Here is a 224,338-nt window from a genome sequence, read left to right as displayed (position 1 = left end):
CCGATGATTAAGAACCCAGCGATCATCGCGATAAATCGGTGGAACCATTCGATGAAGTCAGGGTTGATCGTCAGTGCCGGCACAAGTTGGCCTGAACAGAGCGGCCACTCAGCGTTACAGGCGAGGCCCGATCCGGTTGCGGCAGTGTACACACCCAAGGTAATGAGCGACAGGGTGAGTCCCGTAGTAAACGCCGCAAACCGGCGAAAGGTGAGCCAGTCGGGACGAATAGACATTATCTAAACTCAGGTTTCGGTATACTTAGAGTTGTCTTCTATCGCCAGAAATTGAGAGTCAAATGTACGCGAAAATTCAATACATTCCACCGTTCTTTTGGCCCTCTCGATCCATGCTGTTGCATGGACGTCACGGTATATGGCCCACTTCGATCGGCGATCGGTGGCAAAGAGACAACGCTTCAGTTTTCGGGTGGGACAGTCGACGATGCCATCGACACGCTCGTCAGCGAGTTTCCTCGCGCAGCGCAGTACTTGTACGGGGCAGACAATGACCTTCGGCCAAGCGTTCGCATTAGTGTCAACGGCGATCGCGTCGAAAGCGGGGACCAGTGCCCATCAGATGCATCAATAAAAATCATGCCTGCTGTGCAGGGTGGGTCTCGGTAGTCTTTGTTCAGAGGTCGTACTGTTCACGAACGATATGGGCCATCCCACGTTCTTCGAGTACATCCATTGGGGCGAGCAGTGAGAGCTGTACAACACCCGGGAGTCGGCCAACCTCTACGCCACCGGTGAACGTACACCGTGACCGGACCTCGCCAACGGACATATCCAGTAGCTTTCCTGCCCGGTCGAATGCGTTCTCCGTTGCGTCGTTGATTGTTGCACCCGACCCAACAACCTGAATCGGCCCCATATCGTCGAGCAGATCGGTCTGGTACTGTTCGGCGAGTGCTCGTCCAGCATCTAACTCAGCATCAGTGTACGGTTTTGCAATAAACGGAACATCTTCAAGGTTCGGCAGAAGAACTGGTCCACCGATCTCAAGGCCTTTGATAACCTCCACAGCAAGCTCCGTCGTCCCACTAACATCTGTTGTGTGCAGCGAGAGCTCACCATCTCCTTGATTTGCGTGAAGGTCCCCAACGTAGATTCCACCGCCATCAACTTTGACCGGACAGATCAACACTGCACCGGTTCGAACCTGTGCGATGTCCATGTGGCCGTCTGTTCTAGCTTCGAGCTCCGCTTCGCTTTCGAGCCCCCAGTCGTGTTCTGCCCCGATCAAGAACTGTCCGAAGTCACCGGCATTGTGTGAGTCAGGCAGTTCGATCGGCGGTGTCGTTCCAATGTTCCCGATGAATGGCCGGAGCCGCCCGAGCGTTCCCGGCATCTCATGCGGTTTGTATCGGAGAATAGAGTGCTGCCGTGAGTTGTCCGGCAGTGCAATCGCTTCCTCTGCACGATTTGCGAGATCATCTGCCCCATCTTCGCCAACCGTGATTCCGACTGTCCGATCCTCATCAAACGCAACGGTGTATCCGTACTCAAATCCGAACGAAGACGCATTTGCTCCACACTCAGCACACTTTACCGACTCCTCACCAGTCCCTTCAACAACGCTGTCGGGCCATTCGGTCCCACACTCCGGGCATTTGTGATCCACGAACGGATCATCGCCAAAGGCATCAGCCCGTTCAAGCATGCTTCCTGTGCTTGTTGCGATCGATGTAACGGTCACCTCTTTAATCGTAATTGCGATTGCATCACCAACCTCTGCGCCTTCCACTGCGATCGGTTGTGTGACCTCGTGGCCGCCCTTAAATGATGGCGTAACCATTGGTCCCCAACAGCCCGGTGGGGTGTGTGTTTTGATCGTGCCGCCATCAGCAACGGTTCCTGCCCACTCTTGATCAGGCCCAACGAGTCCGAGCGTATAGCGATCGACCAGCAGCTCTTGTGACACTTCTTGTTGTGACATCTCACACCATACTTCGCAGCGTCACCTGTTAACTATTCTGCCGCCCATTGCAGAGATTAATTTACTATATTTCCACTTTATGTTAACAACGTTATTTTTTTACGGATCTCGGGTGCTCCGATCGAATCCAACCAGTTTCAAGGCTTGACGAGTTAGAGGCTCGTATATGAGTGCAGAGCACGAGTCGATCGAGCTTTCAGATCGGCTTCAAACACGCCGAAAACGGCTTGAAACACTGCTTTCAGAGACAGATCATAACGCGGTGTGGTTTGCACGGCCAAACGGGTTTGCATGGCTCACGGGCGGGAGTAATGTTGTTGACCGCGATAGCGACCTTGGAATTGCTGCTGCAGGGTACACCGTTGATGATGGGTTTGTTGTGTTAACTGATAATATTGAGACACAGCGGCTCCAAGATGAGGAGCTTCCGGCTGCGTTCTCCGTCACATCACGGAAATGGTACAGTCAATCGCTGACTGAGGAACTGATCGATCGATCGCCGACACCTGCGTATGCAGATATTCCACTCGACAACGCCGGGTTCACACAGCTCAATGCAGCAGCACTCCGACAGCCGCTTACAGAGTCGGATCGTGAGGCGTATGAGAAATTAGGTATGGCCGCTGCACGGGCTGTTGAGACGATTACAAAAGAGCTCCGACCGGGAGATACTGAGCACGAAGTCGCCGCTGGACTCCAAATATCGCTGTCTGCACAAGGAATTAACGCACCTGTTGTTTTGGTCGGTGGTGCCGAGCGTGCACAGACGTATCGTCACTACACCCCAACAATGGACACATTGGGTGACTACGCATTGATCTCTGTCACTGCTGAGCGTGGGGGTCTCTATGCGAGCCTTACCCGGACGGTTGCATTTGACGCTCCTGAGTGGTTGTTTGATCGTCATGATGCTGCTACAACCGTTGAGGTTTCTGCGTTGGGTGCGACACAACGGGTTGCTCAAGAAAACGGTACTGCAGCCGAAGTCTTTGGCGTGATCCAAGACGCCTACGATGTTGTGGGCTATCCGGACGAGTGGAAACACCACCACCAAGGCGGTGCAGCAGGATACAGCGGCCGGGAGTGGATCGCAACACCATCGCTTACCGAGCAAGTTTATACACCAATGGCATACGCATGGAACCCAACAGTGCAGGGTGCAAAAAGCGAGGGAACGGTTCTCGTCACCAACGATGAGATTCGTCCGCTCACACAAACCGATGGATGGCCAACGGTTGATGCAGCGTCGATCGACGGTGAGACGATCGTCTCACGTCCTGCAATATACGAGCGAGAGCTGTAATTCGCATACAAACGCACTGGTACACTGGTGACAGAAGTTATTTGTCGTGGTGTTGAGTTCACATCGATATGTCGTGGTATGCAGTCGATAGCGTTGATACCGCCCTCAATGCAACGCGTCGATTTCTATTTCCGTTCAAGATTCTTGCATGGATCAAACTCGCCGTTATTGTCGTTTTTCTTGGCTCGGTTGGTTCGACGGTGAATCCACCGGGAATCTCTGTGAGTTTTAGTGGCCCGATCGAAGCGCTCCCAGAGCTGTTTTCAGAACCGGCCGTACAGCAAGCAGTAGCAGACGGAACTGACCAACTAACTGCCGCAGAGCTAACGACAGTTGTTGCTATTATCGTTGTGGCGCTCCTAGTCTGGTTGCTCTTTCGGACGATCGTCGCGGCATTCTGGTTTGTCTTCTACGATAGTATCCGTGAGAATACGGTCTCTATTATTACACCGTTCATTGATCGATTTGGACAAGCGCTTCGAGTTGTTGGGTTCAAAATCGGTATAACCGCTATACTGGCCGCTCCTGTTGTTGGAGTTGGTATCGTTGGCTACTTTTTCGCGGTGTCGATTCGTGATCCATCAACGGCCGCTGCGATCGGATTGCTCATACTCGGCCTCTATTCGGCGCTTGCTACCCTTCTGTTATGGGGACTGTTTCGATTTACAGACGAATTCGTCGTCCCGATTATGACGCTCACAGATGGTGGCGTTGTTGCTGCGTGGACTGCGTTCACCCCAACACTCAGAACGGAATGGAAACAGTTTATTGGCTACCTTCTCGTCCACTTTTTGCTTGCATTGTTGATCGGTATTGCCCAATCTGTGATTCTATTTGTTGTTATCGGACTTGTGGCAGCAATCGCCCTGCTTGCAGGTATTATTCTTGTATTTGGCATTGCGGGCAGCGTTGCCGTTGCGATGGAGTCGATCGGGATCCTTGTCGCTCTTGCAACCGTTGCTGTATTTGCGATTGTTGCAATCGTACTTATTGCCCTGCCGCTTCGGATCCTTGTCGTGAGCTACCTTACAGTGTATGAACTCTCCGTTCTCCGTCTTGCAGACCGTGATTTTGACCTGTTAGCAGCAGTTCAACCACGAGAGTGACCCCTTGCAGTCCGTCTCCTGGTGCATACATTTCGACGATCGTCGAATGTAAAGCACGACGCATACGGATAGCTTTTTGAGAGTCCCAACGGATTCGAAGGTATGGGGCTGGATGATGACGCACGGGAGTATCACCGAGAAGATCCTCCCGGCAAGATCGAGATTGCAACGACAAAGCCGACGAACACACAGCGCGACCTAAGCCTCGCGTACTCGCCGGGTGTCGCTGCACCATGTCTTGATATCGCAGACGACAAAGAACAGGCGTACAACTACACCGCAAAAGGGAACCTTGTTGGTGTTGTCTCTAACGGCTCTGCTGTGTTGGGTCTTGGCGATATCGGTGCACAAGCATCGAAACCAGTGATGGAAGGAAAGGGCGTCCTTTTCAAACGGTTCGCTGATATTGACGTGTTTGATATTGAGCTTGATCTCGACAACGTCGACGATCTTGTGGCTGCAACACGAGCCATGGAGCCAACCTTTGGTGGGATTAATCTTGAAGATATCAAGGCTCCAGAGTGCTTTGAAATTGAATCACGCCTTCGAGATGAGATGGAGATTCCGGTCTTCCACGATGATCAACACGGGACTGCAATCATTTCAGGTGCGGCGCTGATCAACGCCGTTGATCTGACGAATAAAGACCTCTCGGAGCTACAGATCGTCTTTTCTGGGGCTGGCGCAAGTGCGATTGCAACGGCTCGTTTCTATGTCTCTCTTGGGGCGAACAAAGAGAACATCACGATGTGTGACTCTTCGGGAATTATCACAGAGTCACGGGCTGCTGATGTTAACGAGTTCAAACGTGAGTTTGCACAGGACGTTCCAGAGGGCGACCTTGCAGATGCGATGAATGGTGCAGATGTCTTTGTCGGCCTGTCGATCGGCGGGATCGTCTCTCAAGAGATGGTTCGATCGATGAATGATAACCCGATCATCTTCGCAATGGCAAACCCGGATCCTGAAATCACCTACGAAGACGCAAAATCCGCCCGCGATGATGATGTGATTATGGCAACCGGGCGATCGGACTACCCGAACATGGTCAACAACGTACTTGGGTTCCCATTCATTTTCAGAGGGGCGCTCGATGTTCGCGCACGCGACATTAACGAGGAGATGAAACGTGCCGCCGCAGAGGCGCTTGCAGAGCTTGCACGACAAGATGTGCCTGATGCAGTTGTCAAAGCGTACGGTGACCAACCACTGCAGTACGGCCCGGACTACGTTATTCCAAAGCCGCTCGATCCACGAGTGCTTTTCACTGTTGCACCTGCAGTTGCGAAAGCCGCTGTCGAAAGCGGTGTAGCCCGAAAAGATATTGATACGAACGTCTACGCTGAACAGCTCGAAGCACGCCTTGGCAAATCACGCGAGATGATGCGTGTCGTCCTCAACAAAGCAAAGAGCAACCCAAAACGGATTGCACTTGCGGAAGGGACCGACGAGAAGATGATTCGAGCAGCATACCAGCTCCAAGAACAAGGAATTGCAGAGCCGATTCTGCTTGGAAACTCGACAGCGATTCACCGCACTGCAGAATCGCTTGGACTTGCATTCACTCCGGAGATTGTCGATCCGGATGAGCGATCGCTTGAACCGTATGCTGATCGGCTCTATGAACTCCGCAAACGTAAAGGAATCACCCACAGCGAGGCCGCAGAGCTTGTTCGCAGAGACACAAACTATCTCGGCAGTGTAATGGTTGAAGTCGGTGATGCAGATGCAATGCTCACTGGATTGACCCACCACTACCCGTCCGCACTGCGTCCACCACTACAGGTGATTGGAACTGCAGACGATGCCGACTATGCGGCTGGTGTGTACATGCTTACGATCAACAACCGTGTGATCTTCTGTGCAGATGCGACGGTGAACCAGGATCCAGATGCGGAGATGCTCGCAGAGATCACGAAACATACTGCAGACCTTGCACGTCGATTTAATGTCGAGCCACGTGCGGCAATGCTTTCATACTCCAACTTCGGCAGTGTGCTGAACGAGGGCACCGCAAAGCCACGTGATGCCGTTGCGAAGCTACATGATGATCCAACGGTTGACTTCCCAGTCGATGGTGAGATGCAGGCTGACACTGCTGTCGTTGAAGAGATCCTCACTGGCACCTACGACTTCTCAGCGCTAGATGAACCCGCGAACGTGTTGGTCTTCCCGAACCTCGAAGCTGGTAACATCGGCTACAAACTGCTGCAGCGGCTTGGTGGCGCAGAAGCGATCGGCCCAATGCTTGTTGGGATGGACAAACCAGTCCACGTCCTCCAGCGCGGTGACGAAGTCAAAGACATCGTCAATCTTGCAGGTGTTGCCGTCGTCGACGCACAAGAAAAATAAATACAATACAAATACCACACAGACGTGTCCGATACAACTGGAACAACATCCGGCTGAACAACCCGCCTTCGTAACGTTCTAACCGGTGCCGCTACGACTGTTTGTGTGTCACCCTATCGTAATCTAAGTCTCTTTTTGATTCTTGCTGCAGTGTGGGGTTCGGCGTTTATGGCGATCAATCTCGGGGTTGAATATCTGCCACCCGTGCTGTTTGCAGCACTCCGGTATGAGATCGCAGGCGTGTTGATGTTGGGATACGCTTTTTGGGTTGTTGATGATCCAATTCCACGTGGCCGCGAACAGTGGCTGTTGGTCGCTGTTGCAGCTGTCTTCCTCATCGCAGCGTACCACGCGTTGTTGTTCATTGGACAGACCGATCCGCTTGTTACTAGTGCGATCGCAGCGGTAATCGTAAGTTTAAGCCCACTTTTGACCACCGTCTTCGCTCGACTCCTCTTGCCGAGCGAGCGACTCACTGTCTTGGGTATCATCGGGCTCATGTTAGGGCTTGCAGGGGCGATTGTACTTGCTAACCCGGATCCAAGCAACCTCGCCGCAGACGGTGCGCTCCCAAAGTTGCTTGTCTTTTTCGCAACCGTTGCGTTCGCACTTGGGAGCGTTCTCACTCGACGCATTGACGCACAGATGCGAATTGAGACGATGGAGGGGTGGGCCATGATTTTGGGTGGTATTCTCATGCACATTCTCTCGCTGGGGATGGGCGAATCAATGGCTGATATTCAGTGGACAGTTGAAGCCGTAGCTGCACTCGCATATCTCTCAATCGCAGCCAGTGCGATCGGCTTTCTGATCTATTTTGATCTGCTTGACCGCTTAGGTCCGATCGAAATCAATCTTGTTTCGTATGTTGCACCGATCTTTGCAGCGATCGCTGGTTGGATATTCTTACAAGAAGGGCTCACCGTGACGACCGTTGTTGGTTTTGTTCTCATCTTTACCGGATTCGGCCTGTTGAAGCGTAAGGCAATCCGAAGCGAATTTACCCGACGGTGGAGCGCGCCATCTGCTGATTAGGCGTCTTCAGCTACAGGCTCCGCTGATTCGATCGTGCCAATCATCTCCCACCCATCTGACGCTGATGGCTGTCTTCCGACCATAATCTCGGTATAATCCTCAGTTGAAATGAGTCGGTAGGCTGCATCATCCTCCTTTCGAGTCCCTTCCGCTTGGAACTCCTGTTGGAAAAATTCAGTCCACGAGAACTGAAACGTTCCGACTGTTCCATCAGATAACGTGAGAATAACGGGTTCTGGTGTGATGTTATGAATCCGCTTTGCGATTGGATGAAGGTCTTTCATACCTTCTGTTGATCGATCAGACATAAATTTTGTTTGCTGTCTCTGTTGTTGTTTGTTCGCTGAGAGTAGGTATTTCGTACCGGTTTACAGGACTGTATAACCGTTGTAAACTCACGTGAACGCTCATAGGGATATTTTATACAGAACGGCGAATCGTCTACTGGTGTTCTATGTCTGTTCCATCCGTCCCTGCCCCTGTTCGCCATGTCCTCCACTGGTCAGATATGAAAACGCAGCTCCTCGCACGCATTCGTGGTATCGCATTTTGGACTGCTGTTGCACTCCCGTTCGGCTATCTTCCGCTGCTAGCTATTGAACAGATACGTGTCTCAGCGGTGGTATTCGTCGGTCTGATCGCCATCCATATTCTCGCTCTGATTGCTGGACATGAGTATCGGCGGTAACGCCCACGAACACACCGTCTTATTTTAGACAGTAACGGACCAAAACATCCATATGTCACTTGATACTGTTTCACTGGGTCGAACCGGAACAACGGTCTCAGAGATTGCATTCGGGACCTGGCGGTTCGGGCGGGAGAACGACGAGGGTGAGATAGAAATCACAGAAGCGCAAGCGCATCGACTTCTTGATGCGTATGCGGAGGCGGGCGGCCAGTTCATTGACACTGCCGACATGTACGGGGACGGCCGATCGGAAGAATATATTGGCAACTGGTTAGCCGACCGCGACAGAGAAGACTTCGTTATTGCTTCGAAAATCTATTGGCCAACTCGTGACGATGCAAATGGTCGCGGGCTCAACCGAAAGCATCTGAGACGGAATATTGATCTCATCCTCGATCGGCTTGGGACGGAGTACATTGATCTGCTCTACACACACCGTTGGGATGATGACACCCCTGCAGAGGAGTTCATGCGAACGCTTGACTCGTTTGTCCGTGACGGGAAAGTAAACTATCTTGGTGCATCTACATTTGAGCCGAACGCGTGGAAAGTAACCCTTGCTAATGAGATTGCAGACAAACGCGGATATGAACCGTTCACTGTTTCACAACCACGATACAATGCAGTCAACCGCGAAATTGAAGGAAACTATCTCTCAATGTGTGAGCACTACGACATCGGTGTTGTCCCGTGGTCACCGCTTGCAGGTGGATTCCTCACCGGCAAATATCATCGGGATGAAGCGCCACCTGCTGGCTCTCGTGGAGCGACTGATGAACGCTTTGCAGAATCATATCTTACTGCGGAAAACTTTGATGCGATCGAGACGATCGAAACAGTTGCAGACGAGGTTGATGCGACACCAGGACAGGTCAGTCTCGCATGGTTACTAACGCACCCGCAAGTGACTGCTCCAATCATCGGTGCAAGAACTGTCACACAGATTGAAGAGAACCTCCGCGCGGCCGAGATTGATCTTACTGATGAACAGTTCGATCGGATTGCAGACGCAAAGTAGTCTCCTAACAGTATCACTGGCTCTTTTATGTTCGGTGTCTACTGTCTGTGTATGAGCAATTCATTCGATCAAGCAGCATGGGAGCAAGAGCTCCGTACGAAACGGGCTGAAAAAGACGAGTTTTTTGAAACACATCCCCAGTCACCGATACCACCTGAGAAACGAGATTCATTTGATGGATTATCGTACGCCGATCCGGACCCAACATTCCGTGTGACCGCGACGGTAACTGTTCATGAGCAGCCAGAGCCGATCGAAATGGAGACCAGCGCGGGGCCAAATGTCCGGTATCTCCGGACAGTCACATTCGAATTCACCGTTAATAATGAGACCTATACGCTCTGCGGGTACAAACAAGACCAAGACGAAGCGCAGCCGATTTTTGTACCATTTCGTGACAAAACAACCGGTCAACAAAGCTACGAACAAGGGCGATATATGGAGCTCTCACCGAGTGACTCGCTGGAGACCGGTGACGAAGTGACGATTGATTTCAATCTCGCGTACACGCCGTTTTGTGCATACAACGAGGCATTTTCGTGCCCGCTTGCGCCGAAAGAAAACTGGCTTTCATGTATCATTTTAGCAGGCGAAAACGAACCACCGCTCTGAACCACTCCTGCGTTACATCGAAAGAAAACGCTCATTATTGATGGGTTCTGTGTGTATCGTATGGATACGCTCCCACAACAGACGTTCATCGGTGCAGCACTGATGGTTATTGGTACACTGCTTTTCCTTCCAGCGCTTACGGCCGGCAGTGGTACATTCGAGATTGTCGCCCTTGTCGCAGCAGCAATTATCCTAACCATCGGAACGCTTCTTGTTGGCACGAGTGAAGGCGGCCGCCCTGTCTAACTGAACAGAGAGACTACGCAGTAGACGGTAATCTAAACTCGAACCGAGCGCCGCCTGTTTCGGACTTCGCGAGTGTACTAGTCCACCCATGGGCATCCGCGATTGTGGAGACAATCGAGAGCCCAAATCCAGTCCCATCAGTATTTGTACTGAAACCATGCTCGAACACAGACTCACGATACTCGTTCGGAATCCCTGTCCCCGTGTCCTCAACATAGAACCCCATGGTATCTTCTAGTGGCCCAATAGTCACCACTAATGGGGCCTCTGCTGGCATAGATTTTGCACCGTGTTCGATCGCATTCCGAAACAGATTCTCAAAGAGTTGTTGAATCCGTACTGGATCACCGCGTATCGTTTTAAGACCGCTCTCGAATCGTAGTGTTGCATCGTCACGCTCGATATTTTCCCATGCTGCTTCGGCGACGGTCTTCACCAATACCGTTTCATTGGTATCTATCTCTTCACCAGTCCGCGCGAGCGTGAGTAGATCATCGATCAGCTCATCCATACGGTCTATTGCCGTCTCAATCCGCCCCAGATGCGGTGAGTCCTGCTCTGCGCGAACAAGTTGGAGATAACCACTCGCAACCGACAGCGGGTTTCGGAGGTCATGCGAGACCACGCTTGCAAACTCGCTTAATCGGTCGTTCTGTTGTTTGAGTGTTGCTTCCTTCTCTTTGAGTGCTTCGTCCTGTCTGTGTGTCTCGATCGCGGCAGTAAGATTCGAACAGAATACCTGTACTAACGAAACACGCGTCTCATCGAAGGCATTGACTGTCGTTGAGCCGGCAACAAACACACCATACTCGCCGAGTGGAAACAGTACTTCGCTTCGAATGTTTGTCTCCGGGTTATAACGCGCTGAGACGTCCCGAAGATCCGAGTGTACCTCTGGTTTACCGGTCCTGTATACTCGACCTGCAAGACCTTCTGATACGGGTATCTGTGGATACTCTCCGATAACGTCGGCTGCCCGGTCGGTCGTGATAATCGGTGTCAAAAGCTCCGTTAACGGATCATATCTGAAGACCCCACAGATTTCGAGCCCGAGTATCTGTTCACCTGCCAGTATCCCTTCGGTAACGGCGTCGGTTACGGTCTTTGCCCGGAGCATATTTCGGGTCGACTCATGAAGGTCATTGAGTATGGATGTGTATCGTTTCTCACCCGAGATATCTTCTATTGTGACAACAACCGATGTAACTGAGCCATCATCCGCAAAGAGCGGCGATGCATTAACAGAAATCCATACCGCTGTTCCATCTGATCGAGTAATCTGATGTCGATAATCAAACACTGACGTGCCAGTTTCACGTGCGACATGAAACGGCAGTTCCTCATCAGAGATTGTGTTTCCTTCTTCGTCGACAATTTTCCATACCGAATCATTGTACGCTCGCTCGGCCATTCCTAGCTCAGAGACTCCAAGGATGTCTCCCGCTCGTGAGTTCGATCGGATAATCTGTCCATCACGATCCAGCACGATAATCCCAATCGGGCTTGTCTCGAACAGTTCTTCGAGCAAGTTCCGCTCTTCTCGTAGCCGTTGTTGTTGAGAAACACTTTTACTGACGTCTTGGAAGTAGATCGAAAGCCCACGTTGATCGCTGTAACATCGAACATGATAGTACGAATCAAACGGAGGATAATACGCGTTAAATTCTACATGCTCACCAGAGATCATACAATGTCGGTACTTTGATTCGAACAGTGTGCCGATCGCATCTGGAAACTGCTCCCAAAAATCATGCCCAATAATATCTTTTTCAGGAGTGTTCAGCAACTGAGACCCTTTTGAATTGATTTCCGTTATCTTCCACTGATCGGTGACAAACAAATACCCATCAGCCATCCGTTCGTGTCTTTGCTTTGCATCCGCCTCTGCGGCACGAAGCGCACTGATATCGTCGATTGAGCCAATAAGCCGCTGTGTTTCGCCATCTACTCTGAGATACCCTCGATCGATTACAGTGGCGTACGAACCGTCTGCCCGCTTGAATCGGTACTCACATTCCCATCTCTCGCCGCTGTCGTCCAGTACTTGCTGTAACTGCGTGTCCACGCGATCACGATCTTCGGTGTGAATATTCGAGCGCCACCATGCAGACAATGGCTGCTCTGAGTGTCGCTGTTCAGTATATCCAAAGAGCGAACGAAGCCCACGTTCCCATAGAAGTTCTCCATCTATGTACGATCGCTCCCACACCGCATCGAATGTTGCTTCTGTGAGTGTTTCGAGCCGCGTTTCGAGCGCAGTACGGGTTTGCTCTGCACGATAGGTCTGAACCGCGTTTCGGACCCGATTTGCTAACAGCGTGTATGTCTCTCTGCCATGAGACTTTTGTAAATAATCGGTCACACCCGCAGAGATTGCCTTGCTTGCGATCTCTTCGGATCCTTTGCCAGTGTAAAGAATAAATGGAAACTCGCTATCGACCGATCGAACAATTTTTAATAGGTCTAGTCCGGTTTTGTCACCCATCTCATAATCCGAAATAATACAATCATACCGAGAGAGCTCCGATTCAATTTGTGCGATTGCACGAGCAACATCGGTCTCTACTAGTAGTTCGATATCCGGATCAACACGATCGAGATAATTTGATGCTAACTGCAAAAAAGAGGGATCATCATCAATATGAAGCACAGACAGGGAGGACATCGTCTAATAAAAGAAATATCAGCAAAGGTATAAACATTTAGTACAGCATTTATTTGGTTACCAGAACAATACGGAACTGAGTATACCGGTTCCGAACCAGATGCTTGCACGCTTATTACGTCCTTGACATTCACGTTCTGTTGGTTTTCATGGCCAACTAACTTCTCTAAGAGTCCGAATTCTGCTCTCTCTTGAGGATTAGTGAAGATCGATCGTGAAATCGATGCTCGCACCGACCCGTTACATGGACCAAACGACCGTATTTTGGAGCACAGTATCGCACCATGTCTACCTGTAGACAAGACTGTGGTAGAGTCTGATCAAGTGTCGATTACGGCCACTATTCGATCGTTACATTGGTGAACTCAAATCGAGCGCCACCGCTGTTGCTCTCTTCGATGTCAACATCCCATCCATGAGCGGTTGCGATCCACTTGACAATCGAGAGCCCGAAGCCAGTACTCCCCTCTATGGAGACTCCAGCAAGAAACACGGTCTCTCGGTGTTTCTTAGGAATGCCGCTCCCATTGTCTGCAATATAGAACCCCTCGTCGCTCTGCTGGCCGACTGTAATTGTGGGTGCAGGGCCTGCATGCTCAACGGCATTACGAAATAGGTTCTCAAAAACATGCTTGGTTCGCTCGTAATCGCACACAATCGAGCATTCTGAATCGATATCGACTGTAAGTGTTGCATCTTCTGTCTCAACCATCTTCCACGAGGTACGTGCGATCGAGGAGAGTCCCACAGCATCGACATCGTTTACAGTGTTACCCTGTTTTACGAGCGTGATTGTTTCAGAAATAATCGTGTCGATGCGATCGAGTGCGCCCTGTACCTGTTCGAGATAATCGCTGTCTTGGCCACCGGTACGCGGTTCTTCAAGAAGGTCAGCGTATCCTTGTGCGACATTGAGCGGGCTTCGAAGGTCATGAGCAATGAGGTGAACAAGCTCATCTAATCGTTTTCGTTCACGTTCCAACTCGACCCGCTCTTGTTTCTTTCCGGTGACTTGCCGAGCAACGACAACCAAGTGTGTCACTCGATCGTGTTCAATCACTGGCGACAGTTTGATATTCCATGTTTCGAGCTCACCATCGAGTAGTCGGTCGGCTTCATACTCGATCGGCTCGCGAGCGGCGATACATCGTCTGTAATTCTTGATAACGTCAGAACCGATCTCCTTACCATATAGGGTGGTTGGGCTCTCACCACGGATATCGGTCTCAGTCCACCCAGTGACGGTTTTATGATACTGGTTCGATCGGCAGATCCGGTAACTCTCGGTGGGTGGCGCACCTTCAATTTCGACGAGGACACAGACATCGTGCATATTCTCAACGAGACGCATGTATTCGAGATGGGCACGATCGATTGGGGCTGCAGTCTCTGCAGGCAATTGCTCGTCTGAGCAATCAGTCATACCATTTGTTGACTGAGATCAGGTATATTCTCTTGGAGCCTGAACAAGGGGTCTCCCCGGCTTCCGTCTCCGCAGGCACCTTTTGAATTATATATTTTTTGGTCTCCACAAAAATTTAAACAAAGGAACCGATCAATAATCGCGTCTGTGTAGCTACCAGCTGATTTCAGTTACCTGAACAGACAGCTGAGTCTCATCAATAACTCACGCGCTCAGTTGGTGTAGTTTTAGCAGCCAGACTAACACTACGTCGATCGGCTCGTACAGAACCAGCGTTATTGGTATCTGGTTTCGTCAAAACGATTTGTCGTATGGCCGGGGCGGGCTCCGAACCCGCGATCTCCGCATAGCCCAGGTATGAGGCTCGGCAAGCCTCTTGGGGGCGGATGCTTCCAAGGCAATACCGCACCGAATCTCAATTACCCTATGAGTGCGGCGCTATGTCCAGCTAAGCCACCCGGCCTCACCTCTACGTATTGCGATCATACTCTTTAACCTTCTCATCTCGGTCGCCCTCGGTATACTAACGCACAGTCTCTCTGTAGCCGAATGGAGTGGGTAATAATCACCGCGAGACCCATCGGATTTATGCTGTGCGCGAAAAACTGCACTCACAATGAGTTTACCCGAGCTGCTTACTGGTCGTCTTGAGGGTGAAGAAATTATCGAACAGATCCCACTTGGTGGCGATGACGTACTTGTGGTAACGCCAACACAAACCGTTGTCTACCGGGCAGAAGGTTTGTTATCGGACGAATCAGTCGAAACGTATTCACATCAGGCTGAAAAGATCAGTGTCTCTGTGGGTCGCCGGAAAGCCAAAATCACGCTTAAATATGGCCTTGATGGTGAGGACACGCTTGCACTCCCTGCTAAAAAGGTTGATACTGTTCTCGAACCGCTTGTTGCTGGTGTTCTCAAACACACTGGTGCAATCGAGCCAGATGAGACCGTGTTTCGACTCTTTCGATTCAGTGACCTCTCGCTGGTTATAACAAGTAGCCGGCTCGTGAAACATATCGGCACGGCTGTATGGGATCTTGATGCCGAGCAGTATCATTACGATGATGTAACTGACCTCACGTTCGAGGATGGTAGTGTCGCCACATCGATCGTCCTCACACTTAATGGCCGCCAAGAGCGATTTAAAACGCCGAATGAGGATGCTCGAGCGGTCAGCGAGACGCTCTCGGAAGTAATTTGTGCGCATCACGATGTTGAGAGTCTCGAAGAGTTCCGGCTCACGATCGAAGAACAAGCGGAAGACGAACCTGAAGAGATGCCCGATGACAGCAAAAGTTCACTTGATTTCGGCGATGGTCTCACACCGCTTGGTGCCGATCGGAATGATTCACAAACACAGTCCGAGTCTGAAGGAGCCCGAGAGACAACTGCAAGGGAATCTACTGCAAGCCACTCACAGTCTGCGGAGCTCTCGCTTGAAAACTCGCTCTCAGAAGCGGAGCAGACTGAAGCAGATGCATTTGAAGGGTCGCCGTTTGAATCCGCTGGGCCAGTTGCTGACGATGAACTTACTGCACAGGTCAAACAACTCACAGAGACGATTGAGAAACAGGCCGAGCAGATCGAACGCCAAGGCGATCTACTGCAGACGCTTATCGAAGAGCTCCGGCGCGGCCGATAATTGAACTGAACTAAAATGGTACTACGTCTCTCTGCCAGTTACTTTTCGAATGCATGAGGACCCAAATGGCCCCAGCTCACCGGATTCAAATCTGATGAAATGACCGCTTGAGATTCCTGCACCACAGCGACGACAGCTAAACTCACCCTCTCGGACAACGACCTGGCTTTCAAACCGAACAAAAGTCCCTCCACGCCGTGTCTGTATCCGTGCCCCATCGCGTCCGATAATCCCTCGTTTTTCGGCCGTGTCAAGAATCTCCCGAGTTAGCTGAGGGCTTGTGGTAATTGTTTCAATCCGATCGATTACTGCCGACAGCGCAAGCTCATCCGTCTCGAGATGTGCAAGCAGCTCAAGCGCGAGCTCTTTCTTTCGTGCTCGCTCTGTCTCATCTGTTGACCGATCGGTCACAGTTGTGATTTACGATCAACAATCAAAACGCTTACTCAGAATCCGCGGCGATCGAAGACAGAAAACGTATATCGACTCGTTTCAACGGACACATAGATGGACAGCTGGGCAGTCATCTCTTGGATTCGATCCCATCCTCGAGCGGTTGCTGGGATGACCACACTCTGCCTTGTGCTCGTCCTCTCAGTTCTCACCGATCCTGGCGTCATTCTGCACTGGCTGGATAGCACCGCTGAACAGCCCTTCGTCTTCCTCTTGCTTCTGACTGGATTTGCACTCATCCGACCGGCGCTTGCATGGCCAACAACACTCATCCCGATCGCTGCGGGCTATGCAATCGGTGTGGGTGGGATTATTCCATCTGCAATATTGCTCACACTGACTGGCCTCGCACCGTACCTTGTTGCAAAACAAACGGGCCACAGCGGTCGTATTGGCACTGCTGGTAAAGAGCTTGTCTCAATAACTGGTGGTTTTCGTGGCGTTGCTGCAAGCAGGCTGTTTCCGCTTCCATCCGATGTTGTCTCGATCGGAGCCGGAGTTGCAGGCGTTCGCGTTCGAGCCTACGTCGCAGGAACGTTTGTCGGTGAGTTCCCGTGGGCGGTTCTCGGTGTTATTATCGGCATTTCGATCGACCAGCTTGTTGCTGGCGAGGTAACAAGCGCGTTCGATCCGTGGCTCCTTGCGGGTATGAGTGCCGTTGGTATCATGCTCCTTGCTGGGCCGCTGTATCGGCACATACGTCCACTACCGGTTCGTGGATAACCCCTACTGCTACTTACTCTACTCTAACAGTGATTGTCCAGTCATCACCGGTGGCTGTGAAAGCCCAAGCAACTCAAGCAGCGTGGGTGCGAGATCACAGAGTGCGCCACCGTTTCGAATACGCCGATTGCCGTCCGTTAGTTCAGGAGTCAGATAGATGATCGGAACAGGATTGAATGTGTGGGCCGTGTGTGGCTCTTCAGGAGTCCCCATATCATCCGCATTGCCGTGATCTGCAGTAATTAGGACATGCCCACCAGCAGCAGTGATTGCATTTACGAGCCGTCCAAGCTGTTTGTCAACCGCTTCCACTGCACTGACAGCAGCGCCAAAGTCGCCGGTGTGACCAACCATATCAGGGTTCGCATAGTTGAGCACCAAGACGTTTGGATCGTCCGTCCCGATTACATCGATCGCCGTGTCTGTCACAAGCGGTGCGTTCATTTCCGGCTGGAGATCGTATGTCGGGACCGCAGGGCTCTTGACGATCTCTCGGCGTTCCCCACTGAACGCTACCTCTCTGCCACCATTAAGGAAGTATGTGACATGTGCGTACTTTTCTGACTCTGCAAGCCGAAGCTGTGTCAACCCTGCGTTCGAAATAACCTCACCGAGGGTCTCAGTCGGCTGCTCCGGTGGGAACGCAACCGGTAGATCGAACGTTTCGTCGTACTGCGTCATCGTCACCAGATTCGTCTTCGGTGGTGTTGTCTCAAACAGCCATTCCGGTTCTATATCTGCGAGGAGTCGAACAAGCTGCCTTGCTCGATCCGATCGGAAATTGAAAAAGACGATCGCATCTCCGTCTTCAAGCGCTGCACCTCCGTCGATCGTCGTTGGTGGAATGAACTCATCGGTTTCACTACGCTCGTAGGCTGCTTCGACTGCCGCAACTGCTGACTGTGCGCCGTATTCGGCCTCTCTGGAGACGATCGCATCGTACGCTCGCTTCGTTCGATCCCAGTTTTGATCTCGATCCATCGCGAAGTATCGACCGGACACGGTCGCGACCTCTCCGGTTCCCACGTCAAGGATTGTCCCTTCAAGATCGGCAAGATATGTTGCACCGCCGGTTGGCGAGGTGTCTCGTCCGTCTGTAAACGCGTGCGTCACTGCTGGGACGCCCCGATCGCCTGCCATCTGTATCAGTGATTTGAGGTGCTCAATATCTGAGTGTACCCCCCCATCACTGACGAGCCCCATAAAGTGGACCCGTCCATCATTCTCGATCGCATACGAAAAGGCATCGTTGACGGCTTTATTAGTATTAAATGAGCCATCCGCAATCGAGTCACCAATTCGTGTGTATGACTGCTTGACAACTCGTCCAGCACCGATATTGAGATGTCCAACTTCGCTGTTACCCATCTGCCCATCAGGCAACCCAACAGCCCGTCCATCTGCTTTGAGCGTCCCATATGCGCCCTGCGTGGATAGCCGATCGAAATTCGGCGTTGCTGCGGCTTTGACCGCATCGCGTCGATCGTGATCTCCGAGTCCCCACCCGTCGAGAATAATGAGTGCAGCGTCCATACGGTGATACTGTCCCGCGATCCGTAATTACGCTTCGTTTCCCACAGGAACTGACTGTTCAAATTCAGTGCATACAGCACGCCATGCCGCAATTATGTCATCATCAGATATCGTTGCATCCGCAGTTGTGATCTCGTCATGGTCGTCCAGCCATGCAACGGTTCGTTGTACGCCACTCTCAAATTCGACGGTATATGTAAATCCAAGGTCCGCCTTTGCTGCACTGTTATCGAAGACTGTACTATATTGGAAATGATCGCGTAACATTGTGGTTCGATCGGGTGCAACACGCAGGAGTAACCCAGTTGGAATGTGAACCAACACCGGTTCTGGAGCGTCTAGTGCCGATGCGACACGCTTGTGATACTGATTCCACGTCATTGTCTCCTCGCTTGTGACATTGTACGTATTGCCACCAACCCCATCCGCTTCAACTGCCCCAACAAACGCGCTTGCCACGTCATCTCTGTGGCACGGTCCCCAGAGTCCGGTTCCATCCCCATGGACGACGATCGGCTTGCCCCTCCGGATTCGATCAAGATAGCTTGTTCCCATTCCAAATGTATGGACCAGCGTCCCTGTCTCACCGTACGTGTTCCACGGCCGAACTGTTACAACATCAAACGCACCATCTGCGTCTGCCTCGGTGAACACATTCTCTGCACTGATTTTCCCGGCAGCATACTCGCTCACTGGCGTGCGTGGCGATGCTTCCGTTACTGGGTTCTTCGGTGGTGGCCGTTCATACACATCAACCGTACTACAGAAGACGAGCCGATCGATTCGGTTTTTGAAAGCCGCAACCGTTTGTTTTGCCTGTGCACCAGTAAAACAGATCATATCGATCACGCAGTCTGGAGATTCGGCCCCCATCGTGCGCTGGAAGGCCGCAGTGTCATTCCGATCGCCATGAAGCTGTCTCACCGTCGCCGGAAGTGTGGCTGCTGTTTCGCCTCGTGTGTACGTCGTAACGCGGTGACCATGATCGGTGAGTTGGCGAACAATTGCGGTGCTAATCAATCCGGTCCCACCGAGGACGAGAACATCCATGACCTGATTTTATTTTGAACGGTCATAGCTATCCGGTTGCTCACCGATAGTGAACACTCATATTCGCTGCGCGTCTATACTGCACTATGTCGATACTCAGGCGGCACTCATCTTATTCTTTTGTCACAAAATCAACGGGGTGTTTTTTGAATGGGCAGTTGTGATCTGGGTGAGTATGCAGATCTATCTCCGGACCAAGCTCGAAAAGTTCTCTATGAGGTGATGAAAACGGACGAGTCGTTTGCGTGGAAAGCAGATCATGCACTTGAAATTGGAAAGGCGTATCTGGACGTTGAAAACGGACATCTAACCCGTATTGATCGGGAGGCAGATCACTGGCAAGCGATCGCAAGTACCGATTCACCGGATGGTAAGGTTCCTGTCGGAGTGATTGTCGACCTAGGTACAGCCTACTGTCGACGAACAATCGAGCAAGCGGAGCCGCTCATTCTACACGATGTACGAGAAGCTGGTTGGGAGGACGATATTGCTGTTGAATCATACGGTCGGTACTGCTATCATGGGACTTCGATTATGATTGAAAACGAACTCTACGGGACGCTCTGTTTTGTCTCAGATAACCCGCGTCCAATAGATTTCACAACCGACGAAACCATGTTTGCAGAGCTTATTGGTCGAATGCTTGAACATGAACTCGAACGCCGTCGTATCGAAACCCAACTTGAGAATCTTGATCAGTTTGCAAGCGTTGTCTCTCACGACCTTCGTAACCCATTAAATATCGCACAAGGGCGGATTGAACTTGAGCGCGACCGGAATGACTCAGAACATCTTTCGAAAGCTGCCTCCGCACTTGACCGGATGGAGACGATTATTGCAAACGTGCTCACCCTTGCACGGCAGGGTAGACAGATAGAGATGCTTTCAACGGTCTCGCTCTCACAACTGGCGACTCGCTGTTGGGAGATGGTTGATACGGGGCAGGCGTCGGTGACAATTGAGACAGAACTGGAGTTTCGAGCAGATACCGACCGGATTGAACGACTCTTCGAGAATCTCTTTCGAAACGCGGTTGAGCACAGTACCGACCCTGTTACCGTTCGTGTTGGAGTGACTGCAGACCCAACCGGTTTCTACGTTGAGGACACTGGACCTGGAATCGAAGCAACCGACTACGATCGGATTTTCACATCCGGTTATACAACATCGAAAGATGGTCTCGGATTAGGGCTTGCGATCGTAAAAGGCATTGCAGACGCCCACGAATGGGACATTACAGTCACCGAAAGCAGCGAGGGTGGTGCTCGGTTTGAGTTTACGAATGTCGTTGTGCATCATCCAGAGCGTAGTCGCTAGCGGCTCTTGTTGAGTTCGCCCAAATATATAGGATGATTGACGGTCTTTTCTTTGTATGACTCGTTCTCGTGCTGTTGGCGCGTTCGTCGGTCTTGCGTGTGGTGATGCGCTTGGTCGACCTGTTGAGTTTCTGTCTCCAACTGCGATTCGATCGAAACACGGAGATGTAACTACACTGCTTGGGAATGGAACACACGGACAACCTGCTGGAACCGTGACTGATGACACTGACATGGCCCTCTGTATTGCCGAAAAGTTAGTCACAACCGAAACGTTCGTGCCTGCGTTAGTCGCCGATCGATTTATTCAGTGGTATGAAACGGACCCATTTGATATTGGAATGCTCACGGCTACCGTATTACGTCGGCTCTCTCAAGGCGGCTCATGGGACACTGTCGGTATCGAGGAGTGGGCATTCCTTCCAGAAGGACAGAACGCAGGCAATGGGAGTCTAATGCGTTGTTGCCCATATGCGCTTGCGTTTACTGATCAGCCCGACTCACTGACGACTGTGAGTCGTGTCTCATCCGCAATTACGCACGCAGATCCGCGCTGTCAGTGGGCGTGTGTGTTGTTGAATTTCACACTTGCAGGATTACTCCGCGGTGACGATCGGCCGCTTGAGCGAGCACTCGATCGGACGCCTACTGCGCCAGCCGAACTTCGCGAGGCTGTGCTCGATGTCTGTGCGGTATTGAATGGCGATCGAACCCGATCAGAGCTGTCACTTTCGAACAGCGGTTACGTGGTGACGACACTCCAAGCAGCGCTGTTTCATGGGTTAACTGCGGAAACCGCTGAAAAAGCAATTGTCGATGCGGTCATGATGGGTGGTGACACTGATACGATCGGTGCGGTGACTGGCGCAATTGCTGGTGCTCGATTTGGTCAGCAAGCACTCCCCGATCGATGGGTCAACGGAATCCCCGAATCGAACCGTATACAGACGCTTGCAGAGACACTCTTTGATCAGGAGTTCGGGGTCGATCGATCGGCTCGTGAGTTCGTTGAATCGGGTGCGCTTAGTCTGTGACAGCGGCGACAGCAGGTCGTTGCATGTAATTAGTTCTTGAAATCGATCGTCCCTGGTGATCGATCGGTTTCACGAGCGTATTCGCGAACACCAACGCCGTTCAGCCGAACGGCGACGTACGCTTTCCGCTCAGCTCCAGTAAGAAGTGACAGATCAACAGAACTGTTTCCGCCGAACTCTGAGAGGCGAGATTGACCTCTCATAGCGCAAAACCCCCGAAATTAGGTAGAAAATCGTCGACTAATGCTAATCGAAGTACAGTGTCGGGGTGCGTTATGCGCTGTTCCCGTATTAGATGAGATAGACGTTTCTCGAATTTGCTGAAACGTCGAAATTGGTTGGCTGGGGAGCTGTCCCCACCAATTTCCCAAGGCCAAAAAACGCCTTGGATGGTAGTGGGCCAACGCGGATTTGAACCGCGGACCTCCCGGTTATCAGCCGAGCGCTCAACCTGACTGAGCTATTGGCCCAGGGTGGCGCATTTACTCGTTGCGTGGGATGCTGTTTAAGACTTTCTTTTTGCTATCACCGTCCCGTCATACGGTTTCAGTTACCATAGCCGATCGCTCACACACGTCACTATCGATCGAAATACCACAAAAACATGCCACAACGTATTCACGGAACTACCGACTGCTGTTCGATCCAGACGATCGATCCTCGTCCGTCTCTACGGTATCAAAATCAACATCAACAACATCATTTGCTGCTCGGTCTTGGCGGTTGTTGTCTTCCGTCACATCCCTATTGCTGGCGCCAAATCCAGTATCCGCTTCACTTCCAAATGGTGATCCCTGCGCCTGCCCTTGCCCCTGGTTTGGGAACCCGAACGTGTAGACGTTACCGCTCACAAATCCACCGGAGCGTTTGTCGAGGTACGGTTTCACCACAAGCCGCTTCAACAGTTCACGGATTGGGTACCGCGTGGGGGGCAGTGTCAACAAAAACCCAATTAGGTCTGTCACTAGTCCTGGTGTCAACAGAAACGCTCCAGCGGCGATCAACAGGCCACCATCGAGCAGTTCGTTCGTTGGAATATCTCCTGCGGCAAGTTTTTTTTGTGTTCGACGGATTGTGGCCCGTCCTTCTGCGCGAACCAAGAGCATACCAAGCAATCCTGTAAGTACAACGAGGGCGATCGTCTGCAACCACGTTAGGAGCCCGTAGCCAACGATCGCCACAAGGACAAACGAGTCGACGAGGGGGATGAGAAGTAAAAGCGCGATCAGATAGCGCGTTCGCATACGCGCATCTTCTCGCTCCGGTGTGATAGCCCTTTTGTCACTGGTCGACGTAGGTTATTCTTGTGACGATCGGTATCTCGAAGACCTTACACCCGACCATCACCTGCAACGGTGTATGAGTGACTCGACCCGGGTCGATTGGCGTCAGTGGGGGGTTGACGCATTTGAGGAGGCAGCCGAGACAGACACACCAGTGCTCTTGTTGCTTACTGCAACATGGTCCGAAGAGTGCCATGAGATGGATGCACGGACCTTTGCTGAGCCACGGATTGCTGCACATGTGAACGATCGGTTTATTCCGGTTCGAGCAGACGTCGACAAACATCCACGCGTCCGCGAACGTTACAACATGGGGAGCTTCCCAACCGTAGCGTTTTTGACACCAACTGGAACGCTACTGACTGGAACAAGCTATCTTCCCCCCGATGGGTTCCGACAGGTGATTGAGCGCGTTCGTGACCTGTGGCGACAGAAAGGAGCCGACTCGGGGCGGATTCCGAGAGCACTTGCAGATGAGCCAACGCCACGTGATACACTCTCGCATCGAATTGACGAACATCTTGCCGGTCAACTAACTGAGCAGTTCGATTCCGAATACGGTGGGTGGGGAACGGATGCAAAGTTCCCACTGCCACGGACGATCGAATTCGCACTCAAACGTGAACAACATACCGCAGTCCGTACGCTGGATGCGATCCATCGTCACTTGTTTGACAGCGTTGACGGCGGGTTCTTCCGCGTTGCGGCAAACCGCGATTGGAGTGGTGTTCGCTATGAGAAAACGATCGAAGAGAACGCAGCGCTCCTCCGTGCCTTCGCAAATGGATATCTCTACACTGGTGATGACGCGTACAAACAGACTGCTGCACAGACGATCGAGTTTCTCACTGACGAGCTCTGGACCGGCGTAGGCGTTGGTGGAAGCCTTGGTCCGGGACAAGGCGCAGCTTACTACGGCGCATCCGCATCCGAGCGTGAAGAACTGACCGCCCCTCGTCGAGACCTGACCGTTTTTGCAGGCGGAAATGCACTCGTCGCAGATGCATTATTGACCTACTATAGCTACACCGACGACGATCGTGCGAAAACGTCCGCTGAGCGGATTCTAACTGCAATCGAAACCGAACTGCTCGAAGACAACGAAATTATCCACTACGTCTCTGGTGACGAGCGTGGTGAGTCACTCCTGTTGTCTGACACCGCGCAGGTACTGAGTGCGTGGACAACCGCGGTACAGGTGCTTGGTGATCACACACGTCTTGAGCGTGCAACGGCGATCGCCGACCAGGCAATAGAGAAACTATTTGTTGGCGGGTCCTTCTCCGATGGCCCAAACCGAGATATTGGACTGCTTGATCGACCGCTCCGACCGATCGACAGCAGTGTCGAACTCGCAGATGCGCTGTTCGAACTTGCAATCCTTACAGGCGAAGATCGGTACCAAGAGGTCGCTGTTGAGGCAATGGAAGCGTTTGCTGGTGCATGGGATCGTATGGGCGTCCACATCGCAAGCTATGGCGCAGTTGTCACGCGACTACTGGACGACCCACTTGTAATCGAAATTGGGACCGAACCTGGAACAACCCTTCACCGTGCAGCACTCCGTATCGCTGATCACGAGAAAGTAGTGATTCCAAATGCATCAACACCACCGGATGGGGAAGCGATCGTCCGTGGTTCGGCCCAAGACACACCGATCACGACACCGGATGAACTACTAGCACACATCGAAGATGTTGTCTGAAACTCTTTGAGATACATACGACGACCGGACAGGCCATAGCTGGCCGTTGAGCAGCATATATATTCTTGTGAACGTAGAGTAAATGTGTGGATCTGTTTGAATGTGGTGAAAACAGCAATCTGTAACTGTGAAGTTATTGTAGGAGTTATGGACACAACAGGCTTCACTATTGTAAGAGATAGATTCCGCCCATCGAAAATGACTCACTTCACGTCGAGTATTACCCGATGGGAACTGACGAAGGTGAGATTGCATCAGAAATGGGATATATTTCTGGTGCATATATCGGACTCATTAATCGGGGTCTTGAAACTGAGCAGATGAACGTTACTGCGCTGGACTGGATGGACGACAGCGACCTTGCGTATTGGTACGTCGAAACCGAGTGGGTTGATGAATACCTTGATGGTGATATCGACGAAGATGAACTGTCAATGCGAATCCTGCTAACACTCGAAATGGCTGACGAATCGTAGTTGTCAAGAATTTTGAACGTAAATTCTGGGTCTCCTCCTCGGTAGATTATAAACTGCCGTAGAGTTTTTGTACGTGTAGTGGATGGTACATATATGGCAAGCTTACGTGACCTTGGGCTCTCTGAGTATGAAGCACGATCGTACCGATCGCTGCTTCGGACAGGGCCAACAACCGCAAAAGAGTTGTCTCGGACAAGCGATGTCCCAATGGGCCGAATCTATGATGTACTGAACAGTCTCGAACAGTATAGTCTCGCCCGCAGTCAGGCGGCAAGCCGACCAAAAAAGTACGTTGCAGTAGAGCCAGAAGCTGCGCTCGATCGGCTCCTCGAAAATAAACAGCGCGAACTTGATCAGCAGGCAAAACAGTACCAAGCAGTTGTTGACACATTAGTCGATGAGCTTGACTCTGCTGAGCCGATTAGCGGCCAATTCTGGACCGCTGCGGTCGGTAATGAGGAAACACTTGATCTTCTGATTGAACGAATTTCGGCTGCAGAAGAAGAAATACGGATGATTGCAAGTTCACCTGGCTCAGGGTTTGATCTCGGGAGTGTTGGCGACCAGGTAACAACCCGACTTGAGTCTGCGCTTGATCGCGGTGTTGATATCTCACTACTGATGTCTCGATCGCTTGTCTCTGATCTCCCACCAAGCGTTGGCCGAACGTATGCAAATCGGCTCGCAGACCACCCACGATTTGAAGTCCGGGTTGCGGACACCGTTGACGGAACGTTCAATATCATCGATGGGACGGAGGTTTGTATTGAAGTTCCAAATCCACTTGATCCAGAGCAGCCGTTTGCAATGATTGATCTGAAGGACCCAGACTTCGCGACTGATGTTACAGACGTATTTGCTCCAAAATGGGAGCAAGCTGAACCGCTGAATCTATAAATTCTGTCGCAGCAATCTATACAGAACCGTTGAGCTCTTTTCGAAGCTGTCCAACCGTCACCTCACGCTCTGCATGCGCATTGTGCTGATGAATCGACTCATCGTTTGACTGTTTCATTTTAACAACCGCGGTGTCTGGAAGATGATCGAACTCCTCAACAACACCCTCTGCGATCGCACGAACACAATCCTCAACGAATTTTGCATCCGAGTGTGCGGCAAACGTCATGTGGTCTTCGTCGGGACGCTTTGCCATATTGTAGATTCGTGCACTCATCGAATCGCGAGCAATATCAATAATATCACTAAGATCGACGTCGGGTGACCCGTCGCTCGAAACAGTGAGTGTTGCGTGGCCACGCTGGGAGTGACCCGGTTGTGGGACGCGTTCGAGGAACGTATCGATCGTCTCTCGGTCGACATCAAGCGCAATAAGCTCCTCGCGAGCGCGGGATTCTGACATCCCCTGTGAACATGGACAGACAGTCATACCAGTGACTTCCGCGCCAATTTCTTCGCGAGTTCCCTCATCGGTCGCGATCGAACTTGCAATAATTGTCGCAGTGCTTTGGGTCGGACGATTGCTCGCTGGTGTATTCTCTTTTGTTACCAACTCAGCGGACATTCGGACTTCTGCGGTGGAGGTGTAGTCATGTTTTGCAAGCAGCCGTTCTGCAGCATCGCCACAGACATCTTCGACACGATCGAACTCACCATCGGTTGCGTCTTCGAGAATCTCGTCGATCGTTTCCATGTTCCGGCTCATGTCGATTCCTTTCCGACCACCCGGAAGGTCGACAAATACCTCAAACTCAGCCATAAGAACGATTGGGCGCTTGTCTGCCCGTGCAAGTTTGACTAGCTTCTCGACTCCGGTAACTCCAACCTGACTAAGCCCGACCGCAATATCTGGACGTGTTGCTTGGACGTCGGGCAATTGATGACTCATCATGTGACAAAAAGGACGGCAATTGATTAGGAGTTTCGATCAGTGAAGTTTTCGGTGAATTAGGGCCAATCATCCCGACCGGATGAATCGAAGGGATCCTCTTGTGGTTCAGGGTCCACAACAACCCATCCAGCAGCGTCTGCAGCGTCTGTAACATGCAAAAACTCCCAGCCACATTCTGCCGCCATTGATTCATCCTCTTCGGTACTCCCGACATACACGTGTCGATCAGTATCGAACTGCCGTTTGACGTTCTCAAGGCTCTCTTTAACACCGCGCGGCCCTGAGAAGAAATCTTGCCTGATCCGCTCTTTTCGCGTAAAATTGGTCACCACATACGTTGGCTGTTCGCTGACGACACCAACGTATTTAGTCCACTGTCGAGCATCGTTGAACACATTGTTCGGCTCTTGTAGCTGTTTGAGCGCATCCAACTCGAATGCGAGCGTCATTGTGCCGCTGTTATCGCCTCCGCTATCCATACAGGTGTATTTTCAGCCACAGACAAAAACCGCTTCGTATCTGAGAGTACTCACTCCTCGGCTACCGGAGCTCAAAGTAGTCCGTAAAAACGAGAATATCACCTCGATGCAGCTCTTCGGTCTCCGTCAGTAGCTGTTGGGTTCGCTGAGAGCCACAACAAACCCGAGAGAAGATCGTTTCTTGAGCCTGTTCTGAAAGTTGGTCAATATGTGTGACACGATCGCTTTCGGTTACGGTGTCTGTCGGTACTAATCGAAGATCAACACCAAGTGTGTGGGTGTGTGAATCAGATCGAGACATGTGTTACCAAATAACATGAACTATTATAAAGATTACCCTGACTGTCGGTACTGACAGCCATTACCGTATTAAAATAACAGAATAAGGCAGTGGTTACTGCTCTTTTGACGGTGCAAGATCGTCCACTGAGAATCCTTCCTGCATGAGGATCTCTTTCTGATCGCCGATCGGTACCTCATCGCGCATAAGTTTCTTGTACGCGCTCTGCGGGGAGAGATCACCGATGAGGACACCACCAACGATTTTACCGTCTTTGATCGCAATGCGCCGCCACTCAGTGTCGGAGTGCTTCATTTCCGCAGAGTCATCACCAAGCGTTGGGTGACCGAATGAGAGGAACGGGAAGTCAAAGTGCGTAATCGAGTACGAAGAGACCCAGCGGAACTCTTCAGACTCTGGATCGATCATGTTCTTTGCTGCGATCGTTCCCTGCTCTTTTGCCGATCCCCATGCGCCGTTCTGTGCGTATTCGCCGAGAATCACGTCGTAAAAGCGTGTCAGGTCACCGGCCGCATACACATCCTCGACATTCGTCTGCATGTACTGATCAACGACAACACCGTTGTCCTGTTTGACGTCGGTGTCTTGGAGAATTTCTGTGTTGAAGTTGAGCCCGATCGCAATTCCAACAAAGTCCGCACCGTAACGATCGCCGTTTGGGTCAATAGCCGCGGTTACGTGGCCGTCGTCATCCACTTCGAAGCGATCGACGCCGCTTTCGAACACTGGCTCAACGCCGCGCTCGCGCATTGCTTCATGCATGATCTCTGCACCCTCTTCGCTGAGTGCGTAGCGCCACCAGGCGTTTCCTCGCATGAGATATTTTCCGGAGACATCCTGGGCACCACAGATTGCAGCGAGATCGATGCCGAGCAATCCTGCACCAACAATGACTGCATCATCTGCGGCTTCCATCCCGTCTTTGATCTGACGTGCGTCCTGGAACGTCCAGAAATGGCTAATACCGTCTGCATCGGAGTTCTCAACTGGAAGCTGCGTTGGCGTGCCACCGGTTGCCACAAGCAGCTTGTCGTACTCAAGCGTTTCACCCTCGTGAGTACCGACAGTGTGTGCGTCGGTATCGATGTTGGTTACGAGCGTGTTAAGTTTGAGGTCGATGTTGCGCTCATCATACCACGAGTCATCGTGGATTGAGATCGGCGCTTCAGGAAGTTTGCCTTTCGCGAACTCTTTGATGAGAATACGGTTGTACAATGCCTCGCCTTCGTCGGTGATGACGGTCACGTCGGCATCTGGGTCCTCTTCACGGAGGGTCTCTGCGGCGGAACTCCCCGCGATCCCGTCGCCAATGATCACGTACGACGCTGTCATACCCTCGAATTTGTATTCGGGGTTAATGTGGATTGCTATCTGAATGATCAACCGTGAACAGTTGTCACACCTCACAAATATTACCAGCGTGGCGTTCAAGATGACGCAGCCCCAATGTGTGAGTAGCAATGAAGATACGCCAGAATCCGCGACACTGGGCTGCAAAAAAGGCACTCACAACGCCGGGAATAAGTACGGTCGCAAACTACGGACTGGTCAAACTGCATACGAAAATCTTCCTTGGGAAGGCCGACGAGGATCGACGCGAGGAACGCCGTGCACACCTTGACGACTTCTTTGATGCAACAATGGATACGTATGTTGCTGCGCTCGATGGAGGGTTTTCCGAGGCTGAAGCCCGAGAAATCACGCACATCCAAGCAAACTTCGACTTCTTCAACTATGGCTGGACAGAAATGATGGAGATCCCGGCCGACGAGTTTGAGGAACATTTCGATCGCTACGGAGCGTTTTTCACTACCCACGAGATCACGATCGACGACCCACTTGGAACATTCAGACCCGCTGGCGGTATTGCAACCGCACCGAAAACACTGGAAAAACTGGACGAACCGGAGTATGAGAACGCGATCGACGGCTTTTCAGATAACGTGTATGCTGAAACACCTGATGGCGATGTTGTCGTCGGTGGCACAGCCGAACCGGAGAACATCGACCCGACAAGCGCCCCCGGTGTCTCGACAACTGAAACGAAAGAACACACAGAATGAGATCCTCCTCGCTGTTCACGGCAGGGCTCTCTCCTTGATCCAGGTAGGTATACAGCTAACACCACCACATAAAATGGTTGATGAGGCTGAATCTATCCAGTACTATTTTATACGACTTCATTTGATGTATAACTGATTCGCGCAGATGGCATCGGTGGTGGGAGTGATTCCGGGCTCACAGTTTGATTAAGTAGCAATATCGTATCTCTCTCAACACGATCGCAAAATATGAGGTCACGTCAGTGAAACAGATACGACATGATGGCTCCGGCGCTCTTTTTTCTGCTATCGAGCCTGTCGTTTCTGAACTCAGTTGGCGACCAACTGCAGTTACACAAACACTTGAACAGTGCCGATCGGCGCTAGAGTGCCCCGCTGCGACAATTATTCACCGAAAGCCCTCTGGAATCCGGTTTATTGCTACGTGTGGTGACCGGGCGATCCTTCGTCAGTTTGCCACACAAGCAACCGATCGGACAACAAGTGCTTCCCACGGTACTGATTTCAAATCATGCTGGCAGACCAACATAGCAACGGAACACATAGCGGGCTGGTGTAGTGCTTTATCCGATCCATCGACTGATACGACTGATGTTGAAATTTGGTTATTTGCCGATAGTAGCACGGCGATACCGTTCGATACCGCTGTTACGGGACCGCTTCAACAGTGGGTGAAAAAAGAGATTCTCGAGAATTCGACAGCAGTTGAGACAACCGACAATACCCCCCAGACGCTTCCAACAGCCTCACAAGGTCCTGAAACGATCCTATATGAACAACTATTGGCTGCCACTAATCAGATGGTCTATATTGTTGATGAACAGGGAATCATTCGTGTTGTCAGCTCGTCACTTGCTGAACAGCTTGGATATGACGTAACGGAACTCCGTGGCAAGCCGCTTTCTGCGATTCTGTCACCGTCACAATTTAAGACAGCGGTTCAGATACAAACGCAACTCCGTGAGCATGCACAACACAATCCAGCAGAGCCGAGTCCGATTACAAGCCGAACGTTTGTGTTAAAAACAACTACTGGGGAGGAGCTCCCTGTTGAAGTGGAGGTAACGTTGCTTCCCCTGGATGGCTCTGCGGGCCTTCGAGGAACGGTTGGTGTTGTTCGAGATATTAGTGAGCTGAAAGCAACACGAGAGCAGCTCACCGCCGAGCGAGATCGGTTTCGAGAACTGTATGAAGGTCTCCCGGATCCTATCGTTGAGCTACAGTTTAGAAATGGCCGATCGGTTATTCGGTCGGTAAACAGTGCGTTTGAGGAGGTATTTGGATACACTGAAAAAGAAGTTCAGGGGCAACCCACAAATGAGTTCATTGTTCCCGACACGCAGAAGGCAGAGGCTGAACTGATTGACATCTCTGCAGCACAAGGAGAGGCTGTTAGCCGTGAAGTGATTCGTGAAACAACTGCTGGTGTTCGGACGTTCCTGTTACGGAGCATCTCGTTTGCACATAGCGAAGAGCAGCGCGGATTCGCGGTGTATACAGATATCACCGAACGTCGGAACCGAGAGCGGTATCACGAGGTATTAAATCGAATTCTTCGACACAATTTGCGGAATGATTTAAATGTCGTTTTGGGAATTGCAGACCAACTTGCTCGTCAGGACCCAACTGAGACGGAGACCGTTGACACACTTACAACACAGCTTACCGATCGAATTATGGGCCTTGCGGAGACAAGTCGGGAAGCAAGGCAGCTTGAATCGATCATTAATCGACAAGGACCAACAAACGAACCGATAGACATCGCAGCACTGACCACCAGTATCTGTGAGTCGTTTTCCGAGCGATATCCCGCTGCAGACATCCGCACAGATGCACCCAGTCACTGCATCGTCTCTGCTGGAAACTACCTTGAAACCGCGCTCACACACCTCCTTGAGAACGCAATTGAGCACAACCCATGTTCACAACCGTACGTTGAAGCCAACGTCACAGAACGGGAGAGTGACGTTCTCGTGAATATCAAGGATAACGGCCCTGGCATTCATGAGGATGAACGGCAGGTGCTTGCAGGTGATAAAAAGATAACCCAGCTTAATCACACAAGCGGGTTAGGGCTGTGGATCGTCAAATGGACTGTTGAATCCTATGGCGGTGTGCTTACGTTCGATTGTCACACTGCTGGAACAACCGTCAAAATTACTCTTCCGAAACCAGCGTTGGCGTAACAAACGGATCGGTCCCCGACTGTCCTGGCTCTCGGTTGCGCTCTGCAATCCGATCGGCACATTCGAATCCTGCAACAATTCCACCATTAAGACTTCGCTCTGGGTACTGCGCGTGGCTTGCCATCCCGGCATAGTACACCCCTGGTGCGATGTCCTCACCTAGATCGTATGGAACAATTAGCTCCCGATAGCCACGTTCATACACCGGTGCTGCGCGTGGATTTCGAGCAATCTGTACCGACTGAACGCTCGTTTGATCGAACTGGGGAAATAGCGTTTCGATATGTGAGAGCCACACTGATTCGACCTCGGAATCTGTCATCTGCCAGAGCGGCTCATCATATGATTGAATGTAGCTTGCGATGTAGAGGAGATGGTCACCACCATACCGATCAGGCGAGACAAAATTGGTATGCTCGATCAGCGCCCCAAATGGTGCGTCGTCCGCAATATTGAGCCAGTAGGTGTCTGTGAGCGGCCCATCCATGGTTACAACAGCACAGACCGCTCCTTGGAAATCAATCGCACAGGTATATCCAGTGAGTGATTCAAGCACGTTTGGCATCGCTGCAATGATCGCTGCAGTGGAGTCATGCACTGCCGTTTCAGTCGGTGTCTCAACAGTTACTGACGTCACACCTGTTTCATTGTATGCAAGGTCTGTCACACGCGCGTTCGTTGTAATATTCTGTTCGCCGACCGCATCAATCAGCGCAGCTAGAAGCACTTTGAAGCTCCCATCGAAGTAGCCTAGAATCTCGCCACGAAGGAGATCGCGCTCACCACGGAACTTGATACGGCCCAAAAGCCACGCCGCAGACACGTCGTCTTTCCGATCGCCAAACTTAGCATCCAAAAGCGGCTCAAAGAAGTTCTCGTACACACCGCGTGTCGTGTGTTCGAGCAGGAACTCACCGATCGGAACATCTTCGAAGGCAGCCAAATCGTCGTAGGTGTCAAATCGTGGTCGGCCACCGCGGATGTCGATCTCCTGTGTGAGGAGTGTGAGTCTGAATTTATCGTAGAAACTCATGTGTGGATAGGCGAGTATCTCCCATGGTTTATCAAGTGGATGAACAGTTCCATCGACGTAGTAGGCGTTTTTGCCGATTTTCCACTCGAGATGATCTGCAACGCCAAGCTCATCCGCAAGCTCAACGATCGTTTCTTCCGATTTTGAGAGGTGGTGATAGTACATCTCGATCGGATCGCCGGCTGTTTCATACAGTCCAGCGAGGCCACCGACCTCGTCTGCAACTTCAAAAACGTGCACATCGTGACCGTGCTGTTGGAGGCGATAGGCGGCTGCAAGTCCAGCAATGCCGCCACCGATGACCGAAATCATACTGATGTTCTGTGACGACTCGGTAAGTGGTTTGTGGCTTCTCTATCGGTTACACCAGAACCGATCGAACGCGATATTTAACCGGCTGACCAAACAACGAACACCTATGCCAGAACCACGCGTCCCCGGTGGACGCGGCGACGAGCTTGAACTCCCGTGTGGCCGTACAAAATACGTTCACGACTTTGACCTTGGGATGCGGGAGTTTGACTGTAGCTGTGGCGAAAGCCATGCCGTCGTCATGGATGTTCATCCACCGGACAGATTTCTCCCGGAGTTTCTTGTAGAGGTACTGCAGGAGGCGATCGAAACGACGAGTGCCGAAATGCCAGAGTTTGGAACCCCACATCTCTTGGGAATTGTGCTTGAAGAGTTCCCGAATAAGGTCGTTTCAAACGACGCAAGTAACGATCAAGATGTTGGGTTTTCGATGTTGTGGGTCAGCGATTTTGATTCACAGCGGCTCCACGAAATTATCGTTGAACTCGTCATTGAACTCATGGAACATGCGGTCAGCCACGGAGAGGATGAGAACGCGCTAACACAGTTCGAACAACAGATGTTAGAGTTTGACGTCTCCGAGTTTGTCTCCGAGTACAGAGCACAGCGAGATCTCAGCGAAGATGATGTATTCGTACAGTGAACTGTCATCGTCAGACGACTGTCTTACGTAGGTTGAAGGGGATTCAGGCCCATGTAAGATGTATGCACGCCGCACACGACGACTTTGAGCGTCTCAAAGGTGTGCTCGCCGAGGCTGATGAGCCGTTGACGGCGCGCGAGATTATGTCGATTCTCGAAGAGCACGACACCGATCGATTTAGCAGCGCACACCGTGTTGCCACAGTACTTGGTCGCCACGCACAACGAGGCGATGTAACTGTTATCTCCGATCATCCATATCGGTATTGGCTCCCGTAGTATGGGCATCGAGCCGTGCGCTAACCACGGCCTAACGAAACCGATCGCAGGCCAATATAACATAATGGCACCTGCAATTGTACACTTTGCTGTTGGGTTCGTTATCGGGTTATTCATTCTGTCGATCCTTCCAATCACACGGTACAGGCTTACTGGGGCATTCCTCGCGGGTGTGTGGGGCGTTGTACCGGACGTCCATCATATCATGGACAATGGTGCGCGTGCCAATCGTGTCTACGAAATTCACAACAGCCAGATATCGGACATTTTCTTTTTCCACTATACACTTGACCGACCGTTCTTTCGTGATTTAAGTGTCGAACTAACGTTTCTCTCGTTTGCGGCGCTTGGACTCTCCTTCCTTATCTACGATTGGCGGTTCGGAACACGCATCAGTTCACGTGAAAAATAATGATAATACGAACCGATCGTGCTAACAAGTGACTTACGAATTACTGAATTTTGCTACGAAATTCGTATTCTTTCGCCGGGCTTATTACGATGAACGCACTTCGACTGGGTAATGAGCGACGAGACGACCGCTGAAACAGCGACTGCGGACAACCCATCGTCCGAGGAAGACAGAACAATTCTGCTCATCGGCAGTGGACCGATTCAGATCGGTCAAGCAGCTGAATTCGACTACTCCGGCGCACAAGCATGCCGGGCACTTCGGGAGGAAGGTGCACGAGTCGTCCTCGTCAATTCCAACCCGGCGACGATTATGACTGATTCTGAGATGGCCGATCGGGTCTACATTGAACCGATCACCACCGAAGCAATCTCGGAGATCATCGAAAAAGAGCGACCTGACGGCGTTATTGCAGGCCTTGGCGGACAAACTGGCCTCAATGTCACCGCAGAGCTTGCAGAAGAGGGTGTGCTTGAAGCGTACGATGTAGATATTATGGGAACACCGCTGGATACGATCTACGCCACTGAGGATCGTGATCTGTTCCGTCAGCGCATGGAAAAGATCGGCCAGCCAGTTCCACAGTCAACGACGATTGCCCTCGACGAGGGTGAGTCCGTCGAACAGTTTGACGAAGACGCATTTAGACAGCGTGTTTCGGATGCTGTAGATTCTGTTGGTGGGCTTCCGGTTATTTCACGAACAACCTACACGCTCGGTGGATCCGGGTCCGGCGTTGTTGACGAGATGGAAGAGCTTGTCGAGCGCGTCCGTAAGGGACTTCGACTCTCGCGTAATAGCGAGGTGCTGATCACCGAATCGATCGCTGGCTGGGTTGAACTCGAATATGAGGTGATGCGGGACGCTGCAAACTCCTGTATCATCATCTGTAATATGGAGAACATCGACCCGATGGGGATCCACACCGGAGAGTCAACGGTTGTGACCCCATCGCAAGTAATTCCGGACGATGGCCATCAAGAGATGCGCAACGCCGCACTTGATGTGATCCGCGAACTCGGGATCCAAGGCGGCTGTAACATCCAGTTTGCATGGCGCGACGATGGCACGCCCGGTGGGGAGTACCGTGTAGTTGAAGTGAATCCACGTGTCTCTCGCTCCTCAGCACTTGCATCAAAAGCGACCGGATACCCAATTGCACGCGTTACCGCAAAGGTTGCACTTGGCAAACGGCTACACGAGATCAAAAACGAGATTACCGGTGAGACGACCGCTGCATTCGAGCCTGCGATCGACTACGTTGTGACGAAGGTTCCACGCTGGCCGAAAGATAAGTTCGAAAACGTTGATTTCACGCTTGGAACGGCAATGAAATCAACCGGTGAGGCGATGGCGATCGGCCGAAACTTCGAAGAGAGCCTGCTGAAGGCGCTTCGATCGACGGAATACGATCCAGCAGTTGACTGGGCTGACGTAGACGATGAGACACTGGAAACGGATTACTTGGAGGCACCAACACCGGATCGTCCGTATGCGATCTTCGAGGCCTACGAGCGCGGCTACACCGTCGACGAAGTTGAAGCGCTAACTGGCATTGAGCCATGGTATCTTGAGCGATTTAAACGCGTGACTGACGCCGCTGAAGCGGCACAGAACGGCAACCTCCAACCAGCTGCAACCGCAGGCCAGACAAACGCAGAGATCGCGGCGATCGCCGGTGGTGGCGTTGATGTTGACGCTGTTGAAGCGGACGTTCCCGGAAGAACGTACAAACAGGTCGATACCTGTGCTGGCGAGTTCGCTGCAGAGACACCGTACTACTACTCCGCTCGCCAGTCCGAGTTTGAGCGCGGCCCACTGAAGGGTGACGCAGCAGCAGGCGAGTTAGTCGTAAACAAAGCGATCGACAGCGTGGTCGTCGTCGGTGGAGGCCCGATCAGAATTGGACAAGGTGTTGAGTTCGACTACTGTGCAGTGCACGCCATTCAGGCACTTCGCGACCTTGGAATCGAGGCACACGTTGTTAATAACAATCCAGAGACCGTCTCAACCGACTACGATACCTCCGATGGCCTGTTCTTTGATCCAATTACTGCCGAAGAGGTTGCTGACGTTGTCGAAGCAACTGGCGCAAACGGTGTGATGGTTCAGTTCGGTGGGCAGACCTCTGTCAACATCGGCGAACCACTCCAAGACGAGATCGATCGTCGTGGACTGGACTGTGAGATTATGGGTACAAGCGTTGAGGCAATGGACCTCGCAGAGGACCGCGATCGGTTCAACGCGCTCATGGATGAGATGGGCATTGCACAGCCACAAGGTGGGACTGCAACATCGAAAACGGAGGCGCTTGAACTCGCACACGACCTTGGCTATCCGGTGTTAGTCCGTCCAAGCTACGTGCTTGGTGGCCGTGCAATGCGCGTTGTTCACGATGATGCAGAGCTGGAAACGTACATTGAAGAGGCAGTTCGTGTCAGCCCAGACAAGCCAATTCTTGTTGATCAGTTCCTTGCTGGCGCGATCGAACTGGATGTTGATGCCGTCTCCGATGGTGAGGATATCCTCATCGGTGGTGTGATGGAACATGTCGAAAGCGCCGGTGTTCACTCCGGTGACTCTGCGTGTATGATCCCACCACAGTCGCTTGATGAAGATGTGTACGCCCGTGTTCGCGAAGTGACGGAGGGAATCGCAAAAGCGCTTGAGACTGTTGGATTGCTCAACGTCCAACTTGCAGTGAAAGATGGTGAAGTGTACGTGCTTGAGGCAAACCCTCGATCCTCCCGTACCGTTCCATTCGTCTCAAAAGCAACTGGCGTTCCGATCGCCAAACTCGCAGCAAAAGTCATGGCTGGCGAATCGCTCGCTGAATTGGATGTCGAAGAACAAACACCAGACCAGATCAGTGTCAAAGAGGTTGTACTGCCGTTCGACAGGCTTCCAAACAGCGACCCACGTCTTGGCCCGGAGATGAAATCGACCGGCGAAGTAATGGGAACCGCAGACACATTCGGCAAAGCATATGACAAAGCCCAGGATTCGACTGGCAAGCCAATCCCGCGCGACGGTGTGATTGCGCTTGATCTCTCGGCTGACGAGTTCCCAGAGCCGGATACACCGGAAGCCGACGCGTTAGTTGACGGATTTGGCGAATTCTATGACTTCTGTGAAGATGTCGATCTTGTTGAGGCCGTTAAGAAAGGAAAGATTGACCTGATTGTCTCACGCGATCGCAATCTGCTGTCAACCGCTGTCGAGGAGGATATCACCTACTTCTCAACACCAGCAAGCGCTCGCGCTGCACTTGAGGCACGCCGTGCAAAAGATGAGCCGATCGATGTAATGGCCGTCTCGGATCGCCCACGGCACGTTGCACGCTGGGGAATCGAAGAGTAACTGAACTGAATCTGCGCTGTTAGCGCGCTGTTTCGTTTTGTTCGTCAACGAACGCTGATCGAAATACCTCAGAAAGATGTGTCTGCTCCCATCGGTTCATATCCTCATCGGTGAGCACATAGCTTGACCAAAGCAGCAGTATCACTCCAAACGCTGAGATGCCCGCAATGAGTGTCCCGAAGACGTAGATTCCCATTTCAAGGAGTACCGACAGCGGAGGAAGCAACAGGCGCCTCCGGAGCTCATCAACCGCAGGTCCAAATAGCAGCCAACGCACTACGGTTGGAACGATCGCAGCAATACCGATCGGGTATATCACTGGATTCAGTACAGGGCCACCATAGCCGCGGATGAATGCAAGCGCAAAAAACGAAAAACAAGAGACTGTTGCGACAGTCCCTGCAGTAAGCCGTGGCAGAAACGCATCAGGACCTGCTTGGAGCGTACCGATCGACCCAAACCCCGCGATTGTGGTTACAAGATACGCCACCGCAAATACGAGTACACCAAGCACCACCGTTGCTATATGTTCCGCTCGTGATTGCTTCGCAAAGGGGGATAATCCCGCTGGAACCTCCATTACTGGGTGGTGTCTCTCTTTTCGTTTGAAGATTCCGAGAGCTACGCGAGTTTCCCCAGTGCTTCAAAAAAGTCACCGGTTGGGCCTGCAATTCGGAGCGGCGGTTCGGATCGGGTAATCTGTACATCCACTGGTGGTTCAATCTCTCGTGGATCGCGCCCATCACTTACGATAAGTGCAGACTCAACGCCAGAAACGGTCACAGTCACGGTTGACGCTTGATCGACAAGCAGCGATGGCATGCCGTCAGTCACACACATCTCTGTGAGGATCACACTATCAACGCCGGGATGAACGAGTGGGCCCCCTTCGCTAAGATTGTACGCTGTACTGCCAGTCGGTGTTGCAACCAAAATACCATCCGCATGGCCGCTTGAGTATAATGAGCCATCAATACGTGTTTCAAAATCAATCCCCGCCCCCGGCCCTCGTCGCGAACCTTGAACGACGATTTCGTTTGTTGCAGGGTTGCTTTGCCAGTCATCAACTGTTGCGGCGAGTCGGGGGGCCTCTCGAATTACGATCGATCCATCAGCTACTGCTTGTACTTCAGTAGCAACGGCTTCAACCGCATCGTCTGGTGCAACAGCGTTCAAAAAGCCTACCTCTCCAAGGTTAACGCCAAGAATTGGCGTAGCACCAGCGCCTCGAGCAGCAAAGAGGAATGTGCCATCCCCACCAATACTCACGACGAGATCGGTCTCATCGAATGTTGAAATCGACATCCCCTTTTGTTCAAGTGTGTTCGCCGTCGCAGTATCGAGTCGAACATCCACCGCTTCGCGTCGTAGTCGGGACGCGATCGCCCCCGCAATCTCGGCCGCTCGCATATTGCCCCGTTGTGCGATAATCCCGACGTCCATACCCGCCGTTTTAGCGTCTGGTGAGAAAAGCACTGCGTGTCACGATTTCGATGACCCGCTACTATTGTCGGACTAGCGGGTAACATTGATACCAGTCGCTATCCATGTTGTGATATGAGTTGTCTCTCGCGTTCTATCACCGCTAGCATCTTTTTTATGGGTTCTGTTGATCGTTCGGTGGAGGCGAGTCTGACATGAGCGATGATGACTGGTACGAACGCGCGCTTCACGAGTTAGATGAAGAAGATGAGACGGCATCTGATGACACCGATACGGACGCAGACACAGACACAGACACAGCGTCTACATCCAAGGCTGGATCCGAATCCGAACCGATTGAAATCGACCATGATACTGATACTGCGGCCGTTGAAAACAGTCAACCCACCGACGGACCAGATGCCACTCACTCAGAGACGGACTCCGCGAGGGTGAACACCGATCGTGGAGCGGCCGTCGATGCAAACGCGGACCCGATCCCGTTTGACGAACTCAGCGAGTCAGAACCTTCGGATCCATTTGGTGGTATCCAGGACAACAGCACGACAGAAACCGAACCCGAAACCGAAACCGAAACGACCGATCCATTTGGTGGCTCACAACGTCCGTCCTCACAGTCGCCTGCAGACGACTCCGATGGGTTCGGATTTGACTCGTTTGACTCGGACCAACCAGGATCTGGTGGAGACGCGTTTGGGTTTGGTGATTTTGGAGCGCAGCAGGATACCCAAACATCTGCCGCTGGCGACACCGATACGTTCGATGATTCGGAGTTCGAATCTGACATCGATCGAATTACTATTGGCATCAAAGGCCTCGATGAGATGATTCTCGGTGGGGTTCCACAACGATCGCTGATGGTTGTTATTGGGAGTGCAGGAACCGGGAAAACAACGTTTGGGCTCCAATTTCTTCATCATGGGCTCAAACAGGGTGAAAAAGCGGTCTTCATTACGTTGGAACAGACGAGGGAGGCGATTCTTGCAACCGCTGAAGAGCGGGGCTGGCCATTTCGAGAGTACGAATCCGAAGGATATCTTGCAGTTGTCGCACTTGACCCCGTCGAGATGGCAAATAGTCTCTCAAGCCTTAGGGGCGACATCTCACGGTTGATCACCGAGTTTGAGGCCGATCGACTCGTGTTAGATTCGGTCTCATTGCTCGAGATGATGTACGATCATCCAGCAAAGCGACGGAGCGAGGTGTTTGATTTCACACGATCGCTGAAAGAAGCGGGCGTCACAACAATGTTAACCTCCGAAGCAAGCGAAGATAATCCGTACGCCTCTCGGCACGGGATTGTCGAGTATCTCACTGATGCGGTGTTTGTGTTACAGTATGTCCGACCATCGAACTTCCGGGAGACGCGACTCGCCGTTGAGATACAGAAAATCCGTGATGCGAACCACTCACGTGAAACAAAACCGTACGAAATCACTGCAGACGGAATCAGCGTTTATCGGCAAGCAAATATTTTTTAGTACGATACGGTTCAGTCGTCCGTGGCCGCGGTATCCACGATATCTGCGTCTGTTACCGGATCAAACGTCTCATAATGGACAAACTCCGACACCGGACGTCTGAATTTCCGCTGGCCGGACAAGTCATCAGCATCCGCTCTTGGATAGCCGAGTGTTACCAACATGAGCGGTTCGTAGCCGTCCGGAATAGCAAACTGTTCGGTCACTGCATCGGGATCAAAGCCACCCATCGGGCAGGAAGCGATACCTCGAGCCCACGCGGCATGCATCAGTGTCATTGTTGCAAGCGAGACGTTTTGTGTTGTCCACAGCTGGCGATCCGTTTTTGGATCCTCAGATTTGTTTCTGAGACGATCAAGCTTTTTGTCACGTGCATTGCGGTCGAGATCACCGCGCTGAAGCTGGTCATCAACAACACGAATTGCGTGTGCTGCCGGATCTAAGTTCCCAAGGACAACAACGACCGCTGGTGCATCTGCGACATGTGCTTGCCCATATGCATTCTCTTTGAGCAGTTCACGAGAGGCTGTATCTTGGACAACAAGGAACTCCCACGGCTGTAAATTGTAGCTTGATGGTGAATTTCGAACGTCTGCGAATATTTCCTCAAGCGTCTCTTTTGATAGTTCCTTTTCAGCGTACTGATGGACCGATCGGCGTGTTCCAGCGACCGTTTCAAACTCCATATTTCCTGTTTGTGTTCAAAACGTATGAGTTGTCAGTAACCCACGACTGAAGTCGTGGGCTTGTCAGTGGACTCCCCTTCTACCGTCGATCCGACGGAGGCGGTATAATCGCCGTTTAGGTTCAACGTTCCCGACTTCAGCGCACACTGACAGAGTGCGCCTCCACTCGAAGACTTCTGCCCCGAGTGGAGTCTTTTCAAGAGTTTGCGAGCGATGTTCTTGCTCGCATTGTAATCCGCGTTCAACTCGTACTCGCACTTCTGGCACACGAGCTCGTGTTTCGACCGTCGATTGTTCTCGTGGGTAAACCCACACTTGGAACACCGCTGACTTGTGTACGCCGGACCCACTTGTTCGACCTCGATACCGTACGTCTCGGATTTGTATTCGACGTACTAGTATAAGCGTCGGAACGCCCATGCATGGAACCGCTTTGCACCAATCATTCGGTCGCGAATCCCGGTCAGATTCTCGAACGCGATATGCGTACAGCCATGCTCACGGGCTTCGTCGAGAATCTCGTTCGAAGCACGGTGGAGTTCGTCCTGCATCCAGCGGTGTTCGCGGTCGTTCATCGGCTGAATCAACAGGTGGGCTGACCGCGTACCCGTTTGTTGCATCGACCCGCGAGTCTTCTCGAACTCTCGGCGGTGATGATTCATCTCGTCAGCGTTCCCGATGAACGCCCCCGTGAAAGTCACGGCAAGCGAGTCATCCACGTTCAGGTCAACGCCAAGGACTGTTCTGTGCTTGGTGTCCTCAGAACGCAGAGCGTTCTGATGGGCTGCATCAGGCTGCGTCTGATGAACGTTGGAAGAATCAGCTGTGGGTTGCTCGTCGGTTTCAACTCGGTGCATCCGGGCGTGGAGATGGAACGACTCTGAGAAACGGTCGTACTGCAACGTGGACATTCGGAACTCGTAATTCTCGTTCAGCAGGTACTCCCCAATCGATGTTCCCTCTGGGGTATCGGGAAGAACGTAGTCGCACTCGACACGACCGTTCACTGTTGAAAGAGATATGTGGTCGCGGTGGAACGTCGCGCTTCGTTTGTCGTAAACAACGCTCCACGCGTGGAAGTGCGGTTGGCTCGTCTTGTCGCCTTTCTTGAGGCGAGCGACCCCGCTTTTGGTGGCCTCGATCGCCAGTCGAATCCCTTTTTGGACAAGGTTCGCGGTTAATTCCGTCTCAGCAGACCGTCACTATCTACCGTGTCGTGTGAGGCAGGTCGAGAGCCCAATTAATTCAACAGGCTCGGAATTATCAGGCGAATAGATCACCATCTGTCCTTTCTCCATATATGGTACTTTTTGTTGGAGCGTCGTCGGGATGTTGACGCTTTTTATTGCATCCTCGTCACCGAGATTTAATACCAGCTTTGTATTGATCTGTTTAAATACTGGCTCAGCAATATCCTGCGGATCCTGTGTTATCAAAAATAGCCCAAGCCGCTCTTTTCGGCCTTGTTTTGCGGCCTCTGTAAACTTTGTAATTACTTTCTGTGCTTGAACAGTGTCTGCGTCTGCAAGGAAATTATGTGCCTCATCCATCCCGAGAACGACCGGTGTCTGTTTAATACGATCGCTCTCCGGTGCATTTGAGAGCTTGTCGTCGATCAGGTATGAAGAGACCGCAAGGACGAACAGCTCTTTTGCACGACTTGTACTCAGGTGGTAGGTGGGAATGACTGTCAACCCACCTGGCCGGACTAATTTTTGATCAAGATCTGTGATTGGGGTTGCTGCTTGATCAAATATCCCGGTCGGAATCCCACGTACCCGACGCTTTACTGCATCGAATGTTGCCTCATGAACCCGTCCAGACTCATCCAGTTCCGCTTTCAGTGCCGGATCGTCGAGAAACGCAAGGAACTGTTTGTATGTTCCACTCTCGCCATAGTTGCGGAAGAATCGACTAAGCAGCGTCAAAAGCGCAGGATATTGGTTCTCGTTGAGACTACTTCCGGCAACAAGCCACGGCTGATCACGTACCATTGAAAACGGGATGGTGAACGCCTTTTGGTCGGCATTATGACCGCCTCCGCCGTACGTGACCCCGTCTTCTTTTGGAACAAGTGCGATCGTATCGGAGTGGCCTCCGTATGCAATGTTCTCGCGATCGAGTTTCCGGGCAAATGACGGTGTCATCTCGGGGTTATCATCGTGCATCTGTGCGTACTCATCCTGTGGGTCAAACAGAACAACTGCTGGTGAGACAGTCCGTCCGTCTGCCATCGGATACTGGCAGTCTTCGGAGAGATACTGTCTAAGTACATTTTTTGATGCATGTGTTTTTCCTGACCCTGTTCCCCCTGCAATGAGGCTATGGCGGAACACAAGCGGATCACCGGATCCGTAGTCGTCTTTAATTCGGTAGTCGATCGTCGGCGGCGAGGCTGCGGTGCGTACCTTTTCACCACCGACTGAGAGATGTCCGAGAAAGATTCCTTCCGCTGGAATTTTCAAACCCGTTTTGATCTCTGTGCTGTCGCGCGCCTGTTTTGCGGTTGCACCTGGTTTTGGGACTCGGTCAGTCATGCGTCGTTTAAGTGTTCCATTATCCGTGTAGAGCACTGCAATTGGCTCCAACGAAGCCATAAATTTGTAATCGCGCTCATGGAACTCGTTTTGTCGCATCGATCGCCGCGCGTGAATCTCGGTCGCATCGTCGGAGTGATACTCTTGGGCATATTCAAGCGAGGTAATTCGACAAAACAGCGACTCCGCATCCGGATATGGAATAATGATATACTTTCCAATTCGGACTGATTCACGGTTCTCTGCTGTAATGAAGGCTCGGAGTTCGGTTTCTTGGGTATCCGTTGCAACTCGTAACCCGTCTCTGACCGACAGCGTGCCGAGTCCGTTGTCTGTCCCGGTCGGTGACACTGAGACGGACTCAAATCGATCCGCCTCCTGCTCACCCGATGCCCGCTCTGTATTGGATGTAGACTCCGTCCCAGCTGCCCCTCCATCATCTGAGTCGCCGTTTGATTCGGCACTAAACTCGGTGAAATCCTCAAGTGTCATGCATGAGTGTCTGTAGCGAAAGATAAACGCCTTTTCCCTCACGATCTCTGTTGTGGTCGACTAGCTATTCGATCTTAATTTGTAAAATATCACGCATCTTTGGCGATCTCATTGAACATTTTAACATATCACTCAATGGTGGACACGGTATTTACGTTTAGAGGGCATAGTGGTGGTCATGTTGTTAGTAAGTGGTCATGGCGGCGGGACCAATCTCACCGGGACAATATTTGAGCGTGGCGAAGAGCCGCCAGCATACAAAGGTGCACCCGACGAGGATGCACCATATGTGTGGGTCTGTGATTCGTTCTATCAGGTCGAAAGCGGTGGCTCTCCAATCAAGATTGACGGCGAGAAGATTAGAGTTGCATTCGAGACACCAATGCCACGCGGGTTTGAAACACGATCGCAAGCAATTGAAGCGGCCGAAGACCATCTTAAAACACAGTTTGCCCGAATCGGTGTCAACTCCGAATCAGTCACCGTTGAGATTGCAAACCCCGGGCCTGCCTAAGCCTCCGTTAGTGTTCCATGTCATCCCATCGTTCGGCATCATATGATGATCGTACTGCAGTTTTCAGTTCGCTCTCAAACCGTCGTTTAAGCGACTGCTTCTCGCCTGCACGGATTCGTGCAAGCTCATCCGCCTTCGAAACCGGTGTTGGTGGACCCTTTTGTGCTGCAACTTCACTCAAGACCTGTCTGGTTAACGCCTCTCGTCTGTCTTCATCTTTCGTAACTGCATACGGAGCCTCAATTTTATACAGCAGATCCGATCGTGGATCATATATTACAAAGAACGTCACCGTATACGCGTCTAATGGATATTTTCGCTCTACTCCGAGTGCATCTCCATACGCAGAGACAGTTCGGTCAGGACCGCCACGTGACAGTAGCCACGTCGTGAATGTGAGCGAGTCTTTCCGACGATCGTGGATGTGTGCCTGTTTCTTCGGTGATTGCTCAAGCAGCCGGGTAAAAAATGCCGTGTCATCGCCCCATGGGACCGTGGTCTCGTTCTTTGATAGGCCTTGAACGATCGTCCGAGCGCTTGGATTTTTAACGAAGCCTGCGATTGTCCGGTCGCTCTCAATGAATCGCTCTGTTAGTCGTATATAGTTCGAGAGCACAGATTTCGGCTTTGTCTCCCGTGCAAGGGTTGCAAGCTCTGCATCTCGGTCGTTCCATGACAACAGCTCTTTTGGATACAGTGGGCCATCAAGAAATAGCAACTCCGATACTTCCTCTTCATGTGACAGTGCATGCTCGCTCTCTGCAAGATATAACGAGAGCGCGTGGACGATTCCTTCTTGGAACCGGCGAATCTTCGGTGCACGCCACACCTTCCGACGGCTATGTCCGTCATCATATATCGACCATTCCTCGTCGTAGTTGCTTGTGGTGTTGTTTGTGTGGACTGTTGCGATGACGGTCCGTTTTCGATGCAGTGTAAGTGTCGATGGATGTGATGCCATTGCTGCATGTGCAACATCCAGTACAAGTCCGTTTTTGAACGTTGTTGGGTTGAGGGTACCAGAGTCCAGCCCGTGCGTGACCCTATAAGGCCGCTCACACAGCGCAATATCGTCAATTGAGACCCGGTGTAGCTCTTGTGGCTCAAGTGGCTCGATAACTCGTTTTCCACCAACAACAAGCGGATCTAGCCACTCATCCCACACTGTCTGTGCAAGCTCAGTCTGTTCGCTATCATCGGTTTCCTCCGCAATTTGGCTTGCCAATTTAGCGATTGTTTCGACGTGAATGGGATCGAGTGTCACATCAACAGAGGTAGTGTGAACGAGCAAAAAAGCGATCGATATCCTGAAAATGAGCCGGCATCCTCATGATGGTTGGCGTCCTACCGGCACATAATGGCAATTAGAGGGGTCGCGTTTGATCTCGACGAGACACTTGCGGTGCCGAAACGTGACAGAGAAACGCTGTTGAAAGAGGCTGTATCGGCAACCAATGCACCTCCAATCACACGGCAGGAGTACCTAACGGCCCATCGGAACAACCTCACCGAAGAGACCCGTGAGCCGATTTTTAAAGATGTACTCGCACAATACGATGAGACAGAGACCAACCCAGCAACGCTCACTGCAGCGTATCGACAAGCAGTGACAGAAGCGCTCAATCCGATACCAGGCGCAGAGAAACTTATTGAGGAACTCAAAGAGACATATCAGGTTGGACTGCTTACGAACGGGCCAATCAAGGCACAACGTGAGAAAATCGATCGTTTACAGTGGAACACACTCTTTCCAGTTGCACTCGTCACTGGCGAACTACCAGCTGGAAAACCACACCCGGATGCCTTCTCTGCGCTGCTTTCGGAACTAGGGACAACCCCGGAAGAAACCGTCTATATTGGAGATACGCCACGCGACGATATTGGGGGAGCAACAAATGCTGGGATGATCGCTGTACAAGTTCTTTTTTCAGGTGGACCTGAGCCGGATCCACGGGCAGATGCACACATCGATCGAAACAAACTGGTGCTCGAACTTCCAGCACTGCTCGAATCGTTGGTATAGCTACTCGACATCTTCTGCTGATACTGCGTCAACCACTGCCTCAAATACTGGCATACACCATTTAACCTGTGCACCATCTTCAACAAACACGATCGTCCGTGGTGGTGACACAGCCTTTGGACGAACACGAAGATTTGCGCGCGCGCCTGCTGCTGCAGCAACGTCTGGTACAACGCGAAACTCGACACGAACGCGATCGGCCTGGACAAAGACATCTGCAACGTGTATGGCTGTGTCCGTTGTGTCCGCATCGAGTGTTGCACGGTAGGCAAGCGCACCGTCTGCTGTTGGTTCAATATCCGGGTTAGCATCAGCTACAGAGAGCGTTTGGAGCGCTTTTTTATCGCCGGTAATCTCCGAAGAAAGTATCTGTGCGATCCGTTTACCGTCGGTGAGTCGATCAATGACCATGCGTTAGTTTTTGTGTCGGATGGTTAGGCTTCTTCGAGTTCGTGTACGACCGTTGTTGCAAGCTCGTCCACATTAACTCCGCGGCGTCGGGCAACAATCACCGCTGCAGTTTCGATCGTTACGCCAAGCTCCTGTTGAACTGTGTTTGCCTTCGCAACAGCATCCTGTTTTTGAATCCCATCTGCAACAAGCGAATCGAGTGCCTTCTCAAATGTCGATTGCTCTCGAAGAATTGACTCATCTGGACTGAAGTCTTCTGGGATAACTACATCGTCGGGATCAAATGTCGGTCGTAGCTCCCCGTCAACTGACTCAAGCAAACCGCGGCCAAGCGCCACATCTACAAGTCGTTTCGCCTGATCAGGCGAAAACCAATCGCGATCGAGCGACAGCGCTACGACAATCTCGCCCTCACCAAGTGCTCGCTTGCCTTTTTGCCGAAACGGTACGGCAACGGCAACATCCAGGCTCATGGTATGGGTGAATGGGTGAGCGGACGGAAAAGGTTGCGACTCATACATCAACTGGTTGATCGAGCGCCACTGACTAACATACACAGCGACGCGTTCCGAGCGATTCAAGTATCTCCTGGCTGTTTTCTCCGGTATGAAAGATCAGGGACGCTCTACCCGAAAGCGAACTGGCGGTCGACTCAAGCCATTCCGAAAAAAGAAACGCTACCAACTCGGTCGCGAACCATCCGAGACGACCGTTGGCGAACCACGCCTGCAGGTTATTGATTCGCGCGGAAGCGAGAAGAAGTTCCGTGCGCTCTCGACAAACGTTGCAAACGTTTCAGACGGCGAAAGCACTGTTTCAGCAGAGATTGAAGGCGTCAAAGAGAACCCATCGAACGTTAACTACGTGCGACGGAACATCATCACGAAGGGAGCTGTTATCAGCACCTCTGAGGGTGAAGCGCGCGTCACCTCCCGACCAGGACAGACTGGACAGGTTAGCGCTGTCAAACTCGAATAAGTAACGCACATTTTCAATCGATCGCAAACCCAAACCACGTGTTTGCGCATTTCTCTGCTGAGCAGCCGCACTATTTAACGCACAATTCGCTTCTCGGCACATACAAACGGCTCGCCGTTGTGCTATCGTGTATGCAGCTTGTTGACTTTGTTGATCGGTTGGACTCAACGCTCCGTACAGATGCATACGCTGACATTGATGCCAGTGCAAATGGCCTGCAAGTTGGACCACCGGATCGGTCGATCGAAACAGTCGCGTTTGCGGTTGATGCTGCAACCGCGACAATCGAGGCTGCAATCGAAGTAGACGCAGATGTCCTTGTGACACACCATGGAATCTCGTGGGGTGGTATCGAACGAGTAACTGGCCGAGAGTACAACCTGGTCGAGCAGCTTATTCGTAATGATATTGCACTATATGTCTCTCACCTACCGCTGGATGGACACCAAGAAATTGGTAACGCCGCTGGAATCGCAGATGCGCTCTCGCTTGTTGACCGGGAGCCATTCGGCGCGCTTGGCCCCGAACATATCGGACAGAAAGGTGTGTTTGGAACGCCACAGTCACCAGATGCAATCGCTACAACACTTGATGCGTTTGAACGATCGAAACCGACACACGTGCTTGCTTTTGGCCCAGATGAACTAACCGATGTGGCGATTGTCACCGGAAGCGGCACTGACTGGTTTGCAGAAGCAAGCAACACTGGCGTTGATGCGTTGATCACCGGTGAGGGAAAACAAAAAGTCTACCACGAAGCGCGCGAGGCTGGAGTCTCTGTCTTTTTGGCTGGTCACTATGCAACAGAGACGTTTGGCGTTCGATCGGTACAAGCGCTTGCCTCCCAATGGGGGCTAACAACAGAATATATTTCACACCCAACTGGATTGTAAATGGACACCACGCTCTCAAAATAGATAATTTGAGTTGCAGTTTTATCAGGAGGAATTGAGAATTTACCTACAGACACATATGTCTGATACAGGGTGGAAGTCCACAATACGTGGAAGCTATGCGATTAAGCTTTCATTGTCGCTTATTGGGATTCTTTTATTGATTGTTGGGTCCGGTGCATTGGTTTACATACAAGTAATCACTGAGATTGGAGAAACGGATGCAGGTATCGCCTCAAGCATTCTGGGACTAATTCTTGTTGCAGTAATTAGTTTAGCGCTGTTGGGCGTCACTGTGGGGAGCAATACGATTATTTCGCTTCGACAGCTTTCGAATACGGCCGATCAGATGGCCGCAGGTGATCTTTCGGTAACTGTTGACTCCGATCGAACTGATGAAGTCGGACAGTTGGTTGCATCACTTGATACGATGCGGACATCCCTTCGAGAACAGATCGAAGAGTCCGAGTCAGCACGACGTGATGCACAACAGGTACAAACACAAATTGAGCAACGCGCACAGCAACTCGAACAAACAGCAGAACAGTATGAATCCGTTATGCAAGCCGTCTCTGCCGGGGATCTCACACAACGGGCGTCCGTTGATGATGCGAATGAAGCTATGGCCAATGTCGGCCACTCATTCAACGAAATGCTGGATGAGCTTGAACAAACTGTCGGTGATGTCAAGCAGTTTGCTGGGAACGTGAGTGAAGCTTCAGATGGCGTCGATGAACGTGCAGAGGAGCTTCAAACAGCAAGTAATGGGGTTACAGATTCGGTTTCTGAAATCTCGGAGGGGGCACACAAACAGAGCAAGAACCTTCGTGATGTCTCAAATGAGATGAGTACCCTTTCTGCTGGTGCCGAAGAGGTGGCAGCAACGGTTGAAACGGTTGCAGACACAACCAAACGAGCAACAGAAGCCGGTACTGACGGACAACAAGCCGCAGAGGAAGCCATCTCACAGATGGATGCGATCGAGTCACAAACGGCAACCACCATGGATGATATTGAGTCATTGGATGATGAGATGGCCGAAATTGGTGAGATTGTCGATGTCATTGGAGAGATTGCAGAGCAGACGAACTTGCTTGCGCTCAATGCCTCGATCGAAGCCGCACGTGCTGGTGCGGAAGGTGCGGGGTTCGCAGTCGTTGCGGAGGAAGTCAAATCCCTTGCCGAGGAGACGAAAGATGCAGCCGGGGAGATCGAAGGCCGAATTGAACGCGTCCAGAGCCGAACCGAAACGGCAGTTGATGGTATGGATGACACCTCAGAGCGGATCTCAGCAGGAGTTAATACTGTCGAAGGGGCGATCGCAGAGCTAAATAACGTCATCGAGTATGTTGACGAAATCGATAGTAGTGTCCAAGAGATTAATCATACAACCGAAGATCAAGCCCGATCGGCAACAACCGTTGTTGAAATGATTGATGAGGTTGCATCAATCTCCGAGCAGACAACAACTGCAGCAGATGGTGTTACCAAGGTTGCAGACCAACAACAGAACACGCTTGCTGCTGTTGAGGCTGCCGCAACAGAGCTTTCCTCACAAGCAGAGAGTCTCCGAACGGTCCTTGATCAGTTCGATGTTGATCATGGTGGAATGGTCGAATCCACACAAATGAACGACGCGATGGAGGCAGTCACTGCAAGCCAGTTTACAGCCACACAAACTGATGGTGGGACCACGAAGGAGCGGCAAAGTGGCTTCACGTTCGGAGGTGCACAATGATTGCAATCAGTACATGGGCATGGATTGGAACGGTGGGATTAGCGATCGCAACCATACCACCACTCTGGTTCGCGGTTAAGAACCCACGCAACCGAACGTATTACGCAATTCTTGCGGCGATTACTGGCATTGCAGCTGCTTCGTATGCTGCGATGGCACTCAATATTGGGACGTTCGATGCCCCCGGTGATGCCATCTTCTATGCACCACGGTATATTGATTGGCTGCTGACAACGCCGCTGCTTGTGCTCTATCTTGCGATGTTGTGTAAAGCAGGCGTTCGAATGTATGCGACACTGATTACGCTTGACATCATACTGATCGCCTCTGGCGCTGCTGCGGTGTTGACAACTGGCACTCTATCGTGGGCACTCTTCGGTGTTGGAAGCCTTGCATATCTTGGACTTGCGTACCTGCTCGTGAAAACCGTTCCACAGCAGACGTCGTTCCGCTCTGATCGTATCTCGATGCAGTTTTTCAAACTACGAAACATCACCGTTGTTTTATGGACTCTGTATCCCGTTGTTTGGGTTTTCTCCCCGGCTGGATTTGGTTGGTTGACACTCAACACTGAGATGATGGTTGTCGTCTATCTTGACTTCATTACAAAAGTCGCGTTTGTCGCAATTGCCGTCAACGGGCGCGCTGCGCTCGATGACCTCAACGAAATCGAGCTTACAATGAACAGTGATGGTGTTGAGTCAGCATTGGGTGCTGACTAATTAGCTGCGATATCTCTTTTTAATACGGAAGCTCGTCGAACGATCGGACTCGATAATCACCAAGCACACACCGGCCACGATGGTCAGGACCATGTCGCTCAACGTGAATTCCATCTAAGCCAGCATTCCATGCCGCACCAATATCGCTTTCCCCGTCACCAGCGAGAACGCCAACGCTGTCACGTCCGATGTTGAGCTGTTTCATCGCTGACTGGACTGGTTTTGGATCCGGTTTCCAACCAGTCTCATCCGTACAACAGAGCACGGTCTCTACCCGCTCGTCAAGCGCTAGCTGTTCAAGAACTGGTTGAGTGAGGAATGATTGACAGTGCGTGACAATCCCGATCGGTACATCAATTACCGAAAGCAATGCGTCTGCGTCGCCGTGAAGATACGTAGCTTCCGCCCGTTGTTGCGGATTCTCTTCCGCATGAAATGCTGGCCAAAATGCAGCAGGATCAATGTCCCATGCTCGCAAGATCGGGTTTCGTGCTCCGCCGAGTCCATGCCAGATAATCTCTGCTTCGCGATCGCTGAACGGGCGATCAATTCGCTCGCCTACGCGATCGAATACCGATCGAGTGTAGGACCACTCCGCATCGACAAGCGTTCCATCGAGATCGAACAGCCAGAAATCGTATGCATCGACGACCATTTCAGGCCAATAGTTAGGTCATAGAACGGTATGTGTGTTACGTTGTTACGCCTTGTCGACCACCCGGATTGAGCTTCCAAGATGTGCATGCCGAACCGCTGTCGATGTATCGGGGCCAAACTTGTTCAGATTGTTCTCAATTGCGACATCAAGACACTCGAGTTCCGGCTGGCTGATAACAACCTCACTGAATTGCACGTTTGTTACGGTGACACCGAGTGCATCAGAAACGATCGGTCGAAACTGTGCGCGATCTGTGAGCTCACCATGCCAAAGCCAGTCTCGAAAAAAGAGCCATCCGTCTTTAGGCGGCGCAACCAACGGGTGTCGATACACTGTTTTGAAACGATGTGGCTCAACCGAGCCGATCGCTGGTGAGAGTCTAAATTCAACGCGAAAGATGTATCCGGAGTCCATCTTCGATCACGGAATCAGTGCCGGTTGTGTTTAGTACTCGTCATCGAACAGTGCTGCAAGTCGAAGGTCATCTTTTGTAATCCCCCCCGCCTCGTGGCTCGTCAGACGAACCTCGACAGACTTGTATCCGATGATGATCTCAGGGTGGTGAAACTCTTCTTCTGCAACCTCTCCAATATCACCCGCAAATTCGACACCATCAAGATATGAGTCAAATGTGTACTCACGAACAATCTCATCATCATCACGTGTCCACTTAGCTGGTAGTCCATCTGCAATCTCTGTATCGGATAGAAGTGACATACCACGTCATACGCCTGCAGTCGTGAAAAATGTGCGTAGTATAACAAGATAGACGGAGACTTATACATCACCACACAGAGTATACGCTAATGGGCACTTCTCGGGTACTTGTAGTGGATGACGATGAGGCATTCGCAACACTCACACGGACGTTTCTAACTCGAATCGATGATTCGCTGCTCATTGATATTCAGACAGATCCAACAGCAGTTGTTGAGCAACTACAGACAAGTTCGTACGACTGTGTTGTCTCTGACTACGACATGCCCACACAAAACGGGTTACAGCTGTTATCTTCGATTCGATCTATCGATGATCATCTGCCATTTATTCTGTTTACTGGCAAAGGCTCCGAAGAAATTGCAAGCAAGGCTGTTTCGAAAGGTGTCACAGACTATTTGCAAAAAAAGGGAAGCACAGATCAGTACACTGTCCTTGCGAATCGGATCCAGAATGTGATTGAGCAACGGCGATCGACAGAAGCGCTCGAAGCATCCGAGCGACGGTACCGAACGCTTGTCGAGACGTCTCCGGTTGGCATTCATATTTTTGATCGTAATGGCGTCTTATTGTATGCAAATGAAGCCTCAGCCGCGCTCTTTGGAGCCGACTCTCCAGAGGATGTTGTTGGCGATTGTGTGCTGGAGTACATCCATCCAGCCGATCGTGCTGAAGCCGAGACGCGTTTAGCTAATATTTTTCAAAACAACTCATCTGCTCCGGAAATTACACAACAGGTTGTCTCAAAAAATGGAGAGACAAAATACACGCTTACCGCGACCTCACCGATCACATATAAAGGCAAGCCCGCCGGCCAAGCAGTCTCGCACAACATCACTGCTCAGGTTGCAACGGAAAAGCAGCTTGCTGAACAGACAGAGACTATCGAGATACTCCATGCGGCTGCGGGTGCACTCATGGAAGCAGACTCCGAGCAAGCGGTCTACGAGAACATGGTTCAGTTTGCAGAGGGTGTGCTTGCGTTCGATGTCTGTGCAGTGAACACATACGACGACGGAAAGCTGGTTGCTGCAGCAGTCTCTGAAACTGCAGCATCGAGCGGATACTACACTGAGCTTTCAGTCGAGGAGACGATTGCAGGCCAGACATACAATTCGGGTGAGTCTGCGATCATCTATGATCTCTCCACCAACGAAACGCATAACACCGCAGGAGCGTACCGATCGCTTATTAGCGTGCCAATTGGAGACCTTGGCGTGTTTCAAGCAGGGTCCCATGAGTCACATGCATTCAGTGCGAGTGACAAACGTCACGCAGAACTGTTAGTATTTAACGCCGCAAACAGAATTCGGTGTCTCAAAGAGAGCAAAAACGTTTGAACTCCTCGTTGCGGATGTCAATGTTCAAATAAAACAGCTCGCTAGTCAGTCGTCAGATAGCTGATCAAGAACGTGTTGTGGGATTTCGCCATCAACATGTGGCCCGTGGTTTGGCGTCGTTGTCCCTTGTGGTGGCTCGTCGAATCCAGGATCGAATAGTCGCATTGCAGTTTGAATTGTCGTCCAATCATCATTGGCCGCTGCGTCCCTCAGGCTCTTTGTTGGTGCAGCAAGCAATTGGCCGATGATCGAATCTGCAAGCGACTCAACGACCGCTTTCTGCTCCTCAGTTAGCTCTCCGTGTGCCTCCAGTTTTGTGAGTGCAGTTGCAATTTCCCTTGATTTGACATACTCTGCGCTCTCATACATCGCTCTGATTGCATCGTCTGCTTGTTTTCGTTTAAATGCCGTTAGCAGTCGATCGAGTTCGATATCGATCATCTCTTCAACTGCGCTTGCAGCAGCATCTCGCTTTTCACGGGTTTCCTCAGTTACACTTTCGAGGGCATCAATGTCATATACCGAGACGCCAGCTATCTGCGCTGCAGACGGATCGATATCTCGTGGCTGTGCGATATCAATACACACTGTGTTCCCTGCATCGGAAAGCCGACGTTCATCAAGCACGTACGTTGGGCTCCCCGTTGCTGAGATTATCACATCCGCGGTCGCAGCGGCAGCAGGTGCTGCATCGATCGCAACTGCTTGCGCATCAACGTCTACTTCGGCTGCGACATGTTCCGCGTGTGGAACGGTCCGGTTTGCGATGATGATACGATCAACACCTGCAGACGCAAGCGCTTTTGCAGAGAGCGTCCCCATCTCGCCAGCACCAACAACGAGTCCAGTCGCACCCGAAAGTTCGACTTCTCTACTTGCAAGCCGAACTGCAGCGCTCCCAAGCGAGAGTGCACCTTCGTTGATTTTCGTCTCAGTTCGAGCACGCTCGCCAACGTGGATCGCTTTTGTGAGTGCCTGATCGAAAATTGGGCCAACTCCACCAGCGCCACGTGCATCTTCCGCTGCTGTTTTCAGTTGCCCCAGAATCTGGTCTTCACCGATAACTAGCGATTCGAGACCGGATGCAACACGCATGAGATGACGAAGACTCTCTTCGTGGTCCATAAAAACGACTGCACCCTCTCGAACCCCGCCAACATATGGTGTTAATATCTCTTGTCCCGCTGCATCGCTCTCAGTAACAACATACATTTCTGCACGGTTACAGGTCTGGATTGCAAACGCCTCGGTTACCCGCGAATCAACCTGCAGCGACGTAACTACATCAGAAACACTCTCACCGCTTGCAGCATCGATTTCGTCAACGCTTGCATGTGCATGTGAAATACTCACCCCTGAAATGACACCTGTTTGGAACATCAGACCCAATCACCAACCGTTTCTGTAATCACGCGCGTTGCCTCTTTTTTTGCTTTCGTATCTCCGCTATGTAAAGCCTTCCAAACCGCTTCGGATCGCACGACTGCTCGGATTGCATCTCGGCGTTGTTGTGGTGATAGCTCGCTTTTTTTTAATTCTTCTCGGAGTTCACTTGTTAGCGCTGCGAGCTCTCCTGCACCGTCAATTTTGCCCTCCAGTTGCTGTCGAAGGTACTTTGCGAGTGCCGGACTGTTCGCGCCCGTAGAGATTGAAACCGTCACCGGACCATCAGAGACTGTTGCGGGGACAACTACGCTTCGTGCCGATCGCTCACCTGACATAGCAGCATTGTTCCGAAGTACTCCGCGTTCGGAGGCTGCTGTATCGATTGCATCGTTTATTTCAGTGTTATTGGTGGCAATCACGACGAGTGCTGGTTCACATCGATCGATCCACGACCCAACTGCCGCTGCCGCTGGAGCGGCGCGGATGAGTTCGATCGACTCCGAATCGAGGTCAGCGAACCGCGGATCAAACTTAGGGCTAACCACAATAACACGTGCCTCTGTGGCGAAGCGTTGTGCCTTTCGATAGCCAACGCTACCACCACCAAAGATAACAACTGTCTCACCCCGAAAGTCGTGATATAGCGGGATCATTGCTGTTGTCTCACGTTTCGTCTGTTGTATTTGCTGCTGCTCGCTCCTGCAATCGGATGCCCGTCTTTTTGAGTATTTGGGTTGAAAACAACGAGTCCCAATCGTCATCGGAGACGTCCCAGTACTCCTGCATGACATCGCGAACCTGTTCAATCCGCTGTTGGCTTTCTTCCTCGCTTCGACCATGCGTCATCGCAAAGAAATTGTACGGCCACACACCGTCGTGACGCGGACGCTGATAACAGTGTGTCACGAAATTAAGGCCCGCAACCTCCGGTCCAACCGTGTCAACGACGTCGTCAGGAACGTTCCAAACGGTCATCCCGTTCTCTGTATATCCAAGCGCATAATGATTCGGAATAACGCCAACTCGGCGGATCTTCCCTTCGATATTGAACCGTTTAATTGTCTCTCGAACCCATGCTGGCTCTGCATCAAGCGCCGACGCGATCGCTTCGTATGGCGATTCAGTTAGTGGGAACCCACCCTGAATCTCCAAAATTAGATCCCGCTCTTGTGGTGTCAGTGTGGTCCGATCACGTGGCGTTACATCCGGTCCTAGGTCCGATAGATCGATAACCCCACCCTCGATCGGTCCATCGAGATAGAACTTGGCTTCAACGCGGAACTCCTGTTGTTTTGGAAGGTTGTACGTCTTCTGTCCCGTTTCGTCTTCAATCTCTGAAAGGACACCCGCGATCCGACTCTCCTCGGCAACTGACACAACGAACCACATGTTAAGATATGGATGTGCTCGCTCGTAGTTGTGCGCAACTTCCCGGTAGCTGTTGACCTGTGCTGCGATCTCGTCAAATCGGTCTGCAGGCGCATGCATCGCAACGAGCGATGCATTGCCACCAATTTCTTGTGCGTTTACCAGCGCACCAAATCGAGAGAGGACGCCGTTTTCATCAAGTGTCTGAATACGCTCACAGAGCTCAGTCGCTGTCAACTCCACGCCATGGTCGGCCAGCGCGGCAGCAGCCGCCTCAAACGGCCGCTCAACAACTGGAAATCCACCTTGGAACGCATTTAAAATAGCCCGATCGGTCGGTGATAGCTCCGCATCGACCTGTTGCATGTCTGTACTTGGGTCTCCCAATGAATAAGCATCTCGAAATACCCGTTACGATTCGTATACGACGGAAGATTCTTAGAGTCACTCCTTGTGGTCTCAGTATATGGATGTGCCCTCACGACGTCAACTGCTCCATACAATTGGTGGCATTGCCGCCATCTCGACGGCAGGCTGTAATTCGTTGCGTGAACAACCAACAATACCACCGACGGATCCGGACCAAACGGAGACTGAAACACCAACTGAAACTCCAACGCCAACTGAGAGGGCAACGCCGACACCACGTCCGACAGAGTGTGAAATCAGCCCGATCGAATCCGAGGGTATCGACGTAGATGAGGGATTCCCGTTCGCACGGGTCGAGACAACTGAGGTTGACACTGAGCTATTCACACTTCAAGCACGTATAACACGCCAGTTCACTGAGGACCGCCCTGCACTGTTAACGATCCGATATACAAACAAACGATCCGAGCCATACGATTTTATTGGTGGTCCGACGCCACCGTATAGCGTTTATGAAGGGATACACACCGAACTCTCTGACGTTGGGATCCTCGCGATTCCCGACACTGAACGTGATGTAACTGTTCAACTCCCACGACGACCGGAAGACGGCTGCTGGCAAGCAGAATCCGAGCTTGAGACTGAGGAAACACGAACACAAACCACTGTTGACCCATGCGGAACGATTACTCGAACCTACCGGCTGTATGCCACAGAGTATTCCGAACGCTGCTTAGCAATTGGGCCGTATCAGTTTGAGACACAGCAGCTCGAACCGGACGAAGCGTTCGCGCTCACTATTGAGCTGCTCCCAAGCGAAGCATAACCCACCACTACTGGTCTTAGCAACTATTAACACAGTCGCGTCACAGCATTCAGATAGATTGGGCGATGGGGCTCGCCTTTCTCAACCGCCGATTCCGGCTGATGGCTCCTATTTGAGAGACCGTTATGAGACGGAGACAGCTACTTGGAAACATTGAACCGATTTTACTGATTGCGATCGGCGGGTTTGCAGGCGCAAATGCCCGATACGCAGTTGATGTACTGATTCCTGGATCGCTGACATCGACGTTTGCTGTCAACGTGGTCGGTAGCTTCGCACTTGGTGTGCTCGTGTACGATTCACTTCGAGACGACGTTATCCATGATAATTCAAGACTTGTTTTCGGGACTGGATTTCTTTCTTCGTTTACGACATATAGCATGTTTGTCTTGGATGCGGTTACCGATCCAGAGATTGCACTGTTGTATATCAGTGGGAGTTACGTGTGTGGGTTTGGGGCGGTTTTTCTCGCCCGTGGGACCGTTCAGTGGCTCGAACCGACCGATGAGACAGAGGCGGATATGGAGGCCTCATAATGGAGCCTGCATTTCTCGTCGGAACCGGTGGCGCGATCGGTGCACTGCTCCGATATGCCGTTGGTGAGTACGTTCCCGCAACCGAGTTTCCGTATGCGACGCTTATTGTCAACGTAATCGGGAGCTTTGTGCTGGGCGTGCTCGTGTTTGGTGGTGCATCATCTGACACGATGCTTTTGATCGGAATTGGGGCTTGTGGTGCATTCACAACCTACTCTTCATTCAGCGTCCAGACGATCCTGCTTTTTGAAGATGGAAAACGCACTGCAGCAGCCGCGAATGCGATTGGAAATCTTGTGCTGAGCCTGGGGGCGATCGGGCTTGCGTGGCTGCTCGTTGGACTCTAAGGAACGGCCGTTACGTCGTAGCCGAGAGACTCAATTGCACTGACGATCGCCTCCTGATCTGCGGTTGCTTCATAATAGAACACTAGTTTAAATGTCCCATCACGGAGCAGCTGCTGGCACTCCCACACAAACTCCTCATCCTCAAGTGTTAGCCCTTGGAACTGGTTTGATGCAAAGTCGGTGCTATCATTTCCTGCATAGATATATGTCTCACCTTTTCCAGCGTGTTCACTGATAATCTCGTTGAGGTCAACGGTTAGTTCGTGCATCTCGAGATCCTCTTGGCTTGTCAGCCCACTGTGGACGATTGCTCCGACAAGTTCAATCTCACCAGGTTCGAGCAATGCTTTCGTTCGCTTGTACAGATCATCATCGAGTGTCTTGCTCATTGTATAGTTCTCTGTAGGCGTCTGATAAACGACTGGCGATCCATCGACCGCGACGGATGAGCGTAATTATCACGGCCCAAAATTGGAGCCATAGATTTATTCAATACGGCTGAAAATCAATTGGCATGGCGCAGTCTGTGGTTCGGTTCCTTATTGGCCGTAACCTTCGACTTGCAGGTCAGATCCTGGCCATTTCCGGGCTGCTAACGCTCACCGCGTTCGGGACCTTAGCCCTTCCAGCACTGTGGGAACGACTCGGTGATCCTGTTGGAACGACAACGATGCAGTACGCTGCTGCAGGGGCGTTTATCCTTTCAGTTGTCGCGGCAATCTACATTCTCTCTGACGCGGGTGATGTGAATCCGTGGCTCCCAACTGGTGCGGTTCTTTTGGTTCTTACAGGGTATGGCGTAACAGGCGTCGTTGATGGGCCTGAGTTGCTATTTTTGATTGGGCCGTCGCTTCTTTTAGGCGTTCTTGCTGCGCTCGCTGGCTACGCAAATGATGGTGCATTTGTTGCGTTCTCACTTGTGCTGTTTCCTGTGTTTGGCTACATGGTGAACGCACCGTACGGCCCGATCGCGCAGGGAGATATTGTTGTGAGACTTCAGCTTTCGCTGTTGTTTTCACTTCTGTTTACGTTTGCAATTGGGACTGTTGGGTTTCTGTTGGGCGTTTTGATCAATCGCGTTCAGACCTACTCTGGAGACAAATTGGTCTCAGAACTACAGCATCCAGATGAGATTTCACCCAAACATGGCAATGAAAATACAGACGAAGCATAAGACACTCATAGGATCACTGAAATAGTAGTACTGAATGCGCTCGTATCTTCGGCGGCAACTATATCGCGTGTATGAGCGGCTTCTCGATAGAGAAATCGGGACCGCTCCGTCACACGTTGCGATTATTCAGGATGGGAACCGCCGATACGCACGGTCAAGCGGGAAAGACCCACACAAAGGCCATCATGCTGGTGCGGACACAACAGAAGATGTGTTGGACTGGTGTGCGGAGCTTGGCGTCGAGGAGCTTACCTTATATGCATTCTCGACAGAAAATTTCAACCGGCCACCAGAAGAGCTTGAGCCGCTGTTCGATCTTATCGAATCAAAACTCTATGATTTTGCTGATGCCGGTCGGGTCCACGATGATAACGTCTGCATCCGTGCGATCGGCGATATCGAACAGCTCCCAACACGCGTGCAGAACGCAATCCAGTACGCTGAACGTCGAACTGCGAGCTATTCTGGATTCACACTTAATATCGCACTTGCCTATGGCGGCCGAAACGAGCTCTTACGAGCGGCAAGAGATGTTGCAACGGATGTTGCGACCGGAACACTCCGCGCAGAGAATGTCGACGTTTCTGAAATCGAATCACGACTCTACCGGCAACCAGTCAGAGATGTCGATCTGATCATTCGTACCGGTGGCGATGAACGCACCTCGAATTTTCTACCATGGCATGCAAACGGTAACGAGGCTGCAGTCTACTTTTGTGCTCCGTACTGGCCTGAGTTTTCAAAAATTGACTTTCTTCGCGGAATCCGAACCTACGAATCACGAGAACACTCATGGCAGCGTACGCGATCGAAGCGGGCAATTGCACTTGTTCGAGCGGTCGCAGAAGTGGAGATTGACGAGGCCCGATCGGTCGCCAGACGGCTCAAGGAACATCTTCCAAACGCAGATCGAGATGTCCTTGCTGAAGAGCTTAACAACGAAGTCCACCAGTCAGAGCCTGCAGATTAATCCGTTGTTATCGGCCGAACCGCCGTTGTCTGTCTTTATAATCCAAGACTGCACGAAGGTAGTCTCGTTTTCGAAAATCTCGCCAATTAATATCCGTAAAATAGAGTTCCGAATAGACCGACTGCCAGATCATAAAGTCAGACAGCCGCTCTTCGCCGGTTTTAATCAGCAGATCGGGTTCATCGGGAAACACTAGTCGATCGGCGATCGAATCCGCGTCAATTTCATCTGGTGAGAGTTCTCCTGCTTCAACCGCAGTTGCAAGTTGAGCGACCGCTGCAGCAAACTCGTGTTTGCCCCCGAGTCCAATGTTGATCTGTATTGGGGTTCCAACCGGCTCGGTATCCTTCGGCCCGCGAACAGCGATCATCTCAGGTGCAGAGATTGTTTCCAACTCACGCTGGAGTGTGGGGACAACCGCTTTATCGAGCACACTGATAGAAACCGTAACTCGATCGGTACCATACTCAAATGCCCACGTGAAAAATGAGCTTAGCGTCTCATACGCCCCGCTTTCAAGCAGGTCTCGTTCTGTGAGGATCACTGCAACATGAGTCGGCGCTGCAGTAGCATGTCGGCGTATTCGAGATGCTAGATAGGCATTGTATAAACGCACACGCTATCTAACGATATCCGATCGAATAATGGCTTCGCCGCAGTGCCATCATGGGTGACAAACACATCCATTATTTTGGATGATGCGAACTCGGATGTCGGGAAGGTTAAGTGTCAGTCCACGATATCCGCAGATGTGACTGGACGGCCTCGACGAGCAGCAGCGTTTGCAGCAGTCGCGAGCATTGCCGTGGTTTCGCCAACACTGGGCCTCGTAACTGCCGTACCATTTGCGCTCATTGCAGTTGCGGCCGCGTTTCTCATCTCTAGCGGGCCCGTGTTCGAACTGTTTGCACGACCGGGAGATCGACAAGACCAACGTCTCAACGGGCTTGCTGGCTTCGCACTCGCCGCAGCAGGGCTTGCCCTACTTTCGACCGCTCCACAGCTTTCGATGCCGGAAACAGTGTTTACAGCCACAATATTTGGTGTTGCATTTGGAAACCTTGGTAAGCAACTCCTTGATATCGCTGATGTAACTGAACTACGAGCAGTCGTTGGATTTCTCATTGTCGGTGCAGCAGCTGCAGTCGCTGGGCAGGCTGCCGTCACTGTTCAACTCCGCGGCGAGATTGATGTGGCGCTTATTTCATTTCTTGCGATCGCCGCGGTGTTGCTTGCAGCGATCCTTCGTGAGCTACTGTATGAGCGTGATGACCCGGTTGTGCTATTCACTGTTGGAATTGCACTTTGGGGGCTCGAATCGCTCGCCGGCTCACTTGACCCAACCTACCTGCTCATTGCTGTAGTTCTCACTGGCCTCCTTGGCTACGTCTCCTACGCTCTCGGCACTGCCTCGATCGCAGGTGCGCTTACCGGCGTCTTGCTTGGACTTATTACGATCGTCTATGGTGGTTTTGGCTGGTTCGCCGTTCTCATTGCATTCTATGGCACTGGAGCACTTGCTTCAAAGTTTAAATATGATGATAAATCTGCTCGCGGCGTGGCTGAAGAGAACGATGGTGCGCGTGGAACTGGAAACGTTCTCGGAAACTCTGCCGTTGCACTCGTTGCAGTGCTCGGGTTTGCTGCGGCAGATCAGCTTTCCGCCCCCGAGGTTCTTTTTGTAGTTGCGTTCTCCGGTTCGCTTGCAACAGCACTTGGTGACACGCTCTCCAGTGAGATCGGCGGGCTGTTTGACACACCTCGACTCATTACGACGCTTGAACCTGTTGAGCCAGGAACTGATGGTGCGGTTACATGGCAGGGTGAACTCGCTGGCCTTGTTGGTGCTGCAGTTATCGGTATTCTTTCTGCGACCGTGCTTCCCGGTGCTGAGACACTGGTGTTAGCAGGTGTAATCACGGCGGGTGGGATTGTTGGAATCACAGTTGACAGCGTCTTAGGAGCCACAGTTGAAGGCGATCGGCTCGGCAATCAGTCTGTGAATTTCCTTGCGACTCTCGGTGGGGCAGGTGGTGCCGTTCTGATTGCAGTCGCTGTTGGATTATTCTAATCATCACTTACGGCACACAATGAGGTGACAACAGCTACTAGTTAGTGTGTAACGGTGTCAAGGAGCTGTGAGCCGGTTAACGTTCGCGTCCCAACTGGTTTTTTGACGAACTCCCCATGGGCTGTTGCAACAATCTGTTCAACCCCACGATCGGTTGCAAGATCGAGGAGCCGTTGATCGAGCGTTCCATCGAGAACGATCGTTTCCGGTACTGTTTCTGTCGACTCAAGAGTTGCGAACACCTTTCCAGTATCACAGGTATCGAGCTGTTGGCATGATTCGTCAAGAAACACTGCAGTATCTGTTGCACCTGCAATTACTTCTGTAACGTATTCTCGGATCGATTGTGGCGGTTTCGGGACCCCTATTGTTTCTGTGTCTCGCGCATCCGTATCTCCGATCGAGCTCTCTGAGGCGGTCTCTGTGTCTTTACCTCCAGAGTTATCTGTCAGTTCGGATCTAGCTGCCTCCGTTCCGGTACTCGGTACGACATTCACTGCAACTTCGGTATCGGAAGCCTGTGTTTGCGTGTTTGTCTCTGATGCGGTTTTTGTGCTGGTGACTGAACTCATTGCTGAACGTTGTGTCTCTGCGTCGGTTGCACCCGTCTGACTTGTCACCGTTTCTCGGATGTTTGGCTCATCAACGAGCAGTTCGAACGGCATTTTCTCTCGCAGTGCCGAAAGCACAGCCGCCCGATCGAGGTCTTCAACGGAACTTCCGGATGGTGCAAACGCCACGTAATCGACGTCGCCAACCTGCGCTAATTCCTTGAGGATGAGCTCACCTCCTCGATCGCCATCCAAGAATGTTGTCACCGTTCGTTCATTTGTGAGCGCTGCGATCGATTCTGGGATGTTTGTCCCCTCAACAGCAACTGCATTTTTGATTCCGTATTTCAGCAATTGAAGGACATCTGCTCGACCTTCGACGACGATGATTGCATCAGAATCTACGACGCGCGGACCTGCAGGCATGCCGCCGTACTCTGCTATATCTGCAACCCGTGCAGACTCTCTGACCTCCGCGAGCAGCTCTTCGCTGGACATGACGCTCTCGTCAAACCCTTCGGCGAGCAGCTCTTTTGCCCGGCCAACAACTTCTCTACGTTTTGCGGCTCTGACATCCTCGATGTCAGTCACTTCGACCTGTGCCCGGCAGGGGCCAACACGAGTAATGGTCTCTAATGCAGCACCGAGAATCGCGGTTTCGACCTTGTCGAGACTGGTCGCGATCGTTAGCTCTCCGAATGACTGTCCATTTTCCGAGTCGATCTGTACGTCTATTCGCCCGACTTTTGATGATTGTTGTAAATCTCGGAGGTCGAGCTCATCCCCGAGAAGGCCTTCGGTTTGGCCGAAGACTGCGCCCACAACGTCGCTGCGCTCTACGACGCCGCTTGCAACGATGCGTGCATGTATAAGATATTTTGATGTATCGTCCATATGAAATTCCTAATGGTAATGTGATGGTAGTGAGGTGTATCCAAAATCGAACTATCTGAGTAGCACGATTCGTTGGAACAATTTATATACTCGTCCTGATGGCAAATAGCTGTCGCACTTGTAGTTTGTGATTTTGGACATTACATGGGCCGGAACCAGTCACCTGCATCTACTAGTGCTTCAGCTGGGTCTTTCGGATCATCATGCTCGAATATCACCTGCTCAACAGGGACCGCTTGAAGAATATCCGTAAGTGCCACATCACCCTCACCTAATCCTACCGGAGTGCCCCCACGTGGTGCGGTCTCATCGAGACGGACATCTTTGAGGTGGATCGATGTGAGCCGATTTCGATACTGATTGCAGAGTTCGATCGGGTCACATCCTGCAGCAGTTGCCCAGCCAACGTCTAGTTGGAGTGAGAGCGCGGTCTCGGACAGAAGCCTCTCAAGGATTGTGTATGTACCGATCGTTTCAAGTTCATGTTCATGATTGTGGTAGCTAAGCGTTCCACCAGCATCCTCGATCTGTTGATTGGCAGCCGCTAGCCGATCCATTGTTACCGTGAACGTGTCTGGGTCGAACGCTTTCGGCTCAAGATATGGGATCACAAACTCCGTTACTCCAAGCTGTTGATACTCTTGAATCACCGTGGGCTCACATTCGATCGTAGAGAGCGGCACGTGTGCACTCACAGCTGCCACCTCGTTTTTTGAACATATGTTTTCCACTTGTTCGGGCGGTTCATCGGGCAGACCTGCAAATTCGACTCCCGAAAACCCGGCCGCGGATACCCGCTCAATCGTCTCAGAGAAAGACCAACCAGCGTTTCGAAGCGAGTAAAGCTGAACGGCGATCTGCATACCAAGCCGAACCAATACTGTATACAAAACTATTCTGAATTCAAACATGAGATATGAAGAAAATTATTCTTCAAAACTACCCTCTGTTGGCCAATCACAACGTTTAGGTACCACTGTATAGTATTCATTAGTAATATGGCCGATCGAATTGTCGACGTCCTGTGGGTCGTGGCGTTTGCACTGCTCACAGTGTTTTCAGTACCGTGGTTCCTCTGGGGTGATGGAACGGTTGTTGCTGGGCTCCCAGCATGGTTGTGGTGGCACATCGGTTGGATGGTTGTTGCAACAGCGCTTTTTTGGCAGTTCACGAAACGCGCGTGGGACCGCGGAATGGGTGTAACCAATGGCTGAGTTAGCGATTCAACTTGGCGTTGTACTCGCGTACCTTCTGGTTGCACTCATAATCGGTGTCATTGCATACCGAGTGACAACAAATGCAGCCGAAGATTACTACCTTGCAGATCGATCAATCGGGACGATCGTCCTTTTATTCACAACGTTTGCGACCCTTCTTTCGGCGTTCACGTTCTTTGGGGGTCCGAATATTGCGTATGCGCAGGGTCCTGAGTGGATTCTCGTTATGGGTGTGATGGACGGTGTTCTGTTTGCGATCCTGTGGTATCTGATTGGCTACAAACAGTGGTTGATCGGACAGAAACACGGCTATGTAACGCTTGGTGAGATGCTTGGCGATCGCTTCGGCTCGCAGACGCTCCGTGGTCTTGTTGCGCTTATCAGCCTCTTTTGGCTGTTTCCGTACGTCATGTTACAACAGATGGGTGCTGGTGAGGCGCTTACCGGGCTCTCAAACGGGGTCATTCCATACTGGGCCGGTGCTGCACTCATTACACTCTTCATGATCCTGTATGTCGTCATCGCAGGAATGCGTGGTGTTGCATGGACTGATACCATTCAGGGTCTATTTATGTTATCCGTCACATGGATCGCTGTTGTCTGGGTACTGGTTGCCGTCGGTGGTATCGGCGTTATAAATAGTGGACTGAGTAGCTCAAACCCTGAGTTCCTGGCACTCGGTAGCGACTTTTATACACCAGCGTATATCATTTCGACTGCCGTTGTGATCGCATTTGGTGTGACGATGTTTCCACAGATTAACCAGCGGTTCTTTGTCGCGAAATCCGATCGGGTGTTGAAGCGGTCGTTCACACTCTGGCCAGTGCTTGTGCTGTTGCTGTTTGTCCCAACATTCTTACTCGGAACATGGGCCGCAGGGCTTGACATCACAGTCCCTGAGGGCGCAAATGTCTTGCCAGTGTTGTTAAACGAGTACACGCCAGTCTGGTTTGCAGCGCTTGTAATTGCGGGTGCAATGGCGGCGATGATGTCTTCATCGGACTCGATGCTTCTGTCAGGATCATCATACTTCATGCGCGATCTGTACAAACCATTTGTTACGCCTGATGTGTCTGAGAGTCGAGAGGCAACGCTTGCCCGGATTGGCGTTGCAGTGTTTGCGACGCTTGCCTTCTTTGCAAGCCTAACTCGGCCAGGAACGCTCATTGAGGTTGGCAACACGGCGTTTGGTGGCTTCGCCCAACTCACGCTTCCTGTAATGATTGCGCTCTATTGGGGTGGTGTGACTCGTGATGGGATGTTCGCTGGTCTTGTTGGGGGCCAATTATTGTATCTCTCACATGTTTTCGTTCCGACGGTAACGGTTGACGTTGCAGGGATGACGCTCCCGTTGTTTGCTCGAGCCTACGCTGGGTGGGATGTAGCCCTCCCGGCAATGGTTGTTGGTGCCGTGCTGGTTGTTACAGTCTCGTATGCAACTGCTCCCGCACCCACTGAGGAGCACGATCGGTTTGTTGTGAGTGCCGATTAAGCGCTCACTGTCTTTCATCCGGTGAGAATAGCCCGAAGGGTACAATAGCGTCCACTCCCTAATCGGAATATGAACGAATCGGGCGTTCAGGTCCTAATGGATCAGGAAACGATCGAATCGCGTGTTGCGAACGGATCGGCTCCTGACTGGGTTGAGACGCATTTTGAAACATTCCGAGATTCGATGCTCGGCCGGCGAAACGACACGCCGTTCCCATGCTATTTCGGCATCGAGGTGATGCAAAAGAAGGATCTTCTCTACACCGCTGTTGGCTCGATGACGGAGAAGGATGCACTGCTCACATTCCGTGATACACTGCTTGAGTATCTGGAAGTGTATCCGGACCACGCCGATCGGGCCCCCCTTGTGACATTTTTCAAACCACCTGCACAGGAACTTGCTGAAAAAGACTATCACGAACGGTTATGGAACGTGCTGCAGTTCCTCCACGTCCATGACCCGGAACCATGGCCCGAAGAGATTCCAACGGAGCCTGACGACCCGTATTGGGAATTCTGTTTCGGCGGTGAACCGCTGTTTCCAACTTCACGAGCGCCATTTTATGAACAGCGAATGAGTCGGTACTGTCCGATCGGTCTTGAGATCACGTTCCAGCCGCGATCGGTCTTTGACGGCATTACTGCAGACACCGAGGCGGGCCAACAGGCACGAGAGCGGATTCAAAATCGGCTTGAATCGTATGATGGCGTCTGCCCACACGCAAAGATCGGTGATTGGGGTGTCGACGGGGACAGAGAGTGGCCCCAATACCTGCTTTCGGCTGATGAGGAACAAGCACCGGATACCTGCCCGATGCAACCAACCCGGACACATCCAAAAGTGCCAACAGAGCTACTCACGCCTGAGCCACGGACGCGACTCACCGGTGCAGAGGCGGATTGAATAATGGTAGGTTCACTCCCAGACGATGCGGTGTTAGTGCTCATTGATATGCAGGTCGGATTCGAGGATCCTAGCTGGGGCGATCGGAATAACCCAGACGCCGAAGCTGTCGCTGAATCAGTGCTCGCTACATGGCGAACACAGAGCCGCCCAATAGCACACATTCGACACAACTCAACAGAGCCGGGGTCACCACTCCGTGGAGATGCACCTGGGTTCGCATTCAAGCCGGAAACAGCCCCGACCGACGGTGAGCCAACGTTCGAAAAGCGTGTCAACAGCGGATTCATCGGGACGGAGTTCGAGTCATGGCTCACCGAGCAGGGATATGATACACTTGTTATCTGTGGGTTAACAACTGATCACTGTATTTCAACGACAACTCGGATGGCAGAGAATCTTGGCTACGCTGTGTATCTGCTTTCGGATGCAACTGCAACCTTCGATCGTGAAGGGCCTGACGGCACATACTATGATGCGGAGACGATGCATCGGACCGCGCTTGCGCATCTCAACGGTGAATTTGCAACGGTCGTCACCGCAGCCGAGCTCAAAGCCGCGATCGAACCGTAGCTACTCCGATAAGAGAGGCTCTTCACGCGATTTGAGATGTGTGAGTGCTGTTGTTGCGTGTGCGCCAAGCAGCTGAAATAGGTAGGTTTGCTCTTTATTAACTGTCGTTTCAAGTGAGTCTGTGGGTTGTGGGGTTGTTTGAAGCACGATCGTCCCCAGCCGTTCCTGCGTCTGTAGTGGAACAATATATAAGGACAGATCTGTAGGAACGCCCTCTATGTTTGAGAGCAGCTGTACGTCTGCGGTGGCTGTTTCGGTAGCCACAATTTTCGGAAGCCGGTCAGTCATCTCTGCGGAGAATGTTGTGTCAACGACCGCCTCTCCAGCGGATGTGCTGACGAGAAATGCGGTGCTCTCCGCATCAAGGAGGATGTCGCCCACTTCGATCGAGAGCGCGCTAATCTCGTCAACAGTTGTTGACTCATTGAGCGTTCTGCCGTACTGATTTAGCCCCTCAAGCCTCTGTGCAAATGATTCGATATTGGAGCGCGTCCGTTTATGAGCCGCATCATACTGTCCAATCAATAACCCAGCGAGGATGCCCGATGAAAGCGCATCAGCGAGCGCATACAGAAGTGCGGACTGTTCGATCGGCGTACCCACATATAATAATGAAACAACGGCAACGAATCCAATACCACTTCCGACAGCCCACCCAGCGATTCTGAGCATATAGTCGTCGTACACAGGTGTGGTACGCAGCCAATAGCCGGCGTAGCTAATGGCGATCGCACACCACAAAAATGGCAGTGTTCGAAACGCAAGTACAAGCGGATCACCGCTCCACCCAACCGCCTGTCTCAGCTGTACCACCGCTAATCCTGCTCCAAAAACAAGCAGAAATGCGGTAACAAATTGCCGATGGTTCATTTAGCTATGTATCGGATTTGTATGTGGCTACATAATGGCTCTCATATGATGTCAAATTAGCTATGAATCATCCCGTTTCGACGGTGGACCAGAATCGAATTTAGCCCGGAGACAAAGTATACGTATGAACCAGTACACAAGCCGTCGGCATATGATGATGGCTGTCGGTGCTGGAGTGCTTGGATCGGTTGCTGGCTGTCTTGGATCTGATGATACAGAGGACTCAGGGCAAACAGCAACTGCGTCACAAGGTGATGACGACCAATCTGGGGCACAAACTGAGTCACCGGAGGCGATTGGGAGTGAGGGGCTTGTGTATGCATTTGCATCGAACCGCATTGCGATGATCGATCCCGAAACTGGAGAAGTAGTTGACGATATAACGGATTCTATCGATGAGAATGAGTGGAGTGCTGTTGTCATCACTCACGATCACAGTCAGGTTTTTGCGATCGAGCAGTCGCTTTCACAAGCCGTTGTAATTAACACCGAAACGCGAGTGATTGACGCGACGATCGACATTGGGCCAAGCCCCGTCCATATGTATCACCCCAAACCGAACGAAGTGTGGGCACACAGCGACGCCGAAGGCGCATTTTATGTAATCGATCGAGACACGCTTGCAGTCGAGACGATCGTCGAGGCTGGTCTTGATGGGGAAGGCCATGGAAAACTGCTGCATCATGAGGACTTTGGTGAGAAAGCGTATGCTGGGAATGTCAACGATCCGGCTGCACACATCATCGACCTCGAAGCATACGAGCGGACAGATTCAATTTCATTTGGTAAAGATGGCGGCACACATTACAAAGCGTACACACCGGAATCGGGCCATGCTTACTTCGAGCGATCCGGAGACATACAGACGACTGCGGTTATTGACACGGAGACCGATGAGTTCGTTGACGAACTCCCATACGCTGGTGCGATGTCTCTCTCACCGGATGAGTCAGTACTTGGGCTCCTTGACGAAGGAACGCTCAGAATCTTGGATGCAACGAGCGAAGAAAGCACAGAGCTTGATTCGGTATCGATCGACGGAATCCCTGCAGTGGCTCGGTTCTTCACATTGGATGAGGGACTCTATGCTGCTGTCGCAACGACCGACAGTGCAGCGATTGTCGTTATTTCGGTCGCTGACGGAGAGATCGTTGATCAGATCCCTGCCGGTGAGGTTAGCGGCCAACGGCGAGCAGGTGTGAGTGGAGACTCATACTTTATCACACCGGCAGATGCGGATGGAACAGTGGCAATCGTCTATATGGCCGATCGTGACCATGTTGAAACGGTAGCCGTTGGTGACGGTGTCGATACGGTACTGTATATCGGAGACTCAGGCACTGGATATCTGGGTCGATAGCCACAAGCCGATGAGCGACCAATCACTATCTATGCGCCGGTCCCCGGATGGAACAGATGATGAGCGATCGATGTTGGGGCGAGCAACACTCGTCGGGATCGCATTGCTCGTTGTTGTTTCGCTCTTTACGATGCCCGCTGCCGGACACGCATATCTGAGCGAAAGTAATCCACAGAACGGTGCCGCACTCGATACCGCACCGGAGACAGTCGAACTCTCATATGCTGGTGACGGTATCGAACTCGCAGACGTCACTGTTCATGGTCCCGATGGGTCTGAAATAAGCGGTGACACAACGATCGATTCGGATGACCGACAGCTCGTCAGTGTACCGATCGAAGACGTTGGTGATGGGATGTACACTGTCCAGTGGGAAGTGCTGGCAGATGATGGGCACACAACGAGCGGGACATTCTTTTTTACGGTTGGTGAGGAGCAGCTCGACCGTGACGCAGTCCGTGATACTTACAGCGAGGATGACGATGATGATGGGACGTTGTTTGAATCAGGAGCCAAAGGGATACTGCTGCTTGCACTGATCGGTCTTGTCGGCATCCCGATCACGGCATGGGTTGCGGTGTATCCGGTTTCGGGACGAATTACGAGTACAACCATTGAACAGATAGATTTGCGAATCATCCAACTTGTTGCTGGCTCTGCTGTATTGTTGGCTCTCGGTGTGGTTGGCCTTGGACTTACACGGAGTACCGCACTCGGTGCGACAGGTGGCCCCGCAGTTCAACAGTTCATTGGGACAACACTTGGAACGATTTGGCTTGGCCAGTTGGCACTCACTGGCGCTATCGTTGGCATTCTCATTGCGGCGTACCGAAATATAATCGAACGCCGTGCATGGCTTGCAGCCGTATTTTTCGGTGGTATTGCCATGCAGTTGACAGTGAGCTGGAGCAGCCACTCTGCAACTGCAGTCGATCGGCTCCAAGGAACCGTAATCGATTTCGTCCACATTTTTGGTGCCGGTCTGTGGGTGGGTGGATTAGTTGTGCTTGCAGTCGTCGTCCAACCGCTCGTTCGTGGTCGCGAACCGATCGCCGCACGTGAGAGTGTAGCTGCGATAATCAGACGCTACTCGATCGTCGCACTTACCGGTGTCACGCTTGCAGGCATAACTGGGCTCTTTTTAGCAGCGTGGCATGCGCCAACGGCTGAGGCCCTTCTTGGAACGCTCTACGGCACAGTCCTCACGACAAAAACAGGGCTCGTACTGTTTGCACTTGGAATTGGCGGCGTTGTTCGGTTCGTGCTGCTTCGATCGCTCGACCCAACTGCCCAAGGTGTGTTTGGCCGAACACAACCAACTCCAACAGTGCCCGTCCGGGAAGATGGGGGTGAATCAACAACTCTCCGACGTGTTATTTGGGGTGTGCGGATCGAACTGGTCGTGCTTATTGGAGTAATTTTGCTTTCGGGAATGCTCACATCGATTCCAACCGCGGCCGTTGCAGCGGGTGATGAAGGCATCCCCCAGGCATCGATCGAAACCGAACATGATGGCGGTGTTGTCGAACTATCTGCACTCCCAGCCGATGACGCGAACGATCGGCTGTTTGTCCACGAATACGAGCCAGTCATCTACGAAGCCACGTTCAGAGACCAGAGCGGGGAGCAGATCTCATCCGATCGGACCGTTCGGCTGCTCGCAACCCATGAGGAGTCGGATACCGCAATAGAGATCGATCTTGAGGAGACACAGGATGGAACGTACGCAACAGTCCAGGCGCTTCCTGCGCATGGTGATTGGGATCTTCGAGTCTCTGGACAGCCTGAAGACACGTTCGTTGCGGAGTGGTTTGAGCTCTATGTGATTATCGATCACCCTGAACATACCCACGATCACTCACATGGGGATCTAACCGGTGAGCAGACGCCGTTTGCAGGGTGGCTTGGACTGCTCGGACTTGTTGTCGGTGTCATTGGGATGGTTGCTGTGAGCATCGAAACGATTCGGTTTGGCCGACGCCAACATTGACATCATCCTCAATTCTACGTCACACGGAACCGCGTCAATTTATTCCGCTGCCGGGTTGAGTTCACTACATGCAGACACACATCGTTCCGGTTGGGTTTGATTACGATCGACTCATTGCGCCACTGATTCGTGACCAGTTCGATGTGGATTTTGTCATTTTGCTTGAAGGTGCAGTCGGAAGCGAGGCAAATGTTGAGTACTCACGGAACATCGCCAGAAAGCTCGAAAAAGACTTTCAGAACCTCTTAGGCGCAAAAACTGATCGGATCCGTCTCACGGATGTGTACGATTATGATGCGGCATTTGAGTGGGCATTTGATCTCATCAATGAACAGTTAGACGATGGCGCAGAGGTATGGGTGAACGTCTGTTCAATGCCTCGTCCGGTCTCATTTGCGTTTGCCACGGCTGCTCATTCGGTGATGGTTGAACGACAAGCCGATCGAGATCGGATTCACACCTACTACACTGCCCCGGAAAAATATCTAGAAACGGAGCTTGCAGAGGAGCTTCGAGCCTGCCGAGACCTCTTGGACTCGATCGAGACTGATGGGTCAGATGCACACACGCAACCGATCGAAACACATCTTGAAAGCGCAACTGATCTCCTCAACGAGTTTGATGAGCGGGGGACGACGATCGGGGCCAAAAAGATTGGTGAAGGTCATATTATTGAACTCCCTGTTGCGTCGTTTTCAAACGTCAAACCGTTCGAAGAGTTGATTTTATTTACGCTCGGTGAACACGGAACGTTTGAGTCGGTGAGTGATCTCGCATCTGCGCTTGCCCGTGATCTCAACGAAGAGTATACGGATAGCTTCCGATCGAAAGTTATCTACAATGTCGATCGGCTTGGCCCAGGTGGGAAAGGATACATCGAACAGGAAGAACACGGCAAATCGTATCGAACAAAACTCTCACGAATTGGCGAGCTGTGGGTGCGGGCCCACGGTGACAGAAACGAGCTGTAGTCGTGCTATCTCACGTTGACGATCGTTCCAACGCCTTTGCTGGAGCCCTCTCGGAACACAAACCGTTGTCCTTCCTCAACAAGATATGGACGGAATTTGAACCGAACATGGGTTGTTCCGGTATCCCCGGGAAGGAGCTTTCCACCCGCAGGTGAGAACACTGCGGCCTCGCTAACGGTTTCTAAATGGACAACTGGCTCATACCCATCTTGGATCCGAGTTGGGTGATTAAGCACCATCACTTCCGCATCGAACTCTCGGACCGGCTCTGGGTTGCTTTCGCGTGGGATGAGCACCATTCCACGCTCAACTTCTGGCTCTTTAACACCTTTCAGCGCAATGCCAACAATACGGCCGGCTTTTGCGGTATCGACGCGGTGATAGTGCATTTCGATCGATCGCACCTCCACCTCACGGAATGAGCCATCCGGCATCGGACCCAATAACAACTCATCACCTGCATCGACGCTCCCTGAATTGACCGTTCCAGATGCGACGGCACCAACACCAGTGACGCTGTAGCTGCGATCGATATACATCCGGAAGGTGCTTCGAGATTCGGTCGATCGTTTTGGAAGCAGCTCAAAGAACGTATCAAGCTTGCTCAATCCAGTGCCATCAACCGCACTTGTTTTCAGAATTGGGACGACTGTCTCCGAAATTTCTTCGGTTGCTTGTGCGACGCTGTAGCGCTCAACTCGAAGCGGCGTCCGCCTCACGTCCCGCAAGAGCCGCTCGACCTCACGCTCGACCTCCGAAACCCGCTCCTCGGAGACAACATCTGTCTTTGTGATTGCAACGATCGTGGGGAGTTCCGTTGCAAGCAAGATACCAAGGTGTTCACGGGTTGTTTTTGTTGGCCCATCATCGGCTGCGACAACGAGCAGCCCATAGTCGAGTTTCTGTCCAACAAGGCCCCGAATTGTGGTTCGAAGCCATGGCTCGTGTCCAACAGTATCGACAAAGGAGACCAGCCGATCGGCGTCACGAACGACTGCTGCTCGATCGCTTTTTCGATCCGGATTCTCCGTCCGAATTGGTGCTCCTTCGTCATCGAATCCGTACACAGCATATGAAAGGTCTGCAGAGAGACCACGTTCAACTTCGTGCGGTTGCACATCGAGGAAGCTCCGAGTAAACCCATTACCATTGTCTGCCTGTCCGGTTACAAGCGACCCGACAAGCGTACTCTTGCCGTGATCGACATGCCCTGCAGTGCCAACAACGATATGACCGTTGTCGGATTCAATCATTGAACCCTCCTGAATCGTCGCCATCCCAACCAAGCCACCGTTATCACCGGCACTCCAGGTTTGAACATCCGAAATGTGTGCATCGGCTTCCTCAGCAAGCAACGAAAGGACATCCATTGTTTCAGAGAAGCGATCGGCGCTGATCCCCGCAATGCCGCCGTTATCCGTTACACCAACGACGTAGGTTGCAGTTCCATCGCCCGATAACACCCGGTGTCTGAGTTGCGCAGCCAAGCTTTCCATGCGACCATCAGCCAAATGAACGTCTCGGGTGAGCCGCTCTTTGAACTCAATATGGCCACCATCTTCTTCACCGCGCTCAAGAGCAGCGTCAAGCGCTGCTCGATCGGCGCTCATGAACGGCAGTTAGCGATCAGGTAGTAAAACCCTTTTCGTGCTGTGTGTTCTCATGTCATTGTCGTAGATTGCCTCTCTATAGAGAATTATGTACTTTTGGGAGCGTTCTCATTTTGACTACGGCAACAATCTTAACACACCAGACTGAGTTGTCTGTAATATCATAGATGGCTACCCCACCGGGCGACCAGTCCAAGACTAGTGACCGTTTGCCGGCAGTTGACCGTTCGACACAGCGGCCGTCACCGTCCGATCGGACGAGTGGATCAGTTCGCTCCGGTATGAACTCATTTTCGAGCACGAATGAGACCGGTGTCCGTGTCGAAGGGAAAACCGTCCTCGCCACGCTTGCTGGGGTTCCCCGTGTTTCGATCGCTGATGTTGTCTATCCACATCAGCTCGATACAGCACATCCCCCAAAGGAGACGCGGGTCATCGCCCTATTTGATCTCAAAAACGTCAGCAATCGCCCGATTCGGTGGAGCGCATCACAGACGTCATTTATTGGAAGCGATGCGTACACCTACAGCTCCTCTACGCTCTCATTAGATCCTGGGAAGCTTGGGCCAGGCTGTCACACGCGATCGGTATCGATCGAACCCGGCCGAAAAGCACGAATCGCCACACTTGTCGAAAAGCTCCCGCCCGATGTCGAGATTGTTGAGGCAGTTCACACAGTTGGTGCTCGAAGAAATGGGACGCTCGATCGACTGCACTTCCGTCTATAGTTGCGCTACTTTTTCAACACATCATACGCTTGGCTGACACGTTTGAACTGCTCTTCGTCGCCTGTATCTGTATCAGGATGTACCTCTTTAACTTTCTCTCTGTATGCTTGTTTGATCTCTTGTCCTGTTGCCGTTGGTGACAGATCAAGAGTCCTGTAGGCTTCTTTTTGTGAGGGTTGTTTTGTCGTCCGCGGTGCTTCTCGGCCTCGTGCGCGCTGTCGGTTCTGTCGGACCTGTTCGCGTGTGAATCGCCGATCGCCTGTGAACGGCCCTGCACCCGCTCGCGAACCTGTGTTGGTCCGATCGTACACGCGATAGGTATCTGCGTTCTCTCTTGCGTGCTGCATAAGTCGGCCACTTGCTTGATACCAAAAGAGGTAGGCTGTTCCTGCAAATGGAATTGCTACCAAAAGAAGCAATGGGCTCACAACAAATCCAAGGATCAATGTCAAGACAGCAAGGCCACTCAGAACCGCAGAGAGTCCCATGAGGAGCTGATTTTGATCCACTATCTTACTGTATGAACGCGATGATTGTAAGACTCTCGGCAGTGCCTGCTACTCGATCGGAATGCCATCATCTTTAACATTTGGTGCACCAACGACCAGCAAACGACTGTCTTCGATCGCGGTCAACTGCCGTGCTGCAGTCGGTGGGAGAACAAGTACATCGTCTGGCTCAAGTTCGAGGACCTCGCCATCAACAGTGCACTCAAACCGCCCTGAAAGAACCAGATACAGCTCCTCTTGTTCCCTTTGCGTGTGTTTCCGGTTTGTCTCCCCAGCGGTGTATTCCCAGACATTCGGCCGCATTTTCTCTGGACGAAGTTCATAGCCGATCGCTCGAAGCGCAGGCGATCCTGCATCAAGCTCACGACGCTCAACAGCATCAATATTGACTGGTGTAACCATATTCCACCCTCTCGGTGGATGTGAAAGAAACTACTGCTTGGTTGTGTTACTTTGGCACGAGACGAACAAGTGGGACATCGCTATCATCGATAAGGACATATAGATGTCCTGTATCCGGGGCTTCTGCCACGTCTCTGATTCGCCACTCTGCCCCATCCAACAGTGGGTTGGTCTCCGCAACCGAATCTTCATCAACAACAAACCGCCCGAGGTACTGCCCTGCAAGATTTCCAACAAATAGATCACCGTTCCATGCAGGGAACGCATCACCCGTGTAGAACGTCATTCCAGCAGGTGGGAAGCCACCGCTGTTGCACTCCCAATAGTAGCGCGGATCGACCACATCATCTCGCTCATGTGGTTCGTCCCCAACCGGATCTCCGCCGCCATACGTACAGCCATAGTGTGCGATCGGCCAGCCGTGGTTCTCGCCCGCATCAACAACACGGATCGAGTCTCCATCTTGCTCTCCGTGTTCGCTCTGCCAAATCTCGTCTGTCTCTGGATGGATTGTCATTCCCTGTGCATTTCGGTGTCCATAGCTGAAGATCGAATCAACGACCTCCGAATCGTCAACGAATGGATTATCGGACGGGACCTCACCACTTGGGGTGAGACGAAGCGTTGTTCCAAGCTCGTTTGTGGTGTCCTGTGAGACGTGATCGGGACCAAAGTCTTTGAAACCCCGATCGCCAACAGTCACATACAGCATTTCATCCGGTCCAAACATGACACGGGAGCCGTAGTGCTGTCCTGAATCAACGAACGGCTCTGCAGCGCGTAGCTGTTCAAATTCGGCAAACGCAGGCTCCGTGTCCGAAAGTAGCCCTCGACCCACATGTGTTGTTGTCTCACCGTTGCCGTTTGCAGCTGCATAGGTCAGATACACCCATGGCTCATCCGAAAACGCTGGATGGAGTGCAATATCAAGTAGTCCACCCTGTCCGCGAGTGCTCACATCGGGAAGCCCTTCGATGAATTCAGTTGTCCCTTCTTCACACTCAATCCGAAGCAGTTGGCCGTCGACCTCAGTCACGAACAGCTCGGAACTATCGGGAACAAACGCCAGCCCCCATGGGCTGTCGAGCCCGTCAACAACCTCTTCAATCTCATACTCATCGGAGTCAACGCCATCAGCACCCGCACTACTGAACGGGTTCGGTAGACTGCTTGTACAGCCAGCAAGCGATACTGTCCCGATCGCTCCACTCGCACTGAGCAGTTGTCGCCGAGTAATCCGGCGGGGTTGTCTATTGGAGGTCATGTGAAACCAATACCTGTTTGGTTACTAATACGTGCGTCTGCTGTATCAGCATTCCGCCGATACAGTATGCCACAGTCACATACTTTGACAAAGCGCTCATCACTCCGCCGAGCAAACCTCAATATACAATGAGTACAGCAGGTCTCTGTCAACTCTGTGATAATTCGCCAGGCACCGTTGCGTGTGAACTCTGTGGTGCATACGTTTGCGACGATCACTACGATCGCCAAGCCAACGTCTGCAATCGCTGTTTAGAAGATCCTCCTTAGCGGAACTGGTTGAGCCGGTCACGGAGCCGCCTTGCCGATCGGCCTGCAGCGCGATCGAACCCTTTGCCCTCACCAGCAAAAATAATGCCCCGCGAGGAGTTGACGAGTCCAACACCGTCCGCACGGAGGCCATGGGCAACTGCGGCCTCTGCGTCACCCCCCTGCGCACCAACGCCAGGGACCAAGAATGGGAGGTCAGGGACCTCCGCTCGAAGCTCCTCTAACTCCTCAGGCGCGGTTGCTCCGACAACCAACCCGACATTTTTGTGTGTGTTCCACAGATCTGCGAGAGCAGCAACACGTTTGTAAACTGGCTCACCGCTTTCGAGCGTCAGGTCTTGAAGATCGCTTCCACCGGGGTTTGAGGTCCGACACAGAATGAAGACACCCTTTGCATCGCGGTCGAGAAACGGCTGCAGTGAGTCACGACCCATGTATGGGTTGACCGTGATTGCATCAACCTCAGCAAGCGCCTTCGCATACTGTCTCGTTGTGTTACCAATGTCTGCCCGTTTTGCATCAAGCAGTACTGGCACGTCTTTTCCGTGTGCATACGCGATCGTCTCCCGAAGCGATCGCCAGCCGTCAGCGGACTCATAAAACGCAGCATTTGGTTTGTAACAGGCCGCATACTCGTGTGTGGCGTCAATAATTCGGCGGTTAAACGCCCACTGTGGGAGGTCCTTCTCCTGTAAGTGCGCTGGAATCCGTCGTGTATCCGTATCTAAGCCCACTGAGACCACACTGTCAATTTCAGCAATCCGATCCGCAAGCCGATCGAAGAACGCAATAGCCATTATATGTTGATTCTACGGGTGCGATAAGTTACTTCCGTGTCTGTGGCGTTCGTCGCTGCTTGAACAATCTCCCGTTTATATTCGGCTACCGATCGTCGTAGACGAACTCGCCATCCACGATCGTCGCTGTAACCGAAATCTCGTCAATTCGATCGGCTGCGTCCCATGGTGACTCCTCGAGAATCGTGAGATCAGCGAGCTTTCCTTGTTCGATCGTCCCCATTCGATCCTCGTCAAACCCAGCGTAGGCTGCACCGCTCGTGTATGCTCGAAGCGCAGTTGTCACATCAAGCGACTCCATTCCTGCTGGCGCATTCACGACCCAGTGAATGCCAAGCAGTGGGTCAAGTGGCATACAGTCGGAGCCAAACGCAAGTGGGGCCCCAGCATCGAGCAGTGACTGAAACCGGTTTGTTTCCGTTCGCCGCTCGGCCAACCGATCGGTGTACAATCCGTCTTCACCGGTCCATTTGAGGAAGTTCGGCTGCACTGATGCGACAATCCCTCCGTCACCGAATCGATCGATCGCCGCATCACTTGCGAGTTCCACGTGTTCAATCCGGTGTCTCGACGCCGCAGGATCGGCACAATTATCGTACGCGTCAAGAACTGCGTCGATCGCTTCATCACCGATCGCATGCGCAGTCATCTGGAAGCCCGCGTCGTCTGCTCGATCGACATACTCTTGCAGTTCATCAGGGTTGACAACCCACTGACCCACTCCATCACCGTCTGCATACGGCTCAGAGAGCTTTGCGGTTCGGCCGCCAAAGCTCCCATCAGTGTAGGACTTGACTGCGCCAACCTGCACCATCTCGCTGCCGTGGTTCGTTCTGAGTCCAGCATCGATGAGCGAATCAAGATGATCGGTCCAGTAGTTTATCCGAACCCGGATTGAGAGTTCGGTTGCCATATCCAACTCCCGGTAGACATGTGGCGCATACGAGTTGCGAACCATATCGTGAATCATCGTTACGCCGCGTTCATTGGCTGCGGTTTGGGCGGCTTTGACGAGTTCACGGGTTTCTTCGACATCAGGTTCGATCGTCTCATAAATCGGATCGATCGCCTCCTCAACAATCACACCGGTTGGTGTTCCGTTCTCGGTCTGAATGTCCGCCTTTGGCATCGCATCTTCGAACGCCGAAAGCACACGGGAGTTCACCGATGCGACGTGCATATCCTCACGGAACGCGGCGATTAGGCGATCTTCGCCGATCGAATCCAGGTCCTCTTTGGTTGGATAGCGTTTTTCGGGCCATGTACTTTCATCGTAGCCGTACCCAAGCACCCATCCATCAGGGTCATCAACTGCGTCCGCGCGTTCGGAAAGCAGTTCGATCGCCTCATCTAACGAGTCGGCTGCGGAGAGATCAGCATGCACAAGATACCGACCCATGGTTGTTAGGTGAGTGTGTGCGTCGATGAACCCCGGAATGACGACACGACCATCCAGATCAACAACAGCCGTCTCCGTGCCTTCGAGAAACGACACATCGTAGCTGCTTGCAAGACGAACAATACGTCCATCACGGATTGCGATCGCGTCGTACGTCTCGTCCTGCTCGGTAAGTGTATGGACCTCAGCATTCGTGAGGATGAGGTCAGCAGCGGCAGTCATGCATAGATGGCCGATTGGAGCCCGCATAATCGTTCGGAAATCGGCTGTCCATGTGTCCATTCTGTACCCAAAACAAACATACCACCGGCCAACATTTCGCAAGTATGAGTGTTACGCGAACCGTTGAACTCGAAGGCCATATTATCGATTCTGGGATGATGCAGCAGGCCTTCGGGATTGTGATGGACCTTGATGGTGATTTTGAAGTTGAGCAGTTCGATGTTGGAAAAGACAAGGAGAGTACAAGCTACTGTCGGCTCCAAGTAATGGCGGCTGATCAGTCGACGTTGCAATCCATTCTTCATGAACTCCACCAGATCGGTGCCACACTCATGGACCCAGTGGATGTTACAGTAGCGCCTGCCCCCGCCGATCAGGTTGTTCCAAACCGTTTTTATTCGACAACGAACCACCCGACAAAAATTCGATACGATGGTCAGTGGATCGACGTCGAAAACATTGAGATGGATTGTGCGATCGTCATCGAGCCGGCGGGCAGTGTCGATGGCGGTCCACGTGCATACACCAAAGTTCTCAACGCAATCAAGGAAGGTGATCTTGTTGCGACTGATGAGACCGGAATTCGTGTTCAGCCGCCTGAGCGTCCACGGGATGCTGGTGGGCCATTTGGGTTCATGCAAGGGGGGATCTCTTCGGAACGCCCATCCGAGTCGTTGATCCGACAGGTTGCAAACGCGATCGAGGAGACAAAAGCACAAGACGGGAACGTCCTTGTGGTTGCTGGCCCAGCAGTTATTCACTCCGGTGCTGGCGACGCGCTGGCAGATCTGGTTCGAGAGGGCTATGTCGATTCGATCTCCGCTGGGAACGGCTTTGCAACCCACGACATCGAGCGGAATCTCTACGGAACATCGCTTGGGATGGATGTTGAAACGCTCGAACATCCTCGAAAAGGACATAAACACCATATCTACACGATTAGTGAGATTATCCGTGCCGGTGGCATACAGCCCGCTGTTGAAGATGGGTTGATCTCAGGCGGCGTGATGTACGAATGTGTCACACACGATCGTGATTACGTGATTGCGGGCTCAATTCGAGACGATGGGCCGCTTCCGGATACGATCACAGACGCTGTCGAAGCACAGAATGCGATCAGAGAACAGGCGCACGAGGCGGATATGGTGCTGATGCTTGCGACGCTTTTGCACTCGGTTGCTGTCGGGAACTGCCTCCCGTCAACAACAAAAGTTGTCTGTGTTGATATCAACCCTGCAACCGTGACACAGCTTATCGATCGTGGCTCTGCACAGGCGATTGGGATGGTCACAGATATTGGGACATTTGTCCCGACACTTGCTGACTTTGTCTTGGACGACGAATAGCCACACTACGATTCCCGTGGAATCACAGCTATTGGCCGATCGGCAGTGAGCAGAATCCGCTGTGCAACGCTCCCAAATAGCAGTTTTCCGGTTGGTCTTCGTTTTCGGACGCCGATCACAATCTCATCGACATCGTGCTCTGTAGCAAACGCAAGGATGTCTTTTGGGGGCTCGTTCCCTCGGACAAACTGGTGGGTCTCAACTGTTGTGCGTCCACCAAGCCGTGACCAGACTGTATTAAGTGCATCCTCTCCATCACGAATCATCTCCGCAGTTGTCTCGTCCCCACCGACTTGCGAATTAAGCGCATGAACCGTATCATCGGCTCTCATTCGATCAGCAAGATAGTCACAGAGCGTCGCGCTCGTATGTACGGAGTTGGTCGCAACAAGAAATGTAGTCATACCTAACACTCACTCAGCGCAAAATTAAATCTGGCCACTGGTCCCATACCGCAAGCACGGTACCATTGTCTGTTTACAAATTAATATATGCGTGACGTCGACGTACGAGGTGCTCTTTTATACCAATTGCATAGCAGTCGAGTAGCGTAGCTATTTACGTCCTGCTGGAAACAGACTGCGTACGACATGACACAATTCCTCTTTCTTTCTCTCGATGCAGCATTGATCGGTGATGTTGCAAAACAGGTTACAGATGAAGGGCACGCGGTGAAACAGTATATCGAAGCGGAGACCGATCGCGAGATCGGTGATGGATTCGTTGAGAAAACGGATGACTGGGAGGCCGATATTGAATGGGCCGATGTAATAGTCTTTGACGATATCTGGGTTGGAAGCAACGTTGGAACTGGCGCACTTGCACAGGAGCTTCGAGCAGACGGCCACGCCGTTGTTGGCGGGACACCGAACACTGACCGGCTTGAAGAAGACCGTGGCTACGCGATGGATATTCTCGAATCAAATGGCGTTTCGGTGCTTGAACACCAGGTATTCACCGACTTTGACGATGCGATCGAGTACGTCCAGGCAAACCCTGCGCCGTATGTGATCAAACCGCTTGGTGAGGTTCAAAACGTCAAACGGCTCGTCTATGTTGGCCGTGAGAACGACGGCGGCGACGTAGTGGATGTCCTTCGTGCATACAAGAAGGCATGGGGACACCGAATGAAAGGCTTCCAACTCCAGCGGCGGGCAACTGGCGTCGAGATTGCAGTGTGTGGCTTTTTTAACGGGACGACGTTCGTTGAGCCGATCAACTTCAATTTTGAGCACAAGAAACTCTTCCCCGGAAACATCGGCCCATCAACCGGTGAGATGGGAACTGCAATGTTGTGGGGTGGTCGCAACCGACTCTTTCAGGAAACACTCGGAAAATTGGAAGCATGGCTCGCTGCGGAAGGCTATGTTGGGAGTATTGATCTCAACTGTATCGTTAACAAAGATGGTATCTATCCGCTTGAGTTCACGCCACGATTTGGCTATCCGACGATCGTTCTGCAAACCGCAGCCATGAATACGCCGACCGGGGAGTTCTTTGATCGCCTCGCACACGGTGAGGAGTTTACCATAGACGTGCACACCGGCTACCAGATCGCGGTTCGCATCTGTCTTCCACCGTTCCCATTCAATGACGATGCAACGTTTGCGGAGAACTCACAAAATGCAGCGATCGTCTTCGAAAACGGCTCACCACCAGCGGGCATCCATATCGAAGATACAAAACGCGTTGATGGACAGTGGCGCGTTGCTGGTGAGTCAGGGATTGCACTCATTGCGACAGGCATGGGCGAAACAATGCAGGCTGCACAAGCCGAGGTGTACGATCGGATCGATGAAATTCTCATTCCAAATCTGTACTATCGGGACGACATCGGCGAACGATGGGTTACCGGTGAGGGTGACAAACTGCAAGCATGGGGCTACTTTGGTGCCTGATTAGTCATCCACAGCAGGCCGATACGATCGGCTCACTTCCTTCCACCGATCGCTGTTGAACCGCCAGAGGTTAATTACCATTGGAACCGCTGTTTCTGCGAGGAATGCAATATAGAGCGCGGCAACTCCCAATTGGGTAACCGTTCCTGTTGCGGCGATCGGGAGCGCAATAAGATAGAGTCCAACAAGCGTTGCAACAAACGGAACTGTTGTATCACCTGCACCTCTGAGCGCACCGGTTGCCGAGCCATCAACACCGAGCGCGATGACGCTCACGGCTGCGATCTGAACGAAAATCGTCGTCTGTGTAACGTGGGCAGGGTCATCGACAAAGATTCGAGAAATTGGCTCTGCAAGCAGGAACACAACTGCTGCAACGACCAGATACACCACAAACGAGAGTTGGATAATCTCTCTGCCGTATGCCGCTGCGTCAACTTCATCACCGGCACCGAGCTGTTGCCCGACGAGTGTCGATGATGCGATCGAAAACCCCCAACTGAAACTGTTGACAAGGTCTCTTACCCGCCGTCCAACTTCGACTGCAGCGACAACGACTGGCCCAAAGACGGCGGCGATCGCAAGGAGTGGAAACAGGACAACGCCCTCCGCGGCACGGCGAGCCATAAGTGGTGTCGAAATCTTCAGCAGCTGTGCAGTGAGCTGTCGATCAAACTGTGGTCCCGACAGCGTTACCGGAACTGGGCTTGCACCGCGGCCAAAGTACGATCGGCCGGTCATCCCCCAAAAGAGAACCATAAAAATAGCTGCGATTGACACCGTGGTCCCGATTGCGGCTCCTGCAACACCCATCCCGTAGCCGAAAATCAACACTGCACTAAGAACAATATTGAGCACTGCACCCCCAGCACGGATCACCATCGGCGTAAACGTATCCCCAACACCAGCATACGTTCGACTGGCAATCATATTTAAAAACTCAAAAAACAGTGCTGGAGCAACTAACGCCAGATAGAGTGCCCCAAACGCGATCGCATCGCTATCACCACCAATGAGCCCAATCAGCTGTGTCGGAAAGAACCAAAATGCAAGTACAAGCGGGACGGCTAACATGACGGCAACCCACAAACTCTGCTTGACGACAACCGAGGCTCGCTCGGATTCGCCACCGCCGTAGTTCTGTGAGACAAGCGCAACCGTACCGCCAGCGAGACCAATCGAAATAAACTTCCCAACCATCCAGTAGGCGTTTGCGAATGCCAACCCCGCAACTGCAGTTGGCCCTAACACCCAGCCAACCATGGCGATATCTGCGGTCTGTTTTGACATGATCGCAAAGCCAGTGATAACTCGCGGCCATGCAAGCTCAACAGTCGACGTAAGCCGATCGCGGCTAATCACACCGAGACGATCAAGGACGGTTGCAAGCGACGCATAGAACCCAGCAAGCAACGAAATCAGTGCGCTGGGTACCCACATCATACACTATTTTCGACCGCGATCGGTATCTGTCTGTTGCTCTACGGGAGGAACCCAAACGCCCTTCAGTTACCACCACAAAATACCACTAATGAATCTCAATGGATGGCAAACGTACTTGGTGACACAAGAGTCGATTTCGGCCGGTCGATCAACGCAAGCGATCGTCGAAGCCGCGATCGCTGGCGGTATCGACGTTGTCCAACTCCGTGAGAAGGACACAAGCGCGCAGCAGCGATACGAACTCGGTCGCGAGCTCCGATCGATCACTGCGGCACATGATATCCCACTCATTGTCAACGATCGTGTCGATATTGCACTCGCAATTGATGCAGATGGTGTCCATGTTGGACAGTCCGATCTTCCAGTTTCCGTTGTGCGCGAACAACTTGGGACAGATGCACTTATCGGCTGTTCCGCTGCAACTGTTGATGAAGCAACAGCCGCAGTTGACGCTGGCGCGGACTATCTTGGCGTTGGTGCGGTGTACGGAACGACCTCAAAGAAGGTAGCAGGTACTAAAAATGGAATTGGAACCGATCGGGTTGCCAAGATTGTTGACGCGGTTGACGTTCCCGTAATCGGCATTGGAGGGATCACGGCGGACAATGCTGCAGCAGTCATCGAAGCGGGGGCAACTGGTGTTGCGGTCATCAGTGAGATTACTGCCGCAGATGATCCAACAACCGCGACACAAACGCTTGCAGCGTCGATTACGGAGGTGGATCACCATGTCTAAGGTACCGATCGGTCGCAGTGAGGCGGTCTCAGAGTCCCTCACAACCACACTTTCGGATGTCTCCGAGTCACAGCCACTTGTGCAGTCGCTGGTAAACCGTGTCACGACAAACGATGTTGCAAATCTCATTCTTCATTGGGGTGCGCTCCCAGTGATGGCGGATGCACCGGGTGAGGCAGGCGAGATGACACACGGTGCTGGTGCGCTGTTGTTCCACACAAGCCCAATGGAGGATAGTCGTATTGAGGCAATGTACGAAACCGCTGCCGTAGCGGAGGAAATCGGTGTGCCGATTGTTCTGGATCCGATCGGTGCAGGTGCCACACCAACCCGTGAGAACGTCCTCTCTGAACTCCTTTCGGAAATCAGCTTTACCGCAATCAAGGGAAACTACGGTGAGATCACTGCGCTTGCTGGTGAAGCTGCAGAGGTCAAAGGCGTTGAGTCGATCGGTGAATACGAACGAATCGCTGACACCGCGCAATCGCTTGCTGCAGAAACTGGTGCGGTAGTCGTTGCCTCTGGAGTCGATGATATTGTCGCAGACGCTGCCTCGGCGTACCAGATCTCTGCAGGCCATGAAATGCTTGGCGAGGTTGTTGGCACCGGTTGTATGCTTGGCGCATCCGTTGCGTCATTCTGCGGTGGGGTCTCGGATCCGCTTGAGGCTAGTGTGTACGCCGCACTCGCATTTGGCCTTGCTGGCGAGGATGCTGCGGCACTGCCGTACAATGGCCCCGCAAGTTACAAACAGAATCTCTTGGATTCTGCATGGCAGATTGCCGAACAGCATGACACTGATCGATCGATCGACGATCGAATCTCACGGATAGCGTAACAGAACGCGCACGTCTTTCTCAACGTCCCGACCGGAATTGATACCTATCTCGGCTGTTGGATATGTAGTATGATACGTCAATTTCGTGTGTTGCATATCGAATATCCGCTGGATGTTGTACGCATCGAGTGCATCCACACCAACAGTAACTGAGGTGTAGCGCATGCGACTCATCCAGACACTGGTTCCAGATGGTAAACACGAACTTGTTGTCGCCGCATTAGAGGACGAGCAGGTCGATTTTGCGATGGCTGATGAGACCTCTCGATCGAGCTACAGCGACATCATTTATATCCCTGCAGATGCTGACGAAGTCGAACAGATTGTTGATCTGCTTCGGGATGTCGGCATTGAGCGAGAGGGGTACATGGTTGTTAGCGATGTTGAGACAATCGTTTCGGACCGATTTGCGGGGCAAATCGCAAGCGACAATAAAGAGGGTGATGGTGAACGAATCTCCAGAGACGAACTTCGGACAAAAGCTCGAAATCTCTCTCGGAGTACGCGAAACTACATTGCCCTGACTGTTATCAGTGCAATCGTCGCAACAGCTGGACTGCTCCAAGATAGTGCAGCGGTAGTTGTTGGATCGATGGTGATTGCACCGCTGATCGGCCCTGCAATGGCATCCTGTGTTGGAACAGTTATTAATGACGATGACCTCTTTTGGGAAGGAATCCGATCGCAGGCGATCGGTCTTGGGGTTGCCGTTTTGAGTGCAACCATTTTTGCGATCGCCTATCGGTTTATGCTTGCTCCAGACTTGGAACTGCTTCTTATTCAACAGATCGCGGAACGCGCCCATCCTGGACTGCTTGCACTCGCAGTTGCGCTTGGTGCCGGTGCTGCAGGATCGCTTTCGCTCACCTCCGGCGCTGATGAGGCGCTTGTTGGTGTGATGATTGCTGTTGCCCTCATGCCACCAGCAGCATCCGTGGGGTTAGGGCTCGCGTACGTTGAGCCTGCACTTGCATTTGGTGCCGGTGTGTTGGTGCTTGTGAATCTGTTATCAATTAACGCAGCAGGAATCTTGACGATCTGGGCGAAAGAGTACAAGCCGAATCACTGGTATGACGCCAAACGAGCGCGCCGTATAACAATCGAGCGGCTTGTGACGTTTACGATCGCGATTCTGCTTCTCACCTCATTTTTAGCGGTAAGTTCACTTGATGCGCGCGATAGTATGGCGCTTGAATCACAGGTTGAGTCGATCGTTGACGAACAGGTTGACGGAGATGTATTAGCCGTCTCATTCACGTATGAAGCTGATCTCATCTCACAGACGCCACGTGGTGTCACAATTCACGTGCGAAGCGATAGTGAAACTACTGCACTTGCAGAGACGATCACTGCAGCAATTGAATCCGAAACCGGACGGTCGTTAGACGTAACCGTGGTTAATGAGGATGCTGCAATTACCACGGCAAATCGGTAGGCTAGCCAAAGAGCCGCTCTCGAAGCGATCGCTGATATTTTTGTTCTGCAATCACAACCGAGCAGTCGACATCCTCGACGACGTCAAAGATGAGCGATCGGCGAACTAATCGTGAGAGCAGTCCACGCTCTGTTGCACCGATCAGCAACATCGTATGCTCGGCGGCTGCATCTGCGATCGCCGCCTCGACATCACCGCTTGTATCGACCTTCAGTGTTGCATCTTCAAGTTCGTGTTCTGCTGCCCAGTCAGATAAAAACCGTTCGCCGCCATTGCGTTGTCCTTCTCCCTCAACAACGTGCAACAGTGTGACACCACTGCCGAACGTGTGTGCAAATCCGTTGGCGAGCTCAGCACAGAGTGCGGAGTTCCGATCGTCAGTTGTCGGGACAACAATGTCGCTTGGATCAAAGCCTTGGCTTTTGAGGACAAGCAGGTCACATGGGAGTTCCTGACTTAGTTCGTCGAAGACATTCTCCGATCGACCAGCGGAGATTGACGATGATGGATGCCACCCCATAATGAGGAAATCAACATCAAACACCTGTGCAGCATCAAATACCTCCTCCACTGTCCGGTGTGAGTAAATCAAGTGTGTTTCAACAGGAACAGCAAACTCGTTTGCATCCGCTTCTGCGGCCTCCAACAGCTCTTCGGACTGTCTTCCAAACCGTTCGAGGTGTTTTGGCCCCTGATCAAGCGGTACCTGATCCGGGACATTGACAACATGAACTGCGTGGACGACACCATCCCTGGCAGCAGCGACGTTGCAGGCAAGCGAGATCAGATCTTTCTCAGTCCGTGGATTTGACAGCGAGACAAGGACGCTAAATTTGGCTCGGTTTGGACGTGCCGCCTCTGTGGCTGCAACTGCGGACTCGGGCATACTCTTCGACTGCCGAAGAATATGCTGACTCAGTGCGCCTTCATCATCGGTTCGCTCCTGCCCATACACAATATACCACCCAACCGAACCAACGACCATTGCACCGGTTACAATCAATACCGGTGTTGGCATGAACGCAAGCAGCCCAAACGACCCGATCGCTGCAAGCACTGGCGTCACCGGATACAGTGGCACAGTGAACGATGGGGTATACGATTCATCAGTAACTCGGAGCACAAGCAGCCCGATATTCAACATCCCATACACGACGAGATGAAATGCGCTTGCGGTGAGTGCAAGCAACACAAGATCATCGAGCAGGATGAGTGCGATAATCAGAAACCCAGTTACCTGCAGCGATCGGTACGGCGTTGCAAACCGGGGGTGAAGTTTGTTCAACCAATCACCAACCAGTCGCTGACGGCCCATTGCAAACGTAATCCGGGCCGCTGCAAGCACCGAGAAGTTTGCACTCGATGCCGTCGCCAACAACCCAGCGGTCGCCATCACTGCAACACCGATCGGCCCGAACGCAAGATCTGCAATCTCCAATACTGCAGGGACATCTCCCGAGAGGGCAGTGAAATCCAAAAGCGTTGCCGCAACTGCAGTGAGCAACACGTAAATAACGGTCACAACGGCAACGCTTCCAAGTACTGCGATTGGGATCGATTTTTCGGGCGTCTGTAGCTCTTCGCCCATTGTCGCAATCTTCCCATACCCAAGATACGAAACAAAAACAAGTGCGGTTGCAGAGAGCAGTGACGAGAGCTGTTCAACCTCCGCGAAGGCAAAGTCGATTCGGCCAGCGCGAACCACGCCGTCAAGAATGAAGAAAATCAAGATTCCAACAAGCGTTGCAACGACTGCAGCCTGAATTCGACCGGTTCCTTTCACTCCCAAGTAATTTAACCCAACAAACAATCCCCCTGCGAGTATTGCTCCCACTTGCGTTGGTGAGAGTGTAAGAACAAATAGATCAATCGCTGGTACTGGTAAAAACACGCCAAGATACTGACCGAAGCCAAGCGTATAGAATGCGGATGCGATCGCAAGCCCGATCCAATCACCAAAGCCTGCGATCGAGCCAAACAGTGGGCCTAGCGAACGATTTGTCCAGTGGTAGCTACCGCCTGCTTTCGGCATTGCAGTTCCTAACTCGCTCACAGTCAAGGCATTTGTAAATGCGAGAATACCCGCGAGTAAGAACGCAAACGGAACAAGTGGGCCGATCGTCCCTGCAACGATTGCAGGAAGGACAAAAATCCCTGCACCGATCATTGTTCCAACACCAACCGTCAACGCAGCAACCGTACCAAGGTCGGTTGCAAGTTCATTTTTAGGCATGAATCTTCGCTCCCACTGTGGGATTACCTACTGATTATCTGCGGACCATTATCGTTGTTCGGATTCCATCTGTGTGCATTTGGTAGGCACATGATAACAAACCTGATACAGTCTCACATTTTTTGATATGTCACAACAGACAGTAGGTGTCGACCACGATCACGAGCACGATTCTGCGCAGTACTGTCAGTGGTGTGGACAGCCATTTATACCGGGCGAAACTGCCGTTCAGATAGAGCATCCCGAAGCATCAGGTGAGCGTATGGAGTGGACGCTCCATGATGAATGTACAACCCTGTGGACAGACGTAGTGAATTCGCTTCTGAATGTCTCTGACACGGACACACGAGTTACGGTTGCTGAACAGTCCGTCACAACACAAATACTGCCTAGTGATACAAAGATGTATTAATCGGTCTCAATATCGTTTGGCATGGACCTTTCGGACACACGAGTGCTTCTCACTGGTGGTGCTGGGTTGGTTGGTTCTACCCTCGCTGACTCACTCCTCGATACCGCATCTTTTGTTCGCATCGCTGATGACCTCTCGAAAGGCAACCGAGAGCGGCTGCCAGCGGATGTCGAGTTCGTTCACGCAGACATGCGGGACCCAACTGATGTTGCGAGTGCGATCACACCAGACATTGATCTGGTGTTCCACCTTGCAGCATACACAGATACAAACTACGAAGACGATCGCACGCTCTTCGAAGAAAACACGGAAATGACGTACAATATTCTCGAACGGATGGATGCTGTCGATGTGTCTGCCCTTGCATTTACATCCTCTTCTGCGGTCTACGGGGAGGCCCCGCGGCCAACACCGGAGCACTTTGGCCCGCTTGAGCCGATCAGCGCCTACGGTGCCGCAAAACTTGCAGATGAAGCGCTGATCTCGACATACGCACATACGTATGGTGTCCAATCATGGGTCTTCAGATTTGCAAATATTGTGGGGCCGTACCAGCGGGGGAACGTTATTCCGGACTTCATTCAAAAACTTGTTGCCAATCCCGACACGCTCGAAATTCTGGGCGATGGCCGCCAAGAGAAATCCTATATGTATGTTGAAGACTGTGTCGACGCGATCGAACATGTAATCGCATCAACCGATGAGCAGTACAATCTATTCAACCTCGGCACACATACGACGACATCGGTGACATCGATCGCAGATATTGTTGCAGACGTGCTGGATGTCGATCCAACATATGCGTACACAGGCGGCGATCGCGGCTGGGCTGGCGACGTCCCACGGATGAGACTTGGCATTGAAAAGCTCTCGGGGCTTGGGTGGGAGCCAACATATGAGAGTGACGCTGCAGTTCGGCAGGCTGCGATCGATCTGGCGGCAGAGCTAACAGCATAGTCTACGCAGGAGGTGTATGCATCGATCGAATTCATTGCGGACCGTTGGAATCCTTGGTGGGATGAGCAGTCAGTCGACGATCGAATACTACAGAGCCATAGATGCAGGGATTAACGAGGAGTATGGCGGACATGCTGCGGCTGAAATTCTCATCCGAAGTGTGGACTTTGGTACGGTTGAGGAATGCATCCGGACTGATGAGTGGGACCGTGCTGCTCGGTACCTCGCTGGCGCGGCACACGAACTTGAACGTGGTGGGGCAGATTTCGTGTTGATGGCAACAAATACCATGCATCGCGTTGCTCCGCAGATAACCGACGCGCTCACGATTCCGTTCGTTCATATCGTGGACCCAACCGCAGAAGCGATCGCTGACGCGGATATTTCGCGCGTTGGTGTGCTGGGAACACAAGCAACGATGGAGTCACAGTTCTATCCCGATCGGTTCGCAGAACACGGGATAGAGACGGTATTTCCAGATCGCAGCGACCGTGAGCGGCTTGACAGGATCATTTTTGATGAACTCACAAAAGGAGTTCTCACTGACGAATCCAAGAACGACTGTATTGCCGTTATTGATCGCCTCAAATCGGCTGGTGCAGCGGGAATCGTACTCGGCTGCACTGAGTTTGAACTGCTCCTATCACCGGACGATATCGATATCCCACTCTTTGACACAACGGCACTGCACGTCGATCGAGCAGTCTCTCTGGCGCTCGATGCTGGTGATCCGGAGCCTGCGGGCGTCTCAATGGATGGTCGGGTACTGCAATCGATCGAAACCGTGGGCGATGGTAACGTGGATGCAGAGACCACGTTTTATTTTTCTCAGTCCGGCACCCAAATCTCGGCTCACTACAGCGGTGGGTCGGTTCAACAAGGGTTCCTCGTGGGGACGTCCACTGGGAATGAGCTTTCATTCCGGTATACACAGCTGTTGACCGATGGATCAACGGCAACCGGTGCGTCGACTGATCGGATTGAACTGCTCTCGGATGGCCGTGTTAGACTTCACGAGACGTGGAGTTGGGACGCAAAAGACGGGAGTGGGACAAGTATTCTCGAAGAGAAACCGCTCTGAGTCTGTCGTAAATCGATGTATTGTATGTAAAAGAAGTGGGTTTGGGCAGATTTGAACTGCCGGCCTCCTCCATGTCAAGGAGGTGTCATAACCAGACTAGACCACAAACCCGATCTGGCGCGTCGTTCCAACGCATTTTCTCGTACCCCCGGCAGGTAATTGAAGCTTTCGAATCGCGGCCCCGTATGTGGGTTTCTATCAACACACCTACTACTGTGTCTCTTCCGTGAACGTCGCTTCGATCGATCGACACCAATGCAAGAGCCATTCGTCATCGCCAAAACGTGCGGTACACTGTATCCCGATCGGCAACCCATCAGCGGTCTTCTCGATCGGGAGTGTCACTGCTGGCACCCCCGCGTGTGTCCACGGGAGGTTCATGATCGGGTCACCGGTTGTCTCGATTCCGCGTGGCGCGGGTCCGGGTGCAGGTGGGGATACCAACACATCAACGCCTGTGTCATCCATTCGCGAGTGAATCTGTTCTCGAACGTCGCTTCGGCTTGCCCGATCGATAGCTAGCGCATCAGTACCAACCGATCGGCCCTCTTCAATCAGCTCCGCGGTTTCAGGTGCATACCGATCGCCATACTCCCGATACCATGGTTCATGAACGAGTGCCATCTCCGCGGCAACCAGCTCTTTGTGTCGGTTGTTGATCGTTTCGATTTCTTCGAACATCGGAACCTCTCGGATTGTATATCCGTCAGCCTTCAGTCGGTCAATTTGGCGATCGAATGCGGCAATGGCAATATCGTCTGCCTGTTCAACGTACGGGCCGGTCGGAACTCCAACCTTCGGCTGGATCTCTGAAGGAGTGTTTTCAGGTCGCCAGTCAGTACAGAGCACACTTCCTGCGATCTGTGCTCCTACCACATCTTGTGTAAAGTACCCAACGTGATCTACAGATGGTGCTGCAGGAATGACGCCAGCTGTCGAAATCCGATCGAAACTCGGCTTGACACCAACGACCCCACAGAATGCAGCAGGCCGATTGACCGAGCCGATCGTCTGTGTTCCAAGCGCCAGTGGAACCATCCCCGCAGCAACTGCAGCCGCAGAACCACTGCTTGAGCCACCTGGTGTGTGTTCGAGCTGATGGGGATTCCGTGTTGGTCCAGGCTCGAAGTATGCAAACTCCGCAGTCACCGTCTTTCCGAGCACATACGCACCTGCATTTTCTGCCGCCGTAACCGATGCCGCCTGTGGTCCCGCAAGCACGGCAGGTGGTACATCTGAGCCCGCTCGTGTCTCCATGCCGTTTACATGAAAGATGTCTTTGACACCGACCGGAATGCCGAACAACGATGGTCGATCGGCTCTGGTTGTATATGTCTCCGTGAGTTGTGTACACGAGCGACTCGTCCGTTTCTCACGATCATCCGCTGGCACAAACGCGGCAATCTCCCCATCTTGGGCATCGATCCGATCCAACAACTTGGTCCGATACGCCTCCGCACTCATCGCTCCCGATCGCAACCGTTGTGCGGCTGTCGAAAGGGCTGCATCCTGAATCATACGCGGTACTCGTTCCGGGGGTGATTTGATCGTTTGCCCTGTGACAATCGCTAGTGTCCCCCCCGACATGCTTTTATTGATGAACAAACTTGTACATCATAAGACTAACTCATACATTGGTGTTCTACAATGCAGGATTATATTCAACAGGTAACAGACGGCAATGATCTCACCGTTGATGAAGCACGGGATGCAGCACGCCTCATCTTCGAGGAGGCAACGGAATCACAGATCGGTGCACTGCTTGCGGCCCTCCGGGCGAAAGGCGAGACCGAAGAGGAGATCGCAGGTTTTGCACAAGGGATGCGAAATGCTGCGCGAACAATCAGCCCCGACCGAGAGCCGCTCGTCGATACGTGTGGTACAGGAGGAGATGACTACGATACAATCAACGTCTCAACAACGAGCGCGATCGTCGCCGCCGGTGCAGGAGTTGCGGTCGCAAAACACGGGAACTACTCCGTTTCGTCATCCTCGGGGAGCGCGGATGTCCTCAAAACCGCAGGCGTCACTGTTGATGCAGAGCCGCCCGCGGTTGAAGACGCGATCGAGAGAGATGGAATTGGATTCATGCTCGCACCCGTTTTTCACCCTGCAATGAAAGCGGTCATTGGCCCGCGAAAAGAGCTCGGTATGCGGACGATCTTTAATATTCTTGGTCCGCTCACGAACCCTGCTGGTGCCGATGCACAAGTACTCGGCGTCTACGATGCAGACCTTGTTCCAGTGATTGCGAACGCACTTGTTCATATGCCGGTTGAGCACGCACTGGTTGTCCACGGCGACGGCATGGACGAGATTGCAATTCACGGCGAAACAACCGTGGCAGAGGTAACGGGAACAACCGTAGAAACCTACACCGTGGACCCTGAGTCGATCGGACTTGAAACAGCGCCCGTCTCTGCCGTCGCCGGTGGCTCACCCGAAGCGAATGCCGCAGACCTTACTGGAATTTTAACCGGTGATGTAACAGGCCCAAAACGACATATTATTCTCGCAAATGCGGGCGCAGCGATCTATGTTGCAGGACTTGCAGATTCGATCGAAGACGGTGTTGATCAGGCCGCAGCCGCGATCGATAGCGGTGCTGCAGCGGCAAAGCTTGATGCGCTCTGTGGTGCGACAACAACGGAGGCATAGATGGCTCGCGTCAAAATCTGTGGCCTAACGGACAGTGCCGATCTCAGAGCTGCTGTTGAAGCTGGGACGGATGCGGTTGGATTCATTAGCGAAGTGCCCGTTGACACGCCACGAGAAGTCGATCGGAGTCAAGCAGCCGCGCTCATTGCAGAAACGCCGCCGTTTGTGACTGCGACGCTTGTGACCATGGCTGAGACACCTGAAGAGGCGGTGTCAATTGTCCGGACAACCCGTCCAGACGCACTGCAGCTCCACGGATCGTTTGACTCCGAAGAGCTTGGGTTCATCCGCGCTGAAACCGGAATCAAACTGATACAAACAATTGATCATACAGAGACCGATCGTGCCGCTGAGTTGGATCAGGTTGTCGATGCACTTCTGATTGATTCAACAGACGAGTCGGGCGCGGGCGGAACTGGTGAAACGCATGATTGGGCAGCAACCGGCGAACTGGTTGAGTCGCTCACCTCACCAGTTATTCTTGCTGGTGGGCTCACACCGGATAATGTTGCGGAAGCAGTCTCTATCGCCGCGCCATTTGGTGTTGATGTTGCCTCCGGTGTTGAAGCCGAAGGTGGTATCAAAGACCACACCGCGGTTGCGACGTTCATCCAGAATGCCGGTCGTGAACTGGAGGTGAGACAGCTATGAGTGAGCCCAAAACACACGCTCGAGACCGCCTCGATCGTTCACAAGCCGAATTTGTCGACCTGATTGGAGATCGGTCCGAACCGGTTGTTGCTCGGGTGAGTGCAACCCTCGATATCGACATCTCTCCGCTTGCTACCTATACTGCACTCTCGGAGAAGAGCCCGTACAGCTTCCTGTTAGAGAGTGCTGAAAAAGTTGCCTCCAGCAATCCAGACGGCGCATTTGGGAGTTCACAATCCGCGGACAAACATGCTCGATACTCGTTTGTTGGCTATGACCCCGAAGCCGTTGTCTCGGTTGAGCCGGGTAACACAACAATCGAACCACTCGGTCCTGCTGGTGCGTATCTCTCCGAACAGGTACCGTCTGATTCGGATGGAGATATCCTCGATCGACTTCGACAGGCACTTCCAGCAATTGATCGACGTGGCTTTCCAGAGACGGACCGCCAACAGCTCTCCGGCGGTCTTGTTGGATTTCTCACCCACGAAGCAGTGTACGACTTGTTCTTAGAAGAAGTTGGATGTGAACGACCTGACGTGGCGCTCCCGGATGCTCAGTTTGTTCTTACAACAAAGACACTCGTATTTGACGATGCAAAGGGAACGGTTGAGCTTGTCTTTACGCCGATTGTTACTCCTGATACTGATCCTGCTGCGCTGTACAACGATATCCAATCGGAGGTACAGACGCTCTGTGTGGAACTTGGCGCTGCAGTAGACCCCACGCCTGGAGGGTTTATTCGAACTGGCGAAATAGCAGGGAGCCAAACTGCCTACGAGAATGCGGTTCGAGAGGCGAAACAACACGTCCTCGATGGCGACATCTACCAAGGTGTGATCTCCCGGACACGTGAACTGACCGGAGATATCGATGCGATCGGGTTGTACGAGTCGCTCCGGTCGATTAACCCGTCTCCGTACATGTACCTCCTCTCGCACAATGACCTCTCAATCGTGGGTGCAAGCCCGGAGACGCTTGTCTCAGTACAGGGCGATCGGATTGTGTCAAATCCAATTGCAGGGACGTGCCCACGTGGGAGTAATCCGGTCGAGGATCGGCGGCTTGCTGGTGAGATGCTCGCTGACGGCAAAGAGCGTGCAGAGCATACCATGTTGGTCGACCTGGCGCGTAACGATGTTCGACGCGTCTCTGTCGCTGGGTCGATCGAAGTTGAGGAGTTCATGAACGTCCTCAAATACAGCCACGTCCAACATATCGAATCAACCGTCACCGGAACACTCGCGCCGGAGTATGATGCGTTTGACGCAACACGGGTTACGTTCCCTGCCGGAACGCTTACTGGCGCACCGAAAGTGCGAGCAATGGAAATCATCGACAAACTGGAGTCAACACCACGCGGCGTCTACGGCGGTGGCGTTGGCTACTTCTCTTGGAGCGGTGATGCTGACTTTGCGATCGTTATACGAACCGCCACGATCGAACACGGAGCCGATGGTGCGGACGATCGGATAACCATCCAAGCGGGTGCTGGCTTAGTTGCAGACAGTGACCCAACGAGCGAATATGAGGAGACTGAGCAGAAAATGGGTGGTGTCCTCGCCGCAATTGAGGCGATCGAACAGACGGAGGTCGAACAATGAACGTCCTCTTCATCGACAACTACGACTCATTCACGTACAACCTTGTCGAGTACGTCTCAGAACAAACGCTCCCAGATGGTGAAGAAATTGAGATCAAGGTCATCAAAAACACGGCTGCTATTTCGGAGGTGGATGCCTTCGATCCCGATGCAATCATTATCAGTCCCGGTCCGGGACATCCAAAGAATGCTCGTGATGTTGGCGTTACGATGGATGTGCTTACCAATCACAGCAAAACGGTTCCAACGCTTGGTGTTTGCCTCGGGCTTGAAGCCGCAGTGTATGCCTATGGGGGGTCGATCGGGCATGCACCGGAGCCGATTCACGGGAAAGCGTTCCCGATGGACCACGATGGCCGTAGCGTGTTCTCCGGTCTTGCTGATGGGTTCCAAGCAGGACGCTATCATTCATTGATTGCGACCACAGTACCGGATTGTTTTGAGATTTCAGCAACGACGGATCATAACGGCGAAGCTCTGGTGATGGGTGTCCGGCATCGAGAGTATCCGATCGAATGTGTGCAGTTTCATCCTGAAAGCGTTCTCACCGGACCGGGACATGAGCTGATTTATAATTTCCTGTCGACTGCACAGAAACACCGACTCCCTGTGTAATTCTGTTCTATATTAGTCCGAACACCATTGCAATTACTGCAGCACTAACGACTACGACGCCAATGGTTACAACTCGCCATGCAATGTGGAGGACAATTCGACTAACATACAGTGCAACTAAGAGAAGACACAACGCAAGAAGCAGTTGCCCTAATTCTGTCCCCAAAACTCCACCTTGCGCAACGGTTACTGCCCGTAGCATACCGAAACGAAACTGTTGAGCCAGCATAAACTTGTGGTCATCCAACGTGAACAACTAGTAAGTATCACTCACAAAAGTAGCAACATATTGGCCAAAATCACCACCCGTCTATTCAATCGATTGGCATGGGGCCGAGAATCACTTTCACTCCGCTCTGAACAGTATTATACTTACGCAACACGAGTACTCTACTACGCTGTAATCGGCACCAATCGGTGTCGATTGCACCTGCCCGCATAGTAACCAAATAGATGTATCTATGTCAACTCAGATTTCAGTAATACAAGCAAAGCTGAACACTTATGAGGCTGGCATTGAAACGAAACTCTCGTTCAAAATGAGTACACCACTGATCACCGATTTCGGCATTTTCGCCGCACAAACCACCCAACTCGGCGAGGAGGTGGACGCGTGAGCAACGCGGACCTTTCCGCCGATGAACTGACGCTTCCGATCAAACGCACCACTGGAGATACGCTTAAATCGCGTCTCACTGGCAATGCGTACAACAACATTCTCCCAGCCCGATACCTCCGGAAAAACGCTGACGGAGAACTTGTCGAGACACAGGAAGCACTCTTCGAGCGCGTTGCAAAGAACGTTGCTCTCGCAGAAGCGGTCTTCGAAGCAGAAAAACAAGGCGTTGAAATCACTGTCACCCCTGACCAGCTAAAACCAGGACATCCGCGACGTGACGAACTTGCCGAAGACGTATTCGGGAAGGGCGTCAGTGCTGGTGACGATGTCGAGACAGCACTCTCGGTCTACAACGTTAACAAGTTCGCCTACGAGACAATCGTTCCAGCGCTTCCAGACGAAATTGCAACACATGTCGAATCTGTTGCTGAAGAGTTCGAAGAGCAGATGACGAGGCTCTCGTTCATGCCGAACTCACCAACACTCATGAATGCTGGTGATGAACTCCAGCAGCTTTCGGCATGTTTCGTTGACTCCCCAGCGGACGATATCGAAGACATTCACCAGACGATGAAAGAAGCTGCAGAGGTCTTCCAAAGCGGTGGCGGAATGGGGTACGCATTCTGGAAACTCCGCCCATATGGTGATGCAGTCGGCTCAACCGGTGGAATCGCTTCCGGTCCGATCACATTCATGCGGACGTATGACCAGATGTGTGAGACGATCGCACAAGGAGGTGCACGACGTGGCGCACAAATGGGCGTCATGCGCGTGTCACACCCAGATGTGATTCAGTTCCTTCATGCGAAAAATAAAGATGTTTCACTGGCTCACAGCCTCCGACTGAACGATCCTGACGACTATACACACACCTCATTTGCGGATGCACTTGAGGAGGCACGAGAGCTCATCGACGAGGATGGACGAGTTCCGAAACACCTCCGGAACGCAGTTGAGGGCCACCTTTCAAACTTCAATATCTCCGTTGGTGTCACTGATGACTTCATGGAGGCGCTCTACAACGACGAAGAGTTCGTCTTCACAAATCCACGAACCGAAGAGCAACACATCTCGACACCAGAGACAAAAGAGATCTACGATATGTTCGACCTTGGCGAGTACGTCGAGGTTGGCGAAGTGCTTTCGATCCCAGCAAACGAGCTTTGGGACCATATCATTCAAGGCGCACACGAGAACGGTGAGCCTGGCGTAATCTACCTCGAAAGAGTCAACAAACAGCATTCGTTCGATGTTCAAAAATACCCCGAGCACGAAATATTAGCGACAAACCCGTGCGGTGAACAGCCGTTAGAAGAGTATGAGGCTTGTAACCTCGGTCACATCAACCTCTCAACAATCGCCGACTTTGATGCACCGGACTGGCGTGTCTGGTACAACGAACATCGTGACGAATACGACTCCTTCGAAGATGCAGTTGACGCATTCCTAGCTGATGCGATCGACTTCGAGGAGTTTGACCACCGAATCGCATACGGAACGCGGTTCCTCGAAAACGTTGTCACGATGAGTGATTTCCCGGTCTCTGAGATCGAACAGAAGGTCCGAGATATGCGAAAGATCGGACTTGGTATTATGGGACTCGCACAGCTGTATCTCCAACTCGGTATCCGCTACGGCTCCGATGAGGGGAACGAAGTTGCCCGTCAGCTCATGACCCACATCAATCACGAGTCAAAATGGACCTCCCACGAACTGGCCGCCGATCGTGGTACGTTCAACGACTGGGATGAGTCAAAGTACGCAAGCCCAACCGAATACGCCGAGTGGTTTGAACACCACACCGGACTCAACGCAGACGAGTGGGAAGATGGCTTCCCGATCCGAAACCACAACACAACGACGATCGCCCCAACTGGCACGACCTCGATGATCGGAAACACCACCGGTGGGTGTGAGCCGATCTTTAACGTCGCATACTACAAGAACGTCTCCGACGATGTGCAGGGAGACGAGATGCTTGTTGAGTTCGATGACTACTTCCTCCGTGTTCTGGAGGCAAACGACATCGATGTTGATGAGGTCAAACGTGAAGCCCAAGAACAGATGGCTACAAACGAGTTTGATGGCGTTGAAGGACTTGAGACCGTCCCTGACGCGATCGGAGAGCTCTTTGTAGTCACAAGCGACCTGAGCGGAATTGACCACGCAAGCGTGCAGTGTGCATGTCAGGCTGGCGTTGATTCGGCAATTTCGAAAACCTGTAACTTCCCGAACTCCGCAACGATGGAAGATATGGACGAAGTGTACCGATACATCTACGACCACGGTGGCAAAGGTGTCACGGTCTACAGAGACGGAACTCGATCGAAACAGGTGCTTACGACGCGTGCAAAGAACACCGAGTTCGCCGACGATGCTGAAGCGGCCGAACAGATTGTCACCCAGATTGAGGAGGTCTTTGGTGGTCTCAAAGACTTCCTTGACAACGAAGAGGTTCAGGCTGAACTCTCAGTTGAGTTTGACGAACTCTTCGGGAGCACCGAAAGCGGTCTTGGGAAGAAGCAGCCGCGGCCAGACGTGCTGTATGGCGTTACCCAGCGAATCGACACTGGCTACGGGAAACTCTACGTGAACATCAACGAGGATGCCAACGGACAGCCGTTTGAGCTATTTGCAAACATCGGTAACTCAGGTGGATTCACTGCGTCTTTCACTGAAGCACTTGCAAAAACGATTTCAACAGCGCTTCGATCTGGCGTTGATCCAGCGGAGATTGCAAGCGAACTTAAAGGCATTCGCAGTCCAAAAGTTGCGTGGGATAAAGGCGAACAGGTCAACTCTATCCCGGATGCGATCGGCACCGCAATGCAGCGCTATCTCAACGGCGATATTGAAAAACCGTACCCAAAACAGCAGAATCTCACAGAGCTTGAGAAAGAGACAGCAGACGTAGATGCTGAACCACCGGAAACAGACGGTGGCGCATCTGTGTCTGCGCCACAAACGGACGCAACTGATGACTTGCTCGCAGCAGGTGAGAGTCCAGAGTGTCCATCTTGTGGTAGCATGACGCTGTATTTCTCTGAAGGCTGTAAGACGTGTGAGTCCTGCGGCTGGTCAGAGTGCTAATACAGCATGAATAGTATTTAGATTATTTTTATTTTCACGATCGACACCGCCCCTGGACTGTTATAAAAATCAGTACCGTTATCTGGTTGGGATCTTCTCAACCGGCTCTGCACCACGATGCTGTCGATCAGCGCTTCCGATCCCGCTCACTTCACGGAACACGGCTTCTGGGTCTTTGTTCCACGTCCATCGCCAGCGAGTTTTTGCAAGCAGATACAGCTTTCGTGTTGTACTCAATTCAGGCGTCTCCGAGAGCACATCATACTCCAACTCCCGAATGAGTCGGTGATGATCTGCATACAGCACTGCGGCCAAAAGCACCGCAAGCTGGCAATCCTCCGGTAAGTATTTGATCCCGGCAACACCGTCCTCATAGAGCCGCTCGGCTCTGCGCAGTTCCGCTTGCATTGCTGCAGCAAACTCCGGTGTCATCTCAAAATTAAGGAGTTGTTCTTCGGTGACGCCGTGCTCTTCGAGTGTGGTTTGTGGGAGGTAGATTCGATCGCGATCGACAATATCCTCTCGTACATCACGAAGGAAGTTTGAAAGTTGGAATGCTTCACCAAGTGCGGTTGCATGGGCTAGTGCAGTATCTGGGTCGTCTGGATCCATCACTGCAGTCATCATTCGACCAACAGCCGCTGCAGAGCCGTCCATGTATGTTTCTAGCTCCTCGTAGGTCTCGTATCGGGACGTCGTAGTGTCCGAAAGCATTGCATCGATGAAGGTTTCAACGTCCGAATCTGCGATGTCGTAGCGCTCTCGCATCTCTGAGAACGCAGTCAGAATGGGGTCATCAGTCTCTGCTTTGCCAAGTGCGGCAGCCTGCAATTTAAGCAGCTCTTCTCGTTGCTGTTCAGGGGTTGCATCACCTGCATCGTCGACTACTTCATCAGCAACGCGGAAAAACGCATACAGGACGTATGTGGCTTCTCTAACGCGCTCTGGAAGGAGCCGTGTTGCTACGTGGAAAGTCTTTCCTGTCTGCTGTTGTATCGCCTTGCTTTGGGCGACTTGATCGTCGTCTACCATATGTTGGAAAGTAGGGAGGTCCTTTGCGGTTGCGAGAGACGGTTCCGGCGGCAGGACATATACCATTTAATACGTACGCAACCAACATAACAGTTCGTACCGATATACTGACAACGACGAATCGCTACACTGCGACCCATTTTCAATAGAATGTATCTGAACAGTCGTAGACGACACCGTGCTCCGGACAAATATATTTGCAGTGTCTATGCATCATTGACGCTCCACACAGGGGGCACGGCCTGCCTGCCACGGTTTCGCTTTCCGTAGTTATATTACATGATCGCTTTGCCATTCGATACTACATAGTTCAGATACAACGTACATATAGTATGCCCTGTCTACTCATCTGTGACCCCCCGCGCAGCGGCAACCTTTGTTGCATCTGGAATGTATAACCCAGTGCTTGGTTCCAACAGTCCTGCGTCGAACCGCTTTGCGCGAATCAGTCCGAGCCCAAACACAATCGCGACGACAAGCGGGATCCAGTTTCCGAACCAGATGTTGATGAATCCCCACAGAATGACAAAGCTCACCATATCATCCAACATGAACTCACAGCTTCGGAGCCGAGATTCGAGCTCGTCACGATCGAACGCCCAATCCATTACGGCCACCGCAACAGTCGCACTTACCACCCACCCAGCGTAGTTCGAAAGTGGGACATTATAAAATGCCCCTCCATCTGCAAACGCCCAAAACCCGAGCGAGACTGCCGCAGGATCGAGCACAACGTCCATTGCGACCACTGCTGGTATGACAACCGCTAGCCGAACCACCCACCGGTCAGCAAGGTCTCCGAGCAGTAGGACACAGAGAAGATATGAGTTCATCACAATCGGCAGGAAAAACAGCGGTAGCGCTGCTGGAATCCCTTCAATCATTGGCCCAAGTGTGACACCGTAGCTAAAACCGCCGTACGGCCATCCAGTTGTCACACCAATGTACTCGATCGCATACGTGTAGCTCATAAGCAGTACAATCCCAGCAACTGCTTTCCGATCGATCGTTGGAAGCACACCAACAATAAGTGGAGCAGCCATCACAGCAGTGCCGAACAGTATAAATGGCGGATTAAATTGGAGCGGTTCTGGAACCCAGCCGTTGGCCGACCCAAGGAGCATAAACGCCCCAACAAGCGGGAAGAAGACAGAGATAGTAAACCGATTTCCATCCACAAAGGCATCTAACCATGGCTCTGCTTCGCTTCTACTCCGTGGTGCCCATGAGAAGAGCCCATCCCGTGTTGAAGACTCCGCACTCATCCGATCACCTCCCACACAGGGACAATCTGCCATAGCGCACCCATTGTAATGAGTGCGCCAACAACGGTGTTCAACGCAGGGAACCACCAGTATGCACGTGTTACATCAATATCGCTCAGTGCAACACCAGCCACAAATAGCGGATACACAATCATCAACGCACCCAGAAGCGGCGTTACCATTGCAAAGAGTGCTGCAGTTAGCAGCCAACAGCCACCAACATATGTATATGTTCGCGTCTCTCCAAGCCACGTTGCGGTCGTCTCAATGCCTGCCCGTCGATCGGGGCCAATGTCCGGAATCGCAGAAAACGTATGCATTCCCATTGTCCAGAGCCATGCTGCAGCGATCGCAACCAACGGTGGGTTTGATCCAGCAACGACGGCATACGCAGCGACACCAGGCAAGATGTATAAGCCGTTTGAAATCGAATCTGCAAACGGCGTTGTTTTGAACCGAAGCGGTGGTGCACTGTAGCCGACTGCGAGCATAAAAAAACCAATGAGCCATGGCCATGCAACTGGCGGGGTGATGAAAAATAGCCCAACGCCAAGTACACCGCTCACAATAACGGCTGTGAGAACGCTCCAATCGCCTTGCCACCGCGCTTCTTTGTCGCCTTTTTTTGGGTTCTCAGCATCGATCTCCGCGTCGTATAGATCATTGACGCCATACAACAATATGTTCGCAGGGAACAAAAAATACGCAAATAAAAGCAGACTCACAGGAAGAAATAGCTCATTTGTCGTAGACGCAGCTGCGGCAACAGCGACCACAATTGGCCCTGCAAGATAGAGCCAAAATCGTGGTCGAGAGAGGGTAATGAGGTACCAGAGCCGATCGCTCACGGAGTCGTCTGTGTTGTTTTCAGGTCCTGCAGTTCGCGTCATACCCATGATCACTTTACAATCTCTTCAGCCGTGATTTGCCCACTGATCAGACACATCGGGACACCGATTCCGGGCGTTGTGTATGACCCTGTAAAGTAGAGGCCATCAACCTTCTTCGATCGGTGCGGTGGCCGAAAGAGCGCGGTCTGGCGAAGCGTGTGCGCCATCCCGAGCGCAGTCCCTTGCATACTGTTGTATCGGTCAGTGAAGTCATCAACAGAGAATACTTTTTCAAACACAATTCGATCATGAAGCGACACACCGGTATTCTCTGCAATATCGTCAAGTACGAGCTCTCTATACTGTTCTCTAATTTCCGGCGTGTCCTCGAGATCCGGTGCGATCGGAACTAATGCAAACAGGTTGCTGTGTCCTTCTGGTGCGACTGTGTCATCCGTTTTCGATGGGACACAGAGGTAGTATGCAGGGTCATCTGGCCATGCTGGATTCTCGAAGATTTCTTCGAAGTGTGGCTCCCAATTTGTTGGGATCACAAGCGTGTGATGTGCAAGCGGCTCAACGTCGCCCTCGACGCCTAAATAGATCAAGAATGCAGACGGTGCATAGGTTCGAGAATCCCAGTACTCTTGGCTGTACTGACGCTTCTCCGGTGGAAGCATCTCTTGTTCTGTGTGTGCGTAGTCCGCATCAGAGACAACAAGATCACAGAGATACTCCTCACCATGTTCAGTTCGAACGGCAAATCCACCACGTTTGCCTGCGATTTCGGTTACTGGCTGATCCGTAACATACTCAACACCGAGTTCGGAGCCCAACTCCACAATTCCATCAACAACAGCGCCAATGCCACCATCTGGGTAGTAGACGCCCATATTGAAATCAACGTGACTCATCAGGTTGTACAGCGCAGGCGTATTTGTGGGCGAGCCACCGAGGAAGACAAGCGTGTACTGCATAATCTGCTGGAGTTTTGGGTGCTCAAAATAATCCTCAACATGCCCCTGCATCGAGCCAATGAGTGAGAGCCCCCATGAATACCGAAGCACGTCAAGATCCATGTAGTCTCGGAGGCGTGGTCGATCGGTATAGACAAAATGTTCCATCCCGATCTCGTAGTTCCGTTGTGATTTTTCCAGATAGCGCTCCAGCTCTTCAGCAGCGCCTGATTCATAGGATTCAAACAGCTGTTTGTTCTGTTCGAGATCCGGAACCAGATCGACCTGATCACCATCTTTGAAAAAGATTCGATAGTGGGGATCAAGCCGCGAGAGCGTGTAATAGTCCGACACATCCCGATCGAAGTGCCCAAAGAATCGCTCAAAGACATCGGGCATCAGATACCAGGAGGGGCCCATATCGAAGCGGAATCCATCAGATACAAGTCTGCTTGCACGCCCACCGAGCTGTTCGTTCTTTTCAACAACGGTGACGTTCGCTCCTGCATCCGCAAGGTAACACGCAGTTGAGAGTCCACCGAACCCTCCACCAATAACAACAACATCCTCACCGGCAACTGCTGACAGATCAACCTGATCGACATCAATCTGCGCTCGTGAAGCAGCGAAATCCATGTCAGTACATACGAATGGATACCGTATAAAACGACCCACTGCGCAGTCAACACATCACATAGTAAACCAGATAAGTTGCGTCACGCGGGCAGGTTTAGGTTGCTGTGTCTCGTATGTTATTTATGGACGATCGGACGGTTGTTGTTACAGGTGGTACACGAGGTATTGGACGCGCAGTAGTCACCGCATTTGCGGATGCAGGTGCGACTGTCGTATTCTGTGGACGCGATCGCGCTGCAGTCGAAGATATTGCTGAAATTACCGGCGCGATCGGTGTTAGAGCGGACGTTCGTGATGAGTTTGATGTTGAACGCTTGATGGAGACTGCCGCACGAGAAGGTGATGGTGAAATTGAGCTTGTCGTCGCAAATGCAGCAGTCAACCACGGTACTCCCGGAAAGATGCCGATCGCTGAGGAGCCCTACAGCCGATTTGACGATACCATGCGAACCAACGTCCGCGGCATCTTTACAACAATTGTAGAGGCGCTTCCACACCTCGCTTCGGATGGTCGAGTGCTTGTCCCGTCTGGCTCGATCGCACGCGAAGCAAAGCCAAATATGGGAACGTACGCGATCTCAAAAGCAGGCTCAGAGGCAGTGGTTCGTGCCTTTGCGACGGATATTGAGCAACCGGTCTGTATCGTTGATCCTGGGTTGGTTGCGACTGAGCTCACTGGTGTGGACACAGCACGCGACCCTGAAGACGTTGCCCCCATGTTTGTGTGGGCTGCCACTGAGGCGACCGAAGATGAGATCAATGGAGAAATTGTTGATCTCCGAACGTGGAAAAAAGCAACCAGATAACTCCGACGCAACACCGAGGCTTTCACCACTGTTGAGCACGTACGTACTATATGGTCGATGTAAGTCTTCGTGATTTTCTCACCTCTGATCGCCTGCTACTTGCGCTCGTACTGTTTGCCGGTATTGCTGGGTCCGGTGTTGCGCGGCGATTGTTTGGTGAAGCAGGATTCGACACGGTGGGACAGGTTGTGTTTATTATGGGCTATGGTGGAATGGTCGTTGTTCTCTGGTACGGATGGCTTCGCCATATCGACATTCGCGGCCCTGAGGACCGCGATTCGCCTGACACTGTTGAAAATTCCAAACTGTACGAGCGGGAGTCTGAACAAGCTGAGCAGTCACGGTAATATATAGTTTACTCACTCTCAAACCGCCAACGGAGAACGGAACTTTAATGCGCGTTTCACCGTCATCTACTCACAAGAATGCTGCCCCTACAGTTCATCGACGGGATCCTACTTGAGTTCACCTTGGGTGAAGTGTTGTTGATTACGTTTGTACTCAGCGTCCTTGCGACACTACCGTTAAAATCACAGAAAATTGTCGGGCTTGTTGTGACGACATTTGGTGCAATCTTTTTGTTGTCCCCTGAGATGTCTGCTACAATGCTTCTTCTTGGCGTTGCGTTGGCAATTGCCGGCCCGATCGTTTTCGCAACTGCCCGGAGCTAACTCCACAGCTACATAACTGAGACCACGTTTCACAGCTGCCGATTCGATAGGTGTGGTTCGGTTTTCGGATCGGCTTCGCTACCTTTTTGCGTTATCTACCGTTACCGCTCTGCATGGTTACCGTTCGAGCGCCGGCGACAAGCGCCAACCTTGGGAGTGGATTCGATGTGTTTGGTGTGGCGCTCGATCGCCCCGCAGACATCGTGCGTGTCTCAAAGGCCGAACAAACAACGATTACGGTTACGGGTGTCGGTAGTCAGTTTATTCCTGAAGACCCTGCACGGAATACCGTTGGTGCAGTCGCAGAAGAGCTTGATGCGCCCGCACATATTGAAATAAATAAAGGGGTTCGGCCTGCGTCTGGGCTTGGCTCCTCGGCCGCAAGTGCCGCTGGTGCTGCAGTTGCGCTCAATGAACTGTACGATCGAGGACTGAGCCGCAGCGAGCTTGTGCCGATCGCTGCAGAAGGAGAAGCGGTTGTCTCCGGCGCACCACATGCAGATAACGTTGCCCCATCAATTCTTGGTGGGTTTACCATCGCAACTGCTGATGGCGTGCGATCGATCGAGACTGACATCCCACTTGTTGCGTGTCTTCCAGAGATTGCAGTGTCGACCCGTGATGCTCGGCGGGTTGTCCCTGATACGGCATCAATTCCTGACCTTGTTACCACTGTTGGCAACGCGGCAACGTTGACGACCGGCATGTGCCGTTCTGATCCGGTCCTTGTTGGAAAAGGGATGGATGACCCGCTTATCACTCCTGCCCGTGCAGAACTCATTACTGGCTACGACACGGTACGCTCATACGCACTCGAAACTGGTGCAACTGGCGTCACTGTGAGCGGTGCTGGTCCATCGGTTATTGCAGCGTGTCATGGTGGCGATCGAAGAGCGATCGGCTCAGCAATGCTTGATGGATTCAGCGAAAATGGTGTGGACGCGAGAGTGTATCAGGTTAGCGTTGGAAACGGGGCAACGATACTATAGCTAACACAAACGGATGGATTTTTAAACGCCGCGTCCTTGGAGTCGCTCTTCTTCTGGAATTGAGTCGTTAGACTGGCCTTTCATTCCTTTGCCAACGCCTGTTGCGATCTCCGCGAGTGCATCTGGGTCATCCCAGTTATTAACTGCCTCAACGATCGCCGATCCCATCTTCTCTGGATCTTCTGCGCCGAAGATTCCGGACCCAACGAAGATACCATCACAGCCGTGATGCATCATTAATGCAGCGTCTGCCGGTGTTGCGATCCCGCCCGCTGCGAAGTTGACAACCGGGAGTCGGCCCATTTCTGCAGCTTCGTGAACCAGGTCACGCGGTGCACCGTGTTCTCGTGCCCACTTTTCTCGTTCTTGATAGTTCAGCCCCTCAATCGTTCTGATCTGGTTCATCATCGTCCGTTGATGATAGACTGCCTGGTTTACATCACCCGTCCCAGCTTCTCCTTTTGTTCGGATCATTGCTGCACCTTCGTTGATCCGCCGAAGCGCTTCTGGAAGGTTCCGTGCACCACAGACGAACGGCGATGTGAACGATGTCTTCTCGATATGGTACTCGTCGTCTGCTGGCGTGAGGACTTCAGATTCATCGATCATATCGACGCCAAGCGACTCCAAAATCTGTGCTTCTGTGTGGTGACCAATTCGAGCCTTCCCCATCACTGGAATCGAAACTTCGTCAATAATTTCGACGACGTTGGTTGGGTCTGGCATCCGAGCAACACCACCACGTTTTCGAATATCTGCCGGCACTGCCTCAAGTGCCATCACCGCAACTGCACCTGTATCCTCTGCAACACGTGCTTGCTCTTTGGTGACTACATCCATAATAACACCACCTTTCTGCATTTTTGCAAAGCCGCGTTTAATCAGTTCTGTGCCCCGTTTTAGCTCCGAAAGATCGGTCTCCGTGGCCATACTTACAGTACGGTCTGTGAGCACTTAACGGGCCGTATTGTGTACGTTTCGGTAACGTTATTATCGCCTCTGAGTCGGTACTCAAGCGGCGAAATATACATAAAAATAAGGGGTACTTGTTACTCTCTGCCGAACATCTGACGCATCATCGGATGCATCTCCATGAGTTGCTCTTCTGCAATCTCCTCATACAGTTTGTACGTAATCGAGACTGTCAGTAGAAGCCCCTCTCCGGTGACGTTTCCGATCGTCCCCAGCATGTTCGCCAGGACTGCAAGCAGTCCAACAAGTGCACCGCCAATAACGGTAACCTGTGGAATGTAGCGTTCCATAACTTTCTCAACAACTTGTGGGTTGCGTCGGAAGCCAGGAATCTGCATCCCCGAGTTTTGGATCTGTCGGGCGGTTGCCTCTGGGCCCATTCCTGTGGTTTCGACCCAGAAGATCGCGAAGATTGCACCACCAACGACCATGAACGTTAGGTCAATCGCGACACGAGTGAAGATCATCCACGGTTCTGCATTGGTGAACCCAAGGAACCACATCCAATCCTGTCTGCTTTGGATCGGTGCGAAGTAGTAGAAGAACCCAGATACTGGCTGACCATCAGCGTAGACTCCGAGCCATGTTGGCATTGTTGTCTGGCTGTTGATGATCTGCCCGAAGAACTGGATGTTCGCCTGCAGCGCACGAACCAAGATCATTGGCAGGACGGATGCGTAGATGAGCTTCACCGGGAAGCGGCCACGGGCACCTTTCACACGTGCGTGGCTCAGTGGGATCTCAACCCGGACAGACTCTGCGTACACAACAACCGCGAAAATTAACGCCGTTGTAACCAACGCAAGGAGTTCACCAGGTGAGAACAAGAGTGATTGGAACCACTCTGATGTGAATGTTGGGCCAAGTTCAACACTGCCGGTGATGATCCCAAACCAGCTAGCGAAGAACCCGGGTGTTCCGAGTCCAGACCAACTGAAGAATCCACCGACAAGTTGCTGGCTCACTGCAGCGATAATGAACAGCCCCACACCGGAGCCGACTCCCCACTTGCTCACGATTTCGTCCATGAACAGGATGAGGACACCGCCAATGAATACCTGCGCGAAAATGACCATCTGAATACCGAACAGGCCAATTCCAAGCGCATTACCGATGGCTGGATTTGCTGGGAGGAAGCCACCTGCAAACACCATCGGTGCAGCAGTCATCGCTGTAACAACAATGACAAGCAGCTTCTGTAGTCCCTGATACAGCACTTGGTCACGCGGGTCGCTTGTATCCAACCCAAGGAGGTTCGCTCCACCTAACAGCTGCAGGACAATACTCGCGGTGACGATCGGTCCAATACCGACCTGCAGGATCGATCCCTGTTCACCAGCGAGAATCGAACGGAACTGTCCGAATATATCGCTGCCTGTGCTTTCAAGCCCGAACAGCGTGATGTTCGTGAGGAAAAAGTACACAAACAGAACGCCCGCGGTCCACGCAAGCTTACGCTTGAACGGAATGTGACCCGTTGGACGGGTCACTACGGGCATCCGTGTGAGTACTGGTTCAGCGGCCTCCTTCCAACTCATATTACGCCTCGTCCGAACTCTCTTCGGATAGGTCTTCTGATTCAGCTTCTTCCGCGCGGGCTGATAACACAGCGTCGCCGCCTGCTTCTTCAAGCAGTCCAACAGCGCCAGCTGTGAAGGCATCAGCAGTGACGATCAGTTCATTTCGAACCTGACCGCCACCGAGGACTTTCACGACATCCACGTCGTGTCCATCGTCAACAACATCGCGGGCGTCGATGACGTATGCATCGCCATCTTCCTCAGCAAGCCCATCTGCAGCATAGAGTGCTGCATCTTCGTCGAGTTTCTGCACACGAACTTCAAGGACCGTATCCTGGACGGACTGTGGCCGTTTGAATCCGTGCTTACCGAGCGGCTCATAGTTGTGGAACTCATGTTTCGAACGGCCTGCACGTCCACGTCCGCCGCGGTGTCCGGCACCACGCCGATTTTTGTGTGTTCCGCCACCATGTGTCCGAGATCCACGCTGTCGTCGTTTCTTCGACATTATCGCATCGCCTCCAAGAGTTCGTCAATTCCGTCGGTCGAATGGCGTCCAAGTTGGCCGCCTTCTTTGACCGGATGTTTGATTCCGTCGTGGCCACCACGTGGTGGGTGTAGACGAAGCACTGGCGCAAGGTTCTGCTCTCGAAGCGTCGTCTCTTCTGCGACGAGTGCGGCTGCAAGCGAACTAATATCGCTGTACTCTGTGTTTTCTGCGACCCACTCATCGTCGATGCTACCTTCACCTTCAAACGGCGAACCACGGCGCTCAAGAATGAGCGCAACGACCTCTTCGGACGGCTCACCAAACGCAACATAGTCGTTCACTTTTGTGACCATCCCGTTGTAGGTCTCAGTGTCCGGAACAAGTGTCGCGTGGTTGACGTGGTGTAGGTTGAGCATCGAAAGCGTATCGCGAACGCCTTGGCTCATGTTCACTCGTCCGCGGAGCTGAACAACTGCTTTCATTCACGTGCCTCCTGTTGAATCTCTTGTACACGCTGTGGTGTTCGAGACTGTGCTGCGTTCTCAAGCGCATTGAACGTCGCCTTTGCAAGGTTAACCGTCGTACGGGTATTGCCGTCCGACTTTGTCCATGCGTCTTCAATTCCAGCAAGCTCAAGGATTGCTCGAACGGTCTCTGCTGCTGCGAGTCCAAGTCCCTGCGGTGCAGGCATGATCTCGACAGTGACAGATCCAGCTTTTCCTTCTGCTTTCCGAGTCAGGGAGTTGACTCCACCAGCCTGGTCCTCCCAGGACCCTGATCCTCGATCGACCTTGATAATGTTCAGTTTGGCAACGTCGATCGCTTTCTGGATCGCACCGCCAACCTGATCATCACGGGCCTGTGCGTAGCCGAGGTAGCCGTCGCGGTTTCCGACTGCGACAACACAGCGGAATTTCACACGTCGGCCCGAGTCGGTCATACGCTGGACCATGTTAATATCAAGCACTTCATCTTCCAGTCCTGGAAGGAGCTGGTCGACGATCTGTGGCTCCTTAAGTGGGAGGCCGGACGCAAGTGCTTGCTCCATCGAGCTGATGTCGCCGTTCTGCACTTTTCGGCCTAGCCGCGTCCGCGGCTCCCAGCCGTTGTTATTACGTTGGCTCATTCGTCCTCCTGCAGTGTAGCGAGCACTTCATCGAAGTGCTCAGGTAGTTCAGTTGCATCGAAATCGCCGCTGTACAGTGGCTCATCGAGTTGCTCGGCATACTCGGCGATATGCTCGCCGCGTGTGCGCGACCAGTCTGCAAGCACACTGTCGCTATGTGGGATTTCGAGACCCGCATCGATCGCACCTTCCTGCACTGCAAACACCTTGTTACCAGGTGTTGCTGTGTTCAGGCCGATGTCGAGAACAGCCTCTTCGTGGCCAGCCTCGATCGCTTGCAGACCGAGCAAGTATCCAGTCAGATATGCGCTCGGAAGATTCCCTGTTGGGGCTTCCCAGCCGTAGTCTGCAAGGTCCTCACTCGATGCAGCGACGTGCGTTACATCTCCGTTGGGTCCGGGGGTAACCAGCTGCGCCCTGACATGAGCATTGCTCACCCGGGCGACCAGGCGAGGTTTGCCGGATTTCAGCAGGCGCAACCTCTGATGGTAATCAGTCCGGACCTCTCGGCGCCGTCGCATCGGCACCTTGTATCGTGGTCCTGTTGCCATTAGTTAGACACCTCAATTCCGTAGTTGTTCCTCGCGTACGCCTCAAGCCGATCGACGCTGTCAAACTGACCACCGCTGGCTTTGTTGTACAGCTCTCGGTATTGGGTACGATCGAGTGCGCCCTCATCACGGAGTTCCTTCAAACGGGCACGCTGTGCGCGGATCCGGGTGATCCACGCGTCTTTCTTGTTTCGTCGAGCACCGGACCGACCTTTGCGTGATCCTGGACCTTTCTGGTGGCCGTATGAACGCTTTGCAGCGCGTTCTCGTGCACGACCACGGGAGTTAGTCTTTGCATCCTTTGCTTGGATCGTTCCCTGCTCGATGAGATCGCGGATATCCTCTCGGGTAATCGCTTCAACGATCTCTGCCTGTGCTTCTGGATCGAACCAGACACGGCTCTTACCGACATCAAGGATGTCGGCTGCGAGTCGTTTCTGTGCTTTCAGATCACTCATCTGCGTCCACCTCTACTTCAATGTAGGTTGGGTTGAGCACGCGAATCTCCTCGTCCTCACAGACCTCTTCGATCCGCTCGCGTTTCCGTGCACCAACTGATGATGCAATACGAACAGCTTGTGAGTCACCATCAACATCTTCGAGATCATCTGCGTTGTGAACGCGGACTTCCTCGAATCCGCTTGGGTGGAGTCCTCGTGCTGCCTTTGGCGTGCGGTATCCGGCTTGGACTTTCGCTCCTTTGCCTTTGTATCCGCGACGCTGTTTTGAGAGACCACCACGTGGGCGACGCCATGATTCTGGCGTTCGCTTTTTCATGTGGTAGTCCTGTCGTCGGAAGGCTGGTTTCCCTTCACGACGTTTCTGTTTCAGTGCAGCTTCAGCCTCGTCGTCAAGCTCTGGGGTCTTGTCAACGTGGCCTCGTGGTTGAAGCTCCGTTTCAACGTCTTCGTCGACGTCTTCGGTCTCTTCTTCTGGCTCGTCGTCTTCGATCTCTGCCTCTGCCTCTTCAGAGACTTCGAGACCACCGACGTCGGCTTTGATACGCGCTGCGAGCGCGTTACCGACACCGTCAACCTCGGAGAGTTCCGACTGACTTGCGGCCTGTACGTCTTCGATCGTCTCGTAGCCGGCCTCACGAAGCGCCTCTGCTTTGGACGGACCGACACCGCTGATGTCTTCGAGTTCTTGCGGTTCGTCTGCCATTTAGGCACCTCCTGCCTGTGGCTTCTCAGTGATGTAGACACCGTCTTGGAACACACGGGTGTCTTTACCTTTCACTTTGGTTAGTTGTTCAATATCGGCGGCAGTTTGTCCAACAGCCTCTTTATCAGGGCCGCTCAAGACAACTACTTCGCCGTCAACCTGTACTTGTGTGTCGCCGTGAATCGTTGTTCGGCGTGGGGCACGCTCACCGAGGAAGTTCTCGATGACGACGTCGCCTCCTTGAACGTTCACTTGCATCGGGAAGTGAGCGTAGAAGACTTCCATCTTGTACTCCCAGCCGTTTGCAACACCGTGGATCATGTTTCGAACATGGCTCTCGAAGGTTCCGACGGTCGCGTTCGTTTTTGCGTCCGTGTTCTCCGTCTCGATAACCACGTTACCATCCTCAACAGATACTGACACGTCAGGGTACCAGAGGCGTCGCGTGACGCTTCCGTTATCTCCCTCGACGGTCAGTTCGAGGTGATCAACGTTGGCAGACACATCGTCCGGAATTTCGATTTCTACTCGATTCATGATTTTAGTAGACGTATGCGATGATCTGGCCACCGATTCCCTCTTCTCGGGCTTCGTAGTGGCTCATGACGCCGTGGCTTGTTGTGACGATGAGTGCACCGTAATCACGGGCAGGGAGATATCGTTTCTCCCATTTCTCGAACTCATCTGCACCGGCTGAGTAGCGCGGCTTCACCAGACCACATTCGTTGATAGCGCCTTTCAGTTCAACCTCGAACTCACCGGACTTGCCGTCGTCGACGAACTCGAAGCCGTCGATATACCCGCGGTCGTAAAAGACCTCGAGGACCGATCCGATGATATTTGAGGCGGGCTGTACCGTGTAACTGAGATGGCCGACACTCTCTGCGTTGTCGATTCCGCTGAGTGCGTCGGACAGTGGGTCGTTACCTGCCATAATTAGCTGTACTTCTTGAATCCCATGTCTCGAGCAACTTCGCGGAAGCATTGGCGGCACAGGTTGATGTCGTACTTGCCGACAAGCCCCTGTTTTCGGCCGCACCGACGGCAGGCGTTTTCTTGGCCTGTCCGTCCGCTGTCGCCCGTGTTTTCTGTTTCACTTTCGCTCATTCTGTGACCTCCACATCGAATGTCTCTTCGAGGAATACTGCTGCATCCTCTGGTGTCATTCGGTGGCGTTCTGGAACCTCACCAGTGGCTTTACTACGTTTTGCAACGCGGTAGCCTGGCCGGACAAGGTTGACTGTAACGTCAAGCCCGTAGATTCCGATCTGTGGATCGTACTCTTGGCTTGGGAACTCGGTGTGCTCTGCAACTCCAAAGCTGAAGTTTCCGTTATCGTCAAACTGTGACTCGGAAATCTCCGTCAGTGAGAGCGCCGTTTCGAGGAACTCGTGTGCGGCCTCATCTCGGAGCGTTACTTTTGCGCCGATCGGATCTCCTTGGCGGATATTGAACTCTTGGACCGTTCGTTTTGCGAGCGTTCGGACACTCTGTTGACCGGCGATCTCTTCGAGGATCTCTTCAGCGTTTGCGAGTGTTCGACCACCTTCTCCAACGGCCATATGGACGACGACCTTCTCGATCTGTGGTGCTCGCATTTCGTTCACAGATTCGCTCATTCGTCGTCACCTCCGGTGAAGTTCTCGTCAATTACAACAACGTATGGCTCGATCGTTTCAAAGCCACCATCATCTTGACTAACTGAAACGGTGTTGTTACCGCTGCCGAGCGTGACCTGGATCTCATCGATCGTGCCAATCTCACCAGCGTGTTGTCCGTCAACAGCTGTAACGAGTGCGCCCTCTTCATAAACGAAGTGGGCAACAATCTCTTTTGATTCGTTGTCAATGACGAGCGAGTCTTTTGTGGAGTACTCGCTTCCATCTTCGACACGAACGTTCGTGCCATCATGAAGGGTTAGCTGGAAGTCGCCACCGTCAACTTGTGTTTTGTTGACGACTTTTCCGAGGCGGCTATCTGCTGCGTCTGCAGAGATTGCTTCCAGTGCAAGGCGTCCTCCCTCATCTGGGAAGACACGGTAGTACTCTTCACGTTCGGTGAATGCAAGAATGTCGAACATACCGATCGGTCGGCGTTCGTCAGTGACTGCATCTCCGTTGACGAGTATTGTTCCTTGGTTGAGCGCGTAGCGCCCTTCCTTTTTCGTGTCGACGTAGCCAAGGACGTCCCGCAGAATAATGATCAGCGGAACGCCTGCTTCACCATGCGGGCCTGCGCCAGCTTTGACGGTGAAAGTGTTGGTCTTTCGTTCGACCGGCCAAGACTTTGGTACTGAGAGTCGTTTCTGGTGGTTGGTCATTCGTCACCCTCCGTGTCATCTCCGGCGAGACGTGCCGCTCGAACCTCATCATCAAGGTCGAGTTCGGTCACGCGTACGTTGCTTGCATCGAGCGGACGAGGAACCTCCTCACCGTCAGCGCGCTCAACTGTCACGCCGTCGACGTGGATGACTTCCTTTTTTAGATCGACGAGAAGGACCTCACCTTCTTCGCCGGCGTGGTCGCCACGCAGGACCTCGACAGTGTCGCCCGCATTCACACGGACGTTTCGCTGATTGTACTCCTCACGGAGGTCATCAGCGAGTGTCGCACGGACCTGCTTTTGTCGCTCGTGTAGCGACGCGTTCGCCGCAGACTTTCGTTGTTTGCGTGGTTGTCGCGTCATACTATACGATCATTGTAGCCGTACTTGCAATACTCCCGAAGCGCTCTGCGACTTCACGTGCGATTGGACCTTTAATCTCGGTCCCTCGAGGCTCGCCGTTTTCATCAATGATGACCGCGGCGTTGTCCTCGAATTTCACACGCGTTCCGTCTGGACGACGGATCGACTTGCGCTGGCGGACAATAACTGCCTCCAGCACCTGTCGGCGCATTTCCGGCGTACCTTTGGTGACCGAAACGGTCACTTTGTCGGCGATGCCTGCTTTGGGGTGTCGATTCTTCGTTCCGGAGTACCCTGCAACGCTGATCACGCGAAGTTCGCGTGCACCAGTGTTGTCAGTACATTTGATGAGTGACCCTTTCTCGAGTCCCTGTGTGACATCAGCTTTTAATGCTTCCATCACTCGTCACCTCCGACTTGGACGACGACGTGGGATTTCGTCTTCGAGAGCGGGCGGGTCTCCGCAATTGTTACTTCGTCACCGACTTCGAGCGGTTCGAGTACGCCTGGGACGTGCGCTGGAATACGGGACCGGCGTTTCATATACCGGTCGTATTTAGGCACGAACACGTCGTACTCACGCTCGACGATGACGGTCTTTTCCATTGCCGTCGAGACAACAGTCCCTTCGAGGGTCTGTCCCCTGACGGGAAGTTGTCCATAGAACGGACACTTCTCATAATCGTACTCCTCCGGATTCTCTGGTTCCGGAGGCGTTGGTACGTCTAATCCTATCGCCATTTTGAATCACCTATAAATTCGGTGCGTTCGGCGGGTCGTGAGAGTAGGGTTGTTGCATCCACCGTAACGTAGACTCCGCCCTCGCACTCGTCTCGCCCAACGAGACTCGCCGCAGAGGCGTTTTGTGATGCATCTGCGGACGGAGCAGACTGACGGGGGTGTTTCTGTTCTGCTTCCCCCGCAGTTTCCGATCCGAGTTTGGACGAAGACCCCGGGACCTTACGGTCACCGGCGGCTTCATCTGTGTTTGTGTGTCTGTATTGACCGCCGCTTGACTCGACTGGAAGACAAAACTCAAAGGTTGAGTCCTGTTTTTGGACCTGTTTGGTCTCACCCTGTGTCTCAACAACGACTGTCTGCATTGTCTCGGAGACAATGCGGCCGGAAATCCCAACGAGGTCAGGATTCGGCGCATCGGCTACACACATGTGCAAGCCGATGAGTTCGTGTCGTGTGAGCGTTTCAGGGGTGAGTGCCATAGGTCGTTATTCCTCGTCGAAGTCGCCTTCTTCTGTCTGAATCGTTTTGATTCGTGCGATCGTCCGTTTGAGCTCGGCCATGCGGCCTGGGCTTTCAGGCATACCACCGGCAGCCTGTACGGACTTCATGTTGAGCAGTTCGGTCTCAAGCTCTTCGAGCTCGACTTCCCGCTCTGCTGCAGTCATGTCGCGAAGTTCGTCTGGATGAAGAATTGCCATAAATTATTCCTCCGTTTCTTCGTCTTCTGCATCTGCATCTTCCATCTCCGAAACAAGGTCTGCTGCTTCGTCTGCAACATCTTCGTCGAGTTCATCGAGTTCTGCCTCGATTTCATCGTCTTCCGGGATGACTTCTTCTTCGTCAAGCTCGTCGCCAACTGGTGCTGCTTCTGTTGTCTCTTCGACAACCTCTTCGACGATTTCCTCATCGATGATATCTGCTGGATCATCATCCGGAATCTCGACGTCGTCCTCTTCGGAGACATCTGGAATTTCCGCATCGTCGTCGATAAGGTCGTCAACATCATCCGACCCAAGGTCCTGCTCAACTGCCTCAACTTCGACATCCTCGTTGATGCGGAAGTCATCCGGTAGCTGTGCTCCTGGTGGAATGATCTTGACTGTTACACCGATCGTACCGAGCTTCATAACGGCAACGCCCTGCCCTTCGTCAACAACTTCCTGTGCTGGCTCACCGTTGTGTTTGATGTATCCTCGATTGAATTTCTCAACGCGTGATCGTGCGCCAGTGACTTTCCCGGAGAGCACAATCTCCGCACCGAGTGCGCCCGAATCCATGATTCGGTCGATTGTTGTGTGTCCGGCTTTTCGGAAGTACCATCCGCGCTCGAGTGCATTTGCGAGTCGATCTGCAACAATCCGTGCGTTGAGATCCGGCTCGTCGACTTCCTGAACATCGATCTGTGGATCATCCATGCCGAATCGATCAGTCAGCTCGCGAGTGATCTTTCGGATGTTCTTCCCACCCTTTCCGATAACCATTCCTGGCTTCTCGGCCTTGAGGACGATCTGGGTCCCCATTGGGGTTTTTGCGATATCCATGCCGCCGTAGCCCGCTCGACCAAGTTCTTTTGCAAAGAACTCGTCGATCTGTGCGCGCTGTAGGCCGTTTTCAATGAACTGGTGTTCGTCAGCCATTAGTTATCGTCCTCCTCGGTTGCATCTGGTTCCTCGATGATTATTTCAACATCACAAACCGTTGTGTTCCACGGCGATGCGCGACCGAATGCACGTGGCTTTCGGCCAGGTCGCTCGCCAACTTTGTGCGCTGCGATGTGTGTAATGACCATCGACGGGCCGTCAAACCCTTGCTCAGTTGCGTTGTTACGCACGTTGGTGAGTAGTTTGAGGAAGTCTTTCGACGCTTTGTTTGGGTATCGACCGGCATCCCAGCCATCGATATCCGATCGGTGACCGACACCGGAGTTGTGCTGTTTGAACGGAACCGATCGCTCGCCTGCGATCACCGCTTCCAAGTACTCCTCCGCGTCGGTAACCGTCATTCCCTTGATGGTTCGGGAGATGGCCTTGCTGTGCTTCAGGCTGATGGGCCGGTCCCGAAGCATCGCTTTCGCGGTGGTGTCGGGGTCGGCCTCGACGCTGTAGTTGATTCCCATGGTTTATTTGAGTGGCACGAACTTCGAGGACCGGGTCGCGCCGATACCGGCCTGTCCGTGCTCGACCGAGTTCCGGGTAAGCTGGAACTCGCCAAGGTAGTGGCCGATCATCTCAGGCTGCACCTTGACGCGCTCGAAGCTCTGTCCGGTGTACACCGCAAACGTGAGTCCGACAAACGCTGGAAGGACTGGCATGTCCCGCAGGTGTGTCCGGACCGGGTTGTTTGCGGTCTCTTCGTCGGTCTTGCCTTCGACCTTGTTGAGAAGCTTTTCGTGCTCCTCTGAAAGGCCGCGGACAATGGTTCGCCGCTGTCGTGCGGGCAACAGTTCTGCGACATCGTCAAGCTCCATCTCCTGCAGCTCGTCAAGCGTGTGACCGCGGTAGGTGAACTCACCTTCACGGCCAGTACGGTAGTCAGTACTCATGATTACTTTCTGCCTCCTTTTCCGCCTCGTCCCGTTCGTTTCGAGGCGATGTCACCGACCTTCCGTCCTGGTGGTGCATCACGTGAGACGGATTTCGGCTTTCCTGGGTGCTGGCGACCACCGCCACCGAATGGGTGGTCGACGGCGTTCATTGCAACACCACGGACACGTGGATACTTCGTCCCTCGTGCCTTCATTTTGTGGTATTTCTTTCCAGCTTTGACGAACGGCTTTTCGGTTCGGCCACCACCAGCAACCACACCGATCGTAGCGCGGCACTGTGGGTTGAGCCGTTTGACCTCTCCGCTTGGGAGTTTCACAACAGCGACTGTTTTGTCGTGTGTGAGAAGCTGTGCTGAGACTCCGGATGCACGAGCGAACTTTCCGCCGTCACCCGGCTGGCTCTCAACGTTACACACTGGAACTCCCTCTGGGATTTCTCCGAGCGGGAGGGTGTTTCCTGGCTTGATCTCTGCGGAGACACCGACTTGAATCTCTTCGCCGACCGTGACGCCCTCTGGAGCGAGGACAAGGCGGCGATCGCCATCTTCAAACTCGATGTCTGCAAGCGGCGCTGCTCGAGCCGGGTCGTGTTCAATATCGACAACCGTTCCCGAGATCGTGTCTCTATTTTCGGCACGTTTGTGTGACAGTTCAGCCTTGTATCGGTGCGACGGGGCACGGAAGGTTGAGCCACCGCGTCCACGTCGTTGGCCTTGAATTCGTCGTCCCATTTAGAACACCCCAATTCGCGAGGCGATCTCTGTCGCATCGTCATCCTCGCTGAGTGTGACGGTTGCTTTCTTTTTGCCTTTCGGCGTCACCTGTGTGTTGACTTTGACGATCGAAACATCGTATCGATCCTCAACTTCTTCGGTGATGTCGCCTTTCGAGGCGTCAATATGAACGAGGAACTGGAGTTTGTTGTCAAAGTCCATCTCGTTCATCGCCTTCTCGGTAACGATCGGATGTTGAATAATGGAACTCATCGGTCAGCCACCTCCGCAAGTGCAGACTCCGTAAAGAGCGTCAGTCGACCGGCGTGGGTACCCGGTGCCAGATCCTCGACATTGACGTTTGCTGCAGTTGCAACATCGACGCCTGCGAGGTTCCGTGCGGCACGGGATGGCTCTTCGCTTGTGACAAAGAGGATCGATTTCGCTCGTTTGTACTTCCGACCACGTGTCTTTCCACGTCCAGCTCGGACTTTCTTGTTGTCTGCGCGCTCGATGTCTGCAGAGACACCGAGTGCGTCGAGAAGTTCAGCAACCTCTTTCGTTTTGACGAGGTCTTCAAACTCATCGGAGACAACAAGTGGCAGTTCAACATCGTCGTCGAACTGATGTCCACGTTCTGCGACAAGCTCTGGATCAGCGGTTGCTGCGAGTGCCGATCGCGTTGCGAACTTGCGCTCTTTTTTATTGATCGATTTGCCCTGGTCTTTCTCAGCCTTCGGTGGGTGTGCTCGGCGTCCGCCAACCGCTTGCGGAACACGTCGAGCTTGACCGTTCTCACGCGGAACGTGAGCAAGACCACGCCCGCTACCGAGCGATTCGGCAGGGGTTCGCATTCCTGCGAGTGGGTCTGATCCGTAGGCCTGCTTCTTGTTTGCCTGTGCGGCAACGACGGCCTTCTGGATGAGGTCCGGTCGGTATGGTGTATCAAACACTGCCGGAAGCTCAATCGTACCGGCGTCGTCACCGTTCAGGTCATGTACTGTCGCGTCCATGTTTTATCCCTGATTAGATGCGGTGGAGACGTAGCGCACCTCTGGATCGAGGCGCGGTTGGTCGTTCGGCCGGATGGCCGGGCGGAACCGCAGAAGCCGCTTGTTCGGGCCAGGCAGCGAACCTTTGACGAGCGCGTAATGACCGTTGACTTCACCGTAGTTGACGAATCCGCCATCGACGGATGCGTCGTTACCTTCGTCGAAGTCAATGAGTCGCTTGTTGAGCTCTGTTCGCTGGTGGTAGCCGGTCTGTCCTTGCTGTGGAACGGTTGAACGCACACGCGATGGGTTCCACGGGCCGAGGTTTCCGATCCGTCGACGCCATCCTTGACGTGCGTGTTTTCCTTTCCGTTTCTGAACGCCCCATCGTTTGACGGGACCTTGCGTTCCTTTTCCTTTGGTAATACCGGACGCATCAATGTACTCTCCGGCACGGAATACGTCACCAAACGCATGTTCGCCGCCCTCTTCGAGCAGCGAAAGCGCAAAGTCAGCTCGCTCCTGGATGGAGCCGCCACCGACGCGCGTTTCCATAACGTCTGGCTTCTTTTTTGGAACGTTTTTGAGTTCGCCTGGGACAGTGTGTGTGATAACGCGGATGTCATCAACTGCGCCGTCTTCGACGAGACTCAAAAGGGCCTCCGAGTCCTCCTCGAAGGTGTTTTCTGCCGGTAGGTCGAGGACGCGATCGAGGTCCTCGTGGAATTCCGAGGCCCAAACCTCGGTAACCGGCTGCGATCCATACGGCGTGTCTTCGTAGGCTCGGACGGCAACTGCACGCATTGGCGGTGTCTCGACAACGGTGACTGGAATAGACTCTTCCATTCCTTCCCGTGGAGAGTTCGCCTCGTCGTTAACCATGACAACGTGAGTCATGCCCGCTTTATAGCCGGCAAAGCCCTGCAGTGCAGGGGACCCATCGTCATCTGGCCACGAACGAACGCGAGGCACTTCGCTAGTGCTACGCGTCCGCGGGCCGAAGCCCATCGAGCCTTTTCGTGGTCTGCTTGGTTGTGGCATATGTTCACTCCGTGAGCGTTAGGCAACTGAGGGATGCGAACATCGCTTCTTCAGTTCGCACCACATCGCTTGCCTGTCGCGGGATCGTATTGAGCCAGAGGTCGAACCCCGGATCGGGTTCGACTGGACCGCCTTCGGCGGCCGTAATGGCCTCGGGGGTAACCCCAAGGATTTCTGGAAGCCCTCGACCGGGTGATCCAAAGACAACGGTAAGTCCTGCCCGCGTCTGCGGGGCGAGTTCTCCAAGCCGCGAAATGGAGAGTGGTTCTCCATATCGAGACGTGGCAATCCGTAATCCGGATTCGGTGGTGAGTGCTTCCGCCAGGTCCATGGCCTTCACATCGAAGCCCGGGGGGGCCTCGTTGACAAGGCGAGCACGGACCGGTTCTCGCGAAGAGATCCTGACGGTGACGCGTTCTCCCTTACTTGGATCCTCCATCGTTGGTGGTACAAGCAGGGAGATCGGGTGTTGCAGTCCGCAATTGACCCGGACGCGGCCTTCAGGTCCGACCTCGGTCACGATTCCCGTTTGTTCGACCGGCCCGTCTGGGTCGGTCGATGTCCGTGATGATGCGCGGAGCGGTGGGATGATCCCAGCGTATTGGAGTTCGCTTCGTTGCTCCCACAACTCCTGTCGGAGGTATGGGGGTGTTGCCGCGTACGACAACACCGTGATAACGAACTCCTTGCCCCATCGGGTTTCGCCATCCCGGTCAGGGAAGACGCAAAGCCGATTGGCACCGAATACCGCCGCCGCACGGGCGACGTATCCGAGCTTGCGAGTTGCCTCGCGTTTATCTTCGGCTTCCCGGATGATCGACGACGGAACCAGTAGTGTCAGTTCCATTGTCGATTTCGCCTCATCACTAGACTGTGACTTTGCTACCGTATCAGGCCCTAAAAGGGTAGCGGAATAAATCAGGCGTGTGGAGCTTTGACACCCTTGAAAACAGCCGATTAGCTGTGTTTACCTGTCACATGGTCGCCGAGGTTTCGCCCGCGGTCATCCGTCAGTAGACATTTGTAGCTCTCGAAATAGTACCGTGTATGGGCGAACAGCAGGCAACGGCTGCAGAGCTAGCGGCTTTGCACCATGCAACACAGAAACTGATGGCTGCACAAACGCAGCAGGAAATCTGTGAGATCGCAGTTACTGCTGCTGAAAACATCCTCGAACTTCCGCTCTGTGGTGTTTGGATCGCTAGTCCGGATCAGGAGGCGCTCCAACTCATTGCACACAGCGACCAGGCAGCGACTATTTTTAATACGACGATTACAGCAACTGCCGGGAACGCGCGTGCATGGTCAGCATTTGAATCGCAGTCGATCAAAAAGTACCGTCTTGAACCTTGTTCACATGCAGACAGTTCACGTTATAATCCACAGTCCGGGACTATCTTCCCACTTGGAGGGTACGGCATCTTACATCTCGCAACTACTGATGAGTCATTTAATGCGCAAGCCGTCGTGCAGATTGGACAACTGCTCTCATCTAATACGACCGCGGCACTGGAACGGGCAACCCGTGAGCACACACTTCGGCTCCAGCACGACCAGCTAGAGGAATTTATCGGGTTTGTGTCGCATGATTTACGGAATCCACTCAATGTTGCAAGCGGCCATGTAGATCTCGCAAAACAAGCCTGTACTGACGCAGAAGAGACGTTTGACACGATCGAATCAGCACTTGATCGGATGAACACACTCATCGAGGACTTGTTAGCACTAGCAACACACGGGAATGTGATTCATGATCGGACCGCTGTCGATCTCGAAACGCTTGCGCTGACTGCGTGGGAGAATGTTCACACAGGAGAGGCAACGCTTACCATTGAAGGATCGACGACACTCTCTGCGGATCGAAATCGACTCCAGCAAGTGTTTGAGAATCTGTTTCGGAATGCGATCGAAAACAGCCAGCAAGCCGTCTCGATTCGTGTTGGACCAATTGAACCAATCACAACCACAACACGGTCAACGGTAGCTGGTGGACCAACTGGATTCTATATTGCAGATGATGGACCTGGAATTCAACCAGAGACCCGAGATGCAATTCTTGCATCGGGATACTCAACCAATGAGAGCACTGGAATCGGGCTCACGATCGTCCAACGGATCATCGATGCGCATGGATGGGAATTTGATGTCAGTACCAGCGCTGAGGGTGGAGCACAGTTCGATATAACGGATGGGACACGGCTCGTGACAACTGCCATTGTCGAGTGAACATACCTCTACGCTTGGTGTGTGTTTTCACGTCAATCAGCGATTGATTCGCAACTCTTATACGTAAACCGCCAGTTAGATAGAAATGCGAGAACGCGTAACTGCGCTGGTAGTGTAGTGGTATCACGTGACCTTGCCATGGTCACAACCTGGGTTCAAATCCCAGCCAGCGCATTTTTGTCTCAACCAATATTGTGAGCGGCTGTACTCGATGGATTTGAATCAGAGATATCTCACGCAGCGACACGATACGTCCGATCGAGGGTCACACTCCAGCCAGCGCGGTTTTCGATATGCAGCGTCGTGAGCACTCGCTCGCCCTTATTTTATTCTGGCGGAGGCGTGATTCCGATCGTATCTGCGGTTTCAATGCGGACCACGCCGTCTACCTCACAGAAGGTATCGACCTGCAATTCTGGGAGTGTCACAAGATGTGCGTCAAACCCAAGCTCACGCTCAACCGTCCCATCACAGTCATCAGCGTGCGACTCGAGCGACGCTGGTGAAAGCGAGTCCAGTTCAACAACGAGCGAAACGGAATCGTCCGGCGTCGGGTCAGTTCGCAATCGTCGAACTGGATGTGAAAGATATGGCTCGGCCATACCTCCGCTACAGTCTGCGAGTCGAAAAAGTTGCTGTCAGTGCTGCATCGACCATTGTAGTTACAATGTGTGCGATCGAACACCAGTGTATGACCGTTATTGCACTGTTGAGTGTTGCACCCGTCACCGAAGGCAGTATGTCAGGCGAAGTCGCAAAGGCAGTTGCCGCGCTCGAAGCGTACGATGTATCGTACGAAACAAACCCGATGGGAACCGTCATTGAAGCGGACACCATTGAGGAGCTTCTCGCCGCGGTTGCTGGTGCTCACAACGCAGTTGAGGGCGATCGCGTCAGCACGTTTCTTAAAATAGACGACAAACGAACGGTGCAACAGCACGCACAAGCGAAGGTGGATGCTGTTGAGAAACATCTTGGTCGCTCCGCAAAACGCGATCGATAACGAGTACCACCACCTATTACTACTCGATAGTAGTGCGTATAGTATGGCAGTTATCGTAACCGGTGGGAGTAGAGGAATCGGACGTGCAATTAGCGAAGAGGTGGGCGAGACGACGCCCGTTGTTGTAAACTACCGATCGGATGCGTCGGCTGCAGCCGAAACCGTTGCTGCGATCGAAGCTGACGGCGGAGACGCTGTTTCGGTGCAAGCAGATGTATCGAATCCAGATGACGCAACAAAACTGATCTCAATTGCACGTGAGGAGTATGGCGAGATTACAGCAGTGGTCAACAACGCAGGGATAACCCGACCCGCACAGGTCGAAGAAATCGAGCCAGCACAGTGGCAGTCAGTGATTGGAACCAACCTTTCGGGAGCGTTCTATGTAACACAGGCTGCAGCATCTGCGCTACGGGAGACAAGCGGTGATGTGGTGATGATCTCTAGTATCGGGGGTACTGGTGGAACCGTTGATGCGTCGTATGCTGCAAGCAAGGCTGGACTCCACGGGTTGACACGCGCGCTTGCGAGAGAGTTTGGAGACGATGGCGTTCAAGTCAATGCGATCGCACCCGGCCCAGTAGAGACGGACATGAATGATGTGATTGTGAAGTATCTAGAATCTGTGAATTTCAAAGGGCATGAGGGAATTGGTACACACCTCCCCGAGTACGCATGTAACCCGGATGCAATCGCACACTCTGTGCGATACCTGCTCGAGAACCCATACGTACAAGGGGAAATCCTGTGTGTAAATGGTGGGATGCAGTTCCGATAGTCCCCGCCATCCGCTGGACAACAATCCCTTTAGCAGATGCCGCGCAAGGTGGCCATATGGAAAGCATCAATCGATCGGCGATCGAGCTACTTGATGAGGCGTTGGAGTTTGCTGGGGAGCTAAACATCGATGCCTACGAATTGGATTCAGGGGCTACGGTTGTCGATTTTGGCGTTGAAGAGGATGGTGGATTTGAGGCCGGACTCTTTCTTACTGAGATCCAGACTGCAGGCTTAGCATCTGTGCATACAAGTATGGGCTCAATAAACGGCACACCACGTCCGTATGTCGAACTGTCTACTGACAACCCCGGAATTGCACTCTTATGTTCACAAAAAGCCGGCTGGGAGCTTGATTTCGATGTATACAATGGTCTTGGATCCGGTCCTGCGCGTGCGCTCGCCCGAATGGAATCGGACTTTGACAAAATGAACTACTATGATCAGTTTGATCTCACTGTGCTTTCGATCGAATCTGCAGAACTCCCAGACGATCGGATCGCAAAGCATGTCGCAGAACTAGCTGAGATCGAACCAAGCGGTGTCTTCTTGCCTACTTACGCAACTGGATCAATGGTTGGAAGCATCACAATGGCTGCCCGTGCTGCGGAGCTCGCGGTTATGAGGCTCTCTGATCTTGACTACTCTCCACAAAATATCCGCTCCGCATCGTGTCGTGCACCGATCGCACCGGTCAGCTACGATGAATCCATTGCGATGGGCCGAACAAATGATGCGCTGGCGTATGGTGGTGAAGTATATTTGCAAGTGACCGAGGATGACTCGGTGTTTAATTCGGTATCCTCAACCGCAACAGCGGAGTATGGAACACCGTTTGTCGAGATCTTTGCAGATGCAGACTGGGACTTCTATGAGATTCCACCGTCTGTTTTTGCCCCTGCGACAGTGACGATCGACGTGGTTAACGGTCCAACCCATGTCGTTGGAGAGACAAATGAGGAACTGCTTGCAGCGTCTTTCGATCTCCAGTAATGCGAATTAAACTCACTCGGCTCCCTCCTGCTCCGGAAACGGTTGATACAGTATGGGACGTTCATCGTGCAGTTCCGCTTGTTCCTGCGACCGAAGTCGAGTGCAAACGACGGATCCAACGGCGCTGTACCATCACAGACCCACAGACAGCACATGATTGGATTACACTGCTTCGAGCCTTGTCCCTTGTAACCAACACTACACAGGGATACGTTCGCATCGCCGATCGCCCTCCACTCGACGAAATCAGAATACGATTCGTTTCGGCTGTGCTTGGCGCGCAGGAAGTGCTTGCTCTCGCTTTTGATGATGAGAAAGCCCAAACGGGGGAGTCACTGTTGGAAGTCACAAAATCGCTTGCACCACCATGGGAACAGCTACGAGATCCACAATGGGAATCTGCGTGGGAGCAGGGCCATGCTCGACTAGTAGAGTGGCTTGCTCTGCTTGGTCTGTTGAAACAAACCACCACTGGATACCAACAGCAGAACCCGCTCAGCCGATATCAGAGATAGAGACTGTATCTTCAACCACAACAACCCCTAAGTGGCAATCGACCATCACCAATCGATGAGTCACTGTTGATGGTCAATTCCACAGCGCAGTACATCTCTCAGATTTCGATCGAAACGCAACAGTTGTACGATCTCATCATTGTATTAATCCCGACTGTGTTAGCGATTAGCTTGGGTGTCGGATGGCTTTCGCAGCTCTCACTCCTGTTGGCGGTTGCTGTAGGAAGTCTCTGCTCACTTGGGATTATTTGTGGTGCAATCGGAGTCGCTGCCATCAATCAGCGTCGACAATCACGCTAATAAATAGACACTTGCGGCCGTTATCGACCTGTTGGTGTTACACTGTCGCCAACAGCACTCATGACTTGCATTGCAGCACTTGCTGCAAGGCCTTGTGCAACCTCTGCAGTGTCGCTCTCGTTGAGTCCCGACTTGAGGTCCTCTACTTCCGGCGTGAACCCTGCACTTACTGGGTGCCCAGCTGGTGGATCGACTGCAACTGTCGCCAGTGGCGTCGTCCCATCAAATGAGAGCTCTGACCCAACGTGGTAGCCTTCCGGAAGATACGATTGTGTCTGTGAGACAATCGCGGCAACCTCACGGCGAAGTATCTCTTTTTCTTCACCTGAAAGCTCTACACCATGTGTTGGCTGGCCTGCCTGGACCGTGCCCGGGGCCCCTGCATAGGGGTTGTTTCCATTCATGTACGTTGTCATTTGTGTAGGGTGTACAGTTGTATAAAAGCGTCGGGAAATGTGTGACTATGTGTCACTATTTGAACATCGGCTCGCTGTCACCATAGGCAGCAAGACAAACGACAACAGTGTACTCGTCTGTCTCAGGTTCTACTAACCGAATCTCAAACGACTGGTCGGTAAATGTCCATTCTCGAAGCTCTCCGCCCGCCTGTAAACCGTCTTCGAGCAACTGCTGTACAACTGTTTCGTCATGCCCATTTGCTTCGTAGAACAAGCCTGGGCCATCACCTGTTACCCAGCCAAGCCCCGCAACGATCGGTTCGTCAGTGCCTGGTCGTGATGCCATCTCCGACTGCACCACAAACAATCGGTTTCCTGCTGCCCCGAGATCCGGTGCTCGATCGGCCTGAACAACGGTTGCTGTTTTGGGAATAACAGAAGAGACCGCTACCAGATTGTAATTATGGAGATTAATATCCGCTAACGCAGCATCATACGCTGCCAGTTCTGTTGGCCCGGTTCCCACGCCGCTTGCGACATGGATTGTTGTATTCATTAGCTGACTCACGTGGTCACGCGCGTAATGCGTTACGAAAACAAAAGCAAGTAGTCGCTAGTACTGATAGTTGATGACGCCATCTGGGTCATCATCCGAACGTTCAATCTTTTCTTTTGCACTCTCGAAGTCTTGAAGATTTACTTCTGTTCTGTCGTCACGAATCGCAAACATTCCTGCTTCTGTTGTGAGGCTCTCGATATCTGCACCGCTGTACTCACCAAGTCCGTCGGCGATCGAATCAAGATCAACATCGGCCGCAATGTTCATTCCTTGTGTGTGTATTTCAAGAATACGACGTCGCCCCTCAGCGCCAGGCTTCGGTACTTCAATGAGTCGATCAAATCGACCTGGTCGCAAAATCGCTTCATCAAGCATGTCAAACCGATTTGTCGCGGCAATGATTCGAATATCACCTCGATCGTCGAAGCCATCCATCTCCGAAAGCAACTGCATCATCGTCCGTTGGACTTCTGCATCACCGGACGTTTTCGAGTCAGTCCGTCGTGAAGCAACCGCATCAATCTCGTCAATAAAGACGACTGCAGGCTCACGTTCGGACGCCAGTTTGAACAGGTCACGAACCAGTCGAGCACCTTCACCGATGAACTTCTGGACAAGCTCGGATCCGGCCATTTTAATAAATGTTGCATCCGTCTCGTTTGCAACTGCTTTTGCAAGCATTGTTTTCCCGGTCCCTGGTGGACCATACAAAAGCACACCTGACGGTGGCTCAACACCGACGGCATCGAAGATTTCTGGATTCGTTAACGGATCTTCAACGGCTTCTTTGACCTCTTGGATCTGTTGATCAATCCCACCAATGTCCTCATATCGTACATCTGGTGATTCGGAAATCTCCATCGCTTGTGCTCTGGAGTCTGTCTCATCATCGAGAATAAGCTGTATCGCAAATGACTCATTGATTGCGACCCGATCGCCTGCTTCAAGCTGCTCAGCAGCCTGTGGAGAAACTGTTGTCAGGACCTCTTGGTTGTTGCCGTGTTGTTTGATAACGACCCCGTCGTCAGACACCTCCTCAACGGAGGCGATGTAGAGAGCGGAGGTTTTGAGTGCATCGTTTCGACGTTTTAACTGTCGAACTTCTTCACGGAGGTCTTGACGGCGTTCTGTTGCATCCGAAAGCCGGTGCTGGAGCTCTTCGTTGACTGAAACGATACGTTTGAAGTGTTTTTGTATCGCATCAAGTCGCTCGGTATCGGACATATCGGGATCCAAATCAAGCCGTGGTTGGTCCGGCAGCGATGGGCTACGTGACATTCGCTACCTGCTCTTTGGGTTGCGTGTAAATGTGCTTTTGGGTCGATGAACGTCACGCGTTTCATTTGTGTTTACTGAGTTACTGGAGCTCAGCCATGCGATCGAGGTACTCCCCATACACTGCAAGTGCTGATTCGATCGGTTCCGGTGATGTCATATCAATGCCTGCAATTTCGAGTGCTTCGATCGGATAGACGCTCCCACCAGCTGCGAGCATTGCTCGGTAATCTGCGGCTGCATCGTCGCCTTCTTCGCGGATCTTCTCAACGATTGCCACTGCAGCAGAGATGCCAGTTGCGTACTGGTACACATAGAAATTGTAGTAGAAGTGTGGGATGCGTTCCCACTCACGAGCAATCCGATCGTCTACTGCTGCTGGTTCGTAGAACTCCGCTTTGAGATCGCCATATACTTGATCAAACACGTCTGGCGTGAGTGGTTTGTCATCCTCCGCAAGTGCGTGAATTTGGTGTTCAAAGTCTGCAAACATTGTTTGGCGGAACAGCGTCGATCGGAACCGCTCAAGGTACTCATCGAGGACGTGCATGCGGAGCTCGTCATCGTCGAGATTTTCAAGCAGATAGTGTGTCAAAAGCGTCTCATTGACTGTCGATGCAACTTCTGCAACAAAGATCTCATACCCTGCATCGTGCCACGCCTGTTTCTCTTGCGCTAATTCGGAGTGCATTGAATGTCCAAGCTCGTGTGCAAGTGTGAACATTGAGGCAATGTCATCCTGATAGTTCATCATGATGAACGGCTGTGTGTCGTAGGTTCCTGAGGAGAATGCGCCGGCACGTTTGCCACGGTTCTCGTACACATCGACCCACCGATCTTCTAAACCTTCTGCCATTCGTTCTTGGTACTCCTCACCAAGCGGCGCAACTGCCTCAATAACCCACTCTTTCGCCTGTTCGTAGCTCACTTCTGGACCTTCCTCCCCAGTTATCGACATATACAGATCCCACATTTGAAGCGTCTCAACACCGAGCGCGTCCTGTTTGAGCGCTGCGTGTCGATGGAGATACGAGAGGTTCTCTCGAACGGTATCCACAAGCGTATCATACACTTCAACAGGGACGTTCGGTCCATCAAGTGCGGCTTCTCGGGCACTGTCGTAGTTTCGTGCCCGCGCCATCTTCACATCTTTTCGGACTTGGTTTTTTAGTGATGTGCCAACCGTATTCCGTACCGCTTCCCATTCATCATAGAACTCTTCGTGGACACGTTTCCGGAACGATCGATCCTCGTGCTTCTGTAGCTTCGTAAAGTTCCCTTGACTGATTTCGACTGCATCTCCATCAGGGTCTTCGACGGTTGGGAACTCCATATCTGCGTTTGCAAGCATCGAGTAGATCTCACTTGGTGCGCTTGTGACCTCGCCGAGCTCAGCAAGGAGCTCTTCAACTTCCGCTGATCGGGTGTGTTCTTTCCCACGGAGGACGTCATCGAAGTACTGCCGATAGGTTTCCAATGCAGGCTCTGCGTCGATGAAGTGGTCAATCTCTTCGGCAGAGAGCGTTTGTAGCTCCGGTTCTAGGTATGAGATCGCACTTGATGCCTGCGAAGAGAGCGATTGTGCTTTCGCGGAGAGTGCTTGATACTCCTGGTTACGTGTATCTTCACTGCTGCGAAGGCTTGCATAGACACTGACTTGTGCAACATCACGCATGATCTCTTCTCGGAGGTCGAGTAGCTCAAGCAGAGTCTCTGGATCTGTTGTCGCTTGTCCTTCGTAGGCTCGAAGCTCGGAAATCCGCTCAGATACCGCTTCAAAAGCGTGCTCCCAATCCTCATCAGATGCATAGATGCTCCCAAGAGCCCATTTATATTCCTCTTCAATATCGCTCCGTTCAGGAACCGAACTCATATCGATTCGAAGGTCATCTCCAGTGGTAAGTCTTGCCAATCTCAACATGATGCGTGGCGTGTATTCTGCTCATCCCGCCGCGAGCCATACTGTTTTGTGGTCGGTCTGTTATGTGCCAACTATGTCTTTTACTGGGACTGACCGATCGGATGCGCTCAGTGCCGCGATCGGTCGAACGTGGACGGACGATGTTCCGTGGGAATTTATTACTGATTTAACGGCGATCGGCAATCGAATGGGCGGGAGCCCGGGAGAACATGAAGCCGCAGCCGTCATCGCGGACGCATTCACGACCGCAGGGCTACACAATGTGACTCAAAATCCGTTCCAGATGCACGAATGGCGGCGTGGCTCAAGCACACTTCAACTTGCAGGGCCAACCGATCGAACGTTTGACACGATCGCACTTCCGTACTCTCCAGCAGACACTGTCACCGCTGAATTCGTTGATGCAGGCTATGGAACGCCAGCAGAGATCGACGACCTCGATGTGACGGACAAGATTGTTGTCGCAAGCACAACAACGCCCGAAGGTGGTCGGTTCATTCACCGGATGGAGAAGTTTAGCTACGCGATCGAATCTGGTGCTGTTGGGTTTGTTTTTGTTAACCATATCCCCGGGCAACTGCCACCAACGGGATCGCTTACATTTGGACATGAAGCTGATGCAGTCGCAGTCGGCGTGAGTCTCGAAACAGGTGACTGGCTTTCGGAATATGCGGTCAATACACCGGGAGAACACGCAGAAATGGGCCTTACTGTGCAAGCGGAAACGACAGCTGGTGAGAGCCGAAATGTTGTTGGTACAGTCGGGGCTGACACCGATGAGGAGCTCTTACTCCTTGCACACTACGACGGGCATGATATTGCCGAAGGCGCATTAGACAATGGCTGTGGGATTGCAACCGTCCTCACTGCGGCACGAATTCTTGCTGCGATCGAAGATGAGCTAACGAAACGAGTTCGAGTCGTCGCAGTTGGGTGTGAAGAGATCGGACTACTTGGCTCCGAACAGCTTGCAGAACACGTTTCACACGACTCCATTCATGGTGTCTTGAATGTGGATGGCGCTGGCCGGTTCCGCGATTTGGTGGCAATGACACACACCTCCACCGAAACAGAAGAGGTTGCACAGGCTGTTTCCACGCAAACGAGACATCCAATTACGATTGTTAGTGAACCACATCCGTTCAGTGACCAGTGGCCATTCGTCCGTGATGGAATTCCAGCACTGCAGCTTCACAGCGAAAGCAACGACCGAGGCCGCGGGTGGGGCCACACAACCGCAGACACCCGAGACAAGGTAGACGATCGAGATATTCGAGAACACGGCATTCTGACTGCACTACTGGCGATCGAACTCACCGATACGGAACTTCCCCGGCTCGACAGAGATGTAGTCGCAGACGCCTTCCGTGAGGCGGAGTTTGAGACTGGAATGAAAGCAGCTAATCTGTGGCCCGATGCGTGGGAGTAGTTCTAGCTACACTGCGATCGAGGCAAGCTCCTCAAGTGAATTAATTTCATACGTCGGCTCGGCGACCAACTCATACGCTGTTCTGTGTGGTCGTCGAATGAACGCAACATCCATCCCGGCACGATTGGCTGCGAGAATATCAACATTGCTGTCGCCGACATAGAGTCCCGAGGAGACGCCGATCGAGTCGAGCGCATCTGTTAGGTAATCGGGGTTTGGTTTTCGTCGCTGAAATCCATCGAGTGTTGGCTCGCGTCCGGTTGCATACGGAAACAGCTCCCGTAGTTCGAAGAGCTCAACAATCGATAGTACCGTCTCATGCTGATTGTTGCTGACAATCCCCATCGGTGCGTGGAGCGATTCAAGCGTTGAAACATCTTCATATAGCGTCTTCGTTCCATCTTCGAGCGCTCGCCGTTGGGCGGCTGCAACTGATTTTTCACGCTGCTCCCAGAGTACACTGGGAGCAATGTTGTATCGTCGTGCTACCTGCTGAATCTGTGTGACATCCGCGTCAACCATTTTTGTAACAAGATCATCATCCGGCGTGATATCAAACCTCGAAAAGGCACCCTTGACACCTTGCTGTAGCACGGCTTGTGGTGTTGGATAGGTTAGTACACCATCATTGTCAAAGACGATCGAATCATAACACATACAACAGTGTACTGGATGAAACAATCAAAACATTACTATGAGTGCGATACAGCACTCCGTGGCTATACTGTGACTAGTATTCACATCCGTGTTCAATCTGTGTTGCGATCGTTTCTGCGGTCCGATGTCGTATCTGTGCGTCGGTCGACGCCTCGCTAAATGCGCGAACACTGCTCGTGCACGCATCCGGATCCGACGCAAACCTGATCTGTGGATATGTCACATCGGTAAGGATAAGCGGCTCCGGTGGTGCTGGGGCGACGCCATATCTCCCATCGACTGACTCCTCACTCAGGAGCCGATCAACCCGATCGATCGGCATCGAACCATCTGCTACCGAATGCACGACTGTGACGAGTCTGCGAACCAGTTCACGGGGGAATCCACCTGCTGCAAACCAGAGCTGTAAAAATGATCCCTCACGTTGCATTCGCCCTGAAAGGCCGCGCCACGTTCCGGTTGCATCCGGTGTCAGGTTATGGAAATCGTGACTTCCACAGAGTCGTTCGAGGGCGTTCTTTGCACGTTCGTCAACAACTGCGTCGTGACCGGTTCGTCGATCGCCTTCATGTGGGGCATACAGCGAATACTGATATGTCCGCCGTACTGCATGATGTGTTGCATGGAAGTCGTTTGGGGCTTCAGCGCTTGCCCATGCACGGATCGTTTTCGGGAGTTCGCTGTTGAGTGCCCGTGGTGTGAGCCACGTCGGCGCGTCAAACGCAACCGTCTGTGACAGCGCAGAGACGCCGCGATCAGTTCGCCCGGCCGCCGCATATCCCGCTGGCTTGTCATCGACGGCTTCCATAACACCCAGCGATCGGAGCGCATCAAACAGCGTCTCCTCAATAGTTGGAACATCTGGTTGCCGCTGGTAGCCATAGAACGGCCGCCCATCGTATGCAAGGCGAAATGCACGCATACAAGAATGAACGGCTGCGACCAGCAAAGTGTGTACCGCTGTCAGCTTTTCAGGCGAAATCGGTGTAGGTCGGCCGATCGAAGCTTCCGGGGAACGCATCCAGTGCAACTGCGGTTTGGTCGCCTGAACCCATATCTTTCACAGTCACGTTTCCATCTTCAAGATCACGCTCGCCGACAATCACGACCGTTTCCGCACCGATCGAATCCGCGTATCCCATCTGTGCACCAAAACTCCGGTCCGAGAGATCAGTTTCAACGATGTTTCCACGGGCACGTAGAGTCTGTGCAATCTCTGCAGCAACCGATTGGGTATCACCAACAGTTAGCACATAGTAGTCTGTTGTATCCACATCCTCTGGCCATACACCTGCGCGCTGCAAAAGGAGCGAAAGCGGTGCGTGCCCCGGTGCGACACCAACCGCCGGGGTTGGTTGTCCACCGAACGATTCAATGAGGTCATCATACCGCCCTCCACCGAACACCGATCGACCGATTTCGCCAGTTGAATCGAAACACTCGAACACAACCCCTGTGTAGTAGTCAAGACCACGTGCGGTTTCCAGCGAGATTGTGCAATACTCTCTTGCGCCAAAGTCCTCGGCGGTATCAAGGACAGCCTGGAGATTTGTCACCGCTGCGTCGACTCGATCGGTTCCCGCAAATGCCGTGAGGTCCGATAGTTCATCAGTCTCTAACAGCTCGTCAAACTCGGCCGCTTGCGCACCGCTTAGACCGGCCTCCACAAGCAAATCATGGTACTCTTCGGTTTCGATCTTTGCGCTTTTATCAACAGCACGGATTGCGGCTTTTGTGTCCACATCGGCGTCAAACGCTTCAAGCAATCCACCGAGAATATCTCGGTGTGAGATACGGAACGTGAAGTCCTCTGCAGTCAGTCCAAGCCCAGTGAGTGCATCCGCAGCAAATGCGAGAATTTCTGCATCTGCGGTCGGTTCGCTGGAGCCAAAAATATCAACATTTGTCTGGTAGAATTCGCGGAACCGGCCCTGTTGGACCTGTTCGTAGCGCCAAAACGGGCGTGTGGAGTACCATTTTATCGGCTTTGAGAGTGCCTGCTGCTTTGCGACAACCATCCGTGCAACCGTCGGTGTGAGTTCCGGTGTGAGCGCAACGTCTCTTCCGCCTTTATCAGTGAAGGCGTACAGCTCATCGACAATCCCTTCACCGGATTTATCCACATACATCTGGGTCCGCTCAAGTGCAGGGGTGCCGACTTCACGGAAGCCATAACGGGCTGCAGCATCCTCAACGGTATCAATAACCTCCCGTCGAGGTATCATCTCAGTAGGATAGAAATCTCGGAATCCTTTGAGTCGATCGTACATAGTTCACGTTGAGAGACGGAGGCCTTGAAAGCTATCGGTTGCCGATGCGGACGCCGCTACCGATGATACTCCAAATAATCCACCGGGAACTGCCCGACAATGCGTGCATCGGAGACCTGCTCTCGAAGCAATCGCCTGTTTTCTTCCCGAAGTGCGGTTGGTTCTGCATCCGCCTCAAGAAGTCGAGAGATGGTTTCTCCAAACTGCTCGCTGGCAAGGAAATCAGGAACAGTAACATATGCTGCTCCTTGATTATGCAGTTCGATCGCCTCCGGGATCCGATCGGCACGAAGAATCAGGTCTGCATCTGTCTCTTTTGAGAGCAGATACGAGGAGAGCCCACGCTGAGATGAGGTTGAAATAATTGCTTTTGCAGCCGAAGGATTCAGTCGTTCCCAGGTCTGCTCGCTCATCGCATCTCCAAACACACACGTGTCATGGAAGTCACGAGCAAGTTCATATCGGTCCGGATCGCTCTCGACGATCACAACTGTTGTCTCGTTATCACGACAGACTGCGGTAACACCGCTGCCGAGTTTTCCATACCCAATGACAATCACGTGATCCTCAAGCGGCTTTGCTGTCTCTATCCCATGTTCGATGTTCGGTGTGTTCACACGGTCGAACACGCCGGTTCGAGCGAATGCCCGATAGATACGATCATCGTACTGGTACGTAATTGTCGAGGTAATCATCGTTACTGCTGATGCGAGAATGATCACTTCAAATAGCTGCTGTGTGATCTGTCCCGCAAGCAGTCCACTAATTGCTAAAATCAGTGAGAACTCACTCACCTGATCCAAACTGAAACTTGTTAAACAAGCGGTCCGAGCATCGTATCCTTCTCGAATCAGTACCACAATTGTTACTACCGGTTTGAGAATAACGATCGACACGCCAAGGGCTATCGCAAGCGCAACTACATCCACGTTTGGTATCGCAACAAGACTTCCAAGCGTCACAAAGAAAATTGCCGTAAAGAACGTCTCAATTGATTCAAGTGCCGACTGGAGAGACAGGTTCGCATCGAAATCACGAGTGATTGCCAGCCCGGCCGCGAATGCACCGACTGCAATTGAGACTCCCACAAATTCCGAGAGCGCAAGGAACGAGATCAACAGCGCGATCGACGTGAGCATGATCAGCTCATCTGAGTCTCCAGAGAGGGAAACGAGGAAATCAAACAGGTACACGCGAATTGCGAGCGCTACTCCCAGAATCATCACACCATAGCCAAGCGGGAGTGCAACGCCGTCAAGCACAGTTCCCGTTGTCGCAGCCTCTGGGATGAAGACTGCTGAACTCAACACGAGGATGATCCCAATCGCAAACAGGTCCTGAACGAAATGAATCGACTCAGTGAGTCTGCCATGAATCAGATTCTCTCTGATATCGGTTTTCGCAAGTTTACGTCCGACAAGCGAAGAGCTTAGTGAGGCGGCTGTCGCAAAAAACGCGGCAGAAACAGGCTCTAAGCCTAATAAGAACCCGACTGCAAAGGTTGCGCCACCAACAATGAACAGCTGTGCCGCAGCAACGTACTCGCTATCGCGGGCGACTGAAAAGAACCGCTCTGGCTCAACATTTACACCAAAGACGAATACCAAAAACGCAATCCCAAGCTGTGCAAGCTCGAGCGTCAGCCCAGGTGGAATGAACTCTCCAATTGCTAGCCCGACGACAATATACAATGGTACTGCAGGGAGTCCAATGCGGCTTACTAGAAGCAGCAGTATCGCAGAACCAATAAAGACGAATGCAAGTGGGGCAATGAGTTCACTCATCTGTGTTCACCTCCTCAGTTGCTTTGCCACCATCTGTAAGATAGCTACCTGATTCATTCGCAGCTTGGAGCCGTTTTACATCTTCGCGCACGGTCTCAAAGAATCCCTCTCGATCGGTGAAGTACTCTTCAAGATATGCTCTAATCTTTAGCCCGGTCAGTACAGTTGGGATCGTAACGTAGTGGGCTCCTTCTTCATACCGATCGAGCGCCTGATCAACAGTGCCCGCTTCAACAATGACGATTGCATCATCATTCGCTTCTCGAATTGCAATCTGGTTGATCTCCGATTGAACAGATGACGACAGCACCACTGCTGCACGCTTCAACCCTGCCTCTTTTCGAAGTTCGCTGTGTTTGAAATCACCGTAGATAACGTCATACTCGCTATCTGCAAACTCGTCTGCAGTCTGTGGGTTTCGATCGACAATCACGACATCGCCAACCCGGTCTTTGAGCGCTGGCAATACTGGCTTTGTCACTTCATCTAAGCCGATGACCACTGCGTGATTGTCGTACATCTTAAGCTCAACATCTTTTTTATCTGGACTGTCAAACCGATCCCAGATTGGCTTCGTTCGATCGTAGATCTGGTGGTTATACTTGATCAAGTACGTCGAGAGACTCATTGTAAGGATTGCCATGAGGCTAAGATAGCCGAGAATTGGTTCGCCAACAAAGCCTTGGCTGACTGCAAGCGCACCAACAACAAGTGAGAACTCGCTCACCTGAACCATGTTGATGCTGCCAAGGAACGACGTCTCCGGAGTGAAGTCCTCATAGTTGATGAGGAAGAACATGATTGCGAAGTTCCCAATCATAAGCACTGCTGATGCGATCACTGCTTCCTGCCAGTACAACAGGAGCTCATCTGCAGCGATCCGGAGCCCAATACTGGAAAAGAACACCATCATAAAGAGGTCCGTAATCGGGCGAACGCGCTCTGTGAGTTCGCTTGTGTACTGTACCTGTGCGAGACTTAACCCCGCAAGAAACGCACCAACCTCGATTGAGAGGTTTAGCTCCTCGGAGGCGAAAATAAAGAGGAATGCCCACGCAATTCCGAGAATAAAGAACGTCTCTCGATCACCAGCTGCCTGTCGGAACAGCCATGGCAGCAGATAGCGAGCCGCAATATATGAAAAGACCCCGATCGCACCCATCAGTGCAAAAATGGTCCCAATTTCAACGACGATTGCACTAGGATCACCGAACTACTCTGCCCCAAGAACGGCAAGCAGCACAACCAGATAGATATCTTGGAGAATAAGCACACCGACGTCTATCTTCCCTGGCAACGATGTCAGTTCGTCTTTATCACCAAGCAACTTGACAATGATCGGGGTTGCACCAAAGACCGTTGCAAGTGCAATTATCGTTGTTTGGACCAGTGTAAACCCAAGCACATATGCAATCGCAAACGCCAATGCGGTCTGTAGAATTGTCTGCCAGATCGCGATATTTATAATCGGCCGCAAGATTTCACGGATATCGTCGATCCGCATTTTCAACCCTAATAAAAAGAGCAGGAACCCAAGGCCAAGCTCGGCCATAAGCTCAATAAGTCCTTCTTCTGTAACGACATCAAGAAAGACTGGGCCAAGGACTAAGCCCGTGAAAATATATGCGACGATCGCCGGTTGGCCGGTCAGCCGTGCAATGTAGCTCAGCGTTACCGCGGTCACAATAATCAGCGCAAAATCAGCAGCAATTGTGACGGCATCAACCATTTATTGTGTTTGTCGTATGCCCATCTGGTTATTTAGGGTACCGGTATCGGTATTGACGTTTCAAATCGCAATCAGGGTTACTCCAACGACTGCGAGTACTGCTGCAACCAATCGAAGTCTGAAGTACCGTTCGCCAAGCAAAACACCACCAAGGACAACAGCAACGATCGCCTGTGTATTGATTACGGGTGATGCAATACTCGCAGGCAGCAGTGCAAATGCGAGTGTTGTCACATGTTCTCCAAGCGCGACGAGCGCCCCTGCACCGGCCAATTTTGGTAGATCACCACGCAGATCTGCTGGCGGATTACGAATCGCGCTTGGCAGTAGCACAAGTGCTGCAGTGAATAACAACAGCGGAACCCAAAGCGAACCCTGAATCGCAAGCTCTTGGAGGCCAACTCGCTTTCCAAGGTCGGAGACCGCATAACACATTGCACTCAACAGCGCCAACTGTGCGGGCCGTGACTTAGCAGCCTTAATAAACGGTTGAAAAAAGCCGCCCGGTTCATAGTTTGCGACATACACTGCAAGCGTTGCGACCACAACACCAGTGACCTGCAGCGGGGTGAGAAACTGCCCAAGAATGACGACCTCAAGCGGGAGGACAAACACTGGCACAATCTTGTTAATCGGCGTGACATAGGATACATCGCCATCGGCGATCGCTCGCAAAAAGAGCACAAACGCTGCCGCAGTCATCACGCCCGTGAGCAGGATAATACCAACCTGCTCAGTACCAAACCCAGCAAAGACACCATCCGAAAAATCAGTCCGAGTCGCAGTAATCGGCAGATACCATAAAATGGCAAACGTGTTGACCAAGACAGTCAGTGCCGCGGCAGGGTACCCCTCAAACGATCGCTTGAGGATGAAAATATAGACGCCCCATACAACAGCGGCAGTAAGAGCAAACCCAAGCCCGGAATCCATTACCTACACCGATGACGAGCGGGTTCAAGAGGGGTTCGATCCGAACGTATCTGTGTATGTCAATAGTACTCAGTCGAGACGACCATGGACGTATGTTTGTTCATGTGCTGGGAACACATCCACAACCGCGGGTGGACCATACTCTTCACGCAGTAGCGCCCTAATTTCACCTTCATAATCGGCTTTGTTGATCTCTTCGCTCGGCCCCGCTTCGACATCAAATGTTGCAGCGACTAACCGATCGACTGCATGCCGACCAAATCCTGACAGGGGTGCAATGTAGTCTACACCGTGTCTATCTTCAAGACTCTGCGCTTGTGCTCGAGAAACTGTTGGAACCCGATCGTCTCTTCGTGTCCCATCTGCGATTGCAGAAACCTCAAGCCCTGCAACAGTCTCTAACGCATGATTATGGATCTGTTGGATTCCATTCCGTGGGAATCCATCGTTATGCATCTGGGCCGCCGCTGCGTCTGCAACGGTTTGATCAAGCTGGACCGTTTCGAAGGGAAATCCAAGCGCAGTTGCGGCTGATTCGGCATGTTTCCAATCCGCAGTAATCTCAAATGTTGCAGTCACAAGCGTCACATCATAGAACTGGTCCAAAAGCAACGCAGCAAGGGACGAATCTTTCCCGCCGCTGTACAGCAGTGCAAGCTCCATCTATGTTATATTTATGTTATGTTATCGTCGGCGAATGTTGAATTTCTTGGACTCTGGCTGTAGCTCTTTGAGCAACGATCGCATCTTGTCTTCATCGATACGATCTTGCAGTCGGCCGCTTTGCGCTAGGGCAACAATTTGTTGCTCGACCTGCTGGGCAAACTGTGGTTTCGACATCTGCACCGCATTGAGCCGCTGGCGTGCACCATCGGTCAGATACTGCCTGAGCATTGCCTCTTTTTGTGCGTCTGCACGTTGCTGGGCCGCCTCTTGGGCTTCGTCAGCACCTTCGCTTTGTGCACGATCCTGTAGCTCTTGCATCTTTTTTTCTCGAAGCTCTTCGAGTCGTTCGTCGTCAGGGCTGCCGCTCATACAATTGTATTTTCGTGCTGGCAGGAAAACGATTTCGGACCGTTACAAATTACGCGTAGCGTTCGAGCTCTGGGCGATCGAGTGATTCGAAGACATCTGCTGCGACTTCATCAAGGAATGCACGACCCTCGTCGGTGATTCGTCGGCCTTCCCCTTGTGCGGTTTCAACGTAGCCAGCCTCTTCAAGCTGTGCAAGCGCAGTGCGAATAATCTTTTTTGAGCCACCTTTGTGACTGGATGGTGAGACGCGGTATCGGGTTGAACCTTTTTGTGGGCCACCGTATTCTGTGGCAAGACGCTCAATACCGATCGGACCATTTAGTGCGACTTTTCGAAGGAGAGACGCTGCACGAACCTCCCAGAAATCATCCTGCTGTGGTGGCAGTTCGCGGTCAGATCCGGATTTTGTGAATTCTGTCCACTCAGGTGTTTCGAGCTGATCTGCGAGTCGGCTTGCAAGCTCAGTGATGAGCTCGTCGGCCGGGACGTCGTAGAGAGTTACCATAAAGACTGCTTCAGTCTTCGGTCGTTTAAACCCATCGTAATCCACCAACGGGGCGTGTGCGTGCCGTTCACGTAGGGATCGCTATTTCTGATCGGACTGCTTTTGAACTACGTATACAAACAGTTCGATGGATACTGTATGGATGAACGAACTGCACTCTCACTGCTTACCGATGAGCTTTCTCACGCAGGCGATGATGCAGCTGTTGTAGGCTCAACAGTGATCACAACAGATATGCTTCACCAGTCGACGGATTTTCCATCCGGAACCACACGCTATACTGCTGGATGGCGTGCCGTTGGCGCATCGCTCTCTGATGTGGCTGCAATGGGTGCAGATGCAACTGCAGCAGTCGCCGTTTATGCGGATACCGAATTTAAAAACGAGGAACTCCTTTCATTTGTTCGCGGTGCGTCGGATGTGTGTGAGTCCGTTGGTGGCTCGTACGTTGGTGGAGACCTTGACCAACATTCGGAGTTCACTGTCGCAACAACGGCGATCGGCGAGCTAACCGAGCACGGGGCCGTGTTGCGTTCAGGGGCGACTGTTGGTGATCGCGTCTGCGTAACTGGAACGCTTGGTCGGACCGCCGCAGCGCTTCAGTATTTCGAAGACGGAGAGAGTGAACTAGCGAATGATCTCTTTCAATTTCCCCCTCGGGTCGCCGCCGGAACTGCACTCGCCTGCCATGCAACTGCAATGATGGACTCAAGTGATGGGCTTGCCCGATCGCTCCACCAACTGAGCGAAGCAAGCAACTGCGGCTTCCGGATTGATCGAGATGCGGTGCCGATCGATGCGCATGTGTATGAGACCACAACAGATGCAGAGATCGCTTGGGAAGCCGCAACCACCGTGGGCGAAGATTTTGAACTTGTTTGTACCGTTCCTGAATCGTCGATTGGACAGATAAAAGAGAAAACTGATGCCCCATTCACAGCCATCGGAACCGTTACTGAGCAAACGGAGGGTCTCACTGTCAATGGTGAACCACTGGCTGACGAAGGGTATACCCACAGCTAGCTGCTAGTTACGTTACCTGAATGGGGACGAGCATGAAACAGAGCAGCCCCATTGCGAACGTGAGGAGCCCAACAATAATTCGCGGCCAGCCGATTGCGGACTCATCGAGCGGGTTTGCGGGGCCATTGAATGCAATAAACAGCGCGAACACACCCCAAAATGCCCACAGGCCAACCGATTCGTTAAGGCCGAGATTACGAATATAGTACAGGTACGCTGCAATTCCGAACAACGCTCCAGGCACAAACGCGGCAACGGTTTCCTGTCGTTCTCCGATCATCGCACGAACCATGTGACCACCATCGAGCTGCCCGACTGGAAGCAGATTAAGGAGCGTAAAGAACATCCCAACCCAGCCACCAATAATCACTGGATGCGGGTTTAGTGTTGGATCTGCATATGTTGCTTGTGCACCGATCGCCCATGCGATGAGATCCAATAACGGTGGATTGTTGAAGGTAATTGCCTGCCCGGACTCTGCTTGCTCAACAACGTGTGCAGGTATCTCAACTGGACCGAGTGAGAGACCGATCGCCGTCACGACAATTGTCGCGACAAGCCCTGCAATGGGTCCAGCAACACCGATATCAAACAGTGCTTTTCTGCTTGGCATCTGCCCGCGCATTTTAATAATCGCTCCGAGCGTCCCAAATGGGAAAATAAACGGAATCACATACGGTAAGGAGACATTGACACCGTGATACCGTCCCATGACATAATGGCCAAGCTCATGGACCATCAGCACACCAAGTACGGCGGCCGTAAACGGCCATGCTTGCAGTACTGATAGCGGATTTGACGCGATTTCACTTGCCGGGACGTAGTACCAGCCGTACGCGCCGACGAGAAGCGTGGATATAATGGTTGTAATAAAGAGCAAGACGTTGGTCCACGGGAATCCATTTTGTGTAGGCCCCGTCTCAATCGGCTCTGCAACGAGCACGGGTCCGCTGTCAGTTCGTGCAAGACTAATTTCATAGCCTGCCTCTTGGAACGGCTCCCAAAGCTCTGCAAACAGTCGTTTGTGTGGCACAAGCGACTCACCGTAGTAGATAATCCGATCGCCGTCGACACGAACTCCAGTCAAGTGGTACCACGACTCAAGCTCTGGTGGTCGTGGAACAGACTGACGAGCGGTTGTCGGTTCGGTGTCGTCGGCTGCCATCACCGCGGCTACGGGATGGGGGAGTATAAACTGTGGTGAGTTATCCGCCATACACGGTTGCACCACGAGCGGGGAAAAGCAGTGAAATTACGCAGTTTCGATACGCCAGGTTGTCGCACCTGTATAGGACCATTTCTCGACGGTAAGCTCCGTTGCAGAGTCTCGAAGCTTGACCATCAGCGCACCAATCTCTTTTGGTGAGAGGTCAACGTCGTCGGCGATAAATTTACCCTTAAAATACATTTCGCCATCTTGTGCTTTTTCAAGCAGGTATGCTTTCAGGCGTTCTTCTTTCGGGTTCGAGCTCGCGTTCGTGGAGGGGTTTGCTGTTGCGCTCATTGTGATACCTCAATCACGCCTTACCGTGAGAGGGTAATATAAAGGACAGACTGTTGAACAGAGTTCGATCGGATTTACTTCGATAAGTAAATAAAACCGATTGAAAAGCACCGCTGAAGACGTTTTATTAGCCAATTTCAAATTTTATAATGATCTCTCAGACTTTGTTTCGAGATATAATAATTAATATATAATGGCAATTTATATATCAACAATACGAATTGTGTCTGACAAAACAAGCAAATATTGCCTTATTCGTCTGGGGTGAGTGGTGGTGCGCGTGTATTTGGGGAGACTAGCTTGATCGATCGTGAACCCAAAACTCCTCGTCAGTCGTCACTTCTTTTTTAAATATTGGCACTTCATCCTTCAGCCGGTTGATGCCATCCTCAACAGTTCGGAAGGCTTCCGTCCGGTGACCGGCAAGGACAACAACAAATACGATATCTTCCCCGTCCTCAATCCGCCCAACACGGTGGTGCATTGTAACCGAAAAGACACCTTCTCGTGCTGCAAGTTCGGATTCGATCTTCTCCATCCGGGCTTCCGCAACGCCATCGTATTTTTCGAATGTCAATGACTCGGTTGGGCTGTCATCGTCGCTGTCCTTGGCTCGAACACGCCCAGTGAAGGTTGCAATTGCACCCGATCGCTCAGCACCGGGTGTTGCTTTGACCTGTTCGATGAGTGTTGCGAGTGTAATATACGGTTCATACTCTTTGATCGACTCTGCTACTGCGGAGCTATCAACCGAATCGGCATCAGGAACAGTCTCAATAACGGTTCCACTTTCTATAGCGGTCTTATCTCCGATTACAATCGTCGGCACGCGTGCACGTGTGGTACCCGATAATAATGCATACTCATGTGTTGTCGAGAGCTGATCGAGTAGACGGTCAAGCGTTGTTTTCTCTCCCTGTCCACTCCATGTCCCATCTGCGTGAACCAGATACCGTGTATCTTCGACGGCTGTGTTTTCACTGTCAGAGCTCCACTCGATCACGGCAACACGTCCATCAAGTCGGTCCGCAACTGCATCGATAACGTCGATCGATCCGGGACCAATAACACTCAGTGTGTGCATATCACACATCCCGAGACGAAACGGCTTGAGCGTGTCGACGTTCACCACGGCATGGAGGGACGCGAAACCAGCAGTTGGCAACTCTTAAGGCCAAATCAAAGCTACGATGCTGCAATGAGAGTCGTGATTTCGCTGGGCGGAAGTGTGCTTGCGCCCGAACTCGATCCCGATCGGGTTGATGCACATGCTGCCGTCATCGAATCGTTAGCCAACGAGGGCTGTGAACTTGGAATCGTCGTCGGTGGCGGTGGTGTTGCCCGTGACTATATTGGTGCTGCTCGCGAGCTGGGTGCAAATGAAGTACAGCTCGATCAGATCGGTATCGATGTGACCCGAATTAATGCACGGCTGTTGATCTCTGCGCTTGGCTCCGGTGTGCGGCCAACACCTGCACTGGACTATGATCAAGCTGGAGAGTCGCTTCGGCGCGGCGATGTCACCGTTATGGGGGGCGTCATGCCCGGACAAACAACCGACGCTGTTGCTGCAGCTTTTGCAGAGTATATTGATGCAGATCTCCTTGTGTACGCAACGGGTGCCAATGGCGTCTACGATAGCGATCCAGCAACGAATCCTGATGCAGAACAGTTTGAGACGATGTCGCCGGAGGATCTCGTTAATGTCATTGTCCCAATGAGCCGTGGTGCTGGTGCATCTGCGCCGGTTGACCTCCTTGCTGCGAAACTCATTGAACGATCTGGTATGCGTTCGATCGTTCTTGATGGAAATGATCCAGACCGTGTGAAATCTGCGGTGCTTAACGGTGAGCACACTGGGACAGACATCGTACCTGCGGGAAGCGATGAGCCAACCTACTGGGCACAGAGCGAATAATGAGTGACACAAACACATCCCCGCACACGTTGTCCGCGCCTGAAGAAGATGAAGATAATCAGGAAATCGTCCATCATGCCTTCTGGGCCGATGAGGTTGCAGATGCGATCGAAGCCCGCAATCCGGATGAGCCGATCGTGATCAAAGGCGGTGTTTCACCGTCAGGAGTAGCTCATTTGGGTAATTTCAATGAGATCATGCGTGGGTACTTTGTTGCAGAAGTGCTCAGAGAACGCGGGCACGAGGTACGCCAAGTGTTTACATCGGATGATAAAGACCCGCTCCGAAAGCTTCCACGCAAACTTGCAAACAGCGAGGGTGAAATTGTTGGCCTTGGTGAGGTTGATGCTGGTGCACTTGGCCGAAACCTTGGAAAGCCATACACGGCGATCCCAGATCCATTTGGGGAGAGCGACTCATACGCAGCACACTTTGCAAGCCTGCTGAAAGCAGATGCAGATCGACTTGGCGTCCCAGTTGAGATGCTTTCGAACACTGAACTGTACGCAGATGGCGTGTTCGATCCGGTTACACACACGGTGCTCTCCGATATCGAGAACGCCCGTAACGTGCTGTCACAGTATCAGTCAAAGGTTGATGAGGAGTATATTCCGTTCAATCCGGTCTGTGAATCCTGTGGGAAGATCACCGAAACGATCACCGAGATTGATCTTGATGCAGAGACGGTTTCGTACGTCTGTACAGATATGACCGTTGGCGACAATACGATCGATGGCTGTGGATATGAAGGGACCGCGACGTTCCGTGAAGGAAAACTCCCATGGCGATTCGAATGGCCGGGGCAGTGGCAGGTTCTCGGTGTTGATTTCGAGCCGTTTGGAAAGGACCACGCGGAAGGGTCATGGCCGTCCGGTGCGGATATCGCTCGCAACGTGCTTGGTATCGAACCACCAGTGCCAATGGTGTATGAGTGGTTCACACTCAATGGTGAGGCGCTCTCCTCGTCCGCTGGAAACATCGTCACTGTTCCAGAGATTCTCGAACTGCTTGAGCCCGAAGTGCTCCGATACTTCTTTGCATTAAATCCAAAGAAAGCACGCGATCTTGACCTCTCACGGCTTGATCAGCTTGTTGATAACTTCGACCGCTTCGAGCAAGCATACTTTGGTGAGGTCGATGACGACGATCTTACCCGGTTTGCAGAACGAGCCTACCCGTTTGTTGTTGCGTCGATCGACCCCGATCGAATCCGGCTTCCATACACGTTCGCTGCAGTGCTTGGAATGGTTGATGATCCGACATTCCGCGAACAGCTTGCTCGTGATGAAGGACATATCCCTGCGGATGCAAGTGACGAAGCGATCGACCGTGCACTGGCTCGCGTTGAAAAGGCACGACAATGGGCCGAGCGAATGGATAACGCCTACAACTACCGGCTTCAGACGGAGCTTCCGGACGTCTCCTTTGAGTCAGATGTTACTGCAGCACTAGACGATCTTGCAGCCTTCGTTTCTGAGGGCCATACAGGTGAGGAGATTCAAGGCGCGATCTACGACACCGCACGAGCAAACGATATCGAAGTGAGCGCACTGTTCGAAGCAGGCTATCGTCTCTTTTTCGATGAGACACAGGGTCCACGGCTTGGCGAGTTCCTCGGAGAACTCGAACAAGCCTTCGTCGTTGACCGGCTCCGTCGAGTAGCATAACCAAACCGAAACCATGTCACCAGAAAAGAACCGATCGCTCGATGAGTTTGCTGCTCCAGAAGAATCTCCTGTGAATGCAACCTCAAATACAGATGCTGTTGACAACTCTCCATCGGCTACGACTGATATGGACACCGAACAGAACGTGAACACATCGCCTACGGAAACGACGGCTGCGATTGCAACCTACAGATGGTCTCCAGATGGTGTTGCCTGCGATCAGTGTGGTGCCGTTGTACAACGACAGTGGCGCGATGATGGCTCCTTTGTCTGCGCCAGCTGTAAGGACTGGTAGCTATCGACCGACTGTGGTATTCTGAAACAGTGCTGTTGGAAATGAGAGCTGAACTTCCGCAGTAGCGGTCGAGTGTTGCACAACGTCAATATCGCCACCCAACTCAATAAGCGCCCATTTGAGAAACCACAGTTGTATTCCATCACTATGGATCAGTGGTGCTTCTTCACCCTGTTGAATCACTGCTAACTCGTGCTCTGGAAGCTGTACCTGCTCCATTGTCACAACAATATCGATCGTGCTTGATTCTTCAATGTGTATCGATATCGTTGGCTTTGCGATTCTGTGAGCAATTGCAAGCTGGATAAGAAGCTGGCAAACCTGCTGTAGCAGCTCTTTATCTGTTTGAATCGACAGCGTTTCTTCGATACATATTGTGTGCGATACATCTCGCTCTGACCCGGAGAAAACGGATTGTAACACTGAGTGGAGCACGACCGTATCGATATTACGGTCTTGTTGCAGGAGTTTTTCAAATAGACGAGCGCTCTCTGCGAGTTCGAGGAGTTCTGTGGACCCTTCGTGAGCTGTTTGAATTGCATCCACCGATCGGTCCGCTTCGGTATTTTCTTCTGCAATCTCTAGGTGACCACGAATAATGCCGATTTTATTCCGAATGTTGTGTCGAAGGATTCGATCAAATACCGCGAGTCGTTGCTCTCGCTGGCGCTGGGCTGTTATTTCACGGAGCACAATAACAGCGTCACCAGGTGAATCACGCGCGCTGAGTGGAGCAAACGTTAGCTCACACAACGCATGAAGCTTTGTTCTCGTTTCAAAAACCGCTTCTATTTTTGTTGTTCCTGCTGAGCTCGTAATATATAACTCATCTTTTTGTGGGGATTCAATATACTGCGATAGGTCCGAGCCAATGATTTCTGATTTTGTGCGGTCAAGAAAGGCCTCGAACTGCTCATTACATGCACAGACGGTAAGACGATCGTCGATAACAATGATCGGATCTCCTGCAGCTTGGACTGTCTGTTCGTACTGCCCTAACTGTTCGCGCCTGGCGACTTCCTCCGTAATGTCTTGTTGAAGCCCGAAAAAATGGGTCACCGATCCATCCGGTCCGAAAATAGGGTCAATTTGAATCCGATTCCAAAATGGTGTCCCATCAGCACGATAATTATATATTTCGGTGACAATCGGCTCACCAGCAGCCACCGCATCCCGAATTGATGCAACGCTTTTTTGATCCGTTTTTTCACCTTGGAGGAATCGGCAGTTTCTCCCAATTACATTTTCGGTGTCGTATCCCGTCATTCGGGAAAACCCCGTATTCGCGTAGCAATCGGGTTGTCGGGCTGTTTTGGATCTGTGAGAACCATCCCGACGTTCGCTTCATTCATCGCTTTGTCTTTGACCTGCAACTCTGTCTGCTGTTGAACGGGGTTGGACATATCCCGCGATATGAAAACGTATCCACCATCGTCCAAGTTGGTGATTGAGAGCGCTTCTGGGAACGTTTTCCCACCATCACGCAGTGCGGTTACCGTTCCGTTCCACGATCCTGTTTCATCAACGGCGCTTAAAATATTCGTATGAAACCGCTGAATCTCATCCGTTGGATATCGTGATTGCCAATGCGTACCGATTACTGTCCCTTGTGTTTGATCGTACGACGATGCATATGCCTGATTAACATACGTGTATATTCCTTCGCCGTCCAGAATGGCAATCCCCTCATCGGCAGCACCAATTGCTGCCATTGCGTCTTGACTCTGCAGCTTCTGAGAAACGGTTGTAACTTCATCAACCAATGAATCAATGTTGTGTTCACCGCTCTGCAACAGCTGTTTTGTTGTGTAATAACACTGCGGGTGCTGGCTTGCCCACCCTGCAAGCTGATCATCCCCGTTGTATGAAACAATGATCGATGGAATCTCTGCATCCGCTGTGATTCGCTCAAGCTGCGTTATCAGTGCCGTTCGATCGAGCGTATCATCGACAATGACACAAGACACGTCTGCGTCACGCTCTATGGTCGAGAGGTCATCAACACGGATAAGCTCACACTGCGCGTCCAGATCTGTATAAATGCAGTCTACTAATTTTTCATCCTCAATACAAAACAATACTACCATTGAATTCGCCTACCAGTCGTCATATTACGTATCCGAACGCGTTTCATCTTATTCGAGGAGGACCTAAGATGTACACGTTCTTGCTTAATTCTATTATTTACGCTAGTAGTATAAAATTATCTCAATCGGTGAAACACGCAGACGCTACCTGAACCGAGATACATTTCTGCCGAGTTGTTGTGCAATTGACCGTTCCGAGAGCGTTGTCATCACCGGGCGGCCATGTGGACATCGATATGGTGACTCACACTCTGCAAGCCGATCGAGGAGCAGTTGTGCATCATCCACTGAGAGTGAGTCGCCTGCTTTGAGCGATGGATGACAGGCAAGCGAAGCGAGGAACTGCTCTCTGGGCGGTCGTTCTATACCCTGTTGAAGCGCGGTCAGTACATCTTGTAGTGAGCCTGGATTCGCTGGCCGTCCGAACGGAGCCGGTACTGCTGTCACACGAACTACTGTGCCGCCGAACAACTCGTACTCATACCCACATGCGGTGAGTTCATCCGCAAACTCCTCCATTGCTGCTTGTGCTGTCGCTGACAGCGATACCGTTTGTGGCGGATCGATCGGCTCCGATCTGATCGGTTCCGTGGCAAACGCTGCTTGTAGGCGTTCGTAGTTCACCCGCTCGTGTGCTGCGTGCTGGTCGATAACGAGTAACTCATCAGCCGCTTCACAGAGAATATACAGCTCACGAAACGTGCCGATTACAGTGAGCCGATCGAAGCGCGAATCAGGTGTTGTGTCGGCTAGCTCTGTCGTGAGGTCGGTTGGTGTTTGCGCTGCGATTCGTTCATCACCTGACGTGAGTGCAGTTTCGATCGCTTTTGACACTGCGGCCGCAATCTCATCCTCACCAACCAACCCCACTCGCTGTTTGGCTGGATGGATATTCGGATCGACAAGGGAGTGTGGAACGGTTACTGAGATCGCTGCGATCGGATACTCTTTGGACCCTAGCCGCGATCCATACCCCGAGACGACTGCATCCCTAATGGCACTCTGTCTGACTGGGCGGCCGTTGATTGCAACTGTCGTGTGGGTGTTCGATCGGCGGACAATCGTTGGGGCGAGCAAAAACCCGCTGATGCGGACTGTCTGCGTTTCAGTTGTGCGTGGGGCATGAGTCCCTCCGTGGTCAATAGAGACTGCTTGCCGATGGTCGATCGATCGTGTATGCTGTGCCGCTTTTCGGCCGTAGACACCTAGTACAGATGCGGTTATTCCGGTTCCGGTTGTTGAAAGAGTCTCAGTACCATTATGACGCAACACAAACCGAATCTGCGGATACAGCAGCGCATACGCGCTCACAACCTCCGTAATCCGTCGAAACTCGGTTTCCGGTTTTGCGAGCGATGCGTTTCGTGCGGGTCGGTTCGCAAATAGATTTGAGGCTGTGACCGTGGTCCCTTGTGCATGGCCCACATCGTGTCGAACCGGCTCATCATCCGGACCCGTTGTTATTTTTGTCCCTCGGGGTTCCCCAGTATTTGTTTCCACCGTCACTGTCGCACAGTCAGCAATTGCTGCCAACGCTTCACCCCGAAATCCTAACGTTTGGACGGATTCAATGAGCGTGGTACTCTCTGGTTGAATCTTACTTGTTGTATGCCGCTCAAGAGCGCGTACAACGTCTTTGCGAGCAATTCCGTGTCCTGTATCACTGACTGTAATTCGATCGGTTCCGTCGCCTTCGACCTCGATCGTAATCCGGCTTGCAGCTGCATCGATCGCATTGTCAAGGAGTTCTTCAACAACTCGCGATGGGCGCGTAATCACCTCCCCTGCAGCAATCTGATTGACAGTCGCATCTGAGAGCCGACGGATCGATCGGTCGGACATCGTTCATTGGTGTGGAACCACTGAGCTAATTTATACCTTCCTCCGAGAGGCATCCCCCTCCTCAATCATACTTCGCCGGAGGCCACGGACTTTTCATCAGTGATTGCATTTTACTCGATACTGAATGCCACTCTCGATCGTTGAACTCTCTACTCTCGTGGTGTTTATTGGTGCGTCAACCGCGCTTATTGTCTCTCCAGGCCCTGACACAGTGTACGTCCTCACACAAGGAATTGGAAGCGGCCGAGACACTGGTATTGCGGCCGCCTGTGGAACAACCACTGGAATCCTCGTTCACACTGCTGCGGCAGTTGTTGGGCTCTCCGTCCTGCTTCGAACCTCTGCGGTTGCATTCTCACTTGTTAAATACGCAGGTGCGTTCTATCTGTGCTATCTCGGTATCAAAACGATCCGCAATCGTGCAGCGTTCGCAATCTCCGACGGGGATGCTGGCCAGCATCCAATGATGGCCTATCGAGATGGTGCAACGATAAACATTCTCAATCCGCAGGTTGCGTTGTTTTTTCTTGCATTTTTGCCGCAGTTCGTTGATGGTGGCGGGCAGACAAGCGTCCAGCTGTTTGTGTTGGGTGGAATCTATGCGGTGATTACGCTGCTGTATTTAACCGGGGTGGCAATTGCTGCAAATGGTGCTCGCCAAATACTGTCGGAATCACCTCGCCTTACCGCAGGAATTAGATGGCTCACGGGATCCGTTCTGGTCGGCTTTGGACTTCAGCTGCTGATTGGCGAGCAACTGACTGGATAGCTTACTCACTCGAGCTTCGATCGGAACTCGTTCAGCAGTGTCAACGCCTCAAGTGGGGTCGTGCTGGCAATGTCGATCGATCGAAGCGCGATCGCCACATCAACCATCGCCGCCTCATCGATCGGCGCATCAACAGCAGGGTCTGCAATCCCATCAAAGAACTCCTCCTCCGGATATGATGAGCGAGAATCAACCGAATCTTCAGACTGCTCGCTCTGTTCGCTCTGTGTATGCTGTTGTGACGATGACTCCGTCTGTTGAGCAGTGTGACTTTCTGCCCGATCATCAGTTACCAGCTCATATGCGTGTTCAACAACCGCTTCAGGGACGCCTGCCATCCGGGCAACTTCGATGCCGTACGATGCAGACGACCCTCCACGGGCAACGCGGTGGAGGAACGTGACAGCATCACCCTCTCGTGTAGCTGCAAAGTGGAGATTGTACACACGTTCATACTGCTCTGCAAGCGTGGTTAGCTCATGATAGTGTGTGGCAAACAGGGTCATTGCCTCTAACTCATCGTGTATGTACGCTGTCGTGGCTTCTGCGATCGCTCTACCATCCGCTGTACTTGTCCCACGACCAACCTCATCCAACAGGACAAGCGAGTTTGTGGTTGCATCATGGAGAATTTCGGTAAGCTCGCTCATCTCCCGCATAAATGTTGATTGCCCAGCGGTGATATCGTCGCTTGCCCCAACGCGTGTGAATATCCGATCGACGATCGGCAAACGTGCAGCCTCTGCGGGCACAAAGCTTCCGATTTGGGCACAGAGAACGGTGAGTGCAACTTGGCGCATGTAGGTTGACTTACCACTCATATTCGGCCCAGTAATGATTGCGACGTGCCCTGCCTTGAGGTCCGTGTCGTTCGGAACAAATGACGATTCAGTCGTCTCGACAACTGGATGTCTGCCGCCTTCTATCTCGATTCCCTTCTTGTCATCAGCAGTCTGGAACGTTGGACGCACGTACTCGTGTTCGACCGCAACCGTTGCGAGCGAACAGAGTGCATCTAACTCCGCAATTGCTTCCGCAAGGGCTTGAATACGGTCCGTCTCTGCAGCAAGGTCTGCTCTGACCGATCGGAACAGCGTATATTCGAGGCTGTCTGCTCGTTCTTTTGCGCCCAGAATCTCATCTTCTCGTTCTTTGAGCTCCGGTGTATAGAATCGCTCTGAATTTTTAAGTGTCTGTCGTCGCGTGTAGTTCTCTGGGACCCGATCGAGATTCGGATTTGTGACCTCAATATAGTACCCGTGAACTTGGTTATGCCCAACCGACAACGAACCGATCCCCGTTCGTTCACGCTCTGTCTCTTCTAGCTCTGCAACCCATTTACGGCCCGCGGTCTCAGTCTCACGAAGTGAATCAAGCTCTTCGTTAAATTCGGTCTGGATCACCCCACCCTCTGTAATCTCCATGGGCGGATCCGGTTGGATTGCATCAGCAATTAACGACCGAATGTCTGTGAGTGGGTCCAGACGCGCTTCCAGCGAGTCGATCGCAGCACAGTCTGCTGGTAATTCAGATATTGCTGATTGCAGCTCGGGAACGATCGCAATTGTCGTATGTAGCGACCGGAGATCACGAGCGTTTGCCCGTTGTCTCGAAATTCGGCCGGCAAGCCGTTCGAGATCGTATGCGGTTGCAAGCCCTTCGCGGAGCTGTTCTCGAATAAGCGGTGCAGCTGTCAGTGCGTCAACTGCATCCAGCCGGTCGGTAATTGGCGCTTTATCAACGAGTGGACGTCTGAGCCAGCGGTTGAGACATCTGCGGCCAAGCGCACACGTCGTCTGATCAAGCGTCTCAAACAGCGTTCGACCTGATCCATCACCATACGTGTCAAATAGCTCTAAACTCCGAAGGGCAGCAGCGTCTAACTGCAGCCGATCGTGGTGTTCATATCGACGAATCCGTGATACATATGAGAGCGCCCCGGTATCTCCCTGTGTGTATTCTGCGTAAATCAACACTGCCGCACATGCACGCTGTTCAAGTGGATCTGGGAGTCGGCGATCGGGTGCCGAGAGATACGGCTGCAGCCGTTCGGTTGCAGCGGCTTCGTCAATCCCTGCGGACTCTGCATGATCAATCTCCCACGACGCCTCTGTAAAGATGGGTAGATCGGTTGGAATTGCAGGGTCAACAAGCACTTCTACAGGCGCAATTCGGTCAAGTTCCGTCTCCAACATTGAAAGGGAAGAGACAGGTGTGACAAAACACTCACCCGTCGACACATCAAGTGCAGAGACTGCATATCGCTGCACTGAGGAGTCTTCATCGCTCGCCGTTACTGCAACAAGGTAGTTTGTCGAGCCTGCATCAAGGAGTTCGTCATCAACGATTGTTCCAGGTGTTAATACCTGTGTGACTGCTCGATCGACAAGGCCGCTCGCCTCTGCGGCATCTTCAACTTGGTCTGCCAGTGCAACGCAGTATCCCGCATCAAGCAGCCGTTCTAAATATGATGTTGCGTTATCAATTGGGATGCCTGCCATCGGATACGTCCCGGTTGAATCCTCGCGCTTCGTCAATGTAACTTCACAAACGCGCGCGACAGCTTCCGCCGCCTCGCAGAATGCCTCATAAAAATCTCCAACCTGAAACAGCACTACAGCGTCTGTGTGTGCCTCACAAAGCTGCAGATACTGTCGTAGCATTGGCGTGAGTTCTGCCCGTTTTTCCAGCATTGTTGTTGGGGGTCCCGTCGGTGCCGCCATGCACAATAGGGTGAAAGCAAGCACAATAAGCAATACGACTGCGCTCATTCATCTCACGATTATTGAGAGGTCAAAAATGACGATTATCGGTTGAAACGGGCATTTTTGTCCATAATCCCCGGCACAGTTACTATCACCGAGACCATATGACAATGTGTGAATCGTTCACAGCAAACACGATCGGGCGTTGAGCATTGGTTGGCACAAAAACACTGTTTGTGGAGTGCAGGATACGAATGACAAATCCACAGCCGAATACCGCTGTCGATCATAGTGAGACACCCTCTATTGCAGAGGCTGCAGCCACCACTGAAGCCGTAATTGACAACGTTGAAACGGTCATTATCGGCAACCGAGCCGAGATTGAGCATATCGTTGTTGCACTGTTTGCTGATGGACACATTCTGTTAGAAGACGTCCCTGGCGTTGGGAAAACGATGCTCGCACGTGCACTTGCGGCGTCGATCGACTGCTCATTCAAACGTGTGCAGTTTACCCCTGACCTACTTCCCTCCGATATCACTGGTGTGAACGTATTCAACCAGAAAACACGGGAGTTCGACTTTCAGCGAGGGCCGATATTCGCAAACGTTGTGCTTGGCGATGAGATCAACCGAGCGCCACCAAAAACGCAGTCAGCACTGCTTGAAGCAATGGAAGAGCGACAAGTTACAACTGACGGCACAACACGACCGCTCCCTGAGCCATTTACCGTGATCGCAACGCAGAACGACGTTGAGCTGGGCCGAACATACGAGCTTCCGCTGGCTGAGATCGACCGTTTTATGAAAAAGCTCAGGCTTGGGTATCCAACGCCAAAAGAAGAAACACAATTGCTTGAGCGTGTTTCTGGTGCACATCCAATCGAAACTGTCCAATCTGTGGCCTCCGCTGAAGAGCTATTGCGAGCACGAGAGACTGTTAAAACGATTCGTGTCTCCGAGCCGATTCGAGTGTATATTTCAAACCTTGTCGAATACACGCGACAGAATGCAACGCTTGGAGTCAGCCCACGTGGAAGTATCTCGCTCATGCGTGGGGCACAGGCCCGTGCAATGCTTGATGAGCGATCGTATGTCATTCCTGATGATATCCAAACTGAAGCTCCTGCTGTGCTTTCGCATCGGATCCGAACCGAGAGCGGAACAGAGACAAACACATCACTAATCCGGCGTGCCTTGGAGGCGGTACCCGTCGAATGAGACTCACACGGCGCGGCCAAGTTGTTGCTGCACTCTGTGTTGGATCCGTTTTTTTTGGGGCGCTATTCGGTGCTCGAACATTGAATGCAATTGTAGTCTCTGGTGCTATTGTATTACTCGCGGGCTATCTACAGCTCAGGTCGGCCCCAACGCCACAGCTGACACGATCGCTTCCACCTGATGGACACGTTGGCGAGAGCCATTCTGTAACGGTGACGTTTCAGGACTCACAGACTGGCGACGATCTGTCCAGACCGCTCATTGGTACGCTCGAAGATCGTGTCAGTGACGGGCTTGCAACCGTTTCAAGTCCAAATGTGACCTCAATTGGTACGCAACCATACACATATACTGTTGAGTATCAGTCCCGAGGTGAGCAGTCATTTGGACCGCTGACGCTCAATATTCAGGATGTATTCGGTGTGGTCCACACACAACGAGTCTGTCGTGAGTTGGACTCCTGCTTGGTATATCCGAAACAGTATCCGATCGATTCGTGGTTCACCAAACAGCTCTCTGGAGAGGGTGCCGCCGCAGTGAGCCAACAGCGAGATGAGTTCGATCGCCTCCGACAGTACGATCGAGGTGATAGTCTTCGAGACATTCATTGGGCAACCACTGCTAAACGCGATACGCTCGTTGTCAAAGCGTTTGCATCAGATACCCAACAGCACGAGTTATCACTGAGTGCCGGTGCGGTTGCTGGCACTTCGGATGCACTTGCAGAGGCAGTTGCCTCGATCAGCCCTCACCTCGTACAGTTCGGTGTACCAGTGGTTGTTTCACTCCCGGACACAACAGTGACCATAACAGCAGAGCGCCAGTCACTACGGCCACTCCTTGCTGCACTTGCAACGGTTGGTCCCGGGTCGGTGCCACACCCAGATGCAGATATCGTTATTGACGCTACCGCTGATCGCACACAGATCCGGGTTGGTGATCAATCAACCACGTTTACAGCTCTTCGCCAGCCAAGCGATTCAACAGATGCAACCACACACGCCGATGCTAACCCCGCGGTAGGGCAACAAACGAGCCGGAGAAGGAGGCCTGTTGGCCACACTGGAATTGGTGATCATGCATGAGTTTATCCACGGGCTCTCGAACTGATAGACACCACCAGACAACTCAAAAAGCAACTGGAGTTCGGCGGCTCCCAGTGGTTGCGATTCTCGTCGTCATGAGTACCTTCTTGTACATATTCTACACCGTGACGACAGTAGTTGGTGGCACACAGCAGCTTGTGTTTGTTGTCGGGGGTGCGTTCATTGCTGCAACGATACTCGGTCGGTACGTCCCACTCCGTGTCGGCATTGCGCTTTCGATCGGACTGCTCATTGCTGGTCTCTCTGTGTATCTCCTTGCAATCCCAGAGTCACAGCGAGCCCTATTTAGTCTGGAACAGGGTGCACAAGATATTCTCACACTCGTTACTGGATATTCGATTCTTCGACTAACAGAAGCCCAAATATGGGTGCTCTCAATCGCCCCAGTTCCGACGTTTTTGACATGGTATCTTGTTATTCGAGGCCATGATGTGCTTGCAGTGGCTGCTGGCGGCGGGACACTGCTCTTTTTTATTTTGACGGGTGATGCAAGTATCCTTGTCACAACCATCGGCGTCGTGGCAGCAGTTACTGCCGTTGCATTAGACACCGTCTCTGTCCCCGGTGGACTCCGATCGCATTGGGACACAATTGCAATTGTTGTTATCGCGGCACTCATTCTCTCCTCGACGATTAGTGTCGTCCCCGGCGGTGCGACACAGCCACTGTTCAGTGGTGGCACTGCTGTTGATTCGGAATCAAATCTCGTTACAGAACGGGATGATCTCTCAATCGAAGGAAGCATTGAACTCTCACCAGAAGTCCGTTTTGTCGTCGAAAGCCCAGAGCAAGCATACTGGCGAACAGCAAGCTATGATCGGTACACGGGTGAGGGTTGGGTCCGAACTGCGGATTCAAGGTCGTTTGATGGCCCTGAGTCGATCGAACAACAGCCAGGTGAGACACGCGAAATCACTCAGACCGTTACAGCAGAGGGTGATCTCCGTGTCCTACCTGCAGCATGGCAGCCAACCGCAGTTCAAGACCAGGATCTATCCGCAGTGCAGGTAACGAATGATGGCGACCTCGCAACGACTGAGCCGCTCACAGAGGGTGACTCCTACACAGTGGTGAGCCAGCATCCCGATGCTGATTCGGATGTGCTACGATCGGCTGGTGTTGGCTACCCTGATGATATTCAACAGACATACCTACAGCTCCCTGAATCAACGCCTGATCGGGTTGGTGCGTTTACTGCCGAGCTAACGGGCGAGGACGAGACACCATATGACGTCGCTCGAACCATTGAAACGTATCTGCGGACGGAACGGGAGTACTCGTTGTCCGTGACCCGACCGGATGGCGATATTGCTGATGCATTTTTATTCGAGATGGAAGCAGGCTACTGTACATACTATGCGACCACAATGGTGACGATGTTACGGACGCAGGGTATCCCCGCCCGGTTTGTCACTGGCTACACACCAGGACAGCAGGTCGATGATGACCAGTGGGTCGTTCGCGGACAGAACGCCCATGCATGGGTTGAGGTTTACTTCCCTGAACAGGGATGGGTCGCATTTGAGCCAACTCCTCGATCGGCATATGATGATGCTCGGGAAAGCCAACTTGATACCGCGCGTGCAGCCGGTGAGGAGAACGTTGACACCGCTGGTAGCGACACAAGCGAGTTCGAAACAACGCCAAGCCCTGACTTTGACGATCGAGACGAGCCGGAACTCCCTGATACGGGCTCAGAAAACGACACCGATACTGAGAACGATACGGACGACTCGGATGCAAACGCTACGGGCGATCGCTCCGAAAATGAGACCAGAGACTCGCTTGGTGGTGATATCGACCAAACAAGCTTAGAACAGCTTGGAGGAACAACGGACGATTTCGAGAGCGAAGCCACAGCCGAATCAGAAGCGGATCCAACAGTTCCGACTGAGACGTATGGGTTGGCTGTGATCGGACTGCTCGGCGCAGCGATTGGCGTCCACCGATTTGGGTACACAACACGGAGCTATCGTGCCCTGTGGGTGCGGTTCCAGTGGCGGAGTCGTGACCCCCACACCGATATTGAACGAGCATACGATCGGGTTGAAACAGCGCTTGCTTCTCGGTACCGGCCGCGTCGTCGAGGGGAGACGCCGAGAGCATATCTTCAGATTGTCGGCCGTGGCGACGATCGGATCCAACAGGTTCGAAGTCTCTACGAGAAATCCCGATACGGTGAGCAAGTCACCCGTGACGATGCGATCACTGCAGTCTCACTTGCCAATGATGTAATCACAGAGACAGTTTCGATTCGAACACTCCTTAGAAACTGAACGAAATGGCCTCTTTTGTTGGATACAGCGGGTCGCCGCATGGTACTTCCCGACACTGTTTAATATGATCGTACTGTAGTTCGAACTGTAATGTCGGAAGTATGCTCGACGTGTGGGCTGCCTCAGGAACTCTGCGTCTGCGAAGACGTCGCAAAAGAGTCCCAACAGATCAGCATCCGCATCGACGAGCGTAGATATGGAAAAGAGGTAACGGTCATTGAAGGATTTGATCCGCGAGACGTAGATATGGACTCGCTGTCATCGGATCTGAAATCAAAATTTGCCTGTGGTGGCACGATTGAGGACGATTCGATCGAGCTCCAAGGGAATCATCGCGGCCGCGTGGAGGACTTCCTCCGCGACAAAGGCTTTAATGTCGCATGATCGTCACCTGACCGTCGCCCGCGTTGTGACATCTGTTGTATCGATAACGAAGTAAGTGCTCAAATTTTCTGAGTGTCACATCACCGAGTAGTTTTATCTCTTGCTACTGTGGTTGATGTATGCGCCGGGTACATGGGGCCAGTATCATTGTATTTGTCTGTCTTACTCTAGCTCTTGCTTTGGCTGTGGGTGTGGCTGGAGGAATCTCTCCAACCGAGAATACAGCATCTCCAGAGCAGCATGCGTCGATCGCTGGCGGAGCTGTAGATAGCGATAGTGAAACACAGACTGAATCGGAACTCTCCGAACAGCAACCACACGTTGCTGCTGTCGGGGGTGCGAACAATATCCAGCAGACACTTCAGATCGATCGAACCTCTGACCGGGTTGGTGAAATAACAATCACGCTTGAGTACACAATCCCAGACCAAGTCACACGGCTTTCTGTTCGGCTTCCAACACAAGCAACGGATGTTGAAACGTCTGGATTCTCGGATGCGGGTGACAGACGGTTTGCGTGGGATGGGAACCGCAACACCCCAACAATCACCTATCGGGTTCCATCCGATCGGACAACAGAATCACGAGGGCCGATCGGAGATGACGGTCGCTTCCTCTTTACGGAGACTGACGAATGGGCACTCATTGGCGTGAATCAACCCGGTCTCGAGTGGGGCTGGAGAGGCCCTGCTCGTGTCTCTGTTGACAGGGAACGGACGATTGCCGGAGAGGGTGCCACTGGTGGTGTAATTGCATTCCTCGGACCGCACACCGAATATCAACGAACAGCACACGGACAGACGTTCAGGCTTATTGTCCCAGATGCGGCGACACTCGAAGAAACACCAGAAGATATTCTTGATGCATTGGAGTTTGCGTCCGACGCATTACGCGTGGGCGATCGGGATTCGGAGGTGTTTGTCGTTGCAGCTCCGGAAGATGGCACTCCATGGGGTGTTCGTGGATTACAAACTGGTGCCGCGGATATGTGGGTAAACGCTGAAGAACCACTTTCGGACCCAAGTAACGTGTGGCTTCACGAGTATGTTCACACCCGGCAGGGATTCGCCGTTACCGATGAGACCGAATGGTTCCTTGAGGGTGGAGCAACATACTACGCTGCACGGCTTACACTTGAACGCGAAGATACTGATTTCCGATCGTTCCAACGTGAACTTGCACGCGGGGAGCGATCACCCCAAGCAGATTCGACCCTCTCTGATCCGACAACATGGTCCGGTGCCGCAGAGTACCGAAAAGGTGCCCTTGTTGCTGGTGAACTCGATCGACAGATTCGAGTCGAAAGCGATGGACAAACCGCGCTCGATACGGTGTTTGCAGCACTCAACGCACAGGACGGCCCAGTAACAAACGATGCGTTCCGCGCAGCGATTGAACGCGAGGGTGGCTCCAGTGCAGTCGATGCGTACGACCGATACGTCTTCACCAGTGCGGTACCGACTATGTGGAATCGGGATGCCCACGAGGCTGCTTTCGGGACCGCCCCTGCACAGATTGAGTCAAGCGTTTCGGATACTGTCGATATTTCGGGACCATACCGACAGGTGACGCTCGATCGCAGAGGGACTGACCCAATTTCGGTGACAACGGGTGAAACGATCAACATCAGTGTTGGAATTGAAAACTACGGTGGCACTGCTGGATCATACGAAATCCCAGTCTATGTTGATGGGACCGCCGAATCAACACTCAATGGGACTATTGAACCCGATGAGCGGGTCTCTGAAATAGTGACTCGAGCATTTGACGATCCGGGCCGGTATGATATCCGCATTGATGATACGCAAGTGACGGTCGTCGTTCAGGAGCCTGCACAACTTTCGGTCTCGGACATCTCGGCAGATTCACAGACAATAGAAACCGGTGAGAGCGTAACAATTACTGCGACCATTCAAAATACCGAAGCGGTTCCTGGTCGGGGTGAGTTCCCAATTAGAATCAATGGCGAGGCGCGCGACACTAAAATAGTTCATCTCGATGCTGGTGCGGAGACAACGGTCGAACTGACAGAAACCTTCACAGAATCAGGGACGTACACCGTCCAGATAGGCTCGGGTGAACTCACACTTACCGTTTTAGATCCGGAGACTGAGACAGAGAGCCTCATACCTGGGTTTGGGTTTACTCCCGTTGTGGTTGCGCTTGCGGTTCTGTTTACGATGATTTTGTTCCGATCGCGATCGATGCGGTACTAAAACGGTGACTCTGGTCCATCTTCAACCGCCTGCTCAACTGTGGGCTCAAGCTCTCCCGGCCACGCTGATAATCCACCACGCATACTTTCAACGCGGGCATTTGTGGTCCCTTCATATGATTTGATCAACCGCGCTGCTTGTATGCTCGCTTTCCCGTGTGGGCACACGGTTACGATTCGATCGGCATCGCGCAGCTGTTCGATCTGTTGTGGAAGGGTGGCGAAGGGGATGTTATCGCTTCCCGGAATATGTTCACGGGTAAATGCGGCCTTCGATCGGATGTCAACAATCCGCGGCGGCTGTGGCGTCTCAAGAAGCGCTTGCACATCTTCGGGGTCAATTTCGCCGTCCATACCATCCCATATCACCCCGTAGTAAAAAGCCCGCTGCCGCGGCCTTACAGAAGGCCATCTGCATCTGCGAGCAATAGCCCTTCGATGGTTGCATCGTTTGTTGGCTGTTCCCGTGCGACCTCAATTGCGTCCGTAACGTCTACCGTTTTCGGTGTGAGAAATTCGTTTGTATCAAGAGCACGATCACCTGGCGTGAGACCCTCCGCAAATACGTAGCCACGTTTGTGTCTGAGAACCCCGGTAGAACACCAACATGTTTGCAGGAGCGAGACGCTCTCTGGTCTGAACCCGGTCTCCTCTTCAAGTTCGCGTGCGCCTGCAGTAGTGAACGATTCTCCGGGTTCGACAATCCCTGCAGGGAGCTCATACTGTGTTTCACGGATTGTTGGTCGATACTGCTCAACAAAGAGCAGTTGTCCATCAGTCACAGCAACAATAACGACTGCAGGAGCGAGTGCTGCCCAGTAGTACCGCTTCTCTGTCCCATCCGGCTGTTCAACAAGATCGTAGCCACCAGTGAACCACCCGGTTTCATACTCTGTAACCGATTCGAGAACGGTCCATTCAGGCTCTCCGATCGTCTGCAGTGGGTGTCTCTCTGACTCTTCTGTCATGTTATTGCTCCTGTGTTTGCTCGACACTGTATCGTTGACCATTGTACTCAACTATCACGCGATCGCCGCCATCCCGTGCTGCCTCGCTATTCTGCTGGGTCAAAGAGCTATACTCATCGAATGGCGTGTGTGTGAACCAGTCTTTGAAATCACCGAAGGCTTTCTGATAGCCATCTGATTGGCCATCGTCCGACTCAAGCGCACTGACAAGGTATGGATAGCGGCGGTCAGTGATCTCTGAGGCATCAACCGCCGGTCCGTCATCGTCGGTCTCAGCTACTTCAAGATAGTAGCTTGGGCCGGAGCCAAGATATCCTGGAAGCGACCCCAGCGCAAGCAAGCCGACAATAACAATGCCAATGACAACCAGTGCATTGCGGGTGACCCGACGCATATCGTATATATGGGATATCATCGGATACCGGTTTCGGAAGGATGCGGTTGGGAAGACCTTTGAGCGGGGCACACAGAAGATGTAGTATGACTGGGGGTAGATACGATGTGGTCATCGTTGGCGCTGGGACTGCTGGCTGTTATGCGGCCGCGACCATCGCTAACAAAGGCTATGACGTCGTCGTGCTTGAGCGAAAACCCGAATCGGAAGCCGGACATATTGCCTGTGGGGATGCGCTGAAAGGTGCAAACACGTTCCCTGAAGCGATCCCGAAAAAAGAGATTGAATCCTCGTTTACCAATACGGACGTTGACCGTGGATTGTTTATCATTCCTGACACGGATATTGAAGTCAATATTCCTGTTCCCGGTGAGCTTGCGGTGATCGATCGGCTTGAATATGGGAGACTGCTGTTGGGTGCCGCTGCGGACGCCGGTACGACGTTCCATTATGATACGGTCGTCCAAGACGTGAGCCAAACTACAGACGGTACCGTTTGTGGTGTCTCTGCAACTCACGATGGCGAACGGTACGAGTACGAAAGCGATCTTGTCCTTGACGGGGCTGGTGCGCTCTCGTTACTGCAGGACAAAACTGACTTTTCAGGATCGAGGTTTGATACAAACGTCCGCTACTCACAGTTCTCGTCGGCTTACCGAGAGGTGCTTACGGTCGAAGAACCCGTCGAGTGGGACGATGCACTGGTTTTGAAGCCAACCAAACGATCGGCCGGATATCTGTGGTATTTCCCACGCACGAGCACTGAAATCAATGTTGGGCTTGGCTTCCAGATGGATGAAGAGCCAATGCAGCTCGTTGAAGCACTTCGTGAGGATATCAGCCAACAGCCGGAGTTTGAGAACGCAGTTGTCAAAGATAAACTGGGCGCTGCGCTCCCCACCCGGCGACCATACGACTCTGCGGTCGCAGATGGCTACATGGCGATCGGCGATGCGGCTGCATATGTCAACCCAATCAGTGGTGGCGGCATTGCGGGCGCAGCCTACAGTGGACAGTACGCAGGCGAACAGGCGATTCGAGCGATCGAGGCAGCGGACTACTCCGAGGAGTTCCTCTGGAACTACAACGTCCGCGTGATGGATCATTTCGGCGGTCGGTTTGCTGCGCTTGACGTCTACAATATTTTTGCCACTGCACACGATCTCAATGCACTACTTGAATTGCTCTCTGTCGTTCCCCCGGAGGCGCTTTCGGAATCGCTCTACTCCGGCTCAACAAACCTGAGCCTCAAACTGAAGCTCTCGATCTTATACGAAAGCCGGGACCACTTTGGACTATTAAAGAAACTGTATGAGACAAAACAGGTTGCAGATGAGCTGCTCGCACACTACGATCGTTACCCAACTGATCCCGACGGATTCCGAACGTGGCAACGAGAACGCGATCGGATTATGGATCGCGTATATGATACGACCGGCGCTGAAAAGAAGTACTAGCCAACTCGCTATTCGACGGCTCGTATAAGCTCGAATAGATCGTCTTCATACTGTGTCGGATCTAATCCGAGATCGATCTCGACAGTTACGGAGATCGCGGACGAAAGCTCTTCGTCGATCGTCTCCTCGAAGTTTTCACTTGGATATGCGCCGCCAGCGATGAGCACTGAGTCATCATGATGCCACACGGCAAGATGCCCCGAAACAGAGAGCGAATCGCTCTCAATAGTAACCTCGTTATCCTCGCGGATAGCAAAGCTAAACGAGTCAAACGGAAACAAACCATGATAATGCTGAAGCGAAGCCTCTTCACCGGTATCAACCGTGACTGTCTCTTCACCGGCTTCCTCGATATCTACAATTCCTGCTGACTCGAGTTCTGACTCAAACTGCTGTTTCGCATTTGTCTCCACTTCATCAAGAATACGATCCCGGCCAACACCCGCTGGAAGATTTGTCAGATCTGGCTCAATTGTTACTCTGCTCGCAAAAAAGATGGCAATCTGTCCATCGATCTGCGCAAGCGTCTTTTCACGAAGTGCGGCTGCAAGCTCAGCTTCGTGATACACCTCAGTCGTCGCGGTTGCGACGATTTCCTGTCCCGCAACTGAGTGGTTGACCACCTCGTCTTGTTCCTGTTCGATGAGCTCCCACCCTCCCTCGAGCAGTTCATCCAAAATCTGTGGTGGTCGTGGTGTTGCACTCGCGATACACCCCGACGTACTAAGAAGCCCTAATCCCCCTGCAGCCGAAACAAACGTCCGTCTGTCCATGATCGTTGTCTGAAGCTGAGTGGTAAGTATTTGTTGGCATCTGTTTACTAAGTAGCACGTTTGTGATACCAACTGCTTGTCGATCGGTTTATGAAAATTGCGCCCTGGGTTAGGGTATGGAGTTTGGCTTTGAGGTTTCGCTCTGTTCGTACCTTGAAGCGACAACGGATTGGATTCTTGCACGACAACTTGGAGCTGCTGTCGCTGAGCCAGGAAACCGAATTATCGACATCTGCTGTGTAATTCCGAACCAATCAATAGATACCCGTACACAAATCACCGCTCGTTCAATTCCTACTGCTGCGATCGACAGCGCAGTTGGTCCCGGTGATGCGGTCTACTGGCGAGACGCGTTTGATTGTCACCCAGAGCGTGCTCGTTCTGTGACTGATCACGCGATCGAGATCGGGTTTTTTGAAGTTGAACGAAACGGAGGCCGCCGATATATCCGGCAAGTAGCACGATACCCACAATGGTATGATCGACTAATCGGGATTGAGAATAAACCCGATCTTAGCCGCCCCGGAAATCTTGAACAGCAACTCCGGCTTGACGTGTCACTGGGCATTTTTGACGAGGTTGTTCTTGCAACGGAGAGCTATGTCACACGTGCACATCTCAATCGGATTCCTGATGAGGTTGGTGTCTGGCGGTTTGATCCGCAGAATGGCGATCGGACCGTTATCCGAGAACCACAGCAGCTTCCAACCACAGAGACGGGTGTTGAACTCCTTGAAAATCACTCACTTAAAACGGATATTGCACTCATTACTGCAGAACAAAAACAGCGCAAGCGAACCCAGCTTGCAGAGCGATCATATGGAAAGGGCTGGCGGACGTACGACTTTCCGGCGTGTGTGCACGGAGCGGCAGAGGATGGTGCCCTTCCGTATTGTACACACTACGGCTGTCTCGTGGATGCATCTACTGACTGCGGCGTTGGCTGTCCCGAATTCGCTAGTGCAGATCCACCCGCCGTTGACACTGCAGCGATCCGAGATGATCGAAGTCCGTGGGTTCACCAGCCTGACGGTATTGTACGAACCCAAAGTGGGCTCGATCGGTTTTTTTAATAGACTACTGGAGGCGCTCGATGCCTGTGCCGTCGAGACGATACTGCTCGCCATCAATCGCAAGCGGCTCTTGGAAGGCTTCTTCGACTGGATAGAAATGGGCGGTGTGAACAAGTCGAGTCTTGGACGCAGTAAGCTCTTCGGCGAGCGAGAGCGCCCCTTCTCGAGTCATATGTTTTGTGCCAAATGTCCGGGGTATCCCATTATTGTCAGGGTCTTTCCCGCCGATCGGATGATACTCACAGAGCGATGCTGGAACGATTGCATCGACAAGAAATAGGTCTGGATCTCGGAGTACATCTCGAGATGCTTTCGGAATGTCGTAGCTCGAATCACCGGATAATGACAGTTTCGCTCCCGTCTGTGGGTCCTCAACGGTGAGTCCAAAACAGATCAGCGGTGGGTGATCAACCGGGACCAGCGTAATCTTGAGGCCACAGGCTTCGAACGGCTCAAACGGTGTTTGTGCACTGACGCTGACGCGATCGAGATAGTCATATTTGCGGCGGATTGTCTCTGCAACGGACTCCTCTGTTATCGGATCCGTTGTATCTGCTGCATGGACCGGAAGCTCATCGAACACACGGTATGCGTTTCCCAACCCATCAAGATGGTCAAAATGAATATGCGTAATAACTGCCTCGTCGGGAAGTGGAACATCTGTCGTGAGAAACTGCTGTCGAAAGTCGGGACTGAGATCAATCAGTAGTGATTTATCTGTCCGTGGATTTCGGACATGAACCGAAAATCGGCTTCGCTGAATTCCACGATCACGCGCCTGTTCGCACGTCTCACAATCACACCCTACAGTGGGTGTTCCCGTCGTATCACCGGTTCCAAGCAGTGTAACATCCATTGCGATCAGTGTGCGTGATCGTGTGGCGTATCTTCGGCTGCGTCACCCTCGTGGCTACTATCGTGGTCATGGTCATGGTCATGATCGTGGCTATGACCGTTCCCCGTTGTTCCTGTTGCGGTTGCACCATCGCCGTCAATCATATCCATATTCTTCAGATTATCCCGCTCTTCGAAGTCAGAGACCGCCGCCAGTAGATCGGCTTGGGTAAGTTCCATCCGTTCTTCTGTGAGTGCTTCAAGCACTGCCTCTCTGAGGACGAGACGAAGATCGCTGCCAGTGAGTCCACTGGTTAGCTCTGCAATCTCCATGGGATCGAACTCGTCGATCCGCATCTGTTTGGTGATTACCTGGAGAATATCTGCTCGCATTCCCTGATCCGGTTTCGGGAAGTTAACGATCTCATCGAACCGCCGCCACGCTGCAGCATCCAACTGATCAGGATGGTTTGTCGCCGCAATCAACAGTACGTCATCTCGGATCAACGAAATATCGTCGATCGATTTCAACAGCGTATTGACTGCACGCTTCAGTGCTGCGTGCTCGTCACTCCGTCGCGTCTTTGCAACCGAGTCAAATTCGTCAATAAAGAGAATACATGGAGAGAGTCGCTTTGCCACCTCGAAGGACTTCTCGACATTCTTTGCAGTCTCTCCAAGATACTGGCTCGTAATCATCGAGAGCTTCACCTCAACGAACGGCAGTCCCAAGTCATGTGCAATTGCGCGTGAGATCGTTGTCTTTCCTGTTCCGGGTGGGCCAACAAAGAGCAGTTTTCCGATCTCTCGAAGGCCGATCGCCGCGAGATAATCGCGATGTTCGATTGCTTTGACGATCTTCCGGATTTCGTCTTCTTGATCCTGTGTGAGCACAAGATCCTTGAGCGTCATCTCGATCTCCTCTGGCGCACGAACGTTCACAAGGTCGAGCATCTCTGCATCCTCTTCCTCGTCAAAGTACTCTTCGAGAAGCGCATCAATCCAGACGCGATCGGCATGAATCGGGCGCGTATTCTCCAAGGCATCTTCGTAACTCACGTCGGAGTCGTACTCCTCGTGATCTTCAACATAGGCCGCAATCGTTGGATTGCTTCGGAGCCGTTCGTCTTCTGCATGGTTGAGATACCACTCGAGAGCCATCTCCGGCTGTGTAAGCGAGATCTCACCGGTAAAATCAGTCTGCTGTGTAAAAAGCAGCTCAGAGACTGCTTTCCATGGCTGTTCAACCCCTGTTGCGGTTCGGGCGATCGTGTCAGTAACTTTGAGTGGTCGTTGAACGCCACCTGGGTCACCTTCTTCATCACTCTCTGTCCAGAACACTTGTCGGAAACGTGGGGGCAGATCATTCTCATCGAGCGATCGCTGCTCGGTATACAAATGTGCGGTAAGCACGAATTCGACCACGTCCAAGGCCGGGTCACTCATCCTACAACGGTTCTCGTCGGATCTGCTTAAGAGCGTCGAAGGCGTAGCGGTGTCGCTGTGTATAAACAATAAACTGTTGAGAGATTTACTTTTGTTCCACCCCGATTTATAATCATGAAGAACAACCGCTCGGTATGAGCGACGACACAACTCCAGTAATTGCTGCAGCATACCGAACACCCCAAGGGAAAGGTGGTGGTGCATTCGCAGACGTCCGCAGCGAAGATCTCTCAATTACACTCATTGATCATATTCTTGCAGAAACTGGGCTAACTGGTGAGCACGTTGATGACCTTATGTGGGGTAACGCCCAGCAACGAACTGAGCAAGATAACAACATGGCACGTGTGATTGCGCTGCTTTCAGACCTTGGTGAAAGCGTCCCTGCAACAACGATCAATCGCTGGTGTGCCTCTTCGATGCAATCAATTATTTCTGCAAGCGATTCGATCGCAGCAGGTAATCGCGAGGTAATTATTGCTGGCGGTGTAGAAAATATGTCTCGCGTGCCGATGGATGGAGACTCTTATCAACATCTCCATCCTGAACTTTCAAATCAGTATAACATCTTCCAACTGCAGATGGGCATGACCGCAGAGAAGGTTGCCTCAGAGTACGAGGTTTCTCGGGAGAAACAGGACCAGTATGCCTATGAGAGCCAAATGCAAGCCGCAGAAGCAACCGAGTCAGGCCGGTTTGACGATGAGATCGTACCTGTTGAGACAGATGACGGCGTCGTCGATCGCGACGAAGGGATCCGCCCGGATACTACACTTGAGGTGCTCTCTGGACTTTCACCCGCATTCACCGGCGATGGAACCGTTACCGCTGGTAACTCCTCGCAGATATCTGACGGCGCGGCTGCAACGCTCGTCACAAGTAAAACATTTGCCGAAGACCACGGCCTCGACATCCTTGCAGAGGTTGGAACCAACGCTGTTGCAGGCGTCGACCCGACCGTGATGGGCATTGGTCCGGTTCCAGCAACACGATCGCTGCTTGAACGCGCTGGTCGATCGATCGAGGACTACGACCTCGTTGAACTCAATGAGGCGTTCGCAAGCCAGTGTGTCTACGCTCGTGATGAGCTTGGAATTGGCCCAGAACAGTACAATGTCAACGGTGGTGCAATCGCGATCGGCCACCCACTCGGCGCATCAGGTGCACGGCTTCCAGTGACGCTTATTCACGAAATGCAAAAACAAAATGCAACCCGTGGATTAGCAACGCTCTGTGTTGGATTTGGACAAGGCGCTGCAATCGAGTTTAGTCGGTAAGGGTCGATTATCATCAGCAGCCAATATTGAACTGATAGAAAGCTATTTTACATATAATTCACCAGATCAGTATGTAGTTATGAATACCTGGTCAATACTGTATATTTATATTCATTTGACCAGGTTATTGTCTAATATATCACCGGATATCAATAGTAACTCTCCCCGGAGACAGTCATGAAGCAGCGGTCCACAACCAAGTCATCTGAGCCAATGCAGTGGAATCGTTTTGAGCAGTTGATGACGCATCTACAGGATGCGGTTGTGGAGTTTGAAATCGTTTCGCAGGTCCCAATTATTCGATCGGTAAACCCTGCATTCGAAGAGACGTTCGCCTGTGATGCAGACGCGGTCATTGGGACTCCACTTAATGACCATATCGTTCCAGATGATTTGAGCCATGAAGCAACTGCATTTGATACTCGAACTGCGGATGGAAAGGCCAACTATGCGATTGTGTACCGTCGGGCCAAACACGAAGTTCGGCGCTTTTTGTATCGGAGCGTTCCGTATGCTAATGGCAATCGTGGTATTGCGATCTATTCGGATATTACCGATGAGATCCGACGCGATCGGCAGTTAGCGGTGCTGCACCGAATTATCAGACACAATCTTCGGAATGATCTCAACGTGATCTTAGGCTATGCGGAAACGATCGCCCGTCGCACTGACGACCGGGAGATTCTCAACCAAGCGCAAACGATCACTGAGACTGCAAGAGACCTCACAGAACTGAGCGACAAAGCACGTGATTTCGAGCGGGTTCTGGACACCGATCATCACCCGAGCGTTGTCGAAATACAGCCGATCGTCACCGATGTTGCAGAGATGTGTCTCGATCGATTCCCCGATGCAACACTGGATATTGATGTCCCAGCAGATGTCACAGTCCGCGGAGGAAGTAATCTTGAGGTAGCGTTGGATGCGTTAGTTGATAATGCGCTCAGATACAGTCCAGCTGGTGACCAATGGGCTGGCATTGTTCTTTCCGAACAACAAGAAATGGTTGAAATTAGTGTGTTAGACAACGGCCCTGGAATTCCTGCACATGAACAGTCTGTTATCACCGGATCACAACCAATTACTCCACTTACGCACGGGAGTGGGCTTGGTCTGTGGCTTGTTGCCGCAACAATTGATGTGTACGGTGGTGAGATCGAGTTTGATGAACTCTCTGACGGCGGCAGCTGCGTAACGATCGTTCTCTCGAAAGCCTAACGATTTACACGTATGGTCTGTGTTCGTGCGGATGTGAGCGATCGAAACACAGACTCGCTGAATAAAAAAGAGTGTGATGGTCGGTTTGCAGTTCCACTCCGCGGAGTCGGTGTCGACACCGAAACCCGGTGTCACCATTATCAGACAGCCAAAGACGTTATTGCGATTAAATTTGCGTGTTGTGAGACCTACTATCCGTGTTTTCAGTGTCATGAAGCGATTGCAGATCACGAACCCACACAATGGCCGCGCGATCGATGTGCCGAGCCAGCGGTCCTGTGTGGCTCCTGTCGGACGGAACTTACCGTGACCGAGTACTTCGACGCAGCGCATCAGTGTCCACACTGTGATTCGGCGTTCAATCCGGGCTGTTACTCGCATCGCTCACGATACTTTGAGCGTCATGAGTAATCCAACCATACGTGTTTTTTAGCTTGGTTGTGACTGTACTCTCATGACAAACCGTTCTGCCGAGCAGGCATGGGAAACAACAGCAAGTGCGATCGACTATCAATGTCCCGGATTTGACGTGCGTGCAGACGATGTCGCCCTCCCAGATGGGACTGAGACTGACTATCATTATGTCGATGAGTCACCTGCGGTGGTTATTCTACCGTTCATTTCTGATACAGAGATTGTTACAATCCGTGAGTGGCGACAAGCCGTTGGGCGAACAAATAGAGGACTCCCCGCTGGATCTATCGAAGCGGATGAAGATATCTTTGCGGCGGCCAGACGGGAACTTCGCGAAGAGACTGGGTATGAAGCCGGCTCATTGGAACATCTCTTGACTGTTGAGCCAACGAATGGGATTGCAAATTCGGTTCATCACCACTTTGTTGCTTACGGTTGTACACCGGCAAGCGATCAATCACTGGATTTCAATGAAACGATCGACGTTGAAGTCGAGTCATACATTGATTTCCTTTCGGACGTTGTCGATGGTCAGATTCGAGATGGGCGGGCAGCAACGGCGGTTATGCATTATGAACTCACTAAAAAATAACATCACATCGTGCCCTGTGAGCTGATTGCCTGCTGTTTTTATTTATTGCATCCATAGGTGTGGTATGGCTGCCTCCCTCGAACAATCGAATAGTCCCTCTTCCAAATATAAACCTGCAAGCGTTCTTGAGGCGACGGTAATCGGTATCTTTGGATTTGTCTTTGGTACTGTCCTCTCAATCGCCGTTCTCTTGCTGCTCGGAGTTGCTGGGGTTGGGTTAACAATCACGAGCGTCATTATTGTCTCTCTGGTGTTTACGCAGGGTATCGGTTTTGGTGCCGTTGCACTCCTGTACGTTCAATACCGTGACGCCGTGGTTACGTCTCTCCAGTCGAAGGTTGGCCACCGGTGGTGGCTGGCTCAGTCTTCATTATCGATTCCGGTTTCCGTTCCATCTGTCCGTGATCTATTGCTCATCGGCGGTGGCTATATTGGCACATTTATTGCGTTGATTGTTGCGTCACTTGCGCTTGCTGCAACGGGTGTCGAACGTGGTCAACAACAAATAACTGAAATTGGCATTGCAAACCCTGAACTTATTTTGCTTCTTATTCCGCTCTCTATTCTGCTCGTTGGCCCTGGAGAAGAGCTTCTGTATCGAGGGGTTGTTCAAGGACGAATGCGAGAATCGTTCGGTGCAGTTGGTGCGATTCTCCTTGCCAGCGCGATATTCGCGGGTATTCACTACTTTGGCGTTGACGGTGATGCAGTTGCTCGGTTGGCAACCGTTGCGGTCCTGTTTGTTCCGAGCATTGTATTTGGTGTTCTGTATGAACTTTCGGAGAACATTGTGGTCCCATCTTTGGTCCACGGTCTATTTAATGCAACACAGTTTGCAGGGCTATACGCAATAACACAACTTGACGAGATCCCTGATGCTGCGATGTTGCTCTTTTATTTTGCCTGACGAACGCAACGCTTACCGACCCCCTCGGACTACGTGGGGTATGCGCGACCATTTTGAGATTCGGGATGCTGATGCAGCCGGGCGTATTGGCTCGCTCTCTGTCCCCAGAGCAGGCGTCACCGTTGAAACACCTGCACTGCTTCCGGTGATTAATCCGAACGTCATTACGATCGAACCACGCCGGCTTGAATCGGAGTTCGGCGCTGAAATCCTTATCACAAACTCCTACATCATCCGAAATACCGAGGATGTCAAAGAGCAAGCGCTTGATGTAGGGCTTCATGAACTGCTGGGATTCAACGGTGCGATTATGACCGATTCAGGGTCGTTCCAGCTTGCAGAGTACGGTGATATTAACGTTACAACCGAGGAGATTATTGAGTTCCAGCGATCGATCGGCTCCGATATCGGAACCCCAGTCGACATCCCAACACCACCGGATGTTGCTCGCGGACAGGCAGAAGATGAGCTTGCAGTGACGAAACAGGCACTCAGGGATGCTGAGGCGATGGATGTTGGTGAGATGCTTATTAACGCCCCCGTGCAGGGATCAACATATCCGGATCTTCGAGAAGAGGCAGGTGGGTTCGCTGCAGCGACCGATCTTGATGTGTTCCCCGTCGGTGCTGTCGTCCCACTAATGAACAGCTACCGATACGCAGAGATGGTAGATGCTGTTGCAGCTGCAAAGCGAGGGCTTGCTGTTGACTGTCCAGTTCACTTATTCGGTGCAGGACATCCGATGATGCTTGCACTTGCGGTCGCACTTGGCTGTGATCTGTTTGATTCCGCTGCATACGCCCTCTACGCCCGTGATGGCCGCTACCTTACTGTTGATGGAACCGAGCACATTGATACGTTGGAGTATCTTCCGTGTTCCTGCCCGATCTGTTCCGAACACAGTGTCTCTGAGCTACAATCAGTGGGTGACACGAAGCAAGAACAGCTGCTTGCGGAACACAACCTCCACGTCACATTTGAGGAAATCGATCGCATCAAATCCGCAATCAGACAGGGGAATCTGCTTGAGTTGGTCGAACGGCGCGCTCGATCGCACCCTGCAATGTGGGATGGATACAAAGCGTTACTTGACCATACAGAACAGCTTGAACGTGAAGATCCGGTTTCAAAAGGGACGTTCTTCTATACATCATCGGACGCTGCACGTCGGCCGGAGGTTACCCGACATCATGAACGACTCGATCGACTCTCAGTTCCTGCCCGTGTGTTGCTCACAGAGGGCGGAACACCTTCGGAAACCGAGTATGATGCTGTGTGGGCAGTCAAACCACCGTTTGGCCCGTACCCAAAGGAGCTATCCGATTCGTATCCACTGACGGCGGAAGTACCGGAACGACCGGACCGATCGGCGCAGGTTGCAGCAGCAGCGGGTATCAAACGGCTCGTAGAACTGAATCCAGAAACGGCGTTCACGCTTGCACACAACGGATGGACACCCGACGCACTCGATGCCGTTCCGGAGACAGTCACGCGTGAGTCGCTACAGGCTGTCCAAGCCGATCGGTAATAACCCGTTACCGTTGTTGTGCAGCCACATCTGCCATCCGATCGCTGAAATCCCACGTATAGAGCCGATGTGGCGTGATGGTAATCGCAACCTCCTCACGCTCTGGGTTAAGTAGCCGATCTGCAAGTGCGGAGTCGGTGTCCCCAAGATAGCGTTCAATCAACGATCTGAGCTGTGTTTTATTCTCATCCGGTTCGATCGTTGCCCGGCCGTTTCCACGAACACCCATGTACGGTGGCTCATTCGTTGAAATCTCGAACGCAACTCGGTTGTCCGCTTGGAGATATCGTACAACATCTGCGTGTTTGCTTGTTGCACAGTGAAGCGTTCCATTGCGGAGCGCATACCATAATGAGAGCATCCAGAGCTGTCCATCTGGTGTGTGACATGAGAGTCGGATCGGGACGGTTGTCTCTGTCAAAAATGTCTTCGTTTCGACTTCGTCCCACGCACCAGATGGTGACTCCATGGTTAGCATAGGAGCGGCAGTGTAAAAACTACAAGGGACGTGCATCCGATAAACGCAAGAGACTACACGCTCGACCGCAGAGTGTGGGTTATGACGCAGTATTTCGAAGTGCTCGACCGTGACGGCCCTGCCCGTCTCGGCGAGTTTCGACTCACAACGCCGCAGATAACGCCGGCGCTTGTTGATGATATTCTTGTCGATGCCGGGAGTTTATGGGCCCAGGAACGATCGATGCCCGATGGAAGCGACGATCACATAACCGTTCTCCCGCACCGATCGCTTCCGGCAGGCACACGTGATGAGATCAAGGACGCATTTGCAGTCGAAACGCCGTCTGTTGATTTCCCGAGTGCAGCAGTCGTCACCGCTGATACCGCCGCCGATCGTGATGCTGATGCGTACATCCTCTCGGATGTTCGATCGTTTGACGGACACGCAGCTGCCCTCCGTGAGGCCATACTTACGACAAAATCCGCGGTCCCTGCGGACACGGCACTTATTGTCTCCGGAATCGCAACACCGGGGAACGTTGCAACGCTTGCATACGCTGGTGTCGATGGCTTTGATACCACCCGAGCAAAAACAAAGGGCGCACAGGGAAAGTATCTGACAACGGATGGTGAAGTATTTTTGGAGGATCTACGGGAACTTCCATGTGCCTGTCACGCGTGTCAGAAACCACGATCGGAGTTCACCCGAACGGACTGTATCGAACACAACGTCTCTGCACTCCAAGCTGAGTTGACTCGCGTTCGAGAGCGAATCCGTGCTGGGCGGCTTCGTGATTATATCGAAGCCCAATCACGGCATGAACAGTGGCTCACTGCAGCGTTCAGAGAGTTTGACCAAGAGTACAGCTATCTCGAAGAGCGGACCCCAGTGCTTCGAAATACCGAACTAACCGCAACCACAGAAGATACCATTCGCCGTGTTGAGATCCAACGCTTTGCCGATCGGGTCACGAGCCGCTACCGGAACCGATTTGAGAACCCGCTTGTGCTTGTTCCGTGCTCAGCAAAGAAGCCATACAGCGAATCACAGAGTCACAAGCAGTTCTTGCGTGCAATCAACTTCCGCGGGCATGTTGCCTCAATGACATCGCCGATCGGTGTGGTCCCGACGGAGCTTGAACTCACGTATCCAGCACAACATTACGATACTGCGGTCACTGGGCGCTGGTCTGAGGATGAAAAACAGTTCGTTGCAGCAGTTCTTGAACGATATCTTGAGCGCAACGAGTACCCAAAAATCATTGCTCACGTTCCAGAGCACGGCTACCGTGATATCTGTCAGCGTGTAGAGGAGGCACTTGATCTTACGTTCACATACACAGTGGCCGACCACCCAACCACTGATGAATCGCTTGCGAACCTCTCTGATGCGCTTCACGGCTTTGGAAAGTTCTCCAAACGAGAGCGTGAGCATAATACTGTAAAAGCGATCGCGGACTACCAGCTCGGAGACGGCGCAGGTGATGACCTGTTTGCTGCGGCCAATATCCGGACAACCGGGCGACACCCAAAGCTCCAGGTGAGGAACGCGGAAAATACCCAACTTGCAACGATGGTGCCCCAGTATGGACTCCTTGCATTCACGCTTGCAGGCGCAAAACGATGGGACGAAAGCGATGTTGAGACAAAACGGGTAGAGATTGATGGCTTCGTTCCACACGGTTCGGTACTTGCTCCTGGTATCGTTAGTGCGGATGAGACGATCCGTCCCGGTGATGAAGTGATTATCGACGGTCCGAAGGCATTCGGTATTGGCCGTGCGGAGATGTTTGGCAGCGAAATGGAGCGCTCAACCCGTGGCATTGGCGTTGAAGTCCGTCACGTTGAAGAACGGTAGACAATATTTAGTGAGTCACTGACGAAATGGGTGGTATGGACGCTGCCCTCCAACGGCGACTTGATGGCATCATTGCACTCACAACGCTTATTGTTGCGATCGCAGTCACGCTGACACTCATTACATTTGGGACGGGTGTATTCCTGCTCATTGCGGTCGCGTGGCTTGTGATCGGCAGTGTTGTTTCGTTCTTGATCCAGCCGAACAGTTGGTACAGCCTCGGTCAAAAAACGAAACGACTCGGAGAGTAGCCCACAGCGTGTAGCCGTGTACACTTTTGACACTCGCCTGCGTCTGTTGAGTATGCATAGACTGGAAATGGGAGGCGTAGACAATCTCTGATGACGCTCCAACAATCGCACGACTGTGTTCGGTGTGGAGAGACGATCGATCCCGGAGATGTCTTTTCTGCTGTTGATGTGCTTGATGGAGATGGGGATCTCAATATCCTGTTATGTGAGGTGTGTGGTCCTGGCCTCCGATCGTACATCGATGGTGCAATTTCAATCCCAATGCCAACAGAGAGACACCCGCTCGTTACTGCACTTGGAGCTGATCGTGGCGTCACCTGTGTGGTCGGTGCTGGTGGAAAAAAGACAACGATCTACACGCTCGCAAACGCGCTCGACACCGCAATCATCACCGCAACGGTCCGCATCCCACTCTTTGATACGCATGTGAATAACGTATATGTAAATGATGAGGCACTCGATGCGTTTCCACTCACAGAGACCGCGTTCCCTATCGGAATCGTTGCGGAGAAAGAAGCAGACCGCTATCGGGGATTCCATCCGGACGTCATTAATTCGATCGCAGCGCTTCATCATGGACCAGTACTGGTAAAAGCCGATGGTGCTCGAACACGTGAGTTCAAAGCCCCAGACGATAGTGAGCCCCAGATACCATCCAGTACACGGACCGTCGTCCCGATCGCAAGCGTTCACGCAGTTGGTGAACCGCTCACGGAAGCGGTTGTGCACCGACCTGATCGGGTGGCTGAGCTCACCTCACTTAGGATCGGTGATGAGATCAGACCACAGGATATTGCGACAGTCATTTCACATCCTGATGGTGGACTCAAAAATGTGCCACACGACGCGCATGTGATACCGCTTCTCAACAAGGTCGATACCCCCGATGACGAAGCGATCGCAAACGAAATTGCCGACAAGATTTTCACACAGGTTGCAGACAATCCGTTCGGGCCGGATATTCGGCGTGTTGTACTCAGTCAGCTTTCGAAAGAGCGTGTTGTGGCTGTTCGGCTCGCTTAGCTGTCGAGAAACTGTCTTTCTGCGTCACGGAACTCCTCGATCGTGTTGCAGTTCCTGAAGCTTTCTGTGGTTCCATGTGTACGAATCGCTGCATCTGAAACAACCTGATATGACAGCTCAAACAGCGCTGGGAGAATCTTTCGGTCGCCCTCCGAGAGTGCGCGTTCACATGCCCTCTCCATCCGATCAATCTGATACACTGCGTGCGTTGTCTGAAACCACTCATCCGCAAGCTTTGGCACCACTGCCTCCGTGTCTTCTGTTTCTGCAATCGAAAAGAGATATGATACTAATCCTGGATCAACGAACGGCATATCGCAGGCCACAACGAACGCATACGTCGCATCCGAATGCGTTGTCAGTTGATCCAATCCAGCGTATATTCCAGCCATCGGGCCGGCATCCGGGTTGGTGTCCTCTGCAATCGAAACGGTGAGTGGATACTCGCTCATGGCGGCTTCGATCGCATCACGTTGATCGGCACGACAATTGACAACAATCTCGTCGACTACGGTTAGGAGCCGATCGGCAACGCGGCGAATCATCGGTGTACCAGCAAGGTCCGCAACTGCTTTGTCAGCCTCGCCAAACCGTGTCGATCGGCCACCAGCAAGGATCACGCCAGCGCGCATACCAACAGACTCGCGCTGGTTGGTTTTCAGTGTTGCGCGCCAACATACATCGCCGAATGGTACGGTTTCTTTTTATCCGCTCGTCAATGATTATGTAGTTATGGAAACCACACCGATCTCGCTTGGTGTTCCGCGACAGATTCTCGAATCACTGCCGGACGATGAGGGTGCTGCAGCGCTCGATATGCAGCGTGCGGTTGAAGGAATGGAGAGCCGACTCAACCGGGCGATCGAAAACGCAAACGATGATGCCGAAGCCGTACGCATTGCAGTTGATGCGATCGAGTACATGGAGAATCAGATTGAGACGTATGATGAGTTTGTGCCGGAGCTTCGTGCATGGGGTCAGTCACCAATCTATGCAATCGCATGGCGCAACCTGCATGCAGACCTTGTGATGCAACTTCATGAAATCGAGTGGCTGAGCGAGTCGATTGATACGGAGCGAAACTACCGCCTTGTCGAAGACGGCATTCGGTTTGGGAAACGAGACTAGTTATTGTTCGCTCGCCGCGGTACGCAGCTTTTTACTGATTGACATACTCTCTTAGGTATGGATCTGACGCTTCGTTTTTTTGCTACCTTTCGAGAGATTGCTGGGCAGAAAGTTGTTGAAAAAACGTACGATGACGATTTGACGATCGGTGGCCTTCTTACCGCATTAGAAGCGGAGTATCCGGAGATGCAAGAGGAACTCTTGATTGACGGTGATATCAAGCCACAAATTAATGTCCTCAAAAACGGCAGAGAGGTGTTGCATATGCAAGGAATTGACACACAACTCGAAGATGGTGACACAATTTCGCTCTTTCCCCCAGTGGCAGGTGGATAATGGTTGGAGACACAACCAGTGGCGATCGGATCGAAAAATCGTTCCGTGGCATCTCGCAGCGCCTTGCAGTGCACTACCTTCGCAACCTTGGCGGGCATCCAGTTGTGGATGGGGAGCCACAGGATCCGGATTCAGACGTTGAGAGCGAAGGTGTAGATACGGTCGTCGGTGAGGGGTGGACAGCCGAACTCTCAAATCGGAAAGTAAACCCTGCAGGCTCAATCATGCTCACTGAGGTCTCCGTTATTTTCACTGGTGAGCCACAGATACTCTCAGAGCTTGTGGAAAAGTTCTCTCGAAAGGCGATGCGCGCAGGTGGATAATAGTGTCACGGGACGTCGGGCCGTTCCCGATCGACGGACAGCCACTCATGTTGGCAGGCGCAAAAGCTAGTCTCTCACTCAGTATGCTACCGGAGCTCCTTGCAGATGCACAGCAGTATCTCAGCACACAACGAGACACATACCGCCGGCAGTATGAGTGCATTCACGCCGATGACGAGCGCGAAATATTCGTGGTCCCATCTGATCACTGGGAAGCCATCGGGGATAAACTCAATGTTAACAGACGAGCGAGCGATGCAATGCGACGAGCGCATGTTGAGCAGTTCAAACGATCTGGAACTGCAACCGATCGCCGCGATGAGTTCGAGACAACACTTGAAATACGAACGGTCGTTGTCATTGGAATCGCAACGACTGATGAAGATGAATAACGCGGCGATCGATGCAGCGACCGGTACGGTTTCATAGCCGCGAAAAAGATGGTGGATAATGTCGATTCGTGAGCGACTGCATCCGGATCTACTTGCAGGCATCAAAGCAGCAGGGCCGCTCGTTCTTGGTATTCTTCCTTTTGCGCTTGTTGCTGGAATTACGGCTGTCGGTGCTGGGATGACGATCGGTGAGGCAGTTGGGATGTCAATTATTGTCTTTGCAGGTGCCTCACAGCTCGCAGCGATTGATCTCATCGGTTCGAACGCCCCACTCGCAGTTGTTGTTGGAACTGCAGTTGTGATCAACGTTCGAATGCTGATGTACTCGGCTTCGATCGCCCCGTATTTTCAGGCATTTTCGGTTCGTGTTCGCTCCGTGCTTGCGTATGTCCTTACCGACCAAGCGTATGCGATGTCGATCGCAGAATATACACAAAACGAGTCACGAAGCCGGCTGTGGTACTACTTCGGCATTGGATTCACGCTGTGGGTAGTCTGGCAACTGGGAACGATCGCTGGTGCAGTCGCTGGCGCAGGTGTTCCTGATTCGCTGGCGTTGGATTTCGCCCTCCCGCTCGTGTTTCTTGCACTGTTGGTCCCGGCCATGAAAGATCGTGGAACGACAACCGCAGGCGTTGTCGGTGGTGCGGTTGCGCTCATTGTTGTTGCTGTTGGTGTTCCGCTGAACCTTGACCTGCCGATCGCTGCCGTCACCGGAATCCTTGCAGGTGTTGTGGTTGATGCAACCGCAGGAGGGGTCCGATGACCGCGTGGTCGAGCACCCAGATTTGGCTTGCAATTATCCTCATTGGTGTTGCAACCTATTCGATTCGACTTTCGTTCATCTACTTTTTTGGTCGGATCGATGAGGTCCCAGAACGTGTTCAACACGTCCTTCGATACGTTCCCGCAGCAGTGCTGGCTGCGCTCGTCGTTCCTGCAGTTGTGACGATCGAACCAACGGTTTCGGAAACCGTTCTCGACGACCGCGTCATTGCGGCGACCATTGCGGCGATCGTTGCGTGGAAAACCGAGGATGTGTTCTGGACGATTGGAATCGGAATGGGTGCCTTGTGGGCAATTCGATTTGGCCCCGGGCTTGTTGGAATCTGAGCTACGGACGGCCGAACCCAACCGACAGACTGACACTAAGCAACTCCACAATGGCCTCTCGTTTTAGTAAAGCGAATCCGATCGCAACGAGGCCAAAGCCGACAAAGGTGAGCCAACTAATTGACTCATTGAGTACGAATACACCGACAATCGTCGCAACAACGGGGACCAAATAGCCAACAAGGGCTGCCTCAAACGCGCCTTGCTCCTCTAAGATTGTAAAGTAGATCAAGAACGCGACTGCGGTTGAAAAGACGCCAAGATAGACAATCATCGACAGTGGCACGGTACCGAGTGCGGCTGTTGTTGGGTACTCTCCAGCAACACCGCTCATCACGTGCAACGTAAGCGCACCAACAAGCATCGACCAGCCTGTCAGTGGCACGCGATCGATTGTTGGCCCAGCACGCTGGACGAGGACACCACCAAGTGAGACGCTAAGCACCTGCCCAACAATCAGCAGTCGGCCGAACGTACCACCACCAAGAAGATTTGATGGGTCGGGCTGAATCACGAGCCCTAACCCAACAAAGCCAACTGCAACACCAACTGCACCGATCGCAGACACTCGTTCACCAAGGAGCAAAAACGCCCACAGTGCGGTAATAATCGGAACCAATGCCGTCATGATTGAGGCCACTCCACTTGGGACCGTCTGTTGCCCGATAAATAACAGTCCGTTACCCGCAACAAGAAAGAGCCCCCCACCGACGATGGCTTGGATGTTGTGTCGGCCATGTGGAATCCACCCGTCAGTTCGGGCCACAGCATACACCAGCAATAACACGGCTGCAACGTCATACCGAAACGCTGCAAACAACAACGGTGGCAGGTACTCAAGTCCAACGGCGATCGCTGGAAACGAGAGCCCCCAAAGCACCGCTAAGGAGAGAAACATTGAGACGTTCCGAGTTACAGACACGGTTGTTCGTTTTGTGGGTGCTCACAAATCCTTGCCGATCAGCCGCTCGGCTTGCCGCATAGTCGCGCAAAAAATAGCGTTGGTGTGCGAGCACGATCAGTCGTCTGCTGGAGCAGCGGAATCTCCCGCGGAGACACCGGTACCAGGCCCAATATCGATGCCAAGTTCGTCGAGTTTCTCGTCCGGTACCACGCCGTCAACCCAGCCACGGTGCGCGTAGTACTCTTCTTTCATTTCATCGAGTTCACAGAACTCGCCTTCGGATGCGCCTTGGCCTGCAATACCGTTTTCACCCTCAAGGAATCGCTCTGGCAGCGAGTCATCGGAGCCATCAAAGCCTGCAAGGTTGTTGTAGTAGCGCTCAAGATTGTAGATCCGCTCACCAGTAGTCCACAGCTCTTCTTCGGTGACCTCGAGACCCGTCATCCCGTTGTACTGCAGGACGTACTCTTCGACACCCTCTGCGAATGCGTTGAATTTGCAGATATCGAAGGAGTCACTGATCGAGTGCATATCTTGGAACACAGCGGTAAGTTCGCCTTTTCCTTCCCATGCATATGGATCAACTTTCTCTGGGATACCGAGAATCTCTGCCGCAGGTGTGTAGCCACGAAGGTGACATGCACCACGGTTCGAGGTTGCATACGCGATACCCATCCCTTTCATACAGCGTGGATCATATGCTGGGATCGTCTGACCTTTGACCGCAAGCGAATTACCATGTGCATCTCGCTTTTCAGCCACACGCCGTGGACCTTCTGCAAGGAGGTCTGCAAGGTCACCTTCACGTTTGGAGACCATCTCGATCATATCGACCATCGTCTCTGAGTCTCCCCAGTCGAGACCGCCAACATCATCGAGTTTGCCTTCTTCGGTCATCTCCATCGCCATCGCCATCATGTTTCCGACCTCGATCGTGTCGATACCCATGTCGTTACAGCGATCGATCATGAGTGCAATGTCGTCACGCTCGGTGTGCCCGGAGTTCGGTCCAAGTGCGAATGCTGACTCATACTCGTAGGACTCCATCCGAACGTTCATCTCCTCACCCTTGTGCATCGTCGTTACTTCAACTTCCTTTTTGCACGCAACCGGACAGGAGTGACAGGTCGGTTCGTCAACAAGGATATTTTCACGAACGTTCTCTCCGGAGACGCGCTCTGCATCGATGTCGATGCCTTCTGTCTCGTTATAAGATTTTGTCGAGGTGTACTTCCCGTTCTTGGTTGGAAGCCCATCCATCTCTTCGGTCACGTTCATGAGCACGTTTGTCCCGTACATCGAGAGTCCACCCTCGTTTGGTGCAGTGACATCGGACTCACGAATAACCGTCATCGCTTGCTGATAGCCCTTTTTAAACGTCTCTGGGTCAGCTGGCTTCGGCATCTTTGTACCGGATTTAATGACGATCGCTTTGAGATTCTTCGATCCCATCACACAGCCGGTTCCGCCACGGCCTGAAGCACGATCGTCTTCGTTAACGATACAGGCGTATTTGACGCCGTTTTCGCCGCCAGGGCCGATCGCCATGAGGCTGAGGTTTTTTCCGTAGGAACCATCAACCTCCTCTTCGAGCGTATCACGTGTTTCGTGGACACCTTTGCCCCACAGATGGGACGCATCTCGAAGCTCAACATCGCCATCTTCGACGACCGCATACACTGGCTTGTCTGCTTTGCCGTCGAAAATGAGACCATCAAATCCGGACCATTTCAATCGTGCACCGGACCAGCCACCGTGGTGTGAGTCAGTTACAGTCCCCGTGAGTGGGGATTTTGTCACAACTGCGATTCGGCCACTCATGGTAACTTGTGTTCCGGTGAGCGGGCCGTTCATGAAGCACAGCCGATTCTCATCGCTCATCGGATCGATGTCCGGATCGCGCTCGAACATGTATTTCACGCCAAGCCCACGACCGCCGATGTATTTTTTCGCGTCTTCGTCATCAATACCGCGATAGTTCACTGCTCCCGAGGAGAGGTCCACTTCTCCGATTCTGTCTTGAAATCCACCTAGTTCAGTCATTGTAATTTACAATAGTTATGTTCGTCCCGTATCCTGTTAGGTGTTCTCATCGTGCGGTAATTACATCTGGTTACGTCGGTTGTAACACTACCTACGTAGCCATGCACGGCGTTTTGCCCAGAAAACCAATCGATTACACTCAGCAAAAGTCGGCCGTGTTGTGACCATACAACGTTACGTATCGTGTTGTCAATAAAGCGTGAATATTAGGTCAATTTGGTGCTTTTGATTGAACAATGACATCCGAACGGGCGATCGTATCTGGGTTTATGTTCTTGCTCTTTATCGCCTCTGTAATTCCACTCCCATCAGTATCTAGCAATGCTGGAACGACCGGCATGTTCGGACCTACTGCGGTGTTCCATCTCTTTGGATATGCAATACTGGCCGGATTGCTCGTGTGGTCTGGATTTTCATGGCCGATCGCGATCGGCGGCCCTATTCTTGTTGCAACTGGTTATGGTGCGTTCATTGAGGTCGTCCAAGCACCGATTCCGTGGCGATCGTTCTCAGTGTTTGATATCGTTTTGAATGCGATTGGGGCAACGATTGGTGCTGTGGTCGCGTCGAGACGGACGTAGCTGCCAGTCGTGTCGGTGAGGTTTTACGCCTCGGTTGGATACCACAGGTAATGAGTAAACCGAGCCCTGAAGTGTACGAAACCGGGCGCGGCATGGACGCACACAATTCGGTGATGCGCGACATCCGTTCGGAGAAACAGAAACACTACGATCCACACCAACCCACCCGTGTCTGGATTGACGAGGATAACACCCCAAACGGCGTCTACCAAAGCCTGACGATTATTCTCAATACTGGTGGCTGCCGATGGGCCCGTGCCGGCGGCTGCACAATGTGTGGGTATGTTGCAGAATCAGTCGAAGGCGGTACTGTCGCACATGACGCGCTTATGGACCAGATTGACGTCTGTCTCGAGCACGAAGCCGAAAACACCGATGAAGAGTGTGGACTCATCAAGATCTACACCTCCGGCTCATTCCTTGATGAGCGTGAGGTCCCCGCAGAAACCCGCGCTGCGATCGCAGAGACGTTCTCAGATAGGGAGCGAATGGTTGTTGAATCACTCCCTGATTTCGTCTCCGAAGCGAAACTGGCGGATTTCACCCAGCATGATATCGACACTGATGTTGCAGTTGGATTAGAAACCGCGACCGATCGTGTCAGACACGACTGTGTCAACAAGTATTTTGACTTCTCCGATTTCGAGGCCGCTTGTGCTGAAGCGGATGCTGCGGGGGCTGGTGTCAAAGCGTATCTGCTCATGAAGCCACCGTTCCTGTCGGAGCCGGAAGCACTCGAAGATATGATCTCCTCGATTAAACGCTGTGCTGACGTCTCAGGTTGCCATACCGTGTCGATGAACCCGTGTAATGTGCAGCGCTACACGATGGTTGATGAGCTGTTCTTCCGTGGCGGCTACCGACCACCGTGGCTCTGGTCAGTTGCACACGCCCTCAAAGAAACTGCTGATTCGGATGCGATCGTCGTCTCCGACCCGGTCGGACATGGCAGCGATCGCGGCGCGCATAACTGTGGGGAGTGTGACGATTTGGTACAAAAAGCGATCAAGGATTTCAACCTCCGCCAAGACGAGACGGTGTTCGAGCAAGTCTCCTGTGAGTGTGAAACAACGTGGGAGCTCGTGATCGAAGCGGAGACGAGCTACAATATGCCGCTCGTCCGATAGCCACAAAGCCTGTCAATTCACCGTCGCTGGGGTTTATACTGCTTGCCTTCCCAGTACCTACAACGTCACAATGGCTGATGTATACGGTGAGACTGAATACGAACTTACACAAGTGCCGTCAGGCGACGCTGGGCTTGATCGCCTGCTTGATGGTGGGTTCCCCGCGAACCGGGCGATCCTCCTTTCGGGGGGACCGGGTACCGGAAAGAGTACCTTCGCCATGCAGTTCCTCCAAGCAGGACTCGATGATGGCGATCGGGCACTCTATGTAACAACTGAACAGACACGCGAAGAGTTGTGCGACTCGTTTGCCCCATTTTCGTTTGAGTTAGACGATCCAAACCTTTCGATCGCATCGGTTCATGCACGACCTGGGCAACGAATTGATGGTGTAGATGGGCTTATGTTGAGCGAACTCCAGCGAGATGAGGACCGACCACATGATTTCTACGCCCCGTTTACGACGGAATATTTAGAAGAGCATCTAACAGAGTATCTGCCGGTCGATCGAATTGTCGTTGACAGCCTTTCAGGCATTGCCCCGATGGCTGACAATCCCGATCTTCTCCGGCGGGATATTTTGGAGCTGATCCGACTCTTTGCCGATCGGTTTGATGCAACAACGCTTCTCATCGCAGAAGAGCCGGATAGTGGAGCTGTAACCGGCTCTGCTGCACCTGAACTGCTCCGATTTGCGGCACACGGTGTTATTAGTCTCTCTCATGAACCAATCCGTGGTGATTACCACCGATATCTCCGTGTTGAGAAGCTTCGCGGTGTCGATCACGATACCCGGATGCATGAGTTTGAAATCACGCGAAATGGACCAACCGTCGTCTCGCGGTGGTCCCCAACACAGCCGGTTGGCCGCGTCTGGAAAACCGGCGTTCCTGGATTAGATGAACTGGGTGGCGGTGGGCTCTCAAAGGGGCAATCCGTTGTGCTGTCACACGATGGCCGTGCACGAGTCAGTGATATCGTCGCAGAGGTTGCTGTCGAGTCGTTGCTTGCTGGCGCTGCAGTGCCAATCTTTGTTCCGGGAACCCTTGGTCGTGAGTGGGTTGAGACAAAAATTGCAAGTCGGATCTCGTCACTCGGACAGCTTCTTGATGAAAACCGGCTGTTCATTATCGACTGGTATGCGGACTGGGATTACGATCATCCAAACATCTACCGTGTTCACAAGCGTGGGCTCACCGGTATGTTGACCCACAACCGATTCTACGTCATGCAACGTATCTTCCGTATCTATCGATCGATCGACGAGCGACGCGGATCACGCGACGCGGTTCCGATCGTCTACTCTGAAACTGCACTGCAAGAGCTCTCTGCGAAAGACCTTCGCTTTCAGCATGGGTGGATCCAAGCGAATCTGCTTACCGATGACGATACAATCATTTTCGTGCAGAATCCACGAACGATGGATGAACGACTTGCAGAGTTCTACGTGTTCGATGCCCAGCAGGTATTTGAGACATGGGTAGAGGACCAAAGCGATCTCCAATACATCCGATTAGACAAGGGTGCGCACGGAAAAACAGGGGTGACCCGACTCGTAAAACGGGATGATGGCGAACCAGGCATTCAGGTTCAATCAACCGTCTCACAAGCCGAGTAGCGAGGATTATTCGGCGAATCCGTGAAGAATACCTTCGCCATCTGTGCCACCAATGTCAGGCAGTGTTGCGCGTTCTGGATGCGGCATCAACACAGCAACCGTCTCTGATGTTCCAAGAATTCCCGCGACGTTTCCGGTTGAACCATTGGGGTTTGCGTCATCGGTACTATTTCCGTCTTTGTCACAGTAGCGAAATAGCACTTGATTGTTCGCTTCGAGCTGATCGTACCGCTTTTCGGTAATCTCAAACCTGCCTTCTCCGTGTGCGATCGGGATCTCGATAACATCGCCAACATCGTAGGCGTTGGTCCACGGTGTATCTGCGCGTTCAACGCGAAGATAGACGTGTTCACACTGGAATCGAGCACTCTTGTTTGTCGTAAACGCACCGTCGGTGAGTTTTGACTCACAGCCAATCTGAGCACCGTTACAAACACCGAGCACGGGCGTCCCATTCTCTGCCTTCGATCGGACTTCATCCATAATCGGAGACTGCGCAGCCATTGCACCCGCTCGAAGGTAGTCCCCGTAAGAGAACCCACCCGGAAGCATGATACCCGTCGTCTCTTCAGGAAGTCCATCCTCGTGCCAGACTCGCTCGGCATCAACTCCGAGATAGGTGAGTGCACGTACTGCGTCTCGATCGCAGTTTGAGCCACCAAACTGGACGACAGCAACCGTCATGGTTAGGCCTCTGTTTCCGCGACCGAAATCTCGTAGTCGTGGATGGTTGGGTTTGCTAACAAACGCTCCGTCATCTCTGTTGCCTCTGCTTCGGCAGCCGACGCATCGTCCGCATCGAGATCGATTTCGAATTTGTCTGCAGAGCGCAGTGCGGAGAGTTCGAATCCAAGCCGTTCAAGCGATCGCTTCGTTGTTTCCGCTTCCGGATCAAGAACACCATGTTTCAATCGAACAGTCACCGTTGCGGTGTAGGCGGTCATCGAAAGATACTGCGCGACCATGGTCAAAAGCTCTTTTGGAACGCTTCGTTCATGCACTAACGTGTATAGAGTAAGCGTACGTTAGCTAGTGACACGATACCGCTACTCGATGGGCGTTCCGGACAGACACCCTTTTTGCGATCGATTCCTTTCGGTATCTCGATGACAGCAACCGAACAGCACACCGTGGAGGGCTCCCGATGACGACCGAACTAACTGAGATTACGGTCATTGGGGGGGACAAAACAGGGCTCATCGCCCGTGTCACGACACTGCTGTTCGAGCGTGGAATTAATATCGAAGACCTCGACCAGGCAGTTCGTGATGGTATTTTCCGGATGACCATGCGTGTTGACACTGCCGAGATGCGCTGTGAGCGATCGGAGCTTCGATCTGCACTCTCATCGCTTGGCCGAGAACTCGATGTTGATATTCAGGTCCGCTTCCCCAGCGATCGAGAGACCCAACGCATCGCCGTCTTCGTCACCAAAGAGACTCACTGTCTTGAATCGCTGATCGAAGCACGGCTTGATGGCGATGTCGACGCTGAAATTTCAGTCGTCATCGGGAACCGTGGCGACCTCCGAGACATAGCGGACAATCACGGGATCCCGTTCTATGATGTCGGTGACGGAAGCGGCTCACCTGATGAGGATCGGATCTTGGACATCCTTGCAGAGCACGAGGTCGACCTGATCGTCTTAGCACGATACATGCGCATTCTCGGTCCAAAAATCGTCTTCCGATACGAAGATCGAATTATCAACATCCACCCAAGCCTGCTTCCTGCGTTCCCAGGTGCGGCAGCATACAGACAGGCGAAAGAAGAGGGTGTTCGAATCGCCGGTGTCACAGCACACTACGTAACTACTGATCTCGATCAGGGTCCGATCATCACCCAACGGGCGTTTGATGTGCCTGACGACGCAACGATCGACGAAATCAAGGCGCGTGGACAGCCGCTTGAGGCCGAAGCACTCCTTGAGGCGGTTTCACTGCATCTTGACGATGCGATCGCACCACACCGTGGCCGAACCAGCCTCAGAGACAATGCAGATCCTGCGGCGTACCAGCTTGGACTCTCTGCTGCCGCAGATGCGGCAAATCCAATCGCGCCGACAGACGACCCAGTTGAACCGATCGAAAGGCCACCAACACCAGCAGACGACTAATTTCGTATCTACGATATTTAATAGTTACAGGCTCTCAACCGCGGCAACTGCATCCCCGATCGACGGTGCATCAAACCACGCTTTTCCAGTGTATGCATTCGCTCCCGACGAATACATATCAGAGGCTGCAGTGAGAATTTCATCCGGGAGAGACATCGGTGAAATATCACACAGCGGCCGCCAATCAGCCGTATCAGCAAGTGCAACCTCTTTTTTAGCGGTTGCAACCGCACTTACCCAGTCAGGCTGTTCGCGCTTGTAGAACTGCCGGATCACTTCTTTTGAGACCTGTTGGCCGTCGTAAGAGAATCGATTTTCGTCAAACGTCCCGACCACATCTGCAACTTTGATCGTTCCATCATAGTAGAGACATTCTATTTTCCCATCCTCATGTGTGAATCCTGCCCGTACAGCCTGTTCGGTAATGATATGATTTACCGCACGCGCCAACTCCTCAAGCCGATCGAGTTCAGCCACACCTGCGATCTGTTCTGCCTCCGTTCGGTCGAGATACCGATCCTGCTCTTCGTACTTGGTCGAGAACTCGACAACCGGCTCTGGAAGGTCAACCGGCTCAGCAGGCCAACTCCCCATCTCTAGTCCATACGCGGCCGGCGAGCCCCGTTTTCGGAGACTTGACCCCACAGGGACGGTGTTACGGAAGACGATCTCAAGCGGAATCAGGTAGTTCTCACCCGCAGCCTCGTGATAGGCGTCGTAGTCGTATGCTGTCTCACCCTCGCTGCCGGTGTATGGAAGTGTTGGAACCTGTGTCAGTTCGATCACCATCTCGTTCGGCGCAGCCGTACACTCCGCAAGATCGACCGGCTCAGTTCCGTCCGTCGTAGGGTCAACGACACCGAGATAGTGCGTTGGGATATGGTTTGCTTCAAGAACTTCAAAGTTGTACGCACCCATCGTACAGAGACTCTCGCCCTTGCGTTCGATCGGATCCGGCATCTGTCCCCAATCGAAGACCGAGTACGCATCTGTAAACACAAAACTCCCCCGTCCCAGTTCGGTCGGTGTGGCATTCCGATCGACTCGGAACTCCTTGACGCTCGTCATACATCACATCGCGTCGGCGTCCCCTAAGTAACTTTCACTTTTGTGTGTATCAGTGGTAATTTTCCGAATTATATATGCACATGTGTGAGTATATTGTCCCGAATGAGTAGGTTTCCTACCCGACCGGCTGCCAGGAATCGGTGGAGCCGCTAACTAGTCGTTGACGGGTGGCAGGACTTTCCCCGGATTCAAAATCCCATTCGGATCGAAGGCGTCTTTGATCGATCGCATGACGTCAATACTCACGGATCCGTGCTCTTGTTCCATGAACTTCTGTTTTCCAATTCCGATCCCATGTTCGCCGGTTGCAGTGCCATCCAACTTGATTGCGGCCTCGACAATCTCTTCATACGCCGCATCGGATCGGGCGACCATCTCCGGATCATCCGGGTTTAACAGCGCAAAGTAGTGGAGATTACCGTCGCCTGCATGTCCGAAACACGGAATCAGAAGGTCGTGTTCCTGTGCAATCTCTTTGACCCGATCGACAAGCGGTCCGTACGCACTAATCGGAACCGTCACATCTCCCGGTTCGCTCTCTCTAAGATGTGGTTTCCACTCCGCTGCTGCGTAGGTGATATTCTCTCTTGCCTCCCAGATCGCATCCATCTCCCGTTCGCTCTCCGGAAGGTCGAACTCACGGAGATTGTGCGAGGCAAAAATAGACTGACAGAACTCAATCTCCTCCTCAATATGATGGTTTGCATGAAACTCAACAAACACCATCGGTACCTCCGGGAGGTCAGTTTCGCTATGTGCGTTCACAAGCATGGTTGCATCCGAATCCATCAGTTCGATCGTCGCAACATCGACACCAGAAGTGATTGCATCTGCGATCGCAGCGGTCGCGTCTGAAAGCGTCTCAAAGACGGCACGGCCGCGGCGGATCTGAGCCGGGCGCCCTGCGAGACGGAACGTCGCTGCGGTGATAACACACAGTGTCCCTTCGCTTCCAACAACCAGCTCTTTAAGATTGTATCCGCTCGACGTTTTTCTCGCTTTTGAGCCGAATGTTGTGACCCGCCCATCTGCGAGAACGACCTCTACATCAAGCAGCCAGTCTGCAACCTCTCCATATTTGACTGTCTGCATCCCGCTTGCATCCGTTGCAATCATCCCACCGACCGTCGAAATCGACCCTGAGGCAGGTAGCGGTGGAAGATAGAGGCCGTGCTTTGCAACGGCGTCATTGAGGTCGCTTCCGATCACACCTGCGCCAACAGTAATCTGTTGATCGGCTGGGCGAATCGATCGAATCTCGTTCAATCCTGTGAGATCAAGACTGATTCCCTTCTGCAGCGGGAGCGCTCCGCCTTCCAATCCAGTGCCTGCCGCATACGGTGTCACCGGAATGCTGCGATCGTTTGCCGCTGCAAGCACACGCGAGACATCCTCCGTCGAATGCGCGAACACAACAACGTCCGGCTCAATCCCAACGTCACGGGTCTGCCAATCGCTTGCATGTTCGGTTCGATCGGAACTCCCACGTGATATGCGGCCGTCGAGTGAGAGCGAATCAAGAAACGAGAGATCCGTTGACATACGATGACAGTGGCCCCTGAGGGCATAAAGGTAGGTTCCGGTACCACCTATTTTTTACCTGTTCGCTGGAGAGAGTAGAATGATGAGTCGCCGGTCTGCCGCTGAGCTTGATCCTGATGCGTTCGACTTCGAGTGTGTCCCAACAACCGATCAGTCATTTGAGAATGCGTTAGCAAACGCACGGAATGGCGATCGACTCACCATCGATGACGGGATTGAGCTCATGGCAACCGGTACTGAAACAGATGGAATCGATCACCATCGGAAAGAGTTAGTGCTTGAAGCAGCCGATCAGCGCCGGGCAGAAGTGGTCGGTGATGATGTCACGTTCGTTGTCAATCTAAACAACAATGTGACCACTGCGTGTAATGTTGGCTGTCTATTCTGCAATTTCAAAAACACGGCCCACCAGTTCGAGGCAAGCTACGAGGGTGAGCACGGCGGGTTCACAAAAACACCCGAAGAGTCACGTGCGATTGTCACTGACGCACTTGATCTTGGTATCTCAGAGGTCTGCTCTGTCTCCGGATTGCATCCTGCGTTCGCCCTCAATCAAGAACATCACGAGATTCTCTCCGGGTACGAGAATCCTGCAAGCGAAGTAAACTACAAACCACCGGAGACGTACACGACGGATCCGGGGACCTACATCGAGCAGATCGAAGCGATGTCGGTTGAAGACATTCACGTCCACTCGATGACGCCTGAGGAGGCGTATCACGCAATTCGAGGCACAGAGTGGACCTACAAAGAGGCGTACGAACAGTTGCGTGCGGCTGGGCTTGATTCCGCACCTGGAACTGCCGCAGAGATTCTTGTCGATGAGGTACGGGATGTCATCTGCCCCGGGAAAATTACCAGTCAGGATTGGGTGGACGCAATTGAGGGTGCGATCGCCGCGGGACTTGATGTTACCTCTACAATCATGTACGGTCACGTTGAGAACGTCGCACATCGAGTCACCCATCTCAACGTTATTCGAGATCTTCAAGACCGTACTGGTGGCATCACGGAGTTTGTTCCGCTTTCGTTTATCCATGAGAACACGCCACTGTACAAACATGGAGTTGTTGATGGCGGCGCATCTGATGCAGAGGATGAGCTGATGATTGCTGTTTCGCGGCTCTTTTTGGATAACATCGAGAACATTCAGTCTTCGTGGGTCAAATACGGGAATGCAAAAGGGCTGAAACTGCTCAACTGTGGTGCAAACGACTTTATGGGAACGATCCTCTCCGAAGAGATCACAAAACGAGCGGGTGGAAAATACGGTGAGTATCGAACCGTCAATGAGTATGGGGAGATGATTTCGGCGATCGGTCGACCCGCTGTCGAACGATCAACTGATTACCGTCGAACACGGAGGGTTGACCCAGACGCAGACAAGATCGGACCACAACTTGGTCCGCGTGCTGATGGAACGCCAATGTTCTCATCGGGACACAGAGAGCACTCGCACCCCGCCGTTGCTGACGATTAGGGCTTCTGGGTCTCCAGTTGCACGTTGAGATCATCCCGATCGACGCTCGTCAATATATATCAGCTATGATGAGCCCCACCCACATCGGTGTCGGTATTACCCTCGCGACAATAATGTTTCCGATCGCACCCGAGTTTGCAGTCATCGCCGCGATCGGAGGGATTGCTGGTGGTATTTTCCCCGACCTTGACCTGTTTGTTGGTGTTCATCGTAAAACGCTCCACTTTCCGGTCTACTACTGGATTCCAACTGTTCTGTCGATCGGCGCAGCAGTCTACAGCCTTTCGTCGCTTACGGTGTTTTTGAGCTTCTTTTTTGTATCAGCTGCGATCCATTCCGGTATGGATTGGTTTGGTGCTGGTCCTGAACCTCGGCCGTGGAACAAAGAGTCACAAGAAGCCGTGTATGCGCATACACATCGACGATGGCTTGCCCCAAAATACTGGATCCGGTACGATGGCGCTCCCGAAGACCTCTTTCTCTCGATCGTACTTATCGTGCCAGGAATTATTCTCTTTACTGAGCCGATCCCGGTATTAGCGACGGTTGCACTTGTTGTTGGGATTCTCTACGTTGCGATCAGAAAAGAGATTCCAGATCGGTTCGGCGATCGGATATAGCGGCCTGTCTCTGCCTGTGCGGTTCACTCACTGCCGATTCAAGTAGCTGACGCGTCCACTGAAGATCTGTTCGATCGCTATGGAAAGCGGATGAACCGCATAATTCGACGTCTCGACCCCCGATACGGTATTCGGCGACACATTATTTCTCAAAACTTCATCTACTCTATACAGTGGGATATGCTAAGTCTTGAGAACCGGCCCCTCAGAGCAGGGAAACGAAAACGGAAACGAAGCAGTCGATTTATCAAATATATTTTGTTTTTATTCTTGACATGGTCATATATGTATATATAATGGACACAACTCCGTTACGTACTCTATACACATAAGATATACAACATGAATCCAATTCTCGCTATTTATGTAAGGTGTACAACTGCCAGCACTAAAAAAATAGCAAATCTGTGCCATTAGTGGGTTAGATTCGGTGTAAGTGGTATTTCGGCGTTTATATTAATTTGATATATAGAGTGGAATAAGTTGTATACAAATGAAAACTTATGAATTTATTCAAATTTTAGGAGGCTTTTCTGTCTAACTCATGAGTAAATAACATAATCACAAGTAAGTTAGAATACTTGTCAAATAATAGTGGATTTGAGGCTATCCTTACCGAGGGACGTGTCCTGTTCCTCCGGTACTGTGCAACATATACGTTACCATACCATACTGTTTCCCGTTTCAGCTTACTCCTTATTGTAATCACGGATGAAAGCGGTGTAGTGGCATAACAAAGCGTATACACGTATGATTACCATTTGTAATGTTACCAGACGATAACGATCCTGACCGATCGACGCAACCGTTGTACAACACCCGAAGGCAGGTTCTGGCCGGATCTGCAGGGGCACTCGGCGTACTTGCTCTCGGTGGGGCATTCGCAGCACCAGCTGCTGCAGACGACGATGAGTATGACGAGGCACCGGAGATGATCGAAAACGAGTTTGAGGACGATATCGAGATTCTCAATTTTGCTCGGACGTTGGAGGCACTCGAATTCCGATTCTACGAACAGGGATTGGACAACATCAGCGAAGATGAACTAACGGACTCCGACGTACTCAGTGACTTTGGCGATCCGATCACGGACAACGTGTACGACTACCTGGGGACGATTCGGGATCACGAAGAGATCCACTTCGAGGTGCTTGGCGCAGTAGTCGAGGAACTCGACGGCGATCCCGTTGACGAACCCGAGTTCGACTTTGGAAGTACCGTTGAGGAGCCTGACGAGTTCATTGCCACCGCAATCGCGCTCGAAGACACCGGTGTCTCTGCGTACGCTGGCGCGGCACCCTTCATCGAGAACGAGGATCTCGTCCCACCAGCGCTCAGCATTCACAGTGTCGAAGCACGACACGCCTCATTCCTTCGGGTGCTTGATCAAGAGGCCCCATTCCCAGCGGCATTTGATCCGGCACTATCAAAATCGGATGTCTTAGACATCGCCTCGCAGTTCATCGTCGACGAGGATTAACTAAGCGCGAGAAATGGGTGCCGAACCGTGCTGTGTGCTCTGTGGGATTCTATAGCCTACTCACGAATGCAGACTCCAACACAGCTGTTGCCGTATAAAATGAGTTATTTTCCGATCGTAACGGTTCGATTTCGATCGATCGTGCGCTTACGCTTCTTGTGCGATCGACTCGATTACTTCGACTTCGCCAGTAAGCGTCCGGTGGACGTACGGGATGTCGATGCCTTCCTCGTCGAAGCGCTCTTTAACTGCCTGAATGTACTCAGAGCGAACTCGCACGAAGTCACCACGGTCTGGGTCTTCGATCCAGAAACGTGACTGAAGCCCAACATCGGAGTCACCAAGTTCAACCAATCGAACGGATGGTGCAGGATCCTCCAGAATGTCCGGGTGGTTCTCTGCTTCTTCGGTGATGTATTCTGTTGCTGCGTTGATATCGTCGTCGTACCCAATTCCGAAGACGAACTTCTGTCGGAGCGTATTGTACGCAACTGGGTTTTTAACAGCATTGTTTGCGAGGTCACCATTCGGAACCGTGATCTGTTCATTGTCGAACGTTCTGACACGTGAGACACGTAGATCAATGTCTTCGACACGGCCGCTCTGGCCGTCCCACTCGATCCAGTCGCCGACCTCGAACGGTTTGTCTTTCAGAATAAAGACACCAGCAACGAAATTCCCAATTAGGTCCTGTGCAGCGAATCCAATCGCCAGTGCAAGCGCACCACCAAGCGTCGCAAATGCACCTAAGAAGGCACCGAACCCACCCAGTGTAAATGCGACTGCAATTGCCGCGAACCACACAATCCCCCCTGTGACACTTTCGCCGAGACTTTGTACTGCTTTGTCAAAATCTCTGTTCTCTAACCCTTTGAGGACAAGCGGGACGAACAACAGCCGCCCAACAAGTAAGACTGCAAAGAGCCCAACAAAGAATGCAACTGTCCGTTGCAGAATGTCTCCGACATTTATCGACTCGACACCGAGTTGAAGTACGACTGGATCCATAGTACTGTCCATTTTATATGACTATACTGGCAAAAAGGTGCCGACGGCTACTGATTTTGCGGCTATTTAATAGGTTGGTACAGGCCCATCACGCTGGGCAACCTTTCGAAAACGCTCCCCATGGACTGTTGAAGCGGATATTGCACGCCTAATCGTTGCGGAAAGCCACGCTTCGGCTCCGCCCGCAGGTGCAGATACAGTCGAGAACTCGTCACGACGGAACTGTGCCGGGAGAAACCGGTTGTAGACCGGCAGCCGCTCGTGTAGAGGGACGCCTGCGGTATCTGCAAGTGAGGTTAGTTCCGTTAATGCGGGCCATTTGTACTCCGGATTAATGTAGTCATCTGTAATTGGTGAGACTCCACCAAGATCATCAACCCCACAGTCAAGCAACGATGCTGTTGGCGAGAGATTTGGCGGCACTTGCACCGACACATCCGCAGGAAGTGCTGCACGGGCCATTGCAACCACTCGCCGCATGGTCTCAACTGATGGCTGTTCAAAACTCGATCGATCGTTCGGGACCACGTTCTGGATGATTACCTCCTGAATGTGACCATAGGCCTCATGTAACGCTGCAATCGCTGCAAGGCTCAGTGCCCGATCGCGCCATGTCTCGCCAATTCCAACTAGTATCCCGGTTGTAAACGGAACGGCCTGTCTCCCTGCTGCCTGAATCGTATGAAGGCGCTGTTGTGGTGTTTTGCGTCTATTGCCGGCATGTGCATCAACATCCGCAGTTGTTTCCAACATCACGCCCATGGATGCGTTTACCTCTTTGAGCTGTGTGAACTCCGCCTCTGTGAGGTCACCGGGGTTCGAATGCGGGAGTAACCCTTCATCAAGCGCAATCAAACACGCGTCATATAGATAGTCGATGATCGAATCGTACCCCCAGTCAGTAAGTTGGTCGTGAATCTCTGTGTATCGCTCGTCCGGCTTGTCACCAAACGTAAACAGCGCCTCGGTGCAGCCTGCATCCGCACCAACTCGGACCGTTTCACGTATCTCTTCGGGAGTCATCAGTGACGCTTGTCCGGGGACATCATAGAACGTACAGTAGGTACAGGTGTACTTACAGGCCGTTGTGAGCGGTAAAAATACGTTCCGAGCAAATGTGAGCGAGGATGCGGCTGCAACATCACGAGGGCGAACTGCAAGGAGGCGATCGAGTTCACGGTCTGGAATAGACAATCCAAGCTGTGATTCGATCTCCGATCGGTCCATATCACGGTCTCTCCGCCGAACAGCCAAAAACCTATCACTCTCTGTTGTTGTTTTCGTCTCTTTTGACACTGACTCTCCCACTTTTCTGTTCGATATTCAGCGAGAAACCGTTCGTACGAAGCCACGTTGCCGCTGCACCATCGCTGTGCAATACCACTTCTCTGAGGTCAGTTGGCTCATCCACATCTGTTGCTAACCGTCGTGAATCACACTCAGAGACCGCGAGCGAGTTCGACGCAGCATGCTGGCAGTGGTCTCTGTACGAGTAGCCGTGGTAATCAACCGAAAACGATCTATCTCGGATCACCAACGCATTGGTCCCTCCACCAAGCCCCGGCGCAATCGTGATCGGCGTCTCATACGAAAAGAGTCGTTCAATTACGGCTGGCGTACATAGTGGCAGATCGCTCATCAAAATCGCAACCGGCAGTTTCGTAGTCGAGAGAAACTTGTTGACCGCAGCTGTTAGTGATCGATCGTCGACAGTTACCTTCTCACTCCGGTCGGTTGGTGTTGTCACAAGCAGGTGTGGTGTATGATTGGTTTCCTTGATCGCAGATAGGACATCAGAGAGCATCGCATCCGCGAACTGTTGTCTCTCATCTCGATTGAGTACCGGAGAGAGCCGTGTCTTCGGCTCTCTGTTATCAAACGGGATGAGTATCTCCATCGATACGTTGTCCGTGGCTAACGCTATTGAGACCTCCGATTTCTCACAAAAATGATCCCCGATATTGTTTCGAATCGGAGCTAGAATAGCGATTCCAGCTCGTCTTCGTCGTCGTTAACAAGTTCGTGTAGATTCGTCTCGCTTTGCGATCGGATATCTTCGAGGTTATCTTGTGCCTCGATTGCAACCTGTTGTAGCTCTTTGATTCGCGGAACGTTCGTCACTCCGGAAAGCAAGATTACACTTGCAACGATCCCACGACCTTTGAGCGGGTAATCCCCACCCCGAACCTCCATACTACCTGTCTGTTCTTCGAGCCATTTGCGGCCGCGCTCTATCCCTTTTCGGTTCAGGTATTGTGATGGACCTGCCATTACGAGCAGGGCACGTTCAGCGCCTTCAATCTCACATGGAAGTGTTAGCCGCCCAAGTGCTGCCTTGCGAACCAAACTTGTAATCCGGTTTGTTGTATGTGCTGTGTCGAGGTCATCTTCTTCGCCCCCGCCACGGAGCCGTGAAAGAAGGCCACCAGAGGACTGCTCTTCAACCTCTTCTTCGGCATACCCGACCGTCGACACGCCGCCGCCGGCGAGTGTGTTGATGATCTCAGAAGAGTCAACGACACTTTCTGCGATCTCTTGGCCGGCTTGAACCTCACCAGCACCGAAGAGGATACCGAAGCGCTTGACAATCTCTTCGTTGATTTCGTCATAGCCACCCTGTACCGATTCGCCCGTTTTGCGCCACGAGTCGTTATCGAACACAAGGAGGTTGTCTACCTCCCGAACGAACGTCTGGAACGATCGTGCCGCATTCAGTGTGTAGATCCCACCTTCGTCGCTGCCCGGAAGGACACCAAGCCCGTAGACTGGTTCTGTGTAGATTCGTTTGAGATGCTTTGCAAGCACTGGTGCGCCACCGGATCCGGTTCCGCCACCGAGTCCAGCACACACAAGGAAGGCATCGACTTCGTGTACAGGAATTCCATCGATCGCGCCTTGAACTTCGTCAATGTCCTCTTCAGCGATCTCAGCACCGAGTTCGTTGTCGGCACCAACACCGTGTCCTTTCACGCGCGACTGCCCGATGAGCACGCGCTGATCTTTTGGGATGTTTGTGAGTCCCATCAGGTCGGCTTTTGCAGAATTAACTGCAACCGCCGCACGGACGATCTGTGACCCTGTTTGGGCATCGTACTCGACGAATTTGTCAACGATCTTCCCCCCTGCTTGACCGAAGCCGATCATTGCAAGCTTCATTTTTCGTGTCCCCTCGTCATTGAAGAGAAAACAGTAGCAAAACGGATATAAACCTTGTGATGAGGCGGGTTTCGCCGGTGTCAGCAGTAATCACCGCTTACGCAAGCCATGAGTACAGTATTAATGACTGCTTAAACACGATCTGAGCCGTATTAACCGGCAATCACGCCCGCTAAATTTAGTATATAAACTCCGGTGTTGTGTAAAATAGTTGTCTTCTATTCGAGGCCGAGATATGACGCAAATGAAGTCAGTGCTGACGCTGACATGTCGAATGACGAAACTTCATTTGTCGTTGTTGTATTATCGAACTGTAACGATCGGTACTGATCTTTCCCCATTGGGAACCCTGGAACGGCTCCTAAGACGGTGAGACCAATTCCGGCCATGGCCATCGGCAGCGGGACAATTGAAACGCTCTTGCCTTCGGACTCATACACCATATCCGTAATCTGTCGAAGGGTGAGTACTTCCGGCCCTCCAACCTCGTATGTTTGTCCTACGTGCTCATTTTCATCGACTGCGTCTGCAAGCATTGGGACGAGGTCACCAACCCAGATCGGCTGGAAGCGTGTTTTGCCACCCCCCGGGAGCGGGTAGAGTGGCACCCCTGGTGCAAACATTCCTTTGAGTTTCTTTGTAAAGTAGACAAACTCGCCGCCTTCGCCAAAGACGACCGACGGACGGAAAATAACCCAGTCAAGCGAAGAGTTAGTTACGTGCTCTTCTGCCTGTCCTTTTGCGCGAATATATGCGGTCTCTCCGTTTGGATCAGCACCCAACGCGCTCATCTGGACAAATTTTGATACACCGCCCTCCTCGGCGGCCTTGACAAGGTTTTCGGTGCCATGTCTGTGCACCTCATCGTGCATCTTGTTGCCATCTTTGGGCTCGAACAACGGCGAGAGTGCAACGAGATTTACGACAACATCGTGCCCCGCAACAGCCTCGACGATCGAGTCGTAGGCCGATACATCACCAACTGCAGTGTTGACACCAGACGGAAGTTCTGTCTCATCCGGCGATCGAGCCAACACAGTTACATCATGATCCCGATCGAGCAGTTCACGTGACAGATGCGTCCCAATAAACCCGCTCCCACCGGCTACCAGTACCTTCATACCCGTATTGTCGGACGGAATAGACCTAAAAGTACCGTCTAACTGACCAACACCGGCGCAAAAATGATCGGAGGGTTCATTGATTCCCGTCGGGTCTACCTGTATATGCTCATCACGCTCGAAGGTCTCGATGGGAGCGGAAAAACAACTGTTTGGGAGGCATTACAGGATACGTACCCGGATGCAGTGTTTACTCGCGAACCGACTGATTCGTGGTACGGTGATGCGGTCTACCGCTCGATCAACAATGATGACGCGGATTCGCTTGCGGAACTATTCCTCTATACCGCAGATCACGCAGACCATCTCTCTCGTGTCGTTCGGCCTGCCTTGGCGGACGATCGAATGGTTATCTCCGATCGGTTCTCCGACTCCCGATTTGCATATCAAGCAGCGACACTCGAAGACAGCGAACTCGTGAGGCCGCTTGAGTATATCCAGGGTATTCATAGAGCATTTTCCCGCGAGCCTGATCTGACGCTCTATCTTGATGTTGATCCAGAGCTTGCCGCCGCACGGAGTGGCTCGACAAATAAGTTCGAACAGGTTGCATATCTCTCGAAGGTCCAAGAAAACTATGAACGGCTACTCAAAGCAAACCCTGATCGATTCGTTCGTGTCGACACGACAGAACCTCCAGAGGTCGTTCTCGATCGTGTCGAAGCAACGATTGCACGGTTTGTAAACGCATAATCGTTCCAGCGACATTCAGGCCTTTTCTGGAAGTTCAATTTCATCCGGTGGAGGGATGTAGAGCACATCGATGGTAAATCCAACTGCAAGTGGGAGGCCAATGAGGACACCAGCAGCGACTGACGGAGCCCCAAGATCGACCCCAATTTGGAAGACACCAGTAAATAACAGTGTAGAAATAAGCAGTACAACCGGAATAAAGAACACCGTAAAAAAGATCCATCCCCACGTCGTCTCTAACCGGATTCGGAAAAATCGGGTCATAACCGCGGCAATGACTGTATGGAGTGCGAGCACACCAATGAACAGGATCGCACTAATCACAGAGAGCATACACTATCTACGTGCTGTAGGGTTTTCTTGGTATCGACTGATGTGTGTCACAGGATGTGGAATATTTTATCACGGTTCCTTTCGATGACGTGGCATGCACAGTGTGATTCGTGACGGTAATCGCGATGACCTCCCCTACAGCGAGGAGGAGGCAATTGCGCTCTACCGGGACATGGTTCGAACGCGGCGGTTTGATGAACGGGCACTTGCACTCCAGCGACGCGGCTGGATGAGCGGGTATCCACCGTACCGTGGACAAGAAGCATCACAAGTTGGTGCCGCACATGCGCTCTCTGATGATGACTGGCTCTTTCCAACGTATCGATCGAACGCGCTGCAGATCGCCCGTGGCGTCCCAATGAGCGATATTTTCGCATTTAGACGTGGCCACCCGGAGTACTATTCCGATCACGATATCCCGGTTTTCCCACAAGCGGTGCCAATCGCAACGCAGATTCCACACGCAGCAGGTGCAGGGATGGCACGGAACTATGCGGGGAGTGATGAAGCCATGCTCGTCTGCTTTGGAGATGGGGCAACGAGCGAGGGTGATTTCCACGAGGGACTCAATTTTGCTGGTGTCTTTGACGCACCAGTTGTGTTCTTTTGTGAGAACAACGGGTGGGCAATCTCACTCCCGCGATCGGAGCAGACTGCAAGCAAATCGATCGCAGCAAAAGCCGATGCGTATGGTATCACTGGCGTCCAGGTTGATGGTAATGACCCGCTTGCGGTCAAACAGACCGTCGAAGATTCACTTGCAGCGGCAAAAGATGGGTCACCGGTGCTCGTCGAGAGTCTCACGTACCGGCAGGGAGCACACACAACCGCAGACGACCCGAGTCGATATCGTGATGACGAGCCGGACCTTCCGCAGTGGCGACTGCAAGACCCACTCGATCGATATGAATCATTCTTGGTAGATGAAACTATTCTCACAGAGAAACTCATCGAAGAGATCCGAGCCGAGACAGATCAGGAACTCTCGGAAGAAATTGAGATTGTAGAAGCAATTGAACGGCCATCACCTGACGAGCTGTTTGAGCATCTATACGCCACCCCAACAAGTGAACTTGAACAGAGCCGCCGTGAGCTCAAGAAACATCTTGGGCGGCACGATCCGTATGACCTCGATTTGGCGTAATCAGTCTTCGAGTGAGATGTACGTTTTTGTGTCCGCAACCCCGTCAAAAGATTGAATCTCGCTTGCAGCCGTTTGTAGCACCTCGTAGACGCCTTCAGACTCGACTTCGACGATGATGTCGTAGGCACCCGCGACGATATGCGCTTCCGTCACCGGTGAGAGCTCACGCACGAGCCCAAGAAGGTCGGCAGACGATGCCGCATGTGTCTTGACCATAATGAATGCGTGTACCATGACTTTGATTACCACACCAGCTGGCAAAAGCGTTTGTCTCAGAATCCGAAATGGGTATTGGGGATACAGTTATTCCCTTGTGTGTGTATAGCATAGCACATGAAGTTCATAGTCATCGGTGCCGGCCGTGTCGGCCAGCGGACCGCTCGTGTACTCCGGGAAGAAGGCCATGAGGTGACAATTATTGAGCGAGATAGCAGCAAATCAGATGCTGCTCGATCGGATGGATTCACGGTTGTCGAAGGTGATGGCTCTCGAGAGGCTGTACTTGAGGTTGCAGGCGTCGAAGATGCAGATGCAGTCGGTGCGCTTACTGGTGATCTGAACGCAAACTTTGCAGCCTGTCTCATCGCAAAGCATCACGGCTGTCGCACTGTGATGCGTATTGATGAGGACTATCGAGAAGAGATCTACCAGCAGTATGCCGATGAAGTTGATGAGGTAATCTATCCTGAGCGCTTGGGTGCGATCGGTGCAAAAAATGCACTCTTAGGAGGCAGTGTTCGTGCAATCGCAGATATTGCACAGAATATTCAGGTCCTTTTGATCACGATCACAGACGAGTCACCCATGCGTGGCTACACGCTGAGTGAGGTTGCACTACCTGCTGCCTCTCGTATCATCGCCTTCGGTAAATCGGATGGGCCGCTTGGCATCCCGCTTCAGGATGATTCGTTAGAAGCTGGCGATCGAGTTGCAGTGCTTGCGACCTTCTCCGTGTTGGAAGATGTACGACAGCTCCTTGTTGGGGAAGACTCTGCGGCGCCACTGGTTGGAGGGAAGTAACATGACGGTGACTGCCTACATTCTCGTTAAAGCAAATACAGGTGACGCCGATCGGGTCAAAGCAGAGATTCAGACGATCGATGGCGTTGTTGATGCACATATTGTTGCTGGTGATGTTGATTTTATTGTGAAAGTGACTGTCGACTCTCCGGCACGTGTAAAAGATATTGCTGCGGCGGGTATCCAAGGAATTAGCGGAATTGAAGACACCCAGACATATATTGCGATGGGCTAGCAACTGTTAGTCACTCTGCACCGGCAGCATTTCTGGCACGTGAGATGAGCTGTGTTACTGGATCTGTGTACTCATATCCTGGGATGATCCCTTGGACATATGTTCCTTCCACATAATCAATAACCGCCCCCGCGTCGTCTACGCCTCTTCGCTCGTTTATATCTGTAAAGCTTGCAGAAACGGTTGCGTCGACCCCGTCCTCTTCGACGATCGGCTCTAGGTTATGCTCTTTCTTTGTCACGCCATAGATATCCACTACCCGTAGCTCAAATGTTTCATACCATCCCTCTTCGACGATCGGTGCAACCTCATCTTCGGTGACTTGGTTAAGCATCGGAACAGAGACGGTGATCTCAAACTGGATCCGTCCGTTCTCTGCTGGGATCGGTGTCACGACACCGTCGAACGGCGTTGTTACCGACTCATATGCGCCGTCTGGGCGTTTTTCAAACGAGGAATGATCTCTGAACGCGCTGTGAACTCGATCTGGAAGCTCAGTCATTATTCCTCAAAAGGTGTTCGATCGGCAAAAGGCCATTGTCAAGCAACCGGTGTCGTGTATCCCGGCGGCCTCAACCGCTTTTGATGCATTTTTGCTGGTGGAGTCATGAGGTAATCTATGGCAGATTCATTTCTCTCTACGGATGCGTTGATCGACACGCTCTCTGCGCACTCATTTGATCGACCACCGGCGCTTGTGTCAAACGCACACATTACAGGTGTAAGTGTTGCGCGAGCACTGAGTGCCCATGATATTCCGGTCATTGCGCTCGATCGAAACGGCGACGGTGTTGCACCACCATCCAACGCGATTGATTTTGCTGGTGAAGTGACATTCCCACTGACCGACCTCGACGGGTTTCGTACTGATGTCGAAGCGATCGTTGACGCAGCAGGCGGCGAAGCGGTTGCATTTGGCTGTATGGACGAGTGGGTTCACGCCTATGCTGAATCCGAGCCCGAGGGTGTTCACCTCCCATTTGCAGCGTATGAGATCGTCGATCGCGTACTGGATAAATCGTCGCTGTATCGAATTGCTGATGAGTTGGGTGTCCCATACCCGGAAACGTACTGGTTGGATGAAACGGATGTTGATGAGGCTGTTGATGCGTTATCCTTCCCGCTTGTTGTAAAGCCGGCACTCAAGCGCGAATTTGAGGAAGCATTCGGGACAAACGTTGTCGAAGTTACCGATCGCAAAGAGCTGGACTCACTGCTCGCAGAAGCTTCGGGCGCAGATATTGAGGTCCTGCTCCAAGAACGCGTTCCAATTGTACAAGGAAAGGATCGATCGCTCGCATCATACGTTCCACCAGCGACCGAGAATCCAGCAGTTGGGGATGTTGCTGACGCACTTGCGGTTGTTGGAAATGCACGAGTTCGGTATCCACAAGCGTTCGGGACGTCCTGCGTTGTCGATCGGGTCTCGCATCCGGAGATCGAAGCGCGTGCACTTGCGGTCTTAGCGGAAACAGGGTACTACGGCATTAGCGAAGCGGAGTTTGTCTACGATGGTGAGAGAGAAGAGTACGTACTGCTTGATATCAACACCCGACCGTGGAAGTGGATTTCAATGCCGGTTGCAGCTGGTGCAAACCTCCCGCTTGCGGCGTATGCTGATGCGGTTAGTGACGACTCGCTCGCGCCGAGTGAGACACCAATCGAAGAGACACGCTGGGTATACCTCCGGGATTACCTCTCGTTGCTTGCCACAAATGACGCATTCTGGGATGTACTCTCGGATGCACAGTGGCAATCGCTCGTTTCGGGCTCGTTTGAGGATACGGCCGGAGTGACAACCGGCGTGTACAGACCGTCTGACCCTGCACCTGCAGTGAAACTGATCAACACGGAGTTCACCGATCGGGAGTACTACTGCTCCTGTTAGTGATGTCCGCTGAGCAGCCATCGCCCGCGCCAACGGCCCCATCCGATCGGATTATGAGCCTTGATGTTCTTCGTGGGGTTGCACTGCTTGGTATTTTGCTTGTTAATATCTGGGTATTTGCAATGCCCGAAGCCGTCCTGTTGAACCCAACCGTGTACGGCGATTTTACCGGGTGGGACTATTTCTCGTGGCTGGTTACACACATCTTTGTCGAACAGAAAATGATCTCGCTGTTTACGATGCTGTTTGGGGCAGGTGTGTTATTATTTACCACTGGAAAGGAACGTGCTGTTCGGCTGTTCCAGCGAAGAAATGTGTGGCTGCTCATCATTGGGCTTGCACATGCGTACCTGCTGTGGTACGGTGACATTCTGGTTGCATATGCGCTCTGTGGGCTGTTGGTCGTCTATCTTCGACACTGGCCACCGCTGCGGCTGTTCCTCCTTGGAATTGGATTCATCGGGATCATCTCCGTTTCGGAGGTGCTTGTTGCGCTCACTGCTGGTGCAGATATTATCCGTGAGCAATGGGAGCCGGCCACCGCTGTACTTCAATCTGAGGTGCAGACGTATCGATCGGGATGGGTCGAACAGACGGAACACCGTGTACCAACAGCGTTCACCCGACAAACAAGCGGCTTTATCAACTACTCTGCATGGCGCGTTGGTGGGTTGATGTGTATTGGGATGGCGCTGTATAAGAGCGGATTTCTCACAAACGACCGATCGACAAAGACCTACCTTGCGCTTGCAATCGGTGGAAGTGCGATTGGGATCCTCACAACGTCGATCGGCGTCTGGTACATCGCTGCGATGCAGTGGCAAGCTGAATATGCACTGCTGTGGCGACAGTTCAACTACTGGGGGAGCCTTGCGCTCGCAGGAGGCTATATTGGAATCGTGATGCTCTGGTGTCGGCTGTGGGCAACAGGTGTTGTATCCCAATCGTTGGCTGCGGTTGGACGGCTTGCGTTGACAAACTATCTACTGCAAAGTGTGCTTGCAACGTTCGTCTTCTACGGACACGGACTTGGTCTATTTGGGCAGCTGTCGCGGATTGAGATGGTTGGGGTTGTTCTCGCTATCTGGGCGATACAGATCCCGGTTTCCGTTCTTTGGCTGCGATACTTCCGGTACGGACCGGTTGAGTGGATTTGGCGATCGCTGACGTATGGGCAGCGGCCCTAAACCTGGACGGAGATTTCGGCCAATATGGAGTAGATGCCAACACTGTTAGGTAGCTCATACATATGATCATCAATGAGTGACTATCTACATCTCAACCTGTTCACGATGAACTCGGTTGAACACGTCTCGATCGGCTCGTGGCGCTACCCAGGCGATCAATCACATCGCTATCGCGATCGATCGTACTGGACGGAAGTCGCACGAACCGCAGAACGCGGCGGGTTTGATGCCGTCTTTTTTGCTGATGTCCGTGGGATATATGACGTGTATGGTGGAGACCATTCGACAGCGATCGAAAAAGCGATCCAGACACCGTCCAACGATCCTGCATACCTCGTTCCTGCAATGGCTGAGGTAACCGACAATCTTGGATTCGCAATCACCAAATCAACTACGTACACACACCCATACCAGCTTGCCAGAGAGCTATCTACGCTTGACCATCTCACCGATGGCCGGATTGCGTTCAATATTGTCACCTCGTATCTCGAATCCGCAGCCGCAAATCTCGGCCTGGACGGCCGCATGGATAAACAAACCCGGTATGATCGAGCAGACGAGTTCATGGACGTTTGTTACGCGCTCTGGGAGCACTCATGGGATGATGATGCGGTCCGTCGGGATCCAGACGCAGGCATTTACACGGATCCAAGCAAAGTACAATCGATCGACTTTGCGGGTGAGTTCTTTTCAGTACCTGGGCCACATGGATGTGAGCCATCACCGCAACGAACGCCTGTTTTGTATCAGGCTGGCTCCTCCGACCGCGGCCGTGACTTTGCCGCCAAGAATGCAGAGGCGGTCTTCGTAAGCCAACCAACGGAGCGCGGTGTTCGTGACTACATGGACGATATGCGTGACCGGGTGGCAAAATTCGGTCGCGACCCGGGTTCGATTGCGTTCTTCCCTGGAATTGTTCCGATCGTCGGTGAGACCGAAGAAATCGCACAGGCGAAGTATGAATCATACAAAGCCCAAATTGATGTTGACGGCACGCTCGCGCTACTTTCGGGATTTATTGACATGGATCTGTCTGCGCTAGACCCTGACCAGAAGATCGAACACATCGAAACGGATGCAATCCAAGGCACGATGAACGCATTCACGAAATCCGATCCGGACAAAGAGTGGACCGTTCGTGAGGTTGCACAGTTCTCTGGACTTGGCTCAACTTCTCCGATCATTGTTGGCACGCCAGACACGATTGCGGATGAATTCGAACACTGGTTCACAGAAGTCGGAATTGACGGATTCAATATTAAGGAGGTTGTTCGGCCGGACAGTCTGACTGATTTCGTTGATCTGGTTGTCCCTGAACTTCGATCGCGGGGACTTGTTCGAGAGGCCTACAAAGGGTCTACGCTTCGAGAATCCATATTTGGTGCTGGAAACGCTCGATTGCGGTCTGATCACCCTGCTAACCAACCCCTCTAACCCATTTATTTATTATTATTGTCATAATCTACCCGGCATATTTAAGTTACTACACTCGGTTGTATCATATGACGCTTCGCTTGGAGGGCCGAAGCGTCAGCGGGGACCAATGGGCTGTTTGCCTACGCGACCCACCATTTCTCTCGCGTGGGCAAACGGCCTTTTTTCCTACACAACGATCTGCTTAGTTTGAGTGATACTCCTGAGCGTGTAAAAATAATTATCATTTTATTGTCTATTGTTTATTTTTACTACCGGACCGAACCTCGTATTGGCTAGCCAACATATTTACGCTGTATTCATGACTGGACTGCAAATACTACTTCTTGACACACCAATCGACTACACTGTCCGCGAGAGCGCCCGTGCCAAACACGCCCAGATTCGTGTTGATCTTCGCGGAGTTGTGGTTATACTTCCGCTGGACAGCACAAGAGATCCAGAGGCAGTTCTGCGGGCAAACGCAGCATGGGTGCTGGAAAAAGACGCTCATTTCAGTCAACTTTCCACACGCCTTCCCGATCGAATATTCAAGTGTGGTGCAACGTTACCGTATCGGGGAATACCACATACGATTATCATCGAGACACGATCGTACTCGGTCGTTGATCCCGCAAGACGTGAACTCAGGCTTGCAGCCCACCATGTCAACCACACAAGCGTCAAGCGAGCAGTTGAGACGCTGTACCGACGAACTGCTCGAAATACGTTTGAAACCCATGCAACTGAGATTGCTGCGGAGATGGGTGTTCAATATCGTCGACTCGAAGTTCGGAATCAACGTACAAAGTGGGGTAGCTGCTCATCGACCGGGACGATCTCACTTAATTGGCGACTGATCATGGCACCACCAGCGGTGCTTCGCTACGTGGTCGTCCACGAACTATCACACCGTCTAGAAGCAAATCACAGCGATCGGTTCTGGTTTATTGTTGAACGGCATGACACTGACTATGTTGAGCATAACCAATGGCTCAGCGAAAACAGCCACAAACTCATCTTCACTCGTGAGGATTGCTGAGAAACGAGCCGTCGAATAAGCCTCAACGTGTTTGTCCGTCTGTATGCGAGGGATGGGATTCGAACCCATGGACCCCTACGGGAGCGGGTCTTAAGCCCGCCGCTTTTGACCTAGCTCAGCCACCCTCGCTCAAATTATATAAATCAAGCACCCTTCAAACCAATTTCGTTTTCGAGGGAGGTTTTCTCCCGAAATAAAACAGTTTATAAATGTTCTGTAAATGGGTGTTTTTGTAAGTATAAGTTTCATAAGTTATCTCATAAACGCACATATATTTTGTATTTGGCTTAACATCTGGTCAGGTTATCTGGGTATGTATGCGTATAGATAATATTTCACATGACAAATAAAACCGTGCTATCGGAAAGCATAAATACCCCAAACTTTGTCCTGTTTATATGGCGTTTCGTAAAAAAAATAGACGTGAATTTATTCGGGCAGCAGGGGCAACCGGGCTTGCGATCGGTGTTGCAGGTTGTTCGAGCAATGGTGACGGAAACGGAAACGGTGTTTCTGGTGCAGAAGAACTCGGTGAACAGATTAGAGAACTCAACTTTGTGGTTCCGACCTCCGGTGTGAATCAGTTCCGTAACGAACTGGCTAACATGGTCGCCGCCAACTGGCGGGAGATCGGTATCGACGTTGATTTTGAAGAACTTGATTTCAGCGCACACGTCGATAAGGCAGTTGTTCAGCAGGATTTCGATGCATCGCTGCTTGGATGGGGTGGCACACCAGAACGGATTGATCCACACACATTCATTTATGATATGCACCACTCGGACAATATGGGCGAGGGTGGACGAAATACACCGGGCTATTCAAACCCGGAGTATGATGAACTTGCAGAATTGCAAGTAACGCAGCCAGATGAAGAAGAGCGCCAGCAGACAGTCTACGAGGCACAAGAAATCATCGCACGCGACCAGCCACGTGCATACATCGCAAATGAGGGTGGTATTCATCCATATGCAAGTGGGCGTATTACTGGTATTGAGCCAACGCTCGGCGAGGGTCTCAACTCCTTTTGGAACATGATCTCCGTTGAGCCACTTGAGGGTGATACTGTCACTATGGGATACCCATCGGAGATTATTTCGCTGAACCCGATGCAGGACTTGGCAACACCTGACCGCCAATTTGTTCGCCTTATCTACGACCAGCTCTTCCGTATTGGGACAGATGGTCTTCCGACGCCATGGGCTGCAGCAGATGAGCCAGAAATCGAAGACGGCGGCCGAACCTACACCGTCGAAATCCGTGACGGTATGACGTTCCACGATGGCGAAGACCTCACGATTGACGATGTTGAGTTCACATACAACCTCTACGCGGACTCACCAACCTACGGCTCGCTTGTCGATGTTATCGGCGAGATCGAAACCTCCGGCAACGAGATCACGTTCCATCTCGAGGAAGAGTACGCGCCGTTCGTTGCAAATGTCCTCGGACAGGTCTACCTCTTCCCAGAGCACATCTGGGGCGACGTTGAGCCTGAAGAGCTTTCGGACTTTGAAGATGAAAACTGGGTTGGCAGCGGTCCATTCATGTTCGAAGACTGGGAACGACAGTCAGAACTGCAACTCCGCGCGTTCGATGACCACTTCAACCCACCAAATACGGAGCGATTTATCCGTATTCCGGGTTCGGATGTCGCTCAACAGTTTGGTGCACTTGAATCCGGCAGTATTGATTTCATTGGTGCAATTCCACAGCCAACCGCACTCGCACGCATTGACGAAGACGATGACCTCGATGGTGCAGACTTCGAAGATATTGGCTACGTGAAGATTGCATACAACATGCGCCGTGAACCGTTTGATAACGTCAACTTCCGTCGTGCACTCTCCTACTGTGTTCCAAAAACAGAGTACGTTGATTTCGTCCGCGATGGGATGGGAACTGTAACCCACTCGACAATCTCGGAACACAACGAGTTCTGGCATAACCCAGACGTCGAAGAGTTCGATGAGGATCTGGATGCAGCACGTGCGGAGCTCGAAGAAGGTGGCTTTGGCTGGGACGACGACGGTGCGCTTCATTTCGGCGCTGATCAGTAAGCATAGCGAACCAACTTTCATGCATTTATTACAAGGAAACAACATGAACGAGACAGTGGCTGCTCAAGGAGGTGACCAATGGGATTAAGAGAGTATGTTATCCGGCGCCTTCTCCAACTTGTGGTCACGTTTTGGGCGTTCTTTACGCTGCTTTTTGTCCTGTTCCGACTGGTCCCTGGTGACCCAACAAGTATGTTCATTCTTGATGGGATGACGCCAGAGCAGCGCGAACAGCGAATTGCAGAGCTTGGATTGGATCAACCACTTCACGTACAGTATGTTGAGTATATTTCACAACTCCTTACGGGCGACTTCGGACAGTCATTTATCTACCGTGAGCCAGTGATCGACATCATCATCGTTCGGTTTATGAACACGATCGTACTGATGGGTACTGCGCTGTTCTTTGCGTACCTTATTGGTCTCACCTTTGGTGCCCTCATGGGCTGGTGGCGTGGCTCGAAGTTCGAACGTGGTGGCATTGTTGTCACACTCGCCGCACGATCGTCCCCAGAGTTTTGGGTCGGGATTGTACTGCTTTCGGTGTTTGTGTTCTGGCTTGGGTGGTTCCCATCCGGCGGAATGCGAACAACTGGCGGCGAACTTGGCGGTGGCTTCCTTGCTAGATATGGCTCAACAGATTTCCTCCGACATCTGTTCTTACCGGCACTGACTGGTGCGATCGTCTTTATGGCGACCCCAACACTGCTGATGCGGAATACGATGTTGGATGTCCTTAATGCAGACTTCATTGAAATCAAAAAAGCAGAGGGACTTCCAGAACGGACGGTGCTGTACCGACACGCCGCGCGTAACTCTGTCCTGCCGATCGTTACGGTCATGGCAATCGCAACTGGCGCTGCAATGGGTGGCTCTGTTGTGATTGAAACCGTGTTCAATTGGCCAGGAATGGGCAGAGAGATGGTTAGAGCAGTAAACAGCAATGACTACCCAGTCGCGATGGCGGCGTTCTTCCTCATGGGATCTGTTGTGATCATCATGAACTTCCTTGCAGACTTGGCGTATGTCTATCTTGACCCACGGGTGGAATACGAATGAGCACTGAAACAAACTCTCCAGTAACCCGTCTCTTTGATGGCGTCGCAAACAGCGCCCGCTTTATCCGAGACAAATTTGAAGCATTTGAGGGTGATCGACTTGGACAGATCGGACTCGTAATCCTTGCAACGTTCATCTTCATTGGAATCTTTGCACGGCCAATCACGATCGACTTCCTTAATATCACTATTCCAGGGCTTGCACCGCATGACCCAACCGCCACGCGAGTTGGTGGGCGGCTTGAACCGCCATCATTGGAGCACCCGCTCGGAACGACTGTACTTGGACGTGATGTGTTCTCACAGCTCATTGCTGGAACGCGTGTCACACTTCTCGTTGGGAGTCTGGCTGCGTTCATGGCAGTATTCATTGGGACGAATATCGGCCTTGTGAGTGCGTACTTCGGCGGCTGGGTGGACGATGTACTCATGCGAATTACAGACATTGTCTACGCAGTTCCGTTCCTTCCGTTTGCGATCGTGTTGGTCGCAATTCTCGGCAGCAGTATTGTTAATATCATTGTTGCGATCGTCCTCGTCTTGTGGCGATCGACCGCACGTGTGATCCGGTCACAAGTACTGAGTCACAAACAACGCCCGTACGTTGAAAGTGCTGAGGCGATCGGTGCAAGCCACGTTCGGATCATGTACCTTCACATCTTGCCGAACGTGCTCCCGCTTGCATTCTTGTACGCTGCGTTCGCGGTTGGATGGGCAGTGATTGCAGAAGCAAGCCTCTCGTTCCTTGGCTTCGGTGACCCGACAATGCTCTCGTGGGGAGAGATGATTTTCAACGTCTACACTGCAGACGCAATCCGCGTTGCATGGTGGTGGGTATTCCCACCTGGCATCGCAATTATGCTATTTGTGATGTCGGTGTTCTTCATCGGCCGGACGCTCGAAAAAGTGGTTAACCCAGAACTGAGGCATCAAGAATGAGTTTGCTCGAAATTACAGATTTGAAAACGTACTACCGCGCCAGTGATGGGTGGGTACGTGCAACTGATGGCGTATCGCTCTCCGTTGACCGAGGCGAGACCGTCGGCTTGGTTGGAGAGAGTGGGAGTGGTAAAACGACGCTCGCAAAATCGATTATCCGACTCTTCCCAAAAAATGCGGAGATTGTTGATGGTTCGATCAACTATGATGGAACTGAAATCACCGAACTAACTGACAGACAACTGCGAAAGCAGATCCGCTGGTCCGAGATCTCGATGATCCCACAGAACGCAATGAATGGATTTGACCCAGTGTACACCGTTGGGAGTCAAATCGTTGAAGTAATCCGGTACCACGAGGACGACACCTCGAAAAAAGAGGCACGAAAGCGGGCAAGAGAGCTCTTTAATGAGCTTGGTATTGACCCCGATCGGATCGACGACTACCCACACCAGTTCTCCGGCGGGATGGCTCAACGTGCAATGATTGCACTCGCACTCTGTTTGAGTCCGAATATCATTCTTGCTGATGAGCCGACAACAGCACTTGATGTTGTGATCCAAGATCGGATTCTGGAGACGATCAAAGAGAAGCAGCGTGAGATCGACAGCGCGATGATCATGATCACGCACGATATGTCGGTTGTTTCAGAAACCTGTGATCGAATCGCCGTTGTCTACGGTGGGCGTGTGGTTGAAATTGCAGATGCAGAGACGATTATGATGAGCCCACGACATCCGTACACGCTTGGACTCCGAAATGCGTTCCCAGACATCAGCGATGAAGACAAAGACCTCATTTCGATTCCAGGAACGCCACCTGACTTAGTTGATCCAGACGAAGGCTGCCGATTTGCCCCTCGATGTCCATTTGCAACAGAGGAGTGCTGGGAAGTTACTCCAGAGGCAGAGGACTACGGTGATGGCCATATGGTCGAATGCCATAGGGCAGATGAGATTGAGTATCTGCAAGAAGAGGCAGCAAAGAAGGAGACATGGATGGAACAAGAGATTGGCCGGCCAGATGAGACGCCTCCGGAGGTGACAAGCGATGACTAGTGCAGACGCAACACAATCACAGCGAGAGCTTGATGATGCGTACAACTACAAATTAGAAGTCAAGGGGCTTGAGAAACACTTCCCAATCAACACTGGTCTCGTCTCTCGTATCATCCGTGGAGAAAGTGACAAGGCAGTCCATGCTGTTGACGGTGTTTCGCTCGGAATTCGAAAGGGTGAAGCGTTTGGACTAGCCGGTGAATCTGGGTGTGGAAAAACCACGCTTGGAAAGACTGCGATCCGACTACACGATCCAACTGGTGGAAACATTTACTTTGACGGGAAAGATATCACGGATGTTACTGGTGAGGAGCTAAACGCCTTCCGTCGTGAGGCCCAGATCATCCACCAAGACCCGTATCAATCAATTAACCCACGGTTTACTGTATATAAATGGGTCCGTGAGCCGCTAGATGTTCACGGTATCGGAACGGAAGAAGAGCGGGATGCCCGTGTGTATGAGACGATCGAACAGGCTGGACTCCGTCCAGCAGAAGCATACGCACACGAATACCCCGGCGAACTCTCAGGTGGTGAGCGCCAGCGTGTCGGTATTGCCCGTGCACTCGCGCTCAAACCATCCTTCCTGCTTGCAGACGAACCGGCAAGTATGCTCGATGTGTCGATCCGTGCAAGCATTCTTGATCTCTTCAAGCGGTTGCAGTCCGAGCTTGGACTGACCGCAGTGTACATCAGTCACGACCTCTCGTTGCTGAAGCATATGTGTGATCGAATCGGAATTATGTACCTTGGTGAGATGGTCGAGGTCGGACCTGCGGATGAGATTATCAATAATCCGCAACATCCGTACACACAGGCACTTGTTTCGTCGGTCCCACGGATTAATCCGACAGAGACACGTGAGCGAATCGAACTTGTTGGGGAAGTGCCGGATCCGATCGATGTTCCGAGTGGCTGTCGGTTCCACCCTCGCTGTCCAAAGCTTGTCCAACCCGAGGGCTTCTCGTTTAATCAGAACACATGGCGATCGATCTCGAATTTCAGACGTGATCTGTTAGAAGATGATATCTCGCTTGTTTCCGAGACTGATGAGACGCCGGCGACGATCAGAGATACGTACAATATCCCTGCGGAGCTCTCCGATCGAGATGCGGAGAAACTCCTCTCAGATGCGCTTATTGCGGTGCTTGACGGCGACACCGACGAGGCAAAATCGAATCTTGAAACCGCATTTGCGTCCCCATGTGAGCGTCCACCGATCGAGATGCACCAAGTGACTGAGACACAAGAAGCAAAATGTGTGCTGTATAACGAGGCCAAAGCAGGCCAACCATAGTACATCGCCGCTGCTGAATAGACATTTTTTATTTGAAGTTCTGTTAAATCCCTCAACTCTGACAAGCGCTGTGCGCTGAATAGCGCGCGCGAATATACAAGTAGAGCTAAGTTCCAAATGTAGTATTATAAAAAAACTATTTACTAATAACGAACCAACAACATTTTCAATTCATTGATGAAATTCTAAATCATGGTTCCCCTTGGATTTGGAACTCCTCTCGGTTTTGAACTGTTGATTTTAATCAGCTTGATCGTGCTGATCGTACCTTTTGTACTTGCCTATTGGGTGTATAATGACGCTCAGACGCGTGGTAACGACAACGCTGCCCTGTGGGCTCTTGTCGTTGGCGCGCTTACTTTTCTAACGTTTTTTGGCGGGATACTCGCACTCGTCGTCTACATCTGGGATCGTGACTAGATACTATTTTGCCCATATCTCAGCTCCCCCCACCAACCAGTCGCAGCGAGTGTAGAACTCAATCTGAAGGTGTCACAGTGCAGCTTTTGTGCTATATTTAGACTCTTTTTACTGCTACCAATCGACACTGAGCGTCCCGTCTCCATGTGGATCGGGTGCGATCTCCTTGTCAGTTCGTCGATCGACGATGTGGATGATTCCGTCACCCTTCTTTGCGGGACATAGCTCTGCGGCCCTCACGTTTTCCTCAAGCTCTGATTCGCTAATAAAGTACGATCGTGGCTTTGCCAGCCCCGTTTCGATATCTAGCTCCCAGTTTTTTGTTGCCTCTGCGCATCGACCTGCGCCGAAACATTTGTTTGCTTCAAAAATAATCTTATATGGTTTTTCGTCGATCGGTGGGGCGTCCGCCGAACCAATCTCGCTTGGCTTTGTTGGACGATCGTCGCTCATTGTTTCCTATAGGTAACGCCGGCTTTTTCATGTATCGGTCTTGGTCTCATGACGACAGTTATGTCTCAGCCTCGATCGGCTTTTGCATTTTTATATGGTCAATTCCATCTTCCACAAAGACGTCGCTCACGGTTTCATATCCAAGCCGTTCATAGAACGCCGCCGCATGTGTCTGTCCATGCAGTACGATCTGGCTGTGTCCTGCATCGATTGCCACTGCTTCGGCTGCCTTCATAAGCTCTGTTCCCCATCCATCACTGCGAGCAGTTTTGAGCACTGCAACACGTTCCACTTTTCCAGCCGGTGAGCCCTCGTGTTCGATCGGCCGAAGCCGTGCAGTACCAACTGCAGTGCCATCTGCATACGCAATAAAGTGTGTTACGGATGGATCGTTGTCGTGCGCATCATACTCATCCTCCCGTGGGACTCCCTGTTCGTCAATAAATACCGCCTCCCGGATCGAAAATGCTGCCCCGCGCTCACGGTTTGTACCAACGACAAAGACGCCATGAACAGGACCCTGCTCCATGTGTTCGTCCATACCGGTTACTGGTGGGTTGTTTGTGAACTCTGAGCAACAAGCGAGTCGTACTGTGCGCCAGTTTGTTTTAGCGTTTCCGTTGAGTAGAGCCGCTCATGCTCGAACGGAAGATACTCCGACGCTAACTCGTCAATCTTTGCATCAACTGCTTCTGCCTCTCGGCCGTGGATCATGGTGAACATATTGTATTCCCACCCCAGCGCTGGCCGTCGCGGGCGGTGATAACAGAGCGTCACATATGGAAGGCTTCCAACGATTTCCCCACACTCGTCGAGCTTTTCGTCAGGAACGTTCCAGACAACCATACAGTTGTTGTGAAAGCCAGTCACAACGTGGTTAACAACACAGCCAATTCGCTTGATACAGCCATCTTCCAGGAGCCGTTCGATCGCCGTAATCACAGCAGAGACGTCCGCTCCGATCGAATCTGCGACATCCTGATATGGTGTTTTAGAAAGCGGGAATCCATCTTGAATTTCTATGAGTAGGTCCGCTTCCAACGCAGTGAGATCTCCCGTTGCCTCCTCTGAAATTCGTGTCGCATCTACGGTTGTCGATTCAACACTCTCTCTGGCAAACCGGTCGTCATTGACAACCGGAAACTCCAGATCAATATAGTAGTCGGTCAGCATTGGGAGGTTCAATACTGTACAGCCGGTTTCTGTTTCAATCTCAGAGAGGATCTCATCTCGTCGATCTCGTGAGCCTGCGGTCACCACAAACCACATATTCCACTCGTGTTCGCGTCGATAGTTGTGGTTTATCTGCCGATAGTTGTTTATAAACTCCGCAATCTCATCAAACCGGTCTTCAGGTGCCTTGACCGCAGCAAGCGTTGAACTTCCAATAACGGGTGGATTCAACACTGCACCGAACCGTCGGAAGACACCCATCTCACGAAGAACGGTCACTCGGTTCAACGCCTCATCTTCAGAGATTCCGAGCTCTTTGCCGAGGCGTCGAAATGGATGTGGTTCGATTGGAAACCCGCTTTGATACTCATCAATCAGCTTTGCATCGATGTCATCGATCGACTCGCGCC

The 224,338-nt window shown here is 52.3% G+C and carries 236 protein-coding genes, 5 tRNA genes, 5 pseudogenes and 1 riboswitch (2 of these 247 only partly in view); of the genes and pseudogenes, 120 read left to right on the top strand and 126 right to left on the bottom strand.

What is annotated here, in order from left to right; all coding sequences use genetic code 11:
* Positions 1–236, bottom strand: the start of a protein-coding gene (locus AArcSt2_RS07000; RefSeq protein ID WP_250583538.1) for a COX15/CtaA family protein. 640 nt of this gene lie to the left of the window's left edge; 236 of the gene's 876 nt are visible here — the first part of the coding sequence; its start codon is at positions 234–236; its stop codon lies beyond the left edge, outside the window.
* Positions 237–359: 123 nt separating this feature from the next.
* Between AArcSt2_RS07000 and AArcSt2_RS06995 the strand changes: the two genes are divergently transcribed.
* A complete protein-coding gene (locus AArcSt2_RS06995; protein ID WP_174652156.1) occupies positions 360–626 on the top strand; it encodes a MoaD/ThiS family protein in 267 nt (88 codons plus the stop codon).
* 7 nt (positions 627–633) lie between these two features.
* On the opposite strand, the gene AArcSt2_RS06990 is transcribed toward AArcSt2_RS06995, so the two are convergent.
* The gene (locus AArcSt2_RS06990; RefSeq protein WP_250583537.1) at positions 634–1,941 is read right to left on the bottom strand and encodes an acetamidase/formamidase family protein; all 1,308 of its coding nucleotides are present in this window, start codon (positions 1,939–1,941) and stop codon (positions 634–636) included.
* A 166-nt stretch (positions 1,942–2,107) separates the two neighbouring features.
* Between AArcSt2_RS06990 and AArcSt2_RS06985 the strand changes: the two genes are divergently transcribed.
* The 4 genes from AArcSt2_RS06985 to AArcSt2_RS06970 all read left to right on the top strand — a co-directional run bounded on the left by AArcSt2_RS06985 (position 2,108) and on the right by AArcSt2_RS06970 (position 7,737).
* Positions 2,108–3,244: a M24 family metallopeptidase gene (locus AArcSt2_RS06985; protein ID WP_250583536.1), complete on the top strand. Its 1,137-nt coding sequence runs from the start codon at positions 2,108–2,110 to the stop codon at positions 3,242–3,244.
* A 68-nt stretch (positions 3,245–3,312) separates the two neighbouring features.
* Entirely contained in the window at positions 3,313–4,350 is a 1,038-nt protein-coding gene (locus tag AArcSt2_RS06980) for a DUF7544 domain-containing protein (protein WP_174652153.1), read from the top strand.
* Between the two features lie 102 nt (positions 4,351–4,452).
* A complete protein-coding gene (locus AArcSt2_RS06975; RefSeq protein WP_250583535.1) occupies positions 4,453–6,702 on the top strand; it encodes an NADP-dependent malic enzyme in 2,250 nt (749 codons plus the stop codon).
* Positions 6,703–6,807: 105 nt separating this feature from the next.
* Positions 6,808–7,737: a DMT family transporter gene (locus AArcSt2_RS06970; RefSeq protein WP_250583534.1), complete on the top strand. Its 930-nt coding sequence runs from the start codon at positions 6,808–6,810 to the stop codon at positions 7,735–7,737.
* Here AArcSt2_RS06970 and AArcSt2_RS06965 read toward each other — a convergent pair.
* Entirely contained in the window at positions 7,734–8,021 is a 288-nt protein-coding gene (locus AArcSt2_RS06965) for a DUF8072 family protein (RefSeq protein ID WP_174654476.1), read from the bottom strand. The two genes, AArcSt2_RS06970 and AArcSt2_RS06965, sit on opposite strands and share 4 nt — an antisense overlap.
* A 170-nt stretch (positions 8,022–8,191) precedes the next feature.
* Between AArcSt2_RS06965 and AArcSt2_RS06960 the strand changes: the two genes are divergently transcribed.
* The 4 genes from AArcSt2_RS06960 to AArcSt2_RS06945 are packed head-to-tail and all read left to right on the top strand — an operon-like array spanning position 8,192 to position 10,304.
* Positions 8,192–8,425: a DUF8028 family protein gene (locus AArcSt2_RS06960; RefSeq protein WP_174652150.1), complete on the top strand. Its 234-nt coding sequence runs from the start codon at positions 8,192–8,194 to the stop codon at positions 8,423–8,425.
* Between the two features lie 52 nt (positions 8,426–8,477).
* Positions 8,478–9,446: an aldo/keto reductase gene (locus AArcSt2_RS06955; RefSeq protein WP_174652149.1), complete on the top strand. Its 969-nt coding sequence runs from the start codon at positions 8,478–8,480 to the stop codon at positions 9,444–9,446.
* A gap of 51 nt (positions 9,447–9,497) precedes the next feature.
* Positions 9,498–10,058 carry a DUF1684 domain-containing protein gene (locus AArcSt2_RS06950; RefSeq protein WP_250583533.1) on the top strand — a complete coding sequence of 187 codons (561 nt, stop codon included), beginning with the start codon at positions 9,498–9,500 and terminating at the stop codon, positions 10,056–10,058.
* Between the two features lie 60 nt (positions 10,059–10,118).
* Positions 10,119–10,304 (top strand): DUF8178 family membrane protein, encoded by a 186-nt coding sequence (locus tag AArcSt2_RS06945; RefSeq protein ID WP_174652147.1) that lies wholly within the window; start codon positions 10,119–10,121, stop codon positions 10,302–10,304.
* A 13-nt stretch (positions 10,305–10,317) separates the two neighbouring features.
* Here AArcSt2_RS06945 and AArcSt2_RS06940 read toward each other — a convergent pair whose 3' ends face one another.
* The 3 genes from AArcSt2_RS06940 to AArcSt2_RS06930 all read right to left on the bottom strand — a co-directional run bounded on the left by AArcSt2_RS06940 (position 10,318) and on the right by AArcSt2_RS06930 (position 14,855).
* Complete coding sequence (locus AArcSt2_RS06940) at positions 10,318–12,969, bottom strand: hybrid sensor histidine kinase/response regulator (protein ID WP_250583532.1); 2,652 nt, start codon at positions 12,967–12,969, stop codon at positions 10,318–10,320.
* 340 nt (positions 12,970–13,309) lie between these two features.
* Positions 13,310–14,392, bottom strand: a complete 1,083-nt coding sequence (locus AArcSt2_RS06935) for a PAS domain-containing sensor histidine kinase (RefSeq protein ID WP_174652145.1) — start codon at positions 14,390–14,392, stop codon at positions 13,310–13,312.
* 312 nt (positions 14,393–14,704) lie between these two features.
* Positions 14,705–14,855: transfer RNA gene (locus tag AArcSt2_RS06930), tRNA-Met, on the bottom strand.
* Between the two features lie 153 nt (positions 14,856–15,008).
* On the opposite strand from AArcSt2_RS06930, the gene AArcSt2_RS06925 reads away from it, so the two are divergent.
* A complete protein-coding gene (locus AArcSt2_RS06925) occupies positions 15,009–16,037 on the top strand; it encodes a DUF7115 domain-containing protein (RefSeq protein ID WP_250583531.1) in 1,029 nt (342 codons plus the stop codon).
* A gap of 21 nt (positions 16,038–16,058) precedes the next feature.
* On the opposite strand, the gene AArcSt2_RS06920 is transcribed toward AArcSt2_RS06925, so the two are convergent.
* Positions 16,059–16,448 carry a DUF5830 family protein gene (locus AArcSt2_RS06920; RefSeq protein WP_174652143.1) on the bottom strand — a complete coding sequence of 130 codons (390 nt, stop codon included), beginning with the start codon at positions 16,446–16,448 and terminating at the stop codon, positions 16,059–16,061.
* A 96-nt stretch (positions 16,449–16,544) separates the two neighbouring features.
* On the opposite strand from AArcSt2_RS06920, the gene AArcSt2_RS06915 reads away from it, so the two are divergent.
* Positions 16,545–17,213 carry a TVP38/TMEM64 family protein gene (locus AArcSt2_RS06915; protein WP_174652142.1) on the top strand — a complete coding sequence of 223 codons (669 nt, stop codon included), beginning with the start codon at positions 16,545–16,547 and terminating at the stop codon, positions 17,211–17,213.
* A gap of 18 nt (positions 17,214–17,231) precedes the next feature.
* On the opposite strand, the gene gpmI is transcribed toward AArcSt2_RS06915, so the two are convergent.
* Together gpmI and AArcSt2_RS06905 are read right to left on the bottom strand one after the other, a co-directional pair.
* The gene (gene gpmI, locus AArcSt2_RS06910) at positions 17,232–18,746 is read right to left on the bottom strand and encodes a 2,3-bisphosphoglycerate-independent phosphoglycerate mutase (RefSeq protein ID WP_250583530.1); all 1,515 of its coding nucleotides are present in this window, start codon (positions 18,744–18,746) and stop codon (positions 17,232–17,234) included.
* Positions 18,747–18,773: 27 nt separating this feature from the next.
* Positions 18,774–19,796 (bottom strand): NAD-dependent epimerase/dehydratase family protein, encoded by a 1,023-nt coding sequence (locus tag AArcSt2_RS06905; RefSeq protein WP_250583529.1) that lies wholly within the window; start codon positions 19,794–19,796, stop codon positions 18,774–18,776.
* A 150-nt stretch (positions 19,797–19,946) separates the two neighbouring features.
* On the opposite strand from AArcSt2_RS06905, the gene AArcSt2_RS06900 reads away from it, so the two are divergent.
* Together AArcSt2_RS06900 and AArcSt2_RS06895 are read left to right on the top strand one after the other, a co-directional pair.
* Complete coding sequence (locus AArcSt2_RS06900) at positions 19,947–21,113, top strand: sensor histidine kinase (RefSeq protein ID WP_174652139.1); 1,167 nt, start codon at positions 19,947–19,949, stop codon at positions 21,111–21,113.
* Between the two features lie 55 nt (positions 21,114–21,168).
* Positions 21,169–22,146 carry an ADP-ribosylglycohydrolase family protein gene (locus tag AArcSt2_RS06895; RefSeq protein WP_250583528.1) on the top strand — a complete coding sequence of 326 codons (978 nt, stop codon included), beginning with the start codon at positions 21,169–21,171 and terminating at the stop codon, positions 22,144–22,146.
* A 29-nt stretch (positions 22,147–22,175) separates the two neighbouring features.
* Here AArcSt2_RS06895 and AArcSt2_RS06890 read toward each other — a convergent pair whose 3' ends face one another.
* The 3 genes from AArcSt2_RS06890 to AArcSt2_RS06880 form a co-directional block, all read right to left on the bottom strand.
* Positions 22,176–22,349 carry a hypothetical protein gene (locus AArcSt2_RS06890; RefSeq protein WP_250583527.1) on the bottom strand — a complete coding sequence of 58 codons (174 nt, stop codon included), beginning with the start codon at positions 22,347–22,349 and terminating at the stop codon, positions 22,176–22,178.
* 193 nt (positions 22,350–22,542) lie between these two features.
* A tRNA-Ile gene (locus tag AArcSt2_RS06885) sits at positions 22,543–22,616 on the bottom strand.
* 156 nt (positions 22,617–22,772) lie between these two features.
* The gene (locus AArcSt2_RS06880; protein WP_250583526.1) at positions 22,773–23,390 is read right to left on the bottom strand and encodes an FxsA family protein; all 618 of its coding nucleotides are present in this window, start codon (positions 23,388–23,390) and stop codon (positions 22,773–22,775) included.
* 115 nt (positions 23,391–23,505) lie between these two features.
* On the opposite strand from AArcSt2_RS06880, the gene AArcSt2_RS06875 reads away from it, so the two are divergent.
* The 3 genes from AArcSt2_RS06875 (at position 23,506) to AArcSt2_RS06865 (ending at position 26,507) form a co-directional block, all read left to right on the top strand.
* Positions 23,506–25,134, top strand: coding sequence for a DUF255 domain-containing protein (locus AArcSt2_RS06875; protein ID WP_250583525.1), 1,629 nt, complete (start codon positions 23,506–23,508; stop codon positions 25,132–25,134).
* Positions 25,135–25,316: 182 nt separating this feature from the next.
* Positions 25,317–25,610: a DUF8159 domain-containing protein gene (locus AArcSt2_RS06870; RefSeq protein WP_484549543.1), complete on the top strand. Its 294-nt coding sequence runs from the start codon at positions 25,317–25,319 to the stop codon at positions 25,608–25,610.
* A gap of 93 nt (positions 25,611–25,703) precedes the next feature.
* Positions 25,704–26,507, top strand: coding sequence for a TrmB family transcriptional regulator (locus AArcSt2_RS06865; protein WP_174652134.1), 804 nt, complete (start codon positions 25,704–25,706; stop codon positions 26,505–26,507).
* A gap of 16 nt (positions 26,508–26,523) precedes the next feature.
* Here the strand turns inward: AArcSt2_RS06865 and mptA are convergent, their stop codons facing one another.
* From mptA to AArcSt2_RS06845, 4 genes are all read right to left on the bottom strand, one after another.
* Complete coding sequence (gene mptA, locus AArcSt2_RS06860; RefSeq protein WP_174652133.1) at positions 26,524–27,456, bottom strand: GTP cyclohydrolase MptA; 933 nt, start codon at positions 27,454–27,456, stop codon at positions 26,524–26,526.
* 59 nt (positions 27,457–27,515) lie between these two features.
* Positions 27,516–27,908: a DUF7124 domain-containing protein gene (locus AArcSt2_RS06855; protein WP_425493652.1), complete on the bottom strand. Its 393-nt coding sequence runs from the start codon at positions 27,906–27,908 to the stop codon at positions 27,516–27,518.
* A gap of 91 nt (positions 27,909–27,999) precedes the next feature.
* Complete coding sequence (locus tag AArcSt2_RS06850) at positions 28,000–28,239, bottom strand: hypothetical protein (protein WP_174652132.1); 240 nt, start codon at positions 28,237–28,239, stop codon at positions 28,000–28,002.
* 93 nt (positions 28,240–28,332) lie between these two features.
* Positions 28,333–29,571: an NAD(P)/FAD-dependent oxidoreductase gene (locus AArcSt2_RS06845; RefSeq protein ID WP_174652131.1), complete on the bottom strand. Its 1,239-nt coding sequence runs from the start codon at positions 29,569–29,571 to the stop codon at positions 28,333–28,335.
* Between the two features lie 128 nt (positions 29,572–29,699).
* Between AArcSt2_RS06845 and AArcSt2_RS06840 the strand changes: the two genes are divergently transcribed.
* Complete coding sequence (locus tag AArcSt2_RS06840) at positions 29,700–30,302, top strand: DUF6149 family protein (RefSeq protein WP_174652130.1); 603 nt, start codon at positions 29,700–29,702, stop codon at positions 30,300–30,302.
* Between the two features lie 242 nt (positions 30,303–30,544).
* On the top strand, positions 30,545–32,488 hold the full coding sequence (locus AArcSt2_RS06835; RefSeq protein WP_250583522.1) for a sensor histidine kinase: 1,944 nt from the start codon (positions 30,545–30,547) through the stop codon (positions 32,486–32,488).
* Here AArcSt2_RS06835 and AArcSt2_RS06830 read toward each other — a convergent pair.
* Positions 32,460–33,833, bottom strand: a complete 1,374-nt coding sequence (locus AArcSt2_RS06830) for an NAD(P)/FAD-dependent oxidoreductase (protein ID WP_250583521.1) — start codon at positions 33,831–33,833, stop codon at positions 32,460–32,462. The genes AArcSt2_RS06835 and AArcSt2_RS06830 overlap by 29 nt on opposite strands.
* Before the next feature lie 106 nt (positions 33,834–33,939).
* On the opposite strand from AArcSt2_RS06830, the gene AArcSt2_RS06825 reads away from it, so the two are divergent.
* The 4 genes from AArcSt2_RS06825 (at position 33,940) to carB (ending at position 38,526) form a co-directional block, all read left to right on the top strand.
* A complete protein-coding gene (locus AArcSt2_RS06825) occupies positions 33,940–34,476 on the top strand; it encodes a DUF5815 family protein (RefSeq protein WP_174652127.1) in 537 nt (178 codons plus the stop codon).
* Positions 34,477–34,538: 62 nt separating this feature from the next.
* Positions 34,539–34,754 (top strand): hypothetical protein, encoded by a 216-nt coding sequence (locus tag AArcSt2_RS06820; RefSeq protein ID WP_174652126.1) that lies wholly within the window; start codon positions 34,539–34,541, stop codon positions 34,752–34,754.
* A 64-nt stretch (positions 34,755–34,818) separates the two neighbouring features.
* Positions 34,819–35,166 carry a hypothetical protein gene (locus tag AArcSt2_RS06815; protein ID WP_174652125.1) on the top strand — a complete coding sequence of 116 codons (348 nt, stop codon included), beginning with the start codon at positions 34,819–34,821 and terminating at the stop codon, positions 35,164–35,166.
* Positions 35,167–35,277: 111 nt separating this feature from the next.
* Complete coding sequence (carB, locus tag AArcSt2_RS06810) at positions 35,278–38,526, top strand: carbamoyl-phosphate synthase large subunit (RefSeq protein ID WP_174652124.1); 3,249 nt, start codon at positions 35,278–35,280, stop codon at positions 38,524–38,526.
* Between the two features lie 19 nt (positions 38,527–38,545).
* On the opposite strand, the gene AArcSt2_RS06805 is transcribed toward carB, so the two are convergent.
* Together AArcSt2_RS06805 and AArcSt2_RS06800 are read right to left on the bottom strand one after the other, a co-directional pair.
* Positions 38,546–39,106 carry a hypothetical protein gene (locus AArcSt2_RS06805; protein ID WP_250583520.1) on the bottom strand — a complete coding sequence of 187 codons (561 nt, stop codon included), beginning with the start codon at positions 39,104–39,106 and terminating at the stop codon, positions 38,546–38,548.
* Between the two features lie 41 nt (positions 39,107–39,147).
* Positions 39,148–39,969 carry an NAD(+)/NADH kinase gene (locus AArcSt2_RS06800; RefSeq protein ID WP_250583519.1) on the bottom strand — a complete coding sequence of 274 codons (822 nt, stop codon included), beginning with the start codon at positions 39,967–39,969 and terminating at the stop codon, positions 39,148–39,150.
* Between the two features lie 194 nt (positions 39,970–40,163).
* Here AArcSt2_RS06800 and AArcSt2_RS06795 point away from each other — a divergent pair, with 194 nt between their 5' ends.
* Positions 40,164–41,450: a KaiC domain-containing protein gene (locus AArcSt2_RS06795; RefSeq protein ID WP_250583518.1), complete on the top strand. Its 1,287-nt coding sequence runs from the start codon at positions 40,164–40,166 to the stop codon at positions 41,448–41,450.
* Positions 41,451–41,461: 11 nt separating this feature from the next.
* Here AArcSt2_RS06795 and AArcSt2_RS06790 read toward each other — a convergent pair whose 3' ends face one another.
* From AArcSt2_RS06790 to AArcSt2_RS06780, 3 genes and pseudogenes are all read right to left on the bottom strand, one after another.
* Positions 41,462–42,136 (bottom strand): nitroreductase family protein, encoded by a 675-nt coding sequence (locus AArcSt2_RS06790; protein ID WP_174652120.1) that lies wholly within the window; start codon positions 42,134–42,136, stop codon positions 41,462–41,464.
* 32 nt (positions 42,137–42,168) lie between these two features.
* Positions 42,169–43,326: pseudogene (locus AArcSt2_RS06785) on the bottom strand (RNA-guided endonuclease InsQ/TnpB family protein); the annotation flags it as partial.
* A 12-nt stretch (positions 43,327–43,338) separates the two neighbouring features.
* A complete protein-coding gene (locus tag AArcSt2_RS06780) occupies positions 43,339–45,165 on the bottom strand; it encodes an ATP-binding protein (protein ID WP_250583517.1) in 1,827 nt (608 codons plus the stop codon).
* Positions 45,166–45,343: 178 nt separating this feature from the next.
* Between AArcSt2_RS06780 and AArcSt2_RS06775 the strand changes: the two genes are divergently transcribed.
* Positions 45,344–45,679: a flagellar hook-length control protein FliK gene (locus AArcSt2_RS06775; protein ID WP_250583516.1), complete on the top strand. Its 336-nt coding sequence runs from the start codon at positions 45,344–45,346 to the stop codon at positions 45,677–45,679.
* Positions 45,680–45,686: 7 nt separating this feature from the next.
* On the opposite strand, the gene AArcSt2_RS06770 is transcribed toward AArcSt2_RS06775, so the two are convergent.
* Entirely contained in the window at positions 45,687–46,943 is a 1,257-nt protein-coding gene (locus AArcSt2_RS06770; protein WP_250583515.1) for a DNA double-strand break repair nuclease NurA, read from the bottom strand.
* Positions 46,944–47,036: 93 nt separating this feature from the next.
* Here AArcSt2_RS06770 and AArcSt2_RS06765 point away from each other — a divergent pair, with 93 nt between their 5' ends.
* Positions 47,037–47,702: an HAD family hydrolase gene (locus AArcSt2_RS06765; RefSeq protein ID WP_174652116.1), complete on the top strand. Its 666-nt coding sequence runs from the start codon at positions 47,037–47,039 to the stop codon at positions 47,700–47,702.
* Here AArcSt2_RS06765 and AArcSt2_RS06760 read toward each other — a convergent pair whose 3' ends face one another.
* Both AArcSt2_RS06760 and AArcSt2_RS06755 read right to left on the bottom strand, forming a co-directional pair.
* The gene (locus tag AArcSt2_RS06760; RefSeq protein ID WP_250583514.1) at positions 47,703–48,113 is read right to left on the bottom strand and encodes a DUF7993 family protein; all 411 of its coding nucleotides are present in this window, start codon (positions 48,111–48,113) and stop codon (positions 47,703–47,705) included. It abuts the gene before it with no gap.
* Positions 48,114–48,136: 23 nt separating this feature from the next.
* Positions 48,137–48,586 carry a DUF2240 family protein gene (locus AArcSt2_RS06755; RefSeq protein ID WP_174652114.1) on the bottom strand — a complete coding sequence of 150 codons (450 nt, stop codon included), beginning with the start codon at positions 48,584–48,586 and terminating at the stop codon, positions 48,137–48,139.
* A gap of 133 nt (positions 48,587–48,719) precedes the next feature.
* Between AArcSt2_RS06755 and AArcSt2_RS06750 the strand changes: the two genes are divergently transcribed.
* The 4 genes from AArcSt2_RS06750 to AArcSt2_RS06735 all read left to right on the top strand — a co-directional run bounded on the left by AArcSt2_RS06750 (position 48,720) and on the right by AArcSt2_RS06735 (position 52,444).
* Positions 48,720–49,091 carry a 30S ribosomal protein S8e gene (locus tag AArcSt2_RS06750; protein ID WP_174652113.1) on the top strand — a complete coding sequence of 124 codons (372 nt, stop codon included), beginning with the start codon at positions 48,720–48,722 and terminating at the stop codon, positions 49,089–49,091.
* 131 nt (positions 49,092–49,222) lie between these two features.
* On the top strand, positions 49,223–49,984 hold the full coding sequence (locus AArcSt2_RS06745) for a Nif3-like dinuclear metal center hexameric protein (RefSeq protein WP_250583513.1): 762 nt from the start codon (positions 49,223–49,225) through the stop codon (positions 49,982–49,984).
* 79 nt (positions 49,985–50,063) lie between these two features.
* Positions 50,064–51,722 carry a methyl-accepting chemotaxis protein gene (locus AArcSt2_RS06740; RefSeq protein ID WP_250583512.1) on the top strand — a complete coding sequence of 553 codons (1,659 nt, stop codon included), beginning with the start codon at positions 50,064–50,066 and terminating at the stop codon, positions 51,720–51,722.
* A complete protein-coding gene (locus tag AArcSt2_RS06735) occupies positions 51,719–52,444 on the top strand; it encodes a bacteriorhodopsin (RefSeq protein ID WP_250583511.1) in 726 nt (241 codons plus the stop codon). The genes AArcSt2_RS06740 and AArcSt2_RS06735 overlap by 4 nt, the downstream gene beginning before the upstream one ends.
* 19 nt (positions 52,445–52,463) lie before the next feature.
* Here the strand turns inward: AArcSt2_RS06735 and AArcSt2_RS06730 are convergent, their stop codons facing one another.
* Genes AArcSt2_RS06730 through AArcSt2_RS06720 form a run of 3 tightly spaced genes read right to left on the bottom strand, consistent with a single transcriptional unit; the run spans position 52,464 to position 53,819 of the window.
* Complete coding sequence (locus AArcSt2_RS06730; protein ID WP_250583510.1) at positions 52,464–53,099, bottom strand: HAD family hydrolase; 636 nt, start codon at positions 53,097–53,099, stop codon at positions 52,464–52,466.
* Between the two features lie 45 nt (positions 53,100–53,144).
* Positions 53,145–53,516, bottom strand: coding sequence for an LWR-salt protein (lwrS, locus tag AArcSt2_RS06725; protein WP_250583509.1), 372 nt, complete (start codon positions 53,514–53,516; stop codon positions 53,145–53,147).
* 30 nt (positions 53,517–53,546) lie between these two features.
* Positions 53,547–53,819 (bottom strand): 4a-hydroxytetrahydrobiopterin dehydratase, encoded by a 273-nt coding sequence (locus tag AArcSt2_RS06720; RefSeq protein ID WP_174652107.1) that lies wholly within the window; start codon positions 53,817–53,819, stop codon positions 53,547–53,549.
* 89 nt (positions 53,820–53,908) lie between these two features.
* Between AArcSt2_RS06720 and AArcSt2_RS06715 the strand changes: the two genes are divergently transcribed.
* Positions 53,909–55,159, top strand: a complete 1,251-nt coding sequence (locus AArcSt2_RS06715; RefSeq protein WP_250583508.1) for a response regulator — start codon at positions 53,909–53,911, stop codon at positions 55,157–55,159.
* A 45-nt stretch (positions 55,160–55,204) separates the two neighbouring features.
* On the opposite strand, the gene hemA is transcribed toward AArcSt2_RS06715, so the two are convergent.
* From hemA to ahbB (AArcSt2_RS06700), 3 genes are read right to left on the bottom strand one after another with little or no spacing between them, the layout of a single operon-like run.
* Positions 55,205–56,539 (bottom strand): glutamyl-tRNA reductase, encoded by a 1,335-nt coding sequence (gene hemA / locus AArcSt2_RS06710; RefSeq protein WP_174652105.1) that lies wholly within the window; start codon positions 56,537–56,539, stop codon positions 55,205–55,207.
* Positions 56,539–57,198 (bottom strand): precorrin-2 dehydrogenase/sirohydrochlorin ferrochelatase family protein, encoded by a 660-nt coding sequence (locus AArcSt2_RS06705; RefSeq protein ID WP_174652104.1) that lies wholly within the window; start codon positions 57,196–57,198, stop codon positions 56,539–56,541. Before AArcSt2_RS06705 ends, hemA begins: the two co-directional genes overlap by 1 nt.
* A 10-nt stretch (positions 57,199–57,208) precedes the next feature.
* Positions 57,209–58,279 carry a siroheme decarboxylase subunit beta gene (gene ahbB / locus AArcSt2_RS06700; protein WP_174652103.1) on the bottom strand — a complete coding sequence of 357 codons (1,071 nt, stop codon included), beginning with the start codon at positions 58,277–58,279 and terminating at the stop codon, positions 57,209–57,211.
* Between the two features lie 100 nt (positions 58,280–58,379).
* Between ahbB (AArcSt2_RS06700) and AArcSt2_RS06695 the strand changes: the two genes are divergently transcribed.
* The 3 genes from AArcSt2_RS06695 to crcB all read left to right on the top strand — a co-directional run bounded on the left by AArcSt2_RS06695 (position 58,380) and on the right by crcB (position 59,991).
* A complete protein-coding gene (locus AArcSt2_RS06695; protein WP_250583507.1) occupies positions 58,380–59,108 on the top strand; it encodes a hypothetical protein in 729 nt (242 codons plus the stop codon).
* 52 nt (positions 59,109–59,160) lie between these two features.
* Positions 59,161–59,226: riboswitch (Fluoride riboswitch) on the top strand.
* Positions 59,227–59,233: 7 nt separating this feature from the next.
* Entirely contained in the window at positions 59,234–59,644 is a 411-nt protein-coding gene (locus AArcSt2_RS06690; RefSeq protein WP_250583506.1) for a fluoride efflux transporter FluC, read from the top strand.
* Positions 59,644–59,991, top strand: a complete 348-nt coding sequence (gene crcB, locus AArcSt2_RS06685) for a fluoride efflux transporter CrcB (protein WP_174652100.1) — start codon at positions 59,644–59,646, stop codon at positions 59,989–59,991. The genes AArcSt2_RS06690 and crcB overlap by 1 nt, the downstream gene beginning before the upstream one ends.
* On the opposite strand, the gene AArcSt2_RS06680 is transcribed toward crcB, so the two are convergent.
* Complete coding sequence (locus AArcSt2_RS06680) at positions 59,988–60,380, bottom strand: DUF5778 family protein (protein ID WP_250583505.1); 393 nt, start codon at positions 60,378–60,380, stop codon at positions 59,988–59,990. The genes crcB and AArcSt2_RS06680 overlap by 4 nt on opposite strands.
* A gap of 125 nt (positions 60,381–60,505) precedes the next feature.
* On the opposite strand from AArcSt2_RS06680, the gene AArcSt2_RS06675 reads away from it, so the two are divergent.
* Together AArcSt2_RS06675 and uppS are read left to right on the top strand one after the other, a co-directional pair.
* Complete coding sequence (locus tag AArcSt2_RS06675) at positions 60,506–61,165, top strand: hypothetical protein (RefSeq protein ID WP_250583504.1); 660 nt, start codon at positions 60,506–60,508, stop codon at positions 61,163–61,165.
* Between the two features lie 34 nt (positions 61,166–61,199).
* Positions 61,200–62,135 (top strand): polyprenyl diphosphate synthase, encoded by a 936-nt coding sequence (uppS, locus tag AArcSt2_RS06670; protein ID WP_250583503.1) that lies wholly within the window; start codon positions 61,200–61,202, stop codon positions 62,133–62,135.
* 7 nt (positions 62,136–62,142) lie between these two features.
* Here the strand turns inward: uppS and AArcSt2_RS06665 are convergent, their stop codons facing one another.
* Positions 62,143–62,751 carry an undecaprenyl diphosphate synthase family protein gene (locus AArcSt2_RS06665; protein ID WP_174652096.1) on the bottom strand — a complete coding sequence of 203 codons (609 nt, stop codon included), beginning with the start codon at positions 62,749–62,751 and terminating at the stop codon, positions 62,143–62,145.
* A 135-nt stretch (positions 62,752–62,886) separates the two neighbouring features.
* On the opposite strand from AArcSt2_RS06665, the gene AArcSt2_RS06660 reads away from it, so the two are divergent.
* Positions 62,887–64,206, top strand: coding sequence for a DUF92 domain-containing protein (locus tag AArcSt2_RS06660; RefSeq protein ID WP_174652095.1), 1,320 nt, complete (start codon positions 62,887–62,889; stop codon positions 64,204–64,206).
* A 41-nt stretch (positions 64,207–64,247) separates the two neighbouring features.
* Here the strand turns inward: AArcSt2_RS06660 and dnaG are convergent, their stop codons facing one another.
* Together dnaG and AArcSt2_RS06650 are read right to left on the bottom strand one after the other, a co-directional pair.
* Positions 64,248–65,651 carry a DNA primase DnaG gene (gene dnaG / locus AArcSt2_RS06655; RefSeq protein WP_174652094.1) on the bottom strand — a complete coding sequence of 468 codons (1,404 nt, stop codon included), beginning with the start codon at positions 65,649–65,651 and terminating at the stop codon, positions 64,248–64,250.
* Between the two features lie 140 nt (positions 65,652–65,791).
* Positions 65,792–66,514 carry a sugar phosphate isomerase/epimerase family protein gene (locus tag AArcSt2_RS06650; protein WP_250583502.1) on the bottom strand — a complete coding sequence of 241 codons (723 nt, stop codon included), beginning with the start codon at positions 66,512–66,514 and terminating at the stop codon, positions 65,792–65,794.
* Between the two features lie 135 nt (positions 66,515–66,649).
* Here AArcSt2_RS06650 and AArcSt2_RS06645 point away from each other — a divergent pair, with 135 nt between their 5' ends.
* The 4 genes from AArcSt2_RS06645 (at position 66,650) to AArcSt2_RS06630 (ending at position 69,836) form a co-directional block, all read left to right on the top strand.
* Entirely contained in the window at positions 66,650–66,865 is a 216-nt protein-coding gene (locus AArcSt2_RS06645; RefSeq protein WP_174652092.1) for a DUF3311 domain-containing protein, read from the top strand.
* Positions 66,858–68,360, top strand: a complete 1,503-nt coding sequence (locus AArcSt2_RS06640; RefSeq protein WP_250583501.1) for a sodium:solute symporter family protein — start codon at positions 66,858–66,860, stop codon at positions 68,358–68,360. Before AArcSt2_RS06645 ends, AArcSt2_RS06640 begins: the two co-directional genes overlap by 8 nt.
* A gap of 69 nt (positions 68,361–68,429) precedes the next feature.
* Positions 68,430–69,263: a YqcI/YcgG family protein gene (locus AArcSt2_RS06635; protein ID WP_174652090.1), complete on the top strand. Its 834-nt coding sequence runs from the start codon at positions 68,430–68,432 to the stop codon at positions 69,261–69,263.
* A 3-nt stretch (positions 69,264–69,266) separates the two neighbouring features.
* Entirely contained in the window at positions 69,267–69,836 is a 570-nt protein-coding gene (locus tag AArcSt2_RS06630) for a cysteine hydrolase family protein (RefSeq protein ID WP_250583500.1), read from the top strand.
* On the opposite strand, the gene AArcSt2_RS06625 is transcribed toward AArcSt2_RS06630, so the two are convergent.
* Complete coding sequence (locus AArcSt2_RS06625; RefSeq protein WP_250583499.1) at positions 69,837–70,706, bottom strand: hypothetical protein; 870 nt, start codon at positions 70,704–70,706, stop codon at positions 69,837–69,839. It lies immediately after the preceding gene.
* Positions 70,707–70,830: 124 nt separating this feature from the next.
* Here AArcSt2_RS06625 and AArcSt2_RS06620 point away from each other — a divergent pair, with 124 nt between their 5' ends.
* From AArcSt2_RS06620 to AArcSt2_RS06610, 3 genes are all read left to right on the top strand, one after another.
* Positions 70,831–72,066 (top strand): YncE family protein, encoded by a 1,236-nt coding sequence (locus AArcSt2_RS06620; protein ID WP_250583498.1) that lies wholly within the window; start codon positions 70,831–70,833, stop codon positions 72,064–72,066.
* A gap of 31 nt (positions 72,067–72,097) precedes the next feature.
* On the top strand, positions 72,098–74,056 hold the full coding sequence (locus tag AArcSt2_RS06615) for a copper resistance CopC/CopD family protein (RefSeq protein WP_250583497.1): 1,959 nt from the start codon (positions 72,098–72,100) through the stop codon (positions 74,054–74,056).
* A gap of 68 nt (positions 74,057–74,124) precedes the next feature.
* A complete protein-coding gene (locus AArcSt2_RS06610) occupies positions 74,125–75,027 on the top strand; it encodes an HFX_2341 family transcriptional regulator (RefSeq protein ID WP_174652086.1) in 903 nt (300 codons plus the stop codon).
* Positions 75,028–75,032: 5 nt separating this feature from the next.
* Here the strand turns inward: AArcSt2_RS06610 and AArcSt2_RS06605 are convergent, their stop codons facing one another.
* Positions 75,033–76,637: a GTPBP1 family GTP-binding protein gene (locus AArcSt2_RS06605; RefSeq protein WP_250583496.1), complete on the bottom strand. Its 1,605-nt coding sequence runs from the start codon at positions 76,635–76,637 to the stop codon at positions 75,033–75,035.
* 281 nt (positions 76,638–76,918) lie between these two features.
* Between AArcSt2_RS06605 and AArcSt2_RS06600 the strand changes: the two genes are divergently transcribed.
* Positions 76,919–77,365, top strand: a complete 447-nt coding sequence (locus AArcSt2_RS06600; RefSeq protein WP_250583495.1) for a hypothetical protein — start codon at positions 76,919–76,921, stop codon at positions 77,363–77,365.
* Positions 77,366–77,370: 5 nt separating this feature from the next.
* Here AArcSt2_RS06600 and AArcSt2_RS06595 read toward each other — a convergent pair whose 3' ends face one another.
* From AArcSt2_RS06595 to AArcSt2_RS06585, 3 genes are read right to left on the bottom strand one after another with little or no spacing between them, the layout of a single operon-like run.
* Positions 77,371–77,874 (bottom strand): J domain-containing protein, encoded by a 504-nt coding sequence (locus AArcSt2_RS06595; RefSeq protein WP_250583494.1) that lies wholly within the window; start codon positions 77,872–77,874, stop codon positions 77,371–77,373.
* A gap of 48 nt (positions 77,875–77,922) precedes the next feature.
* Positions 77,923–78,276 carry a cupin domain-containing protein gene (locus AArcSt2_RS06590; protein ID WP_250583493.1) on the bottom strand — a complete coding sequence of 118 codons (354 nt, stop codon included), beginning with the start codon at positions 78,274–78,276 and terminating at the stop codon, positions 77,923–77,925.
* A gap of 46 nt (positions 78,277–78,322) precedes the next feature.
* Entirely contained in the window at positions 78,323–79,540 is a 1,218-nt protein-coding gene (locus AArcSt2_RS06585) for a PQQ-dependent sugar dehydrogenase (protein WP_250583492.1), read from the bottom strand.
* 128 nt (positions 79,541–79,668) lie between these two features.
* Here AArcSt2_RS06585 and AArcSt2_RS06580 point away from each other — a divergent pair, with 128 nt between their 5' ends.
* Positions 79,669–79,809, top strand: a complete 141-nt coding sequence (locus AArcSt2_RS06580; protein ID WP_174652081.1) for a hypothetical protein — start codon at positions 79,669–79,671, stop codon at positions 79,807–79,809.
* Here AArcSt2_RS06580 and pyrF read toward each other — a convergent pair.
* The gene (gene pyrF, locus AArcSt2_RS06575) at positions 79,806–80,600 is read right to left on the bottom strand and encodes an orotidine-5'-phosphate decarboxylase (protein ID WP_174654472.1); all 795 of its coding nucleotides are present in this window, start codon (positions 80,598–80,600) and stop codon (positions 79,806–79,808) included. The genes AArcSt2_RS06580 and pyrF overlap by 4 nt on opposite strands.
* Before the next feature lie 91 nt (positions 80,601–80,691).
* The gene (locus AArcSt2_RS06570; RefSeq protein WP_174652080.1) at positions 80,692–82,227 is read right to left on the bottom strand and encodes an amidohydrolase; all 1,536 of its coding nucleotides are present in this window, start codon (positions 82,225–82,227) and stop codon (positions 80,692–80,694) included.
* 104 nt (positions 82,228–82,331) lie between these two features.
* On the opposite strand from AArcSt2_RS06570, the gene AArcSt2_RS06565 reads away from it, so the two are divergent.
* Positions 82,332–83,573: an ornithine cyclodeaminase, nickel-pincer nucleotide-dependent gene (locus tag AArcSt2_RS06565; RefSeq protein ID WP_174652079.1), complete on the top strand. Its 1,242-nt coding sequence runs from the start codon at positions 82,332–82,334 to the stop codon at positions 83,571–83,573.
* Between the two features lie 5 nt (positions 83,574–83,578).
* Here the strand turns inward: AArcSt2_RS06565 and AArcSt2_RS06560 are convergent, their stop codons facing one another.
* The gene (locus AArcSt2_RS06560; protein WP_250583491.1) at positions 83,579–83,977 is read right to left on the bottom strand and encodes a universal stress protein; all 399 of its coding nucleotides are present in this window, start codon (positions 83,975–83,977) and stop codon (positions 83,579–83,581) included.
* A gap of 186 nt (positions 83,978–84,163) precedes the next feature.
* Here AArcSt2_RS06560 and AArcSt2_RS06555 point away from each other — a divergent pair, with 186 nt between their 5' ends.
* On the top strand, positions 84,164–85,471 hold the full coding sequence (locus AArcSt2_RS06555; protein WP_174652077.1) for a phosphoribosylamine--glycine ligase: 1,308 nt from the start codon (positions 84,164–84,166) through the stop codon (positions 85,469–85,471).
* On the opposite strand, the gene AArcSt2_RS06550 is transcribed toward AArcSt2_RS06555, so the two are convergent.
* Positions 85,472–86,914, bottom strand: coding sequence for an MATE family efflux transporter (locus AArcSt2_RS06550; RefSeq protein ID WP_250583490.1), 1,443 nt, complete (start codon positions 86,912–86,914; stop codon positions 85,472–85,474).
* A gap of 88 nt (positions 86,915–87,002) precedes the next feature.
* Here AArcSt2_RS06550 and thiE point away from each other — a divergent pair, with 88 nt between their 5' ends.
* From thiE to AArcSt2_RS06535, 3 genes are all read left to right on the top strand, one after another.
* A complete protein-coding gene (gene thiE / locus AArcSt2_RS06545) occupies positions 87,003–87,650 on the top strand; it encodes a thiamine phosphate synthase (RefSeq protein ID WP_250583489.1) in 648 nt (215 codons plus the stop codon).
* Complete coding sequence (thiM, locus tag AArcSt2_RS06540) at positions 87,643–88,488, top strand: hydroxyethylthiazole kinase (RefSeq protein ID WP_250583488.1); 846 nt, start codon at positions 87,643–87,645, stop codon at positions 88,486–88,488. The genes thiE and thiM overlap by 8 nt, the downstream gene beginning before the upstream one ends.
* A gap of 163 nt (positions 88,489–88,651) precedes the next feature.
* Positions 88,652–89,923, top strand: a complete 1,272-nt coding sequence (locus AArcSt2_RS06535) for a TIGR00341 family protein (RefSeq protein ID WP_250583487.1) — start codon at positions 88,652–88,654, stop codon at positions 89,921–89,923.
* 1 nt (position 89,924) lies between these two features.
* Here AArcSt2_RS06535 and AArcSt2_RS06530 read toward each other — a convergent pair whose 3' ends face one another.
* Positions 89,925–92,156 carry an amino acid permease gene (locus AArcSt2_RS06530; RefSeq protein ID WP_174652073.1) on the bottom strand — a complete coding sequence of 744 codons (2,232 nt, stop codon included), beginning with the start codon at positions 92,154–92,156 and terminating at the stop codon, positions 89,925–89,927.
* 127 nt (positions 92,157–92,283) lie between these two features.
* On the opposite strand from AArcSt2_RS06530, the gene AArcSt2_RS06525 reads away from it, so the two are divergent.
* Genes AArcSt2_RS06525 through AArcSt2_RS06515 form a run of 3 tightly spaced genes read left to right on the top strand, consistent with a single transcriptional unit; the run spans position 92,284 to position 94,606 of the window.
* Positions 92,284–92,568, top strand: a complete 285-nt coding sequence (locus AArcSt2_RS06525; protein WP_174652072.1) for a hypothetical protein — start codon at positions 92,284–92,286, stop codon at positions 92,566–92,568.
* 21 nt (positions 92,569–92,589) lie between these two features.
* Positions 92,590–93,525 (top strand): NAD-dependent epimerase/dehydratase family protein, encoded by a 936-nt coding sequence (locus AArcSt2_RS06520; RefSeq protein WP_174652071.1) that lies wholly within the window; start codon positions 92,590–92,592, stop codon positions 93,523–93,525.
* Between the two features lie 16 nt (positions 93,526–93,541).
* Positions 93,542–94,606: an aspartate/glutamate racemase family protein gene (locus tag AArcSt2_RS06515; protein ID WP_250583486.1), complete on the top strand. Its 1,065-nt coding sequence runs from the start codon at positions 93,542–93,544 to the stop codon at positions 94,604–94,606.
* A 36-nt stretch (positions 94,607–94,642) separates the two neighbouring features.
* On the opposite strand, the gene AArcSt2_RS06510 is transcribed toward AArcSt2_RS06515, so the two are convergent.
* Together AArcSt2_RS06510 and AArcSt2_RS06505 are read right to left on the bottom strand one after the other, a co-directional pair.
* Positions 94,643–94,717 (bottom strand) — tRNA-Val (locus AArcSt2_RS06510).
* A gap of 99 nt (positions 94,718–94,816) precedes the next feature.
* A complete protein-coding gene (locus AArcSt2_RS06505; protein WP_250583485.1) occupies positions 94,817–96,124 on the bottom strand; it encodes an amidase in 1,308 nt (435 codons plus the stop codon).
* Between the two features lie 129 nt (positions 96,125–96,253).
* Between AArcSt2_RS06505 and trpD the strand changes: the two genes are divergently transcribed.
* Genes trpD through trpG form a run of 4 tightly spaced genes read left to right on the top strand, consistent with a single transcriptional unit; the run spans position 96,254 to position 100,133 of the window.
* A complete protein-coding gene (trpD, locus tag AArcSt2_RS06500) occupies positions 96,254–97,264 on the top strand; it encodes an anthranilate phosphoribosyltransferase (protein WP_250583484.1) in 1,011 nt (336 codons plus the stop codon).
* Entirely contained in the window at positions 97,265–97,915 is a 651-nt protein-coding gene (locus AArcSt2_RS06495; protein ID WP_174652068.1) for a phosphoribosylanthranilate isomerase, read from the top strand.
* Positions 97,912–99,519, top strand: a complete 1,608-nt coding sequence (gene trpE, locus AArcSt2_RS06490) for an anthranilate synthase component I (RefSeq protein ID WP_250583483.1) — start codon at positions 97,912–97,914, stop codon at positions 99,517–99,519. The genes AArcSt2_RS06495 and trpE overlap by 4 nt, the downstream gene beginning before the upstream one ends.
* Entirely contained in the window at positions 99,516–100,133 is a 618-nt protein-coding gene (gene trpG, locus AArcSt2_RS06485) for an anthranilate synthase component II (RefSeq protein ID WP_250583482.1), read from the top strand. Before trpE ends, trpG begins: the two co-directional genes overlap by 4 nt.
* A 7-nt stretch (positions 100,134–100,140) precedes the next feature.
* On the opposite strand, the gene AArcSt2_RS06480 is transcribed toward trpG, so the two are convergent.
* Positions 100,141–100,335 carry a DUF8029 family protein gene (locus AArcSt2_RS06480; RefSeq protein WP_250583481.1) on the bottom strand — a complete coding sequence of 65 codons (195 nt, stop codon included), beginning with the start codon at positions 100,333–100,335 and terminating at the stop codon, positions 100,141–100,143.
* Positions 100,336–100,594: 259 nt separating this feature from the next.
* Between AArcSt2_RS06480 and AArcSt2_RS06475 the strand changes: the two genes are divergently transcribed.
* Both AArcSt2_RS06475 and AArcSt2_RS06470 read left to right on the top strand, forming a co-directional pair.
* Positions 100,595–100,750 (top strand): hypothetical protein, encoded by a 156-nt coding sequence (locus AArcSt2_RS06475; RefSeq protein WP_250583480.1) that lies wholly within the window; start codon positions 100,595–100,597, stop codon positions 100,748–100,750.
* Entirely contained in the window at positions 100,747–103,842 is a 3,096-nt protein-coding gene (locus AArcSt2_RS06470) for an adenosylcobalamin-dependent ribonucleoside-diphosphate reductase (RefSeq protein ID WP_250583479.1), read from the top strand. The genes AArcSt2_RS06475 and AArcSt2_RS06470 overlap by 4 nt, the downstream gene beginning before the upstream one ends.
* A gap of 78 nt (positions 103,843–103,920) precedes the next feature.
* Here AArcSt2_RS06470 and AArcSt2_RS06465 read toward each other — a convergent pair whose 3' ends face one another.
* The 5 genes from AArcSt2_RS06465 to AArcSt2_RS06450 form a co-directional block, all read right to left on the bottom strand.
* Positions 103,921–104,874: a phytoene/squalene synthase family protein gene (locus AArcSt2_RS06465; RefSeq protein WP_250583789.1), complete on the bottom strand. Its 954-nt coding sequence runs from the start codon at positions 104,872–104,874 to the stop codon at positions 103,921–103,923.
* Between the two features lie 142 nt (positions 104,875–105,016).
* A complete protein-coding gene (locus tag AArcSt2_RS16695; RefSeq protein ID WP_302928457.1) occupies positions 105,017–105,169 on the bottom strand; it encodes an HVO_2523 family zinc finger protein in 153 nt (50 codons plus the stop codon).
* Between the two features lie 46 nt (positions 105,170–105,215).
* On the bottom strand, positions 105,216–106,139 hold the full coding sequence (gene cruF / locus AArcSt2_RS06460) for a bisanhydrobacterioruberin hydratase (protein WP_250583478.1): 924 nt from the start codon (positions 106,137–106,139) through the stop codon (positions 105,216–105,218).
* Entirely contained in the window at positions 106,136–107,035 is a 900-nt protein-coding gene (locus AArcSt2_RS06455) for a prenyltransferase (protein ID WP_425493649.1), read from the bottom strand. The genes cruF and AArcSt2_RS06455 overlap by 4 nt, the downstream gene beginning before the upstream one ends.
* Positions 107,036–107,037: 2 nt before the next feature.
* Positions 107,038–108,561, bottom strand: a complete 1,524-nt coding sequence (locus tag AArcSt2_RS06450; protein WP_302928455.1) for a phytoene desaturase family protein — start codon at positions 108,559–108,561, stop codon at positions 107,038–107,040.
* 122 nt (positions 108,562–108,683) lie between these two features.
* Between AArcSt2_RS06450 and AArcSt2_RS06445 the strand changes: the two genes are divergently transcribed.
* From AArcSt2_RS06445 to AArcSt2_RS06430, 4 genes are all read left to right on the top strand, one after another.
* Positions 108,684–109,367 carry an SDR family NAD(P)-dependent oxidoreductase gene (locus AArcSt2_RS06445; protein WP_174652059.1) on the top strand — a complete coding sequence of 228 codons (684 nt, stop codon included), beginning with the start codon at positions 108,684–108,686 and terminating at the stop codon, positions 109,365–109,367.
* Between the two features lie 50 nt (positions 109,368–109,417).
* Positions 109,418–109,714 (top strand): DUF7996 family protein, encoded by a 297-nt coding sequence (locus AArcSt2_RS06440; protein WP_250583476.1) that lies wholly within the window; start codon positions 109,418–109,420, stop codon positions 109,712–109,714.
* Between the two features lie 78 nt (positions 109,715–109,792).
* The gene (locus AArcSt2_RS06435; RefSeq protein ID WP_174652058.1) at positions 109,793–110,038 is read left to right on the top strand and encodes a DUF8006 family protein; all 246 of its coding nucleotides are present in this window, start codon (positions 109,793–109,795) and stop codon (positions 110,036–110,038) included.
* 113 nt (positions 110,039–110,151) lie between these two features.
* Positions 110,152–111,027, top strand: a complete 876-nt coding sequence (locus AArcSt2_RS06430; protein WP_174652057.1) for a homoserine kinase — start codon at positions 110,152–110,154, stop codon at positions 111,025–111,027.
* Positions 111,028–111,048: 21 nt separating this feature from the next.
* On the opposite strand, the gene pdxS is transcribed toward AArcSt2_RS06430, so the two are convergent.
* The 26 genes and pseudogenes from pdxS to AArcSt2_RS06300 form a co-directional block, all read right to left on the bottom strand.
* On the bottom strand, positions 111,049–111,957 hold the full coding sequence (gene pdxS, locus AArcSt2_RS06425; protein WP_174652056.1) for a pyridoxal 5'-phosphate synthase lyase subunit PdxS: 909 nt from the start codon (positions 111,955–111,957) through the stop codon (positions 111,049–111,051).
* Positions 111,958–112,076: 119 nt separating this feature from the next.
* Positions 112,077–113,537, bottom strand: coding sequence for a preprotein translocase subunit SecY (gene secY / locus AArcSt2_RS06420; protein ID WP_174652055.1), 1,461 nt, complete (start codon positions 113,535–113,537; stop codon positions 112,077–112,079).
* Between the two features lies 1 nt (position 113,538).
* Complete coding sequence (locus tag AArcSt2_RS06415) at positions 113,539–114,030, bottom strand: uL15m family ribosomal protein (protein ID WP_174654465.1); 492 nt, start codon at positions 114,028–114,030, stop codon at positions 113,539–113,541.
* Positions 114,027–114,491: a 50S ribosomal protein L30 gene (gene rpmD / locus AArcSt2_RS06410; protein WP_174652054.1), complete on the bottom strand. Its 465-nt coding sequence runs from the start codon at positions 114,489–114,491 to the stop codon at positions 114,027–114,029. The genes AArcSt2_RS06415 and rpmD overlap by 4 nt, the downstream gene beginning before the upstream one ends.
* A complete protein-coding gene (locus AArcSt2_RS06405; protein WP_174652053.1) occupies positions 114,488–115,135 on the bottom strand; it encodes a 30S ribosomal protein S5 in 648 nt (215 codons plus the stop codon). Before AArcSt2_RS06405 ends, rpmD begins: the two co-directional genes overlap by 4 nt.
* Positions 115,132–115,686: a 50S ribosomal protein L18 gene (locus AArcSt2_RS06400; RefSeq protein WP_250583475.1), complete on the bottom strand. Its 555-nt coding sequence runs from the start codon at positions 115,684–115,686 to the stop codon at positions 115,132–115,134. Before AArcSt2_RS06400 ends, AArcSt2_RS06405 begins: the two co-directional genes overlap by 4 nt.
* On the bottom strand, positions 115,686–116,144 hold the full coding sequence (locus tag AArcSt2_RS06395; protein WP_174652051.1) for a 50S ribosomal protein L19e: 459 nt from the start codon (positions 116,142–116,144) through the stop codon (positions 115,686–115,688). The genes AArcSt2_RS06400 and AArcSt2_RS06395 overlap by 1 nt, the downstream gene beginning before the upstream one ends.
* Positions 116,137–116,850 carry a 50S ribosomal protein L32e gene (locus AArcSt2_RS06390; protein WP_250583474.1) on the bottom strand — a complete coding sequence of 238 codons (714 nt, stop codon included), beginning with the start codon at positions 116,848–116,850 and terminating at the stop codon, positions 116,137–116,139. The genes AArcSt2_RS06395 and AArcSt2_RS06390 overlap by 8 nt, the downstream gene beginning before the upstream one ends.
* Positions 116,851–117,387: a 50S ribosomal protein L6 gene (locus tag AArcSt2_RS06385; protein ID WP_174652049.1), complete on the bottom strand. Its 537-nt coding sequence runs from the start codon at positions 117,385–117,387 to the stop codon at positions 116,851–116,853.
* 4 nt (positions 117,388–117,391) lie between these two features.
* Positions 117,392–117,784, bottom strand: a complete 393-nt coding sequence (locus tag AArcSt2_RS06380; RefSeq protein WP_174652048.1) for a 30S ribosomal protein S8 — start codon at positions 117,782–117,784, stop codon at positions 117,392–117,394.
* A 2-nt stretch (positions 117,785–117,786) separates the two neighbouring features.
* The gene (locus tag AArcSt2_RS06375; protein ID WP_174652047.1) at positions 117,787–117,957 is read right to left on the bottom strand and encodes a 30S ribosomal protein S14; all 171 of its coding nucleotides are present in this window, start codon (positions 117,955–117,957) and stop codon (positions 117,787–117,789) included.
* Positions 117,954–118,469 (bottom strand): 50S ribosomal protein L5, encoded by a 516-nt coding sequence (locus tag AArcSt2_RS06370; protein ID WP_250583473.1) that lies wholly within the window; start codon positions 118,467–118,469, stop codon positions 117,954–117,956. Before AArcSt2_RS06370 ends, AArcSt2_RS06375 begins: the two co-directional genes overlap by 4 nt.
* On the bottom strand, positions 118,466–119,170 hold the full coding sequence (locus AArcSt2_RS06365) for a 30S ribosomal protein S4e (protein ID WP_174652045.1): 705 nt from the start codon (positions 119,168–119,170) through the stop codon (positions 118,466–118,468). Before AArcSt2_RS06365 ends, AArcSt2_RS06370 begins: the two co-directional genes overlap by 4 nt.
* Positions 119,167–119,535 (bottom strand): 50S ribosomal protein L24, encoded by a 369-nt coding sequence (gene rplX / locus AArcSt2_RS06360; RefSeq protein ID WP_174652044.1) that lies wholly within the window; start codon positions 119,533–119,535, stop codon positions 119,167–119,169. Before rplX ends, AArcSt2_RS06365 begins: the two co-directional genes overlap by 4 nt.
* A 1-nt stretch (position 119,536) precedes the next feature.
* Positions 119,537–119,935 carry a 50S ribosomal protein L14 gene (locus AArcSt2_RS06355; RefSeq protein ID WP_174652043.1) on the bottom strand — a complete coding sequence of 133 codons (399 nt, stop codon included), beginning with the start codon at positions 119,933–119,935 and terminating at the stop codon, positions 119,537–119,539.
* Between the two features lie 14 nt (positions 119,936–119,949).
* Positions 119,950–120,276, bottom strand: a pseudogene (locus tag AArcSt2_RS06350) (30S ribosomal protein S17); the annotation flags it as partial.
* A complete protein-coding gene (locus AArcSt2_RS06345) occupies positions 120,267–120,755 on the bottom strand; it encodes a ribonuclease P protein component 1 (RefSeq protein ID WP_174652041.1) in 489 nt (162 codons plus the stop codon). The pseudogene AArcSt2_RS06350 and the gene AArcSt2_RS06345, both read right to left, overlap by 10 nt.
* A 6-nt stretch (positions 120,756–120,761) precedes the next feature.
* Complete coding sequence (rpmC, locus tag AArcSt2_RS06340; RefSeq protein WP_174652040.1) at positions 120,762–120,974, bottom strand: 50S ribosomal protein L29; 213 nt, start codon at positions 120,972–120,974, stop codon at positions 120,762–120,764.
* Positions 120,975–120,977: 3 nt separating this feature from the next.
* A complete protein-coding gene (locus AArcSt2_RS06335) occupies positions 120,978–121,913 on the bottom strand; it encodes a 30S ribosomal protein S3 (protein WP_250583472.1) in 936 nt (311 codons plus the stop codon).
* Positions 121,913–122,392, bottom strand: a complete 480-nt coding sequence (locus AArcSt2_RS06330; RefSeq protein ID WP_250583471.1) for a 50S ribosomal protein L22 — start codon at positions 122,390–122,392, stop codon at positions 121,913–121,915. The genes AArcSt2_RS06335 and AArcSt2_RS06330 overlap by 1 nt, the downstream gene beginning before the upstream one ends.
* 3 nt (positions 122,393–122,395) lie before the next feature.
* Positions 122,396–122,818, bottom strand: a complete 423-nt coding sequence (locus AArcSt2_RS06325; RefSeq protein ID WP_174652037.1) for a 30S ribosomal protein S19 — start codon at positions 122,816–122,818, stop codon at positions 122,396–122,398.
* Between the two features lie 2 nt (positions 122,819–122,820).
* Positions 122,821–123,552: a 50S ribosomal protein L2 gene (locus tag AArcSt2_RS06320; RefSeq protein WP_174652036.1), complete on the bottom strand. Its 732-nt coding sequence runs from the start codon at positions 123,550–123,552 to the stop codon at positions 122,821–122,823.
* Positions 123,553–123,807 carry a 50S ribosomal protein L23 gene (locus AArcSt2_RS06315; RefSeq protein ID WP_174652035.1) on the bottom strand — a complete coding sequence of 85 codons (255 nt, stop codon included), beginning with the start codon at positions 123,805–123,807 and terminating at the stop codon, positions 123,553–123,555. It abuts the gene before it with no gap.
* A complete protein-coding gene (gene rpl4p / locus AArcSt2_RS06310; RefSeq protein ID WP_250583470.1) occupies positions 123,804–124,547 on the bottom strand; it encodes a 50S ribosomal protein L4 in 744 nt (247 codons plus the stop codon). Before rpl4p ends, AArcSt2_RS06315 begins: the two co-directional genes overlap by 4 nt.
* Positions 124,548–124,550: 3 nt before the next feature.
* Positions 124,551–125,567, bottom strand: a complete 1,017-nt coding sequence (locus AArcSt2_RS06305; RefSeq protein WP_250583469.1) for a 50S ribosomal protein L3 — start codon at positions 125,565–125,567, stop codon at positions 124,551–124,553.
* Between the two features lie 4 nt (positions 125,568–125,571).
* Positions 125,572–126,414 carry an RNA methyltransferase gene (locus tag AArcSt2_RS06300; protein ID WP_250583468.1) on the bottom strand — a complete coding sequence of 281 codons (843 nt, stop codon included), beginning with the start codon at positions 126,412–126,414 and terminating at the stop codon, positions 125,572–125,574.
* 200 nt (positions 126,415–126,614) lie between these two features.
* Between AArcSt2_RS06300 and AArcSt2_RS06295 the strand changes: the two genes are divergently transcribed.
* Positions 126,615–127,793 (top strand): sensor histidine kinase, encoded by a 1,179-nt coding sequence (locus AArcSt2_RS06295; protein WP_250583467.1) that lies wholly within the window; start codon positions 126,615–126,617, stop codon positions 127,791–127,793.
* A gap of 103 nt (positions 127,794–127,896) precedes the next feature.
* Positions 127,897–127,967 (top strand) — tRNA-Gly (locus AArcSt2_RS06290).
* Positions 127,968–128,119: 152 nt separating this feature from the next.
* On the opposite strand, the gene AArcSt2_RS06285 is transcribed toward AArcSt2_RS06290, so the two are convergent.
* Entirely contained in the window at positions 128,120–128,395 is a 276-nt protein-coding gene (locus AArcSt2_RS06285) for a hypothetical protein (RefSeq protein WP_174652030.1), read from the bottom strand.
* A gap of 89 nt (positions 128,396–128,484) precedes the next feature.
* Here AArcSt2_RS06285 and AArcSt2_RS06280 point away from each other — a divergent pair, with 89 nt between their 5' ends.
* The 5 genes from AArcSt2_RS06280 to AArcSt2_RS06260 all read left to right on the top strand — a co-directional run bounded on the left by AArcSt2_RS06280 (position 128,485) and on the right by AArcSt2_RS06260 (position 131,381).
* Entirely contained in the window at positions 128,485–128,796 is a 312-nt protein-coding gene (locus tag AArcSt2_RS06280; RefSeq protein ID WP_250583785.1) for an MTH1187 family thiamine-binding protein, read from the top strand.
* A gap of 43 nt (positions 128,797–128,839) precedes the next feature.
* Positions 128,840–129,574, top strand: a complete 735-nt coding sequence (locus tag AArcSt2_RS06275) for an SDR family NAD(P)-dependent oxidoreductase (RefSeq protein ID WP_250583466.1) — start codon at positions 128,840–128,842, stop codon at positions 129,572–129,574.
* Between the two features lie 56 nt (positions 129,575–129,630).
* The gene (gene mch / locus AArcSt2_RS06270) at positions 129,631–130,566 is read left to right on the top strand and encodes a methenyltetrahydromethanopterin cyclohydrolase (RefSeq protein ID WP_250583465.1); all 936 of its coding nucleotides are present in this window, start codon (positions 129,631–129,633) and stop codon (positions 130,564–130,566) included.
* Positions 130,566–131,081: a double winged helix-containing putative transcriptional regulator gene (locus AArcSt2_RS06265; protein WP_174652027.1), complete on the top strand. Its 516-nt coding sequence runs from the start codon at positions 130,566–130,568 to the stop codon at positions 131,079–131,081. The genes mch and AArcSt2_RS06265 overlap by 1 nt, the downstream gene beginning before the upstream one ends.
* A gap of 69 nt (positions 131,082–131,150) precedes the next feature.
* Positions 131,151–131,381 carry a DUF8015 family protein gene (locus AArcSt2_RS06260; protein WP_250583464.1) on the top strand — a complete coding sequence of 77 codons (231 nt, stop codon included), beginning with the start codon at positions 131,151–131,153 and terminating at the stop codon, positions 131,379–131,381.
* A gap of 20 nt (positions 131,382–131,401) precedes the next feature.
* Here AArcSt2_RS06260 and AArcSt2_RS06255 read toward each other — a convergent pair whose 3' ends face one another.
* From AArcSt2_RS06255 to pepF, 4 genes are all read right to left on the bottom strand, one after another.
* Entirely contained in the window at positions 131,402–131,785 is a 384-nt protein-coding gene (locus AArcSt2_RS06255; RefSeq protein WP_174654461.1) for a DUF5811 family protein, read from the bottom strand.
* A 67-nt stretch (positions 131,786–131,852) separates the two neighbouring features.
* Entirely contained in the window at positions 131,853–132,335 is a 483-nt protein-coding gene (locus AArcSt2_RS06250) for a pyruvoyl-dependent arginine decarboxylase (RefSeq protein WP_250583463.1), read from the bottom strand.
* A 57-nt stretch (positions 132,336–132,392) separates the two neighbouring features.
* Positions 132,393–133,616: a proteasome-activating nucleotidase Pan2 gene (gene pan2 / locus AArcSt2_RS06245; protein WP_250583462.1), complete on the bottom strand. Its 1,224-nt coding sequence runs from the start codon at positions 133,614–133,616 to the stop codon at positions 132,393–132,395.
* 79 nt (positions 133,617–133,695) lie between these two features.
* Complete coding sequence (pepF, locus tag AArcSt2_RS06240; protein ID WP_250583461.1) at positions 133,696–135,486, bottom strand: oligoendopeptidase F; 1,791 nt, start codon at positions 135,484–135,486, stop codon at positions 133,696–133,698.
* A 121-nt stretch (positions 135,487–135,607) separates the two neighbouring features.
* Between pepF and AArcSt2_RS06235 the strand changes: the two genes are divergently transcribed.
* Positions 135,608–136,963, top strand: coding sequence for a M28 family peptidase (locus AArcSt2_RS06235; RefSeq protein ID WP_250583460.1), 1,356 nt, complete (start codon positions 135,608–135,610; stop codon positions 136,961–136,963).
* Between the two features lie 6 nt (positions 136,964–136,969).
* Here AArcSt2_RS06235 and AArcSt2_RS06230 read toward each other — a convergent pair whose 3' ends face one another.
* From AArcSt2_RS06230 to AArcSt2_RS16800, 5 genes and pseudogenes are all read right to left on the bottom strand, one after another.
* Positions 136,970–137,620 (bottom strand): HAD family hydrolase, encoded by a 651-nt coding sequence (locus AArcSt2_RS06230; RefSeq protein ID WP_250583459.1) that lies wholly within the window; start codon positions 137,618–137,620, stop codon positions 136,970–136,972.
* Between the two features lie 73 nt (positions 137,621–137,693).
* Complete coding sequence (truA, locus tag AArcSt2_RS06225) at positions 137,694–138,542, bottom strand: tRNA pseudouridine(38-40) synthase TruA (protein ID WP_250583458.1); 849 nt, start codon at positions 138,540–138,542, stop codon at positions 137,694–137,696.
* A 49-nt stretch (positions 138,543–138,591) separates the two neighbouring features.
* Complete coding sequence (gene hisS / locus AArcSt2_RS06220; protein ID WP_250583457.1) at positions 138,592–139,890, bottom strand: histidine--tRNA ligase; 1,299 nt, start codon at positions 139,888–139,890, stop codon at positions 138,592–138,594.
* A 56-nt stretch (positions 139,891–139,946) separates the two neighbouring features.
* Complete coding sequence (locus tag AArcSt2_RS06215; protein WP_250583456.1) at positions 139,947–141,674, bottom strand: cation:proton antiporter domain-containing protein; 1,728 nt, start codon at positions 141,672–141,674, stop codon at positions 139,947–139,949.
* A pseudogene (locus tag AArcSt2_RS16800) lies at positions 141,667–143,403 on the bottom strand (cation:proton antiporter domain-containing protein). The gene AArcSt2_RS06215 and the pseudogene AArcSt2_RS16800 overlap by 8 nt, the downstream one beginning before the upstream one ends.
* A gap of 45 nt (positions 143,404–143,448) precedes the next feature.
* Between AArcSt2_RS16800 and AArcSt2_RS16795 the strand changes: the two are divergent.
* A pseudogene (locus AArcSt2_RS16795) lies at positions 143,449–143,496 on the top strand (hypothetical protein); the annotation flags it as partial.
* Here AArcSt2_RS16795 and AArcSt2_RS06200 read toward each other — a convergent pair.
* The 4 genes and pseudogenes from AArcSt2_RS06200 to AArcSt2_RS06185 form a co-directional block, all read right to left on the bottom strand.
* A pseudogene (locus AArcSt2_RS06200) lies at positions 143,482–144,336 on the bottom strand (EamA family transporter); the annotation flags it as partial. The pseudogenes AArcSt2_RS16795 and AArcSt2_RS06200 sit on opposite strands and share 15 nt — an antisense overlap.
* A gap of 69 nt (positions 144,337–144,405) precedes the next feature.
* On the bottom strand, positions 144,406–144,999 hold the full coding sequence (locus AArcSt2_RS06195; RefSeq protein WP_174652016.1) for a DUF7411 family protein: 594 nt from the start codon (positions 144,997–144,999) through the stop codon (positions 144,406–144,408).
* 21 nt (positions 145,000–145,020) lie between these two features.
* On the bottom strand, positions 145,021–145,371 hold the full coding sequence (locus tag AArcSt2_RS06190; RefSeq protein ID WP_174652015.1) for a DNA-binding protein: 351 nt from the start codon (positions 145,369–145,371) through the stop codon (positions 145,021–145,023).
* A 49-nt stretch (positions 145,372–145,420) separates the two neighbouring features.
* Positions 145,421–145,876: a 30S ribosomal protein S19e gene (locus AArcSt2_RS06185; RefSeq protein ID WP_174652014.1), complete on the bottom strand. Its 456-nt coding sequence runs from the start codon at positions 145,874–145,876 to the stop codon at positions 145,421–145,423.
* Between the two features lie 138 nt (positions 145,877–146,014).
* Here AArcSt2_RS06185 and thiL point away from each other — a divergent pair, with 138 nt between their 5' ends.
* Positions 146,015–146,899 carry a thiamine-phosphate kinase gene (gene thiL, locus AArcSt2_RS06180; RefSeq protein ID WP_250583455.1) on the top strand — a complete coding sequence of 295 codons (885 nt, stop codon included), beginning with the start codon at positions 146,015–146,017 and terminating at the stop codon, positions 146,897–146,899.
* 7 nt (positions 146,900–146,906) lie between these two features.
* Here thiL and AArcSt2_RS06175 read toward each other — a convergent pair whose 3' ends face one another.
* The 3 genes from AArcSt2_RS06175 to AArcSt2_RS06165 form a co-directional block, all read right to left on the bottom strand.
* The gene (locus AArcSt2_RS06175; protein ID WP_250583781.1) at positions 146,907–148,064 is read right to left on the bottom strand and encodes a site-2 protease family protein; all 1,158 of its coding nucleotides are present in this window, start codon (positions 148,062–148,064) and stop codon (positions 146,907–146,909) included.
* Positions 148,065–148,151: 87 nt separating this feature from the next.
* Positions 148,152–148,403 (bottom strand): DUF7123 family protein, encoded by a 252-nt coding sequence (locus AArcSt2_RS06170; protein ID WP_250583454.1) that lies wholly within the window; start codon positions 148,401–148,403, stop codon positions 148,152–148,154.
* Between the two features lie 295 nt (positions 148,404–148,698).
* A complete protein-coding gene (locus AArcSt2_RS06165) occupies positions 148,699–149,487 on the bottom strand; it encodes a molybdopterin synthase (RefSeq protein ID WP_250583453.1) in 789 nt (262 codons plus the stop codon).
* A 114-nt stretch (positions 149,488–149,601) separates the two neighbouring features.
* On the opposite strand from AArcSt2_RS06165, the gene pyrH reads away from it, so the two are divergent.
* Genes pyrH through AArcSt2_RS06150 form a run of 3 tightly spaced genes read left to right on the top strand, consistent with a single transcriptional unit; the run spans position 149,602 to position 152,283 of the window.
* Positions 149,602–150,321, top strand: a complete 720-nt coding sequence (pyrH, locus tag AArcSt2_RS06160) for a UMP kinase (RefSeq protein ID WP_250583779.1) — start codon at positions 149,602–149,604, stop codon at positions 150,319–150,321.
* Positions 150,321–151,988, top strand: coding sequence for a lysine--tRNA ligase (gene lysS, locus AArcSt2_RS06155; RefSeq protein ID WP_250583452.1), 1,668 nt, complete (start codon positions 150,321–150,323; stop codon positions 151,986–151,988). Before pyrH ends, lysS begins: the two co-directional genes overlap by 1 nt.
* 13 nt (positions 151,989–152,001) lie before the next feature.
* Positions 152,002–152,283: a DUF7573 domain-containing protein gene (locus AArcSt2_RS06150; RefSeq protein ID WP_174652008.1), complete on the top strand. Its 282-nt coding sequence runs from the start codon at positions 152,002–152,004 to the stop codon at positions 152,281–152,283.
* On the opposite strand, the gene AArcSt2_RS06145 is transcribed toward AArcSt2_RS06150, so the two are convergent.
* The 3 genes from AArcSt2_RS06145 to mutL all read right to left on the bottom strand — a co-directional run bounded on the left by AArcSt2_RS06145 (position 152,284) and on the right by mutL (position 156,212).
* On the bottom strand, positions 152,284–153,549 hold the full coding sequence (locus tag AArcSt2_RS06145; protein WP_250583451.1) for a PAS domain-containing protein: 1,266 nt from the start codon (positions 153,547–153,549) through the stop codon (positions 152,284–152,286). It lies immediately after the preceding gene.
* Complete coding sequence (locus AArcSt2_RS06140) at positions 153,546–154,370, bottom strand: PAS domain-containing protein (protein ID WP_250583450.1); 825 nt, start codon at positions 154,368–154,370, stop codon at positions 153,546–153,548. The genes AArcSt2_RS06145 and AArcSt2_RS06140 overlap by 4 nt, the downstream gene beginning before the upstream one ends.
* A 144-nt stretch (positions 154,371–154,514) precedes the next feature.
* Positions 154,515–156,212, bottom strand: coding sequence for a DNA mismatch repair endonuclease MutL (gene mutL / locus AArcSt2_RS06135; protein WP_250583449.1), 1,698 nt, complete (start codon positions 156,210–156,212; stop codon positions 154,515–154,517).
* Between the two features lie 124 nt (positions 156,213–156,336).
* On the opposite strand from mutL, the gene AArcSt2_RS06130 reads away from it, so the two are divergent.
* Positions 156,337–156,981 carry a LysE family translocator gene (locus AArcSt2_RS06130; RefSeq protein ID WP_250583448.1) on the top strand — a complete coding sequence of 215 codons (645 nt, stop codon included), beginning with the start codon at positions 156,337–156,339 and terminating at the stop codon, positions 156,979–156,981.
* A 5-nt stretch (positions 156,982–156,986) separates the two neighbouring features.
* On the opposite strand, the gene mutS is transcribed toward AArcSt2_RS06130, so the two are convergent.
* Positions 156,987–159,704 (bottom strand): DNA mismatch repair protein MutS, encoded by a 2,718-nt coding sequence (gene mutS, locus AArcSt2_RS06125; protein WP_250583447.1) that lies wholly within the window; start codon positions 159,702–159,704, stop codon positions 156,987–156,989.
* A 236-nt stretch (positions 159,705–159,940) separates the two neighbouring features.
* Here mutS and AArcSt2_RS06120 point away from each other — a divergent pair, with 236 nt between their 5' ends.
* The 5 genes from AArcSt2_RS06120 to AArcSt2_RS06100 all read left to right on the top strand — a co-directional run bounded on the left by AArcSt2_RS06120 (position 159,941) and on the right by AArcSt2_RS06100 (position 166,888).
* A complete protein-coding gene (locus AArcSt2_RS06120) occupies positions 159,941–160,906 on the top strand; it encodes an AAA family ATPase (RefSeq protein WP_250583446.1) in 966 nt (321 codons plus the stop codon).
* On the top strand, positions 160,903–161,991 hold the full coding sequence (locus AArcSt2_RS06115; RefSeq protein ID WP_250583445.1) for a DUF58 domain-containing protein: 1,089 nt from the start codon (positions 160,903–160,905) through the stop codon (positions 161,989–161,991). Before AArcSt2_RS06120 ends, AArcSt2_RS06115 begins: the two co-directional genes overlap by 4 nt.
* The gene (locus tag AArcSt2_RS06110) at positions 161,988–164,288 is read left to right on the top strand and encodes a transglutaminase TgpA family protein (protein WP_250583444.1); all 2,301 of its coding nucleotides are present in this window, start codon (positions 161,988–161,990) and stop codon (positions 164,286–164,288) included. The genes AArcSt2_RS06115 and AArcSt2_RS06110 overlap by 4 nt, the downstream gene beginning before the upstream one ends.
* 90 nt (positions 164,289–164,378) lie before the next feature.
* The gene (gene yciH, locus AArcSt2_RS06105; protein WP_174652000.1) at positions 164,379–164,672 is read left to right on the top strand and encodes a stress response translation initiation inhibitor YciH; all 294 of its coding nucleotides are present in this window, start codon (positions 164,379–164,381) and stop codon (positions 164,670–164,672) included.
* Positions 164,673–164,791: 119 nt separating this feature from the next.
* On the top strand, positions 164,792–166,888 hold the full coding sequence (locus tag AArcSt2_RS06100; protein ID WP_250583443.1) for a CARDB domain-containing protein: 2,097 nt from the start codon (positions 164,792–164,794) through the stop codon (positions 166,886–166,888).
* On the opposite strand, the gene AArcSt2_RS06095 is transcribed toward AArcSt2_RS06100, so the two are convergent.
* The 3 genes from AArcSt2_RS06095 to AArcSt2_RS06085 are packed head-to-tail and all read right to left on the bottom strand — an operon-like array spanning position 166,885 to position 168,249.
* Positions 166,885–167,241 carry a rhodanese-like domain-containing protein gene (locus tag AArcSt2_RS06095; protein ID WP_174651998.1) on the bottom strand — a complete coding sequence of 119 codons (357 nt, stop codon included), beginning with the start codon at positions 167,239–167,241 and terminating at the stop codon, positions 166,885–166,887. The genes AArcSt2_RS06100 and AArcSt2_RS06095 overlap by 4 nt on opposite strands.
* A 44-nt stretch (positions 167,242–167,285) precedes the next feature.
* On the bottom strand, positions 167,286–167,855 hold the full coding sequence (locus AArcSt2_RS06090) for an NUDIX hydrolase (protein WP_250583442.1): 570 nt from the start codon (positions 167,853–167,855) through the stop codon (positions 167,286–167,288).
* 1 nt (position 167,856) lies between these two features.
* The gene (locus AArcSt2_RS06085; RefSeq protein ID WP_174651996.1) at positions 167,857–168,249 is read right to left on the bottom strand and encodes a hypothetical protein; all 393 of its coding nucleotides are present in this window, start codon (positions 168,247–168,249) and stop codon (positions 167,857–167,859) included.
* Positions 168,250–168,335: 86 nt separating this feature from the next.
* On the opposite strand from AArcSt2_RS06085, the gene AArcSt2_RS06080 reads away from it, so the two are divergent.
* Positions 168,336–169,706, top strand: coding sequence for a geranylgeranyl reductase family protein (locus AArcSt2_RS06080; protein ID WP_250583441.1), 1,371 nt, complete (start codon positions 168,336–168,338; stop codon positions 169,704–169,706).
* An 8-nt stretch (positions 169,707–169,714) separates the two neighbouring features.
* Here the strand turns inward: AArcSt2_RS06080 and AArcSt2_RS06075 are convergent, their stop codons facing one another.
* A complete protein-coding gene (locus AArcSt2_RS06075) occupies positions 169,715–170,479 on the bottom strand; it encodes a DUF6517 family protein (RefSeq protein ID WP_250583440.1) in 765 nt (254 codons plus the stop codon).
* Between the two features lie 116 nt (positions 170,480–170,595).
* Between AArcSt2_RS06075 and AArcSt2_RS06070 the strand changes: the two genes are divergently transcribed.
* Positions 170,596–171,552: a DUF5787 family protein gene (locus AArcSt2_RS06070; protein ID WP_250583439.1), complete on the top strand. Its 957-nt coding sequence runs from the start codon at positions 170,596–170,598 to the stop codon at positions 171,550–171,552.
* A gap of 4 nt (positions 171,553–171,556) precedes the next feature.
* On the opposite strand, the gene AArcSt2_RS06065 is transcribed toward AArcSt2_RS06070, so the two are convergent.
* Both AArcSt2_RS06065 and AArcSt2_RS06060 read right to left on the bottom strand, forming a co-directional pair.
* Positions 171,557–172,408, bottom strand: a complete 852-nt coding sequence (locus AArcSt2_RS06065) for an MBL fold metallo-hydrolase (RefSeq protein ID WP_250583438.1) — start codon at positions 172,406–172,408, stop codon at positions 171,557–171,559.
* A gap of 5 nt (positions 172,409–172,413) precedes the next feature.
* Positions 172,414–173,832: an ATP-binding protein gene (locus AArcSt2_RS06060; RefSeq protein WP_250583437.1), complete on the bottom strand. Its 1,419-nt coding sequence runs from the start codon at positions 173,830–173,832 to the stop codon at positions 172,414–172,416.
* Positions 173,833–173,966: 134 nt separating this feature from the next.
* Here AArcSt2_RS06060 and AArcSt2_RS06055 point away from each other — a divergent pair, with 134 nt between their 5' ends.
* From AArcSt2_RS06055 to tgtA, 6 genes are all read left to right on the top strand, one after another.
* A complete protein-coding gene (locus AArcSt2_RS06055; RefSeq protein ID WP_250583436.1) occupies positions 173,967–175,109 on the top strand; it encodes a thiolase family protein in 1,143 nt (380 codons plus the stop codon).
* Positions 175,110–175,286: 177 nt separating this feature from the next.
* A complete protein-coding gene (locus tag AArcSt2_RS06050) occupies positions 175,287–176,327 on the top strand; it encodes a PAS domain-containing sensor histidine kinase (RefSeq protein WP_174651989.1) in 1,041 nt (346 codons plus the stop codon).
* 33 nt (positions 176,328–176,360) lie between these two features.
* Positions 176,361–176,738, top strand: a complete 378-nt coding sequence (locus tag AArcSt2_RS06045) for a CHY zinc finger protein (RefSeq protein WP_250583435.1) — start codon at positions 176,361–176,363, stop codon at positions 176,736–176,738.
* Between the two features lie 43 nt (positions 176,739–176,781).
* Positions 176,782–177,333, top strand: coding sequence for an NUDIX hydrolase (locus tag AArcSt2_RS06040; RefSeq protein WP_250583434.1), 552 nt, complete (start codon positions 176,782–176,784; stop codon positions 177,331–177,333).
* 64 nt (positions 177,334–177,397) lie between these two features.
* The gene (locus tag AArcSt2_RS06035) at positions 177,398–178,240 is read left to right on the top strand and encodes a CPBP family intramembrane glutamic endopeptidase (RefSeq protein WP_174651986.1); all 843 of its coding nucleotides are present in this window, start codon (positions 177,398–177,400) and stop codon (positions 178,238–178,240) included.
* 40 nt (positions 178,241–178,280) lie between these two features.
* On the top strand, positions 178,281–179,768 hold the full coding sequence (gene tgtA / locus AArcSt2_RS06030; protein WP_250583433.1) for a tRNA guanosine(15) transglycosylase TgtA: 1,488 nt from the start codon (positions 178,281–178,283) through the stop codon (positions 179,766–179,768).
* A gap of 7 nt (positions 179,769–179,775) precedes the next feature.
* On the opposite strand, the gene AArcSt2_RS06025 is transcribed toward tgtA, so the two are convergent.
* Positions 179,776–180,237, bottom strand: a complete 462-nt coding sequence (locus AArcSt2_RS06025; RefSeq protein ID WP_250583432.1) for a pyridoxamine 5'-phosphate oxidase family protein — start codon at positions 180,235–180,237, stop codon at positions 179,776–179,778.
* Between the two features lie 90 nt (positions 180,238–180,327).
* Between AArcSt2_RS06025 and arcS the strand changes: the two genes are divergently transcribed.
* From arcS to yqeC, 3 genes are all read left to right on the top strand, one after another.
* On the top strand, positions 180,328–182,085 hold the full coding sequence (gene arcS, locus AArcSt2_RS06020; RefSeq protein ID WP_250583431.1) for an archaeosine synthase subunit alpha: 1,758 nt from the start codon (positions 180,328–180,330) through the stop codon (positions 182,083–182,085).
* A gap of 35 nt (positions 182,086–182,120) precedes the next feature.
* Positions 182,121–182,336 (top strand): hypothetical protein, encoded by a 216-nt coding sequence (locus tag AArcSt2_RS06015; protein WP_174651982.1) that lies wholly within the window; start codon positions 182,121–182,123, stop codon positions 182,334–182,336.
* A gap of 261 nt (positions 182,337–182,597) precedes the next feature.
* Positions 182,598–183,359, top strand: coding sequence for a selenium cofactor biosynthesis protein YqeC (yqeC, locus tag AArcSt2_RS06010; protein ID WP_174654457.1), 762 nt, complete (start codon positions 182,598–182,600; stop codon positions 183,357–183,359).
* Here yqeC and AArcSt2_RS06005 read toward each other — a convergent pair.
* A complete protein-coding gene (locus tag AArcSt2_RS06005; protein ID WP_250583430.1) occupies positions 183,356–183,991 on the bottom strand; it encodes a molybdenum cofactor guanylyltransferase in 636 nt (211 codons plus the stop codon). The genes yqeC and AArcSt2_RS06005 overlap by 4 nt on opposite strands.
* 100 nt (positions 183,992–184,091) lie before the next feature.
* Between AArcSt2_RS06005 and AArcSt2_RS06000 the strand changes: the two genes are divergently transcribed.
* The 6 genes from AArcSt2_RS06000 to AArcSt2_RS05975 are packed head-to-tail and all read left to right on the top strand — an operon-like array spanning position 184,092 to position 186,651.
* On the top strand, positions 184,092–184,487 hold the full coding sequence (locus AArcSt2_RS06000) for a DUF7971 family protein (RefSeq protein ID WP_250583429.1): 396 nt from the start codon (positions 184,092–184,094) through the stop codon (positions 184,485–184,487).
* A 57-nt stretch (positions 184,488–184,544) separates the two neighbouring features.
* On the top strand, positions 184,545–184,823 hold the full coding sequence (locus tag AArcSt2_RS05995; protein WP_174651979.1) for a ubiquitin-like small modifier protein 1: 279 nt from the start codon (positions 184,545–184,547) through the stop codon (positions 184,821–184,823).
* A complete protein-coding gene (locus AArcSt2_RS05990) occupies positions 184,823–185,146 on the top strand; it encodes a MoaD-like domain-containing protein (protein WP_174651978.1) in 324 nt (107 codons plus the stop codon). The genes AArcSt2_RS05995 and AArcSt2_RS05990 overlap by 1 nt, the downstream gene beginning before the upstream one ends.
* Before the next feature lie 2 nt (positions 185,147–185,148).
* Complete coding sequence (locus tag AArcSt2_RS05985) at positions 185,149–185,538, top strand: DUF8048 family protein (RefSeq protein WP_250583428.1); 390 nt, start codon at positions 185,149–185,151, stop codon at positions 185,536–185,538.
* A 58-nt stretch (positions 185,539–185,596) separates the two neighbouring features.
* Entirely contained in the window at positions 185,597–186,304 is a 708-nt protein-coding gene (locus AArcSt2_RS05980) for an AzlC family ABC transporter permease (protein ID WP_250583427.1), read from the top strand.
* Entirely contained in the window at positions 186,301–186,651 is a 351-nt protein-coding gene (locus AArcSt2_RS05975) for an AzlD domain-containing protein (RefSeq protein ID WP_174651976.1), read from the top strand. Before AArcSt2_RS05980 ends, AArcSt2_RS05975 begins: the two co-directional genes overlap by 4 nt.
* A 1-nt stretch (position 186,652) precedes the next feature.
* Here AArcSt2_RS05975 and AArcSt2_RS05970 read toward each other — a convergent pair whose 3' ends face one another.
* Entirely contained in the window at positions 186,653–187,573 is a 921-nt protein-coding gene (locus tag AArcSt2_RS05970; RefSeq protein WP_250583426.1) for a DMT family transporter, read from the bottom strand.
* A 96-nt stretch (positions 187,574–187,669) separates the two neighbouring features.
* A complete protein-coding gene (locus AArcSt2_RS05965; RefSeq protein WP_174651974.1) occupies positions 187,670–189,598 on the bottom strand; it encodes an aldehyde ferredoxin oxidoreductase family protein in 1,929 nt (642 codons plus the stop codon).
* 236 nt (positions 189,599–189,834) lie between these two features.
* On the opposite strand from AArcSt2_RS05965, the gene AArcSt2_RS05960 reads away from it, so the two are divergent.
* From AArcSt2_RS05960 to AArcSt2_RS05950, 3 genes are all read left to right on the top strand, one after another.
* Positions 189,835–190,179, top strand: coding sequence for a VanZ family protein (locus AArcSt2_RS05960; RefSeq protein WP_250583425.1), 345 nt, complete (start codon positions 189,835–189,837; stop codon positions 190,177–190,179).
* A gap of 50 nt (positions 190,180–190,229) precedes the next feature.
* Positions 190,230–191,306 carry an archaeosine biosynthesis radical SAM protein RaSEA gene (locus tag AArcSt2_RS05955; protein WP_250583424.1) on the top strand — a complete coding sequence of 359 codons (1,077 nt, stop codon included), beginning with the start codon at positions 190,230–190,232 and terminating at the stop codon, positions 191,304–191,306.
* A gap of 70 nt (positions 191,307–191,376) precedes the next feature.
* Positions 191,377–192,924, top strand: coding sequence for an RAD55 family ATPase (locus tag AArcSt2_RS05950; RefSeq protein ID WP_174651971.1), 1,548 nt, complete (start codon positions 191,377–191,379; stop codon positions 192,922–192,924).
* A 6-nt stretch (positions 192,925–192,930) separates the two neighbouring features.
* On the opposite strand, the gene purQ is transcribed toward AArcSt2_RS05950, so the two are convergent.
* Together purQ and purS are read right to left on the bottom strand one after the other, a co-directional pair.
* Positions 192,931–193,608: a phosphoribosylformylglycinamidine synthase I gene (gene purQ, locus AArcSt2_RS05945; RefSeq protein ID WP_250583423.1), complete on the bottom strand. Its 678-nt coding sequence runs from the start codon at positions 193,606–193,608 to the stop codon at positions 192,931–192,933.
* Positions 193,609–193,610: 2 nt separating this feature from the next.
* The gene (gene purS, locus AArcSt2_RS05940) at positions 193,611–193,868 is read right to left on the bottom strand and encodes a phosphoribosylformylglycinamidine synthase subunit PurS (RefSeq protein WP_174654454.1); all 258 of its coding nucleotides are present in this window, start codon (positions 193,866–193,868) and stop codon (positions 193,611–193,613) included.
* 200 nt (positions 193,869–194,068) lie between these two features.
* On the opposite strand from purS, the gene AArcSt2_RS05935 reads away from it, so the two are divergent.
* Positions 194,069–195,040: a formyltetrahydrofolate deformylase gene (locus AArcSt2_RS05935; RefSeq protein WP_250583422.1), complete on the top strand. Its 972-nt coding sequence runs from the start codon at positions 194,069–194,071 to the stop codon at positions 195,038–195,040.
* A gap of 24 nt (positions 195,041–195,064) precedes the next feature.
* On the opposite strand, the gene AArcSt2_RS05930 is transcribed toward AArcSt2_RS05935, so the two are convergent.
* Positions 195,065–196,108, bottom strand: a complete 1,044-nt coding sequence (locus AArcSt2_RS05930) for a phosphoribosylaminoimidazolesuccinocarboxamide synthase (RefSeq protein ID WP_250583421.1) — start codon at positions 196,106–196,108, stop codon at positions 195,065–195,067.
* Positions 196,109–196,261: 153 nt separating this feature from the next.
* On the bottom strand, positions 196,262–197,650 hold the full coding sequence (locus AArcSt2_RS05925) for an FAD-binding oxidoreductase (protein ID WP_250583420.1): 1,389 nt from the start codon (positions 197,648–197,650) through the stop codon (positions 196,262–196,264).
* Positions 197,651–197,732: 82 nt separating this feature from the next.
* On the opposite strand from AArcSt2_RS05925, the gene cofH reads away from it, so the two are divergent.
* The 3 genes from cofH to AArcSt2_RS05910 all read left to right on the top strand — a co-directional run bounded on the left by cofH (position 197,733) and on the right by AArcSt2_RS05910 (position 201,230).
* Positions 197,733–199,130: a 7,8-didemethyl-8-hydroxy-5-deazariboflavin synthase subunit CofH gene (cofH, locus tag AArcSt2_RS05920; RefSeq protein ID WP_250583777.1), complete on the top strand. Its 1,398-nt coding sequence runs from the start codon at positions 197,733–197,735 to the stop codon at positions 199,128–199,130.
* A 65-nt stretch (positions 199,131–199,195) separates the two neighbouring features.
* On the top strand, positions 199,196–199,750 hold the full coding sequence (locus AArcSt2_RS05915) for a metal-dependent hydrolase (protein WP_250583419.1): 555 nt from the start codon (positions 199,196–199,198) through the stop codon (positions 199,748–199,750).
* Between the two features lie 766 nt (positions 199,751–200,516).
* Positions 200,517–201,230 (top strand): ferritin-like domain-containing protein, encoded by a 714-nt coding sequence (locus AArcSt2_RS05910; RefSeq protein ID WP_250583418.1) that lies wholly within the window; start codon positions 200,517–200,519, stop codon positions 201,228–201,230.
* 147 nt (positions 201,231–201,377) lie between these two features.
* Here the strand turns inward: AArcSt2_RS05910 and AArcSt2_RS05905 are convergent, their stop codons facing one another.
* From AArcSt2_RS05905 to AArcSt2_RS05885, 5 genes are all read right to left on the bottom strand, one after another.
* Positions 201,378–202,250: a mechanosensitive ion channel family protein gene (locus AArcSt2_RS05905; protein ID WP_174651963.1), complete on the bottom strand. Its 873-nt coding sequence runs from the start codon at positions 202,248–202,250 to the stop codon at positions 201,378–201,380.
* 54 nt (positions 202,251–202,304) lie between these two features.
* Positions 202,305–203,465 carry a 7,8-didemethyl-8-hydroxy-5-deazariboflavin synthase subunit CofG gene (cofG, locus tag AArcSt2_RS05900; protein WP_250583417.1) on the bottom strand — a complete coding sequence of 387 codons (1,161 nt, stop codon included), beginning with the start codon at positions 203,463–203,465 and terminating at the stop codon, positions 202,305–202,307.
* Positions 203,466–203,499: 34 nt separating this feature from the next.
* Positions 203,500–204,135, bottom strand: coding sequence for a 2-phospho-L-lactate guanylyltransferase (gene cofC, locus AArcSt2_RS05895; protein ID WP_174651961.1), 636 nt, complete (start codon positions 204,133–204,135; stop codon positions 203,500–203,502).
* Positions 204,136–204,215: 80 nt separating this feature from the next.
* Complete coding sequence (locus AArcSt2_RS05890) at positions 204,216–205,394, bottom strand: tubulin/FtsZ family protein (protein WP_174651960.1); 1,179 nt, start codon at positions 205,392–205,394, stop codon at positions 204,216–204,218.
* A 218-nt stretch (positions 205,395–205,612) separates the two neighbouring features.
* On the bottom strand, positions 205,613–206,515 hold the full coding sequence (locus AArcSt2_RS05885; RefSeq protein WP_250583416.1) for a complex I NDUFA9 subunit family protein: 903 nt from the start codon (positions 206,513–206,515) through the stop codon (positions 205,613–205,615).
* 105 nt (positions 206,516–206,620) lie between these two features.
* Between AArcSt2_RS05885 and tmk the strand changes: the two genes are divergently transcribed.
* Positions 206,621–207,208, top strand: coding sequence for a dTMP kinase (gene tmk, locus AArcSt2_RS05880; RefSeq protein ID WP_250583415.1), 588 nt, complete (start codon positions 206,621–206,623; stop codon positions 207,206–207,208).
* 15 nt (positions 207,209–207,223) lie between these two features.
* Here the strand turns inward: tmk and AArcSt2_RS05875 are convergent, their stop codons facing one another.
* A complete protein-coding gene (locus tag AArcSt2_RS05875) occupies positions 207,224–207,541 on the bottom strand; it encodes a DUF7991 family protein (protein ID WP_174651957.1) in 318 nt (105 codons plus the stop codon).
* A gap of 94 nt (positions 207,542–207,635) precedes the next feature.
* On the opposite strand from AArcSt2_RS05875, the gene AArcSt2_RS05870 reads away from it, so the two are divergent.
* A complete protein-coding gene (locus tag AArcSt2_RS05870; protein ID WP_174651956.1) occupies positions 207,636–208,685 on the top strand; it encodes a thiamine pyrophosphate-dependent enzyme in 1,050 nt (349 codons plus the stop codon).
* On the opposite strand, the gene AArcSt2_RS05865 is transcribed toward AArcSt2_RS05870, so the two are convergent.
* Positions 208,686–208,919, bottom strand: a complete 234-nt coding sequence (locus tag AArcSt2_RS05865; protein WP_174651955.1) for an Lrp/AsnC ligand binding domain-containing protein — start codon at positions 208,917–208,919, stop codon at positions 208,686–208,688. It lies immediately after the preceding gene.
* 99 nt (positions 208,920–209,018) lie between these two features.
* Here AArcSt2_RS05865 and AArcSt2_RS05860 point away from each other — a divergent pair, with 99 nt between their 5' ends.
* On the top strand, positions 209,019–209,705 hold the full coding sequence (locus AArcSt2_RS05860; protein ID WP_250583414.1) for a potassium channel family protein: 687 nt from the start codon (positions 209,019–209,021) through the stop codon (positions 209,703–209,705).
* 1 nt (position 209,706) lies between these two features.
* On the top strand, positions 209,707–209,940 hold the full coding sequence (locus AArcSt2_RS05855; protein WP_250583413.1) for an Lrp/AsnC family transcriptional regulator: 234 nt from the start codon (positions 209,707–209,709) through the stop codon (positions 209,938–209,940).
* A gap of 10 nt (positions 209,941–209,950) precedes the next feature.
* Here the strand turns inward: AArcSt2_RS05855 and AArcSt2_RS05850 are convergent, their stop codons facing one another.
* A complete protein-coding gene (locus tag AArcSt2_RS05850) occupies positions 209,951–210,442 on the bottom strand; it encodes a DUF5813 family protein (protein ID WP_250583412.1) in 492 nt (163 codons plus the stop codon).
* Positions 210,443–210,559: 117 nt separating this feature from the next.
* On the opposite strand from AArcSt2_RS05850, the gene AArcSt2_RS05845 reads away from it, so the two are divergent.
* The 4 genes from AArcSt2_RS05845 (at position 210,560) to AArcSt2_RS05830 (ending at position 215,470) form a co-directional block, all read left to right on the top strand.
* Positions 210,560–211,828 carry a carboxylate--amine ligase gene (locus tag AArcSt2_RS05845; protein WP_250583411.1) on the top strand — a complete coding sequence of 423 codons (1,269 nt, stop codon included), beginning with the start codon at positions 210,560–210,562 and terminating at the stop codon, positions 211,826–211,828.
* A 2-nt stretch (positions 211,829–211,830) separates the two neighbouring features.
* Positions 211,831–213,015 (top strand): DUF418 domain-containing protein, encoded by a 1,185-nt coding sequence (locus AArcSt2_RS05840; RefSeq protein WP_250583410.1) that lies wholly within the window; start codon positions 211,831–211,833, stop codon positions 213,013–213,015.
* A gap of 72 nt (positions 213,016–213,087) precedes the next feature.
* Positions 213,088–214,449: an LLM class flavin-dependent oxidoreductase gene (locus tag AArcSt2_RS05835; RefSeq protein ID WP_250583409.1), complete on the top strand. Its 1,362-nt coding sequence runs from the start codon at positions 213,088–213,090 to the stop codon at positions 214,447–214,449.
* A gap of 301 nt (positions 214,450–214,750) precedes the next feature.
* Positions 214,751–215,470, top strand: coding sequence for a M48 family metallopeptidase (locus tag AArcSt2_RS05830; protein WP_250583408.1), 720 nt, complete (start codon positions 214,751–214,753; stop codon positions 215,468–215,470).
* Positions 215,471–215,514: 44 nt separating this feature from the next.
* On the opposite strand, the gene AArcSt2_RS05825 is transcribed toward AArcSt2_RS05830, so the two are convergent.
* Positions 215,515–215,599, bottom strand: a tRNA-Leu gene (locus tag AArcSt2_RS05825).
* A gap of 269 nt (positions 215,600–215,868) precedes the next feature.
* Here AArcSt2_RS05825 and AArcSt2_RS05820 point away from each other — a divergent pair.
* The 6 genes from AArcSt2_RS05820 (at position 215,869) to AArcSt2_RS05795 (ending at position 222,302) form a co-directional block, all read left to right on the top strand.
* Positions 215,869–217,530, top strand: a complete 1,662-nt coding sequence (locus AArcSt2_RS05820; RefSeq protein WP_250583407.1) for an ABC transporter substrate-binding protein — start codon at positions 215,869–215,871, stop codon at positions 217,528–217,530.
* Positions 217,531–217,608: 78 nt separating this feature from the next.
* Positions 217,609–218,589, top strand: coding sequence for an ABC transporter permease (locus tag AArcSt2_RS05815; RefSeq protein WP_250583406.1), 981 nt, complete (start codon positions 217,609–217,611; stop codon positions 218,587–218,589).
* The gene (locus AArcSt2_RS05810; RefSeq protein WP_250583405.1) at positions 218,586–219,527 is read left to right on the top strand and encodes an ABC transporter permease; all 942 of its coding nucleotides are present in this window, start codon (positions 218,586–218,588) and stop codon (positions 219,525–219,527) included. Before AArcSt2_RS05815 ends, AArcSt2_RS05810 begins: the two co-directional genes overlap by 4 nt.
* Positions 219,524–220,585, top strand: coding sequence for an ABC transporter ATP-binding protein (locus AArcSt2_RS05805; RefSeq protein ID WP_250583404.1), 1,062 nt, complete (start codon positions 219,524–219,526; stop codon positions 220,583–220,585). Before AArcSt2_RS05810 ends, AArcSt2_RS05805 begins: the two co-directional genes overlap by 4 nt.
* A complete protein-coding gene (locus AArcSt2_RS05800) occupies positions 220,578–221,882 on the top strand; it encodes an ABC transporter ATP-binding protein (RefSeq protein ID WP_250583403.1) in 1,305 nt (434 codons plus the stop codon). Before AArcSt2_RS05805 ends, AArcSt2_RS05800 begins: the two co-directional genes overlap by 8 nt.
* A 192-nt stretch (positions 221,883–222,074) precedes the next feature.
* Entirely contained in the window at positions 222,075–222,302 is a 228-nt protein-coding gene (locus AArcSt2_RS05795) for a hypothetical protein (protein WP_250583402.1), read from the top strand.
* A 114-nt stretch (positions 222,303–222,416) separates the two neighbouring features.
* On the opposite strand, the gene AArcSt2_RS05790 is transcribed toward AArcSt2_RS05795, so the two are convergent.
* The 3 genes in view from AArcSt2_RS05790 to ahbB (AArcSt2_RS05780) are tightly spaced (at most 58 nt apart) and all read right to left on the bottom strand, a layout consistent with a single transcriptional unit that may run on beyond the window.
* Entirely contained in the window at positions 222,417–222,755 is a 339-nt protein-coding gene (locus AArcSt2_RS05790; protein WP_250583401.1) for a ferredoxin, read from the bottom strand.
* A 58-nt stretch (positions 222,756–222,813) separates the two neighbouring features.
* A complete protein-coding gene (locus tag AArcSt2_RS05785; protein ID WP_250583400.1) occupies positions 222,814–223,296 on the bottom strand; it encodes a GNAT family N-acetyltransferase in 483 nt (160 codons plus the stop codon).
* Positions 223,297–223,301: 5 nt separating this feature from the next.
* Positions 223,302–224,338, bottom strand: partial view of a siroheme decarboxylase subunit beta gene (ahbB, locus tag AArcSt2_RS05780; RefSeq protein WP_250583399.1) — the 3' portion only. 22 nt of this gene lie beyond the right edge of the window; the window shows 1,037 of its 1,059 coding nt (coding positions 23–1,059); its start codon lies beyond the right edge, outside the window — the gene reads right to left on this strand; its stop codon occupies positions 223,302–223,304.

The organism is Natronocalculus amylovorans (genome assembly GCF_023638035.1).
Taxonomy (GTDB): Archaea; Halobacteriota; Halobacteria; order Halobacteriales; family Haloferacaceae; genus Natronocalculus; species Natronocalculus amylovorans.
This window is presented reverse-complemented; position numbering and strand designations above follow the sequence as displayed.

Coding starts and splice junctions, on each gene's coding strand:
- AArcSt2_RS06995 (WP_174652156.1), top strand. CDS start 360: ATGGACGTCACGGTATATGGCCCACTTCGATCGGCGATCGGTGGCAAA.
- AArcSt2_RS06990 (WP_250583537.1), bottom strand. CDS start 1,941: ATGTCACAACAAGAAGTGTCACAAGAGCTGCTGGTCGATCGCTATACG.
- AArcSt2_RS06985 (WP_250583536.1), top strand. CDS start 2,108: ATGAGTGCAGAGCACGAGTCGATCGAGCTTTCAGATCGGCTTCAAACA.
- AArcSt2_RS06980 (WP_174652153.1), top strand. CDS start 3,313: ATGTCGTGGTATGCAGTCGATAGCGTTGATACCGCCCTCAATGCAACG.
- AArcSt2_RS06975 (WP_250583535.1), top strand. CDS start 4,453: ATGGGGCTGGATGATGACGCACGGGAGTATCACCGAGAAGATCCTCCC.
- AArcSt2_RS06965 (WP_174654476.1), bottom strand. CDS start 8,021: ATGAAAGACCTTCATCCAATCGCAAAGCGGATTCATAACATCACACCA.
- AArcSt2_RS06960 (WP_174652150.1), top strand. CDS start 8,192: ATGTCTGTTCCATCCGTCCCTGCCCCTGTTCGCCATGTCCTCCACTGG.
- AArcSt2_RS06955 (WP_174652149.1), top strand. CDS start 8,478: ATGTCACTTGATACTGTTTCACTGGGTCGAACCGGAACAACGGTCTCA.
- AArcSt2_RS06950 (WP_250583533.1), top strand. CDS start 9,498: ATGAGCAATTCATTCGATCAAGCAGCATGGGAGCAAGAGCTCCGTACG.
- AArcSt2_RS06945 (WP_174652147.1), top strand. CDS start 10,119: ATGGATACGCTCCCACAACAGACGTTCATCGGTGCAGCACTGATGGTT.
- AArcSt2_RS06940 (WP_250583532.1), bottom strand. CDS start 12,969: ATGTCCTCCCTGTCTGTGCTTCATATTGATGATGATCCCTCTTTTTTG.
- AArcSt2_RS06935 (WP_174652145.1), bottom strand. CDS start 14,392: ATGACTGATTGCTCAGACGAGCAATTGCCTGCAGAGACTGCAGCCCCA.
- AArcSt2_RS06925 (WP_250583531.1), top strand. CDS start 15,009: ATGAGTTTACCCGAGCTGCTTACTGGTCGTCTTGAGGGTGAAGAAATT.
- AArcSt2_RS06915 (WP_174652142.1), top strand. CDS start 16,545: ATGGACAGCTGGGCAGTCATCTCTTGGATTCGATCCCATCCTCGAGCG.
- gpmI (WP_250583530.1), bottom strand. CDS start 18,746: ATGGACGCTGCACTCATTATTCTCGACGGGTGGGGACTCGGAGATCAC.
- AArcSt2_RS06905 (WP_250583529.1), bottom strand. CDS start 19,796: ATGGATGTTCTCGTCCTCGGTGGGACCGGATTGATTAGCACCGCAATT.
- AArcSt2_RS06900 (WP_174652139.1), top strand. CDS start 19,947: ATGGGCAGTTGTGATCTGGGTGAGTATGCAGATCTATCTCCGGACCAA.
- AArcSt2_RS06895 (WP_250583528.1), top strand. CDS start 21,169: ATGACTCGTTCTCGTGCTGTTGGCGCGTTCGTCGGTCTTGCGTGTGGT.
- AArcSt2_RS06890 (WP_250583527.1), bottom strand. CDS start 22,349: ATGAGAGGTCAATCTCGCCTCTCAGAGTTCGGCGGAAACAGTTCTGTT.
- AArcSt2_RS06880 (WP_250583526.1), bottom strand. CDS start 23,390: ATGCGAACGCGCTATCTGATCGCGCTTTTACTTCTCATCCCCCTCGTC.
- AArcSt2_RS06875 (WP_250583525.1), top strand. CDS start 23,506: ATGAGTGACTCGACCCGGGTCGATTGGCGTCAGTGGGGGGTTGACGCA.
- AArcSt2_RS06865 (WP_174652134.1), top strand. CDS start 25,704: ATGGCAAGCTTACGTGACCTTGGGCTCTCTGAGTATGAAGCACGATCG.
- mptA (WP_174652133.1), bottom strand. CDS start 27,456: ATGAGTCATCAATTGCCCGACGTCCAAGCAACACGTCCAGATATTGCG.
- AArcSt2_RS06855 (WP_425493652.1), bottom strand. CDS start 27,908: ATGACGCTCGCATTCGAGTTGGATGCGCTCAAACAGCTACAAGAGCCG.
- AArcSt2_RS06850 (WP_174652132.1), bottom strand. CDS start 28,239: ATGTCTCGATCTGATTCACACACCCACACACTTGGTGTTGATCTTCGA.
- AArcSt2_RS06845 (WP_174652131.1), bottom strand. CDS start 29,571: ATGACAGCGTCGTACGTGATCATTGGCGACGGGATCGCGGGGAGTTCC.
- AArcSt2_RS06840 (WP_174652130.1), top strand. CDS start 29,700: ATGAAGATACGCCAGAATCCGCGACACTGGGCTGCAAAAAAGGCACTC.
- AArcSt2_RS06830 (WP_250583521.1), bottom strand. CDS start 33,833: ATGATTTCGGTCATCGGTGGCGGCATTGCTGGACTTGCAGCCGCCTAT.
- AArcSt2_RS06825 (WP_174652127.1), top strand. CDS start 33,940: ATGCCAGAACCACGCGTCCCCGGTGGACGCGGCGACGAGCTTGAACTC.
- AArcSt2_RS06820 (WP_174652126.1), top strand. CDS start 34,539: ATGCACGCCGCACACGACGACTTTGAGCGTCTCAAAGGTGTGCTCGCC.
- AArcSt2_RS06815 (WP_174652125.1), top strand. CDS start 34,819: ATGGCACCTGCAATTGTACACTTTGCTGTTGGGTTCGTTATCGGGTTA.
- carB (WP_174652124.1), top strand. CDS start 35,278: ATGAGCGACGAGACGACCGCTGAAACAGCGACTGCGGACAACCCATCG.
- AArcSt2_RS06805 (WP_250583520.1), bottom strand. CDS start 39,106: ATGGAGGTTCCAGCGGGATTATCCCCCTTTGCGAAGCAATCACGAGCG.
- AArcSt2_RS06800 (WP_250583519.1), bottom strand. CDS start 39,969: ATGGACGTCGGGATTATCGCACAACGGGGCAATATGCGAGCGGCCGAG.
- AArcSt2_RS06795 (WP_250583518.1), top strand. CDS start 40,164: ATGAGCGATGATGACTGGTACGAACGCGCGCTTCACGAGTTAGATGAA.
- AArcSt2_RS06790 (WP_174652120.1), bottom strand. CDS start 42,136: ATGGAGTTTGAAACGGTCGCTGGAACACGCCGATCGGTCCATCAGTAC.
- AArcSt2_RS06780 (WP_250583517.1), bottom strand. CDS start 45,165: ATGACACTTGAGGATTTCACCGAGTTTAGTGCCGAATCAAACGGCGAC.
- AArcSt2_RS06775 (WP_250583516.1), top strand. CDS start 45,344: ATGTTGTTAGTAAGTGGTCATGGCGGCGGGACCAATCTCACCGGGACA.
- AArcSt2_RS06765 (WP_174652116.1), top strand. CDS start 47,037: ATGGCAATTAGAGGGGTCGCGTTTGATCTCGACGAGACACTTGCGGTG.
- AArcSt2_RS06760 (WP_250583514.1), bottom strand. CDS start 48,113: ATGGTCATTGATCGACTCACCGACGGTAAACGGATCGCACAGATACTT.
- AArcSt2_RS06755 (WP_174652114.1), bottom strand. CDS start 48,586: ATGAGCCTGGATGTTGCCGTTGCCGTACCGTTTCGGCAAAAAGGCAAG.
- AArcSt2_RS06750 (WP_174652113.1), top strand. CDS start 48,720: ATGAAAGATCAGGGACGCTCTACCCGAAAGCGAACTGGCGGTCGACTC.
- AArcSt2_RS06745 (WP_250583513.1), top strand. CDS start 49,223: ATGCAGCTTGTTGACTTTGTTGATCGGTTGGACTCAACGCTCCGTACA.
- AArcSt2_RS06740 (WP_250583512.1), top strand. CDS start 50,064: ATGTCTGATACAGGGTGGAAGTCCACAATACGTGGAAGCTATGCGATT.
- AArcSt2_RS06735 (WP_250583511.1), top strand. CDS start 51,719: ATGATTGCAATCAGTACATGGGCATGGATTGGAACGGTGGGATTAGCG.
- AArcSt2_RS06730 (WP_250583510.1), bottom strand. CDS start 53,099: ATGGTCGTCGATGCATACGATTTCTGGCTGTTCGATCTCGATGGAACG.
- lwrS (WP_250583509.1), bottom strand. CDS start 53,516: ATGGACTCCGGATACATCTTTCGCGTTGAATTTAGACTCTCACCAGCG.
- AArcSt2_RS06720 (WP_174652107.1), bottom strand. CDS start 53,819: ATGTCACTTCTATCCGATACAGAGATTGCAGATGGACTACCAGCTAAG.
- AArcSt2_RS06715 (WP_250583508.1), top strand. CDS start 53,909: ATGGGCACTTCTCGGGTACTTGTAGTGGATGACGATGAGGCATTCGCA.
- hemA (WP_174652105.1), bottom strand. CDS start 56,539: ATGTTCCAAACAGGTGTCATTTCAGGGGTGAGTATTTCACATGCACAT.
- AArcSt2_RS06705 (WP_174652104.1), bottom strand. CDS start 57,198: ATGATCCCGCTATATCACGACTTTCGGGGTGAGACAGTTGTTATCTTT.
- ahbB (WP_174652103.1), bottom strand. CDS start 58,279: ATGCAACAGGTCGATGCGGAGCTATCACCGACCGATCGGGCTATTTTA.
- AArcSt2_RS06695 (WP_250583507.1), top strand. CDS start 58,380: ATGGATGTGCCCTCACGACGTCAACTGCTCCATACAATTGGTGGCATT.
- AArcSt2_RS06690 (WP_250583506.1), top strand. CDS start 59,234: ATGAGACGGAGACAGCTACTTGGAAACATTGAACCGATTTTACTGATT.
- crcB (WP_174652100.1), top strand. CDS start 59,644: ATGGAGCCTGCATTTCTCGTCGGAACCGGTGGCGCGATCGGTGCACTG.
- AArcSt2_RS06680 (WP_250583505.1), bottom strand. CDS start 60,380: ATGAGCAAGACACTCGATGATGATCTGTACAAGCGAACGAAAGCATTG.
- AArcSt2_RS06675 (WP_250583504.1), top strand. CDS start 60,506: ATGGCGCAGTCTGTGGTTCGGTTCCTTATTGGCCGTAACCTTCGACTT.
- uppS (WP_250583503.1), top strand. CDS start 61,200: ATGCGCTCGTATCTTCGGCGGCAACTATATCGCGTGTATGAGCGGCTT.
- dnaG (WP_174652094.1), bottom strand. CDS start 65,651: ATGGACGATACATCAAAATATCTTATACATGCACGCATCGTTGCAAGC.
- AArcSt2_RS06650 (WP_250583502.1), bottom strand. CDS start 66,514: ATGCAGATCGCCGTTCAGCTTTACTCGCTTCGAAACGCTGGTTGGTCT.
- AArcSt2_RS06645 (WP_174652092.1), top strand. CDS start 66,650: ATGGCCGATCGAATTGTCGACGTCCTGTGGGTCGTGGCGTTTGCACTG.
- AArcSt2_RS06640 (WP_250583501.1), top strand. CDS start 66,858: ATGGCTGAGTTAGCGATTCAACTTGGCGTTGTACTCGCGTACCTTCTG.
- AArcSt2_RS06635 (WP_174652090.1), top strand. CDS start 68,430: ATGAACGAATCGGGCGTTCAGGTCCTAATGGATCAGGAAACGATCGAA.
- AArcSt2_RS06630 (WP_250583500.1), top strand. CDS start 69,267: ATGGTAGGTTCACTCCCAGACGATGCGGTGTTAGTGCTCATTGATATG.
- AArcSt2_RS06625 (WP_250583499.1), bottom strand. CDS start 70,706: ATGAACCATCGGCAATTTGTTACCGCATTTCTGCTTGTTTTTGGAGCA.
- AArcSt2_RS06620 (WP_250583498.1), top strand. CDS start 70,831: ATGAACCAGTACACAAGCCGTCGGCATATGATGATGGCTGTCGGTGCT.
- AArcSt2_RS06615 (WP_250583497.1), top strand. CDS start 72,098: ATGCGCCGGTCCCCGGATGGAACAGATGATGAGCGATCGATGTTGGGG.
- AArcSt2_RS06610 (WP_174652086.1), top strand. CDS start 74,125: ATGCAGACACACATCGTTCCGGTTGGGTTTGATTACGATCGACTCATT.
- AArcSt2_RS06605 (WP_250583496.1), bottom strand. CDS start 76,637: ATGAGCGCCGATCGAGCAGCGCTTGACGCTGCTCTTGAGCGCGGTGAA.
- AArcSt2_RS06600 (WP_250583495.1), top strand. CDS start 76,919: ATGAACTCATTTTCGAGCACGAATGAGACCGGTGTCCGTGTCGAAGGG.
- AArcSt2_RS06590 (WP_250583493.1), bottom strand. CDS start 78,276: ATGGTTACACCAGTCAATATTGATGCTGTTGAGCGTCGTGAGCTTGAT.
- AArcSt2_RS06585 (WP_250583492.1), bottom strand. CDS start 79,540: ATGACCTCCAATAGACAACCCCGCCGGATTACTCGGCGACAACTGCTC.
- AArcSt2_RS06580 (WP_174652081.1), top strand. CDS start 79,669: ATGAGTACAGCAGGTCTCTGTCAACTCTGTGATAATTCGCCAGGCACC.
- AArcSt2_RS06570 (WP_174652080.1), bottom strand. CDS start 82,227: ATGACTGCCGCTGCTGACCTCATCCTCACGAATGCTGAGGTCCATACA.
- AArcSt2_RS06565 (WP_174652079.1), top strand. CDS start 82,332: ATGAGTGTTACGCGAACCGTTGAACTCGAAGGCCATATTATCGATTCT.
- AArcSt2_RS06560 (WP_250583491.1), bottom strand. CDS start 83,977: ATGACTACATTTCTTGTTGCGACCAACTCCGTACATACGAGCGCGACG.
- AArcSt2_RS06555 (WP_174652077.1), top strand. CDS start 84,164: ATGACACAATTCCTCTTTCTTTCTCTCGATGCAGCATTGATCGGTGAT.
- AArcSt2_RS06550 (WP_250583490.1), bottom strand. CDS start 86,914: ATGATGTGGGTACCCAGCGCACTGATTTCGTTGCTTGCTGGGTTCTAT.
- thiE (WP_250583489.1), top strand. CDS start 87,003: ATGAATCTCAATGGATGGCAAACGTACTTGGTGACACAAGAGTCGATT.
- thiM (WP_250583488.1), top strand. CDS start 87,643: ATGTCTAAGGTACCGATCGGTCGCAGTGAGGCGGTCTCAGAGTCCCTC.
- AArcSt2_RS06535 (WP_250583487.1), top strand. CDS start 88,652: ATGCGACTCATCCAGACACTGGTTCCAGATGGTAAACACGAACTTGTT.
- AArcSt2_RS06530 (WP_174652073.1), bottom strand. CDS start 92,156: ATGCCTAAAAATGAACTTGCAACCGACCTTGGTACGGTTGCTGCGTTG.
- AArcSt2_RS06525 (WP_174652072.1), top strand. CDS start 92,284: ATGTCACAACAGACAGTAGGTGTCGACCACGATCACGAGCACGATTCT.
- AArcSt2_RS06520 (WP_174652071.1), top strand. CDS start 92,590: ATGGACCTTTCGGACACACGAGTGCTTCTCACTGGTGGTGCTGGGTTG.
- AArcSt2_RS06515 (WP_250583486.1), top strand. CDS start 93,542: ATGCATCGATCGAATTCATTGCGGACCGTTGGAATCCTTGGTGGGATG.
- AArcSt2_RS06505 (WP_250583485.1), bottom strand. CDS start 96,124: ATGATTCAGGATGCAGCCCTTTCGACAGCCGCACAACGGTTGCGATCG.
- trpD (WP_250583484.1), top strand. CDS start 96,254: ATGCAGGATTATATTCAACAGGTAACAGACGGCAATGATCTCACCGTT.
- AArcSt2_RS06495 (WP_174652068.1), top strand. CDS start 97,265: ATGGCTCGCGTCAAAATCTGTGGCCTAACGGACAGTGCCGATCTCAGA.
- trpE (WP_250583483.1), top strand. CDS start 97,912: ATGAGTGAGCCCAAAACACACGCTCGAGACCGCCTCGATCGTTCACAA.
- trpG (WP_250583482.1), top strand. CDS start 99,516: ATGAACGTCCTCTTCATCGACAACTACGACTCATTCACGTACAACCTT.
- AArcSt2_RS06480 (WP_250583481.1), bottom strand. CDS start 100,335: ATGCTACGGGCAGTAACCGTTGCGCAAGGTGGAGTTTTGGGGACAGAA.
- AArcSt2_RS06475 (WP_250583480.1), top strand. CDS start 100,595: ATGTCAACTCAGATTTCAGTAATACAAGCAAAGCTGAACACTTATGAG.
- AArcSt2_RS06465 (WP_250583789.1), bottom strand. CDS start 104,874: ATGGTAGACGACGATCAAGTCGCCCAAAGCAAGGCGATACAACAGCAG.
- AArcSt2_RS16695 (WP_302928457.1), bottom strand. CDS start 105,169: ATGGCAAAGCGATCATGTAATATAACTACGGAAAGCGAAACCGTGGCA.
- cruF (WP_250583478.1), bottom strand. CDS start 106,139: ATGAGTGCGGAGTCTTCAACACGGGATGGGCTCTTCTCATGGGCACCA.
- AArcSt2_RS06455 (WP_425493649.1), bottom strand. CDS start 107,035: ATGGGTATGACGCGAACTGCAGGACCTGAAAACAACACAGACGACTCC.
- AArcSt2_RS06450 (WP_302928455.1), bottom strand. CDS start 108,561: ATGGATTTCGCTGCTTCACGAGCGCAGATTGATGTCGATCAGGTTGAT.
- AArcSt2_RS06445 (WP_174652059.1), top strand. CDS start 108,684: ATGGACGATCGGACGGTTGTTGTTACAGGTGGTACACGAGGTATTGGA.
- AArcSt2_RS06440 (WP_250583476.1), top strand. CDS start 109,418: ATGGTCGATGTAAGTCTTCGTGATTTTCTCACCTCTGATCGCCTGCTA.
- AArcSt2_RS06435 (WP_174652058.1), top strand. CDS start 109,793: ATGCTGCCCCTACAGTTCATCGACGGGATCCTACTTGAGTTCACCTTG.
- AArcSt2_RS06430 (WP_174652057.1), top strand. CDS start 110,152: ATGGTTACCGTTCGAGCGCCGGCGACAAGCGCCAACCTTGGGAGTGGA.
- pdxS (WP_174652056.1), bottom strand. CDS start 111,957: ATGGCCACGGAGACCGATCTTTCGGAGCTAAAACGGGGCACAGAACTG.
- secY (WP_174652055.1), bottom strand. CDS start 113,537: ATGAGTTGGAAGGAGGCCGCTGAACCAGTACTCACACGGATGCCCGTA.
- rpmD (WP_174652054.1), bottom strand. CDS start 114,491: ATGAAAGCAGTTGTTCAGCTCCGCGGACGAGTGAACATGAGCCAAGGC.
- AArcSt2_RS06405 (WP_174652053.1), bottom strand. CDS start 115,135: ATGAGCCAACGTAATAACAACGGCTGGGAGCCGCGGACGCGGCTAGGC.
- AArcSt2_RS06400 (WP_250583475.1), bottom strand. CDS start 115,686: ATGGCAACAGGACCACGATACAAGGTGCCGATGCGACGGCGCCGAGAG.
- AArcSt2_RS06395 (WP_174652051.1), bottom strand. CDS start 116,144: ATGAGTGATCTGAAAGCACAGAAACGACTCGCAGCCGACATCCTTGAT.
- AArcSt2_RS06390 (WP_250583474.1), bottom strand. CDS start 116,850: ATGGCAGACGAACCGCAAGAACTCGAAGACATCAGCGGTGTCGGTCCG.
- AArcSt2_RS06385 (WP_174652049.1), bottom strand. CDS start 117,387: ATGAATCGAGTAGAAATCGAAATTCCGGACGATGTGTCTGCCAACGTT.
- AArcSt2_RS06380 (WP_174652048.1), bottom strand. CDS start 117,784: ATGGCAGGTAACGACCCACTGTCCGACGCACTCAGCGGAATCGACAAC.
- AArcSt2_RS06375 (WP_174652047.1), bottom strand. CDS start 117,957: ATGAGCGAAAGTGAAACAGAAAACACGGGCGACAGCGGACGGACAGGC.
- AArcSt2_RS06370 (WP_250583473.1), bottom strand. CDS start 118,469: ATGAGCGAATCTGTGAACGAAATGCGAGCACCACAGATCGAGAAGGTC.
- AArcSt2_RS06365 (WP_174652045.1), bottom strand. CDS start 119,170: ATGACCAACCACCAGAAACGACTCTCAGTACCAAAGTCTTGGCCGGTC.
- rplX (WP_174652044.1), bottom strand. CDS start 119,535: ATGACGCGACAACCACGCAAACAACGAAAGTCTGCGGCGAACGCGTCG.
- AArcSt2_RS06355 (WP_174652043.1), bottom strand. CDS start 119,935: ATGGAAGCATTAAAAGCTGATGTCACACAGGGACTCGAGAAAGGGTCA.
- AArcSt2_RS06345 (WP_174652041.1), bottom strand. CDS start 120,755: ATGGCACTCACCCCTGAAACGCTCACACGACACGAACTCATCGGCTTG.
- rpmC (WP_174652040.1), bottom strand. CDS start 120,974: ATGGCAATTCTTCATCCAGACGAACTTCGCGACATGACTGCAGCAGAG.
- AArcSt2_RS06335 (WP_250583472.1), bottom strand. CDS start 121,913: ATGGCTGACGAACACCAGTTCATTGAAAACGGCCTACAGCGCGCACAG.
- AArcSt2_RS06330 (WP_250583471.1), bottom strand. CDS start 122,392: ATGGGAATCAACTACAGCGTCGAGGCCGACCCCGACACCACCGCGAAA.
- AArcSt2_RS06325 (WP_174652037.1), bottom strand. CDS start 122,818: ATGAGTACTGACTACCGTACTGGCCGTGAAGGTGAGTTCACCTACCGC.
- AArcSt2_RS06320 (WP_174652036.1), bottom strand. CDS start 123,552: ATGGGACGACGAATTCAAGGCCAACGACGTGGACGCGGTGGCTCAACC.
- AArcSt2_RS06315 (WP_174652035.1), bottom strand. CDS start 123,807: ATGAGTTCCATTATTCAACATCCGATCGTTACCGAGAAGGCGATGAAC.
- rpl4p (WP_250583470.1), bottom strand. CDS start 124,547: ATGGACGCGACAGTACATGACCTGAACGGTGACGACGCCGGTACGATT.
- AArcSt2_RS06305 (WP_250583469.1), bottom strand. CDS start 125,567: ATGCCACAACCAAGCAGACCACGAAAAGGCTCGATGGGCTTCGGCCCG.
- AArcSt2_RS06300 (WP_250583468.1), bottom strand. CDS start 126,414: ATGGAACTGACACTACTGGTTCCGTCGTCGATCATCCGGGAAGCCGAA.
- AArcSt2_RS06295 (WP_250583467.1), top strand. CDS start 126,615: ATGGGCGAACAGCAGGCAACGGCTGCAGAGCTAGCGGCTTTGCACCAT.
- AArcSt2_RS06285 (WP_174652030.1), bottom strand. CDS start 128,395: ATGGCCGAGCCATATCTTTCACATCCAGTTCGACGATTGCGAACTGAC.
- AArcSt2_RS06280 (WP_250583785.1), top strand. CDS start 128,485: ATGACCGTTATTGCACTGTTGAGTGTTGCACCCGTCACCGAAGGCAGT.
- AArcSt2_RS06275 (WP_250583466.1), top strand. CDS start 128,840: ATGGCAGTTATCGTAACCGGTGGGAGTAGAGGAATCGGACGTGCAATT.
- mch (WP_250583465.1), top strand. CDS start 129,631: ATGGAAAGCATCAATCGATCGGCGATCGAGCTACTTGATGAGGCGTTG.
- AArcSt2_RS06265 (WP_174652027.1), top strand. CDS start 130,566: ATGCGAATTAAACTCACTCGGCTCCCTCCTGCTCCGGAAACGGTTGAT.
- AArcSt2_RS06260 (WP_250583464.1), top strand. CDS start 131,151: ATGGTCAATTCCACAGCGCAGTACATCTCTCAGATTTCGATCGAAACG.
- AArcSt2_RS06255 (WP_174654461.1), bottom strand. CDS start 131,785: ATGAATGGAAACAACCCCTATGCAGGGGCCCCGGGCACGGTCCAGGCA.
- AArcSt2_RS06250 (WP_250583463.1), bottom strand. CDS start 132,335: ATGAATACAACAATCCATGTCGCAAGCGGCGTGGGAACCGGGCCAACA.
- pan2 (WP_250583462.1), bottom strand. CDS start 133,616: ATGTCACGTAGCCCATCGCTGCCGGACCAACCACGGCTTGATTTGGAT.
- pepF (WP_250583461.1), bottom strand. CDS start 135,486: ATGAGTTCGGTTCCTGAACGGAGCGATATTGAAGAGGAATATAAATGG.
- AArcSt2_RS06235 (WP_250583460.1), top strand. CDS start 135,608: ATGTCTTTTACTGGGACTGACCGATCGGATGCGCTCAGTGCCGCGATC.
- AArcSt2_RS06230 (WP_250583459.1), bottom strand. CDS start 137,620: ATGTGTTATGATTCGATCGTCTTTGACAATGATGGTGTACTAACCTAT.
- truA (WP_250583458.1), bottom strand. CDS start 138,542: ATGCGTGCATTTCGCCTTGCATACGATGGGCGGCCGTTCTATGGCTAC.
- hisS (WP_250583457.1), bottom strand. CDS start 139,890: ATGTACGATCGACTCAAAGGATTCCGAGATTTCTATCCTACTGAGATG.
- AArcSt2_RS06215 (WP_250583456.1), bottom strand. CDS start 141,674: ATGAGTGAACTCATTGCCCCACTTGCATTCGTCTTTATTGGTTCTGCG.
- AArcSt2_RS06195 (WP_174652016.1), bottom strand. CDS start 144,999: ATGGAGCTTGCACTGCTGTACAGCGGCGGGAAAGATTCGTCCCTTGCT.
- AArcSt2_RS06190 (WP_174652015.1), bottom strand. CDS start 145,371: ATGAGCGGCAGCCCTGACGACGAACGACTCGAAGAGCTTCGAGAAAAA.
- AArcSt2_RS06185 (WP_174652014.1), bottom strand. CDS start 145,876: ATGGTAACTCTCTACGACGTCCCGGCCGACGAGCTCATCACTGAGCTT.
- thiL (WP_250583455.1), top strand. CDS start 146,015: ATGGATGAACGAACTGCACTCTCACTGCTTACCGATGAGCTTTCTCAC.
- AArcSt2_RS06175 (WP_250583781.1), bottom strand. CDS start 148,064: ATGGCAGCCGACGACACCGAACCGACAACCGCTCGTCAGTCTGTTCCA.
- AArcSt2_RS06170 (WP_250583454.1), bottom strand. CDS start 148,403: ATGAGCGCAACAGCAAACCCCTCCACGAACGCGAGCTCGAACCCGAAA.
- AArcSt2_RS06165 (WP_250583453.1), bottom strand. CDS start 149,487: ATGCACACACTGAGTGTTATTGGTCCCGGATCGATCGACGTTATCGAT.
- pyrH (WP_250583779.1), top strand. CDS start 149,602: ATGAGAGTCGTGATTTCGCTGGGCGGAAGTGTGCTTGCGCCCGAACTC.
- lysS (WP_250583452.1), top strand. CDS start 150,321: ATGAGTGACACAAACACATCCCCGCACACGTTGTCCGCGCCTGAAGAA.
- AArcSt2_RS06150 (WP_174652008.1), top strand. CDS start 152,002: ATGTCACCAGAAAAGAACCGATCGCTCGATGAGTTTGCTGCTCCAGAA.
- AArcSt2_RS06145 (WP_250583451.1), bottom strand. CDS start 153,549: ATGACGGGATACGACACCGAAAATGTAATTGGGAGAAACTGCCGATTC.
- AArcSt2_RS06140 (WP_250583450.1), bottom strand. CDS start 154,370: ATGGTAGTATTGTTTTGTATTGAGGATGAAAAATTAGTAGACTGCATT.
- mutL (WP_250583449.1), bottom strand. CDS start 156,212: ATGTCCGACCGATCGATCCGTCGGCTCTCAGATGCGACTGTCAATCAG.
- AArcSt2_RS06130 (WP_250583448.1), top strand. CDS start 156,337: ATGCCACTCTCGATCGTTGAACTCTCTACTCTCGTGGTGTTTATTGGT.
- mutS (WP_250583447.1), bottom strand. CDS start 159,704: ATGGCGGCACCGACGGGACCCCCAACAACAATGCTGGAAAAACGGGCA.
- AArcSt2_RS06120 (WP_250583446.1), top strand. CDS start 159,941: ATGACAAATCCACAGCCGAATACCGCTGTCGATCATAGTGAGACACCC.
- AArcSt2_RS06115 (WP_250583445.1), top strand. CDS start 160,903: ATGAGACTCACACGGCGCGGCCAAGTTGTTGCTGCACTCTGTGTTGGA.
- AArcSt2_RS06110 (WP_250583444.1), top strand. CDS start 161,988: ATGAGTTTATCCACGGGCTCTCGAACTGATAGACACCACCAGACAACT.
- yciH (WP_174652000.1), top strand. CDS start 164,379: ATGTCGGAAGTATGCTCGACGTGTGGGCTGCCTCAGGAACTCTGCGTC.
- AArcSt2_RS06100 (WP_250583443.1), top strand. CDS start 164,792: ATGCGCCGGGTACATGGGGCCAGTATCATTGTATTTGTCTGTCTTACT.
- AArcSt2_RS06095 (WP_174651998.1), bottom strand. CDS start 167,241: ATGGACGGCGAAATTGACCCCGAAGATGTGCAAGCGCTTCTTGAGACG.
- AArcSt2_RS06090 (WP_250583442.1), bottom strand. CDS start 167,855: ATGACAGAAGAGTCAGAGAGACACCCACTGCAGACGATCGGAGAGCCT.
- AArcSt2_RS06085 (WP_174651996.1), bottom strand. CDS start 168,249: ATGCGTCGGGTCACCCGCAATGCACTGGTTGTCATTGGCATTGTTATT.
- AArcSt2_RS06080 (WP_250583441.1), top strand. CDS start 168,336: ATGACTGGGGGTAGATACGATGTGGTCATCGTTGGCGCTGGGACTGCT.
- AArcSt2_RS06075 (WP_250583440.1), bottom strand. CDS start 170,479: ATGGACAGACGGACGTTTGTTTCGGCTGCAGGGGGATTAGGGCTTCTT.
- AArcSt2_RS06070 (WP_250583439.1), top strand. CDS start 170,596: ATGGAGTTTGGCTTTGAGGTTTCGCTCTGTTCGTACCTTGAAGCGACA.
- AArcSt2_RS06065 (WP_250583438.1), bottom strand. CDS start 172,408: ATGGATGTTACACTGCTTGGAACCGGTGATACGACGGGAACACCCACT.
- AArcSt2_RS06060 (WP_250583437.1), bottom strand. CDS start 173,832: ATGAGTGACCCGGCCTTGGACGTGGTCGAATTCGTGCTTACCGCACAT.
- AArcSt2_RS06055 (WP_250583436.1), top strand. CDS start 173,967: ATGAGCGACGACACAACTCCAGTAATTGCTGCAGCATACCGAACACCC.
- AArcSt2_RS06050 (WP_174651989.1), top strand. CDS start 175,287: ATGAAGCAGCGGTCCACAACCAAGTCATCTGAGCCAATGCAGTGGAAT.
- AArcSt2_RS06040 (WP_250583434.1), top strand. CDS start 176,782: ATGACAAACCGTTCTGCCGAGCAGGCATGGGAAACAACAGCAAGTGCG.
- AArcSt2_RS06035 (WP_174651986.1), top strand. CDS start 177,398: ATGGCTGCCTCCCTCGAACAATCGAATAGTCCCTCTTCCAAATATAAA.
- tgtA (WP_250583433.1), top strand. CDS start 178,281: ATGCGCGACCATTTTGAGATTCGGGATGCTGATGCAGCCGGGCGTATT.
- AArcSt2_RS06025 (WP_250583432.1), bottom strand. CDS start 180,237: ATGGAGTCACCATCTGGTGCGTGGGACGAAGTCGAAACGAAGACATTT.
- arcS (WP_250583431.1), top strand. CDS start 180,328: ATGACGCAGTATTTCGAAGTGCTCGACCGTGACGGCCCTGCCCGTCTC.
- AArcSt2_RS06015 (WP_174651982.1), top strand. CDS start 182,121: ATGGACGCTGCCCTCCAACGGCGACTTGATGGCATCATTGCACTCACA.
- yqeC (WP_174654457.1), top strand. CDS start 182,598: ATGCCAACAGAGAGACACCCGCTCGTTACTGCACTTGGAGCTGATCGT.
- AArcSt2_RS06005 (WP_250583430.1), bottom strand. CDS start 183,991: ATGCGCGCTGGCGTGATCCTTGCTGGTGGCCGATCGACACGGTTTGGC.
- AArcSt2_RS06000 (WP_250583429.1), top strand. CDS start 184,092: ATGGAAACCACACCGATCTCGCTTGGTGTTCCGCGACAGATTCTCGAA.
- AArcSt2_RS05995 (WP_174651979.1), top strand. CDS start 184,545: ATGGATCTGACGCTTCGTTTTTTTGCTACCTTTCGAGAGATTGCTGGG.
- AArcSt2_RS05990 (WP_174651978.1), top strand. CDS start 184,823: ATGGTTGGAGACACAACCAGTGGCGATCGGATCGAAAAATCGTTCCGT.
- AArcSt2_RS05980 (WP_250583427.1), top strand. CDS start 185,597: ATGTCGATTCGTGAGCGACTGCATCCGGATCTACTTGCAGGCATCAAA.
- AArcSt2_RS05975 (WP_174651976.1), top strand. CDS start 186,301: ATGACCGCGTGGTCGAGCACCCAGATTTGGCTTGCAATTATCCTCATT.
- AArcSt2_RS05965 (WP_174651974.1), bottom strand. CDS start 189,598: ATGACTGAACTAGGTGGATTTCAAGACAGAATCGGAGAAGTGGACCTC.
- AArcSt2_RS05960 (WP_250583425.1), top strand. CDS start 189,835: ATGACATCCGAACGGGCGATCGTATCTGGGTTTATGTTCTTGCTCTTT.
- AArcSt2_RS05955 (WP_250583424.1), top strand. CDS start 190,230: ATGAGTAAACCGAGCCCTGAAGTGTACGAAACCGGGCGCGGCATGGAC.
- AArcSt2_RS05950 (WP_174651971.1), top strand. CDS start 191,377: ATGGCTGATGTATACGGTGAGACTGAATACGAACTTACACAAGTGCCG.
- purQ (WP_250583423.1), bottom strand. CDS start 193,608: ATGACGGTTGCTGTCGTCCAGTTTGGTGGCTCAAACTGCGATCGAGAC.
- purS (WP_174654454.1), bottom strand. CDS start 193,868: ATGACCGCCTACACCGCAACGGTGACTGTTCGATTGAAACATGGTGTT.
- AArcSt2_RS05935 (WP_250583422.1), top strand. CDS start 194,069: ATGACGACCGAACTAACTGAGATTACGGTCATTGGGGGGGACAAAACA.
- AArcSt2_RS05930 (WP_250583421.1), bottom strand. CDS start 196,108: ATGACGAGCGTCAAGGAGTTCCGAGTCGATCGGAATGCCACACCGACC.
- AArcSt2_RS05925 (WP_250583420.1), bottom strand. CDS start 197,650: ATGTCAACGGATCTCTCGTTTCTTGATTCGCTCTCACTCGACGGCCGC.
- cofH (WP_250583777.1), top strand. CDS start 197,733: ATGAGTCGCCGGTCTGCCGCTGAGCTTGATCCTGATGCGTTCGACTTC.
- AArcSt2_RS05915 (WP_250583419.1), top strand. CDS start 199,196: ATGATGAGCCCCACCCACATCGGTGTCGGTATTACCCTCGCGACAATA.
- AArcSt2_RS05910 (WP_250583418.1), top strand. CDS start 200,517: ATGTTACCAGACGATAACGATCCTGACCGATCGACGCAACCGTTGTAC.
- AArcSt2_RS05905 (WP_174651963.1), bottom strand. CDS start 202,250: ATGGACAGTACTATGGATCCAGTCGTACTTCAACTCGGTGTCGAGTCG.
- cofG (WP_250583417.1), bottom strand. CDS start 203,465: ATGGACCGATCGGAGATCGAATCACAGCTTGGATTGTCTATTCCAGAC.
- cofC (WP_174651961.1), bottom strand. CDS start 204,135: ATGGAGATACTCATCCCGTTTGATAACAGAGAGCCGAAGACACGGCTC.
- AArcSt2_RS05890 (WP_174651960.1), bottom strand. CDS start 205,394: ATGAAGCTTGCAATGATCGGCTTCGGTCAAGCAGGGGGGAAGATCGTT.
- AArcSt2_RS05885 (WP_250583416.1), bottom strand. CDS start 206,515: ATGAAGGTACTGGTAGCCGGTGGGAGCGGGTTTATTGGGACGCATCTG.
- tmk (WP_250583415.1), top strand. CDS start 206,621: ATGCTCATCACGCTCGAAGGTCTCGATGGGAGCGGAAAAACAACTGTT.
- AArcSt2_RS05875 (WP_174651957.1), bottom strand. CDS start 207,541: ATGCTCTCTGTGATTAGTGCGATCCTGTTCATTGGTGTGCTCGCACTC.
- AArcSt2_RS05870 (WP_174651956.1), top strand. CDS start 207,636: ATGCACAGTGTGATTCGTGACGGTAATCGCGATGACCTCCCCTACAGC.
- AArcSt2_RS05865 (WP_174651955.1), bottom strand. CDS start 208,919: ATGGTACACGCATTCATTATGGTCAAGACACATGCGGCATCGTCTGCC.
- AArcSt2_RS05860 (WP_250583414.1), top strand. CDS start 209,019: ATGAAGTTCATAGTCATCGGTGCCGGCCGTGTCGGCCAGCGGACCGCT.
- AArcSt2_RS05855 (WP_250583413.1), top strand. CDS start 209,707: ATGACGGTGACTGCCTACATTCTCGTTAAAGCAAATACAGGTGACGCC.
- AArcSt2_RS05850 (WP_250583412.1), bottom strand. CDS start 210,442: ATGACTGAGCTTCCAGATCGAGTTCACAGCGCGTTCAGAGATCATTCC.
- AArcSt2_RS05845 (WP_250583411.1), top strand. CDS start 210,560: ATGGCAGATTCATTTCTCTCTACGGATGCGTTGATCGACACGCTCTCT.
- AArcSt2_RS05840 (WP_250583410.1), top strand. CDS start 211,831: ATGTCCGCTGAGCAGCCATCGCCCGCGCCAACGGCCCCATCCGATCGG.
- AArcSt2_RS05835 (WP_250583409.1), top strand. CDS start 213,088: ATGAGTGACTATCTACATCTCAACCTGTTCACGATGAACTCGGTTGAA.
- AArcSt2_RS05830 (WP_250583408.1), top strand. CDS start 214,751: ATGACTGGACTGCAAATACTACTTCTTGACACACCAATCGACTACACT.
- AArcSt2_RS05820 (WP_250583407.1), top strand. CDS start 215,869: ATGGCGTTTCGTAAAAAAAATAGACGTGAATTTATTCGGGCAGCAGGG.
- AArcSt2_RS05815 (WP_250583406.1), top strand. CDS start 217,609: ATGGGATTAAGAGAGTATGTTATCCGGCGCCTTCTCCAACTTGTGGTC.
- AArcSt2_RS05810 (WP_250583405.1), top strand. CDS start 218,586: ATGAGCACTGAAACAAACTCTCCAGTAACCCGTCTCTTTGATGGCGTC.
- AArcSt2_RS05805 (WP_250583404.1), top strand. CDS start 219,524: ATGAGTTTGCTCGAAATTACAGATTTGAAAACGTACTACCGCGCCAGT.
- AArcSt2_RS05800 (WP_250583403.1), top strand. CDS start 220,578: ATGACTAGTGCAGACGCAACACAATCACAGCGAGAGCTTGATGATGCG.
- AArcSt2_RS05795 (WP_250583402.1), top strand. CDS start 222,075: ATGGTTCCCCTTGGATTTGGAACTCCTCTCGGTTTTGAACTGTTGATT.
- AArcSt2_RS05790 (WP_250583401.1), bottom strand. CDS start 222,755: ATGAGCGACGATCGTCCAACAAAGCCAAGCGAGATTGGTTCGGCGGAC.
- AArcSt2_RS05785 (WP_250583400.1), bottom strand. CDS start 223,296: ATGGACGAACACATGGAGCAGGGTCCTGTTCATGGCGTCTTTGTCGTT.